Below are 216,885 nucleotides of genomic sequence, written 5' to 3'. Positions count from 1 at the left end.
GTCTAACTGCTCTCTGCGGCGCTTCCGGGAAAACCCTGTGTGTGCTGCAGCGAGAAAAGAACTATAGCACGATGATTTTCCGCCTTGCAAGCCTTCTTTGACATTTTTCTGGATATTTGAGGAGGAAAAATTCTGCAGAACGATGTAGCCGATTGATAACTATGAAGAATAACTATAAAAATAATTTTTTGATTAACTTCGAATTTTTGCCTACGGGCGGAAGACTTCAGCCCTCTACAGAGCAAAACATGGACTGACCGCTGTTTTCCTCAAAGAAATTCGTCAGATCATCCCCCCCACCCTCTGATAACTCCCCCTCCATATAGATAGGAGGGGAAATTCCTTCCCAAAATAGTCGTCTGTCGATGGATCGGCTGACTGACTGACTGACTGACTGACTGACTGACTGACTGACTGACTGACTGACTGACTGACTGACTGACTGACTGACTGACTGACTGACTGACTGACTGACTGGATGGTTAGATGGTTGGATGGTTGGATGGTTGGATGGTTGGATGGTTGGATGGTTGGATGGTTGGATGGTTGGCAAACAGGCTAGCGGCGGTAAACACACAGCGCCACGCCCTCGCCCAAAATCAAGAGCGTCTCTATATAGATAGGACGTTGAGTGGCCTCCAAGATCGAGCACGATGCAGAGCTGTTAGCCGCTCGGGGCCCCGGTACGGGGTGTTGGGGCGAGTCAGACGACTTGCCGCAGTCGGAGTCACCATCGGGGATGCAAGCAGTCTGCTGTTTGAGCCCAAGGTTTGTGATTGGTCCGGGGGACCAATCACTGGGCGAGTTCAGACTGCGCCCCGATGGTGACTCCGACAAGGGTACCGGCGCGTTGCGCCGGCAAGCAGTCCGCCCCAACACCCCGTACCGGGGCCCCGAGCGGCGTCCTACATAGAGCGGCTAGAACCACAACCACCCACAAGCAGTCTCCTGAACAAAGACAAGCAAAGCATTCATCACCCCTAAACACTCTATATAGTCATAAAGGCATAGCAGCCTCACTGACTTGGCCCTACACTAGCTCGGAACAGATATTCCTTTAGCGAAACTAACTATGCATGAAGACATCCTGATTAACGTCACTCCGTTTGAAACCCGTGTTGCCCTGGTCGAGCAAGGTGCTGTCCAGGAGATTCATATCGAGCGCAGCATCCAACGCGGCTATGTGGGGAACGTGTATCTGGGAAAAGTGGCTCGGGTTTTGCCCGGCATGCAAAGTGCCTTTATTGATATAGGGCTGGAACGCGCGGCATTTATCCACGTGGCCGACTTGCGCCAGAATCGCGCCGAGCGCAATCAAGGTAGTGCGACCACGCCAATTGAAAAGCTCCTGTTCGAAGGCCAGTCTTTATTAGTACAAGTCATCAAGGATCCTTTGGGCACCAAAGGCGCTCGTGTCTCGACGCAGATCAGCATTGCTGGCCGCATGCTGGTGTATCTGCCTTTTGATCCTCATATTGGTGTGTCGCAACGCATTGGTTCGGATGCTGACCGGATCGAGCTGCGCGAACGCGTCAGCCGTCTGATGCCCAAGGATGAAAAAGGCGGTTTTATCGTACGGACTCAAGCCGAATGCGCAACCGATGAAGAGATCAGTGCAGACCAGCTATACCTGCGCACCTTATGGACCCGTATTCAAGAGCGTATCCGCGAGCAAGGCGCCCCCTCTGTGCTTTATACAGACTTGAACCTGGCGCAGCGTGTTTTGCGCGATATGGTCACACCCAACACCCAGTCCATCGTGGTGGATTCGCGCACGGTCGTGCAAGAGATGAAGGAATGGGCACAGATTTATACGCCATCCGTGCTGGAGCGCATTAATCATCACAAAGGCAGCCGCGCCTTGTTCGATACCGCCCATGTCGATGAAGAGATCAACCGCGCCTTGTCACGTCGAGTGGATCTAAAATCGGGGGGTTACTTGATTATCGATCAGACCGAAGCTCTGACGACGGTAGATGTGAATACAGGTGGTTTTGTCGGCGGCCGCAACTTCGACGACACGATTTTCAAGACTAACCTGGAAGCAGCGATTGCCCTGGCCCGCCAACTGCGCCTACGCAATCTGGGTGGCATCATCATTCTGGACTTTATTGATATGGACGACCCCACTCACCGGGAGTCTGTCTTGCAAGAGCTGCAAAAAGCACTGGCCAAAGATCGTACTCGTGTGACGATCAATGGCTTTAGCCAGTTAGGTTTGGTGGAGATGACACGCAAACGCACGCGTGATTCCTTGGCGCACCAACTGTGTGAGCCCTGCCCCACCTGCCAATCGCGTGGTTCCGTACGTACGGCCCGTACCGTCTGCTATGAAATCCTGCGCGAAGTGCTGCGCGAGGCCAAGCAGTTCAACCCTAAAGAGTTCCGTATTCTGGCGGCTCAGGAAGTGGTGGATCTGTTTCTGGAAGAAGAAAGCCAGCATTTGGCCGTGGCGGGCGACTTTATCGGCAAGCCTATCTCCCTGGAAGTAGACCCGCACTACTCCCAGGAACAGTACGACATTATCTTGCTGTAAGTGCTCTGCTTTGGGATTGGCTGGGTAGCCAATCCCCTTCATCCCTTATCGCACGGCAAGATCTCTGCAGTCTGCAAGCAGGTATCACTCAATAGCGGGTTGGACTCAGTTGGCCAGCTCAATAGAACAAATCAAACAAATAGAGCAAAGCGCTTTATGTGCACCATGAGTGGTTTGCCATAAAAGGCATCAACAAACACACCACTACACCCAGGCTAACGCTGTATTACAGCTCACTCGCGCGAGCATCGACACACACAAAGCCCAGACACACATGCAGAGGCAGTCAAGCAAACGGTATCTGGCAACTAACAGCCAGAAAACAAGCCCGTAGCCTATTCCGCAACCTGATGACGAATGACATGAAAGCCCTCTGACTGCTGCGGTGCTACAAAATAGCGGCTGAACAAATCAAACTGCGCTTCAGTTGCTTCAAAGGGATGTTCCCCACGGGCATTACGGGCATGCAAACGCGCTTTGCACACAGCATCAGCCACATCCAGATAATGCAGTTCGTGAGCCACGCCCGCGTTTTCAATCAACTCCCGCGCCCAAGCTCGTGTTGCCAGCGTGTTGGAGGGAAAATCCAGCACCACGGATACCCCGGCCTGCAACAGACCCGTAATATGCGGTGCCATGGCGGTACGCAACAAGCCGGAACAACGAGCGTAATCCTCCAAAGACCCAATTTGACTGGGATACAAGCTAGCCAGCCAAAAGTCTTCGCTGATCAGGACTGTCTTTGACTGCTCGGACAGTTTCTTGGCGAAGGTGGATTTGCCCGCCGCAATCTTGCCGCAAATCAGATAGAGCATTGTTGCCGTCACGGCGGTCTGTTTGACTTGGGTTGTAGAGGCAGAATCCATCATCATCTCTCTTATTAGAAGCAACTAAAAACAATAAACCCGCCTGAAAAGACGGGTCAAAAGCAGGCTTGTCCTGCCGTTTGGGCACCTCACGTATTGGAAGTGCCTCGTTGCGCAACGCTTGAACTATTACAGCGGTGCAACGGGGACAAAATCATCTTCGGGCAACACCTCTTTGGGCGCATCATCAGGATTGCACACGCCCGGAGCACGAATAGAGGTGAAGATTTCCTTGATTTCTTTTTTTACATCGGCACGGTAACTATAGACCTTGGCATCTACCCACCCCTTTTGCATCAAGGTCAGATCAATCAAAATACTGTTATCCCAACCCGCCCCCGGCTCCAGTTCATAACGCAAGGTGCCGTAGCTGGCCTGCCCCGGTTCCATCTTGAACACAGCGGCTTTGCCACACTCTGCCTGGTGCTTGAACAAGGCACGCTGAATGCTCACAAAATCCATATTGATGCGTCGCTCAGTCTTGAAAAAACTGGATCGACGCAAATCCTGTTCCCGCAATTCTGCATTCTGCTTGGCACATCCTGCCAACACAGCCAGCCCGGCCAGCGCAAGAATGATCTTCTTCATGATGTTCCTTATCGTGCAGCCTGAAGCCGCTTATTCGTTGAACTGAAACTGCATTTGGTAGAACCCGGCATACACACCATTGCGGGCCAGCAATTCGTCGTGACTGCCCTGCTCAATAATCCGTCCCTCATCCAGCACCAGGATTTGATCGGCATTTTGTACGGTAGACAGGCGATGAGCAATCACCAAGGTACTGCGCCCCTTCATCAAGGTTTCCAGAGACATTTGAACCTGACGCTCGGATTCGTTATCCAAGGCGGAGGTTGCTTCATCCAGAATCAAGATGGGTGCATTTTTTATCAGGGCGCGAGCAATGGCCAAGCGCTGACGTTGGCCACCTGACAGGAAGTTGGCGTTCTCACCAACCATCGTATCCAAGCCTTGAGGCAAACCCTCTACAAACTCACGCAGATTGGCTGCTTCCAGGGCCTTCCAGATACGCTCCGGTGAGACCTCGGCTCCCGCGCCATAAGCCACGTTTTGGCCGATCGTCGCCTCAAACAGCACCACATCCTGGCTGACCAAAGAAATCTGGCTACGCAAGCTGCGCAACGTCAGCTCTTCCGAGGGGATACCATCGACCCGCAGTTGCCCGCTGCTTGGAATTAGAAAGCGCGGCACCATATTGGCCAGCGTGGTCTTGCCACTGCCGGAACGACCAACCAGCGCAATGGTCTGGCCGGGCTGCACCGCAAAACTGACCTCGGACAAGGTGTCGCGATGGGCGTTAGGGAAACGGTGAGAGACCGCATCAAATTCGATATGGCCACGAACGGGCTGCTTGAACTCCCGTGTTCCTGTGTCAGGCTCCGGATCCTGATCAACCAGCTTGAACACGCTTTCTGCCGCTACCAACATGCGCTGCATGGTGCCCGTAATATTGGTCAAACGCTTGATAGGGTCAAAAATCTGCCCCAAAGCAGCCATGAACGCCGCAAAACTACCGATAGTCAGTGTGCCGGTATTGGCCTGATACAAAGCCACAAAAATCACCCCGGCCACAGCGATGGACACAAACAACTGCGTAATGGGCGACAAGGCCGCATCCGCAGAAGCGGCACGCATGGCAAAACGGCGCAGGCGCGCGCTCACGTACATGAAACGTGTGTTTTCACGCTCGTAGCCGTCAAACAGCTTGATGACACGCTGAGCATCAATGGCTTCGCTGACCACGCGGGTCAGCTCGGCGTTCATATTCACCGTATCGCGGTTAATGCGGCGCAAGCGACGCGACACCATCTTGGCAACAAAGACCGACGCGGGCATGACCAAAAACACGATGACCGTTAATTGCCAGGACATATAGAGCAAGACGCCCAGCAAGGCAATCACTGTCAGGGTTTCACGCACCACGACCGTGACCACCTCGGTAGCCACCCCGGTCATGGTGCCAGCATCAATCGTAAAACGGTTCAGCAAACGCCCCGTATCCCCTTGCTTGAACTCCGAGTCGGACAATCCCAGCAAGCGGGAGAACATGTCGCCACGTAAAGTCAGCAACATTTTGTTGGCGATCCAGGCAAACAGATAGGAGCTACCGTAACTGGTCACACCCCGCACAAACATCAGTCCGATCACAGCCAGCGGAATGGACCACATGTAATCAGGCTTGGCACCGGTAAAGCCATCGTCCAGCAACGGCTTCATGATCACCGCCAGCACCGGCTGGGTAGCCGAGGACAGACTGACCAGGATCAATGCCAACACCGCTACCTTCCAATAAGGCAGCAAACGGCTGTAAATGCGCCTCCAGAGATCGGATTTGACGGGATCGTGCCCAGCAGGCTTGATTTTAGTTTCTATGGCGTTGGACAACGAGGACACCCTATATACTATCTAATTGTGTTTATTCTAACGCTCATTGCCTGAATCGAGCGTCCCCGCTTTGGTTCGTTCTGCCTCGTTGTCCCTGTTCATGTCTGATCCCTCTGCCCTTTACCTACGATTGCCTAATTGGCTAGGCGATGTATGCATGAGCCTGCCGTGTTTACAGGCTCTGCTCGATACCGGTTTGCCCGTTGTGGTTTGCGCCCGTCCCTGGGCCCGCGAGCTGCTGTCGGCGTACCCTTTGCATGGCTTCATCCCCATGAGCAGCCACTGGCACCAGGATGCCAAAGCCATACGCCGCTATCGTCGCCAGCACGGCCATCGCCATGCGTATGGCCTGCTGCTGCCTGATTCGCTTAGCAGTGCGCTCAGCTTCAAACTGGCTGGCCTGCCAGCCTGCGGTTATCGGGACGACGGCCGTAGCCTTTTATTACGTTGGCCTTTAAATAAGCCGCAAAAGCGGTTGCACGCGGTGCAATCCTGGTTCTATATTGTTCAACAGGCTTTGAAGCTGTGGAATTTGAACCCGGCAGCCGAACAAGCCCCAGCCACCCTGGATTTGACGCTCAGCCCCCTGCAACGGCAAGAAGGCGACAACAGTTTGCGCCAAGCCGCCCTGCGCCCCGGTGACTATATTCTGATCGCCCCTACTGCAACGGGACTGCACAAAGGCCGCGTCAAAGTCTGGCCCTATTTCGACCAACTGACCCGACATCTGCAAGCCCAAGGCAAAACCGTCATTATGTGTCCTCCGCCCAACGAGCATGAGGCTGCCCTGCACAATGCGCCCAGCGCACGTTGTCTGCCGCCCCTACCCTTAGGGGCGTTTGCACGGCTTTGCCAACAGGCGCAGTGGGTAGTTTGCAATGACTCTGGCGTCTCCCATGTCGCCGCGGCCATCAAGGCGCAGCAACTGACCTTATGTGGCGTCACCAACCCACAAGACACGGGCCCCTGGTCACCACGGGCGATCTGCCTGGGACGTGATGGCCAATGGCCTACGCTGAACGAAGTGCTGCAAGTGTTGGAGTCAGAACAGGAGCACCCATGAGCGTATCGAGCATCCTGACCAGCCTGGTCATTCCATTGAACTTGTTTGCAGCCCTATTACTTCTGGCAGTGTTGCTGTTTATCTTGCGCCAGCGTAAAACGGCTGCCGCCCTGGCCTTGGCCGGACTGCTCTGGACCGGTGCCTGGTCCCTGCCCGCCACCAGCCTGTATGCCGGTGGGTATCTGGAAAAAATGTATCCCTACCAGCCTGCTGAACAGGTGATGCAGGCCGATGCCATTGTGGTTCTAGGTGGCCACACTGCCCAAAACCGCAGTAATTGGTTCTTACCACAGACAGCCCAAAAGACATCGGCACGCGTAGAACGGGCGGCTGATCTGTATAAGGCAGGACGTGCGCCTTACATCGTCTTGTCGGGAGCAGCGCTGGACGGCGGCATCAGCGAGGCCAAGGTCATGGCCAACACCCTGAACAACCTGGATGTCCCCACCTCGGCCCTGCTGATGGAAAACGACAGCCTGACCACTCAACAAAATGGCGAATATACGGCCAAGCTGTTGCAAGAAAAGCAGGCCAAGCATGTCCTGCTGGTGACTTCAGCCTTGCACCTGCCACGTGCCATGGCCATTTTCCGCAAGCAAGGGGTTGATGTGATTCCAGCCGGTGCAGCCCCACAGTTAACGGTTCCGAACAGTCCCGGGTTTTCCAGGTGGAAACCCAATCTGATGGCCCTGCAGTCCAGCCGCTCCATCATTAAAGAATATGTCGGGATTCTGGTGTATTGGTCCCGAGGCTGGGCATGATTTGTCGCTCCGAATGCGGGGCCTGCTGTATCGCCCCCTCGATTTCCAGCCCTATCCCCGGCATGCCCCACGGCAAGCCAGCCGGTGTGCCCTGTATCCAGTTGGATGAGCAACTGCGCTGCCGGATTTTCGGCCAGCCCGAACGGCCTGCCTGTTGCTCTGGTTTACAGGCCGCGCCTGAAATGTGTGGCACCAAGCGCGAAGAAGCCTTGCTCTGGCTGGCAGAGTTGGAAACGCTGACAGCCCCCCAGCCCTAACGAGCGAGATATAAAAAAAAAGGTGTTCTGAAATACACTCAAAACGCCTCTTTGTATACACCCTTAATAAGCTGACGCTGACAGCGCCCGCGCTTTCAAATAGGCCTGATAGGTATCTACTGAAAAGCGTTGCGCGTCAAACCGCTTCTCTGCCCGCTTCCTGGCCCGTCTGCCCACCGTTTGCAAGCAATATTTCTGACACAGCATGTCTCGCACATGCGCTTCAATGGCCCCGACATCACCGCAAGGCACCACCCAGCCTTCATACAAGTGTTCAATACTTTCAGGCAAGCCACCGGCATTGGAAATCAGAACTGGCAGCCCCAGTGCTAGGGACTCGTAACACGCGTAGGAGGCAGATTCTTTATAAGACAACACAAAACCCACATCACATGCAGCCAACACCGAACGTACATCCTTGACCAATCCAGGAAAGAGCACTTGTTCGGCGCAACCCAAAGCCTGCACTTTTTCGCAGACGGCGGCGGCTGGCGGATCCCCCGCCACCACCACCCGGACTCGCTGTTTCAGCTCTGGTTCCAGACGAGCAACCGCCTCCACCAGCAGCAACCAGCCTTTTTCCAAATCGGTACCACCTACCGAGCCCAGCACCAGACAATTCTCAGGCAAAGTCGAGCCGAAGAGCGTCTGACGTGCGGCCCACTTTTCCTGCGGGCTCACTGGACGATAATGCTCCAGGTCCAGGCCGTGATAAATACGTTCCACATTGCAACGTCGGTAATCGGAATTAGCCAGTTGCCGCGCCACATAATCGCTAACGGCAATACAAAGATCCGTCCCAAAGCGCGCCCGCAAGCGGTTACCCACGCTATGGAGACGGTTGGTATTGTGTTTGGTCCAGATAATGACCGGAGGATTAGGCAGCGTTTTACAAGCGATCATGACATGGCGGTGATCGGTGCTGCCATTGCAATGCACGATATCAAAAGCCTCGCGCTGCAAAAAACGGCGCAAACTCCATATCTCTGATAACGCCGTCCCGATACGGGCGGTGTACAGGCCCGGCAACACTCTGACGCCAGGTACCTGCAAAGCTTCACGATACAGTCGGCCTGTTGCCGGGACCGCCAGAGTGAAATCACACTGATGAGCCAACCCACGCAACAAACCCAAAATATAGGTAACATGGCCTCCGCCATTACCGTGATGAATATCAGTGATCAGGACCTTCAAAACTCGCTCCGTCAGCGGCTATGAATGACAGGCAAATGCTCTGGCCGAGCATCTACGGGTCACAAAGTGTATCCGCTATTGCGCAAGCTGAACAATGACTGAACAGCAGTTTTGAAAATTTAATACCAATAACGAAGAAAACAGCGTTTTAAGCTTGGCGGCGAAGCAACACTTTTTGATACAGCTCCTGATAACGACTTGCCACCGCAGGCCAACTGAACTGGGCCAGCAATTCCCGAGAGTTCTCGACCAGATTACGGGCCATCACCGGATCCTTGCTGATTTTCTCAATCGCTTGGGCCAGTTCCTGGGCATCTTCCGGATGGCTGAGCAGCAAGGCGTGATAACCACCCTGCACATATTGGGCAAAGCCGCACCACGGCGCCGGACTTAGGACGACCGGCAAACCATAGGACATGGCTTCCAGCGGTGCCATGCCAAAGCTGTCATTCAGGGTGGGATGCACGTAAATATCGGCAGCACGATAAAAGGGTTCGACGTTCGAGGTCTCGCCTTGCAAGATGACACGATCCTGCATATTCAGAGACTGCAACTGTTGGCGCATCTGATCTCGCAGGCCAGGTTTTCCACCCACCACCAACAGGCGGTAATGAGATGGCAATTTCGCCAAGGCCTCCAGCACCGTACTCAAGCCTTTGCGCAGGGGATTGCGCGCCACCAGCAGACAGACGACCTGCTCCTTGGTGAAACCCAAGGACTCACGCACTTTGGTACGCTCTTCCCCTTGCAAATCGGCTTGCGGCAAGGCCACGCCAGGAGCGATAACGGGATAATCGTGCACGCTGCCATAGGCTTGCTGCAATTGTTCGGCAATCAAGCCTGAAACGGCGACAACGGCATGAGGGCCGGGCCGCAAACGGCGTTTTTCCAGACCCAGATAGCCCCAGACACGCGGGCTGAAGTAGGAACCCAGCTTTTTAAGCCAGGGCAAGGGACGCACCCGCCAGTTGAAACGCACGGGGGTGACATGAACCACTTCCACGTCCCCGCACCACCCGTTCATGTGCGAATGCACAATATCAAAACCTTGGGCCGTGGCCTTGGCCGCCTTGCGGGCGAACAGGATGCCGCGTATCCAGCCAGGCCAGTGCGACCAATGACGGATAGGCACGTAGGCCAGCTTCAAGTCGCAACGACTGTCATACTCACGCGCAAACACGGTAATTTCGTGCTTTTCGGCCAGTTCACGCATCAGCTCCACGCCATAGGCCTCGGCACCGCCAAAGCGGTTACCAAAACGATCAACCACAAAAGCAATGCGTAAACGCTCGGCAATCGCAGCAGGCGTGTCGTGGATTTGATCTGAACTCATGAGCGGGAAACCGTACGGCGCTTGTCTTCCAGGCGTGTCACGCACTTTTGCACAAAGCGCAAAATATTGGTGGAACGCGAGACCGTCACGCGGGGCAAATCAAACAAGTCATCGTCCGAACGCGCCAGGCCACGATTGGTGGTGGTGGCGTTCAGATACCCTGCCTGGCGCACTTGCTCACGGATAGCCTGATTCTGATCGCCATAGGGATAGCAGAAAGCGCTGACTTCCACTTGCAGCGCATCTTGCAGCTCTGCCTTGGATTGCGCGATCTGGTAATGGGCAATTTCCGAGGACACATCAGTCAGATGCACATGGTCCAAGGTGTGCGAACCGGCTTCATGACCGGCATTTACCCAGGCGCGCAGCTCGGGCAAGGACATCAGACCGGAATGCGGCACACCTTTGGGTTGATCCCAGAAGTTGGAGCCGTCCAGATGCCGCGCAACAATGTAATTAGTGGCGGTAAAGCCCAACTCATCCAGCACCGGCATGGCATTTTGAAACACGTTACGGTAGCCGTCATCAAAGCTGATTCCCACAACCTTGCCCTGCTTTTCACCGCGCAGGTACGGCATCAATTGCGCCATGGACAAACCCTGATAGCCCAAGCGCTTCAGCCACGTCATCTGGCGCCGAAAATCAGTGGGATGCACGGTCAAGCCTCGATACGGCGAACCTTTGGGAGCAGGCACCCCGACCTGGTGGTACATAAGAATCGGAATCATAGGCGGCATTATAAGGGGCTAATCAGACTTCTGACGGGTGTAATACCACAGCTTACTATATCGAAACAAGCTGCCTGCGGCGGCCATACACGCCAGGATGAAGCCTTGCGGGCCGTCCAGAAAGCCGCGTCGAACAATATAGTGACGTACAAAGGTCCAACTGGCATGACCGGCGATACCCGGCAAGCTAGTGGTCTTGCCCTTGGCCTGCATTTGACGGGCGGCATCCGAGGAATAGCGGTTGATCTTGTCAATAAAGACTTCAAGGCTGGCGTAGGGGTAATGCAGGAAATGCCCATCCAGAATCAGGACAGGATGTTCAGTCTGCACACTTTCATGGACTTTGGCATCGTTAAAGCGAGCGGTACCGCGCTTGAACAGGCGCAACACCCGGTCCGGCCACCAGCCACTATGACGCATCCAGCGGCCAGCAAATTCAGACAGGCGGGCAATCCGGTAAGCCGTGCCACGCGGCTGGGCCATTTCCTGCTGAATCAGCTGTGCCAGCTCGGGGGTAACGCGCTCATCCGCATCAATGGACAGCACCCATTCGCCCGTGGCCTGATCAAGCGCCCGATTCTTCTGCGGCCCAAAGCCGGGCCAATCCGGGGTAACCGTGACTTTCGCGCCCAGGGAACGGGCAATTTCCACGGTCTGATCGGTACTGCCCGAGTCCACCACAATGATCTCGTCAGCAAAGGCCACCGACTCCAGGCAGGCACGAATATGCGCCTGCTCGTTTTTGGTAATCAGGATAACGGACAGGCGCTTGCCGGAGGCGCTTCGCTCTACTTCTGTCGTTGACGACGACGCCATGCTTTCCACCTGTTGAAAATCGGACCAATCACGGGATGTACCGCGACATTCAGCCTGCGCCCGACTGACACGCCAGTCGTATCACGCACGGCGAAGCGATAAATATGCAAAGGATCGCTGCCAGGCTGGTTGGAGCCAAAGGCACGCGTCGTGTACAGATAGCGGAAACCTGCCTGCTGGGCGACCTGCACGTAATCTGGATCAAAATAACCTTGAGGCCAGCACAACTGATCGGAGACCGTACCCATATTGGCTCTCAAGGTTGTACGCGACTGCTCCAGTTCCCAACGCATCTTGCCATTCTTTTGATCGCGCTGTTCGCTCAAATCCCAGCGAGTATGGGTATGGGTGTGGCTGTGGAACTCAAACACGCCATCAGCCTGCATGGCGTGGATTTCACTCCAGCGCAAAATCACCTCGTCACTACGACCTTGCTCGATACGCGCTTCACATTCACGGTGATCCGGGCATTCGGGCACGTCCTGGCCCTGGCCCAGATAAGGACGCACAGGCCCCTCATTGATCCAGCTCGTCACCAGGAAAATCACGGCATTGAAGCCATATTTTTTCAGCAAAGGATAGGCGTAGACCCAGTTATCTAGGTAACCATCATCAAAGGTAATCAGCACCGATTTGGGCGGTACACCCTGCCCTTGCAGATGGCCTACAAACTGCTCGGTTGTCAGGCTGGTCCAGCCATGCTTTTTCAACCATTGCAAATGCTGCTCGAAATGCTCGGGACTGGCATTGATCATGCCCCCTTCCGGGGTGACATGGTGGTACATCATGACGGGCACCGTGCTTGCCACTTTCATCCCTGAAGCTCCTTTAACCAGCGGTAGTAAGCGCTTTCCAGCCGGTCACCCATGGCAACCGGGGTAAAGCGCTCGTCGCTACGACAAAACAGGCGGCCTGCGGCTCCCATGTCCTGACGCAGCTCAGTGCTTTGAATCATTTTTTCCAATGCGGCGCGCCACTGCTTAGGGTCATGCAAGTCCGCCAAAAAACCGCTGTGACCGTCCAACATCATCTCCGGCACTCCACCGACGCGGCTGCCCAGCACGGGAATGCCAGCACACCCCGCTTCTACAAATACGGTGCCCGAGGCTTCCATATGGGTCGCCAAGGCAAAAATATCCAGATTGGGCAGAACTGAGGGCACATCCGCACGAGCGCCCAGCATATGAATCCGCTCCTGTAATCCCAGCTCCACAATCAAGGCCTGCAATTGCTCGTAGCCCGGCGAGCCGCCCCCCACCAGCACCAAGTGCAATTGAGGATAGCGGTCAAACAAGGGGTGCATAGCGGCAATCAGCTCACGATGGCCTTTCTCACGGCGCAACACGGCAACGCAGCCTACCAGCAAGGAGTCAGATGCCAAACCTAGCTCAGCGCGCAAATCCAGGGCGGGTGCCGAATCGATCACACTGGGGTCCACACAGGGGTAGACCACCTGGACATGCTCAGGCTTCACGCCGCGCTCGATCAGGTGATCGCGCACATAATCGCTGGGCGTAATCACTCGTTTGGGCACGATGGTGTAAGACATCAAGGAACCGACCTTCTTGGCCAGATGACGCGTGCGCACAATCAAAGGCGTCCCTGCCAAGCGTCCGGCCACACCAGCCAGCATGGTGTCCCGGCGGCTATGGCTATTGAGCACATCAAACCGGCCTTGACGCAAGACCCGACGCAATTGGCGCACACCGCGCATGTAATTGGCCGGGCCATCCATCAACAGGGTATGAACAACAAAGCCCTCATCGCGCAAGCGCTCGGTCAATTGTGCATGGGGTTGGCACGCGGCCTCCACCTGGTGCCCACGCTCACGCAAGATACGCATGGCACGCAGGATGTAATTCTCCTGACCGCCAAAGCTGGTGGCTGCTTCCGAGTGCAAAATGCGCAAGGGCTTCATCGGTAGCTGATCTCCACCTCGTGTGTGGCATCCCAGCCTTCCAACTGCTCCAGCAAGGAATCAGCCAGACGAACACGCCATTGCGGGCCTAGCTGCACCACACATTCGTAATCGGGGCGTTGCAACTGCACCTCTACCGGCACACCGCCCTGCTGCTCGGCTCGATGCGGCGCCAGCAAGGCTTGCAAACGCTGCGCGTCCGCATTGTTATTCAAAGCAATGCTCAAGCAACTGGCACGCGCTTCACGGGCCAACTGCAGATCAAAAATCGAATCGGCATTGATACGCAGACCGCCGGTGTAGTCGTCGTTGCTGACCTTGCCCTGAATGATGATCAACTGGTCTTCTTTCAGACGCTGGCGGTGCTCTTCAAACAGTTCATTGAAGATCGCCACTTCCAGTTGCGCCGAGCCGTCATCCAGCATGGCATACAGCATCTTGCCGCGACGGGTCATGCGTACCCGCACGGCTGACAGCACGCCAGCAAACCACTGCGGGCTGCGCGAGGCTTCCAGGCGTGCCAAGGGTGTCGGTGCGAAACGACGAACTTCATCCCGCCAGGCGTCAAACAAGTGGCCGCTGAAGTAAAAACCCAGTGCCGTCTTTTCCTGACGCAAGCGATCTTGCAGGCTCCAAGGGGCGACTTTCGCGACCTCGCCTTCCACGATATCGTTGGAGTCATCATCAAACAGCGAGGATTGATTCGCGCTACGCTCGGCCTGCTCAGCCGCTTCCGTGGCGGCACCAATACTGGCCAGCAAGGCGGCGCGGTTTTCGTCAATCGAATCAAAAGCACCGGCGCGTACCAAGGCTTCAATCGTGCGCTTGTTGACCTGATGACGGTCCACGCGACGGCAGAAATCAAACAGGCTGGTAAAAGGACCACCTTGCTTGCGAGCTTCCACAATCGCTTCAACGGCGGCCTGACCCGTGCCTTTCACAGCCCCCAGGCCGTAACGCATGGTACGCGGCGGCAAACCTTTTTCTGTATAGCTGTCCTTAACCGGCTCAAAGCGGTAATTGGACGCGTTGATATCGGGTGGCAAGACTTCCACACCGTTAGCCAGCGCGTCTTTCCAGAAAATCTGCACCTTGTCGGTATCGTCCATATCGGACAACAAGGTCGCGGCCAGAAACTCGGCCGGATGGTGCGCTTTCAACCAGGCCGTCTGATACGCAATTAGCGCGTAAGCAGCCGAGTGACTCTTGTTAAAGCCGTAACCCGCGAACTTTTCCATCAGGTCAAACAACTTCACCGCCAGCTCAGGGTCGTGACCTTTCTTGACCGCCCCTTCCTCGAACAAGACGCGATGCTTGGCCATTTCCTCGGGCTTTTTCTTGCCCATGGCACGACGCAGCAAGTCGGCACCACCCAGTGAGTAGCCACCGATAATCTGCGAGATCAGCATCACCTGTTCCTGGTAGACGATCACCCCGTAGGTGCTGCTCAGCGTGCTTTCCAGATCCGGATGGAAATAATCCACCTCAGCCCGACCGTGTTTCCGGTTCACGAAGTCCACCACCATGCCCGACTCCAGTGGCCCCGGACGATACAGGGCCAGCATGGCGATAATGTCTTCAAAGGTGGAGGGCCGTAGACTACGCAGCAGCTCCTTCATACCGCGCGATTCCAACTGGAACACGGCGGTGGTATTGCCTTCGCAAAGCAGTTTGTAGGAGGCGTCGTCATCCAATGGCAAGGCCATGATGTCGAACTCGCGCTTGTCGGCATTGAACTGGCGCACATAGCGCACGGCCCAGTCCAGAATGGTCAGGTTACGCAGGCCCAGAAAGTCGAACTTGACCAGACCGGCTGCCTCCACGTCGTCCTTGTCGTATTGCGACACGGCGTTGGCGTCGGGGCCGGACTGCGCGTACAGCGGGCAAAAATCAATCAGCTTGCCGGGCGCAATCAGAACCCCCCCGGCGTGCATGCCCACGCTACGGGTCAGGCCTTCCAAGGGGCGGGCCAGATCGATCAGGGCTTTGACTTCTTCGTCGTTCTCGTAACGCTCGCGAAAGGCAGGCTCATCGGCCAGCGCCCGTTCCAGCGTCCAGGGATCAGCAGGGTTGAAAGGAATCAGTTTGGACAAGCCATCGCACAGGCTGTAGGGCAGCTCCAGCACACGACCGACGTCACGCACCACGGCTTTCGCACCCAGGGTACCGAATGTGGCAATCTGGCTGACAGCCTGGCGGCCATACTTCTGTTTCACGTAATCAATCACGCGTTCGCGGTTGTCCTGGCAAAAGTCCACGTCAAAGTCAGGCATGGACACCCGCTCGGGGTTCAGGAAACGTTCAAACAGCAAGTCATAGCGCAAGGGGTCCAAGTCGGTAATCCCCATGCTGTAGGCCACCAGCGACCCCGCCCCCGAGCCCCGGCCCGGTCCGACCGGCACACCATTGTGCTTGCCCCAGTTAATGAAGTCCGCCACGATCAGGAAGTAGCCGGGGAACCCCATGGAGATGATGGTGTTGCACTCCCACATCAAGCGCTCTTCGTAGGTCGGGCGTTGCTTCTCGCGCTCCTGGGGATCGGCATACAGCTGCGTCAAGCGGATTTCCAGACCGTCCTTGGCCTGCTGGATCAAAAAGTCGCCCAGCGACATGCCATCGGGTGTCGGGAAGTCGGGCAGATAAGGTTTGCCCAACTCCAGCTCCAGGTTGCAACGCTTGGCAATTTCCAGCGTGTTTTGCAGTGCAACAGGAACGTCCGCAAAACGCTGCTGCATTTCATCCGTGCTGAGAAAGTATTGCTCTGGCGTAAAACGCTTCACACGCTTGGGGTTGGCCAATTGCTCGCCTTCAGCAATACATACCCGCACCTCGTGCGCACGGAAATCGTCCCGTGCAATAAACTGAATCGGGTGCGTCGCCACCACCGGCAATTCCAGCTCTGCAGCCAAACGCATGGCGGCTTGTACATAAAGCTCATCGCCGTCCGCACCGCTGCGCTGCAGTTCAATATAAAAGGCACCGGGGAACAAGTCTTCCCAATGGCGGGCACAATCCCGGGCCAAGTCCAGATTGCCATCGGCCAGGGCATGGCCAATATCACCCATACGCCCGCCGGACAAGGCAATCAGGCCACTACACTCTTTCAACCAGGCGCGCTGTACCTCGGCACGTCCTTTGTACTGGTTGCCCAGCCAGGCACGGGTCAAGATGTCGCACAGGCTCAAATACCCTGCTTCGTTTTGCACCAGCAAAAGCAGGCGCGACGGTTTTTCGCGGTCTTCCTCGTTCTGCAGCCAAATATCACAACCCATGATGGCTTTCAGCCCGGCTTTACGCGCCGAGGTATAGAACTTGATCTGTCCAAACAAGTTGCACAAATCCGTCAACGCCAATGCAGGCTGCCCATAGGCCTGCGCTTTTTTGATCATTTCGGGAATACGGGCGATGCCGTCCACCACGGAGAACTCCGAGTGGGATCGCAAATGGACAAAGGAAGGGGTGGTTTCGCTCATGATGGAATTGTACTTAAGCCAATGGACATTGGTGGCCCTGAAGCGATGCTCAGGGTGAATAAGGGCAGGCAATTTGTTTCGATTGGTTCACATCTGGCTGAACAACAAACGCACAATCACCCGCCCCCTACCGACCAATACCAAAACAACAAACAACCTAGCGCTGCAAGGCAGCCCAGGCTTTTTCCAGACGCTTGACCGAAACCGGCATGGGAGTTCGCAACTCTTGCGCAAACAAGGACACGCGCAACTCTTCCAGCATCCAGCGAAAGTCCCGCAAACCGCTATCGGTGGCGCCTTTGAGCGCCGCCACGGCACGCTGGTACTTCGTCAGCAAAACTGACATATCCTGCATCAAGCGTTGATCGCGGGCCGGATCGGCTCGCAGCTTGTCCACCCGGGTTTGTACGGCTTTCAGGTAGCGCGGCATATGAGCCAACTGCGCGTATTCATTGCTTTCCAGAAACATGGTGGGCATCAAGGCATTCAATTGCTGCTGTATGTCTTTCAAAGCCTCGGGGTGAGCTTTGATTTGCGCCAGTTTTTTCTGGGCGGCACTCCACTCATTCAGAATCTGACCGGCCAGACGCGCTACTTCCTGGGCCACCAGACCCAAGCGACTGCGACCTTCTTGTACGCGTGCCTCAAACTCGGCCTGGTTTTTCGGCCACGGCTCCATCATGCAGGACTGCTCCAGGGCCACATCAATAATCTGATCCCGCAATTGTTCCTGCGTACCCAGATTGATATACAGCATGCTGATGCGGGTCAGATCCGTAATGTTCTTTTCCAGAAAGCGCACTTGCTCGCGCAAGGCCAAACGGAACAAGCGACGCAAACCCAAACGGTGCTGACGCTGGGCCTGAGCCGGGTCGTCAAATACATCCAGATCGCAATGGGTTTTCTTGTCGATCAAGGCCGGGTAACCAATAAAGCTGCGACCTTTGCGCTTGATTTCCATCAGCTCGGGCAGTTCGCCAAAGCTCCAACTGGTCAGTTGCTCGTGATCCAGCACCTGCGCCACTTGCTCGTCGCTGGCAGCCATCTGCTGGAAGGACGCCTGCGCCTGACGGCCATGTTCGGCCTTGAGCTGGTCCAGATTACGGCCGCCCGACAACATGCGACCATGCTCGTCAATCACTCGGAAATTCATGAACAAGTGAGTCGCCAACGTTTCCGGCTTGAAATCGCTGCGCTGTGGTCTTTGTTTGACGTGCGCCCACATATCCTGAGAAATCGCATCCAGCAGGCTCATTCCGGGATCGGATGCTTTTTCAAACCAGCGCTGGTGAAAGGCGGCCGCGTAATCGGGCAAGGGCACACAATGACGGCGAATACGCTGTGGCAAGGATTTCAGCAAAGCCAGCACTTTTTCCTTCAACATGCCGGGCACCAGCCATTCGCAACGCGCGGCGTCGATCTGGTTCAAGGCGAACAAGGGGACACTCAAGGTCACCCCATCGCGCACCGAACCCGGCTCGAAGTGATAATCCAGCGCCATCTTCACGCCCTGCCATTGAACCGAGCGCGGAAACACCTCGGTGGTGATACCGGCTGCGTCGTGCTGCATCAGCTCGTCGCGGTTCAGCTCCAGGCCCTTAGCCTGTTCCTTGGACAAACCCTTGAACCATTTTTCCAATGTGGCGGTCTGGTACACGTCCTTGGGGATGCGCTGATCGTAAAAGGCGTAGATCAGTTCCTCATCCACCAGAATGTCAGGACGACGCGATTGGTGCTCCAAACGCTCTACCGCCTGAATTTGCTGACGGTTATGGCGCAGGAAAGGCAGGTTGGAATCAATCTCGCCCGGCACCAGAGCCTGACGCAAGAACAATTCACGGGCCTGCACCGGATCAATGCGGCCAAAGTGAATGCGACGGCCACTGTAAATCAGCAAGCCGTACAAGGTCGCACGCTCATTGGCAACGACCTGACCGGCCTTTTTCTCCCAACGCGGGTCGCCCCAGGTTTTACGCAGCAAATGGGCGCCAACTTTTTCAATCCATTGCGGTTCGATACGCGCCACACAGCGGGCAAACAGGCGCGTGGTTTCCATCAGCTCGCCGGCCAGAATCCAGCGGCCTGCTTTCTTGACCAGCTTGGAACCGGGGTGAATCACAAAACGCAGCTCACGCGTGCCTTGATAGACGCCGGTTTCTTCGCTCTTATAGCCAATATTGCCGATCAGCCCCGTCAGCAAGGCCAGATGCACCTGCTCATAAGTGGCAGCCGAGGGATTGGCGACCCAGCGCTGTTCCTGCACCAGGCTACGCAATTGAGTATGGACATCACGCCACTCCCGAATCCGCAAGGGTGACAGCAGGGCCTGTTTAACGCTATTGGCAAACTTGCGCTGCGAGCTTTGTTCCTGCGACAGCTCTTCCAGCCAGTTCCATAGCTTCACATAGGACAGAAACTCGGACTTGTCGTCATTGAAACGGGCATGGGCCTGATTGGCTGCTTCACGTTCATGGACAGGACGATCTCGCGGGTCTTGCACGGACATGGCCGAGGCCACGATCAGCATTTCCGTCAAACAATGATGTTCGTGACCGGCCAGAATCATGCGGGCCACACGCGGGTCCACCGGTAGCTTGGCCAGGGAACGGCCAACTTTGGTCAGGCGCTGCTGTTCATCCAGCGCGCCCAGCTCTTGCAAGATTTGATAGCCATCAGCAATGGCGCGGCCAGTCGGTGGCTCCACAAAGGGGAAGGTTTCCACATCGTCCAGATGCAGGGCCTTCATGCGCAGAATCACCGAGGCCAGCGAGGAGCGCAGAATCTCGGGATCGGTAAAGGGGGGGCGGCTCTTGAAGTCCTGCTCGTCATACAGACGAATACAGATACCGGGACCAATACGACCACAACGCCCTGCCCGTTGGCTGGCCGAGGCCTGGCTGATCGCTTCAATGCGCAACTGCTCGACCTTGTTGCGCCAGGAATAGCGCTTGATACGCGCCAGGCCGCTATCGACCACAAAGCGTATGCCAGGCACGGTCAAGGAAGTTTCGGCCACGTTGGTCGCCAGCACCACACGGCGCGCATTGCCTTTGGGGCGGAAAATACGTTCCTGATCCGCCTGCGACAGACGCGCAAACAAAGGCAGGATCACTGTATTGATGGGCTTTTCTTTTTCCAGTGCCTCGGTGGCTTCACGGATCTCGCGCTCGCCGGGCAAGAACACCAAAATATCGCCAGTGCCGTGCCGGGCGCATTCCTGCACCGCATCCACAATGCCTTGCATCAGATCCCGCTCTTCCTCGGAGGCAGAACGGCGTTCTTCGGCATCGACCAAGGACGGGTCCAGAATCGGGCGATACACAATATCCACGGGATACAGACGGCCCGACACTTCAATCACGGGCGCCTTCTTGCCCTTGTGGGCAAAGTGCTCCGCAAAACGCTCGGCATCAATTGTGGCCGAGGTGATGATCAGCTTTAAATCCGGACGCCGTGGCAGCAACTGCTTTAAAAAGCCCAGCAGAAAGTCAATGTTCAGACTGCGTTCATGGGCCTCGTCAATAATGATGGTGTCGTAGCGGCTTAACAAGGGATCGCGCTGGGACTCGGCCAGCAAGATCCCGTCCGTCATCAACTTGATGGCCGAACGCGGTCCGGTCTTGTCGTTGAAACGAATTTGATACCCTACCCAGTCACCAATCTCCGATTGCAGCTCCTGGGCAATACGCTTGGCAACCGATGTAGCCGCCAGACGGCGCGGCTGGGTATGACCAATAATCTTGCCCTGCAGGCCGCGCCCCAGCTCCAGGCAGATTTTAGGTAATTGGGTGGTTTTGCCCGAGCCGGTTTCACCACACACAATGACCACCTGATGGTCTTTGATTGCCTGGGCAATTTCGGCCCGTCGGGCGCTGACTGGCAGGTCATCAGGATAGGAAATTGTTGGTAAAGAGGGTGGATTTTCAGTCAATTCGTCGGACTCGTGCATGAAAGGTAGTTTCTGGTACAGACATCATTATAATTTTGGCTTGAAACCATTTGGACGCAAAGATCCCCCGCAATGAACACAGACATCCCCGACTCGTACAACGCCATCGAAACACCTGATCAGTCCCAGGCACAATTTGTGCGATGGTTCAGGGAAGTGGCGCCTTATGTACACGACTTTCGAGGCAAGACGTTCGTGGTGGCCTTTGGGGGCGAGCTCATCAACGATGGATTGCTCTACACCCTGATCCCGGACTTGTCGCTGCTGTCGGCGCTGGGCATCAAGCTGGTGCTGGTGCACGGCTCACGCCCCCAAGTCAATGAACAGCTACGCCTGAAAGGGGAAACCACGCAATTTGGCCGTGGTACCGAGCCGACCAGCGCCGTCGCTCTGGAATGCGCCAAAGAGGCCGCCGGTGAAATTCGCCTGGATATTGAAGCCGCATTCAGTCAGGGTTTGCCCAACACCCCCATGTCACATGCCCAGATTCGCATTATTTCGGGCAACTTTGTGACCGCGCGTCCTGTGGGTGTCATTGATGGCCTGGACTTCAAGCACTCTGGCTCGGTGCGCAAACTTGATGTGGACGCCATGCGCGTCATCCTGAATCAAGGTGCGCTTATTCTACTCTCTCCCTTGGGTTTTTCTCCAACCGGGGAGGCCTTTACCCTGGATATGGAAGATCTGGCAACCAGCACGGCCATCGCGCTGCGCGCTGAAAAACTGATTTTCCTGACACCGGAACATATTGGTCACTCCAATAATCTGGATATTGACTCGGAACTGGCCCGTGCCGATGCCGATGGCCTGCTGGCCTCGGGCAAGCTGGATCAGGACTGCTCGACCTTTTTGCGCTATGCCTCGCAAGCAGTCAAACGCGGTATTGCCCGTGCACACCTGGTGCCCTACAAGCAGGACGGCAGCATTTTGCTGGAGATCTTCACCCACGATGGGGTGGGTACCATGGTGGTGGAAGATTCGCTGGACGATTTGCGCCCGGCCAATCTGGACGATGTGGGTGCAATTGTGCAACTGATCGAACCACTGGAAATTGACGGCACCCTAGTGCCCCGTGGTCGTTCTGTCATCGAGCGCGAAGTGGAGCAGTTCACGGTTCTGGAGCATGACGGCATTATTTACGGCTGCGTTGCCCTGATCCCCTACGAACAAGAAAGCATGGCCGAGATGGCCTGTCTCATCGTGCACCCCGAATGGCAAGGCTCGGGCGAAGGCGAAATCCTTTTGCGGCACACCGAGGCCAAGGCCCGTGCAGCCGGTTTCAAGCGCCTGTTCGTGCTGACCACGCGCACCTCTCACTGGTTTATCAAGCGTGGGTTTGTGCAAGGTGGCGTATCTGATCTGCCTAAAGGCAAACAGTCGCATTACAACCGATCGCGCAACAGCATGGTCTTTATTAAAAAGCTGTAAGCCGGTTTGACCGTCCTGCGCCCCTCAGTACAATACGCCCATCCACGCATTTGATTGAAAAGGAACACATATGGCACGCATGATTCACTGTGTGAAGCTGAAACAGGAAGCCGAGGGCCTGGAGTTTCCCCCCTACCCCGGCGAACTGGGCACCAAGATCTGGCACTCAATTTCCAAACAGGCCTGGGCCAACTGGATGGATGTGCAAACCCGTCTGGTGAACGAGAACCGCCTGAATCTGGCTGACGCCCGTGCCCGCACGTATTTGAAAGAACAAATGGAGCAGTATCTGTTTGAAGACAAGGATGTGGAAGCCGACGGCTTCACCGCCCCTTCCGCCTAGGACCAGCCCCACTCGCTGACCACAGGCGACCGACCCCGGAGCATGACATCGTGCTCCGGGGTTTCTTTATTTCTGCTCCCGTTTCTTTGCCTTTCCCTGCCCAAGACGCAAACCATCCCCCCTTTCGCACGCCACCCATAACAGTAATTAAATGAAACACTGCGCGACAAGTCAGTTTCAGACTGGTTAAAAATCAAAAGAAATGGAAATTTTCTATAATTATGAATCGCCCTAAAGCACAAAATCACGGCTGGCCTTAATGTGCTTGCAGAGCACCCAAGCCAAGCATGGAGCGCAGCACAAACACAGGAATAATGCTGCAGGGAGCATGCCCTTCCCCAACGCTGCCGCCATGCCTTGGCACAGTCCTGCGCCAATTCAATACTGGCTCGCCTAGCCCGAGCCACACAGGCCCATCACGTGTCCATGTCTGAGCAACCAAGCTCGGCGCCTTGCGCCGGACCTGAACAGCACAGCCACTTACTGCTTTACCCACAGGAAAAGAAGTTCATGTGCCGCCTAGACCTCCCCGAGATTGCCCAGTACTCCACCCATTTGCGCCTGTGGCTGGTCAATCTGAGCTATCTGAAGGCTTTGTATGGGCCACAGTTCCATGCTTTCGTGTTGGACACGGTGCAGCAAAGGCTGCTGGATTGTGGGCTGAATACAGACGAGATCCTTATCCAGGGGGATTTTGTCCTGATTGCCCTCAAGCAACTGAGTAAGCAGAACCGCTTTGAACGCACCCACCCCAACGCACTGGCCCAATTGCTGGGCGCAGCCCTGGAGTGCGATCCCATCACTCAGGACGAGCACCGCATCTACTTGCATACACAGATGGCCTATCACTATGACAGCCGGCAGTACGATACGGATCTGCTCCACCCTCCAACGCCCAACCCCTGCTCTCACACCCATCCGGCCACGCTGGCGGCCTGGCACAAGGTCTGGGCCAAGACCTACCGGGACGACATGAGCCTGGCTGTGCGTATGCTGGATGATTTGCAAACCGGCATGTTGGTACTGGCTTTTCAGCCCCTCTTTCACCTAAGTGAGCACCACAAGAGCAAAGATTTTTATGAAGAGGCACTGATTCGCCACAGCAGCGGTACTGACTATTCCCTGCCCGAGGCAATTGCCGCCCTGGAGCGACTGGGACTGATCTCGCGGCTGGATCGCAGCGTCCTGGGCAGCGTGGTGAAACTGCTCAGCACGCAAACGACTCTGTGTCTGGGTGCCAACCTGTCCGCTGGTTCTTTGCAGGATGACTTGTGGTGGCAAGACTTGTTCAGCTATCTGGACAGCCGCCCGGATGTCGCCCAGCGCCTGATTCTGGAAGTAACTGAAACCGGCACTATTGCCCACAAACCCACCGCGCTGCGTCTGATTGCACAATTGCAGAATCTGGGCGTGCGCATTGCGCTGGACGATACCGGCTCAGGCAATAGTACGCTGGCCTTTCTGGCCCAGACCCACGCCGACATTATCAAAATTGATCGTTCTATTTTGCTGCGGGCACGCAGCCCCGGACAACCGGCCCACTTGCTGCGTAATCTGGTCAATGTCTGCGCCGATTACTGCCCCTATGTCGTGATTGAAGGGGTAGAGGACGAGACTGACCTTGAGTTGGTGCGCCAGTCTGGCGCACACGGCGTACAAGGCTATCTGCTTGCCCTGCCTACCCTGACGCCATCCTGGTGGGACTCACCCGCTTTGATCACAGTCCAGGATGCGGTGCTCGTTCGTACCCAGTTCTATCCCGGACACGTTCCCCAGGGCTACGGCTTTGGTTTCTGAAACATCGCCGTCCCGCTAAAAACCGGCTGCTTTTCACGGCGCTGAAAGCAAACAAGCCTTGCATGAAAGCATGCAAGGCTTGAAGCAAGAAGGCCGGGATCAGAATCAGGCTTTGTCTTCAGACTCTGGCTCGGGCAAAGGCTCGCCGCGTGCCGTGCGCTCGGTATTTTTCACACCAGTGTGACGCACATCGTCACCGCGCACCATGTAGATTACACGTTCAGCCATGTTCTTGGCGTGGTCACCAATGCGCTCCAGCGCACGGGCAATAAAGATCAGGTCAATAGAGTGCGAGATCGTACGTGGGTCTTCAATCATGTACGTGATGATGTGACGCAGCGAACCCTTCCACTCACGATCCACTTCCTTGTCACTGCGTACAATCTGTGCCGCGTGCACGGCATCCTGACGGGCAAAGGCGTCCAGCACGTCGTTGATCATGCCAGCCACCGAGGAGCTCATGTGACGCAGTTCGACCACCGGCTCATAGCCTGCGGTACCTTCGTGCAAACGGCGCGCCATCTTGGCGATGCGCTCGGCCTCGTCCCCACAGCGTTCCATGTCGGTCAGCATTTTGGAGATGGACAACAACATGCGCAAGTCAATGGCGGTGGGCTGATTACGGGCGATCAAGTTGGTGATGCGCTCGTCAATCTCCACCTCCAGGCGGTTGATTTCTTTTTCACGCTCGCGAACCTGGTCAACCAGCGACATATCCCCGGTTTGCAGGGCTTCGGTCGCACTGCGAACCATAGATTCAACAATACCGCCCATCTGCAAGAACAGCGAACGGGTGGCCTCCAGATCGGAGTGAAACTGCTTATTGGTATGTTCGTTCATAGTGGCCTTCTTTAACAGCAAAATGGCTCGCGCCAGCGCTTAATCCGTATATAGATTAAGCACCGATTATGACAGAGACATTAAATTTCAGAAACCGTCGCCAGACAGAGTACGCACACCTTGTTGACCGGCAATCAAGGCCACGCTGGCCGGGGCAATAGCGAACAGACCGCAACATACCACACCGGGCATATTGTTGATGCGCGCTTCCAAAGCGGCCGGGTCTTCAATGGACAAGCCGGACACGTCCAGAATCAGACCGCCGTTATCGGTGACAAAACCCGCACGCTCGACGGGATTACCGCCCAGGGCACGCAACTGACGGGCGACCGCATTTTTGGCCATGGGGATGACTTCCACCGGCAAGGGAAACGCACCCAGCCGATCCACCAATTTAGAGTCGTCCACAATACACAAAAACTTGTCCGAGACTGACGCCACAATTTTCTCGCGAGTCAGTGCGCCACCACCACCTTTGGTCATGTTCAGGGCAGCGTCGATTTCGTCAGCACCATCGACATACCAGTCCATGCGTTCGATGGTGTTTAAGTCTTGCACGTCAATACCCAGACTTTGCAGGCGAGCGGTCGAGCGTTCCGAGCTGGAAGCTGCAGCCTTGAAGGCATGCTTGTGCGCCGCCAGGGCATCAATAAACAGATCAACCGTGGAACCCGTACCCACACCCAGAATCGAATCAGGAGTCAGGAAAGGAAGGACGTATTCAACGGCGGCCTGAGCCACCTGTTGTTTGAGTTCGGACTGTGTGTACATGGCAGATATAAAAATCGGGGGGCTGGGCCCCCCTTTGGTTTACTTGAGAAAACGAGCAGCAAATTTGCCTTCGTTAAAGCCCACGCTGACTTCACCCTCGGGCGTAATCAGCAAGGGACGGCGTACCAGGGCAGGAAACTCGGCAATCAAGGCCAGCCATTGGGCATCGTCCTGCGGTTCTTTACGTTCCGCCGGCAGACTACGCCAGGTCATGGAAGCGCGGTTGACCAGTTTGGGCCAACCGCCCAGCTCCTGCGCCCATTGTTGCAAACGGGCCGCTTCCAAGGGATGTTCGCGGTAATCCACAAAGGTCAACGACAGACCATTTTGCTCAAACCAGGCCATCGCCTTTTGGCAGGTGCTGCAGTTTTTCAAACCATACATCGTGAACACGGCAAGACTCCTTATCAATCAGGCGCGACGCTCGCGGCGTGCCTGCAAGCGATTGGCGACGATCACAAAAATACCGATCACCAAAATCAGCAGGGTTGCCAGGGCGTTGATCTCGGGCTTGAGCCCCAGACGGACACGCGAAAAAACTTCCACCGGCAAGGTGGTAAAACCCGGGCCAGACAGGAAAGAGGCAATCACCACATCGTCCAGCGACAAGGTAAAAGCCAGCAACCAGGCCGCCATCAAGGACGGCACGATCGAAGGCAACACAACCTGGAAAAACGCTCGTAAGGGAGTCGCCCCCAGATCCAGCGCCGCCTCTTCCTGAGAACGGTCCAGCTCACGCATGCGCGATTGCAGAATTACAGTGGCATAGGCGGTACACAGCACCACGTGCCCGATCCAGATCGTGAAAATACCGTTCTGTTCCGGCCAGCCAAACAAGGAGTTCAGCTCCACAAACATGAGCAGCAAGGAAATGCCCAATACAACTTCCGGGATGACCAACGGTGCGCTGACCAAGCCGATATACAGCGCAAACCCCTTGAAGCGGCCCATACGAGCCAGCACATAGGCAGCCCAGGTGCCCAAAATCGTGGCCATGGTGGCCGTCAACACAGCAATCAGAAAAGACAGCTTGGCAGCACTGAGCAAGGCCCTGTCCTGAAATAGGGATTCGTACCAGCGCAAAGAAAAGCCCGACCAAGACGTCATGATGGCCGATTCATTAAATGAAAAGACGATCAGGAACAGAATCGGTATGTATAGAAAACCGAAGCCCAGTGTCAGGACCAGGGCACGCAACCAGGGATTAGGCTTGGTCATCAGCGGCCTCCCCGTTGCGTTTGCATTTGTCGCATCTGGCTGTACTGGAAAAAGATCAAAGGAATGATCAGCAGCAAGACCATCACGCAAGTCACGGCAGCGGCCATGGGCCAGTCTGCATTATTGAAGAACTCGGTCCACATGACGCGGCCCATCATCAAGGTATCGGCACCACCCAGCATTTCCGGGATCACGTACTCGCCCACTGCCGGGATGAACACCAGCATGGCACCAGCAATCACGCCGGACATGGACATGGGAAAAGTGATGTGCCAGAACGCCGACCAGGGACGGGCGCCCAGATCATAAGCCGCTTCCAGCATGCGCATATCCAATTTGACCAGATTCGCATACAAGGGCAGGATGAAAAACGGCAGATAGGCGTAGATCAAACCGATATAAACAGCCAGGTCGGTGCGGTAAATTTCCAAAGGCGCATCAATAATGCCTATCCACAGCAAGACCTGATTGAGCAGGCCATCGCCGCGCAAAATGCCTACCCAGGCATAGACGCGCAGCAGCATGGAGGTCCAGAATGGCAAAATCACCGCCAGCAAGAGCAGGCTACGCACAGCCGGTGCAGAGCGCGCAATGTAGTAGGCCACCGGGTAGCCGATCAAAATACAAAAGATCGTGGTGACAGCGGCCATCTTCAGGGAACTGACGTAGGTCGCCAAATACAGATTATCGCTGAACAGCAGGATATAGCCGCGCAGGTTCAGGACAAAGGAAATGCTTTCCTCGGCAAACTGGGCCAAGGGCGTATACGGTGGCACCCCGAAATCAAGATCGGCAAAACTGATCTTGAGCACGAGCAAAAACGGCACCAGCAGAAACAGAATCATCCACAAGAATGTGGGCGCGACCACCAGCGTGCGACTGGTGGGCAGCAGTTTGCGCCAGGACAGGTTCTTCATGTGCTCAGTACCGTTGCGCTATCGTCGGACCAGGACACGTAGACTTCTTCATCCACACCCGGAGCATCAGGTTGAGCCAAGGTGCCGCTAGGCATTTGCGCTTCGATCAACATGCCGGCATCCAGACGAATCTGATAGCGGGTGTAACTGCCCATCCAGGATACGTGGGTCACAATGCCGTGGCCCCAGTTGGTATCCTCCGAGGGCAATTCGCGGCCCACCTTGATCTGCTCGGGACGAACGGACACGTAGACGTCCATACCCAGCGGTTCGCTGATCCCGTGACTGACATACAAGGGCCGGTTCAACTCCTCACATTCAATGTGAACATGATCCGGCTCGTCCACCGTCACCACGCCAGTGAACAAATTGGTGGAGCCGATAAAGCCCGCCACAAAGCGCGAATTCGGAAAGGAGTACACATCGTAAGGCGTACCAGACTGGATGATCTGCCCATCGGACATCACCGCCAGCCGGTTGGCCATCGTCATGGCCTCTTCCTGATCGTGAGTGACCATAATGCAGGTCACCCCCACGCGCTCCAGAATCTTGACCAGCTCGATCTGCGTTTTCTGACGAATCTGCTTATCCAGAGCCGACATGGGCTCATCCAGCAAAAGCAGTTTGGGGCGTTTGACCAGGCTACGCGCCAGGGCTACACGCTGTTGTTGCCCACCCGACAACTGATTGGGTTTGCGGCGCGAAAAGCCCGCCATCTGCACCAGGTCCAGCGCCTCGAACACGCGCTCGTGGATCTCATTGCGGGGCACCCCCTCTTGCTTTAGGCCAAACGCCACATTGGCCTCGACCGACATGTGCGGAAACAGTGCGTAAGACTGGAACATCATATTGACTGGCCGCCGATAAGGCGGCAGGTCAGTAATGTCCTCGTTGTCCAAGTAAATCCGACCGGAAGTCGGCTCCTCAAACCCTGCCAGCATGCGCAGCAAGGTGGACTTGCCACTGCCCGAACTGCCCAGCAGCGCAAAAATCTCGTGACGAGCCACGTCCAGACTTACCGACTGGACGGCCACCGTGTCGCCGAAAATCTTGACGACTTCGTCCACACGCACAAAAGCATCCTCGCCATCCATCCAGGGCGAGGTTCCGGTACGGATATCTTGCATGATGCCTAGCGTCCAGACTTGAGTTCAGCCCACAGGCGCGTTTGCAGGCGCTGCACTTTCAATGGCTGAGGTTTGATCACGAATAAGGTCTTGGAGACTTCAGACGAGGGGTAAATCATAGGGTTGTCGGCCACTTCCTTGACCACGAACTTGCGCGCCTCTTTATTGGCGTTCGGGTAGAACATGGTGTTAGTAATGGCGGCATGAACCTCTGGTGTTTCAATGTAATTGATAAAGGCGTGGGCCTCTTTCACATTGTTCGCGCCCTTGGGAATAGCCATGGTGTCGAACCAGATAGGTGCCCCACCTTGCGGAATGTAGTAGTCGATGGCATACGGTTTTTTCGCCTGACGCGCACGGTCAGCCGAAATCATCACATCGCCCGAGAAACCGTAGACCATGCACAAATCACCCGCAGCCAGTTCGTCGATATATCCCGAGGAGCTGAACTGACGCACGTAAGGACGAATGGTCTTGAGCAGATCCAAGGCCTCGCGGTAGTCCGCTTCGTTGCTGCTGTTGGGGTCTTTGCCAATGTAGTGCAGCACGGCGGGAAATACTTGGGCGGCTTCGTCCAGGATGGAAATGCCACAGCCTTTCAGCTTCTCGGCATTTTCCGGTTTGAACAGCATGTCCCAGTTGCCCAGGTCCACCTGTTCACCCATGATTTCTTTGACTTTGGTGACGTTGTAACCCAAGCCATTGGTGCCGTAGCCCCACGGGATCAGATACTCGTTGCCAGGGTCCACATCCGAGAGCAAGGCCATGATGTCCGGGTCCAGATTGGACCAATTGGGGATCTGGCTTTTATCCAGCTTCTGGAACAAACCACCTTCGATCTGACGCGCAGCATAATGCGTGGAAGGAACCACCACGTCGTACCCTGATTTGCCCGTCAACAACTTGGCTTGCAAGGTGTCGTTATTATCGTAAACGTCATAACGCACGGTAATGCCTGTGGCTTCCTGAAAGCCAGACAAGGTATCGGGGGCCGTGTACTCAGCCCAGTTATAAACGTTAACAACCTGATTTTGTGCCTGTGCAACAGGCATGATGGCAGCAGCGGCCAGCAGGCCGGCGAGTACCTGTGGTGTGTTCATCCCAAAAGACATCACGAGTCCCCTTCCTATCGAAAGCGAAAAACCCAAAAGGCGAGATGATAAAGCTTTTTTAAAGCCCGTAGTCGTAATTAACGCTGCGTTTGGTGACGGTAAGCAGAAAACATCTGCTGCCACCACCTATCGCCACGCGGCCCACACACTTTGAGCAAAGATCGCCTGAGACGGTGCACATTACCCAGCGCCTGGGCGGGGCTGACAGGCCCCTGTCGTGCACGGTCAAAATCGATCAGCCAGACTTTGTCATTCGCATCCAGCAAAATATTGTAGGCGTTCAGGTCAGCATGCCAAACCTCGAATTGGTGCATGCGGACAATCTCGCGCGCCACTAGCTCAGGGCAGGCGCGATCCAGACACAAAGTCAAAGGCTGCACATCGGGCACCCGCCGGCTTATCAGGGCCGCACGGTACCAAAAACCCTGTCGCCACCACGCCCCTGCCAGCACCTCGGGAACAGCCAAACCCTTGTTGTGCAAATAAGACATCACTTGAAACTCTCGCCAACTGCGGGTATTGGATGCACCTTGCCAGAGATAGGCGGAATCATTGAAGCGAGCCACCAGACCACCACGACGATAATGACGTAATACGGCCTGACCAAAAGGGCCATTAACAAACCAGGCAGCCTGACGGCCGCCCTGCCCGACTTTGCTGGCCTGATCGCCATAGGAGGCCGCCTCGAACCAGCGTTGCAAGGCCGCCGGTTCCAGATCCAGTTGATTGGCCAACGCCGGCGCCAACAAGGCACCGCCACCGGGCAAAGCATAGACAGTTTCGGAATGGGTGCTCACAGCAGCTCCTCAGGCACGAACCAGCAACAAGGTCACGATCAGTACCAGCATGCAGGCAAAAATAAACTTCAGACGATTCTCAGGCAGGCGATAGGCCAGACGCACACCAAACGGCACCAGCATCAAGCTGCCTATCGCCATCGGTATCCCGATCTGCCAGGTTGCTTGGCCATGAAAAGCATAGGTCGCCAAGGCAACCAGCGTACCGGGAATAATCATGGACAGCGCCAAGCCTTGCGCACCTGTCTGGCTATAACCCATGCGACTGGTCAGAAAAGGCACTACCAGCACCGCACCGCCCACACCAAATACGCCCCCGGCCAAGCCCGCCATCATGCCTACCGCGATATACCACAATTGGCCAAACGACTCCGGGTCCGGACGCGGCTTGTCAATGCGACGACGCCGCCGGGAAAAACCCAAACTCTGGTCGAAATAATACAGGGCAATGGCCATCACAAATACAGAGTAAATGCGACGCAGCAAGACCGCATCCATACCCAAGGCCAGACGCGCCCCCAGCCAGGTAAAGATGATGGAAGAAACCGCCCCCAGAGCAGCCCGGCGGAAATCAATATGATTGCGGCGATGATACTGACGCACGGTCAGCAGCACCGCTGGCACCACCATGATCAAGGCCGTCCCCTGAGCGGTTTGCTGATCCATGTCCAGAATCAGGCCCAGCAGCGGAATGGCCAGCAAACCACCGCCTATCCCCAGCACGCCACCGGCGTAGCCAATAAGCGCACCTCCCAGCAAACAAGCCAGGATCAACTCAAGATTTAACATGGCAATTACAGGTTGCGCAGACGATCGACGGCGTCCTCGACCCGATCTACCGCCCAGATTTCCAAGCCTTCAATCGCCTGGCGCGGGGCATTGCTCTTGGGAATCAGCGCGATGCTGAAACCCAGCTTGGCCGCTTCGCGCAAACGCTCCTGACCGCGCGGGGCCGGACGAATTTCACCGGCCAGGCCAATTTCCCCGAACACCACCAAACCGCGTGGCAAGGGACGGTTATTGAGGGAAGACAAAATAGCCAGCAGCACAGCCAGGTCGGCGGCTGGCTCAGTAATCTTGACACCCCCCACGGCATTAACAAACACGTCCTGGTCGTACGTAACCACACCTGCGTGGCGGTGCATCACGGCCAGCAACATGGCCAAACGGGAGCTTTCCAGGCCCACAGACAAGCGGCGCGGATTAGGTACATGTGCTGTATCCACCAGGGCCTGAATTTCCACCAGCAAAGGCCGTGTGCCTTCCTGAGTGGCCATGACGCAGGAACCGGCGACCGACTGGGAATGCTGCGACAAGAACAGAGCCGACGGATTGCTGACCCCTTTCAAACCCTTTTCCGTCATGGCGAACACGCCCAGCTCATTGACCGCGCCAAAGCGGTTCTTGAATGCCCGCACCATGCGAAAGGACGAATGCGTGTCGCCCTCGAAATACAGCACGGTATCCACAATGTGCTCCAGCACTCGTGGCCCGGCCAGCGTCCCGTCTTTAGTGACGTGACCGATAAAAATCATGGAGGTGCCGCTTTGCTTGGCCAAGCGGGTGAGTTGTGCTGCACATTCGCGCACCTGCGACACCGAGCCTGGAGCCGCACTGAGCTGATCGGAATACAGGGTTTGAATCGAGTCGATCACCACCACACTGGGTTGATGCGACTGCAAAGCCTGGCTGATGGATTCCAGACGAATTTCAGCCAGCAGATCCACGCCTTCAGTAGGCACACCTAGACGGCGAGCACGCAAGGCGACCTGTTCGGCGGACTCTTCGCCCGTCACATACAGCACTTTGGTTTGCTGGGCCAAGGCTGCCATGGCTTGTAGCAGCAACGTCGACTTACCGACTCCGGGATCGCCCCCAATCAGGATGACGCCCCCTTCCACCAACCCTCCGCCCAGGACACGATCGAACTCGCCTATGCCGGTAGGCACACGTGGCAATTCCCGTGCCTGTACCTCTGAAAGACTTTGAACCGGGCTGGAACCGGCCAGGGAAGCGAAACGGTGAGCACTGGCCGCCGCCGGTGTCTCCACCGTTTCCTGCAAGCTGTTCCACGCCCCACAGGCAGGACATTTGCCTGCCCACTTAGGTGTATCTGCCCCGCACTCTGTGCAAACAAATACAACTTTGGCCTTGCGGGCCGCACGAGTACTGGTGGCCATAGAAATTCCTTAACGTCCGCCCAGACTGCCACCGCCATCCACGCCCAGATTCTGGCCGGTGATATAAGCGGCTTCATCGCTAAGCAGAAAAGTAACCGCCGCAGCCACTTCCGCGGCCTGCCCAAACCGCCCCAAGGGAATGGAGGACAGGCTGCGTTGTTCGGCTTCGCTGCCGACGGGATGATTGGCACGGAACAATTCGGTTTCGATCGGACCAGGAGAGACCGCATTGACGGTAATGCCGTAAGGGGCCAGTTCCAGCGCCCAGGTGCGGGTACAACCCAGCAAAGCACTTTTGGCCGCGGCATAGCTGGTGCGGTCGGCACCGCCGTGCACGACACGACTGCAAATATTGACGATGCGACCTTCCTTGCGCGCTTTCATCGAGGGGATGAACGCCTGGGCCACTTGCACCGCCACACGCACATTCAGGTCAAACACCTGATAGAGGTTGCCCAGGTCCACCTGACCAATGGGCTCGGGTGCGACCATACCCACATTGTTCACCACCGCATCAACGGGGTATTTTTCGCGGATAACGCGCAGCATTTCCTCGGTTTCGCCTGCATTGCTCAAATCGCAGGAGTACAGATAACCGGGGAAATCAATATTCTCCGTGTGACGGGCCAGACCCACCACGTGGGCCCCGGCATCGGCCAGCCTTTGGCTGATTGCCCAGCCGATTCCTTTGGTAGCACCGGTAACGAGTACACATTTATTCTTCATGGCTATGCCTTATGGGTGTTAATCCTGGATGAAGCGCGGCACGCGTGGCGCGACCGCACAAATCAATTCGTAGCCCAGGGTTCCCGCTGCTGCGGCAACTTCATCCACACTGGGCCCGCCTTGACCGAACAACACCGCCTGGCTGCCTACTCCGGCGGCGGGCACCGGGGTCAGGTCTACTGCCAACATGTCCATGGAGACACGGCCAAGCAAACGGGTACGTACACCATTGACGGTAATAGGGGTGCCGGTTCCCGCATGGCGCGGGTAACCATCGGCATAGCCGCAAGCCACCACGCCAATGCGCATGGCCCGCTCGGCAAGATAGGTATGGCCGTAACCAATGCCCTCGCCCTGCTTGACGCCGCGCACACTGATGATTTCTGCAGCCAGCGTCATGCCGGGCTGCAAACCAAAATCATCGGCACTGCTCTCTGCAAAGGGGGAGCTGCCGTACAGGCAGATACCGGGACGTACCCAGTGATCCGGGCCGGAGGGCATGTACGCCCCCAGGTCGGGGCTTAAAGTCGCGGCAGAATTGCACACACTGACCGGGCCGGGCAAACCGTCGGTAATCCGGTTAAAGCAGCGAATCTGCTCCAGCGTGGCGTCGATATTGTCATCGGCGCGCGCAAAGTGCGTCATGCGCCCAACCGTGCCCAGCTTGCCTGCTTTTTGCAGACGCTGGGCGCGCTCGAACGCGGCAGGGTAATCGTCCACGCTGAAACCCAGGCGGTTCATGCCGCTATTGAGCTTGACCATGGCATTCAAGGCTACCCCGCCTTTCCACTGCTCCAGCATCTTGAGCTGCTCGTGGCAATGGATGACGGTGGTCAGACCGAACTCGGCCAGCACCTCCAGATCTTCTGGCTGAAAAAAACCTTCCAGCAACATGATAGGGCCGGTCCAACCGGCAGCCCGACAGCGTATGGCCTCTTTTAAATCCAGCATCGCCATGCCTTCGGCGGCACTGAAAGCCCGCACCGCATTTTCGATGTCATGACCGTAAGCATTGGCCTTCATGACGGCCCAGATATGAGGCCGTTTTACACCCGATGGAGCCGTAGCGTTATTCAGGCTCTGAATAACCATATCGAGATTGTGACGCAGTGACGCAATATGAATGGTGGCCGAGATAGGACGTGGCATGGTTCTCCCCGAAGCAATACGAAAGTCTAAACCAGCCCTAGTGGAAACGAAAGCCGTATACTGGCGGACTATGTCTATCGAGCACTATGAAAACTTCCCTGTCGCCTCTGTGCTGCTACCTCGTCGGCTACGCCGACCGGTCACCGATATTTATCGTTTTGCCCGCAGCGCCGACGACATTGCCGATGAAGGCGATTTAAGCGCTGCCGAGCGCCTGGAACTGCTGGCGCAGTTCGAAGCCGGAATAGAACAACTGCAATATCACCAGCCCGTCCTGGCCGATACCCCGCACAGCGAAATTTTTGTCCCTTTGGCCAGCAGCATCAGCAACTTCCAATTGCCGCTCAAGCCTTTTTTGGACCTGCTGTCTGCGTTTCGCCAGGACGTGACCACCCACCGCTATCGCGATATGGCACAGGTTCTGGATTACTGTACCCGCTCGGCCAACCCTGTTGGCCGCTTGATGCTGCATCTGTATCAAGCTCACAGCCCAGAGCTGATCGAGCTGGCCGACTCCACCTGTACGGGGCTGCAACTGGTTAATTTCTGGCAGGACGTGGCACTGGACTGGCACAAGAACCGTGTCTATATCCCGCAAGACCTGCTGGCCCAATATGATCTGGATGACGATTACATCCAGGCCCGCACGCAGTTGCTGCGTCAGCCCGAGGCCGATGCACGCTGGCAGGAAATGATGCAACTGCTGGTGACCGATGCCCGTCAGCGCCTGCAAGCCGGACTGCTGCTGTCCTCCCACCTGTCCGGGCGCATCAGCCTGGAATTGAAAATGATGGTACTGGGCGGCCTGCGTATTCTGGAACGCCTGGAAGCGGTAAAGTTTGATGTCTTTAGCCATCGCCCCACCCTGTCCCGCCTGGACTGGCTACGCCTGATTACCCGCGGCCTGAGCCGTACCTCTTACCGACCCTGAACGTCCATGAGCCCAGACGAGTATTGTCAGAACAAGGCAGCCCAAAGCGGCTCCAGCTTCTACTACGCCTTTTTGTTTCTGCCGCCTGAGCGCCGTCGCGCCATCACGGCGCTGTACGCGTTTTGCCGCGAGGTGGACGATGTCGTGGACGAGGTTCACGAAGAGTCCGTCGCCCGCATGAAGCTGGTGTGGTGGCGCACACAGGTGGCTGATCTGTATGAGGGCCGTGCCCATCACCCGGTGATGCAGGCCCTGGCTCCTCATATTGAAGCGTTTGGTCTGCCACAGGACGAGTTGCTGGCCGTGATCGACGGCATGGAAATGGATCTGGACCAGATGCGCTACCCAAGTTGGAGCGAGCTGGAACGTTACTGTTGGCACGCCGCCAGCGTGGTGGGGCTGCTGTCGGCGCGTATTTTCGGTCAAACCCAAGAACAGACCAGCGACTATGCACAGAAGCTGGGCCTGGCATTTCAACTGACCAATATCATCCGCGACGTGGGTGATGACGCCCGTCGTGGTCGCATCTACTTGCCCCAGGAAGATCTGGACAAGTTTGGGGTGTCGCCCCACGAGATTCTGGACCAGCAGCACTCGGACCGTTTCGAGGCCTTGATGGCTTTTCAAACCGAACGTGCTCAGGATCTGTACCGCCAGGCCATGCGCGCCCTGCCTGCTGTTGACCGTCGGGCACAACGCCCCGGCCTGCTGATGGCCGCCATCTACCATGCCCTGCTGGTGGAAATTGCCAATGATCGCTGGCATGTGCTGGAACAGCGCATTTCGCTGACGCCCATTCGCAAGTTCTGGCTCGCCTGGAAAACCTGGGTATCGGGTGGCCGCAGCTTGCAACGCAAACTGGGCCGATGAAAGTCGCCGTTATCGGGGCGGGTTGGGCGGGTTGTGCCGCTGCCTGGCGACTGAAAACCCAAGGCCATCAAGTCAGTGTCTTTGAAGCCTCGCGCCATATAGGCGGGCGTGCCCGCCGTATCCACAGCCCCAATCTGGGGCGCGACACCGATAACGGCCAGCACATCATGCTGGGCGCCTACGCCGTCATTCTGGGCTTGATGGGGGAAATTGGCCTGGACGAAGCTTCCCGTCTGGAACGCAAGGATCTGGACGTGATCTCGGCCGATGGGCATTTCCGCCTACGCAATCGCCCCCTGCCCGCCCCCTTCCATGTATTGACTGGCCTGCTGGGTGCCCAAGGCCTGAGCTGGTCGCAAAAAATCAAGCTGGCGCGCTTGTGCCGCTGGCTGATGAAACAACAATGGCGCACCCCAGCCGGTCTGACCGTGTTGCAGCTTCTGGAGCAGCATCAACAAGACAAGCATGTCATCCGCTTATTCTGGCAACCGCTGTGTGTGGCCGCCATGAACACCCCGATTGAACAAGCCTGCGCCCAATTGTTTGCCCATGTCCTGCGCGACAGCCTGGGCGGTCCCCGACAAGCCAGCCAAACCTTGATCCCGCTGACAGACTTAAGCCAGCTCTGGTGCGAACCCGCCCTGCGCGATATTCAGCTACAGCTAGGCCACCGGGTACAAAGGCTGGAGCTAACAGAATCGGGCGTACACATTGATGGCCTGCAATTTGATGCAGCCATCGTGGCTTGTCCTCCCGTACAAGCTGCTCGCCTGCTGCATAGCCTGCCTAGCAGCCCAGCCAGCGAACAGTTGTTGGCGGATCTGGAGGCGTTTAGCTATATCCCTATCGCCACCCTGTATCTGGAACTGGAGCAAGCCTGGAACCTGCCCCACTCCATGTTAATGCTAGACGATAGCAGCGGCAGCGGTGGGCAATGGCTGTTTGATCACAGCGCCTTGAAACCAGGCAGCGGCGAAACGTTGGTGGGGATCGTCATCAGCGACGCAGTACGTTTGCAAACCCTGGATCGTGAGCAGGCTATTGCCGCCATTATCGAGCAGGTGCGCGCTCAAACCCAGCATCTGCACGCCATGCCAGCCGTGCGCGCCAGCGAGCTGATTATCGAAAAGCGGGCCACTTTCGCAGCCATTCCCGGCTTGCGCCGCCCTGGGGTCACAACGCCGTGGCCAGCCATTCGTCTGGCGGGCGACTGGACCGATACCGGCTACCCTGGTGTGCTGGAAGGCGCAGTACGCAGTGGTCTGAAAGCGGCGCATCTGTAAGTACCCGCTCTGAGCGGATCACAGACAGAAAGAATATTCCTAGCATCTATCTTTCCAGCTACGCATTCATTCAGTCCTTGCTTTACCGCTAAGCTGGCTTGGCTTGGCTTGGCTTGGCTTGGCTTGGCTTGGCTTGGACTTTAGACTCGGCTTTAGTTGCCACTTTGGCTACGACGACCACGCGTAACACCCCTCAAAACACGAGCTATTGAGGCAAGGCACTATTGCGCCAGGGGCGTCAACAAAGTCTGGGCTGGCTTGTTGGCTGCCAAAAAATCAGCCTGGAACAAACGCATACGCACCACATCCCGATATTGGCCGTTGATGAAGAACTCGTGCTTGAGCTCACCTTCCACCTGAAAACCAAACTTCTGATAGATGTGGATGGCCTTGTGGTTTTCCTTGTCCACAATCAGCACGATCTTGTACAGGTTCAGCACCCCAAAGCCGTATTCGATAGCCAGCTTGGTCGCCCGCGAGGCAATTCCCTTACCCTGAAACTCCGGTGCAATAATGATCTGAAACTCTGCGCGGCGGTGTACATAATCAATTTCCACCAGTTCCACCACTCCCGATGGCTGCCCTTCCCACTCCACCACAAAACGGCGCTCACGCTGATCGTGAATGTGCTCATCGTACAGAGCTGCCAGCTCGCCATAGGTTTCGTAAGGTTCTTCAAACCAGTAGCGCATCACACTGGCGTTATTGTCCAGCAAGTGCACAAAGCGCAAATCCTCACGCTCCAGAGGGCGTAATTTAACGTGGGTCGTTTTACTCATGGTTTTTCTATCCTTTCTCTATGTTCGATAGACGAGCCGCCTATCTGCCTATACCAAAGGCCATAGACATCATGCCCGCATATTCCGTGCTTTTGATGAAGGCCTGATAGAAAAAGTTCAGTTGGCTGCCAAGCCGCAGCCCTGCCAGTCTTGTTGCTGCATAATCGGCCAAAAATGCAAAAACCCCGATTTCTGCTTTCCTGCCGAGCAAACTGAACATCAGTCAGGCCAGCAGGAAGATCAAAATCGGGGTTTGAAACGACTACCTAGCCGCTATGGCTGCGCCAGCAAAGAACCCGCGCAGGTAGCTGGCATCAGGTGGGGGCGTGTTCCTCGATGTAGCGACGTACTTGAGCGACATCGGCATCCATCACGACCACTTTTTGCGGCAAATCTGCCAGACCGCGCAAGTGTTCAGGCACTGGCGCCGGCTGACCAATTGCTTCTTCGATCGTTTCGGAGAACTTGGCAGGCAGCGCGGTTTCCAGCACCAGCATGGGGATGCCTTCTTCGCGGAAGTTCTGAGCCACCTTGACGGCATCTGCCGTGTGCGGGTCGATCAGCGTCTGATACTGCTGGTTCACCTGGGCAATCGTGTTCAAACGATCCTGGTGCGAGCTGGCACCGGCCACAAAGCCGAACTCTTCCTGGAAGCGTGGCAGATGCTCGCTCAGGTCGAACTGGCCTTCTTTGGCCAATTGTTCCCACAATGCCTTGACCTTGCTGCCATCACGGCCCAGCAGATCAAACACAAAGCGCTCAAAGTTGGAGGCGCGGGAAATGTCCATGGACGGGCTGGACGTAGCGTAAGTTTGCTCGGAACCACGCGGGCGATAAATGCCCGTGCGGAAGAACTCTTCCAGCACGTTGTTTTCGTTGGTGGCCAGAACCAGCTTGGCGATAGGCAGACCCATCTGACGAGCAATGTGGCCCGACAGAATATTGCCGAAGTTACCCGAAGGAACGGCAAACGACACCTTTTGACCAGCCTGGTCCGTGCTGCGCAGCCAGCCCCAGAAGTAGTACACCACCTGAGCCGAAATCCGTGCCCAGTTAATGGAGTTCACGGCACCCAGATGCCATTTGGACTTGAACTCCAGATCGCCCGCCAAGGCCTTGACGATGTCCTGGCAATCATCGAACACACCCTTTACCGACAGGTTGTGGATGTTGTCGTCTTGCAAGGAGTACATCTGGGCGCGTTGGAAAGCACTCATGCGACCGTAAGGCGAGAGCATGAACACGCTGACGCCACGCTTACCGCGCAAGGCATATTCAGCCGCCGAACCCGTGTCACCAGACGTGGCGCCCACAATGTTCAAGGTGCTGTTGCGTTGTGTCAGTACGTACTCGAACACCTGGCCCAGAAACTGCATGGCCATGTCTTTAAAAGCCAGGGTTGGACCTTGAGACAAGCCCAGCAAAGAGAAACCAGGCTCCAGTTCCTTGACGGGTACAACCTGCTCACTGTCGAACACGCCGGGGGCGTAAGCACGTGCCGTCAATGCGGACAGTTCGTCCGCCGGAATATCGGTGACAAACAAGCCCAGCACTTTGGCGGCCAGTTCGGGGTAGCTCAGTGCGCGCCAGGATTCCAGCGTTTCTGCACTGACTTGAGGGTAGCTTTCTGGCATGGCCAAGCCACCATCCGGAGCCAAGCCTTCCAGCAAGATGTCCGAAAATGGCTGGGCCTTCATGCCGCCACGGGTGGATACGTAATTCATTACAGATTCTCCACGCGCAAACGGGTCACGGCGGACTGTACAAAAGGCAGATTCTGAATCTGGCTGATAGCGCCATTGATGGCACCTTCACGCGCTTCGTGCGTCAGGAAGATGATATCGGCCTGTTCGCCAGCCGGTTCCTGGAACATGGAACCGATCGAGATCGAGGCTTGCGCCAGAATACGAGCCACATCCGCCAGCACACCAGGACGGTCGTCCACACGCAAACGCAGGTAGTACGAGGACACCACTTCATCCATAGGCAGGATGGGGGTATCGGACATGGCGTTGTGCTGGAAGGCCAGATAGGGCACGCGGTGTTCGGGTTCTGCGGTTTGCAGACGGGTCACGTCTACCAGATCGGCCACCACCGCCGACGCGGTTGGCAAGGCACCGGCACCAGCGCCGTAGTACACAGTCTGACCCACAGCATCGCCATGCACCAGCACCGCGTTCATGGCACCTTGCACATTGGCCAGCATGCTTTGCAGCGGAACCAGTGTGGGGTGTACGCGCAGCTCAATACCTTCTTCGCGGGCACGGGTAATACCCAGCAGCTTGATGTTATAGCCCAGGCGTTGTGCGTGTTGCAGGTCTTCCAGTGCCAGGCTGGTAATGCCTTCCACGTGGGCCTTGCTAAATTGCACTGGAATACCAAAGGCCAAGGAGGCCAGCAGGCTCAGTTTGTGCGCCGCATCCACCCCTTCAATGTCGAAAGTAGGATCGGCTTCGGCGTAACCCAGACGCTGGGCATCGGCCAGGGCTTCAGCAAAGCTGACGCCACGGTTGCGCATTTCGGACAGGATGTAGTTGGTGGTGCCATTGATAATGCCGGCCAGCCACTGAATACGGTTGGCCGTCAGGCCTTCGCGAATCGCCTTGATGATGGGAATACCGCCAGCCACCGCAGCTTCAAACGCCACCATGACACTGCGCTCGTGAGCCGCAGCAAAAATCTCGTTGCCATGCTTGGCCAACAGCGCCTTGTTGGCGGTGACCACGTGCTTGCCCTGGGCAATGGCTTCCATGACCCATTCGCGTGCCAAGGTGTCGCCCCCCACCAGCTCGACCACAATATCGATCTCGGGGTTGCGCACCACGTCCATGCCGTCTGTGGTCAGGGTGACGTCGTCCCCCACCAGCGCACGTGCCTTTTCCAGGTCACGCACAGCAATAGCGACCACCTCAATACGGCGACCAGCGCGGCGAGCGATTTCATCTGCATTGCGTTTCAATACGTTCCAGGTGCCGCTGCCAACCACACCCAAACCCAGCAAACCTACTTTGATAGGACTCATTGAACAAATCCGTCCTTACGGAACATTTCTTTGATGCCGCGTACCGCCTGACGGGTACGTTGCTCGTTTTCGATCAGCGCAAAGCGCACATAGTTGTCGCCATACTCACCAAAGCCGATGCCGGGGGATACGGCTACTTTGGCATCGCTCAGTAAGCGCTTGGCAAACTCCAGCGAACCGATGTCCTTGTAGAACTCGGGAATCTTGGCCCAGATATACATTGATGCCTTGGGGACATCGACCATCCAGCCTGCTTCATGCAGGCCCTTGGCCAATACGTCGCGACGGCGGCGGTATTGCTCCACCACCTCCTTGACACAATCTTGTGGCCCTTCCAGCGCCGCAATGGCGGCCACCTGAATCGGTGTGAAGGTGCCGTAGTCGTGATAGCTCTTGATACGTGCCAGAGCATTGACCAGTGACGCATTGCCCACCATGAAGCCAATACGCCAGCCAGCCATATTGTAGCTTTTGCTCATGGTAAAAAACTCGACCGCTACATCGCGCGCGCCTTCCACTTGCATGATGGAGGGGGCCACGTAGCCGTCAAAGGTAATATCGGCATAGGCCAGATCATGTACCACCAGAATATTGTGCTCGCGTGCCAGCGCCACAATACGCTCAAAAAAGGACAGTTCCACGCACTGGGCTGTCGGATTGCTGGGAAAACCCAGAATCATCATTTTGGGCTTGGGAATGGACTCCCGCACGGCTTTTTCGATTTCCTCGAAAAAATCCACGCCGGGGATCATGGGCACCGAACGAATATTGGCACCGGCAATAACGGCACCATAGATATGAATGGGGTAACTGGGATTGGGCACCAGCACAGTGTCGCCCTTGTCCAGCGTTGCCAGCATCAAGTGGGCCAGGCCTTCTTTGGAACCGATGGTAACGATCGCTTCACTATCCGGATCCAAGTGCACATTGTAGCGGCGCTCGTACCAATTGGTCACGGCGCGGCGCAGACGCGGGATGCCTTTGGAGACAGAATATCCATGAGTGTCAGGGCGGGTAGCCGCCTCGACCAGCTTTTCCACGATGTGCGCCGGTGTCGCTCCGTCTGGGTTCCCCATGGACATATCAATAATGTCCTCGCCACGACGGCGGGCGGCCATTTTCAGCTCGCCAGTAATATTGAACACGTAAGGCGGCAAACGCTCGATGCGCGGAAAGCGAATCATGGTATTCCTTAATGAGAAAAAGCGAAGACCCAGACCAAAAGGTAAAAGTGAATCAAAGAGTTTAATCCATGATTGACTTACTGAGAATCACTGCAAACAGATCAGGTGCCGCATCGACGCTGGCGCTTTGCGCTATCATCGAAGCTGAAAACCGGAGAGACTCATCGTGCAACTGCAACGCGAACACAATCCAGCCATGAATGCCATCACCGCCTACGGTGAGGACTACGTGGCGATCAACTTTCAAAACCACGATCATTCCATCTTCTTTAGCCCTGAAGGTCCGGTTCAGGACCTGGCCATTCAAAGCGCATCCGAGCTGACAGCCGTGCTGCTGCGCCAGATTGCGGGACTGGAATCGGTCCAGCAAGACCCTATGGCCTTTCTGGATGACGCCCCGCCAGCGCGCCCTGACAATGCCCCCGAATTGATTTTGATTGGCACTGGCCAGCGCCAGCACTTTTTGCACCCCGCTGTCACGCAGGAAATGCTGCAGTGGGGCATAGGTGTGGAAATCATGGATACCCAGGCCGCTGCCAGAACCTACAATATCCTCATGGCTGAAGGCCGCAAAGTTGTTGCGGCCTTACTGATACAGGAAAAAGCATGACTGCCGTACAAATTGGTGCCCCTATCCCCGACTTTTCCGTGCCCTCCACCCAGGGCGAGTTCAGCGCGGCTGACCTGAAAGGTAAAATGACAGTGTTGTACTTTTACCCCAAAGACAACACGCCAGGCTGCACCACCGAGTCCCAAGATTTCCGCGACGCTCTGCCCGAGTTCCAGGCGGCGGGCGCGCAAATTATTGGCGCCTCGCGCGACTCGCTCAGCTCGCACGAACGTTTTATCGACAAACAAGCCCTGACGTTTCCTTTGCTTGCCGACACCGACGAGCGCTTGTGCGAACTGTTTGGGGTCATGAAAATGAAAAACATGTACGGTAAACAGGTACGTGGCATCGAGCGCAGCACCTTTTTGATCGACGCCCAAGGTGTGTTGATTCAAGAATGGCGTGGCATCAAAGTGCCCGGCCACGTCCAAGCTGTATTACAGGCTGTCCAGCAAGCCGCCTGAAACCTTACCGTGCCGGCCTGCGGGTCGGCACACAACCAGGAGTACGTGTTATATGCCGCTACCAACGTTGCCCACCAAGCTGGGAACCCTGCTTAGCGAAAAAGATGACAGTGTCATCCTTGCCGATCCACCCGTACCACTAGACGAACCCGAATCTCCTCCTGCCAGCCCCAACGCTCCAGCCCGCAAAGCCGCTGTTGAGCCACGTGCAAAAAAGACGGCGCCTGCCAAGACAGCGCCGGCAGCCCCGGCGGCCAAAACAGCTCCCGCCAGCGCCGCCAAGCCAGCTCCCAGCAAAAGTGCCGCCGCCAGTCCGGTCCAGCAGCCCAAGCCCACGACCAACACGTCGGGCAAACGCACTCGTCTGGCCCCTACTCAGCGCAAACTGTTTGTGCTGGATACCAACGTTTTGCTGCACGACTCCAATTCGCTGTTCAAGTTTGAAGAGCACGACATCTTCTTGCCCATGATGGTGCTCGAAGAGCTGGATCACCAGAAAAAAGGCCTGTCAGAAGTGGCTCGCAATGCGCGCCAGGTTAGCCGATCCCTGGAAGGTCTGGTGGGCGATCATGGTCTGGACAAACCCATTAATCTGGATGGCATCGGCAATACCGAAGCGCTGGGCGCCGTTACCTTCCAGACCAGTGCCCTGGATACCAGCCTGCCCATCCAACTGCCGCTGGGCAAGGCTGACAACGCGATTTTGGCCGTGGTCAATGCCCTGACCCAAAGCATGCCCAAGCGCGAAGTGGTCCTGGTGTCCAAAGACATCAATATGCGCCTGAAAGCCAAGGCCCTGGGCCTGCTGGCCGAAGACTACCGCCACGATCACGTGCTGGATGATTCCGACTTGCTGTATGACGGTGTCATGCCCTTGCCGGACAACTTCTGGACCAAACACGGCAAGAATATGGAGTCCTGGCAACAGGGTGGCACCACCTTCTACCGCATCAGCGGGCCGCTATGCAGCCAGTTCATGGTCAACCAGTTCGTGTTTACCGAAGGCGATGATCCCTTGTATGCCCAGGTACGTGAGACCGCCGGCAATACTGCAGTACTGGCGACCTTGCGCGACTACAGCCACGGCAAAAACAATGTCTGGGGTATTACTGCTCGCAACCGCGAACAGAACTTTGCCCTGAACCTGTTGATGAACCCGGATTTTGATTTCATCTCCCTGCTCGGTCATGCCGGTACGGGTAAAACGCTGTTGGCCCTGGCCAGTGCGTTGACCCAGACCCTGGAGACCAAGCGCTACAACGAAATCATCATTACCCGTGCCACGGTGCCCGTGGGTGATGACATCGGTTTTCTGCCTGGTACTGAAGAAGAGAAAATGCAGCCCTGGATGGGGGCCCTGGAAGACAACCTGGAAGTCCTGCACCTGGGCACCGGCAAGTCCTCCGGCAACCTGAGCAATCCCCAAGGCACTGAGGCTCCGCGCAACTCCACCATGGAACTGGTGCGCTCCAAGATCAAGGTCAAATCCCTGAGCTTCATGCGTGGCCGTACCTTCATGAACAAGTTCCTGATCATCGACGAGGCGCAGAACCTGACACCCAAGCAGATGAAAACACTGGTGACGCGGGCCGGCCCTGGAACTAAAATCGTCTGCCTGGGCAATATTGCCCAGATCGACACGCCCTACCTGACCGAGGGCAGTTCGGGACTGACCTACGTAGTAGACCGATTCAAAGGCTGGCCGCATGCAGGCCACATTACCTTGCAACGTGGTGAGCGCTCCCGTCTGGCCGATTACGCCAGCGACGCACTCTAAACCGAATCTCTACTCACTCAAACCGGGTCTTGAACCCGGTTTTTTTTTACCGCCAGGCTACACCACGATCAACAAGCCGATCGAAGACGCAGCATGGGGGATTTTTAATGACTGTTATGAAACGTACCGCACAGCCCATCGGGCTTACCATGGGCGATGCCGCTGGCATAGGCCCGGAAATTATCGCCCGTCTGATGGTTGAAGGTTTACCCCACCCGGCCGTCGTGTATGGCGATCCGGGTGCAATGCGTCGTGCCTTGACTCTGATTGGCGCTGCCCAGGACTGGCGGGTCGAGGAAGTAAAGCAGCCCATTTGCACGCCCAAAGGGGTCATTGCCGTACTGAATCGCTGGCAAGCCCTGCCCGAAGATCTGCCCTATGGCGAAGTTCACGCCCTGGCTGGACGTGGTGCCTACGAATACTTGTGCCACGCCATTGATGATGCCCAGGCTGGCCTGATCCGTGCCATCGTCACCGCCCCGCTGAATAAGCTGGCCATGCAAAAAGGCGGTATCGATGCCCCCGGCCATACCGAGATTCTGGCCGAGCGCAGCCACACCGAGCACTACGCCATGATGCTGGCCAACGAGCACTTGCGCTCCATTCTGGTCACCATTCATGAACCGCTGGCACGCGTCCCCTCCCTGATTACGAAAGCGCGCGTGCTGCAAACCATACGGCTGGCACAACTGGCCTGCACCCAGGCCGGAATCGCCAAACCCCGTGTGGCGGTGGCCGGTTTAAACCCCCATGCTGGTGAAGGCGGCAAATTTGGCCTGGAAGATAAAGAACAGATCAGCCCAGCGATTGAACAAGCCCGCGCCGAAGGCATCCAGGCCAGCGGCCCCTGGCCCGGCGATACGATTTTCATGCGAGCACGTCAGGGGGAGTTCGATATTGTGGTGGCCCAATACCATGACCAAGGTCTGATCCCCATCAAGCTGCTGGGTCTGGACGAAGGCGTGAACGTAACCGTCGGCCTGCCATTTATCCGCACCAGTGTGGACCATGGCACGGCATACGACATTGCCGGACAGGGCAAGGCTGATGCCTCCTCCCTGGGCTATGCCTACCGTATGGCGCTTTCCATGAGCGCCCACCAAGCATGATCAAGCGTTTACCGATTGACCCGTTTTTGCTGAAACTGTTTGCCACGGTTGCGCTTGCCAGTCTGCTGCCCGCCCAAGGCTGGGGCGTGCCTTTGTTTCAACACATCACACAGATTGCGATTGCCCTGCTGTTCTTTCTGCATGGTGCCCGCCTATCACGCGAGGCTATCTGGGGTGGCTTGTCCCACTGGCGTTTGCACCTGCTGATTCTGTCCGTCACCTTTGTGCTCTTCCCTATTCTGGGTAGTGGCGTGGCCGCCGTACTGCGTCCCTGGCTGACAGACAATCTGTACCTGGGAGTTCTGTTTCTGGCTTGTCTGCCCAGCACCGTGCAGTCTGCGGTAGCCCTGACAGCAATGGCACGTGGCAACGTACCGGTTTCAATTTGCAGTGCCTCTGCTTCTACCTTGCTGGGCGTATTCATCACTCCCCTGCTGGTCGGCATCATGTTGGCCGGCGCGACCAGCGCCCAGGCAACGGTGTCGCTGGAGGCGGTGGGGAAGATCATGCTGCAACTGTTTTTCCCCTTTGTCTTCGGGCATCTGCTGCGTCCCTTGATAGGGGCCTGGGTGATGAAACGTCAGCAACTGCTGAAAGTCGTGGATCAGGGATCCATCCTGCTGGTGGTGTATACGGCCTTTTCAGGCGCGGTGGTGGGCGGTCTGTGGTCCTCCACCCCGCTCAGTGCCCTAGGGCTGATTGTGCTGTCCAACGCCGTTCTGCTGACCTTGGCGCAAGTGCTGGCCTGGAACCTTGGGCGTTGGCTGGGCTTTGCCTTTGAGGACCGAGTCAGCCTGCTGATGTGCGGCTCCAATAAAAGCCTGAGCAGCGGCATCCCGATTGCCAATGTCATTTTCCCCAGTGCTATGGTCGGGCCCATCATCTTGCCGATCATGCTGTTTCACCAGTGGCAACTACTGGTGTGCGCGTGGCTGGCGAAAAGACTAGCTGCCCGCAGCGGAGATTAAAAAGGCATTGAGGCTGTTTAAACAGCCTCAATGCCTATCTATGCCCATCAATCGCCAAACCTCCAGCGCGCCGGCTTCTCCCCTGCTTGCAGGCTGTGGACAACAAAACTCAGATCCACCCTTCCAGGGCCAGAACAAGCCCACTCCCAGCCGAGCCGGTGGCGTTTGCTGCTGATGGTCTACCTCTGGTCCGGTAAAACATAACAAAGGGGAGGCAAATGCCTCCCCTTGATTCTTCTGCGGTAGCCCGCTCCCGATGCCTAGCAACACTCACCAGCGAGTAGGCATCGCATACCAATCTTTACTACGTCGGCATGTAATCCAAAAAGCGCGTACTGGCGCCAGCAAAGGTCAGACGAACCGAACCAATAGGACCGTTACGCTGCTTACCAATAATGATTTCTGCCGTGCCCTTGTCGGGTGAGTCAGGGTTGTAGACCTCGTCACGGTAAATAAACAAGATCAAGTCCGCATCCTGCTCAATAGCACCCGACTCCCGCAAGTCACTCATCACAGGACGCTTGTTGGGCCGTTGTTCCAGACTTCGGTTCAACTGCGACAAGGCAATCAAGGGACAGTTCAGCTCTTTAGCCAAACCTTTCAAGGAACGACTGATTTCAGAAATTTCCGTTGCCCGGTTTTCGCCACCGCTTGAGGACATCAGCTGCAAATAATCGATGATGATCAAGCCAAGCTGGCCACACTGCCGCGCCAATCGTCGAGCCCGCGCCCGCACTTCCATGGAGGACAGACCGGGCGTTTCATCAATGTAAATCTGGGCTTCCTGCACCTGCTGCACCGCGTGCGTCAAGCGCGGCCAATCATCGGCAGTCAGCTTGCCGGTACGCATGCGGTGCTGGTCCAGCAAACCGACCGAGCCCACCATACGCATAGCCAACTGCACCGCGCCCATTTCCATGGAAAACACGGCCACCGGCAAACCCTGGGCAATGGCTACGTGTTCGCCAATGTTCATGGAGAACGAGGTTTTACCCATGGAAGGACGACCCGCCACAATCACCAGGTCACCGGCTTGCAGGCCCGAGGTCATCTTGTCCAGATCCACAAAACCCGTAGGCACCCCGGTCACTTCCGAGTCGCCTTCACGATGGTAGAGCTCGTCAATACGCTCTACCACTTGGCTGAGCAAAGGCTGGATTTCCAGAAAACCCTGAGAGCCGCGCGCCCCTTCCTGAGCGATCTGAAACACGCGGGTTTCCGCTTCATCCAGAATCTGGCGGGCTTCCTTGCCCTGAGGGTTAAACGCAGCTGAGGAAATATCATCAGCTACTGTGACCAGCTTGCGCAGCGTGGAGCGCTCGCGCACGATTTCGGCGTAGCGACGAATGTTGGCAGCCGATGGCGTGTTGTGGGCCAGGGCATTCAGATACGCCAGGCCGCCCACCTCTTCCTGCTTGCCCGCAACCGACAGGGACTCGAACACCGTGACCACGTCGGCAGGACGAGCCAGACCAATCAAACGGGTAATGTGTTGCCAGATCAGCTTGTGATCAAAACGATAAAAGTCCTCGTCGGTGACAATGTCGGCCACTCGGTCAAACGCGGCATTATCGAGCAACAAGCCACCGAGCACCGACTGCTCCGCCTCAATGGAATGAGGCGGGACCCTCAGGTAATCCAATGTTGAATCGGATTTGGCTGACTTGCTTTCCATGCATATACCTTCAAATCAAGGAAAAAAATCGACGCCGCAGCCAACAGGATCTGTTGTGCGGTCTTAAACGTGTATCTGGGGGCAGAACAGTCAGGCTCAACAGCGTAGTGGGCTGACAAGACCGAAGACGAGGACACAGCCACGCGGCAGGCGTGCTGGCGCTACTCGGACTGAACGAAGAGAAAACAAAAAAGCCGGCTTGCACCGGCTTTTTCTTAGCTTGGCAGATACACCCCATGAAGGAATGTACCATGCGTCAACGCACTAGTCTTAGGCTACGTCGCCTTGAACCACAACGTTGATTTCAGCAGTCACGTCAGGGTGCAGAGCAACCTGAACGGAGTACTCGCCAACGGCTTTCAGGTGGCCGTCGGGCAGACGAACCTGAGTCTTGACCAGGTCGGCAAAGCCCGCATTTTGCAATGCATTGGCGATGTCCATGGTGGTCACGGAACCGAACAGACGACCGTCCACGCCGGCTTTTTGAACCAGGGTGAAAGTTTGGCCGTTCAGCTTTTCGTTTTGAGCCTGAGCAGCGGCCAGCTTTTCAGCTTGCAGCTTCTCCAGTTCGGCACGACGTGCTTCGAACTCTTGCAGAGCAGCAGCCGTAGCACGGCGGGCAACTTTGCGTGGCAGCAGGAAATTACGGGCGTAACCATCACGTACGCGCACAACGTCACCCAGATTACCCAGGTTGGCGACTTTTTCGAGCAAAATAACTTGCATGACTAAGGTTCCTCTGGATTATTTGTGGTTGTCGGTGTACGGCAACAGAGCCAGGAAACGAGCGCGCTTGACAGCGGTGTCCAGCTGACGCTGGTAGTGGGCTTTGGTGCCCGTCAAACGTGCAGGGATGATCTTGCCATTTTCCTGGATGAAATCACGCAGGGTGTCCAGATCTTTGTAATCAATTTCTTCAACGCCAGCGACGGTGAAGCGGCAGAACTTGCGGCGTTTGAACAGTGGGTTCTGTTGTGCAAATTTGCGTTTTTTGTCTTTGCCTCTACGGAAAGCCATTTTGTGCCTCGTTAGTAACCGGGCTATACCCGGAAGAATTCAGTGTGAAGCGAGGTGTTGAACACTTCGCGACGATCGAGCCAGACCAGTCAAACCGTAACAGAGCCTTGTCCCGGAAAGTGGCGCTGGTAGTGCTGTATATGCAACACCAGACGCGTCGAGCCTTTACGGGCGGGAGCAATAAAACCTTGTAGTTGCAAACGGGCTCCCAAAGGAGTGTCTGCCAGACCCAATGCATTATTTCCCAGAGCCACTGCCTGCATCGTCAAAGCGATTTGCCGGGAGTGACCGGCTTCCATTACGGAAGATTCGTGTTCCAGAACCAACTCCAGAGCTGGGACACCCGCCGGCGTATAACGCAAGGGCTTGATGTCGATAAGCTGACCGGCAAGAGAGAACTGGTTCACGCAGTCGGAGCTATTACTCTTCAGCTTGAGCTTCAGCGTCAGCGGCTGCAGGAGCGCTGGCTTCAGTACTTGCTTTACGTGCTTCTTCGCGTTCGACGGACTTCATCATGACCGAAGCGCCTTCAGGGGCTTTCTTCGTGCCAGCGACGAGGTAACGCAAGATAGCGTCGTTGTAGCGGAAGGAATGCTCCAGTTCGTCCAAGGTGGACTGACCGCATTCGATGTTCAGGCACACGTAGTGAGCCTTGACCAGTTTCTGGATTGGGTAAGCCAGTTGACGGCGGCCCCAGTCTTCCAGACGATGAATAGCACCGCCTTCGGAAGTAACAATCGCCGAATAGCGCTCGATCATGGCGGGCACTTGCTCGCTTTGATCGGGATGCACAATGAACACTACTTCGTAGTGACGCATGGAACAACTCCTTGTGGATATCGCCTACTACCTACTGCAAACACAGTCAGGCACCAAGCGCGACAGCCCGCCCATTCAATCCGGGTCGAGCAAGAAACCATAGATACTAGCACCAAGAAAGGCTGGCTGACAAGCCAAAAGCCTTAACCCTGCACGCTTGCGTAGGCAGAGTGATTATGAATCGACTCAAAGTTCTCGGCTTCGATGCTATAACGCAACACTCCGGGCAGGCTACGCACACTGACGGCAACATCACGCACCAGGTCTTCGACAAACTTAGGATTGTCGTAAGCGTATTCGGTGACGTATTTTTCGTCAGTGCGCTTGAGCAAGCCCCACAGCTGACAGGACGCCTGTTCTTCAACCGACTTGATCAGCGTAGGCAAATCCAGCGCAGCCGGATCCGCAAACACGGCCTGCACAGTGACGTGCGAGCGTTGATTATGGGCACCGTACTCTGAAATTGCCTTGGAGCACGGGCACAGGCTGGTGACGGGAACCAGCACAGATAATTCAAATTCAGGCTGGGCATCCACACCGACGCGCGCCGTCCAGCTAACGGTGTAGTCCATCAGGCTGGCTACTCCCGATACGGGCGCCACTTTTTCCAGAAACACGGGGAAGGTGGCCGTCATGTCGCCACGCCCGGCACCGAGCAAGGGCAACATGGTCTGGGCCATCTGCACAAAACCGGCAGGCGTCATGGCTTGACGACGATACTCTTCCAGCAAAGCCACAAAGCGCGACATATGGGTGCCTTTTTCTTCGGGCGGCAAGGCCACCGTCAACTCCCATTGCGCCACGGTGGGCACGGCCTGCCCCTGCAGGTCCAGCATCATCGGATGCCGCACCCCGCGCACACCCACGCGCTGAATCGCAACACGGCGTGTATCCATGCTGCTTTGCACATCTGGCATGGCCAAAGGCGATTCCGACACTGTATTCATATCCATCAGGTTCAGCCACGACAAAGCCGCAACCGCAAATAAAAACAATAATGAATTATTATCTTACGCTTATAGCAAGCGAGCTTCGATAACCTTAGCAATAACACGCATATTGGGGTATTTAACACCTCAAATACGTCGCAATTGCCTTACACCTCAAACAAACTTGAGAAACGCTCACGAATTGAACGCTCGATGCCTGCGGCATCCAGACCCAGATCCTGAGCTATTTTCTTCTGGTCACCGTGGTCAATGAACTCGTCAGGGTAGCCCAGTTGCAGCACGGGCATCACCAGCGCATCACGGCTGACAAACTCCAGTACCGCGCTGCCTGCGCCACCCATCAAACAGCCTTCTTCCACCGTCACAAAAGCCTGATGGCTTTGTGCCAGCTCTTGCAGCAAGGCTTCGTCCATGGGTTTCACAAAACGCATATCCACCACGGTAGCGTCCAGAACCTCGGCCGCTTTCAGGGCCTCGTGCAACACGGGTCCGAAAGCCAAAATGGCCAGATTCTTGCCTTGGCGACGCAAATTGGCCTTGCCCAGCGGCACAGTGTTCAGCGCCTGGTCTACTTCAGCACCGATACCTGCTCCACGAGGATAGCGCACCGAGCTGGGGCCTGGATGCTGGTAGCAACAGGTCAGCAACAAGCGGGTTTCGTTCTCGTCCGACGGGGCGGCGACCACCATGTTTGGAATGCAGCGCAAAAAGGCGATGTCGTAATTACCGGCGTGCGTTGCCCCGTCTGCGCCCACAATACCGGCACGGTCCAACGCAAACGTAACATCCAGATTCTGCAAAGCCACGTCGTGAATCAGTTGATCGTAGCCACGCTGCAAGAAAGTGGAGTAAATCGCCACAACAGGTTTTTGTCCTTCACAGGCCAAGCCACCCGCAAACGTGACGGCGTGCTGTTCGGCGATACCCACATCAAAATAACGACGGGGAAACTGCTGCTCGAACTCCACCATGCCACTGCCTTCACGCATGGCAGGGGTAATACCGTACAGGCGCTGGTCCTGCTTGGCCATATCGCACAACCACTGGCCAAAGATCTGCGTAAACGTCGGACGCGGCTTGGTCGTTGGCTTAACCAAACCCACCGAGGGATCGAACTTGCCAGGGCCGTGGTAGAGCACCGGGTCTGCCTCGGCCAGCTTGTAACCCTGCCCTTTACGGGTCACCACATGCAGGAACTGCAAACCACCCAGATCACGCAGATTGCTCAAGGTAGAGACCAGCGCGTCCAGATCATGGCCGTCAATCGGGCCTACGTAATTAAAGCCCAGCTCTTCAAATAGCGTGGCCGGAGACAAAATCCCCTTGGCATGGCCTTCAAACTTGCGCGCCAGATCCAGAACGGGCGGCACATGCTGCAAAACAGCACGGCCCACATTCTTGGCAGCGGCGTAAAAGCGGCCCGACATCAGGCGAGCCAGATAATGGTTCAGGGCACCTACCGGCGGGGAGATCGACATGTCATTGTCGTTCAGCACCACCAGCACATTCACATCGGGGGTGACACCGGCATTGTTCAGGGCTTCAAAGGCCATGCCAGCGGTCATCGCGCCATCGCCGATCACGGCAATGTGCTGACGCTCGATCCCGGCATTGCGCGAAGCCACGGCCATGCCCAATACGGCGGAAATCGAGGTCGAGGAATGTGCGGTGCCAAAGTCGTCGTACTCGGACTCGGAACGCTTGGGGAAACCGGAGATGCCATCTTGCTGACGCAAGCTTCCCATCTGATCGCGCCGGCCAGTCAGAATCTTGTGCGGATAGGACTGATGACCCACATCCCACACGATACGGTCGTGGGGCGTCTCGAACACATAGTGCAAGGCGGTGGTCAATTCAACCGTGCCCAGATTGGACGACAAATGCCCACCGGTTTTGGATACGGATTGCAGAACAAACTCGCGCAGTTGTCGTGCCAGCTCAGGAAGATCACGTTGATCAAGCTGGCGCAAGTCGGCGGGAGACTGAATCTGCTCTAGGGAAACGGTTGTCATACTAAAGACGTCTATCCGGGCAAATAAGTGAAACGACTGTCCAAAGACAATCGCCAATCGGCTATTGTAAAACGCTTCGCGGCCTGTGCCAAAGTAGCACAGGCCCACGTCGCTTAATGATTGCGGCCCACGATATAGTCAGCCAGTTGCATCAGGCGCGCAGCGGCAGGCCCCAAGGGACGCAAAGCCAACTGAGCCTGCTCATTCAGGGCACCGAGCAACTCGCGCGATCCGTCCATACCCAGGATGGAGACATAGGTAGGCTTGTTATCGGCCGCATCTTTACCGGCTGTCTTGCCCAGCGTGGCGGTATCGGCTGTCACATCCAGAATATCGTCCACGACCTGGAAAGCCAGACCGACGGCCTGGGCATACTCTTCCAAACCATTACGCACAGTGGATGAGGCACCCGCCACAATACCACCCAACAACACGCTGGCCTGCAACATGGCGCCGGTTTTCATGCTGTGCATTTCTTGCAGTTGATCGCGGTCCAGGGCAATGCCCACGCTTTCACAATCAATCGCCTGACCACCAGCCATGCCGGCACTGCCCGCAGCCTGAGCCAATTGGGTAATGGCTTGCACGATCAAGGCAGGGGCAATCGGCATTTGCGCCAACAGCTCGAAGGCCAAGGGCTGTAAGGCATCGCCTGCCAGCATGGCGCAGGCTTCATCAAACTGGACATGGGTAGTTGGGCGACCACGACGCAATTTATCGTCGTCCATGCAAGGCAAATCATCATGAACCAGCGAGTAGGCGTGAATCAACTCCACCGCCGCCGCAGCCAGCTCCAATGCTTTCAGTTGGGCAGCCGCCATAGGCTTGCCTTGCAGGGCGGCCTCGCCTGCGGCATAGACCAAGGCAGCACGCACACGCTTGCCACCACCCAGCACACTATAGCGCATGGCTTCGTGCAAACGAGCAGGTTCCTGGCTGACAGGGGGCAAGGACTGATCCAGTACGGTCTCAGTTTGCTCAACCCGCGCCTGCAGCCAATCAGAAAAACTGGTAGAACTCATCTTAACTATCTCCAACAGCCTCATCCCCCGACAAGGGACGCAGCAGATTGCCCTGCAATACACTGACCTGTTCCTGGGCAAGGTCCAGTTTGCGCTGACACAATTGGGCTAACTCCACACCCTGCTCGTAAGCCTGCAAAGCCTGCTCCAGCGGCAGCGCCCCGCTTTCCATGCGAGCGACCAGCGCTTCCAATTGCGCCAGAGCGGACTCAAAATCCTGCTGGTCTGGCGCCTGGGCACTTTGATTATCATCGCGAGATTTAACCATAACTATTCCTGATCAATGAGGGCCGTCCGGACTACCTGAGGCCACAATTGGATGTGGCATTGTACGGGAGCCTGTGGCTTGCTGCCCTCCCACGAGGACGCTTTTTACCGGGGGCGCCGAGCCTTAGAGTCACCTGACAGTAAAAAAGCCGCTTTGGGGCGGCTTTCTCAGCACCAGAAGTCTCTTGCCTTTGACTAGCTGCGCGCAACAGGCCGGCTGGCGTCACTGACCCATTCACTCCAGGAGCCTGGATAAATGCTGGAGCCGGACAGCCCCGCCAATTCCATGGCAAAAAGATTGTGACAAGCCGTAATACCCGAACCACACTGATGGACCACCATCTCTGCCGAAATCGTCCCCAGCAAGTCCTGATACTCCTGACGTAGCTGCTCAGCCGGCTTGAAGCGCCCTTGTTCATCCAGATTATTAAGGTGCGAACGGTTCAACGCGTCGGGGATATGACCTGCGACCGGGTCCATCGGTTCCACATCTCCGCGATATCGTTCGGCAGCGCGCGCATCCAGCACAGTGAAAATAGGTTTGGACAGGTTCTTCAGTACCTGATCCGTTTGCACGGTAGGCATGGCCGCCTGTTCAGGGATGCTCAATTCAGCCGCTGCCGGGGCGGGCCTAGCCGGGCCGCTTTCTTGGGCTCCGCCCAGTTGTTGCCAGGCCTGCCAGCCACCATCCAGAATGGCGACCTGGGGATGCCCCAACCAACGCAGCATCCACCACATATGGCTGGCAAACAAGGAACCCTGGGCATCGTAGACCACAACCTGCATGCCGTCACGCAAGCCGCTTTGCTGCAAAAGCTGGGCCAGCACCTGACGACTGGGCAAAGGATGACGGCCATTCAGCCCGGTCTTGGGAGCAGCCAGATCAACCTCGTGATCCAGAAACACCGCACCTGGAATATGCCCCTGCTCATAAGCGCGTCGTCCTGCTTGATGGTCGATCAAGTCATGGCGTACATCCAGAATCAAGCACTCTGAGTTATTCAGATTGGCCTGGACTTGTTCTGCGCTAATCAGAAATTCAAACACGTTCTGCCTCCTTGACGGGAGCCCGCTCGGCTGCCGCGGCCTGACCTCGCAAGATACGATCCTCGCTGTAGGTGCGCCAGGCTGACAACAGGCCAGACCCGATAATCAATGCCATACCTGCCCAGGCTACCCCGTCAGGCACATCCCCCCAGAAAGCGATACCAATCAGGGCGGCGAAAATAATGGTGGTGTATTGCAAGGCTGCGGTCAACAAGGCCGAACCCAGTCCAAAAGCACGCGTCATGGTCAGTTGCCCAAACAAACCAGACAAGCCTACGCCCAACAGGGACAGCCAGGCGCGCCAGCTCAGTTCGCGCCAACCTTCCCACAAAAGGCCAACCAGACTGGAGCATACGACAAAACAGGAAAACAGCAGCACGGTGCGCCATTCAGGCTCACCTGAACGTCCTAGAGCACGTACCTGCATCATGGCCACCGCGCTCAAAGCGCCGGCGCATAGGCCCAGCATGGCAGCCCACCATTGATCGGGCGTAATACTGGGACGCAGCACACCGATCACACCCATAAAACCCAAGAGCACCGCAATCAGACGCACAGGGTCGCGCTGGGTGCCACCCCAGGCCAGCATCCAGAAAGCAATAAATAAGGGAGCGGTGTAATTCAGGCTGACGGCCGTGGACAAGGGCAGATTTGCCAGGGCCAGAAAACCCAACCACATGGAACTGACCCCGGAAACGTTACGCCGGATATGCAGCTTCCAACTTTGAGGGGCCAGCCGCAAACCACGGCTCTTGGCCCAGAACACTAACAGCAGGACCGAGGGCACACCCCGGAACAAAACGATTTGTGCCATCGACGCCCCAGCATCGGCGGACACTTTGACACAGGCCCCCATAATGGCAAACATGGCGCAGGCTACCAGCATCCACAATGACTGCATGTGATCAGACCAAATCAGTAATAAGGGAAAGCCACTACTATACTCTCCGCCTTGCAAAAGTGGCTCGGTAACCCCATATCCAGACCAGTTAGACCACAGCTTGAAAGACAGCTCAAGAAACTATCTTGATCAAAAGCTGACTAAAGGCTGAATCTTTTATTATCACGCCTGGAATCAAGGCTAAAATTCGGGCCGATCGTCTTTCCACGGTCACGATTTCTTTTGTCATACCGGAATCCGCATTCATGAAACGAATTGTCCTTTTTTTAATAACCAACTTGGCCGTCATGCTGGTGCTCAGCGCCTCCATGAATATTTTGGGTGTGGGACGTTACCTGAACGCGCAAGGTCTGGATCTGACTCAATTGCTGATTTTCTCGGCCTTGGTCGGTTTCACCGGCGCCATCATTTCCTTGCTGATGAGCAAGTGGATGGCCAAGCAAAGCGTGAACGCGCGTGTCATTGATCCCAACGCCCCCGCCAACGCGGAAGAAGCGTGGCTGGTCGATACCGTGCACCAACTGGCGGACCGCGCCGGTATTGGCCGCCCAGAAGTGGCTATTTACGACGGCGAGCCCAACGCGTTTGCCACTGGCGCCTTCAAGAACGATGCTCTGGTCGCCGTGTCCACAGGCTTGTTGCGCGGCATGACCGAAGAAGAAGTCATGGCGGTGCTCGGTCATGAGGTTGCCCACATTGCCAACGGCGACATGGTCACCCTGACCTTGATCCAGGGCGTGGTGAATACCTTTGTGATCTTCCTGGCCCGTCTGGCTGGCTACTTTGTGGACCGCGTGCTGTTGCGCAACGATCGCGACGTGGGCATGGGTTACTACGCCTCGGTTTTTGTGTTTGAGCTGATTTTTGGCGTGCTGGCCTCCATCATCGTGGCCTGGTTCTCCCGTCAGCGTGAATACCGCGCCGATGCCGGTTCCGCCCAGTTGCTGGGTTCGCGCCAGCCCATGATCCATGCTCTGGCCCGTCTGGGTGGCATGGCTCCTGGTGAGCTGCCCAAGAACTTTGAGGCCTCCGGTATTTCGGGTAGTCGTTCGATCAGCGCGATCTTTGCATCCCACCCTCCTATCGCGGCACGTATCCAGGCTTTGCAAAACGCCCAATCGGTCTAAGCACACCGGCAGCCTGAACGGCACAACCCAACAAAACGCCTCAAAAGCCTGTGTGCTTTTGGGGCGTTTTCATTTCTTAGTGCAAACTGCCTCCTTGCCATGCATAGTTCCCCTGAAAATATCAGACTAACCAGAGTCAGTCTGCCCCTGTAGTCCAAGCGCGGCATAATCCCAAGACCTGAGTGTGCTCCCCCGAATTCTGAGACTCACGCTTGTAAGATGCGCTGGGCTATTATTTAGCCATGAAAGAAATCTTCGCACTTCTCGATTTCGGGGGATATATCGCTTTGCTCCTGTGGGGTATCCACATGGTGCAAAGCGGTGTGCAACGCGCCTTCGGTGCCGAACTGGGCATCTGGATGGGTCACGCATTGGGTCGCCCCCGTCGCGCCTTTTTTGCGGGTGCGGCCATTACCGCCGCCATTCAAAGCAGTACCGCCACCGGTCTGATGATTACCAGCTTTGCCGCCACCGGCATGGTTGCCCTGGTTCCGGCCCTGGCCGCCATGTTGGGCGCCAATGTGGGCACGACGCTGATCGTGCAACTGCTGTCCTTCAAGATGACCGCGCTGGCTCCTGCCCTGATTCTTCTGGGTGTTTGGTTGTTCCGCTCGCAAGAGCCTGGACGCCGACGCGACCTGGGCCGCGTCTTTATTGGCCTGGGCCTTTTGCTGCTGTCCTTGCATGAGTTAGTGGGCCTGTTCTCGCCCATTCAGGACGCCCCCCTGCTGCAAACCATTCTGGAAGCTCTGGCAGGCAGTCCCATGACGGGAATGTTGCTGGCGGCACTGCTGACCTGGGCCGCGCACTCCAGTGTGGCTATTGTGGTGCTGATCATCTCGCTGGCCAGCCATCAGCATATGGACCCGCAGCTAACCTACGCGCTGGTGCTGGGTGCTAACGTGGGTACCGCCATCAATCCGATTCTGGAAGGGGCTGGCAGCACGAAAGACCCAGCCAACAAACGTGTGCCCATAGGCAACTTAGGCACACGTGTGTTTGGCTGTCTGATTGGCATGATTGTGTTGCCCTGGATTCCGGATTTGATGAGCTGGTTCACCGATGAACCCGCCCGTGCCGTGGCCAACTTCCACACCTTCTTCAATCTGGCCGTGGCGGCCTTGTTCCTGCCTTTGCTCAAACCCTATTCGCGCCTGCTGAGCCGTTATCTGCCCCGTCGCACCGACCCGGATGATCCTGGCCTGCCTTTGTATCTGGACCAATCTGCCCAGGAAGTCCCTGCGGTGGCCCTGGGCAATGCGGCGCGGGAAGCACTGCGCCTGTCTGATATGTTGCAAGAGATCCTGGACACGGCCCGCCAGAACATGCTGAGCAATAGTGCCCAAAGCATTAACCATGCGCGCTATATCAGCAATGCCGTCAACCGTCTGGAGCCATTGATCACTACATATCTGGCCAGCATGGATCAGGAAAACCTGAACAAGAAAGATACGCGTCGCCTGAACGATATTCTGACTTTTTCCACCAATATCTCGCACGCCGCCACCATCAGCGTCAATGGCTTGCTCAGCCATACGGCCAAGCTGCGCAAACAGGGCTGGATACTGCAAACGGAAGAGCAAGCCGAGATCGGCAAGGTCATGGACAGGCTAATTCGCAACCAACGTCAGGCCGCAGCCCTGTTTGTAGCCGAGGACGTCAAAACGGCCCGCTTCCTGGCGTTTGAAAAAGACTTTTTCCGCGAACTGGAAGTTGCAGCTGCGGACCGTCATCTTCGCCAGATCAAGGCCGGTCAGTTGGACGTTGCCGAGCAAGGCTCCTTGTATCTGGAGATCTTGCGTGACGTGCGCACCATTAACTCCTATCTGGTCAGCGCGGCAGCCTATCCGATTCTAGCCAAGCACGACGAGCTGCTTCCCAACCGGGTACGCTCCAACGAGGACTAGATACATCATCAAAGCGTGCCACACCCGGCCCGCGAAACTCCAGCGACTCGAAAACAAGCAAGGCGACCATCAGGTCGCCTTGCTGTTGAGTCTATCAGAAGCCTTTAGTGCGCCTGTTCCCAGTTATCGCCCACCCCCACCTCGGCAACCAGTGGGACATCCAGCTTGGCCACATTGCACATCAGGCCAGGCAGGTTTTCACGCAAAATATCCAGCTCGTCCTCAGGTACATCGAATACCAGTTCGTCATGGACCTGCATCACCATCTGCGTGCGCAGGCCCTTTTCTTCCAGCCAACGCTGCACAGCCACCATGGCCATCTTGATCAGGTCAGCCGACGTGCCCTGCATCGGTGCATTAATGGCGGCACGCTCTGCACCGGCCATGCGCGGCCCTTTTGCACCTTTCAGTTCCGGCAGCCATAGGCGGCGACCAAACACGGTTTCCACATAACCTTGCTCATGAGCCTGGGCTTTGATGCGAGTCATATAGCTGGCCACGCCAGGATAGCGAGCGAAGTAGCGATCAATATAAGCACGGGCAGCATCACGGGTAATGCCCAGGTTGCTGGCCAGACCAAACTCACCCATGCCGTAGATCAGACCGAAGTTAATCGCCTTGGCGGCACGGCGCTGGTCAGAGCTAACATCTTTGGCATCCACACCAAAAATCTCGGCAGCGGTCGCTGTGTGCACGTCCCCACCCTGCTCAAAGACCTGCTGCAAATTGGCGTCGCCCGATACATGCGCCATCACACGCAATTCGATCTGGGAATAGTCAGCCGAGACCACTTTGCCCAACTCGGACACGAAGGCGGCACGAACACGACGCCCTTCTGCCGTACGCACCGGAATGTTCTGCAAGTTAGGATCGGAGGAGGCCAGACGCCCAGTTATCACGGCAGCCTGTGCATAACGGGTATGCACACGGCCACTGTCCGGATTCACCATTTTGGGTAGCTTGTCCGTATAAGTGGACTTGAGCTTGGCCAGACCACGGTACTCCAGCAGCACCTGCGGCAAGGGGTAATCCTGAGCCAAGCGGGTCAGGACGTCCTCGTCAGTAGACGGAGCACCACTGGCCGTTTTACGAACCACTGGAATACCGAGCTTGCCGAACAGAATCTCGCCCACTTGCTTGGGGGAGTTCATGTTGAAAGGCTGGTCGGCCAACTCGTAAGCCTTGTTTTCCAGCTCCAGCATTTTTTGGCCCAGCTCGTGGCTTTGACGCGCCAAGGTAGGCACATCAATCTTGACGCCATTGCGCTCCACAATCGTCAGCACATCCGAAGCCTGCACTTCCAGCAAATAAATACGCTCCAGACCTTCTTGCTTGGCCACTTGAGGACGCAGGCACTGATGCAAACGCAAGGTGTAGTCCGCATCTTCACAGGCATAGTGAGACGCAACAGGGATGTCCACCTCGTCAAAACCGATCTGCTTGGCACCCTTGCCGCAAATATCCTCGTAAGACGTGCCTTTCAAACCCAGCCATTGCAAGGCCAGCTCATCCATGCTGACGCGCTTGTGCGACTGCAAGACATACGCCTGCAACATGGTGTCCTCGCGGATACCGCGCAAGCTGACTTTTTCATTGAGCAGGACATGCGTATCGTATTTGGCATTGTGCAGGACCTTGGCCGCCTCTGCGTTTTCCAGCCAGGGACGTAGAGTTTCCAGCACATCGTCTTTATTCAACTGCTCTACATCCAGCGAACCACGGTGAGCAACCGGCACATAAAAAGCCTGACCCGCCTTGACCGATACAGACAAACCCACCAGACGCGCCATCAAAGGGTCCAAGGACGTGGTTTCCGTATCCAGCGCCACCAGCTCGGCCTTCTCCAGCAGGCTTAGCAAGGACTGCAATTGCTCTTTCGTCGTGACGGTCTGATAATCCAGCTCAGCGGGTGCCGCAGGCGTTTCAGCCTGGACGCGGGCATCCTGGGCAGGCACGCGCTTGGGATCATCCGTCAATTCACGCAACCAGCTGCGAAAACCATAGGTTTCATAGATATCCTGCAACACGGCATTGTCACGAGGCTCCGGCTCCAGCGCACCGAAGTCACCCGTAAAACCAGGCACCTCACAATCGAGCTTGACCGTCACCAGCTTGCGCGTCATTTCAAAGTTAGCGCTGAAATCGCGCAGATTCTGGCCAGCCACACCCTTGATTTTGTCGGCATGCTGCAACAACTCATCCAGGCTGCCATATTCACCTAACCACTTGGCGGCTGTCTTGGGGCCCACCTTGGGTACGCCCGGAATATTGTCCGAGGTGTCGCCAATCAGCATCAAATAATCGATAATCTGATCTGGGCGTACTCCGTACTTATTGGTGACCCCCTCTATATCCAGCTTTTCGTTACTCATGGTGTTGACCAGCTGCACATGCTCATTGACCAGCTGGGCCAAGTCCTTATCTCCGGTAGAGACCACCGTCTCGATGCCGTTTTCGGCCGCCAGACGAGAAAGTGTGCCGATGATATCGTCAGCCTCCACGCCGGACTGACAAATCAGATGCCAGCCCATGGCGCGTACCGCTTTGTGAATAGGCTCTATTTGCTCCGCCATATCTTCGGGCATGGAGGGCCGGTTAGCCTTGTATTGATCGTACAGATCGTCCCGGAAGGTGCGGCCCTTGGCATCGAAAACGCATACCATATAGTCGGCCTGATAATCCTGTAGCAGGCGGCGCAACATATTGATGACCCCGTACAAGGCGCCTGTAGGCTGGCCTTGCGCGTTTCGCAGATCAGGCATCGCATGGTACGCTCGGTACAGATAGCTGGAACCATCAACGAGCAACAAGGTTTTTTTCATGTCTAACAATAAAATCGTCCGTTTACCGGCCTCTGAGCAGATTCCTACCATCATGAAGGAGCTGCAAACTGCGGTCGATACATTAAAAGAAATGGGTGCTGGCGTAAGTGTTTTCGGTAGCGCACGCATCAAACCCGGCCATCCTTACTACGAACTGGCCCAGAAACTGGGCCGTCGGCTGGCCGAAGCGGGCGTCACCCTGATTGCGGGCGGCGGCCCTGGCCTGATGGAAGCCGCCAATAAAGGCGCATACGAAGCAGGCGGGCAAAGTGTTGGCCTGAATATACGCTTGCCCCACGAAACCACCAACAATCCTTACCAGACGCACAGTCTTCAGTTCGAATACTTCTACTCGCGCAAGGCGACCTTTTTCATGCACAGCTGGGCCTACATTGCCCTGCCTGGCGGCTTTGGCACCCTGGACGAGCTGTTTGAAGTCATGACCCTGGTTCAAACAGGCAAAGTCCCACCCGCCCCCATTGTACTGATCGGCACTTCCTTTTGGTCCGGCCTGATCGACTGGATTGGTGAGCATTTAATGGAGATGGGGCTGATTGGCCCCAAAGACCTGAATTTACTGGTCCTGACCGACGATTTGGACGAGGTCATGGGCTACATCAACCAATGCTGCGTGCTGCCTAGGGCGGAACCCGCATTGCCCCAGTAAGGCGTACGGGTTAAATTTGCAGTCTTTCTTCGGCCCTCCATCAGCAGGGCCGAATTTGTATTGAATGCCACAAGCTAGTCGATATTTGCCGGAGTCCTTCACATGAACAAAATGCTTGCCCGCCTCCTGATGGTGGCTTTTTGCAGTGCTTTAGTACCCGCTGCCGCTCACGCAGACGAACCATCCGAAATCCGTTTTGCCACGGAAGCGGGCTATCCCCCTTTCGAGTTTCTGGACCCCAGTGGCGAGCTGCAAGGCTTTGATATCGATATCGGCAACGAAATCTGTAAACGCCTGCAGGCCAAGTGCGTGTGGATCGACCAGTCTTTTGACAGCTTGATCCCCGGCCTGCAAGCCCGCAAGTTCGATCTGGCCAACTCCACCATGACAGCTACTGAGGCGCGCGCCAGGGTCATCGACTTTAGCGAGCCCATGTACATCGTGCCGGTGCGCCTGGCCGCACGCAAAGGCAGCGGCCTGGAGCCCACCGCCGAATCCCTGAAAGGCAAGCGTGTGGGCGTGCAGCAAGGCACCACCATGGAAACCTATGCGCGCCAGAACTGGGCCAATAACGGCGTCACCATTGTCGCCTACCCCAGCTATACCGATGCCTTCAATGACCTGGCCGGCGGCCGGGTTGACGCCACTTTCCAGGAAGCCCAGAACGCCATCGAAGGCTTTTTGAGCAAACCGGCCGGCGCCGATTTTGAGCTGACCGGCAGCACCGTGGACGACAGCCCCATTTTGAACGAACCCATTGCCATGGGCATTCGTAAAGGCAACAAAAAACTCAAAAAAACTATTGATGAAGTTCTGCGCGAAATGAAGGCCGATGGCACCATGCAGACCTTTGCCGACAAATACTTCCAAAAAGAAAACATTCGCATTGCGCCCTGACCTGGATACCTGAACCATGTTGCTTTACGGTTATGGGCCACAGTTGCTGGTCGGCACCTGGGAAACCATCAAACTAGCTGTGCTCTCGCTGCTGGTTTCCCTGGTGCTCGGTCTGGTCGCTGCCCTGATGAAACTGTCTCGCGCTTCGCTGCTGCGTTGGGTGGGCGGTTTGTATACCACCTTGATTCGGGGCGTCCCGGACCTGGTGCTCTTGATGTTGTTCTTTTTCAGCCTGCAAATCTGGTTGAACGAACTGACAGACTGGCTGGAATGGGACATGATCGAGATCGATCCCTTCGGTGCCGGTGTGGTCACCCTGGGCTTTATTTATGGTGCCTACTTTGCCGAGACCTTTCGCGGTGCCCTGATGGCCATCCCCAAAGGCCAGATGGAGGCGGGCAAGGCCTGTGGCTGGAGCGCCTGGCAAGTTCTGCACCGCATCCAGATCCCGCAAATGATGCGCTACGCGCTGCCCGGACTGGGCAATAACTGGCAAATCCTGCTCAAATCCACCGCACTGGTGTCTTTGATCGGCCTGAGCGATGTGGTCAAGATTGCCCAAAACGCGGGGAACGCGACCTTCAATTCCTTCTTGTTTGTGGGTATCACCGCCCTGATCTATCTGGGCCTGACCGCTGTGAGCAATATCGGGCTGGGCTACCTGGAACGACGCTACAACATTGGCGTGAAAGGAGCGCAGTTCTAATGGATGTTCTGAACGAATTCTGGCGCGCCTATCTGTACCAAAGCAATGGTCAGCTCTCGGGCCTGGCCATGACCCTGTGGCTGCTGGTGATTTCGGTCGTGATCGGCTTTTTCCTGTCGATTTTCATGGCCATTGGCCGCGTTTCCGGCAAAGCCTGGCTGTCGCGCCCTATCGGTGCCTTCACTTATTTTTTCCGTGGTACGCCCTTGTATGTGCAGATCCTGCTGATCTACACCGCCATGTACAAGCTGGCCATTGTCAAATCGGTGCCTGCACTGGAAGCTTTCTTCATGAGCGGCTTTAACTGCATGATTCTGGCGCTGACCTTGAATACAGTCGGCTACACCACCGAAATTTTTGCCGGTGCCATCCGCTCCATGCCTTCTGGTGAAGTCGAGTCGGCCCGTGCCTATGGCATGTCCGGCTGGACCTTGTACCGCCGCGTGATCTTGCCGCAAGCCCTGCGTCGTGTCCTACCGGCTTACAGCAATGAAGTGGTCCTGATGCTGCATGCCACCTCACTGGCCTTTACCGCCACGGTTCCCGACCTGCTCAAGATCGCGCGTGATGCCAATGCAGCCACCTATCAGACCTTCACCTCCTACGGGATTGCCGCATTGATTTACCTGTGCGTGTCTTTCATTTTGGTGGGTGCCTTCCGGATTGTGGAAAAGCGCCAAATGGCGTTCTTGAATCACTAAACGCTGAGGTGCTGAGGTGCTGAGGTGCTGAGGTGCTGAGGTGCTGAGGTGCTGAGGTGCTGAGCAAAAAAATGGGCCGCTTGCAAAAGCGGCCCATTTTTCTTTAGCGACACAAGCGCCCTGTCAATCGCCTGTATGATCCAGGTTCTGATAGCGCATCTGACGTCCCATCACACCGGCCATCATCAAAAAGAAAGTCAGACCGCGACGCACTTCTGGCTCCTTGGCCAGGCGTATCAGGCCCATCAGAGTCGGGGTCGTCTCCGTCGCTCGCACTTGATCCGCAGCCATACGGGCCGCGTTTCCAACTGACCAGGCGGCTCCTACGCCCTCCTCAAAGCCCTTCATGAGCTTCTCAAGCATATAGTCGTCCGTCATGTCCACCAGATCGGCCAGCAGGGACACGGCATCCACCACCCGATTCAAACGACCACCAGCCAATAAGGGTTCGATCTTGCCGATCAACTCATCCAGGCCCTTGATGCCCGGATCCTCTCCAAGCAGGCTTTCCAGGGCAGAGGGGGACTTCTGAGCCGCACCCGCATCGCCGGGGTTCAAGGATTTATCCGATACCGAATTCATCTGTCTCTCCTGACTTAGACCAAGCCACGGGCCACGGCCCAGTAAATACCCCGATTAAAGCCCTTGCGCAGCAGGCCCCCCAGCTTGGTGGGCGGCGTAGGATGCACATCCTCCTTGTAGTCATACCAGAGCGGCATCCCCCCCTCCAGACCCATTTGGGCTACCGCAACCACACGGCCGTCGTATTCGTCACAAGTACGCCCGAATCGCAGCTCGGAGGCCAGATTATTGACCACCACAGGCGACTGGTTGTGACATGAGCCACCTGCTTTACTGATGGGCAGGTCCACCGTGTCACCCAGCACGTACACATTGTCCAGGCCCAGCACCTTCATGGTTTGATGATCGGTGGGGACCCAGCCCTCGTTGTCGGCGGCTTGAGAGATCCCCGAATCACGAACCGCTGCAACTGCCGTAATTGGCGGTGTTGCCATCAAAAGGTCAAATGGCTCTTCCGCCCCTTCCTCGGAATACGCAATCTTGCGTTCAGGGTCCACTCGGCTCAAGGTAAAACCGCGTTGATGCTTGATATCCCTATCCTCAAAAATTGGCGGCAAGACCTGGCAAACCTCGTTCTGCATGAACAGGCAATTACGCAGGAGCTGGGACGTGGTGGGATAGGTATAGGCAATCTCCACCTTGTCCCGTACGCCACGACGACGCAGGTATTCATCCAGCATCAAGGTAGTTTCTACCGGCGCGATGCCGCACTGATGCGGAACATTATGGGTTTTGGGGAAGGTGACGGTAACCAGCACGCGGCCTTTCTCCAGCCTGCTCAGACGGTCAGCCAACTGACGGGCAGGGGCGTGCTGATAGAAATGATCACCGCCCTCTTTCAGGCCCTCGATTTTTTCCGGTGATGGCACGCAACCCGTAGACAGCACCAGATAGTCGTAATCGATCTTCTTACCGCTGGCGCAGTGCAAACGGCTGGCTGAGAAATCAAAGCCACTGACCTCCTCCAGCTGGAAATCAATTTCAGGGCGTAAAAGGGAAATTTGCGGTCGCCGCAGCTCGTCCCGGAAAAAGGCATCAAAAGCCACATACATAAAAGCGGGCTTGTAATAATGCCAAGGGGAATTGGACAACAGAGTAACGCGGACTTTGCCCGAACGAATTTCCGGGTATAGCTTGGTCACCAGATGATTGGCGGTCATCGTACCGCCAATACCACCACCTACAATCACAATATGCTGCACCATCAGTATTCTCCTTAATGGGGGAAACTGTGAAGCGCACCCTGATTCACAGAAAAATCAAGCAAAAACAGGATGGTACACAGCAATCACTGAGACTATGCAAAGCGAGCTTGGTAATGTGTCCAGCCAATTTGTATCAAATAAGTATTAAGCAGAAATTAAAACGGCCGTTTCTTTTTTGATGAGTTATCCAATCAAATTTATTTATCTCACACCCTTTGCCGATTTAAAAAACAAGCCGGGGCGATTATGCATACACCCCAGCTTCTTAATAACTTTCTCACATATGGCCCAACCCTGCCAATATAGAATAAAAAAAACGCCTGCATCAAGCAGGCGTTTTCTCCTATCGCAAAACCCGAAGAATTAACTTTCGCGTTGACTGCGACGGCGCTCGTGTTCTTTCAGGTAACGCTTGCGCAGGCGAATGGACTTGGGAGTCACTTCAACCAGCTCATCGTCATCCAGGAAGTCCACGGCGTATTCCAGGCTCAAGCGGATAGGTGGAACCAGATCAATGTGCTCGTCCTTGCCGGAAGCACGCACGTTGGTCAGTTTCTTTTCCTTGATGGGGTTAACCACCAGGTCGTTGTCGCGGCTGTGAATACCAATGATCATGCCTTCGTACAGGGCATCACCGGGAGACACAAACATGCGACCGCGATCCTGCAGTTTCCACAAGGCGTAGGCCACGGCATCACCGTCGTCCTGGCTGATCAGCACGCCGTTACGACGCTCGCCAACCGCGCCTTCACGCATGGGGCGGAACTCGTCAAAGGTGTGGCTCATCAGGCCAGTACCACGTGTCAGCGTCATGAACTCGCCCTGAAAGCCAATCAGGCCACGAGCGGGAATACGGTACTCCAAACGGGTACGACCACGGCCATCGGCAACCATATCCTGCAAGTCACCACGACGGCGACCCAGCTCTTCCATCACGCCACCTTGGTGACCGTCTTCGACGTCCACGGTCAGTTGCTCGTAGGGCTCCATCTTGACGCCGTTTTCTTCACGAATCAGCACGCGTGGACGCGATACGGCCATTTCGTAACCTTCACGACGCATGTTTTCGATCAGAATGGTCAGGTGCAACTCACCACGACCGCACACTTCAAACACGGTATCGTCGTCGGTTTCGTTAACGCGCAGCGCCACATTGGATTTCAGCTCGCGATCCAGACGGTCGCGCAGCTGACGGCTGGTCACGAACTTGCCTTCACGGCCAGCCAATGGCGAGGTGTTCACCATGAAATTCATGGTCAGGGTAGGCTCGTCAATGCGCAGCAAAGGCAAGGCGTCCTGGTGAGCAGGATCGGTTACCGTGCAACCAATGCCCAACTCTTCAATACCGTTGATCAGCACGATGTCACCGGCTTCGGCTTCATCTACCGACACACGCTCCAGACCCTTGAACTTCAGAACCTGGTTGATGCGGCCCTTGATGACTTCGCCATCAGGACCAAATTTCACGACTACATCCTGAGCAGCGCGCACGCGGCCACGGTTCACACGGCCTACACCGATCTTGCCCACGTAGGAGCTGTAATCCAGGGAACAGATCTGCAGTTGCAGGGGTGCGTTGACGTCGTCTTCACGTTGGGGCACGTGTTCCAAAATAGCGTCGAACAAAGGACGCATATCGCCTTCGCGCACGTCTTCGGTCAAACCGGCGTAGCCCGACAGACCCGATGCGTAAATGATGGGGAAGTCCAACTGTTCGTCGGTAGCGCCCAATTTGTCGAACAAATCAAAGGTGGCGTTGATCGCGAAGTCAGGACGGGCGCCAGGGCGGTCAACTTTGTTGACCACCACAATCGGACGCAAACCCAGTTCCAGCGCTTTACGAGTCACGAAACGGGTTTGAGGCATAGGGCCTTCCACCGCGTCCACCAGCAACAGCACGCCATCAACCATGGACAGCACGCGCTCGACCTCACCACCGAAGTCAGCGTGACCGGGGGTGTCGATAATGTTGATGTGGGTGCCTTCGTATTCGACGGCACAGTTCTTCGCCAGAATGGTAATACCGCGTTCTTTCTCGATATCGCCCGAGTCCATGACACGTTCGGAGATATGTTCGTTGTCACGGAACGTACCTGCCTGTCTCAACAATTGATCGACCAGGGTGGTCTTCCCGTGGTCAACGTGGGCAATAATGGCCACATTGCGCAATGCGCGTCTCATAACTCATCCTTCTGATTGAAGTTTTTTGGGCAAAATCTCGGTAGGCAAGCTCTCGATGGCCAGCAAGGCCGACATCGGGTCTTCCATCGCCTGCAACCCATCCAGGGTGTAGGCGTCGTCGATATGAAAAGGTCCTAATTCTGTCCGGCGCAAGGCCGTCAGATGGGCAAAACACCCCAGAGCACGTCCAATGTCTTGCGCCAGGGTCCGGATATAGGTTCCCTTGCTGCAACGTACAAACAAACGCGCCGATTGCGGCGTAAAGTCTTGCACCTGCAAATCGTGAATCACGAGATGTCGTGCCTCACGTTCCAGCTCTATACCCTGACGGGCATATTCATACAGGGGCTTGCCATCGCGCTTGAGCGCGGAATACATGGGCGGCACCTGCGTAATGGGTCCTCGGAAAGCAGGCAATACTGCTTCCAGCGCCTCGAGGGTGACGCCGGCAAAATCTGCCGGAGCCTGAGACACCACATTGCCGGTCAAGTCGCCTGAATCGGTTTCTTGTCCAAACTGCAAGGTAGCTTCATAGGCTTTGTCTGCTTCCAGCATCGTGGCAGAAATTTTGGTAGCCCGGCCAAAACAGCAAACCAGCAGACCCGTCGCAAACGGGTCCAAGGTTCCGGTATGGCCAGCTTTGCGGGCATCCAGAGTGCGGCGGGCACGCTGCAAAGCGTGGTTGCTGGACATTCCGTCGGACTTGTCCAGTAGCAGCACACCATCAATCAACTGCCCGCGTTTTCGCGTAGCCATTGTGTGTCAATCCGTGAAGAAACAACAGCCGCGTCAGGGCTGTTCGTCTGGTTCGTCCGACTTGGACGCGGAGCCAGTCAATTGGCTATCGGCCTGGTTGGCGCTGTCGATGAGCTTGGAGAGCTCCATGCCGCGTTCCAACTGTCGGTCGTGATGAAAATGCAAAGTTGGAACGGTATGGATGTGCAGCAGCTTGAACAGCAGCGAGTGCAACCAACCGGCCTTCTCGGTCAAAGCCGCCTGAGCGACTTCGGGCTCGGCGCCCAGCACCGAGTAATACACTTTGGCGTGTGCGTAGTCAGGAGACAGCTCCACGCCGGTCAAGGTAATCAAACCAGCGCGGGTCATGTCGATCTCGCGCTGGATCAGGACCGCCAGATCCTTCTGGATCTGGTCGGCCAGGCGCAGGTTGCGCCCTGGGTTTGGTTTGGACTTGTGTCGTGCCATAAATTACAGTGTCCGGGCGATCTCTTTGATCTCGAAGATCTCAAGCTGGTCGCCCACTTGGATGTCGTTGTTGCCACGCAGTGTGATACCGCAATCGAAGCCGGAACGCACTTCCTTGACATCGTCCTTGAAGCGGCGCAGGGAATCCAGGTAGCCACTCCAATGCACCACGTTGTTGCGCAGCAAGCGAACTTGCGAGTCGCGACGGACCACGCCTTCGGTAACCATACACCCGGCGATGTTACCAATACGTGACACGTTGTAGACTTCGCGAATTTCAACCATGCCGATGACTTCTTCGCGCTGCTCGGGAGCCAGCATGCCGGACAGAGCCGCTTTGACCTCGTCCACCGCATCGTAAATGATGTTGTAGTAACGCAGATCAATGCCGTTGGCTTCGGCCAGTTTTTTGGCGCTTTGCTCGGCACGGACGTTAAAGCCGATTACCACCGCGTTCGATGCAATAGCCAGGTTGACGTCGCTCTCGGAGATGCCACCCACAGCCGCGTGTACCACCACCACGCGCACTTCGTCGGTAGACAACTTGACCAGCGACTGCACCAGAGCTTCTTGCGAACCTTGCACGTCGGTTTTGATGATCAGCGACAGGGTTTGCGTACCTTCACCCAGGTTGTCGAACATGGACTCCAGCTTGGCGGCCTGTTGACGCGACAGTTTCACATCACGGAACTTGCCTTGACGGAACAGGGCGATCTCACGGGCCTTACGCTCGTCAGCCATCACAACCAGTTCGTCACCCGCTGCTGGCACTTCGGTCAGACCCTGGATTTCCACTGGAATCGATGGGCCAGCCGAGTTCAGCGACTTGCCGGTTTCGTTCAACATGGCGCGAACGCGACCAAAGGAAGCGCCAACCAGTACGCTGTCACCGCGGTTCAAGGTACCGCTTTGCACCAGAATGGTGGCCACTGGACCGCGACCCTTGTCCAGACGGGCCTCGATCACTGTACCCTTGGCAGGCGCATCAATCGGAGCCTTCAACTCCAGCATTTCCGCTTGCAACAGGACGTTTTCCAGCAACTCGTCGATGCCCTGGCCGCTCTTGGCCGACACAGGAATAAAGGGCACATCGCCACCGTATTCTTCGGGCACCACTTCCTCGGCTACCAGCTCTTGCTTGACGCGCTCTGGGTTAGCTTCGGGCTTGTCGATCTTGTTGATCGCCACCACCAGTGGCACGCCAGCGGCGCGAGCGTGGTGAATGGCTTCACGAGTCTGAGGCATCACGCCGTCATCTGCAGCCACCACCAAAATCACGATGTCCGTAGCCTTGGTACCGCGAGCACGCATGGCCGTAAAGGCTTCGTGACCGGGGGTATCCAGGAAAGTGGCAGTGCCGCGATCCGTTTTCACGTTGTAAGCACCGATGTGCTGCGTAATACCACCGGCTTCGCCCGACGCGATCTTGGCGCGACGGATGTAGTCCAGCAGCGACGTTTTACCGTGGTCAACGTGACCCATCACGGTTACCACTGGAGCACGAGGCTTCAGTTCAGCATCGTTTTGGGCATCCGTATCCACCAGGAAGGCTTCAGGATCGTCCAGCTTGGCGGCAATGGCCTTGTGACCCAGCTCTTCGACCAAAATCATGGCCGTTTCCTGATCCAGCACCTGGTTGATGGTGACCATCTGACCCAGTTTCATCAGGTGCTTGATCACCTCGGCTGCCTTGACGGCCATACGGTGAGCCAGGTCGCTGACCGAAATGGTTTCAGGCACGTGTACTTCACGGGCAATGAATTCTGCCACTTGTGGTTCGCGACGCTCGGCCTGAGCATTGCGGCCACCACGGCCACCCTTGCCACGGCCTGCCTTGGCATTGGCTTTCCAGCCTTCACGACCACCACCGGCACCGGCGGAGGCCACATCAGCCTTGGAAGGCTGCTTCTTGCGGCTGGCATCGCTGGTCCAGCCAGGCGTACTGTCAGTCTTGACGGGTTTGCCTGGAACCTTCTCAGCCTTGGCGCCTTTGACCTCTTTTTTCTGAGCGCCCTTGGCACCTGCCTTGCTATCAGCCTCTGGCTCGGGAGCACGCAAGACTTTACGAGGACGGTTCAACATATCGCGCAACGCAGCGGCTTCCGCCTCTGCTGCCTTACGGGCGCGATCACGATCCTGGTCTTGCTCCACATCGGCGGCAACAGGAGGAATCACCGGGCCACGCACGGCACGGCGCTGGCTATTGGTGGCCATATCCCGAGGTTTTCCAGTCGAAGTGGGCGTTTTTGTCCCTTGAGGGTGCTGATTTTTATTCACAGAGTTAGCTTGACGGGCGTCGTTCACAGATTTAGTAGGTTCCACAGGCTTTTCTTGGGCCGTAGGAGAGGGAGCCGATTCGACCCTTTCCTGAACAGGCTCTGCAGCGGCTTCGGAGGGTTCCGATGCCGCAGGGGCTTGTTCCTGAGGCTGGGGCTCGGGTTGGCTTGGGTTTTCCTGCGCAGCCACAACGGGCTCTGCAGGAGCAGCAGGTTCGGGCGCGGGCTCAACAACAGGAGTCGGCTCAGGAGCGGCGACCACCTCGGGCTCAGGCTCTGGCTTGGGCTCAGGCTTGGACTCAACAGGGGCTTGCTCTTGCACAGGGGTCTCGGGAGCGGCGACCACAGGAGCCACGGGCTCGCTGACAGGCGCGGCGGGCGCCTGCTCAACAGCCTGCTTTTCCTGACTGGCCGCTTGGGCCTGAGCAGCTTGCTCCTTTGCATTTTCCTGTGCCAATGCCGCATTGGCTTCTGCCACCAGCTCGGAGGGATCACGCTTTACAAACACACGTTTTTTGCGTGTTTCCACCTGAATCGTGCGGGAACGACCCGACCCGTCATCCTGACGGATCTCCGATGTTTGACGACGAGTCAGGGTGATCTTCTGACCTTCCTGACTGCCGTGCGAGCGGCGCAACGATTCAAGCAGCTTCGCCTTATCCGAATCAGTGATGGCGTCATCAACTGATTTGAGCTCAATACCTGCGCTACGCAACTGCTCCAGCAGAACATTCGCAGGCATTTTCAGTTCTTGAGCGAACTGGGCGACAGTGTTACTCGACATTCGACTCTCTCTTGCTTTACTACAACTATTCTTAATGAATACAACGCGCGGGACCTAGCTAGACATATCAGGCCTCGTCGTCAAACCAGTGGGCACGGGCACGCATGATCAGGTCGCTGGCTGCATCTTGCGCCAGGCCGGTCATCTCGGACAGTTCGTCCGTTGCCAGTTCCGCCAGTTCATCCAGCGTTGTAATCTCGTTTTCAGCCAGTACGGCGATCAGCTCGGGCGTCATGCCCTCGATTCCTGCCAGTTCCTTGACCGCGGTCTGTACCAATTCTTCCTTGGCAATGGCCTCGCTCAGCAGTGCATTGCGGGCGCGGGCACGCAGCTCGTTGACGGTTTCCTCGTCAAAGGCCTCGATATCCTGCAATTCCTGCATAGGCACGTAAGCGATTTCCTCCAAACCGGTAAACCCTTCGTCGATCAGAATATCGGCCACGGCTTCGTCCACATCCAGACGGGACATGAACATGGCGCGCAATTCTTCGCGCTCTTCATCCTGTCGGTTGCGGCTTTCTTCCGGTGTCATGATGTTGATCTGCCAGCCGGTCAACTCCGATGCCAGACGCACGTTCTGACCACGCGAACCAATCGCCTTGGGCAGATTTTCTTCGTCTACCACCACGTCCATGGCGTGTTTGTCTTCGTCCACCAAAATGGATTCAACATGTGCCGGGGCCAAGGCACCGATCACAAACTCGGCCGGATCATCGGCCCACAACACGATATCGACCTGTTCGCCGCCCAGCTCGTTACGCACGGCAGTAACGCGCGAACCTCGCATGCCCACGCAAGTACCGATAGGATCGATACGCTTGTCGTAAGCAATAACGGCGATCTTGGCACGCACACCCGCATCACGGGCAGCGGCCTTGATTTCCAGCAGACCCTGTTCGATCTCGGGTACTTCGTTCTCGAACAGTTCTTTAATAAAGTCAGGAGCGGTACGCGACAAGATGACCTGTTGGCCACGAGCGGCGTAATCCACTTTCTGTACCCAGGCACGAACGCGATCGCCCACACGGATATTTTCCTTGGGGATCATTTCCGAACGAGGCAAACGCGCCTCGATCTTGCCCATTTCGATAATGGCATCGCCCTTATCCATGCGCTTGACCGTACCGGAAACAATCGTTTCACCGCGCTCCAGGAAGTCGTTCAGAACCTGCTCGCGCTCAGCGTCGCGGATTTTTTGCAAAATGGCCTGTTTGGCCGCCTGGGCACCGATACGACCGAACTCGATAGGTTCGAGCGGCTCTTCGATGTAATCGTCCACTTGCAGCTCGGGATCGATTTCCTGGGCGTCCGACAACATTTCCTGTTTATCGGGCTCTTGCAGGCCGGCCTCGTCGGGCACGACCAACCAACGCCGGAACCCTTCGTGGGCGCCGGTCTCCCTGTCGATTTCCACACGGATATCGACATCCTCTTTGAAGCGCTTTTTCATGGCCGAGGCCAGGGCGCTTTCGAGCGCGGTGAACACGACATCACGCGCTACGGATTTTTCACGCGCCAGCGCATCGACCAGCAATAGAATTTCGCGACTCATCGCTTCTTACCCTTGAAATCAAGAACGGGATCCAATTTGGCACGATCCACCTGGTCATAGGTGAATTCGACCTGCGTCAGCTTGCCCGATGCTTCGTCCAGTTCCAGCCTAAAAACGGTATCCAGCGGAACACTAGTCGGTAGCGCCCCTTCAGGAGCGTGGAGCGTACCCACAAACACTTTCCGATTATCGAGTGCTTCGTGCAGGCGCACCTGCACCCGACTGCCCGCAAAACGCACGTAATCACCAATGCGCAGCAAGGGGCGATCTATCCCCGGCGAAGTCACTTCCATGCGGTTATAGTCCACGTTTTCCACTTCGAAAACGCGCGATAATTGTTTAGACACCCATTCACAGTGTTCGATACGCACCCCTTCCGGGTGATCAATGACGATGCGTAACAAGCCTAGCGGCGCACGCTCCACGTCCACCAGTTCGTACTCGGTACCCGCCAGGGTCTCTTGTGCCAAAGCCAGAATGTCTGCCATAAAATCCAAAAAAAATGGGCTGTACGCCAGCCCATGGTCACCATGCTCACTTGAGGGTCAAGCGGGCCCTGGTCTTGCGCATTGCCAACGTCAAACTCGGGATAGTTGCAGGCGCAACCGAACCGGATGATCCACGCGGTCTTTTCTTTGAAAGACCGCCCTATTCGCTGGCGCGCAGCATCAAAAAAGACCCAGCCGACACAAACGTCTCTGAGCCAAGTTCTATATTCTACCAGAAAACCGGAAAATACGTGCATTCACACGGCCTTACAGGCCCAAACCGCAGGGTTTGGGCCACAAACTCAAAGTCCGCGCGACTTGGCTTTACCGACGCCCGCGTCCCAGGTGGGACTCATGAGCGGCCGAGCCGGCTGGCTGCCAGTCATCATCACGACGGCTGACACGGCGCACCACTGTTGTTTTCTTCACATGTGCCTTAGGCGCTTGCCCGGCACCGGCGCGATCGGAAGCACTGCGGCGGGCCGAAGGCGCACGCCCCTCCTGGCCTCCACGAGCCTGGCCACGGGCTTGCTCATTACGCCCCGGTTCACCGCGCGCCTGATCGCCACGCGCTGGGCGGCGGCCATTGTGTACGCGCGCACCTTCCTGCGAACGCCCCTCGCGACCGCGGCCTTCGTGTGTACGCCCCTCTGAAGAGCGCCCTTCTGCCGAACGACCGCGCTGCTGACCACGAACACCCTGCCCGCTGCGCGCAGTACCACGCCCTTGACCACCGTGCTCACGACGACCACCATCGGGATGGCCATTGGCCAAACCACCGCTGATGAACAAGGCGCCGCTGACGGACTCATTCACACGTACATTGTTCGAGGAGCGACCGCGACCTGCCACACGACCACCACGGCCCATGCGGGCACCGCTCAGGCCGTTATGCTCCAGCGTACCGAAGCCGGGGGGCAAGGCACTGTCATGAGACAGAGGCTGACGCTCACGACGCTGGTGACCACCCTCGTCATCCGATTCTTTCACCAAACCCAGACGCAGCATAAATGCCATCACCACATCAGCGTCCAGCTCCTCCCAACGACCACGGCGCAAGTTCTTAGGCAGGCCCACATCACCAAAACGTGTCCGGATCAAACGGCTAACCGTCACACCCATCGCCTCAAACATACGGCGCACTTCGCGGTTACGACCTTCGTGGATCGTGACGCGATACCAACGATTGCTGCCCTCGCCTCCCAGGAACTCGATCAGGCCGAACTTGGCCACGCCGTCTTCCAACTGCACGCCATCGCGCATGGACTGCATTTGCTCTTCGCTGAGTTCGCCCAGAACACGTACTGCGTATTCACGTTCGGCGCCGTAGCGTGGATGCATCATGCGGTTAGCAATATCGCCCGAGGTAGTAAAAATCAACAAACCCTCAGTATTCAGATCCAGACGACCGACGGACAACCACTTGCCCACTTTCAGAGACGGCAGGCGACCGAACACCGTGGCGCGACCTTCGGGATCATCGTGCGTCACGATTTCCCCAGCAGGCTTGTGATACAGAATCACGCGTGGGGGGCGCTTGGTGTTGGCACGATTGATCAACTGACCATTAATACGCACCTTGTCGTCTGCGCTGACACGTTGCCCGATATGAGCAGGCTCGCCATTGACAGAGACACGGCCCGCAACAATCAGCTCCTCCATATCGCGGCGCGAACCAATACCAGCCTCAGCCAGCACTTTGTGCAATTTGGGCTGCACCAAATCGCTACCCATGTATTTACCCAGACGCTGCGACAGACGATTTTGCTTGTCCAGGTGGCTGAATGCGATGTCATCATCACCATCCAGAATCACAACTGGTGCCTCGTCAGCCGCGTTTGAATAGCGAGCATCCTGAGCGCTGCCAGGGCGCTTGCCGGCGCCACCGCGTGCATCTTGGCGACGACCCGCCGGCGCAGGTTTGCGTCGATTATTCTGTGGGCGGGCCGGACGGGCTTTGGCCTCGTCAGGAGCGGCAGCCAAAGCCTGTTCATTCTGGCGAGGGGCCGACTCTTGTGCAGCATCGCCACGACGGCGGCGAAACGGGGTGCGCAACTTACGCCCTTGGCCTTTCGCGCGGGGATTCTTGGGGTCGGCCGCGCCTGAGGCGTCCGACGTAGAGGCTGTGTTCGTCTCGTGCGAATCAGTCATTTTTAATCATTTACTCCAGAGTTTTTTATTTCATCCGGTACCTGTACATCCGATAGGCCAGCCGCAGCCTGGGCCTCATCCACGGGGTCCGGTGTCGTATTCACTTCAGCTTGTTCAGTTTGTGGCAGCTCCGCTTCTGAAACTGCCCCAAGCAAATTGTCCTGACTGCCTGACTTGGAATCCGCTTCGGACCCCAGCTCAAGCTGAGCAACAGAAGCCTGCAGCGGCTCCATGCCCACTTCCAAAGCAGCGTCTTGTTCTGCTTCTTGTTCTATTTCTTGCCCTGCCTCAGAACCAGCCTGCTGCGTTGCCACAGATGCAAACGCTTGCTCTGCAGCCTGCTGTGCCGCCTGCTCCCGGCTCTGATCCTGATGATCTTCACCCTGCTGATGACCCAGCCCTTGATCCGATGCATTGCCCTGCTCTGCCGACGCAGCCGCTTGCTCGCTGGGCAAGGACGACAGCACATCCAGGGAATCCAGAGCTTCAACTGCGGGCAACTCATCCAAAGAACGCAGCCCCAGATCATTCAAAAACTGACGGGTCGTTCCCAGCAATGCCGGGCGTCCGGGTGCGTCACGATAGCCAAGAACTTCAATCCAGCCCCGATCTTCCAGGGTACGCACAATTTGAGTCGACACACTAACACCACGTATGTCCTCAATGTCCCCACGGGTAACAGGTTGCCGCCAAGCAATAATCGCCAAGGTTTCCAGCACGGCCCGCGAATACTTGGGCGCGCGCTCCAGACTAAGACGGGACAAAAATACTTGCATGGCCGGGCGACTTTGAAAGCGCCAACCCGAGGCAACCTGAACCAATTCCAGGCCACGCTCTTTCCAATCCAGTTGCAAGATAGCCAGATAACGGCGCAGATCATCCGCGCTCAGCGGCGGGGAGACAAACATTTTGCGCAACTCGGCGCTGTTCATGGGCTGCTGCGCACACAGCAAAGCCGTCTCCAGGACTCGGATTATTTCACTTTCAGTCACTACTGGGAAGCCTCACTTTCTGGCGATACTTGCATAAAACAAAAATTCCATGTTAGTATTTATCTTTTCCGGCGCGGGGTGGAGCAGCATGGTAGCTCGTCGGGCTCATAACCCGAAGGTCGTAGGTTCAAATCCTGCCCCCGCAACCATCATCCGGAACTGCTTAGCAGAATCAAACAAGCCAGCCAATTCGCGCTGGCTTTTTTGTTGCCCGCCGTTTTGATCTTCAATCTTGCGCTCGGCGCAGTCCAGCGCCAGAACACGCAGGCCAGCCTTCAACACCGTAGCAAAAATCACAAGCACTGCATGCATCCGACTCGCCACCGAGCTTTGTACCGGAGCGGACGCGCACGCAAACACACCGCCCTGGCCAACGCCAGAAACAGCAGCATTAAACGCAATTAAAAAATTTGTGTAAGCACACATGCTGATGATGAGTATGTCCGCAAGCCCTATCGGACTGGATTTGAATTGGCGCTTCTGAGATTTACAGGGCGCGAAAACAGCACAACAACATTTGGGGCAATAACTGATCGGGGCAATGCAGGTCTATAGTGTCGAATGCCAACATCAAGGCACCAACAGACCACCGCAGGGGTTATCGATTGCCTAAACCTGAAGCAAAGCCAGAAACAGAGAAATTCGTTTTGCCGGGACATCCCGCCTAGTAGGGGAGCCGACTGCTATCACAGCTAGATGCCAGCCAATACGAGCTGGTCGCTATACAGGGAGCCGCTTGCGCGTTTGAGCTTTTAGAAATGCCAGTCCGGCTGAACCTGTAAGCACAGTCTGTATTACACCATTGCGACCGGCAAGACGCAAGAAAATTGAGGGCCGTTTTATCCTGCCCTCACGCCCTTCCCAGTAGCCATCGACAAATATTAATGAAATAAACACGCCACACTATGTACATAATCAAAAACTATGTTATAGTTACTTTTCTGACGCGGGGTGGAGCAGCATGGTAGCTCGTCGGGCTCATAACCCGAAGGTCGTAGGTTCAAATCCTGCCCCCGCAACCAAATTTAAAAAACCGTCGCTTATGCGGCGGTTTTTTTTCGTCCTGCTCCAAGGTGCTCGCCTTATCAGGCGTTGCTGCTTGCGACACGTTAAGCGACATGGCCTGGATACGTTCAGTCCTCCCAAGCCATACCTATAGCTTGAACAGCGCTCACACGGCTAATCACAAAAGCCGGAAGAGAACCTCCGGCCCCTAAAAACCCCGTGCTTGACGTCAACTAATTCGATGCCTCTGCTCGGCCAAGGCTGAACAAATGCAAACCATAGCGCAAATGATCACGCAACCAGACATAGGCTGCAGGAACCTGTCCTGTATCAAATCTGGCTTGCAAGCTCAGGCCAGCTAATAATTTACGCGCTTGATCAACAGACACGCCAGGCTCCAGGCGTACCACTGGCCAGGAGGGATCCATGTTCATCTCCAACGACAAGCGCCCATGGGGTGCGGGCAGTTGGGCGATGAATGCCAGCAAGGCATCACGACTGTCTCGATCCGCCACCGAATCGGGCATCAGTTGTACCGCACTGCGTGCTGCCAACAAGGCCTTTTCAATAGCGGGGCGCGGGTCCTCGTGCATACTCATGCTCAAGACCACTGCGGGCATGACCATGGACTGGATCAGATTTTGATTATCCAGATACAGATTCAGGCTTTTAAGCTCCGCCTGTTCAAGATCGTCTGCCCCCAAGGCGCGCCCTACTGCAGACTCAACACCAAACTGAGCCTGAACACGAACCTCCCTCAGGTGCTGGCTACGCAATCGCGCTTGCTCCAGAGACAATTGCGCTGACGCTGAGTCCCACTTGTAGGTAAGGGAGAAATCCATCGGCTTTGCCTGTAGACGCATAATGTAATCTTGCCCTGGCAGCAGCCCGGTCAGAACATAGATCCCGCTTATTCTTAAATCCATGGAGTCAGGAATCTCTTGCTGCTCAGAATAGGAGGCTAATCCCTCATCGCGCAACACCAGCTCGTCAAAAGCCAACAGCATGGACGAAAAACCAGCCGACCACTGCCCATTCTGAACTCGACAAACCCCATCCTCATCCTGCATCTGCAACTCATCACCAGATTGCGGCTGCAAAGCGACATAATTACGCAAATACTCACAAGCCGGCCCCGCTTGAACCGAACTGGCCAGCACCATCGCGCTGCCCAACATCAAGGCAATCTTTTTCTTCATGAACCCCTCATAGTGGGCAAGCGCCGGCAACCCTGCCAAACAAGCCTTCCCTTTGCATGAAACGCTGGCTAGTATACAAAGCCGTCAGGGCCTATGCCCTACCCCTGTTTCAAGATAGGCCCCACTGCTATGGTCAGCACTGAACCGATCCAGTTTTCACTTTGCACCCAACTGAACAAGCTCGACTCAGCAAGCTGGGATGCGCTATCGGGTCATCACCTCTTGCTCCGCCATGCCTTTCTAAGGTCGTTGGACGACGCTGGCTGCGTTACCCCACAAACAGGCTGGTCACCGCATTACCTGTTGATGCATCGTGGACAGACGCTGTGTGGCGCCGTGCCCCTGTATCTGAAACACCATTCCCGGGGAGAATATGTGTTTGACCAAGGCTGGGCTCAGGCCTATCAACGTCACGGCCTGGACTATTACCCCAAGCTCTTGTGCGCCATCCCTTTTACGCCCGTCAGTGGCCCGCGTCTTTTGGCTCACTCTCATGAAGATCGGGTTCTGCTGGCCCGACAACTGATTCAACTGACACAGAACAATCAGTTGTCCTCCGTACATGTGCTCTTTCCCAATCCGGACGACAGGCAAGCTCTGGAGCAGGCTGGCTTCATGATTCGCCATGATGTGCAATTTCACTGGCAGAACCAGGACTACGCCAGCTACGAGGACTTTCTAGCTTCGCTGACCCAGCAAAAGCGCAAAAAAATGCGACAGGACAGCCGCAAGGTGTACGAACAAGGCCTGTCCTTTGAACACAAGCAGGGTCAAGAAATTAGCGAACAAAATCTGGACTACTTTTACCAGTGCTACGCCAACACCTACCAAGAGCGCGGGCAACATCCTTATCTAAACCGGGATTTCTTTGCCCGCCTGCACGAGCAGTTACCCGAATCCCTGGTATTGATTCTGGCACAACAACATGGACAAGAAGTCGCCTGCGCCCTGTCGCTACGGGACGGACACACGCTTTATGGACGTTACTGGGGCTGTACCCGCTACGTGCCTGGCCTGCACTTTGAGACCTGCTACAACCAGGCAATCCAGTTTTGCATTACACAGCAACTGCGTGTTTTTGAAGGTGGCGCTCAAGGCGAGCACAAGCTCTCGCGTGGCTTGTTGCCCACGCCCACCAGCTCGGCACACTGGATTGCAGATCCTCGCTTTGCCCACGCCATTGAAGCGTTTGTGCATGAAGAAGCGGGCCATGTGGCCCGCTATCAGGAAACTCTCAGCAGCCATACCCCGTTTAAAACGCTGGCAGGCTAAAAAAATCAGTCTTTCTTGTCTTTGCCCGGTGGCACAAAGGGAAAGACCGAGAACATCTGCCGAGTCTGATCCTGCATCTGGTCCTGCATTTGCACGAACAGATTCTTGCTTTGGTCGATGTAGCTGTTCATGACGGTTTGCATCACAGGGGCCTGTAGACTCATGAATTGCGCCCAGGCCTCGGGGCCGAACTGCCCGCCATACACGCCCTTGGACTGTTCGGTCATGCGCTCCTGAATCTCCATGAAAGCCTGAATGTTTTTTTCCAGATACGAGCCCATGACCCCCTGCATGGCATTGCCATAAAAGCGGATGATCTGCATCAGCACCGGAGTGGAAAACATCGGGATACCCCCGCTTTCTTCCTCAAGAATGATCTGCAGCAAAATACTGCGCGTCAGGTCCTCGCCGCTTTTGGCATCGACAACCGCGAACTCCTCGCCTGACAGAACCAGTTGCTTGACATCGACCATCGTGATGTAAGCACTGGCCTGTGTGTCGTACAAGCGACGATTGGGGTATTTCTTGATGAGTCGAGGGGATCCCATGCTGGTGCTTACTTCCTAATCAATAAAACAAAAACACGCGCTATGCACTGCAACAAGCCTTAGCTCATGTGCAAGCCACCGTTCAGGGAGAAATCCGCGCCAGTGGCAAAGCCGGAATCACCCGAGGCCAGCCAAGCGACCATAGACCCGATTTCATCGGGCGTGCCCAAGCGCCCCACCGGAATGGTAGCCACGATTTTCTCCAGCACATCGGGACGAATCGCGCGGACCATGTCCGTACCAATATAACCGGGGGAAATAGTATTGACCGTCACCCCCTTATTGGCAACCTCCTGAGCCAGGGCCATGGTAAAGCCGTGGATCCCGGCTTTGGCCGTCGAGTAGTTGGTCTGGCCAAATTGCCCTTTTTGCCCGTTCACCGAACTGATGTTGATGATGCGGCCCCATTGGCGCTCTACCATGCCATCAATCACTTGTTTGGTCACGTTGAACAAGCTATTCAGGTTGGTGTCGATCACTGCGCGCCAATCTTCCTGGCTCATTTTACGGAAGGTTCCGTCGCGTGTAATCCCGGCATTATTGACCAGCACATCGACACGGCCAAAATCGGAAAATACTTTCTTAAAGGTCTCGACGGTCGAATCCCAGTCTGCCACGTTGCCCACCGAAGCATGAAATGTGTAGCCCAGCTCGGCTTGCTCGCCCAACCATTTCTGAAAATCACGGTTGGGGCCACAACCTGCAATTACGGTAAACCCGTCTTTGGCCAGGCGCTGACAAATGACTGTCCCTATCCCTCCCATACCACCAGTTACGTAAGCTACTTTGCTGCTCATATCCATCTCCTGAAAGGGGTGACAACGCTCGAATCCCTGTGCCGGCCCGGGCAATGAAAAAGCCTGGCGTCGGGATCAAGGAAGCAGGCTGATTACCCTGCTCCCGAAACCTGAAAAACTGAAGAATTAACTGGCGCGCACTTTCACATAACTGCCGGGCGCCTCTTCCAGCACGGGATAACGCGCATGGCCCAATCGACGTTTTGCGCGACGCCGTGAGCCCGACAAGGGCGCAAGCCAAGCAATCCAGTCCGACCACCAGCTACCGGGTACGGACTGAGCCCGTTCCATATACTGCTGGGCATCCAGCGTGGCGACCGGCTCGCCGTCTTGCAGCACCCAATAATTACGACGCTGCTTGGCAGGCGGATTGATCACGCCCGCAATATGGCCAGACGCTCCCAACACAAACCGATGCTGGGCCGCCGGCAATGCCCGCAAGGACGCATAGGCAGACTGCCAGGGCACGATATGGTCATCTTTGGAGCCATACAGGTACACAGGCAAATCGAGCTGACTCAGATCGGCACGGTGCTCTCCCACGGGGACGCCCCCCTTCTGAATCAGGCGATTTTCCAGATAGGTATTACGCAAATACCAGGTAAAGAAAGGACCGGGCAAATGGGTGCCGTCGGAATTCCAGTACAGCAGATCAAATGCAGGCGGTTTTTTGCCCTGCAAGTAATTGCTGTTCACATAGTTCCAAACCAGCTCGGCGGGGCGCAAGAAAGAAAAGGTACTGGCCAGTTCGCGGGCATTGAGCAAACCGCCCTGCCCCAACTGCCACTCCCGAAACGCGACCTGTGCCTCGTCGATGAAGACGTTCAGCATACCCACGTCAGTAAAGTCCAACATGGTGGTCAACAAGGTCATGGAAGCGGCCAGATCCTGGCCTTTATTGCGCGCCAGTGCCAAGGCACTGGCCAGCAAGGTGCCGCCAATACAAAAGCCCAGCGTATTGATTTTTTCCTGTCCCGACAGTTCCTGGCTGACGCGAATCGCCTCCAGCACGCCTTGCTCCAGATAGTCCTGCCAGCTCAGGGCATGGATATGGGCTGCATCGTTCGGCTGGGGATTGCGCCAGGACATCAGATACACCGTCAGCCCCTGATCCAGGGCATGGCGTACGAACGAGTTCTCGGGTTGCAAGTCCAGAATGTAGAACTTGTTAATACACGGGGGCACGATCAGCAAAGGCACGGCATGCACCATGCTGGTGGTGGGTGAGTACTGAATCAGCTGGAAAATATCATTCTGGAACACCACGGCACCTGCAGTGGTGCCCACGTTTTGCCCCAACTGAAACTGGCTTTCATCCGTTTGGGTCATGCGCCCCTTTTGCCAGTCATCCATAAAGTTGGACATGCCTTCCAGCACCGACTGGCCGCCCGTGTCCATCATGGTTTGTAGAGCCTGGGGGTTGAGCATCAAGTAATTGCTGGGCGACATGGCCTCGGCCCACTGCATCATGGAAAAGCTCAGACGCTCCCGCTGTGCGGTGTCCAGCTCCATCAGGTCCAGCATCTCGTTCATGGCCTGAACGCTAAGCTGCCAGACATGGGCATTGAACAAGGCGGTAGGATTACGCTGCCAGGCGGCATCCGCAAACCGACGATCCTGCGGGGCAGGCAAGGCTCCCCGTTGAGCCTGGTCCCACAGCTCCTGCCACTGCTGCATGTAACGAGCCTGGAGTTCAGCACAGCCGGTAGCATCCATCGGTTTGCCAAAACCTTGAAAAGCACTGTTATTACTCGACATCTGCCACCTGTAAACGAATTGCAAATACGCTTAGAGCATGACGTTCGTCACAAAGGCAGTCAATTGGGGTAATTAATTAGGCTGGCGCGCCAATAGACGGAATTAAAAATTCCATATGGTATTTAAAAACGAGCAAAAAACCGTTAACGCGGGTTCAGGCGAGCAATCGTGGCTTGTCGGCCAGTCAAGGGCGAGCGCCGATAAGAATAAAACAAATCATTATCTTGAAACGTGCACAGGCCACTTAAATGCACAGTTATTTTTCCGAGGCTCAATTTTTCCAATCGGTGGCGTGCAATACCGGGCAAATCCGCCTGCCATTTTCCAGGGCGTTTTCCCCGAATAAAAAAGGCGGCCAATTCAGGCTCGTCCAGAACATAGGCATCAAAGACCTCCTGCCCGACCTCGAAGTGCTCCTGGCTAATCGCCGGCCCAATCCAGGCTTGCCAGGATTGCGCTTGGGGACAACGGGCGGCCATCGCCTGCCAGGTATTTTCCAAGACTCCGGCTTGCAGCCCACGCCAACCGGCATGGGCCACACCGAGCACCTGGGCATGCTCATCCCAAATGACAACCGGCAGGCAATCCGCCGTCAAGATGGCCAAAGTGCGATCCCGGCGCGTGGTGATAGCGGCATCAAACTGCCTGGGCACGGCAGGCAGGACCTCCTGATCCGCATCCAGCACGTCTGTACCATGTACCTGTGCCAACCAGATGGGCTCCGCACTCAAAAAGTCCGCAAGCCGTTGCCGATTGACCTGCACCCGCTGCGGATCGTCGCCGGTATTCAAGCCCAGGTTCAGGCTGTCGCGCTCGTCCTGGCTGACGCCACCGGCCCGAGTCGTACAAAAATAAAGCAGCCCCGCTTGTGCGGGGCCGCTAACCGTAGAAATCAACGTTGAGTGTGCCATTCAATAGACTCTACAACAGACTGATAATCAGCCGGTGGCTCTGCCGAGAAGCTGCGGCGCTCGCCCGTATCGGGATCTTCAAACTCCAGCACGTGCGCATGCAGCATTTGACGCTGTGCCCCCGCAACCACGCGGCCACCATAGAGGGTATCGGCCAGCAGGGGATGCTTGATCGAACTGAGATGGACACGAATCTGGTGGGTACGCCCTGTCTCCAGTCGGCAAGCCACTTCGGTCACCGCTTCTTCACCCGCATAACCCTGACGCAACATTTGATAATGCGTTACGGCATGCTTGGGGGCAACGGATGGTCCAGTGCTCATGCGCACTGGCACGCGCAAATCGCGTCCAATTGGCTCATCTACCGAGCCCTGGCCCGGCAAGACACCATGGACCAACGCCAGATACTGGCGTCCCATGCTACGCTCTTGCAGTTGTCGGACAAAGTGAGTTTGTGCGACTTCTGTGCGAGCCACCACCAGCAAGCCGGAAGTGTCTTTGTCCAGCCGGTGTACAACACCGGCACGGGGCACCTGTCGCAAAGTGGGAAAGCGAAACAGCAAACCATTGAGCAAGGTGCCGCGCCAGTTACCCGCGCCAGGGTGCGTGACCAGACCGACTGGCTTGTTTACCACCAGCCAGGAGTCACTTTGAGCCACAATCTCGAAGTCCACGTCATCGGGCTCAAAAGCCATGTCTTCTGGGGCCTGTTGCTCCCAGACCAGCACGGTATCACCGGGGTAAACCGTATGCTTGACCTTGACGGCCTGGCCGTTGACGAGAACATGCCCGCTCTCGACCCAGGACTGTAGACGGCTGCGCGAATGCTGAGGCAGTAACCGCGCTAAAGTCTTGTCCAGACGATCGGGAGACGCAGTGATGGGAAGGATAAAACGCAGTGCGTCGGAAGAAACAACACTATCTTTTTCAGTATCTGTGTCAGGCATGGCGACAAATCATATAATTGAGCAGCAATGCTAACACCAAGGACGCTTTTGTGACTCGCCTGAACCTGAACTTGCCACGTATTCGTGGTACCAAGCTGGCCCAAGTAGCCGCATTAATGCTGGCTGCCACTTTGCTTGCTGGCTGCGGCACTACCAAAAAAGAAGTTGACCCCACCTCGGGTTGGACCGCCGAGCGTTTGTATAAAGACGCCCGTGAAGAAATGTCGGCCGGCAACTGGAAAGACGCGCGTACCCGCCTGGAAGCCGTCGAGTCCCGCTACCCCTTCGGCACATATGCACAGCAATCGCTGATCGACCAGGCTTACATTAACTGGAAAGACGAAGAGCCTGGCAAAGCCCTGGCCGCTATTGACCGCTTCCAGAAGCAGTACCCCAGCCACCCCGGCACCGACTATATGCTGTACCTGAAAGGACTGATCTCTTTTACGCCTCCTAGCGCTGCCCTGTCCAACATTACCCAGCAGGACCCCAGCGAGCGTGACCCTAAAGGTCTGCGTGAATCCTACGAAGCCTTTAACGATCTGCTGCAACGCTACCCCGACAGCCGATACGCACCCGATGCCGCCAAACGTTTAACCTGGCTGGTCAGCACCATCGCTCAGAACGAAGTACATGTGGCCGAGTACTACTACAAACGTGGCGCCTACGTTGCCGCTGTTAACCGTGCCCAAACCGTTATTACGGACTTCAAGGGTGTGCCCATCGCCGAACGTGCGCTGTACCTGATGTACCTGTCTTACGACAAGATGGGCCAGACCGAGTTGCGCGACACCACCAAACGCGTGATGGACCAAAACTTCCCTGACTCAAAATACTTCACGGAAGGCTTGGATACCAAGGTTAACTACTGGAACCCCATCAACTGGTTCTAAGCCTTGCAGCAAAGCAGCACAAGATACGGACTGCCTTTGTGAAGCGGCAATAAAACGTCTCACTGAACGCAATCCCAAAAAGGGCCGAATCCTCTTCAGGATTCGGCCCTTTTAGTTTCCCGACTTCAAACTGATATTCCTTGGCAACTCGCTTTGCCCTGCTCCTCAGAGCAAGAACTATCAGTCAGGACGCTCCTTCCTCTGTGGCCCCTAGGCACGCCTGACGCCCACCGGCTCCAGAGCATCCAACTATCCCACCACTTTCTTGGCATTGTCCTTTTGCACGCTATACATGCGCTCTGCAAAAGCCTTGGCCTTGGCCGGATCCAAAGGCTGGCCACCCAAGATCTTCATGGTGTCATTCAAATACACCATACGATCTTCCAGATTTTCCTGCAGGCCAATCAAGTAATAGCCAATCTGACAAAAGTACGTTGTCCGTGCTCGGGTCTGAGCTTCTATCTGTTCCAACCCCATACGCTGAAAGAAATTAGCCAAGGCATTCATGCAAGCCTTGTCCGCCCGCGCTACCGCCTGACGCACCCGCTCGGAGCGCCTTGCCCAATCACGCATGGCCATATCCAGACCCGGTTCGAAACGGGACACGTCCAGCCAGGTGGAGAACAGCGACAACATGCCATCTTGCAAATTGTCCACATTCTCTAGCGCCAGCATGGTAGAGTGCATATTCTTTTGCTCCCAAAAACCGACCAGCCCATCAAGCAGATCGTCCCTGTCCTTGAAATGCCAATAAAAACTTCCCCGTGTGACGGCCATAACCTGGGCCAGACGGGTGATGCGCACCGCCTCCACACCTTCTTGCATAAACAAGCGAATGGCGGCCTCCAGCCAATCCGCCCGCGTCAAATGCACATTAGGCTCGCTCAACGCCCCGGCTTGGGCCACACGTTCAATCAATTCCTTATCGCTCATATCGCTTGCTTGTAGAGTCGCTTTAATCGCCAAAGTATACCGGCGCTCCTCTTACAACAGGCCCAGCATTCGTGGAAACGCCAAGGAAACGGCGGGCACAAAGGTGGTAATCAACTGAACCGGAATGGCTACAAACACAATCATGGCAATGGCCGGACTAAAAGAGCGGTGTACCGCTACTTTACTGATACGGCAGGACATATACAGCACAGGTGCCATCGGCGGACTGTTGGAACCTACGATTACTGCACATGCCACAATCGCGGCAAACTGTACCGGGTTGACCTCTGCCGCCCCCACCAACGGCAGCAGCAAGGGAGCCACCACCACGGTCAAGGACACGTCATCAATAATCATGCCCACCAGAACCAGAAAGATATTCACCATCAAAAGAATTCCGATGGGACTATCGACCAGACCGGTCACAAAAGTGGCCAGGTCCTGTGGCACGCCTTGCGCAACCAGAATTCGGCCAATCAGGAAAGAGAACAGCAAGATCAGGATGACCGTCCCCGTGGTCTCTGCCGTACGTACAAAACTGTCGCACAGCTTGCGCAAGGTCAGCTCACGGTACACAAAGCAGCCAATACCGATGACCAGCACAACAGCTACCGCAGCCGCTTCTGTGGGCGTGAAGACTCCCCCATAAATCCCGCCCAGAATCAAGGCAGGAATACATAAGGCGGGGATGGCATAGAACAAGGTTTTGAGCGAGTAACGCCCTTGAGTTTCGTGCGCAGGCTGAGCAGGCGACTCCTTGAACCAGCGTCCAGCCACGACGTAATTGAACAAAATCAAACCAAACATCAAGAGCAAGCCCGGTCCGATCGTCGCTGCAAAGCAGGCCACCACGGATTGCTGGGTCACCACGGCAAACAAAATCATGGTAATGGACGGCGGGATCAGAATGCCCAGCAAGGAGGAAATACCCAACAAGGCCGCCGAATACTGACGAGGATAACCACGTTGTTCCATGGGGTCGACCAAGATGGTGCCAATGGAAGCCACTGCCGCCGAGGCAGTCCCCGAAATCGCCCCGAACACCCCGGAAGCCAGAACCATGCTGGCCCCCATGCCACCACGACGATTCTTGACCAGCATTTCGGCAAAACCCACCAAACGATGAGCAATCCCGCCTGCCTGCATCAAATAACCTGCCATGATGAACAAGGGCAAGGCCAGCAGAACCAGGGAGTTCAAGGAACGGAATCCTTGCAGCATCAAGGTGTTCAAATTGACGTCATAGACCAAGGTCAACATTAACAACGTGCCAGCAAAGGACCAGGCCACCGGCACCCCCACCCCCAGCAGGAACAGCAGCAAGAGAACAGAAAATCCAGCATGCATAATCAATCGTCTCCCTGGCGCAAGGCCATCAAAGACTGATAAACATCGCGCAAGGCATACAACAGGCTACCGACTGCGTTCAGGCCAATTGCAGACTGAGGCACCCAGACAGGAATCGACAGCTCCGCCATGGTGGCGGAGAAGCGGGAGCCCCACATGAACATGCGCAAGGTCCAATAAGCGAAGGCCACCACAATAATCAGTACCAGTACCGACACAATAAAACGGTGAATGGCACGCGCTTGTGGCGTTTTCAAACGATGTGACAGATAGTCCACCACCAGATGCTGACGGGACTGACTGGCGATCAGCGCCCCGGTCATGTACAGCCAGATCGCCGCCACCATCACAATGGTGTGCACTCCTGTTGCCGGCCAGTTCAGGTAGTAACGTGCTGCCACCACATAGGCCAAACCTGCCGCCACCACGATGCTTGACACAATGGCCAGCCATTCCAGGGCAACCAGGGTCGGCCCGCGCTTCATTGGGATACCCTCACTCACGCTCATACTCCCTTGATCCAAGGTGTTCACTTAAGAGCCGAGGCGTTTTTCTCGATATGCGCCATGATGTTCTCGCCTACTTCAGCGTGCATCGATGGCCAGACTTTGGCGCGGACATGCGTACCCAATGCGGCCAGCTGATCCTTGTCGAGTTCAATGTAGTTTTTGCCCAGCGCCTTCCACTTCTCCACAATAGCCGCGTCCGCTAGCTGGGCCTTGGCAAACTGCTCTTGCATGATGCTGGTGGCGGAGGCTTGAATCACTTCCTGTTGTTCGGGTTTCAGGGCCTCCCAAGCTTCCAGGTTCATGGACAGCACACCAGTAATGAATTGCTGCTTGCTGCGCACGTAATAATCCAAGGTGTCGCGGAAATACTCGTAGTCGTAATAAATGACATTGGCCGCGTCGCCATCGACCACGCCAGTTTGAATGGAAGTGAACACCTCCCCCCAATCAATGGCGGCCGTTTGGTAACCCATGGCTTGCACAGACTGCTGCATTATGGAGATTGGAGGTACCCGTACCTTGATGCTCTTGGCATCCTCCACCGTCAACGCATGTTTGCCTTTGGTAGCAACGCCATTAAAGCCTTCAGGCCAGGCACCAAAGAACTTCAGACCATTTTCCTTGTAAACACTATCCAGCGTTTCATTCAGCCAGCCACCAGGCTGGTAAGCAGCCAGGGCTTCTTCCCAGGTGGTGAACATATAAGGCGTATAGATCACCGCAATGCGCTTGTCATAGGAAGTCATGGGCCAGTTCAACATCAACTGCACATCCCCCGCTATGTGCTGATCGAACACCTCTTCCTGACCTCCTAACTGGTTCTGATAAAAAACGCGTGGCGACAAAGCGCCTTGCGTGCCCTCTTTAATCAACGCGGCCCATTTTTCGATAGCGTCACCGCTAGGCGAACCCTGCGCGCCCGAGTCTGTTGCAATGCGCATGGTTTGTGCGGACACGGTGGCCACACTCAGGCTGAACATCACCGTCAGCAAAGTCTTGCTCAAAAGCGTCATAACTCCTCCTGGGTATCTCTTTTAAATTTGTTGTTCAAACTTCACTTGTCAGGCTTCTGCTCGGTGTCGCCACAACTCCCAGCCCAAACGGGCCCGGACCCCCACATCCAGAAACGGCCGTGGCGGCAAAGCATCGGGTTGCCCCAGAGCCTGCATGTCAGCAATCAAAGGGTTATCCACGCCACAGGCCAGATCCGCCACCAACATGCCGGAGATCGTACCTTTGGTCAGCCCCACCCCGTTCTGACACACCGCGCAGTACACATGTGGCGCCACCTGCCCAAAGCCGGGCGAGCCGTTACGGGACAAGCAGATAAAGCCCGTCCAGGTGTGCTCCATTTCCACGTTCTTCAGATTCGGGAAACGCTCATCAAACAGGGCTTTGTGCTCGATGCGAACACGGCGACGGCTCTGGTCATCGCTACGCAAATTAGGGGCGTACGTCATGTGCTGGCGAATCAGAATGCGCTGGTCATTGGTGCGGCGCATGGTGATACCTACAAACGCATTGGCGGGCGTCAAACCCCAGCTGGGCAAACCGCCCAATTCACGCTGTTCGCTTTCGGTCAGGCAACGAGTCAAGCTGGCATGAGCGGCCATCGGCATCAGCTTGCCGCTATAAAACCCAAACTGCTCCGCGAACACGTTCACGGCCAGAATCATCTTTCCTGCACGAACTTTGCCGCCGGGGGTGTCCAGCGTGACGCCATCACCTTGCTGCAAAGACAACACCGGCGTTTTTTCGTAGACGGTGACGTTGGGAGGCATATTGTCAGCCAGGCCACGCGATAAAGCAGCCGGGTTCAGCAGCACCGTGCCTGGGGTGTAAATACCTGTACGGAAATGCTTGAATCCCAGCTTATCGTGCAAAGCCTTCCCGTCCAGCCACTCATGCGGTTCCTTCAAGGACTCCAGCACCTGAAGCGTGGGCTTCAGGGTTGTGCTTACGCCTTCCTCGGAAACCGCCGCATGGAATTTCCCGATGGGGCTCCAGTCGCACTCGATACCGTAACGCTCGACCTGGGTTCTTAGATAAGCAATTGCCGTACGCGCCAAGCGCACGTGCGAGCGGGCGGCGTCCAGTTCGCCCATGGAACTACCAACGTTATGCGGGCTATCAATCGCAAAGCCGGAGTTTCGGCCTTGAGCCCCTTCACCCACCTGATCCGCTTCCAGCACCACGATGCTGTCATCGGGACGATTCTCTGCCAGGCGACGAGCTGCGGCCAAACCGGCCAGACCACCGCCAACAATCACCCAATCGGCTTGTATATCTTTACCTAAGGCTGGCTTGGCCATGCGAGGCGCCAGAAGCCGACTCCACCCATTGGTCTTGTCGTTCTCCGGCAGGCGCGTAATTTTCTTGGTGCTCATGCGGCCGTCCGTGCGCTGGCCCAGTTGCTGGGATGCAGGCAATAATGGATCAGAGCAGACTCTGCTTCGTAGATCAGGGGAGTACCTGCGGGTAGCCAAACGCAGTCAAGGGGCCCTGCTTTCAAAACACCTTGCGGGGTATGAATATTGATGCTGCCTTCAATTACCGTGACCACTTCGTCGTAAAGCACAGTCCATTCAATTCGCGCCTTGCTCAGACGGGCATAACCAGCACTGAGAGGCGTGCCATCTTGTTCACCCACAATCTCCGCCAACTGCGCCATCTCGGGCTTTTCCTGTCGAGGCTGGAACGCCAAATCATTGAAACGCATCACCCGCGGCATCGTTTTTTCTGTCGTCATTCGCTTCACCAAACATAAGTGGATTCATAACATACATATCTGTATGTTGTGATGGTAGTTAGCTTGATGTAGAGCGTCAATGTCTTGAAGGATGGGGATTACCCTGCGTCGCACCCAGATTCTTGTTTAAGCTTGAATTATTATTTCCAGGCAATTGCGTGGGGCTGGAGGTGCACGACCGGGACTGAAATGTCCCCTTCAGAACCCAGGAAGGAGCAGACGATGGCAGTTAAGGCCGGCGCATCCAGCGCCGGCCACGCTATTTAATGAGGGTTTACGGGACTCGCACCGTCACTGCTGGGGTAACGAGCAAACTGTTCGATCATTGTCGTGCTACTGGCATCGAGCCCCTGCACCTGCACCTGGGCACCGCCACGACGCAACTTCAACACAACCCGATCCAAGGCCGCAACCGAGCTTAAGTCCCAAAATCGTGTCTGGCTCACATCAATACAGATATGCGGCACTTTCTCTTGATAGTCGAACTTTGAAAAAAAGTTCTCTGCCGAGGCAAAAAACACCTGCCCGAAAACAATATAAGTACGTGTCTGGCCATCTTGGCTAAGGCTTGAGGTGATGTGCAAAATACGGCGCACCTTGTGTGCAAAGAATACCCCGGAGAACAGGACACCTGTCAGCACTCCTTTGGCCAGGTCGTGGGTGGCAACAGTGACCACCACCGTCGCCAACATGACAACACTGGATGTTCTGGGATGCACGACCAGGTCTTTGATTGAACGCCAATTGAATGTGCTGATGGACACCATCACCATCACGGCAACCAAGGCAGCCATCGGTATCTGCTTGACCCACTCCCCCAGAAAGACAACCAGTATCAACAGCACAACACCCGCTGTTAAGGTGGACAGTCGGCCACGCCCACCTGATTTCACATTGATCACCGATTGCCCAATCATGGCACAGCCAGCCATCCCTCCTACAAAGCCCGTGGCGATATTGGCAATACCCTGTCCTACACACTCTCTGTCTTTGTTGCTCGTGGTATCGGTCATATCGTCCACGATAGTGGCCGTCATCAAGGATTCCAATAGACCCACAACACATAAGGTGACAGAGTAAGGAAAAATGATTTGCAGTGTTTCCCATGTCCAAGGAACCTGCGGGATCAAAAAGCTGGGCAGGCTGTCAGGCAAGGCCCCCATATCACCCACGGTGCGGATATCCAGCTCAAAAACCATATAGACAATGCTTAGAACGACAATGGCCACCAAGGGCGAAGGCACTGCCCTGGTGATATAAGGCAATCCATAAATGATGACCAGCCCAGCCGCCGTCATGGCATAAACGGGCCAGGTGACATTCGTCAACTCCGGCAATTGAGCCATAAAAATCAAGATCGCCAGGGCATTGACAAAGCCAGTGATGACCGAGCGCGAGACAAACTGCATAAGCTGCCCAAGGCGAAAAAAGCCAGCCAACATTTGCAGTATCCCTGCAAGAATGGTCGCCGCCAACAAGTAGTCGAGCCCATGCTCTTTCACCAGCGTCACCATCACTAAGGCCATCGCCCCGGTCGCAGCCGAAATCATGCCTGGTCGGCCACCGACAAAAGCGATGAGCGTCGCGATAGAAAAAGAGGCATACAGGCCGACTTTAGGATCCACACCGGCAATAATGGAGAACGCAATGGCTTCCGGAATCAACGCTAATGCCACCACCAGGCCAGCCAGCAAATCACCCCGAACGTTGGAGAACCATTCCGTTCTGATTTTTTCAATAAACATAAACACCGCATTTAGCAAAGAAGAGAGACGCGCTTACCGTATCCAGCTAAACAGTCACCGTCTGGACACGCAAGGCAAAAACATGGGCATGCCCGTCGCGGCAAACAGCGACAGACAAAGAAAAGGACAAAGCAAGGAAAGAGCGCTCTTGCCGCGCTAGTGCCCCCTAAGGGGGTGTGACGGAATGAAAGTGTCCGCGAGGCATGGCTGCGCCCCGGTAATTAACCGGTTTCAGTGTGAGGTAAGCAAGGTTAGCCATGGCCGTGATTGTACTCAGAAAACAAAACGCATTCCCTGCCCTTGGGAACAGACACCTCACCAGGATTGGCCTGGACTATGTTTGGGGGCAAGAAACCAGTCGGTCGACTGTCTCCTTACGGCTGCTCCAGGCCGTCCTCCATCGTCACTTGCCCTGCTTCATCGCTCTGCCGCTTGGCCTTTTGCTCCCGCAAAAACGCCAGCGCACGAGCAGGATCACGAGTCCGAGCGAAAGGTGGCAAACCACGCCACAGCAATTTGCCGTAGGGTTTCTCGACAATGCGGGTATCGCCCACCATCAGCACGCCCCAGTCGCGCTCGGTACGGATCAGGCGCCCAGCCCCTTGTTTCAAGGCAATGGCCGCTTCGGGCAACTGGTATTCCATAAAGGGATTACCGCCTCTGTCTTTGCATTCTTTGATACGGGCCTCCAGCACCGGATCATCCGGCGGAGCAAAGGGTAGCTTGTCGATCGCAACCAGTGTCAAGGCATCACCGGGCAGGTCAATCCCTTCCCAGAAGCTGGCACTGCCCACCAACACCGCATTGCCACGCGCACGGAACTCATCCAGCAGAACCTGGCGCGAACGCTCCCCTTGGCGTAGCACATTGCGCTCTATGTCTTCCCGATCAAATCGGTCTCGCAGCATATCCGCAATCCGCTCTACCGAACGCAAGGTCGTACAGAGCACCAGCACACCGCCCTGACCCGCCTTGATCAGCGGAATGAGCGCATCCACGAACGCCTGGTTGAAATTCGGATGGCTGGGAAGCGGCAAGGTGCTGGGCACATAGAACAGTGCCTGATTCGGATAGTCGAACGGTGAAGCCCAGGCTTCGGTGCGGGCATCGAACAAGCCCAGTTGCCGCTTGAAATGATTGAAATCCCCATGTACCGACAAGGTCGCCGAGGTCAGCACCCAGGACTGCTCCTTGCCTCTGTAACGCGAGAAAATCTTGGCCACCGATAAAGGCGCACTGTGCAAACGCAAATAGTGCTGGCCACTTTCTACCCAACGCACGAATTCGTCGGGCTGGTCTTCATCTTTTTCACTTTCTGGCAGATAGGCGTGGCGGCCCTGGCGATCTGGCTGACTCCACTGGAACAAGCGTGCACGTATCTCCAAGGCACTTTTATGCGCTGCTGCCAGATCAGGATGGCGCTCAGCCACCATAGCCAGCATCTTGATGACCTTATCGAAGGTCTCCAGCAAATTCTCCAGCGCCTCATCAAAAAGCTCAGGCTCGGGCAAGGCCTGGAAAGTGGCGCGGCCACCTTGAGCCGCCAGCGACGCGGTTCGCAAATGCAAATCCCGAGCCGCTTGCTCCAGCTTGCGGGCGACCTGGCTCCAGTCCACGGCCTCACGGGCCTGGGCCAGACCCGCCGCTTCTATCTGCCGACACAAATCCGTCAGTTGATACAAGGACACGCTACTACCCAAAAAACGGGTGGCCACGTCGGGCAGTTGGTGCGCTTCGTCAAACACCACCAGATCCACGCTGGGCAGCAAATCCGTCACACCCTCTTCGCGCAAGGCCAAATCGGCCATGAACAAGGCGTGGTTCACCACCACCACATCGGCATCCTGAGCATGACGGCGGGCCTTCATCACAAAGCAGTCGCGCACAAAGGGACAGTCCTGCCCCAGGCAGTTATCCCGCGTTGAGGTGACCCGGTGCCAAATATCCGCATCTTCGGGGACTTCGGCCAGCTCCCCCTTGTCGCCGCTACGGCTGCGCTCCGTAAAGAGCTGGATAGCACGCAGATAAGCGATTTCCGCACGAGACTTCAGAGCCCGGTCATCCTGCCCCAACCGTTCCAAATGGTAATGACAGACGTAATTACTTCTGCCCTTGAGCAAGGCCACATCGACCGGCAAAGCCAGCGCTTTACGCAGGTGGGGAATATCCCGACGGAACAATTGGTCCTGCAAGGTACGCGTTCCGGTCGAGACCAGCGCTTTACCGCCTTGCATGAACACCGGAACCAAGTAGGCCCAGGTCTTGCCTGTGCCTGTGCCCGCCTCGGCGATCAGTACGCCAGAATCGGCGACCGTCTCGCTGATGGCTTGGGCCAGCTCCAGCTGAGCCTGCCGCGGACGATAGTGCGGGACAGACTCTGCCAGAGGGCCTTGGGGAGAAAAGATATCGGAATAATCCTGCAACAACATGGGGCAAAACCGCTCAGGGAGAGGTGACGAATGACAGAACTGTCTACAATCACAGTGGAATACATACAAGATGATACCTGCCAATTCTGGGTCGCTGCCGGTCTTTATGGCAAAATGCGGCGCTTGCAGACCCTTTTACAACGATGGACCCATAACTGAAATGACTGTGGAAACCCTCGCCCAGCAACAGGATCACCAACAGATTCTGGCGCTACTGGCCTCTGAACTGAACATCCGCATCCAACAAGCCGCCTCGACGGTTGAGCTCTTGGACAACGGGGCCACGGTCCCTTTTATTGCCCGTTACCGCAAGGAAGCCACCGGTGGCCTGGACGATAATGTCCTGCGCGATCTGGAAGTGCGCCTGATCTATTTGCGCGATATGCAATCGCGTCGTCATGCCATTCTGGAATCGATCCGCCAGCAAGAAAAACTGACGCCCGAGCTGGAGCAAGCCATTTTGGCGGCGGACACCAAGCAGCGTCTGGAAGACTTGTACGCGCCGTACAAGCCCAAGCGTCGTACCCGTGCCCAGATTGCCCGCGAGGCCGGTCTGGAGCCGCTGGCGGACGCCATTCTGGCCCAGAAGGATGCCGACCCTGTGGCGTTGGCCGAAGGCTATCTGAATGCCGAAGCCAAGATCGACACGACCAAAGCTGCTCTGGACGGTGCCCGCGACATTCTGGCTGAACGCTTTGCCGAGCAAGCCGACCTGCTGGAAGCCATGCGCGACTATCTGTGGAAGTCCGCCCACCTGTACTCCAAGGTTGCCGAAGGCAAGGAGCAGGAAGGTGACAAATTCCGCGACTGGTTCGACTTTAACGAAGCGCTGCGCCAACTGCCTTCTCACCGCGTGCTGGCTTTGTTGCGCGGCCGTCAGCAAGGTGCGCTGGACCTGCGCCTGGGCCTGAACCCCGAACAGGATCAGCTCTTGCCCCACCCTTGTGTGCTGAAAGTGGCAGAGCTGACCGATATTGGCGCTGACTTTTCCGCCGACGCCAGCCCACGTGACCACTGGTTGGCCGAGGTCTGCCGCTGGACCTGGCGCGTCAAGTTGCTGACGGCGTTTGAATCCGAGCTGATTGGTCGTCTGCGCGAACAAGCTGAGCAGGAATCCACCCGCGTGTTTGCCGCCAATCTGCGCGATTTACTCTTGGCCGCCCCTGCGGGCAATAAAGCCGTTCTGGGCCTGGACCCAGGCATTCGCACCGGCGTGAAAGCCGCTGTGATCGATGCAACCGGCAAGGTGCTGGATACGGCCACCGTCTACCCCTTTGAGCCCCGTCGTGACCGCGAAGGCGCGATTCGTACCCTGGCCGGTCTGGCTACTCGCCACCAAGTTGAACTGGTCGCGATTGGTAACGGCACAGCGTCGCGCGAAACCGAGAAACTGGTGGCTGACCTGCAGTCGGCCTTCCCGCAACTGCCGCTGACCCGCGTCGTCGTGTCCGAGGCAGGGGCATCGGTGTACTCTGCTTCGGAAATGGCTGCCCAGGAATTTCCTGATATGGATGTCAGCCTGCGTGGTGCCGTCTCCATCGCCCGCCGCCTGCAAGATCCGTTGGCCGAACTGGTCAAGATCGACCCCAAATCCATTGGCGTTGGCCAATACCAGCACGACGTGAACCAGCGCGAACTGGCTCGCAGCCTGGATGCCGTGGTCGAAGATTGTGTTAACGCGGTGGGTGTGGACGTCAACACCGCTTCTGCTCCCCTGCTGGCGCGCGTCTCCGGCCTGAACAACACGCTGGCCAAAAACATCGTCACCTGGCGTGACGAAAATGGTGCCTTCCAAAGCCGCAAGCAGTTGCGTGACGTGCCCCGCTTTGGTGAAAAAGCCTTTGAGCAGGCAGCGGGCTTTTTGCGTATTCCCGGCGCAGCCAACCCTCTGGACGCCTCGGCGGTTCACCCCGAAGCCTATCCGGTTGCCGCCCGTATTCTGGAGCGTCTGCAGACCGAAGCCAGCGATGTCATGGGTAAATCCGGCGCACTGAAAGGTTTGTCCCCTTCAGACTTCACGGATGAACGCTTTGGTTTGCCCACCGTGCGTGATATTTTTAACGAAATTGAAAAGCCCGGTCGCGACCCTCGTCCTGAATTTACGACGGCCAAGTTCCAGGAAGGCATCAACTCCCTGAACGATTTGACGCCCGGCATGATTCTGGAAGGCGTGGTCACCAACGTAGCCAACTTTGGTGCCTTTGTGGACGTAGGGGTACACCAGGACGGTCTGGTGCATATCTCGGCTCTGTCTGATACCTTTGTGAAAGATCCGCGTGATGTGGTTCGCGTGGGTCAGACGGTTAAGGTTAAAGTCCAGGAAGTGGATGTCGCCCGCAAGCGTATCGGTTTGACCATGCGCCTGAACGACGACAGCGCCCCAGTGCGTGGTTCCAACAGCACGAGCAACGCTCCCCAACGCCGCTCTGGAAACAATCGCCCCAACCGGCAAGCTGAACCAGCACCAACCGGTGCCATGGCAGCGGCCTTTAGCAAACTTCGGAGATAAGCCATGACTGAGACCGAGCGCCTTTCCCAACTGACGCGTCTGCTCAATCTGCTGACCGGATTTGATCAGAAGGAAGAGGATATTGCAGCCATCAGCCGGTCCGTGCTGACTGCCAGCGCCAGCCCGGCAGCGATGGGTGAGGCGTATGGAAAGCACGCGCAGAACCTGATGGAACACGATCCGGATGGTGCTCTGATCCTGGCCATCAGCTACGAACTGGATGATTATCTGGCCCTGGCCGATACCGTCGATGAACTGTGGGAAGAAATTCTGGCCGCGTTTGAAAATCAGGACCTGCCCGCCTTTCCTTACGACGACATGCCTTTTCAGGACGTAGATGGCTTTTTCCAATGGGCGAACGAGCAGTTGCAGGAGTTTCACCCCTCCTACTGTCTGCTAGAGTTTGCCCAAAGCTATGACGAGGAGTTTCAACTGATCGTGGTCAAACGCGAGAGCCTGGAAGAAATTCTGAGCCTGTGTGAAAAGCTGGATATTCCGGCGCAGCCAGCCGAATAAGGCGGCTATTCCTGCCGGCCCAAGCCCATCATCAAGCCCTGCATGAATGTTTACGCAGGGCTTGATGCTTTATGGCTGGTTTGAATACAAAGCGCCTCAACGCGCACTGAACGAGTCGCGCCATCAAGGTCAACCAAGCGAGCCTCCTAGCCTCGCTTGGCTTCAATACGAACAGCCCACTTTGCCCTTACTGGCGCAAAGCCAGAACCAGCACGGCAAGGTCCAGAAGGAGAAGCATGGTGCAAAAGCACTGGTCGCAGGTCGAACTCCTGCACGAAACCGTATCCAATCCCAATATCCATATACGTGGCACACACAGCTACTACAGCCATGCCTGGACCGGCAGTTTTGAAGAAAGCGTGGTGCGTTACTTGTACGGGGACGAATACAGCCGCAAGACCTGGGACTCTCAATGGCCGGTGGACCAGCTACATATTGGCGACTACGTATGTATCGGTGCCGAGGCCGTGATTCTGATGGGCGGCAACCATACCCATCGCATGGACTGGTTCAGCCTGTATCCCTTCGTGGACAAGATTACGGACGCCTATGTGGGCAAAGGTGACACCCACATCCAGGACGGTGCCTGGATCGGTATGCGGGCCATGATCATGCCCGGTGTCGAGGTTGGTGAAGGCGCTGTGGTGGCCTCGGGGGCGATTGTGACCAAGAGCGTGGCACCGTATACCATCGTGGCCGGGAATCCGGCTGTGCCCGTGCGAAAACGCTTTGATGAGGCAAGCATTGAGCGGCTGCTGGCCTTGAGAATATATGACTGGCCAGAGGAAAAATTCACGGCCTTGCGCGACGTGATCTGTGCAGAAGATATTGCAGCATTGGAGCTGGCCAGCCAGAACTGGGATCAGCGGTCTACGACTCAGACCTGAACCCTTGCCTTAGGGAACTGCAAATGCAGAGTAGCCTTTGTAGCTGAAGCCAATACCCAAGATATCTCTGCCACAGGTTTTATCCTCAACAACCTTTCAAGGTATTGATAAAAAAGTAAAAAACAAAACAGCCCCAAACGTGAGATGAACATCTCGTTTTTGGGGCTGTTTATTTTCAAACGTGCTTCAAGGTAGGGTGCGGTGGCACAAAGAGACTTACTGCATCCAACCTAGGATCAATCCTGGGCAAGTTCTTTGCAAAGAATCAATCCTGCCACCGGCACACGACTTAGTCTCGCATCGAATCCAAAGCGGCTTCGAGTGCATCACGCAGATCTGCCGATACGCGAGCGACTTCCTCTCCGGCACAATGGATTTGCAGTTCCGAGCCATCTTGTTTGACGACCTCGGCGAACGCCTCAGTCTGCAAACCTTTGATTGCCACGCCCGCCTGTTTGGGATCAGCGTAGGAACGCGACAGGAACAACTCATGTCCGGCCGCATCCTGCAGGCGGAAACGGAACGTGCCGTCTTCGTCGCGGAAATTCACAAACCGGGCTTTACGGGCCTTGGTTTCAGTCTTGGTAGCCGCCACGCTGATCGGGTCACGCAGGCCCACAGCAGCCTTCAGTTCGTGAATAAAAGGCGTTGCATAGGCACGAGCCTTGCGGGCACCCACTTGCAGCAGTTCTTCAATGTCCTGAGGGCGAGCCATCAGAGATTCATAACGCTCGCGCATGGGGGCGATCATGGTTTCCAGAATCTGATGCAAAGCTTCTTTGGCCTCGCCCCAGGCCATCCCTTCGATCAGTTGTTGGCGGAAGATCTGAGTCTGCTCTGGCGTCGCAAAGGCCTTGTACAAGGCGGTCAGGTGGGAGTCATCCGGGTTCTTGGGTTCACCCGGGCCTTTGGAGTCCGTCACAATGCGGGCGATGGCGGACTTCAGCGCTTTGGCACCACCTTCAAACAGGGGAATCGTGTTGTCATAGCTCTTGGACATCTTGCGACCGTCCAGGCCCGGCAACAGAGCCACATCTTCCTCGACCTGCACCTCAGGCAGTACAAACAGCTCTTTGCCGCGACCATACAAATGGTTGAAGCTCTTGGCGATATCACGCGCCATTTCCAGATGCTGAACCTGATCACGGCCCACAGGCACTTTATGCGCGTTGAACATCAAGATGTCAGCCGCCATCAACACGGGATAGCTGAACAAGCCCATGGTCACGCCGTCGTCCGGCTCCATGCCAGCCGCCTCGTTTTTATCCACGGAGGCTTTATACGCGTGCGCACGGTTCATCAAACCCTTGCCCGTCACGCAGCCCAGCATCCAGGACAGTTCGGGAATTTCAGGAATATCAGATTGGCGATAGAACGTTACCTTTTCCACATCCAGGCCGCAGGCTATCCAGGTGGCGGCAATCGCACGGCGCGAAATGGCTACGCGCTCCGGGTCGTCACATTTGATCAGGGCGTGGTAGTCCGCCATGAAGAAAAATGCGTCGACATCGGCTTGCTGGCTAGCACGGATAGCAGGACGAATCGCCCCGGCATAGTTACCCAAGTGTGGAATACCGGTCGTTGTAACGCCGGTCAGTACTCGTGTCGTCATGATAAAAAATACGCTTATAAAACTACGTGTCAGGGTCAGGTATCAGGTGCATTGGCCACCGGCCGCGCCCAAGACCTACAAAATAACTGCCTGGCGCCGTTCTGACTCCAGGTACTCGCGCGATTGCATTTCCATCAACCGCGAGACAGTACGGTGGAACTCATTGGCCATGGGGCCATCTACATACAACTCTTCCTCGGGCACCGCCGCGGACATAATAAATTTGACTTTGTGATCGTAAAAAACGTCCACCAGCCAGGTGAAGCGCCGTGCAGCAGAAGCATCACGGGCTGTCATACGGGGAACGTCGGACAGGATCACGGTCTGGAAACGGTTGGCCAGTTCCAGATAATCGTTCTGCGAACGTGCGCTAACGCACAGGGTCTCGAAATCAAACCACACAGCCGAGCCTGACAAGGCCACCGCTTTCACATCACGATTCTCGATGCTAAGTACAGGCTCTTGGGGGGCGGTGTCCGATAAGGCCGTAAACATGGATTGCAGCTCGGCGGTGGTCTCTGGCCCCAATGGCGTCAGATAGGTTTTCACCTGCTCCAGCGCACGGCGGCGGTAATCCACACCGGTGTCCACGTTCATGATGTCCATATTCTTCTGGATCAGCGCAATGGCGGGCAAAATGCGGTCGCGATGCAAACCTTCCGGATACAGCGTGGAGGGCTCGTAGTTGGACGTCATCACAAAGGACGTACCGCGCTCGAACAGGCCCAGCAACAGCTTGTACAGAATCATGGCATCGGCCACATCCGAGACATGGAACTCGTCAAAACAGATCAGACGATAACGCTTGGCGATACGCTTGGCGACCTCATCCAATGGGTCGCTCATGCCTTTGACCTGATTCAGCTCCTTGTGTACGCCGCGCATGAACTCGTGGAAGTGAATCCGGGTTTTGCGCTTGAGTGGCACCGTCAGGTAGAAGGCGTCCATCAGGAAGCTCTTGCCGCGCCCTACGCCACCCCACAGGTACACACCACGCGGCACTTCCGGGCGGGAAAACATACGACGCAAGGCACCGGAGCGCATTTTGCGAAACTCCACCCACTCGTCGTAATAGCGTTGCAACCGGTCTATAGCTTGCTCCTGTGCCTGGTCGGCACGATAGCCTTTTTCCGCTAAAGCCTGATGGTAATACTCGCGAACATTCATATCACTGAAAATAAAAGAACCTGTCCAGGACAGGTGGTGGTCTGCCAGCATGCACTGCGGTCCACAGCAGTACTGCTTTTGATGCAGGGCCTGAGCATACTGCGCGGTCAATTATCTCACGCATCACAGCCTGTACAGACTGCTTTGATCAGCCTTTCGTGACGAAAAAAAGGGCGAGCCTGTGCCCGCCCTTTTCCAACAACACCCTGAAAGTCTATCAGAAGTTCAGAGCGCGTTTGTCCACTGCCAAGGCCGCTTCTTTCAGGGCTTCGGACAGGGTTGGGTGAGCATGGCAAATACGGGCGATATCTTCAGACGCGCCACGGAATTCCATGATTGCTACGGCTTCAGCCACCAGCTCAGAAGCCACAGGGCCCACAAAATGTACGCCCAGGACTTCGTCAGTCTTGGCATCAGCCAGAACCTTCACAAAGCCGGTGGTGTCACCCAGTGCGCGGGCACGGCCGTTGGCCAGGAAGGGGAAGCTGCCCGCACGGTATGCACGGCCTTCGGTTTTCAACTGCTGCTCGGTTTTGCCAACCCAAGCAATTTCGGGGGAGGTGTAGATAACCCAAGGCACGGTATCGAAGTTGACGTGAGGTTGCTGACCAGCCAGACGCTCGGCCACCGCCACACCTTCTTCTTCGGCTTTGTGGGCCAGCATAGGGCCACGGACCACGTCACCCACCGCCCAGATACCTGGCAGGCTGGTGGCGCAATCGTCGTCCACAACCACGAAACCACGCTCATCCAGTTTCAGACCAATAGTATCTGCACCCAGACCAGCGGTATTAGGCACACGGCCAATGGAGACGATCAGCTTGTCGGCTTCCAGCTTGTGCTCGGCACCAGCGGCGTCCACGTAATTGATGGTGACCTGTTTGGCCGTCTTTTTGATTTCGCCAACTTTCACGCCCACATTGATCTTCAGACCTTGCTTGGTGAACGCTTTCAGGGCTTCCTTGGCAACATCGCGATCCACAGCGGACAGGAACTCGGGAGCCCCTTCCAGAATAGTGACTTCGGCACCCAGGCGACGCCACACGCTACCCAGTTCCAGACCAATCACACCGGCGCCGATAACGGCCAGCTTCTTGGGAACCTTGGGCAGACGCAGAGCGCCGTCGTTGGACAGAATCTGCTCTTCGTCGAACTCGGCGCCCGGCAAGGCACGAGCCGAACTACCCGTAGCGATGATGACGTTCTTGGCAACCAGCTCTTCGGCGTTGGCACCGGCCACGTTCACCGACCAGCCGCCGTCAACCTTGCCGCCAAAGGAGGCGGTACCGTGGAAGAAGTTAACTTTGTTCTTTTTGAACAGGTACAAGATACCGTCGTTGTTTTGCTTGACGACGACGTCTTTGCGACCGACCAGCTTGTCCAGGTTCAGTGACACACCTTTGACATCCACGCCGTGCTCGGCCAGATGTAGATTGGCATGCTCGAAGTGCTCGGACGACTGCAACAAGGCTTTGGAAGGAATGCAACCTACGTTGGTGCATGTACCGCCAGGAGCAGGTTTGCCTTCAGCGGTGGACCAGGCGTCCACGCAAGCGACGCTCATACCCAGTTGAGCAGCACGGATAGCGGCGATGTAGCCACCAGGGCCGGCACCAATTACAACAACATCAAATTGCTTAGCCATAAAAATTCCATAAATGTGAAAAAGGCAGACTGGACCGTCCAGAAGTCAGGCGGGAAAGAATCAGGCGGTGTAAACCCGCCCCCAGGGCCTTAAACAAAGCCGGCCAAGGCTTAGAAACAAGCACTTGGCCGTAAACATACTAGACTGAAACGACCACGTGCTTAGACGTTCAGCAACAAACGCTGAGGATCTTCCAGCGCTTCTTTCATGGCTACCAGACCCAGAACGGCTTCGCGGCCGTCGATGATGCGGTGATCGTAGGACATAGCCAGGTAGTTCATGGGGCGAACCACGATCTGACCGTTCTCAACCACAGCACGGTCCTTGGTGGCGTGAATGCCCAGAATGGCGGACTGAGGTGGGTTGATGATCGGGGTGGACAGCATGGAGCCGAACACACCACCGTTGGAGATCGAGAAGGTACCGCCTGTCATTTCTTCCAGGGTCAGTTTACCGTCGCGAGCACGGGCACCGAAGTCAGCGATTTGCTTTTCGATGTCAGCAATCGACATTTGATCAGCGTTACGCAGGATAGGCACCACCAGACCGCGTGGGCTACCAACGGCCACACCGATGTCGAAGTAACCGTGGTAGATCACGTCTTTGCCATCGACCGAAGCGTTCAGCACGGGGTATTTCTTCAAAGCGGCCACAGCGGCTTTCACGAAGAAGGACATGAAGCCCAGCTTGACGCCGTGCTCTTTCTCGAACTGATCCTTGTACTTCTTGCGCAAATCCAGCACCGCTTGCATGTTCACTTCGTTGAACGTGGTCAGCATGGCGTTTTCGGATTGCGATTGCAGCAAACGCTCGGCGATACGAGCACGCAGACGGCTCATGGGCACGCGCTGCTCTGGGCGGCCGTCCAGGGACAACGTAGCAGGAGCAACAGGAGCGGCAGCAGGCTTGCTGGCAGCAGCGGCGTTGGCTTCCAGAGCGTCACCCTTGGTGATGCGACCGCCACGACCGGAACCTTCCACGGAGCTGGCTTCCACACCTTTCTCAGCCAGGATCTTGGCAGCGGCAGGCGAAGCAACCGAGGAAGCGGCGGAGCTGGCGGCAGGAGCAGCAGCGGCTGGGGCAGCCGCAGGAGCAGCTTCTTCAGCGGCAGCGGCAGGAGCAGCAGCGCTGGCCTTGCCTTCGGAGTCGATACGAGCCAGCACGTCGCCGGAGGTAACGGTGCTGCCGTTGGCCTTGACGATTTCGCTCAGCACGCCCGAGGCAGGAGCGGGAACTTCCAGGACAACCTTGTCGGTTTCGACTTCGATCAGGATTTCATCAGCCTGAACCATTTCGCCAGGTTGTTTTTTCCACTCCAACAAGGTTGCTTCGGAGATGGATTCAGAAAGTTGGGGAACCAGAACGTCAGTAATTGCCATGATTATATTTTCCGTATTTAAAATTTGGGGTGCGTTATTTGGTCAGCATGAAGCCTTTGCGAGCGCCGAAAGCCTGCTCCAGCAGTGCTTTGTGCTGTTCCTGGTGTTTGGCCAGGTAACCAACAGCGGGCGAAGCGGACGCGGCGCGGCCGGCGTAACCCAACTTCTGACCTTCGGTCATGTTCTCGTAGATGTGATGCTGAACGTAGAACCATGCACCTTGGTTTTGAGGTTCGTCCTGAACCCAGATAACTTCCTTGGCGTTGCTGTACTTGGCCAGCTCAGCCTGGAAGGCTTTGTGGGCAAATGGATACAACTGCTCCACACGGATAATGGCAATATCGTTGCGCTCCAGCTCTTTGCGGTGGTTCACCAGATCGTAGTAAACCTTGCCCGAGCAAGCCAGAACACGTTTGACAGCGGCTGCATCAATCGCCTGATCCGTTTCACCGATCACAGGCATGAAGTGGCCTTCAGCCAGATCGCTCAAGGGCGAAGTAGCATCTTTATTACGCAGCAAGGACTTGGGCGTCATGATGACCAAGGGCTTGCGGAAAGGACGGATCATCTGACGACGCAGAACGTGGAAGATCTGGGCGCCGTTGGTGGGCTGAACAACCTGGATATTGTTGTCTGCGCACAGTTGCAAGAAACGCTCGATACGGGCCGAGGAGTGCTCAGGACCCTGACCTTCGTAGCCGTGTGGCAGCATCAGAGTCAGACCGCAATGACGGCCCCACTTGGCTTCACCCGACGTAATGAACTGGTCAATAACAACCTGGGCACCGTTGGCAAAGTCGCCGAACTGGGCTTCCCAGATAGTCAAAATATTAGGTTCTGCCGAAGCATAACCGTATTCAAAGGCCAGCACGGCTTCTTCGGACAAGACCGAGTCGATCACCGTGAAGGTGGCTTGACCTTCGGAGACGTTTTGCAAAGGAATGTAGGTACCGTCGTTCCAGCGCTCACGTTTTTGATCGTGCAGCACAGCGTGACGGTGCGTGAACGTACCACGGCCCGAGTCCTGGCCGGTAATACGGATGGCGTAGCCATTGTTCACCAAGGTTGCAAAGGCCAAGTGCTCGCCCATGCCCCAGTCCACTTGAGCTTCACCGCGTGCCATGGCACGACGATCGTTCAGCATGCGGTTAACCAGTGGGTGAACAGTAAAGCCCTCTGGCACGGTAGTCAGTTTTTCACCGATGCGTGTCAGCTCGGACATCGGCAAGGCGGTGTCAGCCTGGTCAGTCCATTTGGCGCCCAGGAAAGCGGACCAGTCGGTGGCGTACTTGTTCTTGTAGTCTGTCAGAACAGGTTCAACCGTGCGCTTGCCGTCTTCCATCAATTGACGGTAGCTCTTGACCAGATCTTCGGGCTCGTTCTCGGACAGAATGCCTTGAGCAACCAGCTTGTCGGCGTACAGCTTGCGCGTACCGTTGTGCTGACCAATTTTCTTGTACATCAGCGGCTGGGTCATCGAGGGAGTGTCTTGCTCGTTGTGGCCCAGTTTACGGAAGCAGACGATATCAACCACGACGTCGTGCTTGAACTCGCGGCGGAAATCCAGAGCCAGCTGAGTCACGAACACCACGGCTTCCGGATCGTCGCCGTTGACGTGGAAGACAGGGGCTTCAATCATCTTGACCACATCCGTGCAATACAGTGTGGAACGTGTATCGCGTGGGTCAGAGGTGGTGAAACCGATCTGGTTGTTAATCACGATGTGCAGCGTGCCACCGGTACCGTAGCCACGGGTCTGGGCCAGGTTCAGTGTTTCCATGACCACACCCTGACCGGCAAAAGCCGCGTCGCCGTGAACCAGCACAGGCAGAACCTGGCTGCCGTCCTCGTCGCTACGACGATCCTGACGGGCACGAACCGAACCTTCGACCACTGGGTTAACAATTTCCAGGTGGGAGGGGTTAAAGGCCAAGGACAAGTGAACCGGACCGCCACGGGTGGACAAGTCACTGGAGAAACCGTTGTGGTATTTCACGTCGCCGTCGGTCAGACCTTCAGCGTGACGGCCTTCAAATTCGGCAAACAGATCACCGGGCATTTTGCCCATGATGTTGACCAACATGTTCAGACGACCACGGTGAGCCATACCCACGATGATTTCCTGAACGCCGTTCTCGCCTGCGTGGTTGACGACTTCATCCATACAAGCGATGAAGCTTTCACCCCCTTCCAGGGAGAAGCGTTTCTGACCTACGTATTTGGTGTGCAGGAAGCGCTCCAGGCCTTCGGCCTCGGTCAGCTGCTTCAAGATATTGCGTTTTTGCTCAACGTTGAAAGAGCCTGTGCCATGCACTGATTCCAGGCGCTGCTGGATCCAACGCTTGACCACCGGGTCGGTGATATACATGAACTCTGCGCCCACCGAACGGGAATACGTGTCACGCAAGGCCTTGAGCATGTCGCGCAGCGTCATGGTGTCGGCTTTGGTGAAGTAGGTGTTGGTGGCGGAGTAGACCTGGTCCAGATCTGCTTCGGTCAAGCCGTAGAAAGCAGGGTCCAGTTCAGGGATGCTGGGGCGTTCGGAGCGCTTCAGAGGATCCAGATCAGCAATGCGTGCACCCAGGGAGCGGTAAGCAGCAATCATGGACTGAATCGACACTTGCTTCATGGCAACCGTCAGGTCCGGTGCTTGCGCGCTGGTCAGGAAGGCATTGGCTTTGGCTCGTTGGGCGAAGGACTCGACAATAGGCGCGTGAGCTTGATCGCGGGTGCTGTCGCGGCCGTCAGTAGCTGGCTGATGCTGTAGTTGATCGAAGTACTCGCGCCATTGGTCGGCGACAGAGCCTGGGTTGTCGAGGTAGGACTCGTAGAGTTCTTCGACGTAAGGAGCATTGCTCCCGAACAGATAAGAGTTACTGAGCAGTTCTTTTTGCGATGACATTATTACGCTTCACCTATCCGAGTGTTTCACTCGTGTTGAGATGCAGGAAAACCTTCCGCGACACGGACCTCGCCGGTTAGCGGATAGCAGGAGCAGAAGGCAACGTAGGACGCCTTATACAAGCCGTATCGATCTAGTATAACGCCGCACACAAAAGGCGCAATTAATGACATCTAAAATGCTTAGGGACTACATCAGACCGTTGGCATTAACAAACACATCGATCTATCACAGGGGCGAATTCTTACAAAAGAAGCGCCTCAAATCATGATTGACACCTCTGGCCCGCCCCACATGAAGGAAAAATTCCGATATGCTAAACGGGTGCAGCAAGTACGCGCTTCGCGGGCCCCTTTTCCACCAAACTGAGCCCTGCCTGCCCTTGGTCACCTTGAGGCAGGCAGCCAGCGTTGCCATCACATATGCTGTCTATAACAAATCAGCACCTACCTGGTGACTGTATTTCTTATAAATTAGATTCACTTTTACACTAGAAAATCCTATCAGGAGCTTTACCAACATGGATGCCAACGCCGATCTGGCCAAACTTGCGCTGGACTATCACGCGTATCCCACGCCCGGGAAAATCTCGGTGGTCCCCACCAAGACCCTAGCCAATCAAGATGACCTCTCGCTAGCCTACTCCCCCGGCGTCGCATCTGCTTGCATGGCCATCCACGCCGAAGGCGAAGAAGCCGCCGCCAAGTACACCTCGCGCGCCAACCTGGTTGCCGTGGTCACCAACGGTACCGCCGTGCTGGGTCTGGGCAATATCGGCCCGCTGGCCGCCAAGCCCGTCATGGAAGGCAAAGGCTGCCTGTTCAAGAAATTCGCTGGCATCGATGTGTTCGATATCGAGCTGAATGAAACCGATCCGGACAAGCTGGTCGACATCATTGCTGCGCTGGAGCCCACCCTCGGTGGTGTGAACCTGGAAGATATCAAGGCCCCCGAGTGCTTCTATATTGAGAAGAAGCTGCGCGAGCGCATGAGCATTCCCGTGTTCCACGACGACCAGCACGGTACAGCCATCATCTCGTCCTCCGCTGTCCTGAACGGCCTGAAGGTCGTCAACAAGAGCATCGCCGACATCAAGCTGGTTTGCTCGGGTGCGGGCGCTGCTGCCATTGCCTGCCTGGACCTGCTGGTGGCCCTGGGCGTGAAACAAAGCAACATTTTCGTGGCTGACTCGCGCGGCATCATCTGGAAAGGTCGCGACGAAAACATGGAGCCCAACAAGGCTCGTTACGCTCAAGAAACCGATGCCCGCACGCTGGCCGATGCCATGGTGGATGCTGACGTGTTCCTGGGTTGCTCGGCTCCTGGCGTTCTGAGCGCCGATATGGTCAAGACCATGGCCGACAAGCCGCTGATTCTGGCCCTGGCCAACCCCGAGCCTGAAATTCGCCCTGAAGTGGCCAAGGCTGCCCGCCCTGACTGCATCATCGCGACCGGCCGTTCGGACTACCCGAACCAGGTCAACAACGTGCTGTGCTTTCCCTTCATCTTCCGTGGTGCCCTGGACGTTGGTGCCAGCGTGATCAACGAGGAAATGAAGCTGGCTTGCGTGAAAGCCATTGCCGAGCTGGCCCAGGTCGAGCAAAGCGACGATATGGCAACCGCTTACGGCGGCGAAGATCTGCGTTTTGGTCCTGAGTACATCATCCCCAAACCGTTTGATTCCCGTCTGATCGTTCAGATCGCTCCGGCCGTGGCCCAAGCGGCGATGGACTCCGGCGTTGCCGCCCGTCCTATCGAAGACATGGATGCCTACCGTCAGAAACTGATCGCCATGACCTACCACACCGGCCCGCTGATGCGTCCGTTGTACATGCAGGCCAAGGCCGCGCCCAAGCGCATCATTTACGCTGACGGCGAAGACGAGCGCGTATTGCGTGCCGTGCAAACCGTGGTGGACGAAAAGCTGGCTCAGCCAATTTTGGTTGGCCGCCCCAGCGTGATCGACATGCGCGTCAAGAAAGCAGGCCTGCGCCTGGAAGCGGGCAAGAACGTGCAAATCGTGGACCCGGAAGACGACGATCGCTTCACCGAAACCTGGACCGCCTACTACAAGCTCAAAGCACGTGAAGGCGTCACTCCAGACATCGCCAAGGCCATGATTCGCAAGCACAACTCGCTGATCGGCGTGATGCTGCTGCAACGCGGTGACGCCGACGGCATGATCTGCGGCGTGGCCAGCAACTACGACAGCCAACTGAACTATGTCGAACAAGTCATTGGTCTGAAAAAAGAAGCCCAAACCTTCGCAGCCATGAACGTGCTGATGCTGCCTACACAAACCCTGTTTGTGTGCGACACCCACGTGAACGAGAACCCTACAGCCGAGCAAATCGCCGACATGACGATCCAGGCTGCTGAGGAAGTTCGCCGTTTTGGCGTGGTGCCTCGCGTTGCGCTCTTGTCGCACTCGAACTTTGGCAGCCGCCAGACCGAGTCCTCGCGCAAGATGGCCAAGGCTCGTCAGATCCTGGCTGAACGCGCTCCCGACCTGGAAGTGGACGGCGAAATGCACGCTGACTCCGCCTTGTCCGAGAAGATCCGCCTGAAAGCCTTCCCCGACAGCACGCTGCGCGGTTCGGCCAACCTGCTGATCACGCCTAACCTGGACGCCGGCAACATCACCTACAACATGCTGAAGATGACCGGTAGCAACGGTGTGGCCATGGGCCCCATCCTGCTGGGTGCAGCTCGCCCCATCCACATCCTGACCACCAGCGCCACGGTGCGTCGCATCATCAACATGACAGCCCTGGCTGTTGTGGATGCCCAGCAAGAAGCCCAGCAAAACAGCTAATCCTGTTTAGCTATAAAAAAACCGGATGTCGCATAAAGCGACATCCGGTTTTTTATTCCTTATTCAAGCCCTGTTATGTACGACAGGCGCTCGCGTTACGCCATCGCCGGAGCCATTTGACGGCCCCGAGACAAGCTCAAACCACCGATGGTCACGGCCAGAAAAACAGCGGCAGCCAGCCACCAACCTACGGCACCTGTAATCAAAGCCTGCCCAATCAAGCCGGCCTGAATAACGTAATAAACCATGGGAATCAGGGTCTTGCGCACAATTTCCCCTTCTCGTCCCAACATGCCAACCACGGCGCCCGCCGCCACGACGTTATGCACACAAATCATATTGCCAGCCGCGCCGCCGACTGCTTGCAGGGCCACAACGATGGCAGACTGATCCACACTCAAACCAATTTGCTGGGCTGTCGAGAACTGGAAGTACGAGAACATCATATTGCTGACCGTATTAGAGCCAGCGATAAAGGCCCCCAAGCCACCTACCCAGGGTGAAATCGTTGGCCACGCTTGACCGGCAGCAGCAGCCGCACCTTGGGCCAGGACCAAGGGCATGCTGGCAATCGAGCCATCGGCAGCAGCCGAATTGATGAACACTTGCACCATAGGCACAGCCAGCAACAAGGCAGGCGCAGCACTGCCCATGGTGCGCAGCGATTGCGTGACCCCTTGCATATACTGCTGTCCATTCATGCGAAAGATGGCGATACATGCCAGGGACACCAGAATCAAGATCGCACCTGGTGAAAACAACAACTGTACCGACGTTGTAATATTCGTACCAAACAACGCTTCAATCTTGATCGTCGCAGACGGACCGGTCAACCAGGCTTTCACAGCAGGGACAGTCCGGGTAAAAATCAGCAGCAACACAACCAGCACATAGGGCGAGAAGGCTCGCAGCACAGAAAACGTCTGCTTGCTTTCAACATTGTCCATGGCAACCGTGCCCAGCCAATGGGAAGGCCACTGACTGCGATCGGGGAAGTCAAAGGTCTTGGATGGCGCAAACCAGCCCTTGCGTGCTGCCGTCACGACAATCACCAGCCCTACCATCGCGCCCAGCATGGACGGAAACTCTGGCCCCAAAACCACTGCGATCAAGTAATAAGGAACAGTGAAGGCCACGCCGGCAAACAAGGCAAATTTCCATGCGCCCAAGCCTTCCGCGAAGGACCGACGCTCACCAAAGAAACGCGTCAACAAGCCGCACAGTAACAAAGGAATCACAAAGCCGGTCAAGGCATGAATCAGTGCCACGTTCTCGACAATCTGCTGCAAATACTCCATCGGCTGCATAGGAGCGATGGCCGCGGCTACATCAAGCTTGTTATCGACCCCCGAGCGCACACCGACCAGCATGGGTGTGCCAACCGCGCCAAACGAAACCGGTGTGGACTGAATGACCAGAACCGACATCACGGCCGCCATCGCGGGAAATCCCAAAGCCAGCAGCAAAGGGGCACCGACAGCAGACGGTGTTCCAAAACCCGATGAACCCTCAATCAGGGATCCAAATAACCACGCCACAATAATGACCTGCACACGACGGTCAGGTGAAATATCCATAAAGCCCTGGCGAATGGCTGCTAGCGCGCCGCCCACCTTGAGGGTGTTCAGCAGCAGGATGGCTCCAAAGACAATGAACAGCAAGGTCAGAGCGATCATCACCCCGTTGAGCGTGGCTGCAGCAACAACCTCGGCCTGGCTGCCCCACGCGAACAAAGCCAGCAAGGCTGTCACAATATAGGCCGTACCCATAGACAGTTTCGCCGAGCGCCCCAGCACCACCATCAACAAAAACACAACCAACAATGGCGCCAGGGCCATCAGGGTGTATAAAAGATTCATCTCCAGTTCTCCTTCGTATCGATCGCACGTTGTGTGGAAAGCGCCCTAAGACCATGGTGTCATCCTCGGCTTGGTGCAGCCCCCCTCTTGTTGTCGCTTGGAGAATGATAGAGGTATTACCACTTTTTATTTACCGGCATAAACCCTGATATTTTTAGCCTTTTTCACCCCTATACTGGCACTAAAAACAATAATTGGTCTTACCACTTAGAATTGATTTATGACTACACACGCTAAAACACGTCTCTCAGACCAGATTACGGAAAAAATTATCCAGCTCATCCAGCAAGAGCAACTGCAGCCTGGTGACCGGATTCCCTCCGAGCGCCAGTTAGCCGACCAACTGAATGTGTCCCGCGTACCCATACGGGAAGCGCTACGCACACTCAGTTCACAGGGTGTCTTGTTTACGCGTCGAGGAGGCGGCACCTTCGTGCAGAAAAGCGACTTGATCAATTGGCCCGCCCAAGCCATCGCTCCTTTGGAGCAGCTCCTTAGCCAGGACCCCTTGTATCGCTACGATGTGCTGGAGGCACGGCGAGCCTTGGAGGCCAGTACGGTTTGGCACGCTGCCATGCGGGCCACACAAGAGGATAAAAAACGGATCAAGCAGTGCTTTGACATCATGGTTGAGCACCAACAAAATCAGGATACCGAGCTATCAGCCCGCGCTGATGCACATTTTCACTTGGCGATTGCCCAAGCCTCTCACAACGTGGTGCTCTTGCAGATCATGAATGGCTTGTTCCAACTGGTCTTTTCCACCGTCAAGGAAAACCGCCGTGCCATGTTCGAGTTCGACAATGCACGCGAAGTAGAGATACTGACCCAACAGCATGAAGCCGTAATGAACGCTATTTTGGAAGGCAATGCTGATCTGGCCCGAGACCAGATCAACAGGCATCTGGATCATGTGCAGGCCAAAGTCCGGCAGTCGGAAGAAAATAGTGCCCGCGAGCAGCGGCTCTCCCGTTTCAACCACCAGCTCCTGCAGCCCTGAACCCTGGTCTGTACTGGATTCGTTGTATCAAGAGCATGTCTGAACAGTGCCCCGATAAAGAAAAAAAGGGCGAAAAAAAAGTGCACCACATATTGGTGCACTTGCGTAAAACCAGGGGCTCAGTTAGCACAATGACTACTGATACCTGGATTGATCCAGGCCTCTGAGCCCACCGTGATTAACGCTGATCAGGTACGTCGCGCTGGGTTGGGCCCACGTACAGCTGACGTGGACGACCGATCTTGTAATCTGGATCGGACAACATTTCGTTCCACTGAGCGATCCAGCCTACGGTACGAGCCAGGGCGAAGATAGCGGTGAACAAGGATGTTGGAATACCAATAGCACGCTGAACAATACCCGAGTAGAAGTCTACGTTGGGGTACAGCTTGCGTTCGACGAAGTACGGATCTTCCAGAGCAATACGCTCCAGTTCCATGGCCAGTTTGAACAGAGGATCGTTCTCCAGGCCCAGGGCCTCCAGAACTTCCTTGCAAGTCTCTTGCATCAGCTTGGCGCGTGGGTCGTAGTTCTTGTAGACACGGTGACCAAAGCCCATCAAGCGAACGCCCGAGTTCTTGTCCTTGACCTTCTCCATGAACTCGCCAACCTTGTCGATGCCGCCGTTGGCTTGCAACTCTTCGAGCATGTTCAGGCAAGCTTCGTTTGCACCACCGTGGGCAGGACCCCACAAGCAGGCAACACCCGCAGCAATCGCAGCGAAAGGATTGGTGCCAGACGAACCGCACAGACGCACGGTGGAAGTCGAGGCGTTTTGCTCGTGATCTGCATGCAGGATGAAGATACGATCCAGAGCACGCTCAACCACTTCGTTGACCTTGTAATCTTCGCAAGGGGTAGCGAACATCATGCGCAAGAAGTTGCCGGTGTAGGACAAATCATTCTTGGGATAGATGAAAGGCTGTCCCAAAGAATACTTGTACGCCATCGCAACCAAAGTAGGCAGCTTGGCGATCAAGCGGATAGCCGACACATGACGGTGATGAGGATTGGTGATGTCTGTGGAGTCATGGTAGAACGCCGACAGGGCACCGACCAGGCCAGTCAGTATTGCCATGGGGTGAGCGTCCGGACGGAAGCCACGCAGGAAATGCTGCATCTGTTCCTGAACCATGGTGTGGTTCGTGACCAGGGAATCAAACTCCTGCTTCTGATCTGCGTTTGGCAAGTCGCCGTTCAGGATCAGGTAGCACACATCCATGAAATCGCACTTTTGTGCCAACTGGTCGATCGGGTAACCACGGTACATCAACTGGCCTTTGTCGCCATCAATGTAGGTGATACCGGATTCGCAAGCCGCCGTTGCCATAAAGCCGGGGTCATAGGTAAACATACCTGTCTGACCGTAGAGCTTACGGATATCGATCACGTCCGGACCTACGGTGCCCTTGTGTACAGGGAACTCAACCGAAGGGCTACCGTCGGAGAAGGATAGCGTGGCTTTTTTATCTGACAATTCCATCACTTTTTTCCTCAATGGTTATAGCTTTCGCATAATGTCTACTAGTCGCTGAATGTCCGGTGTGGCGTACTGCCCTTCTGGCTCGGAGCGAGCCAGAAGGACATCCAGCAAAACTGTATCGTCCATTTCGAACAAGCGGGTCAGGGCCGAGACGTCCTGATCAGTCAGCTCGTTTTCGTATTGATCCAGAAAACGGGTGATCATCAAGTCGTTTTCAAGCAAGCCCCGGCGCGCACGCCAACGCAGGCGCGCACGCTCCAATTCCGTCAATGTTCTCATCGGTACATACCCACCTTTTTAGATACCGCGACGCACCAGCATTTCTTTGATCTTGCCGATGGCATGCGATGGGTTCAGTCCTTTTGGACAGACGTCCGTGCAATTCATGATCGTGTGGCAGCGGAACAAGCGGTATGGATCTTCCAGATTATCCAGACGCTCACCCGTTGCTTCGTCACGCGAGTCAGCAATGAAACGATAGGCTTGCAACAAACCAGCAGGACCGACGAACTTGTCAGGATTCCACCAGAACGATGGGCAAGAGGTCGAGCAGCAGGCGCACAGAATGCACTCGTACAGACCATCAAGCTCCTCACGGGCTTCAGGCGTTTGCAAACGCTCTTTCTCTGGAGGAGGCGCATCGTTGATCAGGAACGGCTTGACCGAATGGTACTGATCGAAAAAGTGGGTCATGTCCACGATCAGGTCACGGATAACCGGCAGACCTGGCAGTGGGCGCAAGACCACAGGTTCTTTCAAGTCGCGCATGTTGGTGGTGCAGGCCAGACCGTTCTTGCCATTGATGTTCATGGCATCGGAACCGCACACACCTTCACGGCAGGAGCGACGCAGCGCCAGGCTGTCGTCCATGTCGTTTTTAATGCGCAGGATCGCATCGAGCAGCATCTTGTCGGTAGGTTCCAGCTCGACTTCGATTTTCTGCATGTAGGGACGCTCGTCCTTATCAGGATCGTAGCGATAGATTTCAAATTTGACCTTACGTTTTTGGCTCATGTCAGTATCCTGCTTAGAAAGTCCGGGCCTTGGGCGGAATCGTTTCGGCTGTCAGAGGCTTCATCTGGACAGGCTTGTACTCCAGACGGCTGCCTTCCGAGAACCACAAGGTGTGACGCAGCCAGTTTTCGTCGTCACGTTCTGGGTGGTCGTTCAGGGCATGAGCACCGCGACTTTCCGTACGATTGGCGGCCGACTTCGTCGTAGCACGAGCCACTTCGATCATGTTGGCCACTTCCAGCGCTTCAATACGGGCGGTATTGAACACCTTGGACTTGTCTTTGAAGTAGATATCCTTGACTTCGGGAACCAGGGAATCGATCTGGTCGACCCCCTTGTGCAGCAGATCCAGAGTACGGAACACGCCGCAGTGGGCCTGCATGGCCACACGGATCTTGTTGCCCACGTCCTGCGCCTTTTCGCCCGACGTACGGGACTCCAGACGGTTGACGCGCTCCAGCGAGAACTCGATAGAGGACTCGTTGATTTCCTGGTGGGAGTGATCTTTCTCGGGGTGCGAATCCACAATATGGTTGCCCGCAGCACGACCGAACACGATCAGGTCCAGCAGGGAGTTCGTACCCAGACGGTTGGCACCGTGCACGGAAGTCGCGGCACATTCACCGATAGCGTACAGACCGTTGACGATCTTGCTCTCGCCTGTAGGTGTCTGGGTTACAACCTGACCGTAATAGTTCGTGGGGATACCGCCCATCTGGTAGTGGATGGTTGGAACCACGGGGATCGGGTCTTTGATGGGGTCCACATTACCGAACTTGATCGCGATTTCGCGAATCGAGGGCAGACGTTTCTTGATGACGTCGGCACCCAAGTGATCCAGTTTCAGAACCACGTAGCTGCCATCGCCACAACCGCGGCCTTCCTTGATTTCCTGGTCCATGGAACGGGACACGAAGTCACGTGGGGCCAAGTCTTTCAGGGTGGGAGCGTAACGCTCCATGAAGCGCTCGCCGTCTTTGTTCAGCAAGATACCGCCTTCACCACGCACACCTTCGGTAATCAGCACACCAGCACCGGCAACGCCAGTGGGGTGGAATTGCCAGAATTCCATGTCTTGCAAAGGCAGGCCGGCACGAGCAGCCATACCCAGGCCGTCACCGGTGTTGATGAAAGCGTTGGTGGAAGCCGCCCAGATACGGCCAGCGCCACCGGTCGCCAGCACCACGCGCTTGCCTTCCAGAATGTAGATTTCGCCGGTTTCCATTTCCAGAGCGGTCACGCCCAGAACGTCGCCAGCTTCGTTACGCAGCAGATCCAGCGCCATCCATTCCACGAAGAACTGGGTACGGGCAGCCACGTTACGCTGATACAGGGTGTGCAACATGGCGTGACCGGTACGGTCAGCAGCGGCACAGGCACGTTGAACCGGTTTTTCACCGAAGTTGGCAGTGTGACCACCAAATGGACGCTGGTAAATCGTACCGTCCTGGTTACGGTCAAACGGCATACCGAAGTGCTCGAGCTCGTACACAGCGTGAGGAGCTTCACGGCACATGAATTCGATGGCGTCTTGGTCGCCCAGCCAGTCCGAACCCTTAACGGTGTCGTACATGTGCCAGTACCAGTGGTCCTCGCTCATGTTACCCAAAGAGGCACTGACACCACCTTGAGCCGCCACGGTGTGGGAGCGGGTTGGGAACACCTTGCTGAGCACGGCAACGGACAAGCCGGCCTGAGCCAATTGCAGGGAACAACGCATACCGGCGCCACCGGCACCGACCACCACTACGTCAAACTGACGGCGGGGCAAAGATTTTGTGATGGAAGCCACGGTTTAGAGACTCCAGATAATTTTTGCAAAAAAGACGACACTGGCGACCAGCCACAGCAAGGTCAACACTTGCAGAAACAAGCGCAGGCCAGCGGGCTTGACGTAATCCATCCAGATGTCACGCACACCGATCCAGGCGTGCCAGGACAAGGACAGAAAGAACAAGGTTGCCAGCAACTGACCCAGAGGCAGGGAGCCGACCGTGAACGAGAACAGGCCGCGCCAGGTCTCGAAATTCAGTTCACTGCTAAACAGAATGCCGCCGATGATGACCACGGTGTAGATGGCCATGATGACTGCGGTGACACGCTGCGCCAGAAAGTCCAAGGTACCGTAGTGGGCACCCACTACCAGGCGGTTTACGCCAATGCGCTCACGATTAGCCATTACCACACCCCAAACAGTTTCAAACCAAACACAACGGTCAGCGCCAAGCTAACCCCGAACACCAGACCGGCCGATTTCTTGGCGGACTCTTTGTCGTTACCCAGGTGCAGGTCCAAGGTCAGATAGCGGATACCGGCACAGAAGTGGTGCAGGTAACCCCAGATGAGGACCAGAAGAATCAGCTTACAGACAGGGTTGTCGACGTAGCTGCGCAAGGTCTCGAAAGACTCTGGAGAGCTGACGCTCAAAGAGAACAGTGGCAATAAAACGAGCGGCAGGCAAAGAAACAGCAATGCACCACTGACACGATGCAAAATCGACGATTTTGCAGCCAGGGGCATGCGGTAGCTCAATATCTGCGGCAAGCTGACATTGCGATACTGCGGACGCTGCTTGGGTGCGGTATCAGACATGATGGCCTCGAAGTAGATAAAAAAAAGTCATAAAATTTTTAACCTTGGTATTTTCACCTATTTGACACTACGGTGCAGTATCAAATACCGTATGCCGCCGAACTAGCTAAGCGTGTTTCGGTAATGAAAGCGCTCGGTCAGGTACAAACCCCGGCGCAATTCCATCGGTCGATCACCATAGGTATAGGACACGCGTTCCACGTGCAGGAGCGGCGAGCCGACAGCGACCTGCAGGACCGAGGCGGCCTCTGCGGTCGCACTGACAGCACCAATCTTTTCATCGGCGCGCACCATGCTCACGCCAAACTTGCTCTCGAACCAGGCATACATCGGCCCCCTGTTCTGCTCAACAGCTTCCAGGGTCAGCCCCTTAAAGACAGAGCCGGGAAGCCAGATATCGTCAAAAATAGTCGGGGCCTGATCAAAGGACAGGACACGACGCAGGTTCACCACCATATCGGAGGTGCGCAAATCCAGCAGCACAGCCACATCCGTGGGCGCTTTCATGCGGCGGACATCCAGAATACGGCTTTGGGAAGCAACGGGTTTGCCATCGTCCGGGGCCAGGCGCAAAAAGCGAAAGCGCACGCGGGCCTCGTGATGGGTGGCCACAAAAGTACCCTTGCCCTGGCGACGAATCAGGAGATTGTCAGCCGCCAATTCGTCAATGGCCTTGCGTACCGTCCCTTGGCTGACCTGAAAACGGGCGGCCAGCTCCAGCTCGCTGGGGATGGCCTCGCCGGGCTTCCATTCGCCACGATCCAGCCCCTGCAGCAACAAAGCCTTAATCTGTTGGTACAGAGGGCTATAGGCCGCGCTAGGAGCGGATTTTTCGATTTCCTGGGCGCGTAGCGGCGGCACGTTATCAGACATGAGGCTCATAAAAAATGCGCGATCAATACAGCCTGCAGCGCGCATTTGTTCATAAAATAGACAGTGCACTAATTTTCGCATGACCGGCCCCGAATGTCTAACGCTCTTATGTCTTATATAAGATATAAGACGTTTGACGCCGCTATCGTTTTGGTCTAGTCTGCGCAGTGAAAAAAGAGGCTTTTCCTCTTGCGAAAAACCATTTTCCACGCCAGCCGTCCGGTCTGCAAAAGATTTAAACTGTGTTTTTCGTCACCGTCTTCAAACCCAAAAACGGAGTCTCACTCTCATGTCCAAACCCGCAATGCGCGTCGCCGTTACCGGCGCTGCTGGCCAGATTGGCTACGCCCTGCTGTTTCGCATCGCTTCTGGCGAAATGCTGGGCAAAGACCAGCCTGTAATCTTGCAGTTGCTGGAACTCGCCGACGAGAAAGCCCAAAAGGCCCTGAAGGGCGTCATGATGGAACTGGACGATTGCGCCTTCCCGCTGCTGCAAGGCATGTCCGCCCACAGCGACCCTGAAACCGCATTCAAAGATGCTGATATCGCCCTGCTGGTCGGTGCCCGTCCTCGCGGCCCAGGTATGGAGCGCAAAGACCTGCTGGCCTTCAACGCCCAGATCTTCACCGCCCAAGGCCGTGCCCTGAACAAAGTGGCCAGCCGCGACGTCAAGGTTCTGGTTGTCGGCAACCCTGCCAACACCAACGCCTACATCGCCATGAAGTCCGCTCCTGATCTGCCAGCGAAGAACTTCACCGCCATGCTGCGTCTGGACCACAACCGCGCCCTGTCGCAGTTGGCCACCAAATCCGGCAAGGCTGTTGCTGACATCGAAAACCTGATTGTTTGGGGCAACCACTCGCCCACCATGTACCCTGACACCCGCTTTGCCACGGTGAACGGTGAGAAGATTGACGCCATCATCAACGATCAGGCCTGGAACCGCGAAACCTTCATCCCCACCGTGGGCAAACGCGGCGCTGCCATTATCGAAGCCCGTGGCCTGTCCTCGGCTGCTTCGGCTGCCAACGCGGCCATCGACCACGTGCGTGACTGGGTCCTGGGCTCCAACGGCAAATGGGTCACCATGGGTGTTCCTTCGGACGGCTCCTACGGTATTCCTGAAGGCATCATCTACGGCGTCCCTGTCACCACCGAAAACGGTGAGTACAAGCGTGTTGAAGGTCTGGAAATCGACGCCTTCTCGCGTGAGCGCATGGACCACACCCTGAACGAGCTGCTGGAAGAGCGTGACGGTGTGAAAGACCTGCTGGGCTAATTAAGCCGTCAGTGTCTGCAATCCCCGCCTGATCGGCGGGGATTTTTTTTGCCTGATGCCTGCTGCCCGCTATCTGATGCTCGATGCCAAGTCCTTGGTGCCAAGTGCTTGAAACCCGGCACGTACGGTCAGTGCCCTGCCATCACTATCAGAGCACGACTGAGCACTTACGGCTTGCACTTTACAAGCCCTATACAACACTAGCCTGGACCGCTTCCATCGCCTTTACCGTCCTGCAAAGCGGGTACATACACCACCAGACGCAAATGGCGGCTCTCATCAATGATGAGCGAGGTTTGCTCAAACTCGCGCCGCTCTCCTTGCACCGTCAAGCAAAGCCGTCCACCGCAAGGCGGCTGCACATCATGCTGCTCCCATCCCATTTTGAACTCGGGTGACACACGCTTGAGCTCATCGGCCAGCTCATGAATATCCGTGCCTTCCGTTGCGCGGGCAAAATCGCGGCGAAAACTAGACAACATCGCCAAAGCCTGTGCCTCCCAGGGTACAAAGCGTGCGTGCAAAGCGGGGTTCGTAAACATCTGCCACAGCAGATTGCGCTGCCCCTGCGGATACGCCCCCAAGCCCAGCACCTCATCGGCCAAAGAATTAGAACCCAGGACATCCCAGCGCAGATTCAAAACAAACGCTGGATGAGGCAAATCATGCATCAAGCGTCGCACCAAGGGCGGCAAAACACACCAGGTGACTCCTGGCTCGGCAGGCAGGCGCTCATGCGCCAGCAAAAACAAGTGGCGCCGTTCGGCGGCGTCCAGTTTCAAGACACGAGCCAGATTATCCAAAAAGCGGGCCGACACTCCGATATCACGCCCTTGTTCCAGCCAGGTGTACCAGGTCAGCCCGACCCCTGCCAACGCGGCGACTTCCTCACGACGCAGCCCCGGAGTCCGACGGCGCCCGCCGCTGGGCAAGCCCACCTCCTCGGGCAAAAGCCGTTCACGACAAGCCCGCAAAAAGGCTGACAGGTCCGGGCGCGTTCGTTCCAGCGTTCTCATGACCAGAACCCCATTGCTTTCAGTAATAGCATAAGCAGTTAAATTGTAATGGCTTAAAAAGAGTTCAAGAATACACAGGTTTTTACCTGAAGCACACATCATGAACTCCAAGACTCACTCTCCACACTCCCCCTCCGGCGCCTCCCACACTCCTGCCTGGCTGGGCCTGTCGGTATTACTTCTGGCGGGCTTCGTCACCATTTTTGATCTATTCGTCGTCAATGTCGCTATCCCCAATATTCAGAGCCAACTGGGCGCCAGCTTTAGCCAGATCGGCTTTATCGTGGCGGGCTACGAACTGGCTTTTGGCGTGCTGCTCATTACAGGCGGACGGCTGGGCGATCTATTTGGCCGACGCAGACTCTTTATCATCGGCATGGCGAGTTTTACGCTGGCGTCGGCCCTATGCGGTCTGGCACCCACCGCTTTTTTATTGATCATCGCCAGGGTATTGCAGGGCCTGGCTGCCGCCCTACTCTTTCCCCAGGTCTATGCTTCCATTCGGGTCAACTTTGAGGGAGATCACAGCCGCCGCGCCTTTGGCTTGCTGGGCATGACCCTGGGGCTAGCCGCCATTGCCGGGCAAATACTGGGAGGCTGGCTAATTCATGCCGACCTGTTCGGCCTGGGTTGGCGCAGCATTTTCCTGATCAATATCCCCATAGGGCTGCTGGCCATTGCCTTGGCCCGCTATATCCCTGAAACCCGAGCCCCGCACGGCCAAGGGCTAGATAGTACAGGCGTAGTCCTGATCAGCCTTGCCCTGGGCCTGCTACTGATCCCCCTGATCCAAAGTTCGGAGCACGGCTGGCCTGTCTCCAGCCTAGCCGCTCTGGCCGCAGCCGGCTTGTTATTCGTCATTTTTTACAAGCAACAAGAAAGGCGCCGATGCGCAGGACACCCACCCTTGGTGGATATGCAGCTTCTGGCACAGCCCCGTTTTGCCTTGGGAGCCCTACTGGTCTTGTTGGTGTACTCCACCGCCAGCTCTTTCTTTCTCTGCTTTGCTCTTTTACTGCAAAGTGGGCTGGGCTTAAGTCCGTTCCACGCGGGCAGTATTTTCGCCCCCGCCAGCGTGGGCTTTGTTGCAGCCTCTCTCAGTGCACCACGACTTGTTACACGCTACGGCACCCGTGTGATTACGCTTGGCGCTGCTGGCTACGCCGTCTCGTTTGCCTGGCTGATCGGCCAAGTTGCCTGGGCAGGCGCACAGACAGAACCTGTCCACCTGATTCCGGCCTTAATTTTTTTAGGAGCCTGCCAAGGTTTGATCATGACCCCCTTGTTGAATCTGGTTCTGGGTTTTGTAAACGAGGCCCAGGCAGGCATGGCATCAGGCGTCATTTCCAGCATCCAGCAGGTGGGAGCCGCCCTTGGGGTTGCCGTCGTTGGACTACTCTTTAATGCAGGACAAAACGCTAGCAGCGCTGCCTCATCCCAGGCGGAACAATATGCCTCTGCCTTTGTAATCGGCCTGAGCTACAACCTGCTGGCCTCCGTACTGATCAGTCTTCTATTACTGGCTTTAAGCAGGGCTCATCAAGACGCGCAACAGACCTAAAAAACGGCCTTCTGTGCCCCCCCCTCTGGCACACAGGGGCCGACATCACATTTTGCGCAACTTCCGCCACAAAGTGCTGCGACTGATCCCTAGTTGCTGGGCGGCCAGGGCGCGATTCCCACCACACTCTTCCAGCACCTTGGCCAGATGCTCCTGTTCGCTGCGCTCTTGCTGATCGCGCAGCGCTGGCATGGCAGGCTCGGCCACCACCGCCCGCAACTCCGGCGCAATATCTTCCAGCACCACAGCCTGATCGCCTTGCACTGTGCCCAGGACCATCAAACGTTCGATCAGGTTTTCCAGCTCGCGGATATTGCCGGGCCAGGAGTAGTGACGACCCAGCTCCAACAACTCAGCCAGCCAATCCGGATTCAGTGTTACAGCCCCACCCAGACGCTGGGCCACTTTTGCCAAGAGATGCTCCACCAGTTCCGGCAAATCCTGGGTACGCTGACGCAAGGGCGGCAAACGCAGCACCAGAATATTCAAACGATAAAACAGGTCCTGACGGAACACGCCTTCTTTAACTTGCGCGGCCAGATCCCGGTGAGTGGCCGCAATCACACGTACATCCACCGGCGTGGGTTCAATCGCCCCAATACGCAGGACTTCTTTTTCTTGCAGCACACGCAGCAAACGAGTTTGCAAGGGCAAGGGCATTTCCCCGATCTCGTCCAGAAACAGGGTGCCAGTGTGAGCCGCTTCTACCAGCCCGACTTTGCCGCCCCGGCTGGAGCCTGTAAATGCGCCTTCTACATAGCCGAACAGCTCGCTTTCCAGCAGGCTGTCGGGGAAAGCGGCACAGTTCACCGCTACAAAGGGCTGTGCGCGTCTGGCACTGGCACTATGAATCCCTTGAGCCAGCAGCTCCTTACCTGTACCACTCTCGCCGATAATCAGGGTGGTCGCCGTGCTTTGTGCACACGCCTGAGCCTGGGCACGCAGCTTGTACATGGGCGAACTTTGCCCCACCAGATCGGATAACTCGTACCGGGCATGACGCGATGCCACTTGCTGACTGCGTGAACGCAAACTGCGGTCCAATCGCTGAATCGCAGCCGGGTCCTGGCATAGCAGCACGGCCCCGCTCAAGCGCCCCTGCTCCAAAATCGGCATACGGGTCACAATCGCGGTGCGACCAGCCACTTGCTGCACCGTATCCAGTTGCACTTCCAGGCTGCGCAGCGTACCGGCCAGATCCAGTTCGGGGTACAAGGAGCCCAAGCGGCGGCCAATCACGGCTTGGGCGGGTTGGCCCAACCAGGCCTCCATGGCCGGGTTAACGGTTTCAATCCGCTCGTCCCTGTCCACTGACACCACACCGTCACGCAACTGCGCCAGAATCGTATTCAAGCGATCCCGACGGGCCGCTTCAGCGCGCGCAACACGGGCCAGTTCGATAGCGGATTCCAGCGCCTGGCGAACGGCTCCTTGTGAATACAGCAGCACGCCCTCCATTTGATTCTCACGCGCCAGATCCACCACCAGACCGGGGGCCAGCACCCACTCCACGCCCAGCTCTTTCAAATCCTGAACACAGCTACGTGCATCAGCCTCGCTGCGATAGCTGCGTAGCTCCACGGGCAGATCAAAACGCTGCACGAACTCCATTAGTTCCAGCGGCATTTCGCCATAGGTCACCACGGCTTTACGCTCGGCCTGTGCCGAGGCCAGACTGCCCATAATGTCAAAGCCACCCGGATGCACCAGCACCACCGGCAAGTCCAGATGCTCACGCAAATAACTGCCGTTGGAACCAGCGGACACCAGAACGTCGATTGCACCGGTTTGTCGCAAAACCTGCACGGCTTGCACAGCCTCGCCATAGGCTTTGTCCACGATCAGGATTTCGGCCTGGGCGCGGAACTGCGGCACCAACTCTTCCAAGAGAGAACGCAGTCCATGCAGGCCAAAAGCCACCAGACGCAGCCGAGCAGGAAGGGGGGAAGGATAAGGCATGTGATTTCACCCAGGCATCAACAATGCGACATTGTTTCAAATTACGTTTCAATATTGAAACACAAAACAATGAAATACCGTATTTGCAAAAAAGAGGGACACCTGCGAGCGATCAAGACATTCCCGCCTCGTCTGGCTTCAGAGCTTTCATCATCTTCACCGGCTGAACTTGGCACAGCATTTGCTTTAGTAGCAACAACCCATCGCAGCATCACGCTGACGACATTTTCTTATCTTGTGATCTGGAGCCCCAAATGAGCCAAAACCAACTGACATCGGCAGGCGCCCGTTTTCGCCAGGCCCTGCGTGAAGAACAGCCTTTGCAAATCATCGGCGCCATCAACGCCAACCACGCTTTGTTGGCCCAACGCGCCGGCTACCGCGCCATCTACTTGTCGGGTGGCGGTGTAGCGGCTGGCTCTTTGGGCTTGCCTGACCTGGGCATCAACACCCTGGATGACGTGCTGACTGACATTCGCCGCATCACCGATGTATGCGATCTGCCATTGATGGTGGACATTGATACCGGCTTTGGTGCTTCGGCCTTTAACATCGCCCGCACGATCAAAAGCCTGATCAAGTTCGGCGCCGCCGCTTGCCACATCGAGGACCAGGTGGGTGCCAAGCGTTGCGGTCACCGCCCCGGCAAAGAAATCGTCAGTACCGGCGAAATGGCAGACCGTGTAAAGGCCGCTGTTGACGCCCGTACCGACCCAGAATTTTTCATCATGGCTCGTACCGACGCGATTGCGGTTGAAGGTGTGGACGCCGCCCTGGAGCGTGCCCAGGCTTGCGTGCAAGCGGGTGCAGACGGCATTTTTGCTGAAGCCTGCTACGACCTGGACACATACCGCCGCTTTACCGAAACGCTGGATGTGCCTGTGCTGGCCAACATTACCGAGTTCGGTCAAACCCCCTTGTTCACCGTGCAAGAACTGGCTTCGGCCAATGTGGCCATGGTGCTCTACCCCCTGTCCGCCTTCCGCGCCATGAACAAGGCCGCCGAAACTGTCTACCAGGCGATCCGTCGTGACGGACATCAAAAAAATGTCATCGATTTGATGCAGACTCGTGAAGAACTGTACGATCGTATCGGCTACCATGCTTACGAGCAAAGCCTCGACAAACTGTTCCAGAAAAACAAGAAGTCCTGAGCCCCCACAGGCTCCCGCCCGGCCCTTTGACAGGGCCTTTACGCGGGTAAAACCCCATTTAGCAGCCAGCCTCGTGCTGGCTGCCCAGCAACCAGGAGACCTTTATGAGCAGTACTGAGAACACCCCTAGCACTGGCTTCAAGCCCAAGAAATCTGTTGCCCTGTCTGGCGTTGTGGCAGGCAATACCGCCTTGTGCACGGTCGGTCGCAGTGGCAATGATCTGCACTACCGCGGCTACGATATCTTGGATCTGGCCCAGGCTTGCGAATTTGAGGAAGTGGCGCATTTGCTGATTCACGGCAAATTGCCCAACCGCGACGAACTGCGCGCGTACAAGCAAAAGCTCAAGCGCCTGCGCGGCCTGCCCCTGGCCCTGCAAACCGCTCTGGAAACCCTGCCTGCCCACAGCCACCCCATGGACGTGATGCGCACCGCCGTATCGGTTCTGGGCTGCGTGCTGCCTGAAAAAGACGACCACAACCTGCCCGACGCGCGCGACATTGCCGACCGTCTGATGGCTTGCCTGGGTTCAGCCCTGCTGTACTGGTACCACTACAGCCACAACGGCGAAATGATTGATGTGCAAACCGACGATGACAGCATCGGCGCGCACTTCCTGCACCTGCTGCATGGCGAAAAGCCCTCGGCCGAGTGGGAAAAAGCCATGCATGTGTCGCTGAACCTGTACGCCGAGCACGAGTTCAACGCCTCCACCTTTACCAGCCGCGTGATCGCCGGTACGGGTTCGGACTTCTACTCCGCGATTGCCGGTGCGATCGGCGCTCTGCGCGGTCCCAAGCACGGCGGTGCCAACGAAGTGGCTTTTGAAATCCAGAAGCGCTACGAGACACCTGACCAGGCTGAAGAAGACATCCGCAAGCGCGTGGAAAACAAGGAAGTCATTATTGGCTTCGGTCACCCCGTCTACACCATCTCCGACCCACGCAACGAAGTCATCAAATCGGTGGCCAAAGAGCTGGCCGTGGCCGATGGCAACACCCGCATGTACGACATTGCCGAACGTCTGGAAAGCGTGATGTGGGAAGTGAAAAAAATGTTCCCCAACCTGGACTGGTTCTCGGCCGTGTCCTACCACACCATGGGCGTGCCTACCGCCATGTTCACGCCTTTGTTCGTGATCGCGCGTACGGCTGGCTGGGCGGCTCACGTGATTGAGCAGCGCGTGGACAACAAGATTATTCGTCCTACCGCCAACTACATTGGCCCTGAAAACCAAAGCTTTGTGCCTCTGGACCAGCGCCCATAAGTCACAGATCCTGGGCTATTATTCGCCTGTGATCTAACTCACGGCCCCGCTGCATTACGCACGCGGGGCCGTCTTGCTGGTGACTTCCATGCTCTCTGAATTTGTACGCTACGCCCTGCCGCTAGCCGGCACTCTGATGATTGCCTGTGCCCTGACCACACTAGTGTCCGGTGCTTATTTATTGCTGTTCAATCTGCGCCGCAGCAACCAGGTGCTACGCCACCCTTATCTGGACCAGTACCCCTGGGAAAAACTCAGTTTCCCCCTGAAGGCCGGCATACTGCTGGATTATTTTTTACGGCTGAATTTTCCCAAACGCCAAAGCTCGCTGTTTGGCAATGCCAACCGTTTGCTCAGGCACGTCCAGCCCGACGAGGTTCCCATGGGCGTCAAATGGCCCCTGATGGGACTGTGGGGCGGTTGCTTTCTGGGCATGATCAGCATGCTGGCCGTTTGGATTCTAATCGCCCTGCACTCCAACCCCACTTGAAGGAGCCCGCCTTGACCACCGAGATCCACCACGACCCGCAAGCACATCTGTTTTACTGCGATGTTGAAAACCTGCGCAGCGTGATCGAATACGAACTGGATGATGCCATCATGAGCATCACCCATACGCGCGTGCCACCCGAACTGGAAGGCCGCGGCATTGCAGGGCAACTGACCCGCTTTGCACTGGAGACGGCGAAAAACCAACAGTGGAAAGTACGCCCGATTTGCAGCTATGCCGTGGTCTATCTACGCCGCCACCCTGAATACGCCGACTTGCAGGCCTGAACCCAGCAATATTCAGCCTTTCGCAAGTCTTATATAAGATATAAGACCATTGCTTCGCTGTGCGCTTCAAATTACAATTGGGGCAACACGCGATTTATTGCATTTTCATATCAACCATTTACCGATAGGCACCCGCACTATGCTGGACTCTTACCGCGAACATGTTGCCGAGCGCGCTGCTCTGGGCATTCCCCCGCTGCCTTTGTCAGCTCAGCAGACCGCCGAGCTGATCGAGCTCATCAAGAACCCACCTGCCGGTGAGGAAGCATTTCTGGTCGACCTGCTGACGCACCGCGTCCCCGCCGGTGTAGACGATGCTGCCAAAGTCAAAGCCTCTTACCTGGCCGCTATCGCGCTGGGCACAGAAACCTGTGCCTTGATCAGCCGCGAGCGTGCCACTGAGCTGCTGGGAACCATGCTGGGTGGCTACAACATCAGCCCTCTGATCGATCTGCTGGATTCGCCCGAACTGGGCCAGATCGCTGCCAACGGTCTGAAAAACACCCTGTTGATGTTTGACTCGTTCCACGACGTCCAGGAAAAAGCCGAAAAGGGCAATGCCTTTGCAAAAGAAGTGCTGCAAAGCTGGGCCGACGGCGAGTGGTTCACCAGCCGTCCTGAAGTCCCCGAAAGCCTGACCGTCACTGTTTTCAAAGTCACCGGCGAGACCAACACGGACGATCTGTCCCCCGCCCCTGACGCCTGGAGCCGCCCGGACATTCCGCTGCACGCGCTGGCCATGCTGAAGAACCCACGCCCAGGTATCGAACCTGAAGAGCCCGGCAAGAAAGGCCCTGTCAGCTTTATCGAATCCCTGAAAGAAAAGGGCCACCTGGTTGCCTACGTAGGCGACGTGGTCGGTACCGGCTCTTCGCGTAAATCGGCTACCAACTCCGTGTTGTGGTTCACCGGCCAAGACATTCCTTTCGTTCCCAACAAGCGCTTTGGTGGCGTGTGTCTGGGCAGCAAGATTGCTCCTATCTTCTACAACACAATGGAAGATGCCGGTGCCTTGCCTATCGAGCTGGACGTTTCCAACATGGAAATGGGCGACGTGGTTGAGCTGCGTCCCTACGAAGGCAAAGCCTTCAAAAATGGCGAACTGATCTCCGAATTCCAGGTCAAGTCCGACGTGCTGTTCGACGAAGTGCGTGCTGGTGGCCGTATTCCCCTGATTATTGGCCGTGGCCTGACCACCCGTGCTCGTGAAGCACTGGGTCTGCCCCCAACCACCCTGTTCCGCCTGCCACAAAGCCCTGCCGACTCCGGTAAAGGCTTCTCCCTGGCCCAGAAGATGGTTGGCCGTGCTTGCGGCCTGCCTGAAGGTCAAGGCGTGCGCCCCGGTACTTACTGCGAACCACGCATGACCACCGTTGGCAGCCAGGACACCACAGGCCCAATGACTCGCGACGAACTGAAAGACCTGGCTTGCCTGGGTTTCTCGTCCGATCTGGTGATGCAGTCCTTCTGCCACACCGCCGCTTACCCCAAACCTGTGGACGTTAAAACTCACCACGAACTGCCTGCTTTCATCAGCACGCGTGGTGGTGTTTCCCTGCGTCCAGGCGACGGTATCATCCACTCCTGGTTGAACCGCATGTTGTTGCCCGATACCGTGGGAACTGGTGGCGACTCGCACACCCGTTTCCCTATCGGCATCAGCTTCCCCGCCGGTTCCGGTCTGGTGGCCTTTGCTGCGGCTACCGGTGTGATGCCTCTGGACATGCCAGAATCCGTACTGGTGCGCTTCAAGGGCGAAATGCAGCCCGGCGTCACGCTGCGTGACCTGGTTAACGCCATTCCTCTGTACGCCATCAAGCAAGGCTTGCTGACCGTGGAAAAAGCCGGCAAGAAGAACATCTTCTCCGGTCGCATCCTGGAAATCGAAGGTCTGCCTAACCTGAAGATCGAACAGGCTTTCGAGCTGTCCGACGCGTCGGCTGAGCGTTCCGCCGCTGCATGTACCGTTCGTCTGAACAAAGAGCCCATCATCGAATACCTGAACAGCAACATCACGCTGCTCAAGTGGATGATTGCCAATGGCTACGAGGACGAGCGCACTATCTCGCGTCGTATCAAGAACATGGAAGCCTGGCTGGCCAACCCTGAGCTGCTGGAACCCGATGCAGACGCTGAGTACGCGGCTGTTATCGACATCGACCTGGCTGAAATCCACGAACCTATCGTCGCTTGCCCCAACGACCCTGACGACGTGAAAACCATGTCCGACGTGTCCGGCACCGTGATCGACGAAGTGTTTATCGGTAGCTGCATGACCAACATCGGTCACTTCCGTGCTGCCTCCAAGCTGCTGGAAGGCAAGCGCGACATTCCAACCCGTCTGTGGGTCGCTCCTCCGACCAAGATGGACCAGCAACAGTTGAGCGAAGAAGGCCACTACGGCGTTCTGGGCGTGGCTGGTGCTCGTATGGAAATGCCCGGTTGCTCGCTGTGCATGGGTAACCAGGCACAGGTTCGCGAAGGCGCCACCGTCATGTCCACCAGTACCCGTAACTTCCCCAACCGTCTGGGCAAGAACACCAATGTGTTCCTGGGTTCGGCTGAACTGGCCGCCATCTGCTCGCGTCTGGGTCGCATCCCGACCCGCGAAGAGTACCTGGCCGACATGGGTGTCCTGCAAGCCAATAGCGAAGACATCTATCGCTACATGAACTTCGACCAGATCGAAGAGTTCAAGGAAATTGCTGACTCCGTAGGTCTGTAAGCCCTAGCGCTTGCAAAAAACGCCTTCGCCGCTTCATGCGGCGAAGGCGTTTTTCTTTGCCCCTTTGAAATGATCCCCCTGTCAAGACACAGACAAAAAAGCCTGGGTATCAAGCGTCAGCCGACGTTGGCCGTGCACATATGCACGATTGGCTGCCCACGGGTATACCCCTATTATCATTGTGGTTACTCCTTATGTACGTCTGGCGTTTGAATCGCCTATAAAGCTGAAAGCAAACTGAAGAAAAGCTGAAAAACAGTATCGGATTGCTGCAGTTTGCTCTCGAACGCTTACAGCCACTTCGGAGACACACCTCATGAGAAACAGGATCAAAAAAAGCACCGCGCCACACGAACACACTGGCGCATCTCGGCGCAAGTTCCTGGGCGGTGCGGCAGTCGGCACCGCGGCTGCAGCAACGATGGGCTTTCCTGCCATCGCTCGCGCGCAGGGTCCCATCAACTTCCGCTTTCAAAGCACTTGGCCCACCGTCGACATCTTCCACGAATTCGCCCTCGATTTTGCCAAGAAAATCAATGATATGACCGGTGGAGACCTGAAAATCGAAGTCTTGCCCGCCGGGGCAGTGGTACCGGCCTTTGGCCTGCTGGATGCCGTCTCCAAGGGAACGCTGGACGGCGGCCACGGCGTACTGGGTTACAACTACGGCAAGCAAAATGCCCTGGCTTTATTTTCGTCTGGTCCGGCCTTCGGCATGGACGCCAATATGGTGCTGGCATGGCACAAATACGGTGGCGGCAAGGAGTTGCTGGCCAAGCTGTACGATGCCATCGGTGGCAATGTCGTCTCGTTCCTGACCGGCCCGATGCCCACACAACCGTTCGGCTGGTTCAAAAAACCCATCGCCAAGACCGAAGACCTCAAGGGCCTGAAATTCCGTACCAATGGCCTGGCTATCGACCTGTTCACCGAAATGGGGGCTGCCGTCAACGCGCTGCCAGGCGGTGAAATTGTCCCCGCCCTGGACCGCGGCCTGCTCGATGGTGCCGAGTTCAACAATGCCGCATCAGACCGCGCCCTGGGTTTTCCGGACGTGTCCAAGGTCTGCATGCTGCAAAGCTTTCACCAGGCCTCCGAAACCTTCGAGATCATGTTCAACAAGGACAAGTACAACGCCTTGCCGACACAACTGAAAGCCATTGTCGACAACGCGGTCGAGGCCTCATCGGCCGACATGTCCTGGAAGGCGGTTGACCGTTACTCGCAAGACTACCAGCGCCTGCAAAAGGAAGACGGCGTCAAATTTTACAAAACGCCCGACGCCATCTTGCAGCAACAACTGGTTGTTTGGGACCAGATCATCGCCAAAAAGGCGGAGACCAACCCCCTCTTCAAGGAAATCGACGCGTCGCAACGCGCATTCGCGGCACGTGCCATGGCGTGGGACATGGACACCAACAATAACCGTCGTATGGCCTACAACCACTACTTCGGCCGCAAGGCCCCCCAAGCCTAAAGCTAGCTCCTATCGGCAATCGTACCGCGTCATCCCGTCTACTCGGATGTGGATGACGTCTCCTCCCTGACTCCAGGCCGGCCGCGCCCAAAGCCGCAGTCGACACACATCAGACCCTTTCCGCGCCAGCAAGGTGACCCGACCATGCAGAAAATCCTGGCCTTTATCGACCGGTTCAATACGTGGATAGGCCAGTTGTTCGGCTGGCTAATCCTGGCATTGACCCTGTTCGTTTCCTTCGAGGTTTTCTCTCGATACGTTTTATCCAACCCGCACGCCTGGGCCTTTGACATGATGAACATGCTGTATGGCAGCCTGTTTATGATGGCCGGTGCCTATACGCTCTCCAAGAACGGCCATGTCCGTGGGGATGTGCTGTACGGTTTTTTCCCGCCCCGCCTGCAGGCGGGCCTGGACTTGGTCCTGTACATCCTGTTTTTTATTCCCGGTGTGGTCGCCATGTTCTGGGCCGGCTACTACTTCGCTGCCGAGTCGTGGGCCATCATGGAGCACTCGAACATTACGGCCAACGGACCGCCCATCTACCCGTTCAAAGCCATCATCCCGCTGGCAGGCTTGTGCCTTCTACTGCAAAGCTTTGTGGAAATGGTGTACTGCGTACGCTGTCTGCGGGACGGGAAATGGCCTTCGCGCGACAAGGACGTTGAAGAAGTCGATGTGGACAAGCTCATGGACATGGTGGACGTCAACAGCGACGATATTAAAAAACTGGATGCCTTTGTCAAAGTCGGCGGCAAAAAAGGGAGTCCGACATGAGAAAAGAAATCTGGTTCGGGCTTACCATCCTGATCGGCATTGTTCTGAGCATTGCCGTGTTCATGCCGGCACCTGCGGACATGACCAATGGTCATTTGGGCCTGCTCATGCTGGCCCTGATTGTCGTCACCATCATGCTGGGCTTTCCCACAGCCTTTACGCTGATGGGGATGGGAGTGATCTTTACCTGGCTTGCGTACCGCAACATGGGCACACAGCAAGCTATCCAGCAGACCCTGGACCTAATGGTTCTGCGCACCTACGCCGTCATGACCAACGATGTCCTGATTGCGGTGCCCCTGTTCATCTTCATGGGCTATCTGGTTGAACGCGCAAATCTGATCCAGAGCCTGTTCCAGGGCATGCACCTGGCCATGGCACGAATCCCTGGTTCGCTGGCGGTGGCCACTATTGCCACCTGCGCCATCTTTGCCACAGCCACTGGCATTGTAGGTGCGGTGGTGACTCTGATGGGGTTGCTGGCCATGCCCGCGATGCTGCGGGCGGGCTACAGCGTACAACTGACAGCCGGCTCCATTACTGCGGGAGGCTGCCTGGGTATTTTGCTGCCCCCCTCCGTGCTGCTAATCCTGTATGGCGCTGTCGCCGGTGTCTCGGTCGTGAAACTGTATGCTGGGGCCTTCTTCCCAGGCCTCTTGCTGGCCGTAATGTACGTGCTGTACGTGATCATCCTGGCCAAGCTCAAGCCCAGCGTCGCGCCCCCTCTTTCGGCGGAAGACCGCATTGTGCCACTGCCCGCCTTCGCGCAAACCATCAAAGAAACCATCACGGACCGTGCTGTGCCCGGCCTGATCAGCGCCATGAAGGGGCCTCGCAATGTCGATATACCCATGAAGCTGCTGTTAAAAAATCTGGCAGTCGCCCTGCTGCCCGCTGCAATCTTCCTCGCTGTCATGGGCTTTAGCTATCAATCGGTCACCGCGCCCAAGACCGCCGAGCACTACGAGCTGCAGGAAATGGGCGGCGGTTTCAGTAGTTTCGACAATGACTACAGTGGCGGCGGGCTGGCAGAACCTCCGGGGGCTGGCGGTCTGTCCGAACCCGAAGGTAGTGAGCCACTCGTTTCGCTGGGTACAAACGAGCTGGGTACAGAGGCTCCCGCCCCGCAGGCAGCAGCCACCGAAGAAGCCAGGACAGCAGAGCGCCAGGCTGCGCCGATGACCTTCTGGATCTTTCTGATCGTGGGCAGTCTGGCCTTGCTGTTCTACTACGCCATGCTGAATTTCGCTCGGCTGGAAATTTTCAAGATGCTGCTCAGCTCTTTCTTTCCGCTGACCATGCTGATTCTTGCCGTGCTGGGCAGTATCATCGTCGGCCTTTGTACCCCCACCGAGGCGGCGGCCTTGGGTGCCTTGGGCGGCATCCTGCTGGCCTTCGCCTATCGCCGCTTGAACTTTTCCATGGTGCGCGAATCGGTGTACCTCAGCGCCAAGACCAGTGCCATGGTCTGCTGGCTGTTCGTCGGCTCCAGTATCTTCTCGGCCGCCTTCGCCTTGCTGGGCGGCCAAGAACTGATCAATAACTGGGTGCTGTCGATGGATCTGACGCCCATCCAGTTCATGATCCTGGCTCAAGTTGTTATTTTCCTGCTGGGCTGGCCACTGGAATGGACGGAGATCATCATTATCTTCATGCCCATTTTCCTGCCGCTGCTGGCGCACTACCAGATCGATCCGCTGTTCTTCGGTCTGCTGGTCGCACTGAACCTGCAGACGGCATTTCTGTCGCCGCCGGTTGCCATGTCGGCCTTCTACCTGAAAGGCGTCTCGCCACCCCATGTCACCCTGAACCAGATTTTCCTGGGCATGCTGCCCTTCATGGGGATCCAGATCCTGGCGATTATCGTCCTGTACCTGTTCCCTGACATCGGCCTCTGGCTGCCCAGGGTACTGTACTGATCTCAGCCAAGTCGCATCACAACAGAAGCCGCCGCATTTCCGGATGCGGCGGTTTTTTGCCTCACGCTCCTTTCTAGGGAGCTTCCCTCATTCACACACCCCGGTCGTAGCAAAGGGTAAACTAAGCTGTCCCTCTACCGGTTTTGTATGTCCATGTCGCAACTCAACTCCAAACTGCTCGCCCAACAACCCAAAGAAATCCAGCGGCTGCTCAATTACACGGACGCGCTGGTTCGTTCTGGCTCGCAGATCGAAGACCGCTACTGGCAAGGGCTGACCGCCAAATTGCTGGACAAGCTCTATAGCGGACGACGTAATACGGCTGTTGAACAGACGCTGGAACTGCTGGGCAGCCAACAGCAAAGTCAGCATTACGAAATTTTAATGGAACTGGCCGAGTCCCACGCCGAATGTCAGCAAATCGAGCATGAAGGTGTGTTGTACGACGCCTTGCTGTTTTCAGCTCCGCTGACCGCCTGGACACGCTATCAATTACCCCAAGGCGAACTCAAGCCCCAACAGCACAAGGAACTGGAAGAGTCCTTACGCGCCACCGTTCTGGCCGAAGGCACGATGTGCGCCCTGCTGCCCAATCTGGTCAATTACGACGAGATGCCGCAAACCTATCAGCAAGCCTACGCGTGGACGCGCAGCCTGACCGCGCAAGCCTTGGGCCGCAGCCAAGACCCTGCCCCTGTAAACAAGCCAGAAGAAGCCAGCAGCCTGCTGGCCGACGCCCGCTTTCTGATTGGCGTAGTCATGGCTCCGGTAGGCCAAGCCCTGTTTCGCTGGCAGCAATCCAGCGACAATCTGCAAGCTGAGCACCTGCGTTGCGTCGAACAATGGGTAGCGCGTTATTCCGCCATCGTCACGCCTTTGTTTACCGGCTGCCAACTGCAGTTTCTGGCTCCTAACGCGTATTACATGAACAACCGCGAGTCGGACCGTGAGATTCGCCCACTGGCTCTGAAGGCTGGCATCACCTGGCTGCAAACGGCGGTCAAGCTCTCGCCCGACCAACTGCGTGCCGTCATCGTCGCCTGCGGTGAAGAGCAGATTGAAGAGTACCGCGTGGGCTTTAGCACCATTTCCTCGCCTACCGTCATTTATGGTTGTATCTGGCCTGTATTAAGTCAGGAAGAGGCCGAGTCCTCTTTCCACAGCGATGACCATGTCGACATCCCGGACGTCATTGCTGCCCTGCTCAGTACCCTGGGCCTGGTCCAGATTCAGCGCCTGCCGGGCCTACACTCCACCGAGACCTGCGACGATTGCAACGCGCCTTTCTTTCCGGACATTAACGGCGAGATGCAGCACCCGGAACTGCCGGACGAAATCGATCTGGACCCCGTACAACTGCACTAAATTGAACACCGCTACTGTTTCCCAGCCTGTATCCATAGACCTGTTTTGCCGTGTTATCGACAATCTGGGGGATATAGGCGTGTGCTGGCGGCTGGCCCGTCAGTTGGCTGCCAGACCCGAGGTCGCCCAGCTACGCCTGTGGGTGGATGATCTGCACAGCTTTAGCCGCATCCAGTCCGAAATCCAAAGCAGCCTGCAAAGCCAGCGTCTACAAGGTGTAGATATCGAACATTGGCACGACGCGCGCCAAGACTACCCCGCGCCACACCCCTTCGTCATCGAGGCCTTTGCCTGCGAACCGCCCGAGACCATGACTCGGCAACTGAAGGCCGACAGCCATGTGTGGATCAATCTGGATTACCTAAGCGCCGAGCCCTGGGTACAGGGCTGCCACGGCCTGCCCTCCCCGCAAGCAGGTGGGGCGAACAAATATTTCTTCTTTCCCGGCTTTGTCCCGCAAACAGGGGGCCTGCTGCGTGAAAGCGATCTGCTGGCCCGCCGTGACACCTTCTTGAAGGACGATACGGCCTATCAGGCCATGCTGAACCGTCTGGGCGTATCGCAGAAACACGTCCAAGCCCTGCTCCAGGGCGAGATGCAGCAAATGTTCTTGTTCTGCTATCCCGATGCACCCGTGCTGGCTCTGCCCGAAGTGCTGTCCTCGCTACAGCAGAAAACCCTGCTGCTGGTGCCCGAGTCCGTTGCCCAGCACCTCCCGGAATTAGCCAAAGGCCACCTGCTGACCCAACGCATCCCCGCTGTGAATCAGGCCGACTTTGATGCCTTGCTCTGGCGCAGTGCGCTCAATATCGTGCGCGGCGAGGACTCTCTGGTGCGTGCCATCTGGGCCGGGCAACCCATGCTGTGGCAGCCCTACGTACAGGAAGAACAGGCCCATCTGGACAAGCTGCAAGCCTGGCTGGATACCGGCAATCTACCCGAGCCGGTTCAAGCCCTGCATCTGGCCTGGAGCAGTGCGGATCAGGCCGGTGCTGCCGCCGCCTTGCGCCGCAGTCTGGAACCGCAGGTGTTGCGTCTATGGCAACAAGAAGCCCGTGCATATAGTACAAAACTGGCTGAACAAGCCGATTTGGCCAGCAGTTTGCTGAGTTTTTACACCCAAGTCGCCCGAAAACGCTAAAATAACAGATTACTTCTTAAAAGCTCCCTGACACTGCGTTTGGCGGAGCCTGTCCCATTCGGAGTTTTTTTAATGAAAACCGCACAAGAACTGCGCGTTGGTAACGTCGCGATGGTCAATGGCGACCCTCTGGTCGTTCAGAAAACGGAATACAACAAATCCGGTCGCAACTCCGCCGTTGTCAAACTGAAGTTCAAGAACCTGCTGACCGGCTCGAACAGCGAAGCCGTGCACAAAGCTGACGAAAAATTTGAAGTTGTCCAGCTTGAAAAGCGCGAATGCACTTACTCCTACTTCGCTGACCCCATGTATGTTTTCATGGACGAAGAGTACAACCAGTACGAAATCGAAGCCGAAAGCATGGGCGACGCTCTGGACTACCTGGAAGAAAACATGTCCGTTGAGGCCGTTTTCTACGAAGGTCGTGCCATCTCGGTTGAACTGCCCACCATCATCGTGCGCGAAATCACCTACACCGAACCTGCTGTGAAAGGCGATACCTCCGGTAAAGTGTTAAAGCCTGCCAAGATCAACACAGGTACCGAAATCAGCGTGCCTCTGTTCTGCAACATCGGCGACAAGATCGAAATCGACACCCGCACTGGCGAATACCGCAGCCGCGTGATGTAAGAAAGACGTCGTGCCGCCCAGTGCGGTACGCGCAAAAAAGGGGCTGTTTTTACAGCCCCTTTTTCCTGCGTGTCAGATTCACCGAGTGGCCTTCTGGGCAGGGCAACGGCAGACTTGATACCACTAACTTTAACGAACACAGTATTCAGTCCGCCAGCTCTTACCTCGCCCCAAACGCCTCTTCAAAAATACCCACAATCGTCTTCTTATCCGTCTGAATCGGATTAGTCGCTCCACACACATCCTTGAGTGCGTTCTCAGCCAGAACTGAGAAATCTTCCCGCTTCACTCCCAGCTCTTCCAGCGACTTCGGAATCCCCACAATATCGGCCAGCTTTTTAATTGCTGCAATCACATCCAGACCTTTGAGGTCAGGATTGTTGTCCGACAATATCTTACCCAGTTCGTCCAAACGCCCTTTTACCGCTTGCATATTGAAAGCCTGCACATGCGGCAGCAGCAGGGCATTGCAAACACCATGCGGCAGGTCGTAGAAACCACCTAACTGGTGAGCCATGGCATGCACATAGCCCAGCGACGCATTATTGAATGCCATCCCTCCCAAAAACTGGGCATACGCCATCTGTTCACGGGCTTTTTTGTTATGTGGCTCACGCACCGCGATAGGCAAGTATTTAGCAACCAGCTCGACAACTTTCACCGCACAGGCGTCGGTAATGGGAGTGGCAATGGTCGATACATAGGCTTCGACTGCGTGAGTCAGGGCATCCATGCCGGTGGCAGCGGTTAGCGAGGCGGGCATGCCTTCCATCAGTTCTGAGTCATTCACTGACAAGAACGGAGTAATGTGACGGTCGATGATCGCCATCTTCACGTGGCGGGTTTCGTCGGTAATGATGGTAAAGCGTGTCATCTCTGACGCTGTGCCAGCGGTGGTATTGATGGCTAGCAGCGGCAGTTGCGGCTTGGCGGATTTATCGACCCCTTCATAGTCGGCAATCTTGCCACCGTTACTGGCAACCAGGGCCACACCTTTGGCACAGTCGTGGGAGGAGCCGCCGCCCAGGGAGACAATCATATCTGCACCGTGTGCTTTCAGCGCTTCCAAGCCTGCATTGACGTTACCTACGGTGGGATTGGGCTGTACCTGATCAAAAATCGCTGTATCGATACCCTGCGCAATCAGCTTGTCTGCCACCAGTTTAGCCATACCTAATTTGGCCAGATCAGAGTCTGTGATGATCAAGGCCTTTTTGAAGCCCATCCTCCCAACAATCGGCATAGCCTGATCCAAGGCGCCGGGGCCCAGAACATTGTGTGGGGTCATGAAAAACTCAGAGACAGTCATTGTGCGTACTCCTAATTAACGATAGAAGAAGCTCCTTGCCGCTTCAAGGCAATACGCATTGAAAGCGCGCAAGGAAGGGATCCCCCCATATTGCATGGGGGGAGGTCTAACAGCACTACGAATAGATCAAGAGATCAGAAAAAGCCCAGGGCGTTCGGGCTGTAGCTGACCAGCAGGCACTTGGTTTGCTGGTAGTTATTGAGAGCCATCTTGTGAGTTTCGCGGCCGATGCCGGATTGCTTGTAGCCACCGAAAGCAGCGTGAGCAGGATACAGGTGATAGCAGTTGGTCCAGACTCGACCTGCCTCAACACCACGGCCTACGCGGTAGGCACGCGAGCCGTCGCGGCTCCAGACGCCAGCACCCAGGCCGAACTCGGTATCGTTGGCAATGGCGATGGCTTCTTCTTCGTCCTTGAAGGTGGTCACTGCGGCCACGGGTCCGAAGATTTCTTCCTGGAAGGTACGCATGCTATTTTTACCCAGCAGCATCGTGGGGCTGATGTAATAGCCATTGTCCAGGCCCTGGCCCAGACGATTACGCTCACCACCGGTCAGGGCTTGTGCGCCCTCCTCACGACCGATATTGATGTAACCCAAAATACGCTCCATCTGCTTCTCGGAAACCTGTGCACCCACCATCGTCCCGGCATTGAGTGGATTGCCAGTCTGAATACGTTTGACTCGCTCAACGGCGCGTTCAATAAAGCGTTCGTAGATGGACTCCTGAATCAGAATGCGCGATGGGCATGTGCAGATCTCGCCTTGATTCAAGGCGAACATGCTCAAGCCTTCCAGAGCTTTATCCAGGAAAGCATCATCAGCCTGCATCACGTCTTCAAAGAAGATGTTGGGGCTCTTGCCGCCCAGCTCCACAGTCGCGGGGATCAGGCGATCAGCGGCGGCGTGCAGGATTTCTCGGCCTACAGGTGTGGAGCCGGTGAAGGCGATTTTGGCGATACGCTTGGAGTTGGCCAAGGCATGGCCGGCTTCTTTCCCGTAGCCGGTGACAACGTTCAGCACACCAGCCGGTAGCAGGTCACCAATGATTTCCATCAGCAGCAGGATGGAAGCGGGGGTTTGCTCGGCGGGTTTCAGGACAATGGGGCAACCGGCAGCCAGGGCCGGTGCCAATTTCCAGGCAGCCATCAACAGCGGAAAGTTCCAGGGGATGATCTGACCGACGACGCCGATAGGCTCGTGAAAGTGGTAAGCAACCGTGGTGCCATCGATATCCGAGAGACTGCCTTCCTGAGCACGCAGGCAACCGGCAAAGTAGCGGAAATGGTCGACCGCCAAAGGCAAGTCAGCCGCGCGGGTTTCACGGATAGGTTTACCGTTGTCGATGGTTTCTGCCACCGCCAGACGTTCCAGGTTTTGTTCAATACGGTCGGCAATGCGCAGCAAAACAGCGGAGCGCTCGGCAGGCGCAGTATTGGCCCACTGGTGTCGTACCTTGTGCGCGGCATCCAGCGCCAGGTCGATATCGGCGGCACCCGAGCGGGCGACCTGGCAAAACACCTGCCCGGTAACGGGGGAGACGTTATCGAAATACTCACCCTCGACCGGCGGCACCCAACGTCCACCAATGTAGTTGTCGTAACGGGACTTGAAGGGAAATTCCAGATCCAGGCCCATGGATTTGAGATCGGACAGATTCATGATGTCTCCTTATTGATTTAGTTCGGTGTCACCAGACGTACACCGCAGGGAAAGGTTAGGGGTGCCTTTATCCTGATTTAACTAAAGCAAATAACGTGCCAAACTAGCTAGCGATTGTCCCGACTCGATCCTAAGCCCGCCCGCCTCCATAATGGAACAACCTCCAGTCGCAGGCTGCGACAGCGACTGTCGCAAAAAGTGAGCACTGTCGCAGGATGCGACACCCCTCCCGGAGCACATTCATGACTTCTCTACACGCGTTTTGCCCGCAAACCAACGAAACCATGTGGCGTCAATCCTGGGAGCGCTGCCAAACGATGGAGTCGGACTTAAGTGCAGAGCCCAGAGACATGAGCCAAGGTGCGCTGCGACAGTTGCTGGAACAGCAGCATCACTTATTGCATCACTCTTCGGCAGCCGTACAGGATTTGGCCGCGCTGGTGCATCCGCATCGCAGTCTGGTTTTATTGTGCGACGCCCAAGGCACGGTGTTACAACAAGCGGGCGATCCGCATTTTCTGCAACGGGCCGAGCAGGTTGCCTTGCGTGCGGGTGTAAGCTGGGCCGAGAACCATCGCGGCACCAATGCCATAGGCACCGCCCTGTTCTGCGCACAGCCCATCAAGATTCACGGCAGTCAGCACTATTTGCCTGACAACCGGATTCTAAGCTGCCACGCCGCCCCCATTTATGACCCTTATGGTCAGATTATTGGGGTGCTGGATATTTCCGGGCCTTCAGAGCTGGAGCATCACTACGCCCTGGATTTGGCGCAGTTGTACGCCCGCCAGATCAGCCGCCAAATGCTGGAGTCGCTGTGCACGCCATCCCGCCGCCTGCTGCATCTACATACCGACCCTGGCCTGCTCAATAGCGCTTTCAGTGGTCGACTGGTTCTGGAAGACGACATGATTGTGGCCGCCGATGAGCTGGCCGCCCGCATGTTGCGCCAGGACTGGCAGGAGCTGCCCGGCCAGGATTTACGTTCGGTACTGGAGCAGGCGAAAAGCACAAGTCAGCCTGTCACGCTACACCTGAGCACGGCAACTAAAGCCCCGGCCCCCGCCCGCGCGGTACACGTTCAAACGGAGACAGCAGACACAACTCAGTTGTCTCCACAGCAGGAAAAGGCGCTGGAACCAGCGTTGCGGGCCATGCAAATGGGCTTGTCCATCTTGCTAAGTGGCCCCAGTGGCTCCGGCAAGGAGCGTATGGCACGTGAACTGCATCGCCGCCGCCAGTCGCAGTCCGGCCCTTTTGTGGCAATTAACTGCGCCGCCCTGCCCGAAACCCTGATTGAAGCCGAGCTGTTTGGCTATGAAGCCGGTGCATTTACCGGTGCGCGTCGTCAGGGTTATGCCGGCAAATTGCGTCAAGCACACGGCGGTGTGCTGTTTCTGGATGAAATTGGTGATATGCCGGTCACTTTGCAAAGCCGTCTGCTGCGGGTTCTGCAAGAACGCGAAGTTCAGGCACTGGGTTCGGAGCGCACACACCGTCTAGACTTCCAGTTGATCAGTGCCAGCCATCAGCCGCTGGAAAAACTGGTACGTGATGGCCGCTTCCGTGCTGACTTGTACTTCCGGCTGCAAGACTATGTCTGCACAGTCCCCAGTCTTAGAGAGCGCAACGATCTGGGCGATTATATTTCCAGAGAGCTGGCCGTTCTGGCACAAGGCCAGATGGCACCCCAGCTCCATCCCGACGCCTTGCAAACACTGCAGAACTACGACTGGCCGGGTAATTATCGCCAGCTGCGATCGGTACTGCTGCAAATCATTGTGCAAGATTCTCCTGGGCGTCTGTGGTTGGCTCAGGATCTGCCTGCCCTGCCATGTTTACATGTCGAGCATCCGCTGCTGGCTCAAGAGCCAGACGCCCCAGCAGCCCGAAATATCACGAAAACAAGCCCCCCTGCCGTCCCCAAGCCACAAACCCTGAAGGAACAGGAATACGCCGCTGTGCAGCAGGCTTTGGAACAACATCAGGGAAATATTTCACAAGCGGCGCGCGCCTTGGGGCTGCATCGCAGCACCTTGCATCGCAGACTGAAAGAAATGTCGCCGCTCATTACTGCAAGCGGTCATCATCCAGAAAGTCAGGAATCGGCATGGCAATAATGCCGTCGTCGGCCAGTTCCTGATACTCCTGCGCCGTGGCCTGACCGCGGATGGCACGCGGTTCAATATCGCCTTCGTGCATACGGCGTGCTTCCTGGGCAAACTGGGTGCCCACATTATCCGACTTGCGTATCACCGAGCGTAGCTCCTGCAAGAGCTGGCCTTGAATCACCCGCATTTGCTCTTCGGTGGGCATGGTTGAGGGCAAAGGCGGCGGAACGGGAGCAGAGTCAGAAGCGGTGCTGCTTTCTTGCGCACCCACATTGATACGTGGAGCCGACAGTTTGCGTTTGACCTCATGGCTGTTGCAGACGGGGCAACACAACAGCCCACGACTGATCTGCTCATCGTAACTTTCGCGTGAGCTAAACCAACCCTCGAACACATGGCCGTGTTCACACTCAAGATCAAAAACCTTCAAGCTCATAATGTGTATATCAATGGGCGAATAAACCGCCATATTGTGACATGGAAGTGGCGAACCAATTATGGCAAGTACGGCATGCGCGGCTTAACGGGGCACAGCGGCCAGCAGACGCTGCGTCAACTCTTCCTGTGGATGGAACAGAACCTGCTGCGCACTGCCCTGCTCTACGATACACCCCTTGGCCATAATAGCAATTCGATCGGCTAGATACTCCACAACCCCGAAATTATGGGTAATGAACAAATAAGCTAACCCCAGCTCCATTTGCAATTCACGCATCAAATCCAGAATCTGCGCCTGCACGGACACGTCCAGGGCCGAGGTCGGTTCATCGCAAATCAGAACGGCAGGTTCAACCGCCAAGGCGCGCGCAATCGCAATGCGCTGGCGTTGTCCACCTGAGAACTCATGCGCGTAACGATCCAGGGCGTTCTTGGGTAGACCGACTTGCTCCACCAACGTTTCAATTCGTTTGCGACGCGCCTTGGCATCCAGCTCGGGGCGCAAGGCAGTCAGGCCTTCCAAGAGAATATCGCCCACCATCATGCGCGGGTCCAACGATCCATATGGGTCCTGAAAAATGATCTGCAGACGTGAGCGCAATTGCCGCAAGGCCTTGCCTTTTACTTGCAGAATATTCTGCCCCTGCATGTGCACCTGACCACTGATCTGCGCCTGGTGATCCAGCAAACGCATCAAGGTACGTGCAACCGTGCTTTTACCGCAACCCGATTCACCAACCAAAGCCAGGGTTTCGCCCTTGTGCAGTTGCAGACTCAAGTCTTTGACCACGGGGATTACGGGCAAGCGTCGCCACCAGGAACCGGCCTGTTTGTAGGACACAGACAGGTTCTGAATATCCAGAACCAGCTCTTTGCCGCTACTGCGCGGCGCTACGGCTTCAATAGGCGCAATGGCGCGGGACAAGGGCTGCCCACGTTTTTCAAAAGTGGGAATGGCATCGAGCAATTCACGAGCATACGGATGGCTGGGACGCAGAAAGAACTGGCTGGCCAACCCGGCTTCCACAATTTGCCCGTGCCGCATCAAGGCCACATAGTCGGCGTATTGCTTCACCAGCAGCAAGTCGTGCGTAATCAGCAAAATAGCCAGGCCCATCTCTTTCTGTATATCGGCCAGCAACTGCAAAATCTGTGCCTGAACCGTCACATCCAGCGCAGTAGTTGGCTCATCGGCCACCAGCAAATCGGGCTCTGCCGCCAAGGCAATCGCAATCATGATGCGTTGCTTCTGGCCACCGGAAAACTGGAACGGAAAATCATCGTAGCGCTGGGCAGCACCGGGGATGCCGACACGCTCCAGCCATTGGATAGCCCTTGCCCTTTCCTGCCCCGCAGGAGCTACAGCATGACGACGAATCACCTCGCTGATCTGCCGGCCAATGGACATGACCGGATTCAGGCTGGTGGACGGCTCCTGAAAAATCACACTGATGCGTTTGCCGCGCACATCCTGCATGTGTTGCTCAGGCAAAGGCGGCAACTCCAGTCCATCCAAGGCAATGTGACCGGACTGCATCCAGGCAGCTTCCGGCAAGAGACGCAGGATCGCCATCGCTGTCATGCTTTTGCCGCAGCCGGACTCCCCCACCAAGGCAAAGGTTTCACCACGCTGCACAGCCAAAGACAGATTGCGTACCACGCTTTGCACACCGGCATCAGACTGCACGCGCAGTTCCAAGCCCTCGATATTGAGCACGGCAGGCGTTGTAGAGGGCTTCACGGCGCAGTCGTTCTCAAGCTCACTCATACTTTGGCTCCTCCTGGGCGACGGACTCGCAACGTCTTGAATCGGCGGGTACGAGGATCAAAAGCCGTTTGCACCGCATCGGCAAAAATGTTCGCGGACAGAACCAGCCCCAGCATCATCACAAAAGCCCCGGCCAAACCCCACCAGATAATCGGGTCGCGGGACAGTTCGCTGCGGGCGGCATCAATCATGCGTCCAAAGGAAGGCATGCTGGGGTCCACGCCTATGCCCAGATAGGACAGCACCGCCTCGTACAGCACCAGACCGGAGAACTCCAGAATCAGAGTGATCAGCACAATGTGCATCACATTGGGCAGGAGGTGACGAAACATGATGCGCAAATGGCCTACGCCAAAAGCCTGAGCGGCCTGCACATAGTCCAGCTCGCGCAGTTTCAACACCTCGGCACGCAGCAGGCGGCACAGGCCCGCCCAGCCGGTCAGGCCCAGAATCAGACACAACATGAACAAACGCAGGTCGGCACGGGCAGCCACGGTGTCGAAGCTATCGGGATGGGTGTCGATATAAACTTGCATCATCAACACGCAGGCGGCAATCAACAAGACGCCGGGAATGGAGGTCAGCGTGGTGTAAATGTATTGAATGACATCATCGACCCAGCCCCGGAAGTATCCGGCGGCCAAGCCCAGGATAATGGCAGGCGGCAGCATGGCAAAGGTGGTCAAGGTGCCAATCACCAACGCGGTACGCACGCTTTTCAAGGCTTGCCAGATGATGTCGTTACCTGTGCGGTCCGTACCCAGCACGTAGTAATTCGTGCTCAGGCTCAGAACCAGACACAGCAGTATCACCAGTGCGCAAGCGCTGAACCAGACAAGCCGCCAATTCACCAAACCCTGCCCCTGCCACCAATAACGCCATGCCGCCCCCCAGCCTGCTTCCATCGATTGCTTGCGCCCCCAAAGCGTCAACAAGAAAGCCAGCACCACACTGGCCAGCAGCCCCCAAGACAGGCCTTTCAGACTGAGTCGGAGAAGGTCCTGTCGGTGCTCCTGAGGCGTGTCCATCCCAACCCCGGCATTGACCAGGCGCGGGAAGTCGCGCACGGGCTTGCCGTCAATCAACATGCTTTCCTTGGTCAACTGAAAGCGGGCCAAGGGAGCCGAATACGTCTTTTCAACTTTTGTCAGACCCGCCGCTTTCAAAACATCATCCAGTGCCGAACGAGCTACAGGCGCATAACTGGGTGTGCTGGCCTCCTGCCCCGGGGCCGCTGGCAAAAGCGGCCGATAGTGAATGGAGTCCAGCAGACCAAGCAGCAGAAAAAAGACCAGAAAAACAGCGGCACACATGGCCGATGGCGTACGTGCCACACTGGCCCAGGCCGAGCGCAAGGCGGGACGCTTGACGACACGCCAGGTATAGACCGCCATGGCCAGAAACAGTGCCAGCACAAAGGTATCGGTCCAGAGAAAGACGAACTGTGGCATGGCGGGCTCAGCTGAAACGAATGCGGGGGTCGACCAGGGTGTAGGAGATATCGGCCAGAATCAAACCGGCGATATAAAGCATCGATCCTAAAAACACCATGGCACGCACAATGGAAAAGTCCTGGGCATTGATGGCATCAATAGTGAAACTACCCAGACCCGGAATACCAAAAAAAGACTCGGAAATCAGACTACCCATGAACAACAAAGGCAAGGCCGATACGGTGCCCGTCAAAATGGGCAATAGCGCATTGGGCAACACGTGACGGAACAAAACTGTAGATTCGGTCAAGCCCTTGGAGCGCGCCGTACGAACATAGTCACGGCTGGCCTCCTCCAGGAACAGGCTGCGATAAAAACGCGATTCCGCCCCGATGCGTGACAAAATTCCCACCAGTACCGGCAAAACCAAAAAGCGCCAGTTATCCATCCCTTGCACCCAGCCCGAGAACGGCACCCAACGGAGCACCCGCGCAAACAGCCACTGCCCGGCAATGATGTAGAACAGCCCCGAAATGGACATCAGTACTACGCACAGCACGACGGCTGAAAAGTCCAGTCGGGTTCCCCGGAAAAACACCATCAGCAAGGCAAAGCTGATGCACACCCATAAACCCAAAAAGAAGGTGGGCAGGGCCAAGGCCAGACTGGGGCCCATGCGCTGTTTGATCTGATAGGCAATATCCTGCCCTTGATCAGACAAGCCAAAGTCCAGACGCAGCAAGGGAACCGAGCGTTCGTAGAAGATCGTGTCGGTCAACGCTTTGCTGCCCTCGGCTTGAGCGTTATAAAACAGCGGCTTGTTATATCCGCGCTCTGCCTTCCAGTTTTCAATCGCCGTCTGGCTGACGCGCTGCCCGCCAATGGACAAACGGGCCATATCATCGGGCGTATTCACGGCAAAAAACAGCACAAAGGTCAGCAGATTGACCCCGATCAGAATCAGCACGCCATACAGAATGCGCCGCAGCATATAGGAAAACATCAGTCTTTCTCCTTGCGCAAAGCCACACGGCGACGACGCGCCTGAGCCTGCGAGCGCACCACCCACGCCAGAATCAAAGCCAGCAAGCCCAACGGAATAGCAGGCCACCAGACGGGGCGATTCCAAAGGTCAATGCGCTCGACGCGCTGTTCAGGGTCGATACGGTAATACTGGATGCTGTCGCGCACCATCATGGACGGCTTGGCATTGCGTACCCAGCTTTGGTAGGCACCGCCCGCATTGGGGACATAGCCAAACATCCAGGGAGCATCGTGCTGAACCAAATGAATCATCTGCTGCACCACCGCCTGCTTGTCCGGGCCATCATTCAAAAAACGCATTTGCTCGTACAGACGATCAAACTCTGCACTTTGATAATTGGCAGCGTTTTCACCCCCAAAATCTTTCTTGGCTTGAGGGCCGTACAACAAGGTGAAAAAGTTTTCGGCATCCGGGTAGTCGGCTACCCAACCCCACAGGAATATCTGCGCCGCGCCACGCTTCATCTTGTCCTGAAAACGGTTGTAGTCGGTGGCACGTACTTCCAATTGCAGGCCCACTTGGGCTAATTGACGGCGCATCCAGTCCACCGTGGCATCCGAACCCATCCCCATCATGGAGTCGTAATACAGGATCAAGGGCTTACCGGTTCGACTGTCCCGTCCATCGGGATAACCGGCCTGCCGCAACAAATCACGGGCTTCGTCCAGGCTGCGGCGTTTCACCACACCATTGTCCCTGGTGTAGACATAAGGGTTGGCGCCCTGGGGCAAGGGCTGATAACCCGGCACGCCCGGCGGCAAGGGGCCATGCGCGGCTTGCCCTTGGTCATTCATGAAAATGGAGACGTACTGCTCCCAGTCGAACACAATGCTGATAGCCAAACGCAGCTTGCGGTTTTTCTCGAACTGCTCGGGTGTGTCGCCCTGGCCGACCACTGGGTCGTGCCAGTTAAAGCCCATATAAAACAATTGCGCTTCGGGAGCCGTACGCAATTGCAAACCGCGCTCCTGATACAGATTGGCTTTGTCGACGGAATCCTGTGCCGCTACGGTCATGGCCACGCCATACTCGCCCCGCTCCACCTGCGGAATGTCGTAATAACCTTGCAGGAACTTGCCCATCAAAGGTACGCCCTCTTTTTCCAAAGAGAACACCACTTTGTCCAGGAAAGGCATGGGTTTACCACAATCTTCCAGCAAACCGGCTACTTGATCACCCGGCTCGCCCACGCACGGGTAGGGCTCACCCCGGTAATTGGGGTTGCGGCTCAACACATGGCGGCGGTTGGTCAGGGACTCCGTCAGCATGAATGGGCCCGTACCCACCGGCCAACTATCCAGCGTCAGGTTGTGCTGTGCCATGCGTGGCTGGCTATAGAAACGCTCGGCCTCCCAAGCCATAGGAGCAGTAAAAGTCATGGCTAGCCAGTACTTGAACTGCGGATACTTGCCATTGACCTCAATACGCAGCGTGTGCTTGTCCAGGGCGCGCACACCCGGCAAGGTAAAGGGGCGCAAATCCAGCCATTGAGGACGCGGCTCCTGCTTGTCAATACGGGCCAGTTCTTCACTGAATTCCTTGAAGCCCCGGATATGCTCGGCCATCACCCCCAAGGCAGGCGAGGCCAAACGCGGACTGGCCAGACGCTTGAAGGCATAAACGTAATCGTGAGCCGTCAGCTCTCGCGAGCCGGTATGGGCAAAGTCGGCAATGCTAAAGGCGTCACTCAAATCCGGCGCCCGCATGGGGTAGTAACGGAACTCACCCTGCTCATCCAAGGCAAAGGCCGGATGTGGCTGAAAGCGAATGCCTTGCTTGATCGGAATGTCGTAACGGCTGATGGCCACCTGCTCACCCGGCGCATCGGCTGGCAGACGATGACCTTGCGCGTCCAGATACACCGGGTCTACCAGCTCGGCCGCCGTCTTGGGGATCAGGCGATACGGCCGATCCAGATAGTGGTAGCCGTACAGCGGCTCGTAAATCGAATAGGTAAATGGGGTCTCGTCACCGGAATAGGACAAAGCCGGATCCAGGTGATTGGGAGAACGAGTCGTGAATGCGCTGTACAGCGTGTTTTCCGCTGCGCTTTCTTCGTGATAAGGGCTGTTCACGGGCTTGGAGCAGGCTGCCAATCCGACACACAGCAGGGCCAGCCCGACCCACCGCCAAGGGCTTAACATTGCCCTTGCCGCCAGCAGTCATAGCGCCATTTCCATGGCGGCACAGGATTGGGTTCGGACCAGATGCCAACGCGCTCCTCTTGGGCTTCGCGCTCCAGCCCGTCAATGCGCGGGTCACGCAGGAAGCGGCCACGCTTTTCCCGGTTCGCCATTGCCATACCGGCACGCACCAGTTTCTGATTAGCGGTTTCACCATCGGCCAAGGGTACATCGCATACCGCACGACCATGGCGATCGCTCTCATAGCAAGACAGGGTCAATTGCTTGCCGGACACTAAATCCGACAAGAAGCGTCGCGAGGCCACCGCAAAGGGCTGGCCAGGGCGACGGCTGTCTTTCGTGGTTTCAGGGGCATCAATACTGGCCAGGCGCACACGCACCTGCTTGTTATTACTGGGCAGAATTGTCAGCGTATCGCCATCCGCCACCCGCACCACGCGCCCAGTCAACTCGAAGTGTTGAGCCTGAACAGGCAAGGCCCAGACAGCCATCACAGCCGCCATGCCAGCACAAACGGCTGTGCGCCGAGTCAAAGAAGAAAAGCCGGACAGGGAAAACACAGTCATGATGCGGACAACACTCCAGGCGAGTAGCAGAAACTAGGCTAACAAATTATAGATACTGCGCACCGCCTGTCCAGAGCAATGTCCCTAGTAGGCAGGCCCGCGTCAAGACGCTTGCAGGCGGGGCCAGCTGCGGTGCAAATACCAGCAAGCCTGCTCCACGCCCTCCACCCCGAATACGGCAGCGGGCCCTTGTTGTAAACGATGAGTCGTGAACAAGTCTGCGACGGCATCGGGTGCTACTTGGCGCATCAAGCAGGATTGATACAGGGTAAGCAGTTTTTGCGTCCAGACACGGCCGCCAGCCTGGGAGACTGCGCTCAACACCTCCTGCGCCGCCTGCCCCAGTTCCGCATCATCCCCCGTGCGGGCACGCAAGTCCGCCTGCAAGGCCTCCCATACGCCTTCCTGACTCAAGGCGCGCTGCACATCCAGGCACATCACATTGCCTGAGCCTTCCCAAATGGAATTGACGGGAGCCTCGCGCAACAAGCGCGGCATGGGGCCATCCTCGATATAACCGTTGCCGCCCCAGGTTTCCATGGCTTCGGCACACAGGGCGATGGCCCGACGGCATACCCAGAACTTGGCGGCTGGAGCCAGGACACGCAACACGGACTGCGCGACAGGATCGTTGACCCGCTCTTGCAGGTCCACCAGAAACAGGGCCAGATGGGTGGCGGCTTCGCTTTCCAGACTCATATCCAGCAATACCGCCTGCATCATGGGCTGATCGATCAATTGTTTACCAAAGCAGCGTCGATGCTGGCAGTAGTGCAAAGATTGCACCAACGCCTGGCGCATCAGGGCCGCACTGCCCAGCACGCAATCAATACGGGTACGAGCTGCCATTGCTGCCAACAAAGCAATACCACGACCGGCCTGGCCCACACGCCAGGCCAGAGCGCCATCAAAATCAATCTCGGCACTGGCATTGGAACGATTACCCAACTTATCTTTCAGCCTGCGTATATAGCGGCGATTCAAACCGTCTTCGGTATAGCGCGGCATCAGGAAGCAGGAGAACTGCTCGTGCTCACGGGCCAGCACCAGATGTCCGTCCGCTTGTGGCACAGATAAAAACCATTTATGGCCATAAACACGAAAAGCCTGCCCATCGGGGTGCGCTTCGGTGGTGCAACCACGCAGATCAGAGCCGCCCTGCCTTTCTGTCATGCCCATGCCCAGCAGCACACTGCTCTTTTCTACCATCTGTTGGCTGGACGAATCGTACTGATTGATATCCAGCTTGGCCGCCCACTCCTGAAACGGGTCAGACTGCAATAAAGGCGCAGCGGCGCGCGTCATGGTCAAGGGACACAAAGTACCCGCCTCGATCTGACCATGCAGGTAAAAACCCATGGCCCGTAGCAGGTGCTGGCCGGGCTGGGGCTGATGGGGCCAGATATGCAAGCCCTGCTCCATGCCCAGGCTCAGCAAATGATGCCAGGCGGGATGAAAATCCACTTGGTCAATTCGCTGCCCTTGAGCAGACCAACCTCGCCATTGCGGCGGCTGCCGATTGGCCAAGGCTCCTTGCTCACGCCAATAGGCAGAGCCCAGTTTCTGACCATAGTCGGCCAGACTTTGCCGGGCCTCTTGGCAGGCCAATTGAGATTGCCAATGTTGTAGGGCCGGATCCTCGCCAAACAGATCATCATCCATCAAATCCGGCACCTGATTCTGTAACTGCTGTTCCAGAGCCATCTCGCCTCCTTGATTTCGGCCTTGTCGCTCTTTGCTTCAGGCTAGAGCCATTTGGCCTTTTTGAATTTCCAGTACAAAAATCCGCACACGCTGCCCATCAAGCCCAAGGCCAGGGGGTAACCCAGCGTCCACTCCAGTTCCGGCATGTACTTGAAGTTCATGCCATAAATCCCCGCCACGGCAGTTGGCACGGCCAGGATAGCGGCCCAAGCGGCCAGCTTGCGGGTGGTATCGGTTTGCTGCATCTGCCCGATCATCAACCCGCCTTCAAAGGCAAAAGCCAGGGCTTGTCGCTGACTATTAATAAACTCGGCCGTGCGCGCAATACGGTCTGAAACCTCAGCAAAATAGGCCCTGCTTTCCGCATCGACATATTCAAGTTCGATACGCGACAAGCGACGCGTCAATTCGGCCAGCGGCGACACCGCCGTATGGACACGCAGCAAGTCGCGCCGTAAGCGATAAATACGCCGTACATCGTTTTCCTTGAAACCTCGAATCAGGAATTGCTGCTCAATGGCTTCTACGGCTTTTTCGGTTTGCTCCAACGAAGTCTGATACTGGTCCACAATCAAGTCCAGCAGCTCCGAGGCCACAAAGTCGCTGCCCCGCGCCAGCAAAGCGGGCGTACTTTCCAGGCGGGCGCGCAAGGGCAGGTAATTGCTGTTGGAACCACGGCGCACCGTCAGCAACAAACCGTGGGCAATCAAAATCTGTGTCGTACCCAACAGCGGGCGCAAATCCTTCAGGCCCAGCGTCACCGCAACCACAATCAGGCAATTACTGAACTCCAGCAGCTTGGGACGGCGATGAGGAGCAATCAATTCTTCAACAGCATTGTCTGGCAGACCCAGTTGCGCCCCCACCTCGCGCAAGGTGGCCTCACTGGGGTCTTTCAAGCCAATCCAGATAAAACCATCCTGCAAGGGGTCATGCGCAGCAAGGTGATGAATATCCAAAACCTGAGCTGGCTGGCCAGACTGATAGCGATACGCGGCCACCACAACATCTTGTGCCTCTGGTGGGACCGGAGCTATTTCTTGCATGCTGTCTCCTTACAGACAAAGCGCGTTTTTTTGTTCGATAATAGCACTGGCCTGCCTGCGCGCTGCGACGGCAGCGACTTGCAAGGAAAGACATGAAATCACGATCCATCCTGTGCCTGGGCGCACTGATTCTGGCTCTGGGCGTCGGCCTGGGCGCGTTTGGTGCTCACGCCTTGCGTGCCATGGTTGACGCATCGGCCCTGGCGACCTGGCATACCGCCGTGCTGTATCAATTACTACATGGCCTGGGCCTGCTGCTGATTGCCGCGTTAGGCTCGCAGCTAAATACAGTCTGGCAATCCCGCAGCGCCATTCTGATGCTGGCTGGCGTGCTGATTTTTAGCGGCAGCTTGTACATTCTGGTGCTCAGCGGCGTGAAATGGCTGGGGGCTATTACCCCTCTTGGCGGGGTGGCCATGATCCTGGCCTGGCTCTTTCTGGCAATAGCCGCCTGGCGTGGCAAGGACACCTGACCCCAGAGCCTAGGCCTTCGTATAATGGGGCGCATCGTGTGCTTAACAGGAGCGCCCCGTGTCTGATTCCGCTTTTTCTTTACGCGAATTTACCCGCCAACTGCCCAAGGCTGAACTGCACCTTCATATTGAAGGCACGCTGGAACCGGACTTGATTTTCAAGCTGGCCCAGCGCAATCACATTACGCTGCCCTATCCCGATCAGGCCAGCCTGCAAGCCGCCTATCAGTTCACCGATCTACAGTCCTTTCTGGACCTGTATTACGCAGGGGCCGGCGTCCTGATCACCGAGCAGGATTTCTTTGACATGACTTGGGCCTACTTTCTACGCGCCCAGGCCGATGGCATTGTCCATACGGAAATCATGTTTGACCCGCAAACACACACCGCACGCGGGATTGCCATGGAAACCGTGTTTGCCGGAATTGCCCGCGCCGCCCGCCAGGCCAAGTCCGAGCTGGGTATCAGTAGCTATCTGATCTTGAGTTTCCTGCGTCACTTGAGCCAAGCCGATGCTTTTGCCACGTTGGACGCCGCCCTGCCCTTACGTAATCAGTATTCCGACCTATGGATTGCGATTGGCCTGGACTCCTCGGAAAAAGGCAACCCGCCCGCCAAATTCGAGAAGGTCTATGCCCGTTGCCGAGAGCTGGGTTTCCGGCTGGTCGCCCATGCCGGTGAAGAAGGCCCGGCCAGCTATGTCCGCGATGCCCTGCAACTGCTGAACGTGGAACGCATCGATCATGGCGTCCGCAGCCAGGACGACCTGGCCCTGATGCAATACTTGGCCGACCACGCCATTTCCTTGACAGTCTGTCCCCTGTCCAACATCAAGCTCAAGGTTTTTGACAGCCTGCACCAGCACAACTTGAAGCACTTGCTGGATCGCGGCCTGAATGTCTGCGTGAACTCGGACGACCCGGCCTATTTTGGCGGCTACCTACTGGACAACTATATGCAAAGCGCCCAGGCCCTGAATCTGCAGCAGGCTGATTTGCGTACCCTGGCAGCCAATAGCCTGCGCTCCTCCTTTTTACCCAAGGAGCAAAAACAGACCTGGTTAAACAAGCTGGAGCAGATTCCCGGCAATGACTAAGTCCGCGCTGCATCTGCCAAGAGCCTTCTTTGCCCGCGATCCACGTTACGTCGCCCTGGAATTGCTGGGCAAAACCCTGGTTTTGAATGACGAACGCGGCAGGCGCTGTGCCACCATTGTGGAAACCGAGGCTTATTTGGGCCCTCAAGATCAGGCTGCCCACAGCCGGCGCGGCATTACCGAGCGCACACGGCTGATGTTTGGCCCGGCTGGCTATGCCTACGTGTATTTGATTTATGGCCTGCACCACTGCATGAATATCGTCAGTGGCATGCCGGGCGACGGCACAGCCGTCTTGCTGCGGGCAGCGCAATGGACCTGGCCCCAGGATGGCCCCTCCCTGTCTGGCCCGGGGCGTCTGTGCAAAGGACTGGGTATCGACAAGGCCTATAACGGTGCCGATGCGTGCGCCCCTACCTTGCATCTACTGGACGCTCCTGCTCTGCCGCCAGAGCAAATCCTGATCGGCCCACGTATTGGCGTGGACTATGCAGGAACCTGGGCCAAGGCCCCCCTGCGCTACTCGATTGCCCGGCATCCGCAGGTATCGGTCAAGCCGGGCAAAACCACCACAAAACGCAGTGTCAAAGGCCTTAAACGCCCCGCGTAGAACAGGTATTATTAATCCTTCACGCTGAATGCGTATCAGCTGCTTTTAAGGATTTCTCATGCGACTCTCCGTACTACTTAGCGTCCTTCCCGCCGTTTTGCTGGCAGCTTGCACGGCCACGGGTAATAGCGCACAAACAAGCTCGACCTCTTCGTTCAGCGACGCCCCTGTTGGCCTGTGCAATGCGGACGCCTTGAGCCCTGCTGGCCAGACCGCCAGCCAAAGCCAGGTCGAGCGCCTTGTTAAACAAGCCGGTGCTGCGAAAGCTCGCGTACTGGCCCCAGACCGCATGTACACCACCGACTACGACCCAAGCCGCCTGAACATCCGCGTAGACGAACAAAACAACATTATTTCTGTTTACTGCGGCTGATCCCCAATGACTCACGACCAAAGCCAACATTTGCTGGACACGCTGTTCGCCCCCTGGGTGCAAGCCCTGAAGCTGCGCGTAGAAAACCTGGGCGAAGACGGCGTTGTATTGCGCCTGCCTTTCTCGGATCAACTGACACACGTGGCCGGCGTGGTTTGCGGTCAGGTCTATATGGCTGCGGCCGATACCGCCATGGTGCTGGCCGTCAGCCAAAGCCTGGGCGAGTTTCGCCCCATGACCACGGTTTCGCTGAACACCAGTTTTGTACGCCCGGTCAGCCAAGGAGATGTGCTGGTTCACGCCCAAGTACTGAAACGTGGCAAAAGCATGGTCTTTGGTGATATCAAACTGCTGGACGAACAAGGCAAGCTGGTGGCTCACGCCACCACCACCTACGCCCTGTTACCAGGCTGACTTTGCCCGGAACTGCCGCTTGCTTAGCAAGACAGACTCTGACACAAAACAGTGCGCCCAACGGTTTGTCAGAGCAGGCTTTGCCCGACTATCATCGTCATAGCACATGTGCCCCAGCCTAGCCGTGGGGCCGTTACCCCGCCCGATTCCTTGTTGATCGCTTTACTGGAGAAGTTCAAATGGCAAAAGTCCTGGTTCTCTATTACTCCGCCTATGGCCACGTAGAAAAAATGGCTCAAGCGGTAGCCGAAGGTGCACAAAGCGCTGGCGCGACGGTGGACATCAAGCGTGTCCCCGAACTGGTCCCGGAAGCGGTGGCCCAAAAAGCGAATTTCAAGCTGGATCAAGACGCTCCGGTCGCCACCATTGCCGACCTGGAAAACTACGACGCCATTATTGTGGGCACCGGTACCCGTTTCGGACGCATCAGCTCGCAAATGGCCAGTTTTCTGGATCAGGCCGGTGGTCTGTGGGCGCGTGGCGCACTCAATGGCAAGGTAGGCGGTGCCTTTACCTCTACCGCCACCCAACACGGTGGGCAGGAGCTGACGCTGCTGTCCATTATTCATAACCTGATGCACTTTGGCATGATCGTGGTGGGCCTGCCCTACAGCTTTGCAGGCCAGACCCTGATCAATGAAGTCACTGGCGGCAGCCCTTACGGTGCCTCCACCATTGCCGGTGGCGATGGTTCGCGTCAGCCCAGCCAGAACGAACTGGACGGCGCGCGCTACCAGGGCCGCCATATCGCTGAAATTGCAATCAAGCTGAAAGGCTAAAACGGAGTACACAGATGGGCATGATGATAGATGGACAATGGCATAGCAACGAGCCTGTCAGCAGCACTCAGTCCGATACCTTTCAACGTGCCCAATCTGCCTTCCGGGACTGGATTACGGCCGATGGCGGCCCCGGCCCGGACGGCCAGGCAGCGCAGCCTGCCCAGGCCAACCGCTATCACCTGTATGTTTCGCTGGCCTGCCCCTGGGCACATCGCACCTTGATCATGCGCGAACTAAAGGGGCTGCAAAAGCTGATTTCGGTCTCGGTGGTGAACCCCATCATGGACAATCAAGGCTGGACCTTTGAACCGGCCGATGGCGTGGTGCCGGACCCAGTCATGGATGCTCAATTCCTGCATCAGCTCTATGCCAAGGCAGACCCACAATTTACCGGGCGCGTTACCGTCCCCGTGCTGTGGGACAAGCAGCGCGGCACGATCATCAATAATGAGTCGGCCGAGATCATGCGTATTTTCAATAGCGCATTCGATACCTTGGGGGCGCGCAGTCTGGATATGGCACCTGCCGAGCTGCTGGGTGAAATCGACCAGATCAATGCCCATGTCTATGACACCGTCAATAACGGAGTCTACAAAGCAGGTTTTGCCCGCTCACAAGCGGCCTACGACACCGCGGTTCACGCCCTGTTTGACAGCCTGGATGGACTGGAAGCCCGCCTGAGCCAGCAACGCTATCTGGTCGGTACGCAACTGACCGAGGCCGACTGGCGACTGTTTACCACCTTGATTCGCTTTGATCCCGTTTATGTCGGCCACTTCAAATGTAATCTGCGCCGTCTGATTGATTATCCGAATCTATGGAATTACATGCTGGAGCTGTACCAAATGCCCGGCGTGGCCAGCACGTTCAACCTGGATCACATCAAGATCCACTACTACCGCAGCCATCATCAACTGAACCCGAGCGGTATCGTGCCGGCCGGCCCGGTGCTGGACCTGAACGGGCCCCACGGACGCGGTCATTTGCCGGTCCAGCCAGGGCCCTTGCATATCGGTCTTCAGTAACCGGGACGATCAAAAATATCGGGATTGAGCAAGATGGAGCGGTCTACCTGATTGATATCGGTACGACCGCAAAAAGCCATGGATACATCCAGCTCATTGGCCATCAGTTTCAGTAGGCGGGCCACCCCCGCCTGACCTGCTGCACCCAAGGCATACAGGAAAGCACGGCCAATCATGGCGCCTTGGGCACCCAGGGCTCGGGCGCGCAACACATCCTGACCACTGCGGATTCCCCCATCGACCAGCACCTCAATCTTGTCGCCCACCGCCTTGCTGATCGCAGGCAGGCAGGAAATTGATGACGGTGCGCCATCCAACTGACGGCCACCGTGATTGGACACGATCAAGGCATCGGCGCCGCTATCGACGGCGTAACGGGCATCGTCCGCATCCATAATGCCTTTCACAATCAGCTTTCCGCCCCAGGCATTCTTGATCCACTCAATGTCTTTCCAGTTCAAGGTCGGGTCGAACTGCTCGGCAGTCCAGGTCGACAAGGAGCGCAGATCCGACACGCCCTTGGCGTGACCGACGATATTGCCAAAGCTGCGACGGTGCGTACGCAACATATTGCGGCACCAATAAGGCTTGGTCGCCAGATTCAGCAAATTAGGAATGGTCAGACGCGGGGGTGTGGTCAGGCCATTTTTGATGTCCTTGTGACGCTGGCCCAGCACTTGCAAATCCAAGGTCAACACCAAAGCCGAGCAATTGGCGGCTTTGGCACGCGCGATCAGGTTCTCAATAAAGCTGCGATCACGCATCACATAAAGCTGAAACCAGAACGGGGCGCGGGTCGCCTGAGCCACATCTTCCAGCGAGCACACGCTCATGGTGGACAGGGTGAAAGGAATGCCAAAATCCCGTGCGGCCAAGGCTGCCAGCATTTCGCCATCAGCATGCTGCATACCCGTCAGACCAGTGGGAGAAATTGCCACGGGCATGGCCACATCCTGACCCAAGAGCTTGGTCTTGAGGCTGCGATGGTCAATATCTACCGCCACGCGCTGTTTGAATTTCAGTTTGTGAAAATCCTGCTCGTTCGCATGATACGTTCCCTGCGTCCAGGAGCCGGAATCAGCGTAGTCATAAAACATCTTGGGCACGCGGCGTTTAGCCGCCAGGCGGAAATCTTCAGTGCAGGTAATTTTCGACAGATCCATGACATTGGGCTCCAAAACAATGGCGTAATAATGCGGCTTTGTTTCCTGTGGGGCAAGTCATCCGAAGCAGACTGTTCGAAGTTTCTTCCTTCTCTATTTTTCTGCGTGAGCCCAATCATGAACGTGACCAGTCCCGGGCAGGGCTACAAGCCTTGCGCCTGGCGGCTTTCCAGCGTTTCCCTATACCGAGAAATCCAAAAAGAGACTATTTTGCTAAAAAGAACAGATATTTTGGTGACAAGTCAAAATGGTCGTGCTATAGTTCTACTTCTTTAGCGGCTGTAGCTCAGTTGGATAGAGTACTTGGCTACGAACCAAGGGGTCGTGGGTTCGAATCCTGCCAGCCGCGCCATATTCAGTAAAAAAGCCATTTCTTCGGAAATGGCTTTTTTGCTTTCTGCTCGGATATCAGGCGGCAAAAAGTTTCACTACACGGCCGAACGGCACTCATGCCTGCACCCACAACAACAACAACAACAACAACAACAACAACAACAACAACAACAACAACAACAACAACAACAACAACAACACGAGCAGGATTAAACAAAAAAATGAGCACTACCGGTCATGGCTTTATATAGCCAGGAACGGCTCCTTCACAGCCTTATCGTCTTTCTGACAACGCAATACCTGCAGCATCCCCAAACCCGTCGTGCACCCATGCCGTCACGGGAACGGCATAGCTCCATCCACCCGCTTTCCACCAGCATTCTGCAAACCACGCTTTGATGGTATTGGCGGCAATACTCAGGCCGTCAAACGCTCCAGCGAGGAGATAGTCCTCGTCAAAGGCATCCGCAGCTTAAAAACACTACACAGTGTCAGGTTAAATTCGCCTCACCTTGCGTCACAACCCCGCCAACACCTTATCTTCTGGTCTTTTCAGAAAAATTTTGCCTTTATTTCAAGAAAAACGCTTTTTAGGCTTGTCATCCAGATAAATAATCTGCTATAGTTTCACTTCTTTAGCGGCTGTAGCTCAGTTGGATAGAGTACTTGGCTACGAACCAAGGGGTCGTGAGTTCGAATCTTGCCAGCCGCGCCATATTCAAGTTGGTTTCTTTACTGAAATTAACGACCAGAGTTAGAACTCGTGGGATAAAACCCAATGGATGAGACTCTGAAAAGATCAGCCCTGATGACATTGTCATCAGGGCTTTTTCTTTGCCTCCCGCTTTCTTTTCTCCCCCCACTACTCACCCACCAACAGATCAAATCCCTGTCACCGAAAACCGGGCACAATATCTATTGCACTTACTTGCCCCCCAAGGGCCTGAATCGTACAGGGCCAAGCGGTGTAAAGTAGCGACTTCCGCCAGATAGGACCTCCCCGCCCCTGCCAGCCCACACAATCTGCGCGGACCTCTTCTTATTCGACAGGATTGACCATGTTTGAGCGCACAAAACTTCTTTTGCCTTTAGCGGCCCTCCTTCTGGCCAGCACCAATAGCTACGCCCGGGACAGCAGCCCTGCCATTCAACTGGCCCAAATGGGCGGAGCCATGCATGCTGCCGCCGAAGTGTGCGGTGACTACAGCCAGGCCCAGCTTGATGAGATGAAAAAACAGCAGAAATCCTCCATTCAAAGCATGGGGCTCAATGACGAGGACTTTGACAAAGCTTTTGAGCAAGGTGTGGACCGGGGTCGTCAGGATCTACAGAAAGCCACAGCCGAACAACGCCAGCAAATGTGCGAGCAGTTGCGCTCCGGCCCCAAGTTCTGAGCTCACCCTACCCAACAAGAAAGCGCTCTGGCCCGCAAGGAACCAGAGCGCTTTTTTACTGCCTGCGCTAAAACTGAAAGGGTTTACAGCGCTTTGACCATGTCTTCGATGGTCTTTTTGGCATCGCCAAACACCATCATGGTCTTGTCCATATAGAACAGTTCGTTATCCAGACCGGCATAACCAGCAGCCATGGAACGCTTGTTCACGATCACGGTTCGAGCTTTGTAGGCCTCCAAAATTGGCATACCCGCAATCGGCGAAGCCGGATCGTTTTTAGCCGCTGGGTTGACCACATCGTTGGCCCCCAGCACCAGCACCACATCGGTCTGAGCAAACTCGCTATTGATGTCGTCCATTTCAAAGACTTGCTCGTAAGGCATTTCCGCCTCGGCCAGCAAGACGTTCATATGGCCAGGCATACGACCGGCCACCGGATGAATGGCGTAGCGCACATTCACACCCTGGCTGGTCAGCTTGTCCGACAGCTCTTTCAAGGCGTGTTGAGCACGAGCCACGGCCAAACCGTAACCGGGCACAATCACCACGGACTCAGCATTGCTCATCATGAACGCGGCATCTTCAGCACTACCGGATTTCACTGAACGACTGCCCTGATCCGCAGCACCCGCAGCCGCTTCCGGATTGGCACCAAAACCGCCCAGGATCACGTTGAAGAAGGCACGGTTCATGGCCTTGCACATGATGTAGGACAGAATCGCACCGGAGGAGCCCACCAGCGAACCGGCGATGATCAGCATGGAGTTGTTCAGGGAGAAACCAATCCCTGCGGCCGCCCAGCCCGAGTAGCTGTTCAGCATGGACACCACCACGGGCATGTCTGCCCCGCCAATCGGGATGATCAGCATCACGCCCAGCAGGAAGGACAAGGCCAGCAGCACGCCAAAGGCCCACCATGCCTGGGTCATCACAAAGATCACACCGCAAGCCAGGGCCAACAGCCCCAGCAGCAGGTTCAGCATGTGCTGACCTTTGAAGGTGACAGGTGCGCCCTGGAACAGTCGAAACTTGTACTTGCCCGACAGCTTGCCAAACGCGATCACCGAACCGGAGAAGGTAATGGCACCGACCAGCGCGCCCAAAGCCAGCTCCACACGGTTACCCATAGGCAGAGCCACCTCGGCCGATCCAATCCCGAAGGCCACCGGCTCCAGCACCACGGCAATCGCAATGGCCACCGCAGCCAGACCAATCATGCTGTGCATGAAGGCCACCAGTTCCGGCATCTTGGTCATCTCGACACGACGCGCCATGACGGTGCCCAGCACACCACCAATCACCAAACCAATCAGAACCCGCAGCAGGCCAGAGAGCTCTTTACCTTCAGGGGCCAGGCTATAAATAAGCACAGCGGTAGTGGCAATGGCCAAGGCCATCCCCACCATGCCGAACAAGTTGCCACGACGCGAGCTGGCCGGATGCGACAAGCCTTTCAGGGCCTGAATGAAACACACCGAGGCCAGCAAATAGCACAAGGTAACGGTATTCATGGAAATCATGACTGCCCTTCCTTGGGCGTATTTTTAGCGCCCTTCTTTTTGAACATTTCCAACATGCGGCGGGTTACCAGGAAACCACCAAACACGTTGACCGAGGCCAGCGCGGTGGCAATAATGCCCATCGCCTGCGCCCAAGGGCTTTCGGTCAGGGCCGCTGCCAACATCCCGCCCACAATAATGATGGCCGAGATCGCGTTGGTCACCGCCATCAAGGGCGTGTGCAAAGCGGGTGTCACTGTCCAGACCACGTGGTACCCCACGTAGATGGCCAGCACAAAGATGATCAGGTTAATGACCAGGGGAGAAATAATATCCATGGCGTCAGGCTCCCTGCTGTGGAAAGAGTCGTTTGCCACCCTGTACAACGCGGCTGGCATTCACAATGTCGTCGTCCGCAGGGATATGCAGCTCGTCAGACTGATCCTTGAGCATCAAGCCCAGGAACTGTTGAATATTGCGTGCGTACAAGGCAGAGGCATCCGCGGCCACACGGGCCGGGAAGTTGGTCTCGCCCACCAGGGTCACGCCATGTTTTTCCACAATCTGATCCGCCTCGGTCAAGGCGCAGTTACCGCCACGGGCCGCGGCCAGATCAACAATGACCGAACCCGCTCGCATGGACTGCACCACATCCTCGGCAATCAGACGCGGAGCAGGGCGCCCCGGAATCAATGCCGTGGTGATGATGACGTCGGCCTGGGCGCAACGTGCCGCCACCACCGCCGCCTGCCGTTGCAACCAGGAAGCGGGCATGGGACGAGCATAACCGCCTACCCCTTGCGCCGCCTCACGCTCTTCATCCGTCTCATAGGGCACGTCAATAAACTTGCCACCCAAGGACTCGATCTGCTCACGCGCGGCAGGACGCACGTCAGAGGCTTCCACCACCGCCCCCAGACGACGCGCTGTCGCAATCGCCTGCAATCCGGCCACACCCGCGCCCAGCACCACAACTCGGGCCGCTTTGACGGTGCCCGCCGCGGTCATCATCATGGGGAAGAATCGGGGATATAAGGTGGCCGCTTTCAGCACTGCGGCATAACCGGCAATATTGGCTTGTGAGGACAGAACGTCCATGCTTTGCGCCCGCGTAGTGCGCGGGATCAGCTCCAGGGCAAATGCCTGGCAGCCCGAAGAGGCCAGCCTGTCCAGACCCTCGCTCTCGTAAGGGTCCAGCATACCGACGACCACATGCTCGGCACGTAAACGTGCCGAATCAACATCAGCCGGGCCCACTACCAGCAGCACGGTGGCTTGATAGGGATCGCCTATCGTTGCCCCTGCTGCCTCGTAGTCAGCATCCGAGCTGGCAATACCCTGTCCGGCACCCGCCTCGATAATCACCTCATGGCCCGCCTTGCGGTAAGCCTTGATGGTATCGGGCGTGGCCGCTACCCTCTTTTCCCCGGTCCCCCGGGGGCTTAGTACACCCAGTCGCATCTTCAATCTCCAGTTAATTAACTAACTTCTATGATCTCTGACGACGTGCAGTACCCGGATGGGTGAGTCTGTCCCCCAAGGGGACACGACCCAACAACCTCTCCGGCCCGGTCTGTGTCTGTCCACAACACCGGAACACCATCTATAAATTCGGATGTGCATGAGCAGGCCTATTGCAGACCTGCTTGAACAGGATAAATACCTACCCCGCTGTATCCCTCTCCCACCCCTGCCTTTTGCAGGAAACCACCATTCTTTTTGAACTCACTATAAGGGCCTTTATTTGACACAAGAAACCCTAACTCGCACTAGACCGCTTTAGACGAAAAAGCAAGACACATTACTACCACCTGATTATCGCAATAGGATGCTTGTTCTACGGATTTTTTTTGCTTGCCTGCCCGGTAACACTGATCCAATCAGCCTTTGCCTTGGACTTAGACGCCTGATAATTAAAACTACAAGTATTGGCCTGCTGCTAAGATAGCAACTTCTTATAAAACTTGTCATTAATCTGTAATGTTCGCTCAGAATCCCGCTACCGCTAGGTTTACCTCGTCAATAGCCGCTGAGCTGCCTCTTTTTAAAGCCTAGGCAAGCGCTCCCCTGCTTGTCGGTTTACCTGCACTCTTGAGCCCCAGGCTGATCTATCCCCATGGCAGAAATCCACATCGATCGCGTAGTGAAACGCTACGGCAGCAACACCATCATCAATGAATTGAGCCTGCAAATCCGGCATGGCGAGTTCTTCACGTTACTAGGGCCCAGCGGCTGTGGGAAAACCACGTTGCTGCGTATGATTGCCGGTTTCATCATCCCCGATGAAGGCCGTCTGTTTCTGGACAAGGAAGATATTACCTATCTGCCCGCGCACAAACGCGAGACCGGCATGGTGTTCCAGGACTACGCGCTGTTCCCCGATAAAACCGTATTTGACAATGTGGCTTACGGCTTGCGGGTGCGCAAGGTCAGCAGCAGCGACATCAAGAAAAAAGTCGCCTATATCCTGGACCGCGTTGAGCTGGGCGGCATGGCCCAGCGCTACCCGGCCGAGCTGTCCGGCGGCCAGCGCCAGCGTGTGGCCCTGGCCCGCGCCCTGGTGATCGAGCCTCGAGTCTTGTTGATGGATGAACCCTTGTCCAATCTGGATGCCAAGCTGCGTATTCAAATGCGCCAGGTCATCCGCGAATTGCAGCAGGAATCCAACATCACGGCTATTTTCGTGACGCATGACCAGGAAGAAGCCCTGTCCATGTCGGATCGCATTGCCTTGTTGCGCCAGGGCCGTATCGATCAGCTCGATACCCCCGAAGCCATGTACGCCACACCGCGTACCGCCTATGCCGCCGACTTTATTGGCGCGGCCAACCTGATCGACACTCTGGGTGTACATGTGGACGCCGATCACACCACCGTCAGTATTGCCGGCGGACACATTCTGGTAAACAGCCCGCCCCCTGATGGTCAGGTGCTGCTGGCAGTACGCCCCGAAAATATCACCCTGCATACCGAAGCCCAGGCTGGCAGCATCCCCGCTCAAGTCGTGGCACGCCAGTACCTAGGGACTAAAACGGCCTACAGCCTGAAGTTGAGCGACGGCAAACCCATTATTGCTGACGTTGCTGCCGCCCAGGACCCACATCTGTCTGCAGGTGGCTCGGTGAATCTGAGCTTTAGTCCTGAATGCCGTCTGGTCGAGGCCTAAGACCCATGGCTATTGCTGCAAGACCCCTGGCCCTTCGTTCCCCCTGGTTCCTACCCGCCCTGATTTGTCTGGTGGTGCTGGTGTTCTGGGTCGTCTGGCCCCTCGCCTCTCTGTTCTATCAAAGCATTATCAACCCGGCAACGGGTATGCCCAGCCTGCATGGCTTTGAAACCTTCTTCAGCGACCCGCGCTATGTTGAAGCTTTCTTCAACACCATCAAACTGGGGCTGATCTCCACCGTTGGGACCTTACTGCTGGGCGCCCCGCTGGCCTATGTGGTAGCCCGCTACGACTTCCCCGGCAAAGCCATTGTGGCGATCCTGCCTTTAACCACCATCGTGCTACCCGACATTATCGTCTCGCAAGCCTGGCTAATGCTGCTGGGCAATAACGGCGTGGTGCGTCTGGCCCTGGAAAGCATCGGTATTGATCTGCCCAGCTTCTATGGCTGGTTCGGCATGTCCTACGTGCTGATCCTGAACGATTACACCTACGTGTATATCGGCATGCTGGCTGCGCTCAAAGCCATTGATGGCACGCTGGAAGAAGCGGCCGTGAACCTGGGTGCCACCAACTTCAAGCGAGCGCTGAGCGTGACCTTCCCGGTGCTGATGCCTGCCTTGCTGGTCAATGCCATGATTGTGTTCACGCTGGCCGTGGACAACTTCTCCATCCCCATGATTCTGGGTGGTCAGGTTGATGTTCTGTCCTCGCTGACCTACACCACCTTCCTGTCCGAGATGAGCGGCAACCCCACCATGCAAGGCGTGCTGGCCGTGGTGTCCGTGATTCTGGTCGGTGCGGTGTTATTCATTCAGAAACGGGTACTGGAGCGCAAGACCTTCCAGATGCAGCAAGGCCGTGCCCCGCGTCCGGTTCGCGCTCAAGGTCTGGCCGGTATCTTGCTGACCATCGGTGCGGTGATGTTTGTCACCTTCTCGCTGATCCCGGCCTTTATCGTGCTGATGGGTGCTTTCACCAAAGCCAGCGGCCCGGTCATGCAGTACGGCACCTTCACCCTGGACAATATGGAGCGTGCCCTGCGCTACGCCCCCGAGCCCATCTTGAACTCGCTGATGCTGGCCAGTGTTGCCACCGTTGCAGGCACCTGCTTTGCCACGATCTGCAGTTACCTGATCGTGAAAAAACGTTTGTTCGTGGTGACTGCACTGGACTATATGGTGATGCTGCCTTTGGCCATTTCCGGCACCGTGCTGGGTATTGCCCTGATCCAGACCTACAACAGCGGCATGCTGGTGCTGACCGGCACTTGGGTGATCATGGCCGGTGCGTACTTTGTGCGTAAAGTGCCTTTTTCCATTCGCTCGGCCTCGGCCTCGCTCTACAACATTCCCGACTCTATCGAAGAGGCTTCCATCAATCTGGGTGTCAGCCCCTTCCAGAGTTTCTTCAAAGTGGTTCTGCCCTTGATGAAGCCCGCCATTCTGGGCGCGGCCATCCTGATGTGGGTCACTTCTCTGGCTGAAATTTCCGCCACTATCGTGCTGTATTACGGTGGTATGGAAACCATGCCCATCCAGATGTTCCGTCAGATCGACGCCGGCTTTCTGGCCCGTGCTTCGGCTTACGGGGTGATCCTGATGGTCGTGATTCTGGTGCCGATTTATCTGGCTATCCGTTTTCTCAAGCTGGATTTGTTTTCCAGCCGCTAATCTAAAAAGGCTCACTATGCTGACTACACGTTTTTTGAAAACTGGTCTGGCACTCTCCTTCAGTGTCGGCGCCCTGTCCCTGTCCGGTGCTGCCCTGGCCGCCAATGCCGTGATGTACACGCCCAACAATGTGCAAACCATTGATACAGCGCTGGAAATCGCTCGAAAGACTGCTTCTGACCTGTCCATTCAACAAGTGACTTCGGGCGCTGGCGCCTTGATGAAGCGTATCGAAGCCGAATCGCAGAACCCGCTCGGTGACGTGGTATGGGGCACTGGCTACGGCACCATGGCCGCTTTCCAGCAGAACTTCGAGGCTTACGAGTCGCCCGAGAACAAGGCCATTCCTGAAGCCTTCCACGGCAAGGACAGCCTGTGGACCAGCTCCAACGCGCACGTCATGGTCATCATGGTCAACGACCGTCAGCTCAAAGGCTTGGCTGCTCCCAAGACCTGGGCTGATCTGTTCGATCCCCAGTGGAAAGGCAAAGTCATTATTGGTGACCCCGCCTCGTCGGGCAGTGCTTACGACCAGGTTTACGGCATCTACCAACTGTATGGCGCTGAAGGCCTGCAAAAGCTGGCGGCCAACGTGATCGTGTCCAAGAGCTCGGGCCAGGTTTACAAAAGTGTGGCAAACGGCGAGTACCCCTTGGGCGTGACCATGGAATACGCCGCTTACGCCTATGTGGCTGGTGGTCAGAAAGGCATTGAGCTGGTCTACCCTGAAGACGGCACCTTCATCGCCCCTGAAGGCGTAGCTGTCATCAAGAACCCCAAGAACGGCCAGGAAGCAGCGCGCAAACTGGTCGATGTTCTACTGTCCAAAGAGGTTCAGGAAGCCGAACTGGTTGAGAACTTCCGCCGCCCCACCCGCAGCGACATCAATGTGGCCGAACTGACCAAACTACCTAATCTGGATCAGATCAAGATTGCCAGCACCGACCCCTTGAAGGCCGCTGCCGAGTACGAAACAGTCATCGAGGCCTGGAAACAGGCGTTGGCAGCAGCGGGTAAATAAACCAGCCAAGCCCCGAACTGAACAGCGACGCCAAGTGGGCCTACCCCACCAGTTGCTTGATCAGAACTCAAGACAAAACCCTTGGTGTGGGCTTCGCTCCGCACCAAGGGTTTTTTATCACCGCTAAAAAACGACGCCCAGAAAAGAAGCGAGATCCGCTCTAACCCTCTCAGAGTCGTTCAATATGCGGCACCGGCTCACCAAGCTCCATCCATCGAGCCATCGCCGCCGAGACTCGCTGTCCTGTAGCCTCCAAACCCTCTTGCTCGACACAATCAAGACGAATGATGTAGTTTAAAAAGTCCCCGCCTACATTGGCCGCCAAGGGCAGAACCTCCAGCCCCTGTTGTTTCACCATATCAAACACAAGCCGAAAATTAGGGCGCATGGAGTGCCAATAAATAGCCCCGTGCTGATGCAAATCGGCGCATAAATCAGCAACAAGAACGGGATCCTGATGGAAGCAAATCTCCATTCAAGCCCCGCTTCGCTTAATCAACCGGATAAATCTGATCTTCACGCAAACGCGGGCGGTCTGCTTCCACTTCCGTCAAGGGCTCCACGCGTTGCATCGTTGCCAAAGAACGCTGCGCCAATCGCTGGTACATACGCGTGCCGAAGAATTTGCCATCAATGGCTTTCTGATCCAGCTCTTTGACCACCGTCGCCGGGGACCCCGCCACCAGACTGCGGGGAGGCACTTGCATGCCTTTTTTCACAAAGGCCATGGCACCAATAATGCTGTCTGCACCGATGTCCGCCGCGTCCATGACGACCGCATTCATGCCCACCAACACGTTGCGACCAATGACGCAGCCGTGCAGCACCGCGCCGTGTCCGACGTGGCCATCCTCATGCACCACCGTATCCTGATAAGGCGTGCCGTGAATAACACAGGTGTCCTGAATATTGGAGCCGGCCTTCATGATGATGCGCCCGAAGTCCCCTCGCAAACTGGCCAGAGGGCCGATATACACGCCCTCACCAATAATGACGTCACCAATCAGTACAGCGGTAGGATGAACATAGGCCGTGGGGTGAACCACAGGCACCAGCCCATCAATAGAATAAATATTTTGCATACCTGCCTCGTACAAAAAGCCTGCACCCACAGCCGGCCCCAGGTCCGGCCAAAAATACGATCATAGCTGCTACAGACCGATATAATGCGCCGTACTCTTTCTTTTTGCACCCTATGAGCATGTTGTATTACTGGCTGGCTTTTTTCTTGGGCATGGTGTTTTACGCCGCCTACTTGTCGCAGTCCTTTTTGCTGTCGCAAGGCATCCTCTATATGAAGGAGAAAGATCAATCGCCACCCCTGCTCTGGCTGTTCACCCGCTTGATCGGCTTTATTCTGCGCGCCATTCCCGGCTTGCTGATGCGCCCCATTCCCCTGATTCTGTGGGTCTTGGGCATGGGGCTGACGGTGCAATACAGCTTCGCACCTTAGGCCGGATAGTTCACTCCCTGCTTGTTCACTGCATGGATGGCCAGATCAGGATGAACCCCTCCTGACCTCATGCTTGCGACTCCCAGTCAAGCATCCTGCGCCTGTCAGTCAATTCAGCGCCGCCCACCCCTCCTACACTGACGCAAACCAAAATGGCCGGGCTCGGTAAGCAGCGCGGTCTGACGATCAGAATCGCGGATACCGCGACAAGGAGGATATATGCAGACAAGAAAAATCGTCCGGGCAGCCGCCGTACAGGCCGCCTCTCCCAACTACGATCTGGCAACAGGGGTTGATAAAACCATTGAGCTGGCTCGTCAGGCCCGCGATGAGGGCTGCGACCTGATCGTGTTTGGTGAAACCTGGCTGCCAGGCTACCCCTTCCACGTCTGGTTGGGCGCACCGGCCTGGTCGCTGAAATACAGTGCCCGCTACTATGCCAACTCGCTCTCGCTGGACAGTGCAGAATTTCAACGCATTGCCCAGGCCGCACGGACCTTGGGCATTTTCATTGCCTTGGGCTATAGCGAACGCAGTGGTGGCAGCCTGTATCTGGGCCAATGCCTGATCGACGACAAAGGCGAGATGCTGTGGTCGCGCCGCAAACTTAAACCCACACATGTCGAGCGCACCGTGTTTGGTGAAGGCTATGCCCGTGATCTGATTGTGTCCGACACCGAGCTGGGCCGCGTCGGTGCGCTGTGCTGCTGGGAGCACCTGTCTCCCTTGAGCAAGTACGCGCTGTACTCCCAGCACGAAGCCATTCACATTGCCGCCTGGCCGTCTTTTTCGCTGTACAGCGAACAGGCCCATGCTCTCAGCGCCAAAGTAAACATGGCTGCCTCGCAAATCTATTCGGTCGAAGGCCAATGCTTTACCATCGCCGCCAGCAGTGTGGTCACTCAAGAGACGCTGGACATGCTGGAAGTGGGAGAGCACAACGCCTCCTTATTGACCGTGGGCGGTGGCAGTTCCATGATTTTTGCGCCAGACGGACGCACACTGGCCCCCTACCTGCCGCACGATGCCGAAGGCCTGATCATTGCCGACCTGAACATGGAAGAAATTGCCTTCGCCAAGGCAATCAACGACCCCGCAGGTCACTATTCCAAACCTGAGGCTACCCGTTTGGTACTGGATTTGGGGCACCGTGAGCCCATGACACGGGTTCACTCCCAAAGCCTGATCAAGGAAGAGGCCTGCGAACCACTCACACCCAGTACGATTGCACCAGTTGCCGTCAGCCAGATCCAGGAATCGGACACACTGTTGGTGCAGGAACCGTCCTGATCGCCCAGAAAGCAAGGCCCGGACAGACTGCCCAGGCCTTGCTTTCTATTGCCTTCTCGTTGCGGTCACCGCCTCATCCTGGTCGGAAATTATCGTCACCCGCCGCTATTTCTGGTCTGGTGCAAACCAAAGATCTTGCCCGATACTTAGTCAGTCCAGTTGATCGCAGTCCTGCCGTCAGCATTCGGATACACGACGCAGAGGTCATCAATGGAGCAATGGTCCACCACGGCAATTCCCCCTACCCGGCGCGCGCCCTACTGGATGGAGGCCGTCAATAAGGCCTATGTACAACTGGAGTGCACCGTCCCCTCCCGTTCCTCTGCCCCCTTCTTCGGTGCCATCACGCGCCATGAACTGGCCGCTGTCAGCCTCTCTCATATCACCTCGACCACACAGACAGTCCTGCGCACGCCGCTGCAAATCTCCAGAGCATCCGAGGACATTTTTCTGCTCAGCATACAAGTGGCCGGAGCGGGAAAGCTGGTTCAGGATGACAAGACCGCTTACCTGCAACCCGGTGAGTTGGCCTTGTACGACTCCACCCGTCCCTATCAGCTTCTGTTTGATCAGGACTTTGAGCAGTATGTACTTTCTTTGCCCGGCTCCATTTTGCGCAATCGTTTGCACAATGCCGAGGACATGACAGCCTGCAAAATCACCAGCGCGCAATCGGGCACGGCACGCTTGCTCTCCCATATGGTCAGCGAGCTAACCGACTGCCCCCCTTCCGGAGGCCCCAGTGTAGATACGTCGCTTGCTGACAGCTTGGTCAGCATTCTGGTGGCGGCGCTCGCAGAGAATCTGGGCGGCCTGCCTTTACAGGACAACACAGGGTCTGTACGACGCGACCGCATCAAAGCCTATGTGCTGGAGAATCTGCGCGATCCTCAATTGAATATAGGCAAAATTGCCAAACGCTTGGACCTGACGCCCAGCACCTTACACCGCGCCTGGGAGGGCGAGGCCAACTCACTGACAAGCTGGATCTGGTCCATGCGCTTGCAAGGCGCTGAACAGGATTTACGCCAACTGGCCCATCAGCACAGGACCATCACAGAAATTGCTTACCACTGGGGGTTCAGCAGCTCTGCCCATTTCAGCCGGGCATTTCGACGGCACTTCGGAGTGCCGCCGAAAGAGGTCCGCGAGAATATGCGGGCCCTGGCCCAAGCAGACTCAAAGCCTATCTGATCAGACGGCCCGGCGTTCTGGCAATCAGGCAATCAGGCAATGGCCTTGCCGTCATTCAATGCCAACAGGCCTTTGACCAGGCGGTACACGATCCACACGCCCACAATCACGATGGTCACAAAACCGACCAGAATCGCCATCAGCAAGAACGACAGCACCACGCCAACCAGGCCCCACCAGAAAGTACGGATTTGCCAATCGAAGTGCGACTCCAGGTAAGTGCCGCGAACCTCATCACGTTTGATGTAATTGATGATGATGGCGACCAAGGCGGTAATACCGCCAAACATGGACAAGATGTACAGGGCGTAATTGATTAATGTCAGGTTACGTAGGTTGACCAACTGCTTGGTACCCTCGTCTTGTGGAACCGGATTCATATCATCATTCATTGATCACTCCTTGGAAAAACAAACGGTAGCGTTACCTTTGCTGTAACGCTACCGGAGAAACGCTGTTCGGGCTAACGACTGTCAGTAAATTAACGCAGTCCGATAAAGGGCATGGCAGAACCGGGAACCAGACTTTCTGGTAGTTTACCGTCCCACTTTTCCACTGCATTCAAGTTGACCAGATTGGTGTTCTGGGCCAATGCCTGGGCCTTGGCAGAAATCGCCTTGGCCTCAGCTTCACCACGCAGACGAATACCATCGGCTTCAGCCATGTAGCGTTCGCGTTGAGCGCGAGCCTCTGCTTCGGCCTGCACCACCTGGATTTCAGCCTGAATAGAAGCGGTTTCTTTTTGCTGGCGCGTGGTTTCAATTTGAACCTGGGCCAACATGCGGTTTTCAATCGACTGCTCGTACGCTTTGGAAAAAGACACTTCCTCAACCTGTACACCCATCATCTGCATGGGGGCAGACTCCAGCGTCACGCGCATGGCCTCGTTAATGTCAGCACCGAGTTTTTCACGATTCTGAATGGACTGAGCGGCGGTGTACTTACCGAACACGTTCTTGATTACGTCCAGAGCCTTGCGCTCCAGCAAGCGGGCCTCCAACGCTTCCAGCGAACCGTATTCGGAGTACAACTGGGCCACATCGGTTTCAGGCACTCGATACGTTACCGAGGCCACCATGGAGGCAGACTGCTGGTCAAAACTATACGCCTCAAGCTGCATGCGAACCGTGTGATCACGCACCGAAATCTTGCGTACCGTATCAAAGAACGGAACCTTAAAGTCCAATCCTGGTTCGGCCACACGCACCAGCTTACCGTTACGCAGCACCACACCACGTTCACCCTGATCGACCTGCAGGAACGACCCCATAGAGGCCACAATCAGGATCAGGAAAATAACAACAGCGGCCCCCAGAAAGCCCAGTCCCTTGGAGAAATTGGTCGTGCCACCTTCTGACTTCGCTTTAGCAGCCAGTTTCGTTAATGGATTTTTATCAGTGCTCATCACGGCTTCCTTTATGTGGCTGACGCGTCTGGTCTTTTAATTGACGACGTTCCACCATCAGTTGCCGTATGCCTTTGGCAATCAGGTAGGCCAGCACAGCGGCCCCCAACAAAATCAAGATGATACGCATGACGCTTCAGTCTTCCCACTAGATTTCAAACAGACGGCAATTATCCCCGATTCCCTATGCCATGCTCAGAAAATAAGCGTCAAAATATGACAAATGAGCCATATTGCCGGTAAGAAATCATCAACGGACGCCCTTGCAGCATCCTAGGCAGCGCGATACGCGGCCTGCGCCTTTATTCCAAAGAAGCCAAGGCCGCATCCAGATCAGGCATATGCGCCTGCACAGGAGGCACATCACTGCGAGTGGCAATCAAGCGCAAAATATGATTTTTGCTGATCTGGAAAGTACGCATTAACTGCTCCAGCTCGGCAGTAGAGTATTGGCGGGCATTATCACGCAAAGCCGCCTCCAGCGCATCTAGCTGTTCATAGACCAAGTCCAGATCTTCGCGCTCTTGAATATACAGACGCGTCAGCCAAATACGCTGCCCCACAGCGTCCCATTGCTCCAGCCCCGAAAACCCATGCTTTTGCGTCAGGCTGTTTAATTGGCGGTACAGATCCGAACCGCGCCTTATCTGAGTGACATCGAGCACAGGAGGAAAACCGTCGGGCAGCCCCCCATCCCAAACAGGCTCGCTGCGCTCTACCGTTTGGAGCACTGGCAAAATATCGTGCAGGCTTTGCACATAACGAGTCACGACCTGGTCATCCAATGCCAGCTCAGTTGAGGACGCCAAGAACGGCAGGCCCATCAAGGCCATGCCACAGATACAGAGGACTCGTTTAATCATCGCTCGCCCTAAAAAAACAAGACAGCCGTCTTGAACGACGCAAAACACTTTGTTTGATTGTAAGCACGAGATTCACTGCTTTTCTTGGCCTGTGCCAAAAACGACACAGCATTTCACTCTTTAATAGTCTTGCTCTAAAAAGACTTGCCCTGTTTGAATTCCATACTGTCTGAAATTTGTCAGCCGGACTATCCGTGAAATTGGCTTCACTCTGTCCCAGAATAAAGGTAACAATTATTTTTTATTTTGGCTTCAGAACAGGCTTGAACGCAGCGTCGACAACGTGCCTGATCGCTCTTTCCCGGCAGGCTTGGGCACACGCGAACAAGCGGCGGGCAATAAAAAAAGCCCTTGAAAACAAGGGCTTAATTTAATTTCAGCTGGCGGAGACGGAGGGATTCGAACCCTCGATACGGGTATAAGCCGTATGCTCCCTTAGCAGGGGAGTACCTTCAACCTCTCGGCCACGTCTCCAGCTCTAGGAAAGAAGTAACTATAGCATTTTTAAAAAACCAATGCAAATAGCTATAGGGATTATTTTTCCTGATCCAGCTCGAACGTCTTGTGCAGAGCACGTACGGCCAATTCCATGTACTTGTCAGCAATGATGACCGAGGTCTTGATCTCGCTGGTGCTGATCATCTGGATATTGATGCCCTCTTCGGACAAGGCGCGGAACATGGAGCTGGCAATACCAGCATGGTTACGCATGCCGATACCAACGATGGACACCTTGCACACGGCTTCGTCAAACACGATTTCGCCAGCGCCCACAGCAGGACCGACCTGGTTCATCAACAGTTCCTTGGTGCGCAGCGCATCGTTGCGGCTGACGGTAAAGGAGAAGTCAGTTGTGCCTTGAACCGACAGGTTCTGCAAAATCATATCGACTTCGATGTTGGCTGCGGCGATAGGGCCCAGAATGGAATAGGCCACGCCGGGGGTGTCAGGGACGGCGCGCAGGGTGAATTTGGCTTCATCACGGCTGAAGGCGATGCCAGAGACAACGGCAGCTTCCATTTTTTGGTCTTCCTCGAAAGTAATCAGCGTGCCCGAAGACATTTCTTCTTCGAGCGGAATCATGGGGTCGGTCATGGAGGACAGGACGCGCACAGGCACCTTGTACTTGCCAGCAAATTCCACGGACCGGATTTGAAGAACTTTGGAGCCCAAGGAGGCCATTTCCAGCATCTCTTCAAAGGACAGCACTTTCATGCGTCGAGCTTCTGGCACAACGCGTGGGTCAGTTGTGTAGACACCGTCCACATCGGTAAAGATCAGGCATTCACTGGCCTTCATGGCAGCGGCCATCGCCACCGCAGAGGTGTCCGAACCGCCACGACCCAAGGTCGTGATGTTGCCTTCTTCATCCACACCTTGGAATCCGGTCACAACGACCACACGGCCTGCGTCCAAATCCTGGCGGATGCGGGTGTCATCAATAGAACTAATGCGGGCACGGGTGTAGGCATTGTCGGTTTTGACGGGAACTTGCCAACCGGCGTAGCTGCGGGCGGGAACGCCCTGGGCAGCCAAAGCCATGGCCAACAAAGCGCTACTGGCTTGTTCACCCGTGGCAGCCAGCATATCCAGCTCGCGCGGATCAGGCTGAATGCTCAGTTCTTTGGCCAGGCCTAGCAAACGGTTGGTTTCACCGGACATGGCCGAAGGAACCACCACAACTTGGTGCCCGGCGGCATGCCATTTGGCAACCCGACGCGCCACATTCTGGATGCGCTCGATCGAGCCCATCGACGTGCCGCCATATTTATGTACGATCAGGGACATCTTTTACTCTGCATCAAAGGGCTAAGGTCTGGGATAGACACAAAACCCAACTATTTTAACGACTTTCTGTGCCCCAAGCGCAGGCTCTACCAGATACGCACGCAAAAAACACATACTTTGCCGACTCAACACCATAGCCCACGCTCCTGCCACAGGCCACCCCAAACTACTTACTTGTTAGATTGATCTGCCCCCAGACTGTTTTTCTGCTCACCTGAGCAGGCAGATTCAATTTGCACCCGACCACGCACACAGCGGATCAGATTCGGTCCTTGCTTCCATATCAAATTTCTGTCGTGACCTTGGGCATGAACACCGCGCAGCTGGCGCAACAACTCCGCCAGACGTGCATGCGTGGGTAAACCTGCACCCTGCGCTTGCAACCAATAACGGATCACCATGCTTTGTCGGGCCGGTTCCAACTGACGCCAGGCGCTCAGGCTGAAACTGCGGCCTGCCTCATCCGGCTCCAGAGCTTGCCAATCCTGGCGGGCCACACTGTCCAATACGTCCTGCGTCTCACGGCTTAACTGGGCTTGTCGTTGCAAACGGCGTTGCCAACCCGGCCAGCGTGCATCCAGCACGGGCGTGAGCAAGTCGCGCACTGCACCACGGGTGTACTCAGGATTGATATTGGTAGGGTCTTGCACTGCGTGCCAGCCTGTGGCCGCTGTAAAATTTTCACTGGCTTGAAGAATAAGAGCCCTGGGCTGTTCCAGCCAGGGTCGCCAGTAATTCAGATCATCGCGCTGCATATGGGGAGCCATCGCACCCAGGCCGGTTGTGCCCGTGCCTCGCAGCAAACGCATCAAAACGGTTTCAGCCTGATCGTCCTGATGATGAGCCAGCAGCACATGCTGCAAGCCAACAAAATGCGCCAGTTCAGCCAGACCCTGATAGCGGGCATCACGCGCGGCAGACTCCATACCATCCGCGCTGAGACGGCGGGATTGCACCTGGACCCGCAAGCTGTGACAGGGTCGCTGCAAACGCGCAGCCAAATCATGCACATGCGCTTGCCATTGATCGGCAATGGCTTGCAGGCCATGATGAATATGGAAAAAATGAAGTGTGACGTTGCGGCGGCTGGCCCAAAGATGGGCATGTACCGCCAGCATTGCCGAGTCCGCACCACCACTTAAGGCAACAGCGACACTATCGCCACTTTTAAAACTTAGGTGATGATCAAGCGCCTCCAGCAGCGGGGTTGAGGGGCTAAAGCCCCCCAGCTGACTGGAAGACAATGGATCAGGCACGAACTTCCTGATAACGCCCGTAGGCCAAGAGACGTTCCATACGCTGCGCCAGCAATTGTTCGGTGCTCAGGCCTGAGACCTGACGCAAGGCGTCAGCCAAAGCGCGGCCCAATTGGCGTGCCATCATAGTGGGGTCGCGATGCGCACCACCAATAGGTTCATTGATCACGCGATCAACCAGACCCAGTTCTTTCAAACGCGGGGCAGTGATGGCCAGCGCTTCAGCCGCCACAGGAGCCTTGTCCGCGCTACGCCACAAAATTGAGGCGCAACCTTCGGGCGAGATGACGGCGTAGGTGGAGTATTGCAACATGGACACCACATCTCCCACAGCAATGGCCAACGCGCCGCCCGAACCGCCTTCACCAATAATGGTGGAGATGATAGGCACACGCAGTTTGGCCATGGCAAACAGGTTATGGCCGATCGCTTCGGACTGGCCACGCTCTTCAGCACCAATACCGGGGTAAGCACCGGGGGTGTCCACGAACGTGAAAACCGGAATACCGAATTTTTCTGCCAGATGCATCAGGCGCAAGGCTTTGCGATAACCTTCGGGGCGCGGCATGCCAAAGTTGCGGCGGGCGCGCTCTTTGGTATCACGACCTTTCTGATGACCAATGACCATGCACGGTGTGCCGTTGAAACGGGCCAGACCACCCACAATAGCCAGGTCATCCGCGTACATGCGGTCGCCATGTAACTCATGAAAGTCCGAGAAGATCTGGTTTACATAGTCCAGCGTGTAGGGACGTTGCGGATGGCGAGCAACCAGGGCCGTTTGCCAAGGCGTGAGCTTGGCGTAAATGTTTTTGGCCAGCGTCTGGCTTTTTTGCTGCAGACGGCTGAGTTCCTCTGAAATATCCACAGCGGAATCAGATTGCACGTAGCGGAGCTCTTCGATTTTGCCTTCGAGCTCGGCCAAAGGCTGCTCAAATTCCAGGAATGTATTTCGCATGTCGGTTCTTAAGGTTTAGGCCTAATTTAATATCGTACCGCAACTGTGTTCAGACTGCGCCACAGATGCCAGGTGGCCACCGTGCACCACGGTGCCCACGCTTGGGCAACTTCACGCGCCTCGAACCGGGATACCGGCTCGCCGCTGAAATAGTGCAGAGAGATTGCCTTGAGCAGGCCCGCATCATCCAAAGGGAGAACATCGGGTCTGTGCAAGTTGAAAATCAGAAACATATCTGCCGTCCAGCGACCCACGCCACGAATGGCGCACAGATCAGCAATAACGGCTTCGTCAGACAGGGACTGCCATGCCTGGGGGTCGATTTTACGAGCATCAAAGTGCGTCGCCAAATCAACAATGTATTCAGCCTTGCGTTTGGGCAAACCCAAACCATGCAAGGCCTCGTAGCCCAGTTCCACAATCAGTTTGGGCGAGAGCGCCTGACCGCAACCGTCCAGCAGCTTACGCCACAACTGGTCCGCTGTACGCGAGGCCAGTTGCTGGCCCACGATAGAGCGCACCAAGGTGGTGAAAGCCGGTGCCTGATGTTGCAAACAATAGTCGCCGTGCTGGGGGATGAGCTTGCGCAAGATACGATCGCGCCTCATCAACTGGGCGCACGCGTCGTCCCAGTAATCAGGTTTGCCCACCAAACGAACTTGGGGGCCGGATTGGACGCCGTTTAGGCCCTGCGCCATTGTGTTGCTCCACCTGGCCGATCTTCCAGCTCAACGCCCTGCTCTTTAAGCTGATCACGAATGGCATCGGCACGGGCAAAGTCCCGGTTCTGTTTAGCCTGGCTGCGTTCAGCCAGCAGCGCGTCAATCTGGGTATCACTCAAGGAGTCGGCACCAGCCACATTGCCCGCTTGGCCAAAGCGTGTGCTGGCGCGCCAATAAACGGCCGGCTCCACTTGCAAAAGACCAATCACCCCACCGAGCGCACGCATCAAGCCGGCGGCCTGCGCATCCTTGTCACGGTTGGCCTGACCAGCCAGCTCGAACAGGACGGCAATGGCTCCAGCGGTATTGAAGTCGTCATTCATGGCTTCGGCAAAAGCCAGCGCGGGGCCTTGAGTCCAATCAATGTCCACTTCGGCCGCAGGAACGTGTTGCAAGGTCTGGTACAGACGATCCAGCGCCTGTTGGGCGTCGCGCAGATTGTCCGGCGCGTAGTTTTGCAAACTGCGGTAATGGTTGCGCACAATAAAGAAGCGCAGCATTTCCGCTTCACGCGGATTGGCGATGTAGCTGCTTTCTTCGTCGGCCAGACCTTCAGGAGCCACGGTATCGCGGATGCGACGGAAATTGCCCAGGGACTTGGACATTTTTTCCGAGTCCACCATCAGGGGACCGCAGTGCATCCAGACATTGGCCAACTGGCCGCCAAAAGCACCTTCTGTTTGGGCAATTTCGTTTTCGTGATGGGGGAACTTCAAGTCCGGGCCACCGCCATGAATATCCAGGGGCTGACCCAGCAGTGCCTTGCTCATGGCCGAGCACTCAATGTGCCAGCCCGGACGGCCCAGACCATAGGACGATTCCCACTTGGATTCGGCAGGCTCGTCTTCTTTTGCCGCCTTCCACAGCACAAAATCCAGGGGGTCGCGCTTGGCCGAGTTCAGGGCCACACGCTCACCGGCACGCAGATCGTCCAGGGAGCGGCCCGACAATTTGCCGTAGCCGGGGAACTGACGCACCGCATAGTTCACATCACCGTCCTCGGACTGGTAGGCCAGACCGTTCTCTTCCAGCTTGGCAATAATGCCCAGCATATCGGGCACGTACTGTGTAGCACGCGGCTCCGAATCGGGACTTTGCACACCCAGGGCCTTTTCGTCGGCATGCATGGCCGCAATATAAAAGTCCGTCACCTGTGACATCAGTTGCTTGCGCTCGACGGCACGGCGGATGATCTTGTCATCAATATCGGTAATGTTGCGCACATACGAGACGCGATAGCCGCTTGCTCGCAGCCAGCGCTGCACGATGTCAAAACTGACCAGCATACGGGCATGCCCCAAATGACAGAAGTCGTACACCGTCATACCACAGACGTACATACGTACGTGGCCCGGTTCAACCGGAGAAAACACCTCTTTAGAGCGTGACAACGAGTTATAAATGCGCAACATGGCCTGTAATCGTCATAAAATCGGAACCTTGTGCCAGAACAATTTGCCCTTGGATCAGGTTCCGTATTTCCCGCCCGGCAAGAGGCAAGGTTAGAATGATGGTCAACAAGTATAGCAAGCAGACCTCGTTAAAGGCAGCAATCTACCAACCTTCCTGGTCTTCAAGCCAGATTTTATAGGCGCCCCCTCTGTGTTCAGTACACCTAGACGGACTCGGTTTTTCGCTCCGTGCACCCTGGCCTTTTTGCTGGCCCTCGGTCTCAACGTGAGCGCCCAATCCTTGCCCGATTTACCCCCGCCAGCCGTGCGGGTGAACGATCCCCTGCTCGATATCGCCCCCGAACCTGAACGTGGCTGGAAGGGACTGGCCCGTGCACTGGACGTGCTCGCGCCCAGTGTGGATACCTCGTTGCCGCTTAGCTCAGCTCAAATCAGTCAGCGCATCAGCACCCTCATTGCCCAAGGCCGTCATGCTGACGCCTTGCAAGCTATTGAGAAACAGCTGGAGCAGCGCAAAGACCGTGGCGAACCCGGTGCCAATGTACAACTGCTGTTTTTGAAAGCACGTGCCCTGTCGGCCAGTGGTGACCATAATGGCGCAATCCGCCTCTATCAGGATATGACCACCTATTATCCGGAGCTTCCCGAGCCCTGGAATAATCTGGCGGCTGAGTACATTGCACAAGACAAGCTGGATATGGCACTGGAGGCCCTGAAAATGGCCTTGACCGCCGATCCGTCCTACGCACTGGCTCGCGCCAATATGGGTGAAGTCCAATTAATGCTGGCCAATGACACCTATCGTCAAGCCGCCGCCAGCGGTGTGCCCAAAGCAGCCCAGCGCGCGCAACAAACTGGCCAAATTCTGCAACAATAAGATTTTTATTTGACGGGATTGTCCCTCTCTTATGTTTGCAAGCACATTTCAATGGTGTGATCAGGCTCGTCGCTTGCGCACCCTGCTTATTGCTGCCTGTATGGCTATGCCTATGATGAGCAGTCCGGCTATGGCAGCAGATTCTTCCACTTCTTCTGAAGGCACTTCTATGAGCACCTCCCCACGCGTCCAACTGCAGACGAATCAGGGCACCATCCTGATCGAACTGAACGCAGAAAAAGCCCCCAACACCGTTGCCAACTTTGTGGACTATGTGTCCAGCGGTTTTTACGACGGCACCGTGTTTCACCGTGTGATCAACAACTTCATGATCCAGGGTGGTGGCTTTGAGGCCGACATGAAGCAAAAATCGACCAATGCTCCTGTCAAAAATGAAGCCGACAACGGTTTGAAGAACGACAAGTACACCCTGGCCATGGCTCGTACGTCCGATCCACACTCGGCTACGGCTCAGTTCTTCATCAACGTGGCTGACAACGACTTCCTGAACTTCACCGCACCGACCGCCAATGGTTGGGGTTACGCCGTATTTGGCCGCGTGATCGAAGGCATGGATGTGGTCGACAAAATCAAGACCGTGCGCACGGGCAACAAGGGCTTCCACCAAGACGTGCCCGTTGAAGACGTCGTTCTGGAAAAAGCCACGCTTGTCGAATAAGCTCACGCTTGCGGGCACTATCTGGATTGCCGCGGACCTGCACCTGGGTCCGGACAATCCAGACACCGTCCAGGATTTCCTGCAGTTTCTGCACTCCGCCCAGCATCAGGCACACGTCTTGATTCTGGGCGGTGATATTTTCAATGCCTGGATCGGTGACGATCAAATTGCCCACCCTGCTCCCTGGCTTGCTCAAGTCAGTGAAGCGCTGCGCTCTTTTGCGCAGCAACATCCGCTTTATTTAATGCGTGGCAATCGTGACTTCCTGCTGGGCAAGGCCTACGCCCATCATGTCCACGCCACACTCTTGCCGGATCAAGTGATCCTGGATACCTCTGCCGGTTTGATTTTGATGTCCCACGGTGACGAGTATTGTCTGGACGATCTGGCCTATCAACGCTTTCGCTATTGGGTACGCAAACCCTGGCTGCAAAAGCTGTACCTGGCCTGCCCGTTAAGCCTGCGCCAGCGTATTGCAGACTCTGCCCGTGCGGGTAGCCAGCGCGGCAAGCAATACAAATCCAAAGAGATTATGGATGTGCAGCCTGCGGCGATTGTCGCGGCCTGCGAGGCACACTCTGTGCACGCCATGGTGCATGGCCACACACATAGACCCGCCGTGCATGACATTCCCGGCTTTGAACCGGTACGCCGATGGGTACTGCCGGACTGGGAGTCTGACTTCTCTGAAAAAGAACGGCGTGGCGGCTATATCAGTATTGAAGGCACGCAGCTTTGTTTGCACCAATGGGGTAAAAAGGATCAGTGCCAGACACTGGGACCTCAGCAAGTTTGACTTCGTTGACTCCAGCTATAGGCAGTTGGTTTTAAGTTGGGTTTTTTCGTCCGTTCATGGGATGAGAAACTGCTTATTTCTTGTGAGCGACAGCGACAGGCCGCAGGAATCAAGGTGGCTGCATAAGCATTTTTGAGGGGGCCGCTGGGCTCGACTTGGCGGGTCTCCGGCCCGTGCTGTGCACGGGTTCCCTGGTCTCTTGCAGTATCCAGGCGCCCTGTGAACTCGCGGGGTGGCTCGTCCCCCGGACGAACCACAAGCGCCCCGCTCAAACAGCACAGGGCTTGCATCCTGGATACTGCAAAAGCCTGCGGCCAGAGCCCTGACTCGCCCATCGAGCCCAGCGGCCCCCTCAAAAACACAAAAGAGACCATATTTCTTGCGGCCAAGATGCCTTCTCCTGCTTCCTATCAAGTGACAGTCAACAACTGGAGTCCTGCTACAAAACAGCCCATGAATAACGCAAGGCTGCTTGTCCCCACCTCACTGTGAGCCTCTCGGTTCGTCTGCCCCGGTATCCGGGGCGGTTTAGACAGCTTGCCGCAGGCGGTGTTCGGATACGGGATGCAAGCGCCCTTCTGTTTGAGCGGGGCGCTTGTGTCTTGTCCAGGGGACAAGACACCCCGCGAGTTAAGGGCGCGCCCGTATCCGAACACTGACAAGGGTACCGGTGCGCAGCACCGGCAAGTAGTCAGCCCGGACACCGGGGGAGACGAACCGAGAGGAGTCTTGCTGAGACCAAGCTCTCCTCACGTATCAAAAGCCAAGCCAGGCCAGACCAACTAGCTGGCGACAAACCCGCTATTTGCTAACTAACCCTTGAACACAACAATCGCCAAAAAAGTGCCTATCCAGTTAGCACACCAATCAAGAGACAGACAGACAGACAGATAGGTAGGTAGGTAGGTAGGTAGGTAGGTAGGTAGGTAGGTAGGTAGGTAGGTAGGTAGGTAGGTAGGTAGGTAGGTAGGTAGGTAGAGTGTGTGCGTGGAAGGAGGCTATTTACTGAACTTCCCTGAAAAAAAATCCCCGCCGACAGCTAAGCCAAGCGGGGATCTCCAAACGTCTAAAGCGACAACGGGCTACGTCATCAGCCACACAAACAACACTCCACCCAAGGCAATCCGATACCAGGCAAAAGGACGATAGGTACGGCTGGATACAAAGCGCAGCACCGCCTTCACCAGGAACAGCGCACTAAAGAAAGCGGCAATAAAGCCCACAATAATCGCGCTGCTCTGATCTGTACTCAAGGACGCACCGTTGCGGTACAGGTCATAGACCGTGGCGGCCAACATCGTTGGCATAGCCAGAAAGAAAGAAAATTCCGTGGCCGTCTTGCGCTGAATACCGGCCAGCATACCGCCGATAATCGTCGCCCCCGAACGCGACGTACCTGGCACCATGGCAATGCACTGGGCAAAACCAACGACCAAAGCCTGCTTCCAGGTGATCTGCTCCAAGGCAAAAGCCGTGGCCTTTTGCGAAGTGGCAGTTTCACCCTGATCGCCGTCTGCCGTGTGCTTTGCATACTGTGGCTTGCGCTCGACCCACAGCATCAACAAGCCACCCAGCACCAGTGTGAACACAAACACAATCTGGTGATGGAACAAGGCTTTCACGTATTGAATCGTCAAGGCACCAATCACCGCAGCGGGCAAAAAGGCGATCAGCAGATTGCGAGTGAACATCATCTCGGTGCGATCACCACGCAAGGTTCCCATGAACAGTTGAATCAGACGCGCACGGAAAATCCAGACCACGGCCAAAATCGAACCAAACTGAATAACCACCTCGAACACCTTGGCATCGCCCGAGGAAAAATCAATCCAGGAACCCAGTATCAGCAAGTGTGCCGTACTGGAGACAGGAATAAATTCAGTAATACCTTCAACAATCCCCAGAAACAGGGCCTTCAACAAATAAATGGTTTGCTCGGTCATGTTGTGTGAATCAAAGCCAATAAAAATTAAGATGCCAAGAAGGGATCGATTTGTTCATCGTCGTAGGGCACGCGCTCCAAACTGACCTGGGAAATGCGACGCCCCTCCAGCTCCTGAACCTTGAAGCGATACACGGCATCGCGCTGTTCAAGCTCACAGACATCACCGACCTTGGGTAACTGTCCAAAACGCGTCAGCAAATAGCCGGCCAAGGTGGCGTATTCTTCCTCTTCATCCACCAGTCCATCCACGCCCAGCATCTGTTCCAGATGATGCAGGTCCGTGGAGCCATCCAATAGCCAGTGGTCCTGGGATTCCTGAACAATATCGGGGGCTTCATCCTCGCTGGGAAAGTCACCCGCAATGGCTTCGAAAATATCCAAGGGCGTCACCAGCCCTTCAATCGCCCCAAACTCGTCCGTTACCAAGACCAATTGACCGCGGCTTTGCTTGATGGTTTCCATCAAGTCCAAAATTCCGATGGACTCATACACAAAGACTGGCTGACGCAATTGATCCACACGGATATGACCATGAATCAGCAGATCTGCCAGTAACTCTTTGCTTCGACCAATGCCAATAACCTCATCGAGCGAACCACGACAGACCGGCACCATGCTATGAGGTTCCTGTGTCATTTTGTCGCGCAGAACTTCGGGGGAGTCCTGAATATTCACCCAGGTAATGGCATTACGCGGCGTCATCACCGAATGCACGGTGCGCTCGGACAAGGTCAGCACACCGCTAACCATATTGCGCTCTTCCTGGCCAAATACCATTTGTGCCGATGCCCCTGGCAAATCCGGCCCAATGGCCGCCTCTCCCGAAGCGGGGCGCTTGCCCAACATGCGCAGCACAGCCTCGGCCGTACGCTCGCGCATGGGGCGACCCGCTTGCAACATACGCAGCTTGCGACGCGCCAACTGATTGAACATTTCGATCAAGATGGAGAAGGAAATGGCCGCATACAAGTAACCCTTGGGTACATGTATGCCAAAGCCTTCGACCAGCAAGGAAAAGCCAATCATCAACAAAAAGCCCAGGCACAAAATAACTACCGTAGGCCGACTGTTGATATAAGCCGTCAGCGGTTTGGAGGCCACCAGCATGATGCCAATGGCAATAATCACCGCCGCCATCATGACAGGCAGGTGATCGACCATCCCCACAGCCGTAATGACCGCATCCAGAGAAAATACGGCATCGAGCACCACAATCTGCGCCACGATGACCCAGAAGCTGGCATACATGCGCGACCCGGAGGCGTGAGCACTGCGGTTTTCAATACGCTCGTGCAGCTCCAGCGTACCTTTGAGCAGCAAGAAAAAGCCGCCCACTATCATGATCAGATCGCGACCTGAGAAATCCAGACCAAACACGGATACCAAAGGATCAGTCAACTGCACCAGATGGGACATGACCGTTAACAGGCCAAGACGCATCAGCAGGGCCAAGGACAGGCCCAGCACACGAGCACGATCACGCTGCGCGGGCGGCAACTTATCGACCAAAATTGCAATGAACACCAGGTTATCGATGCCCAGCACAATTTCCAGAATTACCAGTGTGAGCAACCCAACCCAAACGGTCGGGTCCATCAACCACTCCATCTCAGCTCCTTGGCGCTGTGACTAAAAGAACACCCCGGCGGTGCCGGGGTCTAGGTTCTTAATCTTGCAGGTGCGACAGCATCTGGATAAAGATCTTCGGGCTGGCGGCAATCACATTGCCGGTTTCTTTCCAGGTTTGCTCGCCTTCAAAGTCGCCGACCAGACCACCCGCTTCAGTCACCAGCAAGGTGCCGGCGGCCAAATCCCAGGGTTGCAGGTTGACGGCGCAGAAACCATCCAGACGGCCGGCGGCCACATAAGCCAAATCCAAAACCGTTGCACCCACGCGACGCACAGCCGCACATTCGGCCAGCATATCGGCAAATGGGGAGGTGGGTTTCACGCCCGCGCCCGAATCTGGCACGTGCGCACCGATCAAGGCATCGTGATAACGAGTCTGGCCCGATACACGAATACGACGGTCGTTCAGGAAAGCACCACCGCCACGGCTGGCCGTGAACATTTCATTGCGATTGGTATCATAAATAACGGCATGGGCAGCCTGACCACGGTGCATCAATGCAATTGAAATCGCGTAGCACGGAAAGCCGTGAATAAAGTTGGTGGTGCCATCCAGCGGATCAATGACCCATTGGTATTCAGGAGTGCCTTCGCCTGCGGGTTCCAGCGGTGGGCGCTCGCCCGTTTCCTCTCCGATAAAACCGTGATCGGGGTAGGCTTCGCTCAACACTTCAATGATGGCTTCCTCTGCTGCGCGATCCACTTCCGTGACATAATCTTTAGGGCCTTTACGCGCAACCGACAGGTGCTGGAGGTCTAGACTGGCGCGAGAGATAATGGTGCCGGCACGGCGAGCCGCCTTGATGGCGGTATTGAGCATCGGGTGCATGGAAATTCCGTTTTTTTAACAATAATTGAGCCTGCCTGGCGTGCCCTGTTGCAGGGCAAAATCGCGTGAGCAGACACAGGAAGCGTAGCTTCAAAGTAGCTATTTTAAATGACTCAGACGCAAGCATCGGCATTTGATGATAATTTTCACCGGGTTCGCTTCATTATGGTGCAACCCAGCCACCCTGGAAACGTGGGCGCAGCGGCGCGAGCGATCAAAACCATGGGCTTTGGCGACTTATGTCTGGTTGACCCGCTCGACCCGGACGTTGCACAAAACCCTCAGGCAATCTCACTGGCCAGCGGTGCCGTAGACGTTTTGGAGCAGGCCACGATTGTGCCTACCCTGGCGCATGCGCTGGAGCCGGTCACCCTGGCTTTTGCCCTGACAGCCCGCCCCCGCTACCTGGGACCGCCAGCCGCCGATATACGCCAGACCGCCGAACTGAGCCGTGAACATCTGCGCCAGCACGCCGGCACAGTGGCCATTGTGCTGGGTACCGAACGCGTGGGCCTGACCAACGATCACATCAGCCAGTGCCAGTACGTCTGCCATATTCCAGCCAATCCTGAATACAGTTCGCTCAATGTCGCCCAGGCTTTGCAACTGGCCGCCTGGGAATTGCGCTACGCCCTGCTGGCTGAAAGTGGTGCCAGCCTCCTGCCCAATACCGATGGCAAGGCAGACCCCGGCAAGGAACTGGCGCCTCAAGCCAAGGTGCAAGCGTTGCTGCAACACTGGGAACAGGCTATCGAAAGCGTCAAGTTCCTGGACCCCAAGCATCCCAAAAAACTGGTGCCCCGCATGCAGCACTTGTTTGGGCGAGCCCAACTCAGCCTGGACGAAGTCGATATGTTGCGCGGCCTGTGTACCGCCATGATCAAGACCGCGAAAACGGCAGGTCACCCTATTCCCGAGCAGCGTAAAGACGAATCGGCCGGCCCGGAACAGCGCTAAAGCTTGCGCTCCGCCCCACTTGCCCGCTGCTTGCAGGGGGCTCTACCGGAAATGAGCGATCACACAGTGGACACTTTCTCGGCTGGCGTATATTCTTACTGAGTTACTTTTCGGTAAGCATTAGCTGTTTTCAAGCATGAACACTCCCGAGACCGTAGAACCGCAGGATCAGGCTGGGCCGCGTACCCTGCAACGCGGCTTGCTGGTGCTCAAGACTTTGCAAAATCATCAAGGCAAAGGGCTGAGCGTCACTGACTTGTCACGCGCCACGCAATTACAGCGCCCCACCATCTACCGGCTGCTGGCCGCTCTGATCGATCACGGGCTGGTCCAGAACAGCAGCCATAGCCGTCGCTACAGTGCCACGCGCCAGGATCAGGGCCTGTTTGGGCTGGACCCGCGAGTCACCATCATGCAGCCCATCATGCAAGAGCTAGCGCAACTGACCGGCGATGCCGTTTTTCTGGTGGGCCGCGATGGCGACGACTCCATTAGCCTATGGCGCGAAATCGGCCCCTACCCGGTACAGATTCTGGCCACTTATGTCGGCAAGCGTCAGCCCTTGGGCGTAGGTTCCGGTGGCATGGCCTATCTGGCCACACTGGGAGACGAGGCCATCGAGCAAATTATCGAGCGCAATGCCAATCAGTTGGACCAGTACGGCGGCATGACCCAGCGCGAGATGCGCCAACTGGTCACCAATACCCGCATTCGCGGCTACTCGGTTGTCGGTAATTACGCTGTGCGCGGTGCCTTGGGTGTGGGCTGCGCCCTGTGCGACCACAAAGGCCGCCCCATTCTGGCCATGAGTGTCACGGCGATTACCGAACGCATGCCTGCGCCGCGTCAAAAAGAAATTGCCGGTCTACTGCGCGAGGCCCTGGATTCCGTGGCCGACAAATTTTAGGTCTGGGTGGATTTCCGTCTCTGAGCGGTGCCGGGACCGTTAAAACCCTCATCAGCACACGGCGCTCCCTGTGTGCTTTTTTACTGCTTTTTTACTCTCCCGCCCTTATTCCCTCTGCTTGCTTTTCCAATCAACACAGATGGCTCCCCCAAGCCCAGCCTGTCAAAACGAGGGAAACTACGCCGACGACAAGCCTGGCCCCTTCCCAAGCAGCACCCATTCCAAGATGACTCCTGGAAAATGTCCACTGCCAAGATTTTTCTTGCTGGCGCAATGGAACAATAGCTCATACAGGGCAATGGGTTAGTCGAGTTCCCGACCCTTTCCCGTTTTCTGTCTTCAATGTGCTGAGTGCCACATAGGGGCATCGTGATAGGAAACTTTGAAGCAACGCACTCTGGAGCAGGCCGCGCAGGACATGGCCGCCGGAGTAAGTCGGAAACATCGACCTATCGCCGATGGTTAAACGTGTGGCCGGCCTAGCCCGTGCGCGCTACGCGATGCTGGGCTACGACATGGGTTCATCCTTGTGCCATGGCGGCCAACGATCGAGCAACGGCTGGGGCAGCAACTCGCCGCGACGGTGTGCGCCAGCGGGGTGTCCTGGGATGTTGGAAAGCAACGTGGTCGAAGTCTCTAGCGCTCGGGGACACGGCCGACGAGTTCTGATCGTTGTTCTTCAAATACATGGATTAAATGATCGGCGACTGCTCGGACGCGCCTTGAGTGCGCCAGGTTGGAATGGATAGCCAGCCAGATTGGCTGATCTGCCCCCAGTTCGGACAGCAGGCAGATAAGCCCCGCCTGTCGGGCCAGAAAGTGCGGGAGCACCGCCAATCCAATGCCAGCCGTCGCGGCAGCCATCTGTGCTGACAGCGTGTTGGCTTCCATTTGGCACGGTCGTCCTCGCAACATGCGAGCGATCCATTTTGCGGCCGGCAGATGGCTATGGGACTCGGCCCAGCCAATGAAGCTATCGTCATCGAAGGTGGCCGCATCAGCTCCGGCGCTACGCGCATCGACGTATCCACGAGCGCCGTAAAGGCCGAATCCCAGGGTGCCCAGGCGCTTGATCGTGACGTTACCCGCTTCTGGTTTGACCATCCGCACAGCCAGATCGGCATCTCGCCGGTGCAAGTTCACGGTCTGTACACCGCTGACGATCTCCACACGCAGCTCAGGATGGGTGGCAAACAGCTTCGGCAACGAGGGGACGATGAGCGCGTTGGCCAGATTCTCTGCGGTGGCAAGGCGCACGCATCCAGCCACTTGCCCTTGCTGCCGTGCGGCTTCTCCGAAAGCCTGCCCGGCATGTTCCAGTGCTTCAGCATGCTCCAGCAGGGCTTCACCATCATCCGTGAGGCTGTAGCCACTCTGATGTCGGCTGAACAGTGGTACGCCTAGCGCCGCTTCCAGGCGATCCAATCGCCGTGACACGGTAGCAACGCCCATCTCAAGCGCGGTGGCCGCACCGCTCAAGGTGCCTGCACGCGCGATAGCCAAAAAGATACGGGCGTCATCCCATTGGATTTGAGCATTCATTTGTTTTCCGAATGTGGAAAATAAGTTTCCTATTTTATCTATTTTCCAATCACTTTTGGAAGATCATACTTCCCCCATCTTGTAAGGGGAAGTGCAATGCAAAGACGAAAGCTTGGACACGATCTGGAGGTTTTCGCCCTCGGCCTTGGCTGCATGGGCATGAGCGAGTTCTATGGCCCGCGCGACGATGAGCAGGCGCTACATCTGCTGGGTCAGGCAATCGGCATGGGCGTAGACTTCCTCGATACCGCCGACATGTATGGCCCACATCACAACGAAGAGTTGATAGGCCGCTTCCTTGCGACACGCAAACCGAAGGTGCAGATTGCGACCAAGTTTGGCATCGTGCGCAGGCCCGGCGAATATCGACGCAGCATCGACAACAGCCCAGATTACGCACAGAAATGTTGTGAAGCCTCGCTGCGTCGCCTTGGTGTCGAGCAAATCGACCTGTACTACGTCCATCGAATAGACCCTGCACAGGCGATTGAAGAAACGATGGAGGGCCTGGCCCGACTCGTACAGCAAGGTAAAGTCGCACGTATCGGCTTGTGTGAGGTCAGCGCGGCCACCCTGCGACGTGCGCATGCCATACATCCAGTGGCAGCAGTCCAGACCGAATATTCGTTGTGGACACGGGACGTGGAAACCGAGGTTCTCCCGACCTGCCGCGAACTGGGTATAGGCCTGGTGGCTTATTCGCCATTGGGGCGCGGCTTTCTGACGGGTCGGTTCCAGCAAGATGCGACCTTCGAGGAAGGCGACTTTCGCGCTAGCCTGCCACGCTTCCAGCCAGAGAACATCACCACCAACCGTTCCCTGGTCGATGTCATTTCATCCATCGCCGTGCGCAAGACATGCACGACGGCACACATCGCTTTGGCATGGCTATTGGCTCAAGGCAATGACATCGTGCCCATTCCTGGTACGCGTCGCGTCGCCCATCTGCAGGACAACTTGGGCGCGTTATCGGTTCGCCTGGAGCCAGAGGATCTGGCTGAACTGAGGCGTGCGCTCGACGCAGTACCAGTCGCCGGAGACCGCTATACCGAAGAAGGTATGAAAGGGGTCAACGCATGAGCAGCCCTCGTTCTGAACGGCGCGAGCAGGCTTTTGCGTTGCTGGCCCAACTTGACCCGCAGGCCCCCGAAAAGGTCGCCAGAAACCTCGACGAACTGTCTGACGACTTTGCCGAACTGGTGCTGGGGTTCGCCTTTACCGATGTAGTATCGCGCCCAGGCATCGACTTGCGCACCCGCGAAATGCTGACCGTCGCTGCACTGATGGCGATGGGCAACGCACCGGGGCAACTCGAATTCCATATCCGGGCCGCACTGAATGTCGGTGTCAGCAGGAACGAAATCGTGGAAATCCTACTACAGATTGCCGTCTATGCAGGTGTCCCGGCATGCATGAATGGCATCAGTGCAGCACGGAAAGCGTTTGCCTCACATGCACAGGCCCAGCAGAGCCCAGCAACTGGAGGGACAGCATGAATCAGTTCGCGTCTCCTCCAAATCAGGAGAGCATTTCATGGCGCACCTGGCTGGCTCTCATTGCGCTTGGCATTAGCGCATTCGCTATCGTGACGACTGAACTAGCCCCGATTGGCTTGCTTTCGCCGTTGGCGACCGAGTTTGGACAAACTGAAGGCTAGGCAGGATTGATCGTGACGGCGTATGCCTGGATAGCAGCGCTTACTGCGCTGCTATCCGCCATTTTCCTGGGGCGAGTGCCACGCAAACCGCTCTTGGTCGGCTTGATGCTGGTCTTGACCGTCTCCTGCGCGATCGCAGCTTTCAGTGCACAGTTTTCTATGCTTCTGGGGGCGCGGATGATAGGGGCGCTGGCACACGGCGCTTTCTGGGCAATGATTGGCTCCATTGGTGCGCAATTAGTGCCCGCACGGCAGGTTGGATTGGCAACGTCGATTATTTTCGGTGGCGTATCCGTTGCCAGTGTGCTGGGTGTGCCACTGGTCAACCTGCTGGCTCAACTCGATGGATGGCGAACGGCATTCATGGTGATAGCGGCACTGTCTCTGGTAGCGACCATCGCCATCGCTTGGAGCGTGCCACGCTTGTCGGCGTCAACATCCATCGGCCTGGATGCACTGACCAGCGTTCTCAAAAATCGAACATTCCAGGGAATCTATCTGACGACGGCTTGCGCAATCACCGCTCACTTCGCTGCCTTTACGTTTATCGAGCCTCTGCTTTCAAGTGCTCTGCGCATTCGTGTCAATCTCATCAGCACGCTACTACTGGTGTTCGGCATCGCAGGCATCGTGGGTAACTTGATTTCCGGGAAGTTGATTGACCGTCATCTCAAGCGTCTGGTTCTGATCTCCTTGGCACTGATGACCGCAAGCGTACTCGCAATCGGATGCCTACCCGTTGGAAGCTCTGCCTTCATCGTCGGTGTGCTGCTGCTGGGATGGGGTGCTGGCGTCGCGATCGTCTTTGTCGGCTTTCAAACCTGGATATTGAGATTGGCCGGATCGTCAGCGATGCCCGCCTCAGCCATCTATGTCGCCATTTTTAACGCGGCTATTGGCGCAGGTGCGCTGCTGGGAGGAATAGTGCTGTCCATGACAAGCCTGAGTGGATTGATGGTCATTGTTGGCAGTGCAATGGCAGCCAGTCTTATTCCGGTGATATTAATAAAAGCGCCCACTTCTTAGCTTGGCGGGTCTCAATAAAAAAGCCAAAGAGGACTCGCAAACTCGAATTGCAGCCGCACTGCCAGCAGGATGACGGCGTTCTCCAGCTCCTCAGTCTTGTCCAGTTGGCGAAACAACTTGCCCATGCCCTGGTCGCTGCTGAGGTGGGTGGCCTTGCCGTTGGGGAGTATCGGAACGTGGCGGCACGGATTGGTACTGCCGGGCCGATAGCCCCAAACTTCGACCAGATTGAACATGCGGCGAATGACGCGGTTCGCGTCGGCGCAGTCCAACGAAATGCGGCACTGGAGTCATGGTGAAACAAAAAAAACCGCCCAGTTTCAAACAGCGCCCTGCCCCCATTCAAACTGATCCTCAAATCCGTTCGTTTTAGCTAAATATCTCCACACCAGGGAAAACTGCCGGCCTTATAGCCGCCGTTGCCTGTCCACAGGCTCACCCCCCTCTCTTTCCCTAGGGTTAACGCGCCATCGTTTCGCCGCGCGTAAATAAACCGACATTTGCTTTATTGATCCCCTGCCGGGCCTGTCGCTATCTTGTGGGCACAACGATAAGCCCCCTAAGGGGCACGCCATAAAAACAAGGAAGGCGAGATACAGGCAACAGTCAACACCGAGGAGTACGCGCTAGCGGGACTGTGTATCCAGCATCCGAATCCAGAAGCCGACCCACTAGCCAGGTCGGGGAGACAAAAACAAGGATAAGTTCATTATGAACACCACTGCTACCATCTCGGCCAAACCCAGGCCAAACTTGCTGACCCGTTTCACCAATATCTGCGTGCGTTACGTAGAAAAATGGATGCCCGACCCGTATTTATTTGCGGTCATCCTGAGTTTGCTGGTTGTTGGATTGATTGCCCTGTTTGTCGATGGTGCCACCCCCGGAGGAATGGTGGATGCCTGGTATCGCGGGGTATGGGGGCCTAAAAGTATTTTTACCTTTGCTCTGCAAATGGTGCTAATTCTGGTGACAGGTTACACCCTGGCCGAAGCACCACCGCTAAAACGCGCCATTATCTGGCTGGCATCCCGTGCCCGAACCCAAGTTGAGGGTGCCCTGTTGTGCTTTGCTGTAGGTTCAATCTTCTGCCTGTTGAACTGGGGCCTGGGGCTGGTTGCTGGCGCCCTGGTCGCACGCCAGGTTGCCCGTCGCCTGCCCCATGTCCACTTTGGTTATCTGATTGCCTCGGGCTATATGGGCTACCTGCTCTGGACTCAAGGTCTGTCCAGCTCGATTGCCCTGGCCAATACTGACCCCAACAGCCCCATCAACGTCATCCATCAACTGACCAGCATGACGGTGCCTTTTAGCCTGACCATTTTCCAGCCCTATAGCTGGATCCCGGTCGTGGCCCTGATCATCTTGCTGTTTCTGACAATCTGGCGCATGGAGCCCGACTACGCCTTGCCTCCCGACCCCGCTGTCTTTGCAGATATTGAAAAGGATCTACCCAAAACCAAACCCAACACTCCAGCCGAAAAACTGGAAAACCTATGGATTCTGAACGTACTGTTCTTTTCTGCGGGTATGTACTACTTCGTGCGCAGCGGTTTTGCGCTGAACATCTCATCCATGATCATGCTGTTCACCGTTACCGGTGCTCTGCTGCACTGGACCCCTATCCGTTTTATCAAGTCCTTTGTCGAGTCCGCCAAAACAGCAGGCCCGCTGATTTTGCAATACCCACTGTACGGCGGCATCATGGGCTTGCTGGCCTATATCCCCATGCAAGGAGGTCATGCTCTAGAGGAAATACTGTCCTCGGCGCTGGTGACCGGGGCCAATGAATACACCCTGCCCTTTCTGACCTTTATCGCCTCCATCATCATCTCGCTGTTTGTTCCTTCCGGTGGCGGACACTGGGGGGTGCAAGGCCCCATCGCCGTGCAATCGGCCTTGGCCATGGGTCAGGACAGCCCCGCCTATCTGGGCCTGATGTCCATGGCAGTGGCCTTTGGCGAAGCAGTGGCCAATATGATCCAGCCTTTCTGGCTCCTGCCTGTGCTAGCCATTGCACGCTTGAATGTACGGCAAGTCATGGGCTTTACCGTCGTGGCCTTTCTGATTGGCACCGTCGTGTTGACGATTGCCATTCTTATTGCCCCCTTCACGCTCTAAGGACTTGCCATGTCTGTGAATGATTTCGCTACCCGAAACATGACATCCAGCCAGAAGGCGGCAGAAGCAGCGATTGCCCGCTACGAGCAAACCGAGGATCTGATTCAGGCCTTTGCCCATCTGGACAAGGAGCAGGTACGGCGCATCGCCCAAGAACAGGAGAGCAACACGGGCCCCTTGAAGGGGCTGGTCATCGGCATCAAGGATTTGATCAATACCAAGGACGCGCCAGCCACCTATGGGTCACCCATTTATCGCGACAACCGCCCCACCCAGGATGCCGCCATTGTGCAAGCCCTGATGGCGGCCGGTGCCGTGCCATTTGGCAAAACCGTCACCACGGAGTTTGCCTTGTTCAGCCCGCCCAAGACACGCAACCCCTGGAATCTGGAGCATACCCCGGGCGGTTCCTCGTCCGGCTCGGCCGCTGCCGTGGCCGCCAATGTGGTTCCGGTGGCCTTGGGCACCCAGACAGCGGGGTCCGTGGTGCGTCCTGCCACCTTCTGCGGAATTTATGGCTTCAAGCCCAGCTTTGGTGCCCTGCCCAGCAGCGGGCTGAAAACCATCAGCCCCTCTTTGGATACCGTGGGGATTCTTGGCCAAGGCCTGGACGATGTACGCCGGGTCTTTAACGCCCTGCGCAGCACGCCGGAAGTGTCGCAAGTCCTGCTGCAAGCCCCTTTGCGCATGAGCTTTTTACACACCCCCTGGTGGGACGACATTGCCGAGGACCTACGCGATCGGCTGGAGGCCATCGTCACCCACCTAAAAAGGGACGAGGGCCAGTTTGAGATTCAACTTAGCGATAAGGACAAGCTATTTGGAGAACTGACCCACGCTCAGCAAACCGTCATGGGCGCTGAAGTGTTGATCCATTTAGGCCATGAACGCCAGCACCACCTTGAACAGCTCTCGCCGGCTTTACAAACCTATCTGGAGAAATCTGCACAGATCCCGACTGCCGAGCTGACCCAGGCCCAAGCCGTAATCAACCAGGTCAAGCGTCAGCCCGAACTGATCTTCGGCGAGGCGGACCTGATCCTGAGCGCCGCTGCCCTGGGCGAGGCACCTGCGCGCGACACCACGGGCGATCCCGTACTGTGCCGTGCCTGGACGGCGCTGGGCATTCCGTGCATCAACCTGCCACTCGGTTTTGGCAACCACGGGCTTCCGTTAGGACTGCAAGTGGCCGCCCGCCCCGGGCAGGACGACCTACTGCTCGAGGCGGCCACCCGCATTGCCCATCGTCTGGGCACCTTAACAATCGCGCTGCCTGAACTACGATCCTGAAGGGCCAGGCAGCTTGTTTAACGAATCACATCGACAGAGGTATGACAGGGAAACCCAATGACGGACAGCAACTGGAATCTTAAGAATCAAGCCCGCCAGCAAAGACTGCAACGTGCCCGCCGCGCACTGGGAGACTCTTTGCAAGGCAAACTATGCAGCACGGATAAAGCCAGCGCCTTGCTGGAAGCCGTATTACAAGTAGGAGATCGAGTCTGCCTGGAAGGCAATAACCAGAAGCAGGCCGATTTTCTGGCCGACGCACTGGTAGGAGTCGACCCAGCGCAGATTCACGACCTGCACATGGTGCAATCCGTGCTGGCTTTGCCCCAGCATCTGGATGTGTTTGAAAAAGGCATTGCCAGCCGCCTGGACTTCAGTTTTTCCGGCCCGCAAGGTGCGCGCCTGGCCAGGCTGGCCTCGGCAGGGCGGCTGAACATCGGTGCCATTCATACCTATCTGGAGTTGTTTGCCCGTTACTTTGTCGATTTGACCCCAAATGTCGCGCTCATCGCGGCTCAGGCCGCCGATGAGCATGGCAATCTGTACACCGGCCCCAATACCGAAGACACCCCGGCCATTGTGGAGGCCACCGCGTTTTCCGGCGGCATTGTCATCGCCCAGGTCAACGAGCTGGTCGACAGCAAGACCACCCGCCTGCCGCGCGTGGATATTCCCGCCGACTGGGTGAACTTCGTGGTGCCTGCTCCGCGCCCACACTTTATTGAACCGCTGTTTACCCGCGACCCCGCCCAGATCAGCGAAATCCAGGTCTTGATGGCCATGATGGCCATCAAAGGCATCTACGCAGAGTACGGCGTGCAACGCCTGAACCATGGCATCGGTTTTGATACCGCCGCCATTGAATTGCTGCTACCCACTTACGGGGAGTCGCTGGGCCTGAAAGGCAAGATTTGCCAGCACTGGGCCTTGAATCCTCACCCTGCCCTGATCCCGGCCATTGAAGCCGGTTGGGTGCAATCGGTACACTCCTTCGGCTCCGAGCTGGGCATGGAAAACTATCTGCGTGCCCGCTCCGATGTGTTCTTCACCGGCCCGGATGGCAGCATGCGCAGCAACCGCGCTTTCTGTCAGGCGGCCGGCCACTACGCCTGCGACCTGTTCATCGGCTCCACCTTGCAGATCGACCTGCAGGGCAACAGCTCCACCGCCACGCTCGGCCGTATTGCCGGTTTTGGTGGCGCACCCAATATGGGCGCGGATGCACGCGGTCGTCGCCACACCAGCCCCGCCTGGTTGAAGGCCGGTCAACAAGCCCGCGAAGGTCGTCAGGGTGCAGCCGGTACGCCGCGTGGTCAAAAGCTGGTGGTGCAAATTGTGGAGACCTTCCGCGAACACATGACCCCCGCTTTTGTAGACACTCTGGACGCCTGGACCCTGCAAGAACAGACCGGCATGGATCTGCCTCCCATCATGGTGTACGGGGACGATGTCACCCACATCCTGACTGAAGAAGGCATCGCCAATCTCTTGCTGTGCCGTACCGACGAAGAACGCGAGCAAGCCATACGCGGCGTTGCGGGGTACACACAAGTGGGCCTGGGCCGCGATACCCGCATGGTGGAGAACCTGCGCGATCGCGGCATCATCCGTCGCCCCCAGGATCTGGGCATAGACCCACGCCAGGCCACACGCAATCTGTTAGCCGCACGCAGCATGCGGGATCTGGTTCAGGCCTCCGGCGGGCTGTATCAACCGCCGGCACGCTTTCGTAACTGGTAATGGCCCGCCACGCTATTTGCATTAGGAGATCACGATGACAAACCGTCCTCATGGCCTGGAAACCCTGGCCTACCGTTTCAAAGGACAAGAGCCCATCGCCACCTTCCAGCCAGTGCTGGTGGGCGTCGTAGGCTCGGGCAATCTGGAAGTGCTGGCCGAGCCCAAGGACAGCCCCGACTGCACCATCCATATTCACACCTCGGCACGCGGCTTCTCCACGATCTGGGATGCGGTGGTACGGGACTTTCACCAGCGCCATCCGCTGGCCGGTATTCACTTTGACATCAACGATATGGGGGCCACCCCGGCCGTGGTCAGCCTGCGTCTGGACCAGGCCGCCAGCGAAGCCCTGGCACGCAGCCAAGCACAAGGAACACCGTCATGAGCAGTTATCTGGAATGTTCTGCCCGCCAGCGCGTCCAGGCTCTGTTTGACGCGAACAGCTTTCACGAATGGCTGCCCCCCGCACAACGCTTGAGCAGCCCTCACTTAGCCCAATTGGGGGTGCCTTCTTCCTTTGATGATGGCGTGGCCATCGGCCATGCCTTGCTGGAAGGACAGACCGTTTATGTGGCCGCACAAGAGGGCGAGTTCATGGGCGGTGGCGTGGGCGAAGTTCACGGCGCCAAACTGGTGGGCCTGCTGCGCCGAGCCTTGATCGACCGCCCTGCGGGTGTGGTACTGCTGCTGGAGTCCGGTGGTGTGCGCTTGCACGAAGCCAATGCCGGGTTGATTGCCGTCTCCGAAGTGATGCGCGCCTTGCTGGATACGCGTAATGCCGGTGTGCCGGTGATTGCCTTGGTGGGTGGGCAAAACGGTTGCTTTGGTGGCATGGGCATTGTGGCCCGCTGCACCAACCACCTGATCATGAGTGACGTAGGCCGTCTGGCCATGTCCGGCCCGGAGGTGATTGAAGCCTCGCACGGCGTTGAAGAATACGACTCCAAAGATCGTGCTTTGGTCTGGCAAACCAGTGGCGGAAAACACCGCTGGTTAACGGCGGATTGCGACGATCTCGTGTCCGATACCGTGGCCGCTTTCCGCGCCGCTGCCATACAAGGATTGAAAAACCCGGCCCGTGGCCCGGTCACCCTGGAAGAGCTCGAGCAGGAACATCAGTTGCTGGCACACCGCGCGGCCCTGCTGCCCGTAGAGCAATGGGATCACACCGAGAATCAGGCCCAGACCTTGTGGCAAGCGCTGGGGCTGGAACAAAGCGATCACGTCGGGCAGATGGACGCGGCCGCCGTCAAAGCATTACGCCGCCAGGAGGTGCTGTCATGAAATGGGAAACACTGGTGCAATCGCTGTTCGATACGCAGCACAGCATCACCGAACAGAGTTTGTTCTTGCAAGGCAATGCCGAGTTTGATGGCCAGACCCTGGCCGTTATCGGGACTACCGAACACGCCCCCATCGGCGTGGCTCTGGCCCTGACCCAGGCACAGGCCGTGCTGGACATCATCAAGAACCATCCAGGCCGCAGCCTGCTGCTGTTGGTCGATACCCAAGGCCAGCAACTGCGCCGCCGCGATGAGCTGCTGGGCATCAACCGCGCTATGGCTCACTTGGGCATGTGCCTGGATCTGGCCCGACGCAAAGGCCACAAAGTCATTGGGCTGGTATATGACCAGGCTCTGTCCGGTGGTTTCATCACCTCCGGCCTGATTGCCGATGCCTGCTATGCCGTGCCTGAAGCCGAGATCCGCGTCATGCGCATCCCTGCCATGGCCCGCGTCACCAAACTGCCCGAAGCCATGTTGGAAGAGCTGGCGCAATCCAATCCGGTCTTTGCGCCTGGCGTCGGCAACTACGTGGCCATGGGAGGTATTGAGTCTGTCTGGGAGAGCAGTTCGCCAGAGCAACTGCGCGCTTCTTTACGTGCGGCACTGGCCCAGTCCAATAATCAGGATCGCCGCGCCAGCGAGGGTGCCGAACGTGGTGGCCGCCGTCTGGCTGCGCAGATCATTGAACAGGTCTTGCAGGCATCCTGATGACCGCCCCACTGCCCGCTCGCCGTCACCACCTGATCACGCTGGACAGCACTGCCTGGGATCAGGTGCTGGCTGATCTGGAGCCGAGCAGCCACGCCTATCAATGCCTGTGCAGATGGCAGGCCCGTGACTGGCCTCTGGTCGTCAGCCGTCAGCCGGGCGAGCTGCGTAGCGGGCAACTGCAAGTGGGTATTCCTTTGCCGACCGATTGGGGGCGGCAAAGGCTGTCCCTGATCGTTCCCCAGGCTCGGAGCGTGAGCTGGGGCAGTTTCCCCCCCGCCCATGAAGCCCAAACCTTACTGCCGGTTTCCTTGGCACAAGACTGGCTGAGCTTATGCCAACAGATGCAGGCACACGGCTGCACCGCTCAAATTTATGGTAGTTATGGCTGGGAACTGATCACCGGACAAGGCTATGTACGTGAAGGCTCGGATCTGGATTTGCTGCTGCCCGTGCAGTGCGCCACGCAGGCCGATCGTCTGGTGCAGCTATTACGTGCGGCCAACGAATGGCCCGGTTTCCCCCGTCTGGATGGCGAGCTGCTGTTTCCCAACGACGACGCCATTGCCTGGCGTGAATGGCAGCAATGGCGCAGCGGTGCCAGCCGCAAAGTCATGATCAAACACACGCATGGTTTACGTATTCAGGCGCACTCGGACTGGCCCGAGCACGCCCCTAGCCTAGAGTCCTCTCATGCTGCTTGATGCAATTGAAACAAGGGCATTGGCGCAGTTACCCACTGCCCCCGACTACATGGATCCATCTCGTTCCTGGAGTTGCACGGCCATAGGCCGGGCAGCCGTTCTGGCGCTGTATGACGAGCTGATTCTGGCCCCCAAACCCGGGCTGGTTTCCCTGATCGACAGCGGCAGCCATGACGATATGGATGCCAGCACTTTTTATCGCAGTCTGTTTGCCTTGCGCCACTACTTCACCGACATGGCGGCCCTGGGCCAACAGCGTGTTCCATTCAGCCAACTGCAAACTCGCGGGATTGCAGCGGAGGCTCGCATGCAGGCCGCCACGGGGGGCATCAATACCCACCGTGGCGCCATTTTCATGCTGGGCCTGTTGTGCGCAGCCGCAGGCGCCTGCCTTCCTTTTCGCTCCCTGACTCCCGCCACGATTCGGGACCAACTTCAAGCATTATGGGGGGCGGCTTTACAGGCCCGCAGCCAGCAAGCGTCGTCCGCACTGCCGGGCGGACGGGCGGTACGCCGCTATGGCTTGCAAGGCGCGAACCAGGAAGCCGCCCAAGGCTTTCCCACCTTGTTTGAAACGGCCTGGCCCGCCTGGCAAGTCGCTGTCAACATTTTGTCTCCGCACAGCACACCAGTAGCAGAACGGCAGTTGCAGACCGTCGGTTTGCATACCTTCTTTTCTGTTATGGCGGTCCTTGACGATAGTAATCTGGCCCATCGTGGCGGACTGGAGGGACTACACTACGCGCGCCGCTGCGCCGCACAATACTTACAAGCGGGCAGTGCGTTCACCCCCGACGCAATGCAACGCGCCCAAGACTTGCATCAAGCCTTCATGAAACGCCGCCTGTCCCCCGGAGGCGCAGCCGACACCTTGTCGGCCTGCTGCTGGCTGGACCGATTGCAAGCGTATGCACCCGGCGGGGCCAGCCAGCGCCGCCCTACTGGAGCCTGAGCATGAAAATCGCCCTGCTGTTTTCCGGGCAAGGCATGCAATACGCAGACATGCTGCCCTGGATAAATCCAACAAATCCTTTGTTACTGCAAATGCAGGAGCAATTGCACGTCCCCGATTGGCGCGCTGCCATGCTCGACGCCAATTGGGCCAGCACCAATGCACATGCCCAAGTTGTGCTGACCGCTTGCGCACTGGCCGCCTGGCAGCAATTGCAGGAGCAAGTCCCTGCCCTGCAATCCTCCAGTCAATCTTTGGCCGCCGTGGCGGGCTACAGCATTGGCGAGCTGGCAGCCGCTTGTGTCGCCGGGGTTTTATCTGTCAGCGATACCGTCACCCTAGCCGGACAAAGAGCCGCCTTGATGGACCAGGCCGGAGCCGGGCAAGACAGCAGCATGCTGGCGATAAGCGGTGTTTCAATTCGGACGATTGAACAATGGTGCCAAGCACAGGGCGCCGCCTTGGCCATACGCAATGGCCCCGATAGTGCGGTGTGTGCGGGCCCGCGTGACAAGCTCTGTGCCCTGGAAAAGTTTGCTCAAGAACAAGGGGCTCGTTGCACACCCTTGTCCGTGAATATTGCGTCCCATACCCATTGGATGAGCAGCGCGGCTCACGCCTTTCAGGAGCAACTGAATCAAAGCGCACTGGCTGCCCCGAACGTGCCGTGGCCCACCAATGCCGGAGTGTGGGTGCATAATGCCACTACCGCTGCCCAGGCCTTATCGGCGCAAATAATGCAAACTGTGCAATGGGATTCCTGCATGGAGCAGATTGAAGAACGACAGCCTAATGTGGTGCTGGAAATTGGTCCGGGCCGTAGCCTGGCGAGCATGTGGAATCAACGCTATCCCGAGATTCCCGCACGCAGTGTAGACGAGTTCCAAGCCCTGGAGGGTTTGCAACGCTGGCTGTCACGCTGGGCGGGATAAATGCAGCGCGACATCGTGCGCTGGACATGCATCATCCCTGATCAGGATTCAACACTCGGGCCGCCGTAATCGGCCAGTACCTAAGCGACAGAGGGTGCCAGCAGCGCTCAATAGCGGCCCTGTGAAGCCATGCACAAGAGAAAGAGAACAAAAGAAGGACCTGACGCCGTTTTCAGATCCACATCAGGCAGACTTCTGCCCTTCTTTTTCCATCTGCGTGCGTACGATCCGGCAGGCCCGTAACAAGCTCAACACATTCGGGCTACGCTCGCGCGACTTCATACACACCAGACCGATGCGCTGTAAATGTCGATACGGCGGCTCCAGACTGAACCACTGAATCTTGTCAGAGAAAACCTCTTTGGCACGGGCTGGCAAAAGGGAACACCCCACCCCGCCGCTGACCAGGCTCATCAAAGAAAAGATGTCTCCGGTGCGCATCACAATATCGGCATCGAACCCGGCTTTGGCCAACATGCGCTGCATGTCCCGGCCAGTCGCAAAATCGTCGGTCAGCGACACAAAGCGCTCCTGGGAGCAACGCTCCAGATTCACCACGGACGAGTCCGAACCTTGCCAATCCACAGGGGCGGCAAACATCAGCTCATCATGAAAAACAGGCAGCATTTCCAGGTCATCAGGCTGCTTTTGAGGCAACTCGATCAAGGCGGCATCAATATGACCGCCCCGCAGCTTTTGCAGCAGCTTCTCGTTGGAATCCAACACCAGATCAATCTGCATGGCAGGCTTGTGGACCTTAAGCTCTACCAAAAGGCGTGGCACCAAACGTATTGTTAGCGAATACATGGAGCCAATGCGCAGTTGATCCGACGAATAGCCCCCGGCTTCACGGGCTGCGTCAATACCATGCTGTAAGGTACGGATGGTTTCCTTGGCGGCCTCGGCCAGCTCACGTGCCGACTCTTGTGGCACCAGGTGGCGCCCTTCCTGCAAGAACAAGGGGCAGCGCAAACCTTCTTCCAGACTCTTTAATGCCCGATGCACACTGACCGCACTGGTGCCCAACTGTTCTGCGGCACGGGCAATGGTGCCAGCTTCCAGAAAAGCCAGCAACACTTCCAAGCGTCGTACCGTGATTTTTTCGTCGATCAGAAACATCGTGGGGGTGGGAAGAAAAACAGCGCTAAGGCCACCAGTATGGAGCAAGCCTGACATCAATCCAATTCAGGCTAACCCCAAAAAAAATGCCCCAAGCCGCTAACAACACGGCTTGGGACATTTTTTCTTTATCTCAGACTTAGCTGAGTCAAAAGCCCGAATGATGTGCTTGCAGACCTGACATCCAAGCCCGAAGCCAACAGGATCACGCGGCCTTTTTCTCCGCACCCGATTGCACGATTTCTCGCACAGGAACCGGAGTCTGCAAACCAGCCTGATTCAATACCTGAACCGCACGGCGGAACAGATCAAAACGGGCATCCCAGAAATCAGCAGAACTGATCCAGGCACGCAGGTTTACCGTAATCACGCTGTCCTTGTACTCCATGACCATCACCACCGGGGCCGGGTCCTTGAGCACCTGCGGATGTTCATTCAACAAGTCCTGCAACAGCTTGATAGCCAGATCCAGATCATCGCCATAACGCACGCCCACACCAAAGTCCAAACGACGCGTCGCATTGCGGCTGTAGTTGATGATGGGGTTACCCCAGATCAGGCTGTTAGGCAATGTGAATTGAATGCCATCCACTTGTTCAAAACGGGTCAGGAACAACCCCACTTCCTGCACGGTACCGTCGCCTTTACCGACTACCGACACAAACTCGCCGGCACGCAAAGGACGCAGCATCAGCAACATGATGCCGGCGGCAATATTTTGCAGTGTGTTCTGCAAGGCCAGACCAACGGCCAAACCAGCAGCACCCAACACCGCAATAATGCTGGCGGTCTGTACGCCAAAACGCGCCAGTACGGCGATCAGCACAAAGACACGAATTGTCCAAACCGTCACAGACTGGGCCATAGGCACAATCGTGGGGTCCACTCGGGGAGAGCGGGCTGCCATCCGCTTGATGGCACGACCGGCAACGGCAGACAGCCACCAGCCAATGATCAGAATCAACAAAGCGATCACGACATTAAGCGCAATCGCGACAACGGCGGGAAACTCTGTCATCCAGGTTTGCAATTTTTCCACGTTTCAATCTCCTCAATTAAAAGGCAAAGCACCGAAGGGACTGGCCGCTAAGGGTAAACATTGCTAGTGCGCATCATAGCCTTGGGGGGGACATGAACCCAAGTGGACTAAGCTTTCCAGCTTATCCCCGAAAACTGTGGATAGCTCATAGGAAAAACTGGGCAAATCAGGAAAACTTCCAGTAGTATCAGCGGCTTAAAAACGGCGAACAGAAATCAACCAAATCCGGAAACAGCGCCCCGCTTATCCCCATAAAATGTGGACAAGTCACAGGATAAACCGTGAATCAATGAACTTATTTCAATATAATCAATCGCTTACACGAAGCGATCAGAGAATCGACAATTCTTTACCATTTTTTTCCTTGGGCAAGCACCGGTTTGTTGAAAACCGGCTTATCCACAAAAGATGTGCATAATAATAGGGAAAACCCCTGTATTAGCAAAAAATAGGCTTATAAAACAATCCCCTAAGTAGCCAGGTCAGGGATTCACCAATTCGCTCATCATCGGGCCGGTACGCGCCACAAGGATGCCAACCAATGTTGCTCTTGCGCTGGCCTGTCTGTAGGGCGATAAAAGTGCTTGATATATTCAAAGCCCGCTTGCTCCAGACGCTCTGACCACTGCTCCCAACTGTAGTAACAACCGTAGCGCTGACCATTCCAACCTTCCTGTCCCTGACCGCGCGGATTGGAGGAAAACAGCACCCCGCCTGGTCGCAGGCTGTGCCGCAAGGCCGTCAGCACGGCGGACAGCTCCGCACTGGGTATGTGGAATAACACGGCGTTGGCAAACACGCCATCAAACGCAGCAGCAGGCAAGTTCAAATCCAGGAAATCCTGATGCAAAACAGTCAGGCCGGTTTGCTGACGAGCCATTTCCACAAAGGCGGCACAACCATCCAGACCAACAGGGCGATGGCCCATTGCCTGAAACGCCACCAGATCCCGCCCCGGCCCACAGCCCAGATCCAGAATATCCACAGGCCCCGGCAAACCGATCGCCGCCAGCAAGGCGTCGCGATTCTGACTGACGTCATGGTCCCACGTGCCGTCCCGATAGGCCTGCGCATGATCCTGGTAATGATTGACGGTGCGACGACTGGTTTCTTTCATCTGAACATCCTTGCCCAAGCTATGGGTTTACTTGACGCTGCCTAACGATGGATCGACTATATCCCGAGTCCAATTTGAATCCGATGCCATGAAGCCAAGCTATCCGCTCTCCGTCCTAGACCTATCCCCTATTGTTCAGGGCTCCACCCCGGCCCAGTCCTTTCGCTGTTCGGCGGATATTGCCCGTCATGCCGAGCAATGGGGCTACCACCGTTACTGGCTGGCCGAACACCACGGCATGCCCGGTATTGCCAGTGCAGCCACTTCGGTCCTGATCGGGCACATTGCCGGTCAAACCAGCCGCATTCGTGTGGGCGCAGGTGGCATCATGTTGCCTAACCACTCTCCTCTGGTGATTGCCGAGCAGTTTGGAACACTGGCCTGTCTGTACCCTGGCCGTATCGATTTGGGCCTGGGCCGTGCCCCTGGCTCCGACCCCGAAACCGCCCGCGCCTTGCGCCGCAATCTGAACAGCGACCCGGACCAGTTTCCACGCGATGTACTGGAGCTGATGGACTATATGTCCGACGAACCGCGCAACCGCATCATGGCCGTGCCCGGTCGTGGTCTGAATGTGCCGGTCTGGATTCTGGGCTCCAGCCTCTTTGGTGCTCAACTGGCTGCCGCGCTAGGCTTGCCCTATGCCTTTGCTTCGCATTTTGCGCCTGCTCAGTTGATGGATGCTATTGAGGTTTACCGCCGTCAGTTCCAGCCCTCCGTGCATCTGGAAAAACCGTACGTCATGCTGGGCTACAACGTCTTTGCCGCCGATACGCAAGACGAGGCCAAGCTACTGGCCTCCTCCTGGCAACAGTCTTTTGTGAACCTGCGCAGCGGTCGCCCCGGCCAACTGCCCCCACCCGTGCGCGATTACTACGAGCAATGCAGCCCACCGGCCCAGCACCTGCTGGACTCCCTGCTCAGCTGTACAGCCATTGGCAATCCGGAGCAAGTGCTTGAACAGATGAAAGGGTTCATTCAGCTAACGGGCGCCAACGAACTGATGCTGAACGCCAATATTTTTGATCACAACAAGCGCTTGCGCTCCTACGAGATTGCCGCCCAGTTGCGCGGCAGTCTGATATGAACCCACGCCACCTTCAAGAAACCGCACTGCGCTACTTCCAGGAAGTCGCGCGTTGTGGCTCTATCTCGCAGGCGGCCAGCAATCTGCATGTGGCTACCTCGGCCATCAGCCGTCAGATCAGCGGGCTGGAAGAAAACCTGGGCATGGCCTTATTCGAGCGCCATGCCCGTGGCATGAACCTGACCGCGGCGGGCGAATTGCTGCTGGCCCATGCCCGCCGCAGCGCCATGGATGCCGAGCGCACCTTGCACGATATTGCCGCTTTGCAAGGGCTGCAAACCGGCCTGATCCGCATTGCCTCCTCGGAAGGTTTAGCCGCCCAACTGCTGCCCCAGTGCATCGCGCAGTTTCGTGAAAAACACCCAGGCATACGCTTTTTGCTGGACGTGCTGCCACCACAGCGGATCAGCATGCTGCTGTTAAGCGGCCAGATAGATATCGGCATCAAATTTACCCAGACGGCTGAAAAAGACATCAAGACCTTGTTCCGCCGCGATGCCCCGGTAATGGCTCTGGCTGTTCCCGGCCACCCCGTCACCCGCACCGAACGCATCAGCCTGAAAAGCCTCTTGGCCCACCCCCTGGCCTTGCCCGGTCCGGACACCACGGTGCGGCAAATGATGGACGTGGCCTGCAGCGCACAAAATCTGAGCCTGGACCCGGTATTCAGCAGCAATCACATGCAATCCCTGCATCAATTTGCATTGTCCGGCGCAGGCGTAACCGTGTCGGCCCTGCTGTCAGCCCGTCACCTGATTGAGCAAGGTTTGCTGCAAGCCAGTTTCATCCATGAACGCGGCTTACTGAACCGCCAAATCGAAGTACAGGCCCTGGCTGGCCGCCGCTTGCCCTCTATTGTTCGCCGCTTTCTGGACGAGTTGCTGCCGCAGCTTGAAGTCGACCCGCAGGCTTTGCCAAAATAGCAACGCTGACCTGCTTATTTGTTGCTGGTTCGGCATCATCGCCTTTTCTATCATCTCTTGATTGAGGAGAGAGCCATGACAACACCCAGCAACACTGCAAGCACCGCACACCCCCCTTCGATCCACCGCCCCTGGCGACGTCTTGCCCAAACCCTGTTGGGTGCCATTCTGGCCGTCAGCAGCGTGCCGGCGGCCCATGCCAGCGATTGGCCTGATCGTCCCATTCGCCTGATCGTCCCCTTTCCCACTGGTGGTGCCACTGACGTCATCAGCCGGTTGATTGCCGAAAGCGCTGCCAAAGCGATGAACACCAACATCATCGTGGACAACCGCACGGGCGCAGGCGGCACCATTGGTTCAGCCGAAGTAGCCCGCAGCAAACCCGATGGCTACACCCTCCTGTTCACCACCAGCAGTACCCACGCAATTGCGCCACATCTGTACAAGTCTCTACCCTACGATGCAGACAAAGACTTCACCCCCATCGCCCACTTGGGTGATGCCGCCAGTGTCTTGCTGGTGAACCCGTCCGTCCCCGCACAAACCCTGCCGGAACTGATTGAGTACACCCGTGCCCATCCCGATGAGTTGAACTACGCCAGCAGTGGCAATGGCACCATCGTGCACCTGGGCACTGAGGCCTTTTTGAATCAGGCCGATATCGTCATGTCGCACGTTCCTTACCGGGGGACCGGTCAGGCCATTAACGATATGCTGGGCGGCTCGATCCATGTTTTACTGGACGCCATCCCCACCGGAATGCCGTATGTAAACAGCGGCCAATTGCGCGCCCTGGCGGTGACCGGCCCACAACGCTCGCCGCTGGCCCCCGATTTACCCACTTTTCAAGAGTCCGGCCTGCCGGGCTATGAATCAGTGACCTGGTTTGGTCTGTACGCACCCGCAGGCCTGCCCGATGAGATCCGTGATAAAGCTTATGAGGCTTTCACCCATGCCACTCAGGACCCCAACGTACGCTCACGCCTGCAAGCATTGGGCGTGGACCTGCCCCGCAGCACCAGCCAGGAAGAGTTTGTCTCTTTGGTTCGCGAGGACAGCGCACGTTGGCAAGGCCTGATCCAACTGACTGGAATACAGATTCAATGAACAAGACTGACACCTGTATGGACTGGAACAACCCCTACCCGTCCGCCCGTTCTGCGGTACTTGGCCAAAACATGGTCAGCACCTCCCACCCTTTAGCCGCACAAGCGGGCTTGCGCATGCTGCAAGCCGGTGGCAATGCAGTTGACGCAGCGTTGGCTGCTGCCATTGCCTTGACGGTCGTTGAACCCACGGGTTGTGGCATAGGCAGTGATGCCTTTGCTATCGTTTGGGATGGCAAAGAGTTACATGGCTTGAACGCTTCCGGGCGCTCGCCTCGTGGCTGGTCGCCGGATCGATTCAAAGGCCTCGCGACTGTCCCCGACAAGGGCTGGGAAAGCGTGTCCGTTCCCGGTGCCGTCTCTGCCTGGGCCGAGCTGTCCAGCAAGCTGGGCCGTCTGAGTCTGGAGCAAGTTGCCGCCCCCGCCATTCATTACGCCCGAGAAGGTTTTCCAGTCTCGCCGGTTATTGCACGCTTGTGGGAACTGGGCCGTCAGCGCCTGGGCGATCAGCCCGGTTTTGCGGACGCTTTTTTACGCGATGGCAAAGCACCTGTGGCTGGCCAGTGGTACCAGAATCAAGACCAGGCCAATACGCTGGAACGTATCGCCGCCACCCAGGGCCAGGACTTCTATACGGGTGAACTGGCCAAGCGCATTGCCGACTTCTCCCGCCTGCATGGCGGTGCCATGGACGAACAGGATCTGGCCGAACATCGTGCCAACTGGTGTGGCACCATCAGCCATCCTTTTGCCCAATCGGTCATTCATGAAATCCCCCCCAATGGTCAGGGTCTGGCGGCCTTGATGGCACTGGGCATCATGGAGCAGGCCGGCGTCGGTCAGCAACCGCTCGATCATATCGACACGGTGCACCTAAGCATTGAAGCCATGAAGCTGGCTTTTGCCGATCTGTACGAGCACCACGCCGATCTGGAGCACATGATTCATCAGCCCGAGCATCTGCTGGACCCGGCTTATCTGCGCGAGCGCGCTGCCCTGATTCAAAGGGACAAGGCTGGTGACCCCAAGCACGGCCTGCCCGGTCCTTCGGGCACGGTCTATGTCACCGCGGCCGATTCCAGCGGCATGATGGTGTCCCTGATCCAGTCCAACTATATGGGTTTTGGTTCCGGGGTGGTGGTCCCCGGCACCGGCATCAGTATGCAGAACCGTGGCCATGGCTTTACCCTGCGTCCCGGCCATGTGAATGAAGTGGCCGGTGGCAAGCGCCCCTCTCACACCATCATTCCTGCCTTTGCCATGAATGCCGATGGCACGCCGCAAATGTCGTTTGGTGTGATGGGTGGCCCCTTCCAGTCTCAAGGCCATATGCAAATGGCGCTGCGTGTTCTGCTGTACGGCCAGAACCCGCAAGCTGCTGCCGATGCGCCACGCTGGCGTGTAACAGGTGGCCGTGGCGTGGCGGTAGAACCTAGCTTTGACCCCGCTCTGGTGCAGGCCCTGCGCGAGCGTGGTCATGAAGTCGTCGTTGAACCCGGCAGCGGTGTGTTCGCTTTTGGCGGGGCACAACTGATTCTGCGCCAGGGCAATCATTACGTGGGCGGCTCCGACCCACGTAAAGACGGGCAGGTGGTGGCTTACTAAGCCTGCTTGCCTTCCAGAGATGATTGCCTCTGCTTCGGGCCTAGATTTAGTGATCCGGGCCCAAATGCCTCTTAGTCGCCCTGACTTGTTCGATAAACAATTCGTCCGAGCAGCGGCGTTGGCGTACCCATCCTTTCAGCCTCCCCGAACGCTAGGCGCCGGACACTACGCAGCCCGTGCTCTGACAAAGAAGATTGCGTGGCATCTGCCCTGCTCGCTGCCCAAACGTACACCGTGGTCAATATCTGACACCTCCACGACACAAAGACTGTGTTTTTATCAGGTTTTCTTCAGCCAGGCAGAATGACTGCTGTACCATCAAAAATGGCCGCTTCATCCCCCGGGAGCGGTTTTCTATTTGTCTAAACGGCCCTGTCATCCTTGAGGCCGTCCGCTGGAGCCCATTCGGTGCTGTCATTTTTTGAACGTCGATTAAACCCCTACCCCGAACAACACGTCGCCCCTCCCCCAACAGGTTTTTTCCCCTTCATTTGGGCCTGTACGAAAAATTCGCGTGGCTGGATTGGCTTGATGACCGTGACCTCGATTGGCCTGTCAGCCTACGAAGCCATGCTGTTTGCCCTGCTCAGCTATATCGTGGACTGGCTGCCCTCGATTGAACCTGCCCAGTTCTGGAGCCAGCAAGGTGGCACCCTGTTGACGATTGCCGCTGTTTTACTGAGCAGCGTGGCCCTGATCAGCCTGCATACGCTGGTCATGCACCAGGTGCT

191 protein-coding genes, 5 tRNA genes and 1 pseudogene (1 of these 197 cut by a window edge) are annotated in these 216,885 nt (G+C 56.5%); 84 read left to right on the top strand and 113 right to left on the bottom strand.

Going from position 1 to position 216,885, the window contains the following annotated elements:
* Positions 1-1,072 precede the first annotated feature (1,072 nt).
* The gene (gene rng, locus LNA76_RS12600) at positions 1,073-2,536 is read left to right on the top strand and encodes a ribonuclease G (RefSeq protein ID WP_094196047.1); all 1,464 of its coding nucleotides are present in this window, start codon (positions 1,073-1,075) and stop codon (positions 2,534-2,536) included.
* Positions 2,537-2,871: 335 nt separating this feature from the next.
* Here the strand turns inward: rng and LNA76_RS12595 are convergent, their stop codons facing one another.
* From LNA76_RS12595 to msbA, 3 genes are all read right to left on the bottom strand, one after another.
* Positions 2,872-3,405, bottom strand: a complete 534-nt coding sequence (locus tag LNA76_RS12595) for an AAA family ATPase (RefSeq protein ID WP_230019175.1) — start codon at positions 3,403-3,405, stop codon at positions 2,872-2,874.
* A 126-nt stretch (positions 3,406-3,531) separates the two neighbouring features.
* On the bottom strand, positions 3,532-3,990 hold the full coding sequence (locus LNA76_RS12590) for a hypothetical protein (RefSeq protein ID WP_094196046.1): 459 nt from the start codon (positions 3,988-3,990) through the stop codon (positions 3,532-3,534).
* Between the two features lie 30 nt (positions 3,991-4,020).
* A complete protein-coding gene (msbA, locus tag LNA76_RS12585; RefSeq protein ID WP_442778982.1) occupies positions 4,021-5,814 on the bottom strand; it encodes a lipid A export permease/ATP-binding protein MsbA in 1,794 nt (597 codons plus the stop codon).
* Positions 5,815-5,962: 148 nt separating this feature from the next.
* Between msbA and LNA76_RS12580 the strand changes: the two genes are divergently transcribed.
* From LNA76_RS12580 to LNA76_RS12570, 3 genes are read left to right on the top strand one after another with little or no spacing between them, the layout of a single operon-like run.
* A complete protein-coding gene (locus LNA76_RS12580) occupies positions 5,963-6,868 on the top strand; it encodes a glycosyltransferase family 9 protein (protein ID WP_230019173.1) in 906 nt (301 codons plus the stop codon).
* Entirely contained in the window at positions 6,865-7,629 is a 765-nt protein-coding gene (locus LNA76_RS12575) for a YdcF family protein (protein ID WP_094196043.1), read from the top strand. The genes LNA76_RS12580 and LNA76_RS12575 overlap by 4 nt, the downstream gene beginning before the upstream one ends.
* A complete protein-coding gene (locus LNA76_RS12570; RefSeq protein ID WP_230019172.1) occupies positions 7,626-7,886 on the top strand; it encodes a YkgJ family cysteine cluster protein in 261 nt (86 codons plus the stop codon). Before LNA76_RS12575 ends, LNA76_RS12570 begins: the two co-directional genes overlap by 4 nt.
* A gap of 63 nt (positions 7,887-7,949) precedes the next feature.
* On the opposite strand, the gene LNA76_RS12565 is transcribed toward LNA76_RS12570, so the two are convergent.
* The 8 genes from LNA76_RS12565 to hrpA form a co-directional block, all read right to left on the bottom strand.
* A complete protein-coding gene (locus tag LNA76_RS12565) occupies positions 7,950-9,080 on the bottom strand; it encodes a glycosyltransferase (protein ID WP_230019171.1) in 1,131 nt (376 codons plus the stop codon).
* A 148-nt stretch (positions 9,081-9,228) separates the two neighbouring features.
* Entirely contained in the window at positions 9,229-10,413 is a 1,185-nt protein-coding gene (locus LNA76_RS12560; RefSeq protein ID WP_125278018.1) for a glycosyltransferase family 4 protein, read from the bottom strand.
* Entirely contained in the window at positions 10,410-11,126 is a 717-nt protein-coding gene (locus LNA76_RS12555) for a polysaccharide deacetylase family protein (protein WP_094196039.1), read from the bottom strand. The genes LNA76_RS12560 and LNA76_RS12555 overlap by 4 nt, the downstream gene beginning before the upstream one ends.
* Before the next feature lie 33 nt (positions 11,127-11,159).
* Positions 11,160-11,957 carry a glycosyltransferase family 2 protein gene (locus tag LNA76_RS12550; RefSeq protein WP_094196038.1) on the bottom strand — a complete coding sequence of 266 codons (798 nt, stop codon included), beginning with the start codon at positions 11,955-11,957 and terminating at the stop codon, positions 11,160-11,162.
* Positions 11,930-12,772, bottom strand: a complete 843-nt coding sequence (locus tag LNA76_RS12545) for a polysaccharide deacetylase family protein (RefSeq protein WP_230019170.1) — start codon at positions 12,770-12,772, stop codon at positions 11,930-11,932. Before LNA76_RS12545 ends, LNA76_RS12550 begins: the two co-directional genes overlap by 28 nt.
* Entirely contained in the window at positions 12,769-13,875 is a 1,107-nt protein-coding gene (locus tag LNA76_RS12540; RefSeq protein WP_230019169.1) for a glycosyltransferase family 4 protein, read from the bottom strand. Before LNA76_RS12540 ends, LNA76_RS12545 begins: the two co-directional genes overlap by 4 nt.
* Positions 13,872-17,348, bottom strand: coding sequence for a DNA polymerase III subunit alpha (dnaE, locus tag LNA76_RS12535; protein WP_108727885.1), 3,477 nt, complete (start codon positions 17,346-17,348; stop codon positions 13,872-13,874). The genes LNA76_RS12540 and dnaE overlap by 4 nt, the downstream gene beginning before the upstream one ends.
* 157 nt (positions 17,349-17,505) lie before the next feature.
* Entirely contained in the window at positions 17,506-21,297 is a 3,792-nt protein-coding gene (hrpA, locus tag LNA76_RS12530; RefSeq protein ID WP_230019168.1) for an ATP-dependent RNA helicase HrpA, read from the bottom strand.
* 72 nt (positions 21,298-21,369) lie between these two features.
* Here hrpA and argA point away from each other — a divergent pair, with 72 nt between their 5' ends.
* The 3 genes from argA to LNA76_RS12515 all read left to right on the top strand — a co-directional run bounded on the left by argA (position 21,370) and on the right by LNA76_RS12515 (position 24,865).
* Positions 21,370-22,725, top strand: coding sequence for an amino-acid N-acetyltransferase (gene argA / locus LNA76_RS12525; RefSeq protein WP_094196033.1), 1,356 nt, complete (start codon positions 21,370-21,372; stop codon positions 22,723-22,725).
* Positions 22,726-22,795: 70 nt separating this feature from the next.
* The gene (locus LNA76_RS12520; RefSeq protein WP_009461661.1) at positions 22,796-23,068 is read left to right on the top strand and encodes an oxidative damage protection protein; all 273 of its coding nucleotides are present in this window, start codon (positions 22,796-22,798) and stop codon (positions 23,066-23,068) included.
* Between the two features lie 510 nt (positions 23,069-23,578).
* Positions 23,579-24,865: an EAL domain-containing protein gene (locus LNA76_RS12515; RefSeq protein ID WP_094196032.1), complete on the top strand. Its 1,287-nt coding sequence runs from the start codon at positions 23,579-23,581 to the stop codon at positions 24,863-24,865.
* A gap of 105 nt (positions 24,866-24,970) precedes the next feature.
* Here the strand turns inward: LNA76_RS12515 and phoU are convergent, their stop codons facing one another.
* The 12 genes from phoU to alr form a co-directional block, all read right to left on the bottom strand.
* Positions 24,971-25,705: a phosphate signaling complex protein PhoU gene (gene phoU, locus LNA76_RS12510; protein WP_009461659.1), complete on the bottom strand. Its 735-nt coding sequence runs from the start codon at positions 25,703-25,705 to the stop codon at positions 24,971-24,973.
* 87 nt (positions 25,706-25,792) lie between these two features.
* Entirely contained in the window at positions 25,793-26,476 is a 684-nt protein-coding gene (gene rpiA / locus LNA76_RS12505; RefSeq protein WP_094196031.1) for a ribose-5-phosphate isomerase RpiA, read from the bottom strand.
* Positions 26,477-26,515: 39 nt separating this feature from the next.
* On the bottom strand, positions 26,516-26,860 hold the full coding sequence (locus LNA76_RS12500) for a Spx/MgsR family RNA polymerase-binding regulatory protein (RefSeq protein ID WP_230019194.1): 345 nt from the start codon (positions 26,858-26,860) through the stop codon (positions 26,516-26,518).
* Positions 26,861-26,887: 27 nt separating this feature from the next.
* Positions 26,888-27,694, bottom strand: coding sequence for an ABC transporter permease subunit (locus LNA76_RS12495; RefSeq protein WP_121738480.1), 807 nt, complete (start codon positions 27,692-27,694; stop codon positions 26,888-26,890).
* On the bottom strand, positions 27,694-28,611 hold the full coding sequence (locus tag LNA76_RS12490) for an ABC transporter permease subunit (RefSeq protein ID WP_108727887.1): 918 nt from the start codon (positions 28,609-28,611) through the stop codon (positions 27,694-27,696). The genes LNA76_RS12495 and LNA76_RS12490 overlap by 1 nt, the downstream gene beginning before the upstream one ends.
* Positions 28,608-29,738: an ABC transporter ATP-binding protein gene (locus tag LNA76_RS12485; protein WP_094196027.1), complete on the bottom strand. Its 1,131-nt coding sequence runs from the start codon at positions 29,736-29,738 to the stop codon at positions 28,608-28,610. The genes LNA76_RS12490 and LNA76_RS12485 overlap by 4 nt, the downstream gene beginning before the upstream one ends.
* A gap of 5 nt (positions 29,739-29,743) precedes the next feature.
* Entirely contained in the window at positions 29,744-30,850 is a 1,107-nt protein-coding gene (locus LNA76_RS12480) for a polyamine ABC transporter substrate-binding protein (protein WP_094196026.1), read from the bottom strand.
* Between the two features lie 77 nt (positions 30,851-30,927).
* Complete coding sequence (locus LNA76_RS12475) at positions 30,928-31,647, bottom strand: 3-deoxy-D-manno-octulosonic acid kinase (RefSeq protein WP_094196025.1); 720 nt, start codon at positions 31,645-31,647, stop codon at positions 30,928-30,930.
* A gap of 9 nt (positions 31,648-31,656) precedes the next feature.
* Positions 31,657-32,436 (bottom strand): sulfite exporter TauE/SafE family protein, encoded by a 780-nt coding sequence (locus tag LNA76_RS12470; protein WP_094196024.1) that lies wholly within the window; start codon positions 32,434-32,436, stop codon positions 31,657-31,659.
* Positions 32,437-32,441: 5 nt separating this feature from the next.
* Positions 32,442-33,827, bottom strand: coding sequence for a DNA repair protein RadA (gene radA / locus LNA76_RS12465; RefSeq protein ID WP_094196023.1), 1,386 nt, complete (start codon positions 33,825-33,827; stop codon positions 32,442-32,444).
* A gap of 9 nt (positions 33,828-33,836) precedes the next feature.
* The gene (locus tag LNA76_RS12460) at positions 33,837-34,553 is read right to left on the bottom strand and encodes an SDR family oxidoreductase (protein ID WP_094196022.1); all 717 of its coding nucleotides are present in this window, start codon (positions 34,551-34,553) and stop codon (positions 33,837-33,839) included.
* 18 nt (positions 34,554-34,571) lie between these two features.
* The gene (gene alr / locus LNA76_RS12455; protein ID WP_108727889.1) at positions 34,572-35,702 is read right to left on the bottom strand and encodes an alanine racemase; all 1,131 of its coding nucleotides are present in this window, start codon (positions 35,700-35,702) and stop codon (positions 34,572-34,574) included.
* A gap of 70 nt (positions 35,703-35,772) precedes the next feature.
* On the opposite strand from alr, the gene hpnC reads away from it, so the two are divergent.
* The 3 genes from hpnC to hpnE are packed head-to-tail and all read left to right on the top strand — an operon-like array spanning position 35,773 to position 38,786.
* Entirely contained in the window at positions 35,773-36,633 is an 861-nt protein-coding gene (hpnC, locus tag LNA76_RS12450; protein WP_094196020.1) for a squalene synthase HpnC, read from the top strand.
* A 6-nt stretch (positions 36,634-36,639) separates the two neighbouring features.
* Positions 36,640-37,503 carry a presqualene diphosphate synthase HpnD gene (gene hpnD / locus LNA76_RS12445; RefSeq protein WP_094196019.1) on the top strand — a complete coding sequence of 288 codons (864 nt, stop codon included), beginning with the start codon at positions 36,640-36,642 and terminating at the stop codon, positions 37,501-37,503.
* Positions 37,500-38,786, top strand: coding sequence for a hydroxysqualene dehydroxylase HpnE (gene hpnE, locus LNA76_RS12440; RefSeq protein WP_230019167.1), 1,287 nt, complete (start codon positions 37,500-37,502; stop codon positions 38,784-38,786). Before hpnD ends, hpnE begins: the two co-directional genes overlap by 4 nt.
* Before the next feature lie 221 nt (positions 38,787-39,007).
* Here hpnE and speG read toward each other — a convergent pair whose 3' ends face one another.
* The 5 genes from speG to alaC all read right to left on the bottom strand — a co-directional run bounded on the left by speG (position 39,008) and on the right by alaC (position 43,771).
* Positions 39,008-39,565: a spermidine N1-acetyltransferase gene (speG, locus tag LNA76_RS12435; protein WP_094196017.1), complete on the bottom strand. Its 558-nt coding sequence runs from the start codon at positions 39,563-39,565 to the stop codon at positions 39,008-39,010.
* A gap of 40 nt (positions 39,566-39,605) precedes the next feature.
* Complete coding sequence (locus LNA76_RS12430) at positions 39,606-39,785, bottom strand: hypothetical protein (RefSeq protein ID WP_230019166.1); 180 nt, start codon at positions 39,783-39,785, stop codon at positions 39,606-39,608.
* 94 nt (positions 39,786-39,879) lie between these two features.
* Positions 39,880-41,289: a threonine synthase gene (gene thrC, locus LNA76_RS12425; protein ID WP_230019165.1), complete on the bottom strand. Its 1,410-nt coding sequence runs from the start codon at positions 41,287-41,289 to the stop codon at positions 39,880-39,882.
* Positions 41,289-42,587, bottom strand: a complete 1,299-nt coding sequence (locus tag LNA76_RS12420) for a homoserine dehydrogenase (RefSeq protein ID WP_121738468.1) — start codon at positions 42,585-42,587, stop codon at positions 41,289-41,291. Before LNA76_RS12420 ends, thrC begins: the two co-directional genes overlap by 1 nt.
* Entirely contained in the window at positions 42,584-43,771 is a 1,188-nt protein-coding gene (gene alaC, locus LNA76_RS12415; protein WP_094196013.1) for an alanine transaminase, read from the bottom strand. The genes LNA76_RS12420 and alaC overlap by 4 nt, the downstream gene beginning before the upstream one ends.
* A 166-nt stretch (positions 43,772-43,937) precedes the next feature.
* Here alaC and LNA76_RS12410 point away from each other — a divergent pair, with 166 nt between their 5' ends.
* The 5 genes from LNA76_RS12410 (at position 43,938) to LNA76_RS12390 (ending at position 48,699) form a co-directional block, all read left to right on the top strand.
* Complete coding sequence (locus LNA76_RS12410; RefSeq protein WP_230019164.1) at positions 43,938-44,381, top strand: Mth938-like domain-containing protein; 444 nt, start codon at positions 43,938-43,940, stop codon at positions 44,379-44,381.
* Positions 44,378-44,845, top strand: a complete 468-nt coding sequence (locus LNA76_RS12405; RefSeq protein WP_108727897.1) for a peroxiredoxin — start codon at positions 44,378-44,380, stop codon at positions 44,843-44,845. The genes LNA76_RS12410 and LNA76_RS12405 overlap by 4 nt, the downstream gene beginning before the upstream one ends.
* Positions 44,846-44,897: 52 nt before the next feature.
* Entirely contained in the window at positions 44,898-46,622 is a 1,725-nt protein-coding gene (locus LNA76_RS12400) for a PhoH family protein (protein WP_108727898.1), read from the top strand.
* Between the two features lie 116 nt (positions 46,623-46,738).
* Positions 46,739-47,731 carry a 4-hydroxythreonine-4-phosphate dehydrogenase PdxA gene (gene pdxA / locus LNA76_RS12395; RefSeq protein ID WP_108727899.1) on the top strand — a complete coding sequence of 331 codons (993 nt, stop codon included), beginning with the start codon at positions 46,739-46,741 and terminating at the stop codon, positions 47,729-47,731.
* Positions 47,728-48,699: a bile acid:sodium symporter family protein gene (locus LNA76_RS12390; protein WP_230019163.1), complete on the top strand. Its 972-nt coding sequence runs from the start codon at positions 47,728-47,730 to the stop codon at positions 48,697-48,699. Before pdxA ends, LNA76_RS12390 begins: the two co-directional genes overlap by 4 nt.
* A gap of 304 nt (positions 48,700-49,003) precedes the next feature.
* Here the strand turns inward: LNA76_RS12390 and LNA76_RS12385 are convergent, their stop codons facing one another.
* The 11 genes from LNA76_RS12385 to LNA76_RS12335 all read right to left on the bottom strand — a co-directional run bounded on the left by LNA76_RS12385 (position 49,004) and on the right by LNA76_RS12335 (position 58,409).
* Positions 49,004-50,374, bottom strand: a complete 1,371-nt coding sequence (locus LNA76_RS12385; protein WP_094196007.1) for a replicative DNA helicase — start codon at positions 50,372-50,374, stop codon at positions 49,004-49,006.
* Between the two features lie 270 nt (positions 50,375-50,644).
* Positions 50,645-51,100 (bottom strand): 50S ribosomal protein L9, encoded by a 456-nt coding sequence (gene rplI, locus LNA76_RS12380; protein WP_094196006.1) that lies wholly within the window; start codon positions 51,098-51,100, stop codon positions 50,645-50,647.
* Positions 51,101-51,118: 18 nt separating this feature from the next.
* Positions 51,119-51,391, bottom strand: coding sequence for a 30S ribosomal protein S18 (gene rpsR, locus LNA76_RS12375; protein WP_003802444.1), 273 nt, complete (start codon positions 51,389-51,391; stop codon positions 51,119-51,121).
* A gap of 89 nt (positions 51,392-51,480) precedes the next feature.
* Positions 51,481-51,798, bottom strand: a complete 318-nt coding sequence (gene priB, locus LNA76_RS12370) for a primosomal replication protein N (protein ID WP_094196005.1) — start codon at positions 51,796-51,798, stop codon at positions 51,481-51,483.
* A 13-nt stretch (positions 51,799-51,811) separates the two neighbouring features.
* Positions 51,812-52,210 carry a 30S ribosomal protein S6 gene (rpsF, locus tag LNA76_RS12365; RefSeq protein ID WP_003802446.1) on the bottom strand — a complete coding sequence of 133 codons (399 nt, stop codon included), beginning with the start codon at positions 52,208-52,210 and terminating at the stop codon, positions 51,812-51,814.
* A gap of 143 nt (positions 52,211-52,353) precedes the next feature.
* A complete protein-coding gene (folE2, locus tag LNA76_RS12360) occupies positions 52,354-53,157 on the bottom strand; it encodes a GTP cyclohydrolase FolE2 (RefSeq protein WP_094198287.1) in 804 nt (267 codons plus the stop codon).
* Positions 53,158-53,306: 149 nt separating this feature from the next.
* Complete coding sequence (gene dxs / locus LNA76_RS12355) at positions 53,307-55,172, bottom strand: 1-deoxy-D-xylulose-5-phosphate synthase (protein ID WP_094196004.1); 1,866 nt, start codon at positions 55,170-55,172, stop codon at positions 53,307-53,309.
* Between the two features lie 113 nt (positions 55,173-55,285).
* Positions 55,286-56,194: a polyprenyl synthetase family protein gene (locus LNA76_RS12350; RefSeq protein ID WP_108727901.1), complete on the bottom strand. Its 909-nt coding sequence runs from the start codon at positions 56,192-56,194 to the stop codon at positions 55,286-55,288.
* Between the two features lies 1 nt (position 56,195).
* Positions 56,196-56,462, bottom strand: coding sequence for an exodeoxyribonuclease VII small subunit (locus tag LNA76_RS12345; RefSeq protein WP_094196002.1), 267 nt, complete (start codon positions 56,460-56,462; stop codon positions 56,196-56,198).
* A 194-nt stretch (positions 56,463-56,656) separates the two neighbouring features.
* Positions 56,657-57,508, bottom strand: a complete 852-nt coding sequence (locus tag LNA76_RS12340; RefSeq protein ID WP_108727902.1) for a sulfurtransferase — start codon at positions 57,506-57,508, stop codon at positions 56,657-56,659.
* The gene (locus LNA76_RS12335; RefSeq protein WP_108727903.1) at positions 57,501-58,409 is read right to left on the bottom strand and encodes a DMT family transporter; all 909 of its coding nucleotides are present in this window, start codon (positions 58,407-58,409) and stop codon (positions 57,501-57,503) included. Before LNA76_RS12335 ends, LNA76_RS12340 begins: the two co-directional genes overlap by 8 nt.
* Before the next feature lie 245 nt (positions 58,410-58,654).
* On the opposite strand from LNA76_RS12335, the gene htpX reads away from it, so the two are divergent.
* Positions 58,655-59,536: a protease HtpX gene (htpX, locus tag LNA76_RS12330; RefSeq protein ID WP_230019162.1), complete on the top strand. Its 882-nt coding sequence runs from the start codon at positions 58,655-58,657 to the stop codon at positions 59,534-59,536.
* A 242-nt stretch (positions 59,537-59,778) separates the two neighbouring features.
* The gene (locus LNA76_RS12325) at positions 59,779-61,443 is read left to right on the top strand and encodes a Na/Pi cotransporter family protein (protein ID WP_094195998.1); all 1,665 of its coding nucleotides are present in this window, start codon (positions 59,779-59,781) and stop codon (positions 61,441-61,443) included.
* Positions 61,444-61,547: 104 nt separating this feature from the next.
* Here LNA76_RS12325 and polA read toward each other — a convergent pair whose 3' ends face one another.
* Positions 61,548-64,265: a DNA polymerase I gene (gene polA, locus LNA76_RS12320; RefSeq protein WP_094195997.1), complete on the bottom strand. Its 2,718-nt coding sequence runs from the start codon at positions 64,263-64,265 to the stop codon at positions 61,548-61,550.
* On the opposite strand from polA, the gene LNA76_RS12315 reads away from it, so the two are divergent.
* The 4 genes from LNA76_RS12315 (at position 64,264) to hisM (ending at position 67,236) form a co-directional block, all read left to right on the top strand.
* Positions 64,264-64,932 carry a TIGR00730 family Rossman fold protein gene (locus LNA76_RS12315; protein ID WP_094195996.1) on the top strand — a complete coding sequence of 223 codons (669 nt, stop codon included), beginning with the start codon at positions 64,264-64,266 and terminating at the stop codon, positions 64,930-64,932. The genes polA and LNA76_RS12315 overlap by 2 nt on opposite strands.
* Positions 64,933-65,034: 102 nt before the next feature.
* Entirely contained in the window at positions 65,035-65,829 is a 795-nt protein-coding gene (locus LNA76_RS12310; RefSeq protein WP_094195995.1) for an ABC transporter substrate-binding protein, read from the top strand.
* A gap of 16 nt (positions 65,830-65,845) precedes the next feature.
* Positions 65,846-66,535, top strand: coding sequence for an ABC transporter permease (locus LNA76_RS12305; RefSeq protein WP_042484236.1), 690 nt, complete (start codon positions 65,846-65,848; stop codon positions 66,533-66,535).
* Positions 66,535-67,236, top strand: coding sequence for a histidine ABC transporter permease HisM (gene hisM / locus LNA76_RS12300; RefSeq protein ID WP_094195994.1), 702 nt, complete (start codon positions 66,535-66,537; stop codon positions 67,234-67,236). The genes LNA76_RS12305 and hisM overlap by 1 nt, the downstream gene beginning before the upstream one ends.
* A gap of 123 nt (positions 67,237-67,359) precedes the next feature.
* Here the strand turns inward: hisM and LNA76_RS12295 are convergent, their stop codons facing one another.
* The 10 genes from LNA76_RS12295 to scpB all read right to left on the bottom strand — a co-directional run bounded on the left by LNA76_RS12295 (position 67,360) and on the right by scpB (position 80,590).
* Positions 67,360-67,818: a DUF1641 domain-containing protein gene (locus LNA76_RS12295; protein ID WP_203226718.1), complete on the bottom strand. Its 459-nt coding sequence runs from the start codon at positions 67,816-67,818 to the stop codon at positions 67,360-67,362.
* A 14-nt stretch (positions 67,819-67,832) separates the two neighbouring features.
* Positions 67,833-69,023: an NAD(P)/FAD-dependent oxidoreductase gene (locus LNA76_RS12290; RefSeq protein ID WP_094195993.1), complete on the bottom strand. Its 1,191-nt coding sequence runs from the start codon at positions 69,021-69,023 to the stop codon at positions 67,833-67,835.
* Positions 69,024-69,386: 363 nt separating this feature from the next.
* Complete coding sequence (gene typA / locus LNA76_RS12285; RefSeq protein WP_094195992.1) at positions 69,387-71,204, bottom strand: translational GTPase TypA; 1,818 nt, start codon at positions 71,202-71,204, stop codon at positions 69,387-69,389.
* Positions 71,205-71,207: 3 nt separating this feature from the next.
* Complete coding sequence (truB, locus tag LNA76_RS12280) at positions 71,208-71,960, bottom strand: tRNA pseudouridine(55) synthase TruB (protein ID WP_022983561.1); 753 nt, start codon at positions 71,958-71,960, stop codon at positions 71,208-71,210.
* A gap of 33 nt (positions 71,961-71,993) precedes the next feature.
* The gene (gene rbfA / locus LNA76_RS12275; protein WP_094195991.1) at positions 71,994-72,407 is read right to left on the bottom strand and encodes a 30S ribosome-binding factor RbfA; all 414 of its coding nucleotides are present in this window, start codon (positions 72,405-72,407) and stop codon (positions 71,994-71,996) included.
* A gap of 3 nt (positions 72,408-72,410) precedes the next feature.
* On the bottom strand, positions 72,411-75,467 hold the full coding sequence (gene infB / locus LNA76_RS12270; protein ID WP_230019161.1) for a translation initiation factor IF-2: 3,057 nt from the start codon (positions 75,465-75,467) through the stop codon (positions 72,411-72,413).
* Positions 75,468-75,534: 67 nt separating this feature from the next.
* A complete protein-coding gene (gene nusA / locus LNA76_RS12265) occupies positions 75,535-77,019 on the bottom strand; it encodes a transcription termination factor NusA (RefSeq protein ID WP_108727906.1) in 1,485 nt (494 codons plus the stop codon).
* On the bottom strand, positions 77,016-77,507 hold the full coding sequence (gene rimP / locus LNA76_RS12260; RefSeq protein WP_094195988.1) for a ribosome maturation factor RimP: 492 nt from the start codon (positions 77,505-77,507) through the stop codon (positions 77,016-77,018). Before rimP ends, nusA begins: the two co-directional genes overlap by 4 nt.
* Positions 77,508-77,831: 324 nt before the next feature.
* On the bottom strand, positions 77,832-79,658 hold the full coding sequence (gene rluB / locus LNA76_RS12255; RefSeq protein ID WP_125278005.1) for a 23S rRNA pseudouridine(2605) synthase RluB: 1,827 nt from the start codon (positions 79,656-79,658) through the stop codon (positions 77,832-77,834).
* A 2-nt stretch (positions 79,659-79,660) separates the two neighbouring features.
* Positions 79,661-80,590 (bottom strand): SMC-Scp complex subunit ScpB, encoded by a 930-nt coding sequence (scpB, locus tag LNA76_RS12250; RefSeq protein ID WP_230019160.1) that lies wholly within the window; start codon positions 80,588-80,590, stop codon positions 79,661-79,663.
* Between the two features lie 132 nt (positions 80,591-80,722).
* Between scpB and LNA76_RS12245 the strand changes: the two genes are divergently transcribed.
* Both LNA76_RS12245 and LNA76_RS12240 read left to right on the top strand, forming a co-directional pair.
* A tRNA-Met gene (locus LNA76_RS12245) sits at positions 80,723-80,799 on the top strand.
* 796 nt (positions 80,800-81,595) lie between these two features.
* Positions 81,596-81,672: transfer RNA gene (locus tag LNA76_RS12240), tRNA-Met, on the top strand.
* A gap of 216 nt (positions 81,673-81,888) precedes the next feature.
* Here the strand turns inward: LNA76_RS12240 and LNA76_RS12235 are convergent.
* Positions 81,889-82,854 carry a hypothetical protein gene (locus tag LNA76_RS12235; protein WP_230019159.1) on the bottom strand — a complete coding sequence of 322 codons (966 nt, stop codon included), beginning with the start codon at positions 82,852-82,854 and terminating at the stop codon, positions 81,889-81,891.
* Positions 82,855-82,983: 129 nt separating this feature from the next.
* On the opposite strand from LNA76_RS12235, the gene LNA76_RS12230 reads away from it, so the two are divergent.
* Positions 82,984-84,126 (top strand): GNAT family N-acetyltransferase, encoded by a 1,143-nt coding sequence (locus tag LNA76_RS12230; RefSeq protein WP_230019158.1) that lies wholly within the window; start codon positions 82,984-82,986, stop codon positions 84,124-84,126.
* Between the two features lie 5 nt (positions 84,127-84,131).
* On the opposite strand, the gene phaR is transcribed toward LNA76_RS12230, so the two are convergent.
* From phaR to LNA76_RS12205, 5 genes are all read right to left on the bottom strand, one after another.
* A complete protein-coding gene (gene phaR, locus LNA76_RS12225; RefSeq protein ID WP_094195972.1) occupies positions 84,132-84,674 on the bottom strand; it encodes a polyhydroxyalkanoate synthesis repressor PhaR in 543 nt (180 codons plus the stop codon).
* 59 nt (positions 84,675-84,733) lie between these two features.
* Positions 84,734-85,471 carry an acetoacetyl-CoA reductase gene (phbB, locus tag LNA76_RS12220; RefSeq protein WP_045931099.1) on the bottom strand — a complete coding sequence of 246 codons (738 nt, stop codon included), beginning with the start codon at positions 85,469-85,471 and terminating at the stop codon, positions 84,734-84,736.
* Between the two features lie 126 nt (positions 85,472-85,597).
* Entirely contained in the window at positions 85,598-87,229 is a 1,632-nt protein-coding gene (locus LNA76_RS12215; protein WP_230019157.1) for a PHA/PHB synthase family protein, read from the bottom strand.
* Positions 87,230-87,372: 143 nt separating this feature from the next.
* Positions 87,373-88,140, bottom strand: coding sequence for a peptidoglycan editing factor PgeF (gene pgeF / locus LNA76_RS12210; RefSeq protein ID WP_230019156.1), 768 nt, complete (start codon positions 88,138-88,140; stop codon positions 87,373-87,375).
* Entirely contained in the window at positions 88,122-89,087 is a 966-nt protein-coding gene (locus tag LNA76_RS12205; protein ID WP_094195969.1) for an RluA family pseudouridine synthase, read from the bottom strand. The genes pgeF and LNA76_RS12205 overlap by 19 nt, the downstream gene beginning before the upstream one ends.
* 95 nt (positions 89,088-89,182) lie before the next feature.
* Here LNA76_RS12205 and LNA76_RS12200 point away from each other — a divergent pair, with 95 nt between their 5' ends.
* On the top strand, positions 89,183-89,980 hold the full coding sequence (locus LNA76_RS12200) for an outer membrane protein assembly factor BamD (protein WP_199827906.1): 798 nt from the start codon (positions 89,183-89,185) through the stop codon (positions 89,978-89,980).
* Between the two features lie 249 nt (positions 89,981-90,229).
* On the opposite strand, the gene LNA76_RS12195 is transcribed toward LNA76_RS12200, so the two are convergent.
* The 8 genes from LNA76_RS12195 to LNA76_RS12160 all read right to left on the bottom strand — a co-directional run bounded on the left by LNA76_RS12195 (position 90,230) and on the right by LNA76_RS12160 (position 99,692).
* Positions 90,230-90,913 carry a TetR/AcrR family transcriptional regulator gene (locus LNA76_RS12195; RefSeq protein WP_230019155.1) on the bottom strand — a complete coding sequence of 228 codons (684 nt, stop codon included), beginning with the start codon at positions 90,911-90,913 and terminating at the stop codon, positions 90,230-90,232.
* Positions 90,914-90,964: 51 nt separating this feature from the next.
* The gene (locus LNA76_RS12190; RefSeq protein ID WP_094195966.1) at positions 90,965-92,260 is read right to left on the bottom strand and encodes a TRAP transporter large permease; all 1,296 of its coding nucleotides are present in this window, start codon (positions 92,258-92,260) and stop codon (positions 90,965-90,967) included.
* Positions 92,261-92,262: 2 nt separating this feature from the next.
* Positions 92,263-92,769 (bottom strand): TRAP transporter small permease, encoded by a 507-nt coding sequence (locus tag LNA76_RS12185; RefSeq protein WP_108727913.1) that lies wholly within the window; start codon positions 92,767-92,769, stop codon positions 92,263-92,265.
* A gap of 20 nt (positions 92,770-92,789) precedes the next feature.
* Complete coding sequence (gene dctP / locus LNA76_RS12180) at positions 92,790-93,782, bottom strand: TRAP transporter substrate-binding protein DctP (protein ID WP_094195964.1); 993 nt, start codon at positions 93,780-93,782, stop codon at positions 92,790-92,792.
* A 48-nt stretch (positions 93,783-93,830) separates the two neighbouring features.
* Entirely contained in the window at positions 93,831-95,156 is a 1,326-nt protein-coding gene (locus LNA76_RS12175; RefSeq protein WP_230019154.1) for an NAD(P)/FAD-dependent oxidoreductase, read from the bottom strand.
* Complete coding sequence (locus tag LNA76_RS12170; RefSeq protein WP_230019153.1) at positions 95,153-95,518, bottom strand: ethanolamine utilization protein EutQ; 366 nt, start codon at positions 95,516-95,518, stop codon at positions 95,153-95,155. The genes LNA76_RS12175 and LNA76_RS12170 overlap by 4 nt, the downstream gene beginning before the upstream one ends.
* Before the next feature lie 263 nt (positions 95,519-95,781).
* Positions 95,782-97,263 (bottom strand): SulP family inorganic anion transporter, encoded by a 1,482-nt coding sequence (locus tag LNA76_RS12165; RefSeq protein WP_230019152.1) that lies wholly within the window; start codon positions 97,261-97,263, stop codon positions 95,782-95,784.
* Between the two features lie 374 nt (positions 97,264-97,637).
* Complete coding sequence (locus LNA76_RS12160; protein ID WP_230019151.1) at positions 97,638-99,692, bottom strand: ATP-dependent DNA helicase; 2,055 nt, start codon at positions 99,690-99,692, stop codon at positions 97,638-97,640.
* A gap of 160 nt (positions 99,693-99,852) precedes the next feature.
* Between LNA76_RS12160 and LNA76_RS12155 the strand changes: the two genes are divergently transcribed.
* From LNA76_RS12155 to LNA76_RS12145, 3 genes are all read left to right on the top strand, one after another.
* A complete protein-coding gene (locus LNA76_RS12155; RefSeq protein WP_230019150.1) occupies positions 99,853-102,201 on the top strand; it encodes a Tex family protein in 2,349 nt (782 codons plus the stop codon).
* Positions 102,202-102,204: 3 nt separating this feature from the next.
* Positions 102,205-102,717 (top strand): hypothetical protein, encoded by a 513-nt coding sequence (locus LNA76_RS12150; protein ID WP_094195959.1) that lies wholly within the window; start codon positions 102,205-102,207, stop codon positions 102,715-102,717.
* A 236-nt stretch (positions 102,718-102,953) separates the two neighbouring features.
* Positions 102,954-103,604 carry a CatB-related O-acetyltransferase gene (locus tag LNA76_RS12145; RefSeq protein ID WP_094195958.1) on the top strand — a complete coding sequence of 217 codons (651 nt, stop codon included), beginning with the start codon at positions 102,954-102,956 and terminating at the stop codon, positions 103,602-103,604.
* Positions 103,605-103,893: 289 nt separating this feature from the next.
* Here LNA76_RS12145 and LNA76_RS12140 read toward each other — a convergent pair whose 3' ends face one another.
* The 5 genes from LNA76_RS12140 to LNA76_RS12120 form a co-directional block, all read right to left on the bottom strand.
* Complete coding sequence (locus tag LNA76_RS12140; RefSeq protein ID WP_230019149.1) at positions 103,894-105,216, bottom strand: tryptophan--tRNA ligase; 1,323 nt, start codon at positions 105,214-105,216, stop codon at positions 103,894-103,896.
* Positions 105,217-105,291: 75 nt separating this feature from the next.
* Positions 105,292-106,383, bottom strand: a complete 1,092-nt coding sequence (gene zapE / locus LNA76_RS12135; protein ID WP_162496938.1) for a cell division protein ZapE — start codon at positions 106,381-106,383, stop codon at positions 105,292-105,294.
* A gap of 217 nt (positions 106,384-106,600) precedes the next feature.
* Positions 106,601-108,028: a dihydrolipoyl dehydrogenase gene (gene lpdA / locus LNA76_RS12130; RefSeq protein ID WP_094195955.1), complete on the bottom strand. Its 1,428-nt coding sequence runs from the start codon at positions 108,026-108,028 to the stop codon at positions 106,601-106,603.
* Between the two features lie 161 nt (positions 108,029-108,189).
* Positions 108,190-109,407 carry a 2-oxoglutarate dehydrogenase complex dihydrolipoyllysine-residue succinyltransferase gene (gene odhB / locus LNA76_RS12125; protein WP_094195954.1) on the bottom strand — a complete coding sequence of 406 codons (1,218 nt, stop codon included), beginning with the start codon at positions 109,405-109,407 and terminating at the stop codon, positions 108,190-108,192.
* Positions 109,408-109,441: 34 nt separating this feature from the next.
* Complete coding sequence (locus LNA76_RS12120) at positions 109,442-112,309, bottom strand: 2-oxoglutarate dehydrogenase E1 component (protein WP_108727918.1); 2,868 nt, start codon at positions 112,307-112,309, stop codon at positions 109,442-109,444.
* 520 nt (positions 112,310-112,829) lie between these two features.
* Here LNA76_RS12120 and LNA76_RS12115 point away from each other — a divergent pair.
* The gene (locus LNA76_RS12115) at positions 112,830-115,124 is read left to right on the top strand and encodes an NADP-dependent malic enzyme (protein WP_108727919.1); all 2,295 of its coding nucleotides are present in this window, start codon (positions 112,830-112,832) and stop codon (positions 115,122-115,124) included.
* Positions 115,125-115,219: 95 nt separating this feature from the next.
* Here LNA76_RS12115 and LNA76_RS12110 read toward each other — a convergent pair whose 3' ends face one another.
* Entirely contained in the window at positions 115,220-116,983 is a 1,764-nt protein-coding gene (locus LNA76_RS12110) for an L-lactate permease (RefSeq protein ID WP_094195951.1), read from the bottom strand.
* A gap of 220 nt (positions 116,984-117,203) precedes the next feature.
* On the opposite strand from LNA76_RS12110, the gene lldR reads away from it, so the two are divergent.
* Positions 117,204-117,983 (top strand): transcriptional regulator LldR, encoded by a 780-nt coding sequence (gene lldR, locus LNA76_RS12105; RefSeq protein WP_230019148.1) that lies wholly within the window; start codon positions 117,204-117,206, stop codon positions 117,981-117,983.
* Between the two features lie 178 nt (positions 117,984-118,161).
* Here the strand turns inward: lldR and gltA are convergent, their stop codons facing one another.
* The 7 genes from gltA to LNA76_RS12070 form a co-directional block, all read right to left on the bottom strand.
* Entirely contained in the window at positions 118,162-119,466 is a 1,305-nt protein-coding gene (gene gltA / locus LNA76_RS12100) for a citrate synthase (protein ID WP_094195949.1), read from the bottom strand.
* Between the two features lie 18 nt (positions 119,467-119,484).
* Positions 119,485-119,745 carry an FAD assembly factor SdhE gene (locus LNA76_RS12095; RefSeq protein ID WP_003802528.1) on the bottom strand — a complete coding sequence of 87 codons (261 nt, stop codon included), beginning with the start codon at positions 119,743-119,745 and terminating at the stop codon, positions 119,485-119,487.
* An 18-nt stretch (positions 119,746-119,763) separates the two neighbouring features.
* On the bottom strand, positions 119,764-120,480 hold the full coding sequence (locus tag LNA76_RS12090) for a succinate dehydrogenase iron-sulfur subunit (protein ID WP_094195948.1): 717 nt from the start codon (positions 120,478-120,480) through the stop codon (positions 119,764-119,766).
* A 13-nt stretch (positions 120,481-120,493) separates the two neighbouring features.
* Positions 120,494-122,272 (bottom strand): succinate dehydrogenase flavoprotein subunit, encoded by a 1,779-nt coding sequence (gene sdhA, locus LNA76_RS12085; protein ID WP_094195947.1) that lies wholly within the window; start codon positions 122,270-122,272, stop codon positions 120,494-120,496.
* 3 nt (positions 122,273-122,275) lie between these two features.
* Complete coding sequence (gene sdhD, locus LNA76_RS12080) at positions 122,276-122,659, bottom strand: succinate dehydrogenase, hydrophobic membrane anchor protein (RefSeq protein ID WP_094195946.1); 384 nt, start codon at positions 122,657-122,659, stop codon at positions 122,276-122,278.
* Positions 122,659-123,072 carry a succinate dehydrogenase, cytochrome b556 subunit gene (gene sdhC / locus LNA76_RS12075; protein WP_094195945.1) on the bottom strand — a complete coding sequence of 138 codons (414 nt, stop codon included), beginning with the start codon at positions 123,070-123,072 and terminating at the stop codon, positions 122,659-122,661. The genes sdhD and sdhC overlap by 1 nt, the downstream gene beginning before the upstream one ends.
* A 102-nt stretch (positions 123,073-123,174) precedes the next feature.
* Positions 123,175-123,945, bottom strand: a complete 771-nt coding sequence (locus LNA76_RS12070) for a GntR family transcriptional regulator (RefSeq protein ID WP_094198283.1) — start codon at positions 123,943-123,945, stop codon at positions 123,175-123,177.
* 289 nt (positions 123,946-124,234) lie between these two features.
* Here LNA76_RS12070 and LNA76_RS12065 point away from each other — a divergent pair, with 289 nt between their 5' ends.
* Positions 124,235-125,224 (top strand): malate dehydrogenase, encoded by a 990-nt coding sequence (locus LNA76_RS12065; protein ID WP_022983546.1) that lies wholly within the window; start codon positions 124,235-124,237, stop codon positions 125,222-125,224.
* 200 nt (positions 125,225-125,424) lie between these two features.
* Here the strand turns inward: LNA76_RS12065 and LNA76_RS12060 are convergent, their stop codons facing one another.
* Positions 125,425-126,240 (bottom strand): helix-turn-helix transcriptional regulator, encoded by an 816-nt coding sequence (locus tag LNA76_RS12060; protein WP_094198282.1) that lies wholly within the window; start codon positions 126,238-126,240, stop codon positions 125,425-125,427.
* Positions 126,241-126,340: 100 nt separating this feature from the next.
* Here LNA76_RS12060 and LNA76_RS12055 point away from each other — a divergent pair, with 100 nt between their 5' ends.
* Positions 126,341-127,801, top strand: a complete 1,461-nt coding sequence (locus LNA76_RS12055) for an MFS transporter (protein ID WP_094195944.1) — start codon at positions 126,341-126,343, stop codon at positions 127,799-127,801.
* 45 nt (positions 127,802-127,846) lie between these two features.
* On the opposite strand, the gene prpR is transcribed toward LNA76_RS12055, so the two are convergent.
* Complete coding sequence (prpR, locus tag LNA76_RS12050) at positions 127,847-129,760, bottom strand: propionate catabolism operon regulatory protein PrpR (RefSeq protein WP_230019147.1); 1,914 nt, start codon at positions 129,758-129,760, stop codon at positions 127,847-127,849.
* Positions 129,761-130,014: 254 nt separating this feature from the next.
* On the opposite strand from prpR, the gene prpB reads away from it, so the two are divergent.
* From prpB to efp, 11 genes are all read left to right on the top strand, one after another.
* Complete coding sequence (gene prpB / locus LNA76_RS12045) at positions 130,015-130,914, top strand: methylisocitrate lyase (RefSeq protein WP_230019146.1); 900 nt, start codon at positions 130,015-130,017, stop codon at positions 130,912-130,914.
* 104 nt (positions 130,915-131,018) lie between these two features.
* Positions 131,019-132,182, top strand: a complete 1,164-nt coding sequence (gene prpC, locus LNA76_RS12040) for a bifunctional 2-methylcitrate synthase/citrate synthase (RefSeq protein ID WP_094195942.1) — start codon at positions 131,019-131,021, stop codon at positions 132,180-132,182.
* An 88-nt stretch (positions 132,183-132,270) separates the two neighbouring features.
* A complete protein-coding gene (locus tag LNA76_RS12035; RefSeq protein ID WP_094195941.1) occupies positions 132,271-132,672 on the top strand; it encodes a hypothetical protein in 402 nt (133 codons plus the stop codon).
* Positions 132,673-132,683: 11 nt separating this feature from the next.
* Positions 132,684-132,959, top strand: coding sequence for a GNAT family N-acetyltransferase (locus tag LNA76_RS12030; protein ID WP_094198281.1), 276 nt, complete (start codon positions 132,684-132,686; stop codon positions 132,957-132,959).
* Between the two features lie 139 nt (positions 132,960-133,098).
* A complete protein-coding gene (gene acnB, locus LNA76_RS12025; protein WP_094195940.1) occupies positions 133,099-135,684 on the top strand; it encodes a bifunctional aconitate hydratase 2/2-methylisocitrate dehydratase in 2,586 nt (861 codons plus the stop codon).
* 316 nt (positions 135,685-136,000) lie between these two features.
* Positions 136,001-137,161, top strand: a complete 1,161-nt coding sequence (locus LNA76_RS12020) for a TRAP transporter substrate-binding protein (RefSeq protein ID WP_108727923.1) — start codon at positions 136,001-136,003, stop codon at positions 137,159-137,161.
* 144 nt (positions 137,162-137,305) lie between these two features.
* Positions 137,306-137,938 carry a TRAP transporter small permease subunit gene (locus tag LNA76_RS12015; protein ID WP_094195938.1) on the top strand — a complete coding sequence of 211 codons (633 nt, stop codon included), beginning with the start codon at positions 137,306-137,308 and terminating at the stop codon, positions 137,936-137,938.
* Positions 137,935-139,857, top strand: a complete 1,923-nt coding sequence (locus tag LNA76_RS12010; protein ID WP_230019145.1) for a TRAP transporter large permease — start codon at positions 137,935-137,937, stop codon at positions 139,855-139,857. Before LNA76_RS12015 ends, LNA76_RS12010 begins: the two co-directional genes overlap by 4 nt.
* Positions 139,858-140,010: 153 nt before the next feature.
* Positions 140,011-141,222 (top strand): DUF2863 family protein, encoded by a 1,212-nt coding sequence (locus tag LNA76_RS12005; protein ID WP_230019144.1) that lies wholly within the window; start codon positions 140,011-140,013, stop codon positions 141,220-141,222.
* Position 141,223: 1 nt separating this feature from the next.
* Positions 141,224-142,363: an elongation factor P maturation arginine rhamnosyltransferase EarP gene (gene earP / locus LNA76_RS12000; RefSeq protein WP_230019143.1), complete on the top strand. Its 1,140-nt coding sequence runs from the start codon at positions 141,224-141,226 to the stop codon at positions 142,361-142,363.
* A 72-nt stretch (positions 142,364-142,435) separates the two neighbouring features.
* A complete protein-coding gene (efp, locus tag LNA76_RS11995) occupies positions 142,436-142,993 on the top strand; it encodes an elongation factor P (protein WP_003802564.1) in 558 nt (185 codons plus the stop codon).
* 160 nt (positions 142,994-143,153) lie between these two features.
* Here the strand turns inward: efp and LNA76_RS11990 are convergent, their stop codons facing one another.
* Positions 143,154-144,302 (bottom strand): iron-containing alcohol dehydrogenase, encoded by a 1,149-nt coding sequence (locus tag LNA76_RS11990; RefSeq protein ID WP_125276948.1) that lies wholly within the window; start codon positions 144,300-144,302, stop codon positions 143,154-143,156.
* Between the two features lie 134 nt (positions 144,303-144,436).
* Positions 144,437-145,963: an acetaldehyde dehydrogenase ExaC gene (gene exaC / locus LNA76_RS11985; RefSeq protein ID WP_094195934.1), complete on the bottom strand. Its 1,527-nt coding sequence runs from the start codon at positions 145,961-145,963 to the stop codon at positions 144,437-144,439.
* A gap of 242 nt (positions 145,964-146,205) precedes the next feature.
* Between exaC and LNA76_RS11980 the strand changes: the two genes are divergently transcribed.
* Positions 146,206-148,083: a sigma-54-dependent Fis family transcriptional regulator gene (locus LNA76_RS11980; RefSeq protein ID WP_230019142.1), complete on the top strand. Its 1,878-nt coding sequence runs from the start codon at positions 146,206-146,208 to the stop codon at positions 148,081-148,083.
* Here the strand turns inward: LNA76_RS11980 and LNA76_RS11975 are convergent.
* The 8 genes from LNA76_RS11975 to LNA76_RS11940 all read right to left on the bottom strand — a co-directional run bounded on the left by LNA76_RS11975 (position 148,034) and on the right by LNA76_RS11940 (position 158,218).
* Entirely contained in the window at positions 148,034-148,510 is a 477-nt protein-coding gene (locus tag LNA76_RS11975; protein WP_108727927.1) for a DUF1178 family protein, read from the bottom strand. The two genes, LNA76_RS11980 and LNA76_RS11975, sit on opposite strands and share 50 nt — an antisense overlap.
* Positions 148,511-148,594: 84 nt before the next feature.
* Positions 148,595-150,280 carry an ABC transporter ATP-binding protein gene (locus LNA76_RS11970; RefSeq protein ID WP_230019141.1) on the bottom strand — a complete coding sequence of 562 codons (1,686 nt, stop codon included), beginning with the start codon at positions 150,278-150,280 and terminating at the stop codon, positions 148,595-148,597.
* A complete protein-coding gene (locus LNA76_RS11965) occupies positions 150,277-151,731 on the bottom strand; it encodes an ABC transporter permease (protein ID WP_094195930.1) in 1,455 nt (484 codons plus the stop codon). Before LNA76_RS11965 ends, LNA76_RS11970 begins: the two co-directional genes overlap by 4 nt.
* A gap of 7 nt (positions 151,732-151,738) precedes the next feature.
* Entirely contained in the window at positions 151,739-152,716 is a 978-nt protein-coding gene (locus LNA76_RS11960; protein ID WP_230019140.1) for an ABC transporter permease, read from the bottom strand.
* On the bottom strand, positions 152,716-154,902 hold the full coding sequence (locus LNA76_RS11955; protein ID WP_230019139.1) for an ABC transporter substrate-binding protein: 2,187 nt from the start codon (positions 154,900-154,902) through the stop codon (positions 152,716-152,718). Before LNA76_RS11955 ends, LNA76_RS11960 begins: the two co-directional genes overlap by 1 nt.
* Positions 154,896-155,468 (bottom strand): thermonuclease family protein, encoded by a 573-nt coding sequence (locus LNA76_RS11950; protein WP_230019138.1) that lies wholly within the window; start codon positions 155,466-155,468, stop codon positions 154,896-154,898. Before LNA76_RS11950 ends, LNA76_RS11955 begins: the two co-directional genes overlap by 7 nt.
* Positions 155,469-155,570: 102 nt before the next feature.
* Positions 155,571-157,172, bottom strand: a complete 1,602-nt coding sequence (locus LNA76_RS11945) for an acyl-CoA dehydrogenase family protein (protein ID WP_094195927.1) — start codon at positions 157,170-157,172, stop codon at positions 155,571-155,573.
* A 41-nt stretch (positions 157,173-157,213) separates the two neighbouring features.
* Positions 157,214-158,218, bottom strand: a complete 1,005-nt coding sequence (locus LNA76_RS11940) for a magnesium and cobalt transport protein CorA (protein ID WP_230019137.1) — start codon at positions 158,216-158,218, stop codon at positions 157,214-157,216.
* A gap of 92 nt (positions 158,219-158,310) precedes the next feature.
* Here LNA76_RS11940 and LNA76_RS11935 point away from each other — a divergent pair, with 92 nt between their 5' ends.
* The 7 genes from LNA76_RS11935 to LNA76_RS11905 all read left to right on the top strand — a co-directional run bounded on the left by LNA76_RS11935 (position 158,311) and on the right by LNA76_RS11905 (position 162,991).
* Entirely contained in the window at positions 158,311-158,691 is a 381-nt protein-coding gene (locus LNA76_RS11935; protein WP_230019136.1) for a DUF423 domain-containing protein, read from the top strand.
* Between the two features lie 58 nt (positions 158,692-158,749).
* On the top strand, positions 158,750-159,787 hold the full coding sequence (locus tag LNA76_RS11930) for an adenosine deaminase (RefSeq protein WP_230019135.1): 1,038 nt from the start codon (positions 158,750-158,752) through the stop codon (positions 159,785-159,787).
* Positions 159,780-160,397 (top strand): DNA-3-methyladenine glycosylase, encoded by a 618-nt coding sequence (locus tag LNA76_RS11925; RefSeq protein WP_108727935.1) that lies wholly within the window; start codon positions 159,780-159,782, stop codon positions 160,395-160,397. The genes LNA76_RS11930 and LNA76_RS11925 overlap by 8 nt, the downstream gene beginning before the upstream one ends.
* A 58-nt stretch (positions 160,398-160,455) precedes the next feature.
* Positions 160,456-160,770, top strand: a complete 315-nt coding sequence (locus tag LNA76_RS11920) for an I78 family peptidase inhibitor (protein ID WP_094195922.1) — start codon at positions 160,456-160,458, stop codon at positions 160,768-160,770.
* 6 nt (positions 160,771-160,776) lie between these two features.
* The gene (locus tag LNA76_RS11915; RefSeq protein ID WP_230019134.1) at positions 160,777-161,184 is read left to right on the top strand and encodes a PaaI family thioesterase; all 408 of its coding nucleotides are present in this window, start codon (positions 160,777-160,779) and stop codon (positions 161,182-161,184) included.
* A gap of 179 nt (positions 161,185-161,363) precedes the next feature.
* Positions 161,364-161,963, top strand: a complete 600-nt coding sequence (gene wrbA, locus LNA76_RS11910; RefSeq protein WP_094195920.1) for an NAD(P)H:quinone oxidoreductase — start codon at positions 161,364-161,366, stop codon at positions 161,961-161,963.
* Positions 161,964-161,977: 14 nt separating this feature from the next.
* The gene (locus tag LNA76_RS11905) at positions 161,978-162,991 is read left to right on the top strand and encodes a glutathione S-transferase family protein (protein ID WP_230019133.1); all 1,014 of its coding nucleotides are present in this window, start codon (positions 161,978-161,980) and stop codon (positions 162,989-162,991) included.
* Here the strand turns inward: LNA76_RS11905 and LNA76_RS11900 are convergent.
* Positions 162,985-164,154 (bottom strand): alpha-hydroxy acid oxidase, encoded by a 1,170-nt coding sequence (locus LNA76_RS11900; RefSeq protein WP_094195918.1) that lies wholly within the window; start codon positions 164,152-164,154, stop codon positions 162,985-162,987. The two genes, LNA76_RS11905 and LNA76_RS11900, sit on opposite strands and share 7 nt — an antisense overlap.
* Positions 164,155-164,429: 275 nt before the next feature.
* Here LNA76_RS11900 and LNA76_RS11895 point away from each other — a divergent pair.
* The 4 genes from LNA76_RS11895 to LNA76_RS11880 all read left to right on the top strand — a co-directional run bounded on the left by LNA76_RS11895 (position 164,430) and on the right by LNA76_RS11880 (position 165,881).
* Positions 164,430-164,506 (top strand) — tRNA-Arg (locus tag LNA76_RS11895).
* On the top strand, positions 164,479-164,700 hold the full coding sequence (locus LNA76_RS11890; RefSeq protein ID WP_230019132.1) for a hypothetical protein: 222 nt from the start codon (positions 164,479-164,481) through the stop codon (positions 164,698-164,700). Before LNA76_RS11895 ends, LNA76_RS11890 begins: the two co-directional genes overlap by 28 nt.
* 425 nt (positions 164,701-165,125) lie before the next feature.
* Positions 165,126-165,202, top strand: a tRNA-Arg gene (locus LNA76_RS11885).
* 343 nt (positions 165,203-165,545) lie between these two features.
* Complete coding sequence (locus LNA76_RS11880; protein WP_108727938.1) at positions 165,546-165,881, top strand: hypothetical protein; 336 nt, start codon at positions 165,546-165,548, stop codon at positions 165,879-165,881.
* A gap of 83 nt (positions 165,882-165,964) precedes the next feature.
* On the opposite strand, the gene LNA76_RS11875 is transcribed toward LNA76_RS11880, so the two are convergent.
* Genes LNA76_RS11875 through LNA76_RS11865 form a run of 3 tightly spaced genes read right to left on the bottom strand, consistent with a single transcriptional unit; the run spans position 165,965 to position 168,841 of the window.
* Positions 165,965-167,401: an NAD(P)(+) transhydrogenase (Re/Si-specific) subunit beta gene (locus tag LNA76_RS11875; protein WP_094195916.1), complete on the bottom strand. Its 1,437-nt coding sequence runs from the start codon at positions 167,399-167,401 to the stop codon at positions 165,965-165,967.
* Positions 167,398-167,718, bottom strand: a complete 321-nt coding sequence (locus LNA76_RS11870) for an NAD(P) transhydrogenase subunit alpha (RefSeq protein WP_009457776.1) — start codon at positions 167,716-167,718, stop codon at positions 167,398-167,400. The genes LNA76_RS11875 and LNA76_RS11870 overlap by 4 nt, the downstream gene beginning before the upstream one ends.
* A gap of 4 nt (positions 167,719-167,722) precedes the next feature.
* Positions 167,723-168,841, bottom strand: a complete 1,119-nt coding sequence (locus LNA76_RS11865) for an NAD(P) transhydrogenase subunit alpha (protein ID WP_108727939.1) — start codon at positions 168,839-168,841, stop codon at positions 167,723-167,725.
* 655 nt (positions 168,842-169,496) lie between these two features.
* Here LNA76_RS11865 and LNA76_RS11860 point away from each other — a divergent pair.
* From LNA76_RS11860 to LNA76_RS11850, 3 genes are read left to right on the top strand one after another with little or no spacing between them, the layout of a single operon-like run.
* Complete coding sequence (locus LNA76_RS11860; RefSeq protein WP_094195914.1) at positions 169,497-170,546, top strand: ABC transporter ATP-binding protein; 1,050 nt, start codon at positions 169,497-169,499, stop codon at positions 170,544-170,546.
* A 5-nt stretch (positions 170,547-170,551) separates the two neighbouring features.
* The gene (locus tag LNA76_RS11855; RefSeq protein WP_094195913.1) at positions 170,552-172,219 is read left to right on the top strand and encodes an ABC transporter permease; all 1,668 of its coding nucleotides are present in this window, start codon (positions 170,552-170,554) and stop codon (positions 172,217-172,219) included.
* A 16-nt stretch (positions 172,220-172,235) separates the two neighbouring features.
* Positions 172,236-173,240, top strand: a complete 1,005-nt coding sequence (locus LNA76_RS11850; protein WP_094195912.1) for an extracellular solute-binding protein — start codon at positions 172,236-172,238, stop codon at positions 173,238-173,240.
* 169 nt (positions 173,241-173,409) lie between these two features.
* On the opposite strand, the gene LNA76_RS11845 is transcribed toward LNA76_RS11850, so the two are convergent.
* Both LNA76_RS11845 and LNA76_RS11840 read right to left on the bottom strand, forming a co-directional pair.
* Positions 173,410-173,715 (bottom strand): hypothetical protein, encoded by a 306-nt coding sequence (locus LNA76_RS11845; protein WP_121738406.1) that lies wholly within the window; start codon positions 173,713-173,715, stop codon positions 173,410-173,412.
* A gap of 16 nt (positions 173,716-173,731) precedes the next feature.
* The gene (locus tag LNA76_RS11840) at positions 173,732-174,322 is read right to left on the bottom strand and encodes a phenylacetic acid degradation protein PaaY (protein WP_094198279.1); all 591 of its coding nucleotides are present in this window, start codon (positions 174,320-174,322) and stop codon (positions 173,732-173,734) included.
* Between the two features lie 113 nt (positions 174,323-174,435).
* Between LNA76_RS11840 and LNA76_RS11835 the strand changes: the two genes are divergently transcribed.
* From LNA76_RS11835 to LNA76_RS11825, 3 genes are all read left to right on the top strand, one after another.
* Complete coding sequence (locus LNA76_RS11835; RefSeq protein ID WP_094195910.1) at positions 174,436-174,693, top strand: hypothetical protein; 258 nt, start codon at positions 174,436-174,438, stop codon at positions 174,691-174,693.
* Between the two features lie 219 nt (positions 174,694-174,912).
* Positions 174,913-175,983, top strand: coding sequence for a nitrilase (locus tag LNA76_RS11830; protein ID WP_230019131.1), 1,071 nt, complete (start codon positions 174,913-174,915; stop codon positions 175,981-175,983).
* A 210-nt stretch (positions 175,984-176,193) separates the two neighbouring features.
* Entirely contained in the window at positions 176,194-177,177 is a 984-nt protein-coding gene (locus LNA76_RS11825) for a helix-turn-helix domain-containing protein (RefSeq protein ID WP_108727944.1), read from the top strand.
* 32 nt (positions 177,178-177,209) lie between these two features.
* Here the strand turns inward: LNA76_RS11825 and LNA76_RS11820 are convergent, their stop codons facing one another.
* The 10 genes from LNA76_RS11820 to cysS all read right to left on the bottom strand — a co-directional run bounded on the left by LNA76_RS11820 (position 177,210) and on the right by cysS (position 185,581).
* Entirely contained in the window at positions 177,210-177,569 is a 360-nt protein-coding gene (locus LNA76_RS11820) for a DUF4870 family protein (RefSeq protein WP_094195907.1), read from the bottom strand.
* 89 nt (positions 177,570-177,658) lie between these two features.
* Complete coding sequence (locus tag LNA76_RS11815; RefSeq protein ID WP_094195906.1) at positions 177,659-178,582, bottom strand: prohibitin family protein; 924 nt, start codon at positions 178,580-178,582, stop codon at positions 177,659-177,661.
* The gene (locus tag LNA76_RS11810) at positions 178,572-178,712 is read right to left on the bottom strand and encodes a hypothetical protein (protein ID WP_022983530.1); all 141 of its coding nucleotides are present in this window, start codon (positions 178,710-178,712) and stop codon (positions 178,572-178,574) included. Before LNA76_RS11810 ends, LNA76_RS11815 begins: the two co-directional genes overlap by 11 nt.
* Positions 178,713-178,884: 172 nt before the next feature.
* Positions 178,885-179,445, bottom strand: a complete 561-nt coding sequence (locus LNA76_RS11805; protein ID WP_230019130.1) for a hypothetical protein — start codon at positions 179,443-179,445, stop codon at positions 178,885-178,887.
* Positions 179,446-179,826: 381 nt separating this feature from the next.
* Positions 179,827-179,919 (bottom strand) — tRNA-Ser (locus tag LNA76_RS11800).
* Positions 179,920-179,979: 60 nt separating this feature from the next.
* Positions 179,980-181,233, bottom strand: a complete 1,254-nt coding sequence (locus tag LNA76_RS11795) for an aspartate kinase (protein ID WP_094195904.1) — start codon at positions 181,231-181,233, stop codon at positions 179,980-179,982.
* A gap of 170 nt (positions 181,234-181,403) precedes the next feature.
* Positions 181,404-182,351 (bottom strand): tRNA lysidine(34) synthetase TilS, encoded by a 948-nt coding sequence (gene tilS / locus LNA76_RS11790; protein ID WP_442778984.1) that lies wholly within the window; start codon positions 182,349-182,351, stop codon positions 181,404-181,406.
* A 130-nt stretch (positions 182,352-182,481) separates the two neighbouring features.
* Positions 182,482-183,447, bottom strand: a complete 966-nt coding sequence (locus tag LNA76_RS11785) for an acetyl-CoA carboxylase carboxyltransferase subunit alpha (protein WP_042483971.1) — start codon at positions 183,445-183,447, stop codon at positions 182,482-182,484.
* A gap of 26 nt (positions 183,448-183,473) precedes the next feature.
* Positions 183,474-184,145 carry a DNA-3-methyladenine glycosylase family protein gene (locus tag LNA76_RS11780; RefSeq protein ID WP_094195903.1) on the bottom strand — a complete coding sequence of 224 codons (672 nt, stop codon included), beginning with the start codon at positions 184,143-184,145 and terminating at the stop codon, positions 183,474-183,476.
* Complete coding sequence (gene cysS / locus LNA76_RS11775) at positions 184,130-185,581, bottom strand: cysteine--tRNA ligase (protein WP_094195902.1); 1,452 nt, start codon at positions 185,579-185,581, stop codon at positions 184,130-184,132. The genes LNA76_RS11780 and cysS overlap by 16 nt, the downstream gene beginning before the upstream one ends.
* 265 nt (positions 185,582-185,846) lie before the next feature.
* Between cysS and LNA76_RS11770 the strand changes: the two genes are divergently transcribed.
* The 3 genes from LNA76_RS11770 (at position 185,847) to LNA76_RS11760 (ending at position 187,933) form a co-directional block, all read left to right on the top strand.
* The gene (locus tag LNA76_RS11770) at positions 185,847-186,458 is read left to right on the top strand and encodes a tetratricopeptide repeat protein (RefSeq protein ID WP_230019128.1); all 612 of its coding nucleotides are present in this window, start codon (positions 185,847-185,849) and stop codon (positions 186,456-186,458) included.
* A gap of 169 nt (positions 186,459-186,627) precedes the next feature.
* A complete protein-coding gene (locus LNA76_RS11765; RefSeq protein ID WP_199827856.1) occupies positions 186,628-187,137 on the top strand; it encodes a peptidylprolyl isomerase in 510 nt (169 codons plus the stop codon).
* Positions 187,127-187,933 carry a UDP-2,3-diacylglucosamine diphosphatase gene (locus tag LNA76_RS11760; protein WP_230019127.1) on the top strand — a complete coding sequence of 269 codons (807 nt, stop codon included), beginning with the start codon at positions 187,127-187,129 and terminating at the stop codon, positions 187,931-187,933. The genes LNA76_RS11765 and LNA76_RS11760 overlap by 11 nt, the downstream gene beginning before the upstream one ends.
* A gap of 1,082 nt (positions 187,934-189,015) precedes the next feature.
* Here the strand turns inward: LNA76_RS11760 and LNA76_RS11755 are convergent.
* From LNA76_RS11755 to LNA76_RS11745, 3 genes are read right to left on the bottom strand one after another with little or no spacing between them, the layout of a single operon-like run.
* Positions 189,016-189,876: an undecaprenyl-diphosphate phosphatase gene (locus LNA76_RS11755; protein WP_230019126.1), complete on the bottom strand. Its 861-nt coding sequence runs from the start codon at positions 189,874-189,876 to the stop codon at positions 189,016-189,018.
* A 26-nt stretch (positions 189,877-189,902) separates the two neighbouring features.
* Positions 189,903-191,486 (bottom strand): TerC family protein, encoded by a 1,584-nt coding sequence (locus LNA76_RS11750; protein WP_094195898.1) that lies wholly within the window; start codon positions 191,484-191,486, stop codon positions 189,903-189,905.
* Positions 191,487-191,544: 58 nt separating this feature from the next.
* The gene (locus tag LNA76_RS11745) at positions 191,545-192,336 is read right to left on the bottom strand and encodes an inositol monophosphatase family protein (protein WP_009457824.1); all 792 of its coding nucleotides are present in this window, start codon (positions 192,334-192,336) and stop codon (positions 191,545-191,547) included.
* A 108-nt stretch (positions 192,337-192,444) separates the two neighbouring features.
* Here LNA76_RS11745 and LNA76_RS11740 point away from each other — a divergent pair, with 108 nt between their 5' ends.
* The 3 genes from LNA76_RS11740 to LNA76_RS18000 all read left to right on the top strand — a co-directional run bounded on the left by LNA76_RS11740 (position 192,445) and on the right by LNA76_RS18000 (position 194,840).
* The gene (locus tag LNA76_RS11740) at positions 192,445-193,293 is read left to right on the top strand and encodes an RNA methyltransferase (protein WP_094195897.1); all 849 of its coding nucleotides are present in this window, start codon (positions 192,445-192,447) and stop codon (positions 193,291-193,293) included.
* Between the two features lie 136 nt (positions 193,294-193,429).
* Entirely contained in the window at positions 193,430-194,200 is a 771-nt protein-coding gene (locus LNA76_RS11735) for an IclR family transcriptional regulator (RefSeq protein WP_094195896.1), read from the top strand.
* A 523-nt stretch (positions 194,201-194,723) separates the two neighbouring features.
* Entirely contained in the window at positions 194,724-194,840 is a 117-nt protein-coding gene (locus LNA76_RS18000) for a DUF3363 domain-containing protein (protein WP_125277119.1), read from the top strand.
* Here the strand turns inward: LNA76_RS18000 and LNA76_RS11730 are convergent.
* Complete coding sequence (locus LNA76_RS11730) at positions 194,837-195,742, bottom strand: LysR family transcriptional regulator (RefSeq protein ID WP_230019125.1); 906 nt, start codon at positions 195,740-195,742, stop codon at positions 194,837-194,839. The two genes, LNA76_RS18000 and LNA76_RS11730, sit on opposite strands and share 4 nt — an antisense overlap.
* 96 nt (positions 195,743-195,838) lie before the next feature.
* Here LNA76_RS11730 and LNA76_RS11725 point away from each other — a divergent pair, with 96 nt between their 5' ends.
* The 3 genes from LNA76_RS11725 to LNA76_RS11715 all read left to right on the top strand — a co-directional run bounded on the left by LNA76_RS11725 (position 195,839) and on the right by LNA76_RS11715 (position 198,425).
* Positions 195,839-196,822, top strand: coding sequence for an aldo/keto reductase (locus LNA76_RS11725; protein WP_230019124.1), 984 nt, complete (start codon positions 195,839-195,841; stop codon positions 196,820-196,822).
* Complete coding sequence (locus tag LNA76_RS11720) at positions 196,819-197,238, top strand: carboxymuconolactone decarboxylase family protein (RefSeq protein ID WP_125276971.1); 420 nt, start codon at positions 196,819-196,821, stop codon at positions 197,236-197,238. Before LNA76_RS11725 ends, LNA76_RS11720 begins: the two co-directional genes overlap by 4 nt.
* A gap of 173 nt (positions 197,239-197,411) precedes the next feature.
* A complete protein-coding gene (locus tag LNA76_RS11715) occupies positions 197,412-198,425 on the top strand; it encodes an MFS transporter (protein WP_230019191.1) in 1,014 nt (337 codons plus the stop codon).
* Positions 198,426-198,460: 35 nt separating this feature from the next.
* Here the strand turns inward: LNA76_RS11715 and LNA76_RS11710 are convergent.
* Positions 198,461-198,688: pseudogene (locus LNA76_RS11710) on the bottom strand (integrase); the annotation flags it as partial.
* 448 nt (positions 198,689-199,136) lie between these two features.
* Here LNA76_RS11710 and LNA76_RS11705 point away from each other — a divergent pair.
* The 9 genes from LNA76_RS11705 to LNA76_RS11665 are packed head-to-tail and all read left to right on the top strand — an operon-like array spanning position 199,137 to position 208,158.
* Positions 199,137-200,546 carry a short-chain fatty acid transporter gene (locus LNA76_RS11705; RefSeq protein WP_230019123.1) on the top strand — a complete coding sequence of 470 codons (1,410 nt, stop codon included), beginning with the start codon at positions 199,137-199,139 and terminating at the stop codon, positions 200,544-200,546.
* Between the two features lie 9 nt (positions 200,547-200,555).
* On the top strand, positions 200,556-201,836 hold the full coding sequence (locus LNA76_RS11700; protein ID WP_230019122.1) for an amidase: 1,281 nt from the start codon (positions 200,556-200,558) through the stop codon (positions 201,834-201,836).
* Positions 201,837-201,893: 57 nt separating this feature from the next.
* Positions 201,894-203,576: a malonate decarboxylase subunit alpha gene (gene mdcA / locus LNA76_RS11695; protein WP_230019121.1), complete on the top strand. Its 1,683-nt coding sequence runs from the start codon at positions 201,894-201,896 to the stop codon at positions 203,574-203,576.
* Between the two features lie 34 nt (positions 203,577-203,610).
* Positions 203,611-203,961 carry a malonate decarboxylase acyl carrier protein gene (gene mdcC / locus LNA76_RS11690; RefSeq protein ID WP_230019120.1) on the top strand — a complete coding sequence of 117 codons (351 nt, stop codon included), beginning with the start codon at positions 203,611-203,613 and terminating at the stop codon, positions 203,959-203,961.
* On the top strand, positions 203,958-204,860 hold the full coding sequence (locus LNA76_RS11685; protein WP_094195891.1) for a biotin-independent malonate decarboxylase subunit beta: 903 nt from the start codon (positions 203,958-203,960) through the stop codon (positions 204,858-204,860). The genes mdcC and LNA76_RS11685 overlap by 4 nt, the downstream gene beginning before the upstream one ends.
* On the top strand, positions 204,857-205,570 hold the full coding sequence (gene mdcE, locus LNA76_RS11680; protein WP_094195890.1) for a biotin-independent malonate decarboxylase subunit gamma: 714 nt from the start codon (positions 204,857-204,859) through the stop codon (positions 205,568-205,570). The genes LNA76_RS11685 and mdcE overlap by 4 nt, the downstream gene beginning before the upstream one ends.
* A complete protein-coding gene (mdcG, locus tag LNA76_RS11675; RefSeq protein WP_230019119.1) occupies positions 205,570-206,274 on the top strand; it encodes a malonate decarboxylase holo-[acyl-carrier-protein] synthase in 705 nt (234 codons plus the stop codon). Before mdcE ends, mdcG begins: the two co-directional genes overlap by 1 nt.
* A complete protein-coding gene (locus tag LNA76_RS11670; protein WP_230019118.1) occupies positions 206,264-207,226 on the top strand; it encodes a triphosphoribosyl-dephospho-CoA synthase in 963 nt (320 codons plus the stop codon). The genes mdcG and LNA76_RS11670 overlap by 11 nt, the downstream gene beginning before the upstream one ends.
* Before the next feature lie 2 nt (positions 207,227-207,228).
* A complete protein-coding gene (locus LNA76_RS11665; RefSeq protein ID WP_230019117.1) occupies positions 207,229-208,158 on the top strand; it encodes an acyltransferase domain-containing protein in 930 nt (309 codons plus the stop codon).
* A 183-nt stretch (positions 208,159-208,341) separates the two neighbouring features.
* On the opposite strand, the gene LNA76_RS11660 is transcribed toward LNA76_RS11665, so the two are convergent.
* The 3 genes from LNA76_RS11660 to LNA76_RS11650 form a co-directional block, all read right to left on the bottom strand.
* Positions 208,342-209,334, bottom strand: a complete 993-nt coding sequence (locus tag LNA76_RS11660) for a LysR substrate-binding domain-containing protein (protein ID WP_321278235.1) — start codon at positions 209,332-209,334, stop codon at positions 208,342-208,344.
* A 148-nt stretch (positions 209,335-209,482) separates the two neighbouring features.
* Positions 209,483-210,295 (bottom strand): mechanosensitive ion channel family protein, encoded by an 813-nt coding sequence (locus LNA76_RS11655; RefSeq protein WP_162496942.1) that lies wholly within the window; start codon positions 210,293-210,295, stop codon positions 209,483-209,485.
* Positions 210,296-210,821: 526 nt separating this feature from the next.
* On the bottom strand, positions 210,822-211,433 hold the full coding sequence (locus LNA76_RS11650; RefSeq protein ID WP_108727959.1) for a class I SAM-dependent methyltransferase: 612 nt from the start codon (positions 211,431-211,433) through the stop codon (positions 210,822-210,824).
* Between the two features lie 88 nt (positions 211,434-211,521).
* Between LNA76_RS11650 and LNA76_RS11645 the strand changes: the two genes are divergently transcribed.
* From LNA76_RS11645 to LNA76_RS11625, 5 genes are all read left to right on the top strand, one after another.
* The gene (locus tag LNA76_RS11645) at positions 211,522-212,520 is read left to right on the top strand and encodes an LLM class flavin-dependent oxidoreductase (protein ID WP_121738377.1); all 999 of its coding nucleotides are present in this window, start codon (positions 211,522-211,524) and stop codon (positions 212,518-212,520) included.
* Positions 212,517-213,443: a LysR substrate-binding domain-containing protein gene (locus LNA76_RS11640; protein WP_094195882.1), complete on the top strand. Its 927-nt coding sequence runs from the start codon at positions 212,517-212,519 to the stop codon at positions 213,441-213,443. The genes LNA76_RS11645 and LNA76_RS11640 overlap by 4 nt, the downstream gene beginning before the upstream one ends.
* A gap of 75 nt (positions 213,444-213,518) precedes the next feature.
* Complete coding sequence (locus LNA76_RS11635; RefSeq protein ID WP_125276983.1) at positions 213,519-214,550, top strand: Bug family tripartite tricarboxylate transporter substrate binding protein; 1,032 nt, start codon at positions 213,519-213,521, stop codon at positions 214,548-214,550.
* Positions 214,547-216,154, top strand: coding sequence for a gamma-glutamyltransferase family protein (locus tag LNA76_RS11630; protein WP_230019116.1), 1,608 nt, complete (start codon positions 214,547-214,549; stop codon positions 216,152-216,154). Before LNA76_RS11635 ends, LNA76_RS11630 begins: the two co-directional genes overlap by 4 nt.
* Before the next feature lie 408 nt (positions 216,155-216,562).
* On the top strand, positions 216,563-216,885 hold the start of the coding sequence (locus tag LNA76_RS11625) for an ABC transporter ATP-binding protein (RefSeq protein ID WP_094195879.1). It continues 1,522 nt past the right edge of the window; only the first 323 of its 1,845 coding nucleotides appear in the window; the start codon lies at positions 216,563-216,565; the stop codon falls past the right edge of the window.

Origin of the sequence: Alcaligenes sp. MMA (assembly GCF_020907215.1) — a bacterium.
GTDB lineage: Bacteria > Pseudomonadota > Gammaproteobacteria > Burkholderiales > Burkholderiaceae_B > Alcaligenes > Alcaligenes aquatilis.
Note: the sequence above shows the minus strand (reverse complement) of the source record. Positions and strands in the feature narration are given on the sequence as shown.

What these genes read in the sequence shown, in the direction of transcription:
- LNA76_RS11795 (WP_094195904.1), bottom strand. Translation starts at nt 181,233, where the DNA reads ATGTCCCTGATCGTACATAAATATGGCGGCACGTCGATGGGCTCGATC.
- odhB (WP_094195954.1), bottom strand. Translation starts at nt 109,407, where the DNA reads ATGGCAATTACTGACGTTCTGGTTCCCCAACTTTCTGAATCCATCTCC.
- hpnE (WP_230019167.1), top strand. Translation starts at nt 37,500, where the DNA reads ATGAAAGTCGCCGTTATCGGGGCGGGTTGGGCGGGTTGTGCCGCTGCC.
- LNA76_RS12120 (WP_108727918.1), bottom strand. Translation starts at nt 112,309, where the DNA reads ATGTCATCGCAAAAAGAACTGCTCAGTAACTCTTATCTGTTCGGGAGC.
- LNA76_RS11860 (WP_094195914.1), top strand. Translation starts at nt 169,497, where the DNA reads ATGGCAGAAATCCACATCGATCGCGTAGTGAAACGCTACGGCAGCAAC.
- LNA76_RS12560 (WP_125278018.1), bottom strand. Translation starts at nt 10,413, where the DNA reads ATGAGTTCAGATCAAATCCACGACACGCCTGCTGCGATTGCCGAGCGT.
- prpC (WP_094195942.1), top strand. Translation starts at nt 131,019, where the DNA reads ATGAGCAGTACTGAGAACACCCCTAGCACTGGCTTCAAGCCCAAGAAA.
- LNA76_RS11660 (WP_321278235.1), bottom strand. Translation starts at nt 209,334, where the DNA reads ATGTCAGGCTTGCTCCATACTGGTGGCCTTAGCGCTGTTTTTCTTCCC.
- LNA76_RS11765 (WP_199827856.1), top strand. Translation starts at nt 186,628, where the DNA reads ATGAGCACCTCCCCACGCGTCCAACTGCAGACGAATCAGGGCACCATC.
- htpX (WP_230019162.1), top strand. Translation starts at nt 58,655, where the DNA reads ATGAAACGAATTGTCCTTTTTTTAATAACCAACTTGGCCGTCATGCTG.
- LNA76_RS11745 (WP_009457824.1), bottom strand. Translation starts at nt 192,336, where the DNA reads ATGCACCCGATGCTCAATACCGCCATCAAGGCGGCTCGCCGTGCCGGC.
- LNA76_RS11975 (WP_108727927.1), bottom strand. Translation starts at nt 148,510, where the DNA reads ATGAGCTTGAAGGTTTTTGATCTTGAGTGTGAACACGGCCATGTGTTC.
- LNA76_RS12520 (WP_009461661.1), top strand. Translation starts at nt 22,796, where the DNA reads ATGGCACGCATGATTCACTGTGTGAAGCTGAAACAGGAAGCCGAGGGC.
- wrbA (WP_094195920.1), top strand. Translation starts at nt 161,364, where the DNA reads ATGGCAAAAGTCCTGGTTCTCTATTACTCCGCCTATGGCCACGTAGAA.
- LNA76_RS11725 (WP_230019124.1), top strand. Translation starts at nt 195,839, where the DNA reads ATGCAAAGACGAAAGCTTGGACACGATCTGGAGGTTTTCGCCCTCGGC.
- LNA76_RS12055 (WP_094195944.1), top strand. Translation starts at nt 126,341, where the DNA reads ATGAACTCCAAGACTCACTCTCCACACTCCCCCTCCGGCGCCTCCCAC.
- LNA76_RS12060 (WP_094198282.1), bottom strand. Translation starts at nt 126,240, where the DNA reads ATGAGAACGCTGGAACGAACGCGCCCGGACCTGTCAGCCTTTTTGCGG.
- LNA76_RS12345 (WP_094196002.1), bottom strand. Translation starts at nt 56,462, where the DNA reads ATGGTTAAATCTCGCGATGATAATCAAAGTGCCCAGGCGCCAGACCAG.
- LNA76_RS12325 (WP_094195998.1), top strand. Translation starts at nt 59,779, where the DNA reads ATGAAAGAAATCTTCGCACTTCTCGATTTCGGGGGATATATCGCTTTG.
- LNA76_RS11700 (WP_230019122.1), top strand. Translation starts at nt 200,556, where the DNA reads ATGTCTGTGAATGATTTCGCTACCCGAAACATGACATCCAGCCAGAAG.
- LNA76_RS12430 (WP_230019166.1), bottom strand. Translation starts at nt 39,785, where the DNA reads ATGTTCAGTTTGCTCGGCAGGAAAGCAGAAATCGGGGTTTTTGCATTT.
- LNA76_RS11925 (WP_108727935.1), top strand. Translation starts at nt 159,780, where the DNA reads ATGACTAAGTCCGCGCTGCATCTGCCAAGAGCCTTCTTTGCCCGCGAT.
- LNA76_RS11705 (WP_230019123.1), top strand. Translation starts at nt 199,137, where the DNA reads ATGAACACCACTGCTACCATCTCGGCCAAACCCAGGCCAAACTTGCTG.
- LNA76_RS11900 (WP_094195918.1), bottom strand. Translation starts at nt 164,154, where the DNA reads ATGGATCTGTCGAAAATTACCTGCACTGAAGATTTCCGCCTGGCGGCT.
- LNA76_RS12490 (WP_108727887.1), bottom strand. Translation starts at nt 28,611, where the DNA reads ATGAAGAACCTGTCCTGGCGCAAACTGCTGCCCACCAGTCGCACGCTG.
- LNA76_RS11635 (WP_125276983.1), top strand. Translation starts at nt 213,519, where the DNA reads ATGACAACACCCAGCAACACTGCAAGCACCGCACACCCCCCTTCGATC.
- LNA76_RS12545 (WP_230019170.1), bottom strand. Translation starts at nt 12,772, where the DNA reads ATGAAAGTGGCAAGCACGGTGCCCGTCATGATGTACCACCATGTCACC.
- LNA76_RS11965 (WP_094195930.1), bottom strand. Translation starts at nt 151,731, where the DNA reads ATGCCACAGTTCGTCTTTCTCTGGACCGATACCTTTGTGCTGGCACTG.
- LNA76_RS11940 (WP_230019137.1), bottom strand. Translation starts at nt 158,218, where the DNA reads ATGCAAGAAATAGCTCCGGTCCCACCAGAGGCACAAGATGTTGTGGTG.
- rimP (WP_094195988.1), bottom strand. Translation starts at nt 77,507, where the DNA reads ATGGCAGACATTCTGGCTTTGGCACAAGAGACCCTGGCGGGTACCGAG.
- truB (WP_022983561.1), bottom strand. Translation starts at nt 71,960, where the DNA reads ATGGCTACGCGAAAACGCGGGCAGTTGATTGATGGTGTGCTGCTACTG.
- LNA76_RS11670 (WP_230019118.1), top strand. Translation starts at nt 206,264, where the DNA reads ATGCTGCTTGATGCAATTGAAACAAGGGCATTGGCGCAGTTACCCACT.
- mdcG (WP_230019119.1), top strand. Translation starts at nt 205,570, where the DNA reads ATGACCGCCCCACTGCCCGCTCGCCGTCACCACCTGATCACGCTGGAC.
- LNA76_RS12555 (WP_094196039.1), bottom strand. Translation starts at nt 11,126, where the DNA reads ATGTACCACCAGGTCGGGGTGCCTGCTCCCAAAGGTTCGCCGTATCGA.
- LNA76_RS11850 (WP_094195912.1), top strand. Translation starts at nt 172,236, where the DNA reads ATGCTGACTACACGTTTTTTGAAAACTGGTCTGGCACTCTCCTTCAGT.
- LNA76_RS12480 (WP_094196026.1), bottom strand. Translation starts at nt 30,850, where the DNA reads ATGTCTTTTGGGATGAACACACCACAGGTACTCGCCGGCCTGCTGGCC.
- zapE (WP_162496938.1), bottom strand. Translation starts at nt 106,383, where the DNA reads ATGAATGTTCGCGAGTATTACCATCAGGCTTTAGCGGAAAAAGGCTAT.
- LNA76_RS12205 (WP_094195969.1), bottom strand. Translation starts at nt 89,087, where the DNA reads ATGCCTGACACAGATACTGAAAAAGATAGTGTTGTTTCTTCCGACGCA.
- LNA76_RS11830 (WP_230019131.1), top strand. Translation starts at nt 174,913, where the DNA reads ATGCAGACAAGAAAAATCGTCCGGGCAGCCGCCGTACAGGCCGCCTCT.
- LNA76_RS12570 (WP_230019172.1), top strand. Translation starts at nt 7,626, where the DNA reads ATGATTTGTCGCTCCGAATGCGGGGCCTGCTGTATCGCCCCCTCGATT.
- LNA76_RS12115 (WP_108727919.1), top strand. Translation starts at nt 112,830, where the DNA reads ATGGATGCCAACGCCGATCTGGCCAAACTTGCGCTGGACTATCACGCG.
- lpdA (WP_094195955.1), bottom strand. Translation starts at nt 108,028, where the DNA reads ATGGCTAAGCAATTTGATGTTGTTGTAATTGGTGCCGGCCCTGGTGGC.
- rbfA (WP_094195991.1), bottom strand. Translation starts at nt 72,407, where the DNA reads ATGGCACGACACAAGTCCAAACCAAACCCAGGGCGCAACCTGCGCCTG.
- LNA76_RS11630 (WP_230019116.1), top strand. Translation starts at nt 214,547, where the DNA reads ATGAACAAGACTGACACCTGTATGGACTGGAACAACCCCTACCCGTCC.
- LNA76_RS12160 (WP_230019151.1), bottom strand. Translation starts at nt 99,692, where the DNA reads ATGTTGTTGCAGGATTATTCCGATATCTTTTCTCCCCAAGGCCCTCTG.
- LNA76_RS12005 (WP_230019144.1), top strand. Translation starts at nt 140,011, where the DNA reads ATGTCGCAACTCAACTCCAAACTGCTCGCCCAACAACCCAAAGAAATC.
- LNA76_RS11650 (WP_108727959.1), bottom strand. Translation starts at nt 211,433, where the DNA reads ATGAAAGAAACCAGTCGTCGCACCGTCAATCATTACCAGGATCATGCG.
- infB (WP_230019161.1), bottom strand. Translation starts at nt 75,467, where the DNA reads ATGTCGAGTAACACTGTCGCCCAGTTCGCTCAAGAACTGAAAATGCCT.
- LNA76_RS12405 (WP_108727897.1), top strand. Translation starts at nt 44,378, where the DNA reads ATGACTGCCGTACAAATTGGTGCCCCTATCCCCGACTTTTCCGTGCCC.
- LNA76_RS11640 (WP_094195882.1), top strand. Translation starts at nt 212,517, where the DNA reads ATGAACCCACGCCACCTTCAAGAAACCGCACTGCGCTACTTCCAGGAA.
- LNA76_RS12140 (WP_230019149.1), bottom strand. Translation starts at nt 105,216, where the DNA reads ATGACGACACGAGTACTGACCGGCGTTACAACGACCGGTATTCCACAC.
- rpsF (WP_003802446.1), bottom strand. Translation starts at nt 52,210, where the DNA reads ATGCGTCACTACGAAGTAGTGTTCATTGTGCATCCCGATCAAAGCGAG.
- LNA76_RS11685 (WP_094195891.1), top strand. Translation starts at nt 203,958, where the DNA reads ATGAGCAGTTATCTGGAATGTTCTGCCCGCCAGCGCGTCCAGGCTCTG.
- lldR (WP_230019148.1), top strand. Translation starts at nt 117,204, where the DNA reads ATGACTACACACGCTAAAACACGTCTCTCAGACCAGATTACGGAAAAA.
- LNA76_RS12595 (WP_230019175.1), bottom strand. Translation starts at nt 3,405, where the DNA reads ATGATGGATTCTGCCTCTACAACCCAAGTCAAACAGACCGCCGTGACG.
- rplI (WP_094196006.1), bottom strand. Translation starts at nt 51,100, where the DNA reads ATGCAAGTTATTTTGCTCGAAAAAGTCGCCAACCTGGGTAATCTGGGT.
- LNA76_RS12010 (WP_230019145.1), top strand. Translation starts at nt 137,935, where the DNA reads ATGAGAAAAGAAATCTGGTTCGGGCTTACCATCCTGATCGGCATTGTT.
- LNA76_RS12590 (WP_094196046.1), bottom strand. Translation starts at nt 3,990, where the DNA reads ATGAAGAAGATCATTCTTGCGCTGGCCGGGCTGGCTGTGTTGGCAGGA.
- exaC (WP_094195934.1), bottom strand. Translation starts at nt 145,963, where the DNA reads ATGAATCTGTCCGATCTCAAATCCATGGGCCTGGATCTGGAATTTCCC.
- LNA76_RS11785 (WP_042483971.1), bottom strand. Translation starts at nt 183,447, where the DNA reads ATGCGAAATACATTCCTGGAATTTGAGCAGCCTTTGGCCGAGCTCGAA.
- LNA76_RS11820 (WP_094195907.1), bottom strand. Translation starts at nt 177,569, where the DNA reads ATGAATGATGATATGAATCCGGTTCCACAAGACGAGGGTACCAAGCAG.
- LNA76_RS11840 (WP_094198279.1), bottom strand. Translation starts at nt 174,322, where the DNA reads ATGCAAAATATTTATTCTATTGATGGGCTGGTGCCTGTGGTTCACCCC.
- LNA76_RS12470 (WP_094196024.1), bottom strand. Translation starts at nt 32,436, where the DNA reads ATGTTAAATCTTGAGTTGATCCTGGCTTGTTTGCTGGGAGGTGCGCTT.
- LNA76_RS12305 (WP_042484236.1), top strand. Translation starts at nt 65,846, where the DNA reads ATGTTGCTTTACGGTTATGGGCCACAGTTGCTGGTCGGCACCTGGGAA.
- LNA76_RS12315 (WP_094195996.1), top strand. Translation starts at nt 64,264, where the DNA reads ATGTCTAACAATAAAATCGTCCGTTTACCGGCCTCTGAGCAGATTCCT.
- LNA76_RS11950 (WP_230019138.1), bottom strand. Translation starts at nt 155,468, where the DNA reads ATGACTGTGTTTTCCCTGTCCGGCTTTTCTTCTTTGACTCGGCGCACA.
- tilS (WP_442778984.1), bottom strand. Translation starts at nt 182,351, where the DNA reads ATGCTGGCGGTACATGCCCATCTTTGGGCCAGCCGCCGCAACGTCACA.
- hpnD (WP_094196019.1), top strand. Translation starts at nt 36,640, where the DNA reads ATGAGCCCAGACGAGTATTGTCAGAACAAGGCAGCCCAAAGCGGCTCC.
- LNA76_RS12145 (WP_094195958.1), top strand. Translation starts at nt 102,954, where the DNA reads ATGGTGCAAAAGCACTGGTCGCAGGTCGAACTCCTGCACGAAACCGTA.
- gltA (WP_094195949.1), bottom strand. Translation starts at nt 119,466, where the DNA reads ATGGAATTGTCAGATAAAAAAGCCACGCTATCCTTCTCCGACGGTAGC.
- phbB (WP_045931099.1), bottom strand. Translation starts at nt 85,471, where the DNA reads ATGAGCAGCAAAGTAGCTTACGTAACTGGTGGTATGGGAGGGATAGGG.
- LNA76_RS11970 (WP_230019141.1), bottom strand. Translation starts at nt 150,280, where the DNA reads ATGAGTGAGCTTGAGAACGACTGCGCCGTGAAGCCCTCTACAACGCCT.
- LNA76_RS12400 (WP_108727898.1), top strand. Translation starts at nt 44,898, where the DNA reads ATGCCGCTACCAACGTTGCCCACCAAGCTGGGAACCCTGCTTAGCGAA.
- LNA76_RS11835 (WP_094195910.1), top strand. Translation starts at nt 174,436, where the DNA reads ATGAGCATGTTGTATTACTGGCTGGCTTTTTTCTTGGGCATGGTGTTT.
- LNA76_RS12070 (WP_094198283.1), bottom strand. Translation starts at nt 123,945, where the DNA reads ATGTCTGATAACGTGCCGCCGCTACGCGCCCAGGAAATCGAAAAATCC.
- LNA76_RS12185 (WP_108727913.1), bottom strand. Translation starts at nt 92,769, where the DNA reads ATGAGCGTGAGTGAGGGTATCCCAATGAAGCGCGGGCCGACCCTGGTT.
- hrpA (WP_230019168.1), bottom strand. Translation starts at nt 21,297, where the DNA reads ATGCACGAGTCCGACGAATTGACTGAAAATCCACCCTCTTTACCAACA.
- dctP (WP_094195964.1), bottom strand. Translation starts at nt 93,782, where the DNA reads ATGACGCTTTTGAGCAAGACTTTGCTGACGGTGATGTTCAGCCTGAGT.
- LNA76_RS11980 (WP_230019142.1), top strand. Translation starts at nt 146,206, where the DNA reads ATGACTTCTCTACACGCGTTTTGCCCGCAAACCAACGAAACCATGTGG.
- dnaE (WP_108727885.1), bottom strand. Translation starts at nt 17,348, where the DNA reads ATGAGCGAAACCACCCCTTCCTTTGTCCATTTGCGATCCCACTCGGAG.
- LNA76_RS12310 (WP_094195995.1), top strand. Translation starts at nt 65,035, where the DNA reads ATGAACAAAATGCTTGCCCGCCTCCTGATGGTGGCTTTTTGCAGTGCT.
- LNA76_RS11960 (WP_230019140.1), bottom strand. Translation starts at nt 152,716, where the DNA reads ATGTTTTCCTATATGCTGCGGCGCATTCTGTATGGCGTGCTGATTCTG.
- LNA76_RS12390 (WP_230019163.1), top strand. Translation starts at nt 47,728, where the DNA reads ATGATCAAGCGTTTACCGATTGACCCGTTTTTGCTGAAACTGTTTGCC.
- LNA76_RS12295 (WP_203226718.1), bottom strand. Translation starts at nt 67,818, where the DNA reads ATGAATTCGGTATCGGATAAATCCTTGAACCCCGGCGATGCGGGTGCG.
- LNA76_RS12550 (WP_094196038.1), bottom strand. Translation starts at nt 11,957, where the DNA reads ATGGCGTCGTCGTCAACGACAGAAGTAGAGCGAAGCGCCTCCGGCAAG.
- alr (WP_108727889.1), bottom strand. Translation starts at nt 35,702, where the DNA reads ATGCCACGTCCTATCTCGGCCACCATTCATATTGCGTCACTGCGTCAC.
- LNA76_RS12155 (WP_230019150.1), top strand. Translation starts at nt 99,853, where the DNA reads ATGACTGTGGAAACCCTCGCCCAGCAACAGGATCACCAACAGATTCTG.
- scpB (WP_230019160.1), bottom strand. Translation starts at nt 80,590, where the DNA reads ATGAACAGCGCCGAGTTGCGCAAAATGTTTGTCTCCCCGCCGCTGAGC.
- nusA (WP_108727906.1), bottom strand. Translation starts at nt 77,019, where the DNA reads ATGAGTCGCGAAATTCTATTGCTGGTCGATGCGCTGGCGCGTGAAAAA.
- LNA76_RS12290 (WP_094195993.1), bottom strand. Translation starts at nt 69,023, where the DNA reads ATGGTGCAGCATATTGTGATTGTAGGTGGTGGTATTGGCGGTACGATG.
- LNA76_RS11655 (WP_162496942.1), bottom strand. Translation starts at nt 210,295, where the DNA reads ATGACAGAGTTTCCCGCCGTTGTCGCGATTGCGCTTAATGTCGTGATC.
- LNA76_RS11875 (WP_094195916.1), bottom strand. Translation starts at nt 167,401, where the DNA reads ATGATTTCCATGAATACCGTTACCTTGTGCTATTTGCTGGCCTCGGTG.
- rng (WP_094196047.1), top strand. Translation starts at nt 1,073, where the DNA reads ATGCATGAAGACATCCTGATTAACGTCACTCCGTTTGAAACCCGTGTT.
- polA (WP_094195997.1), bottom strand. Translation starts at nt 64,265, where the DNA reads ATGAAAAAAACCTTGTTGCTCGTTGATGGTTCCAGCTATCTGTACCGA.
- phoU (WP_009461659.1), bottom strand. Translation starts at nt 25,705, where the DNA reads ATGAACGAACATACCAATAAGCAGTTTCACTCCGATCTGGAGGCCACC.
- LNA76_RS11935 (WP_230019136.1), top strand. Translation starts at nt 158,311, where the DNA reads ATGAAATCACGATCCATCCTGTGCCTGGGCGCACTGATTCTGGCTCTG.
- sdhD (WP_094195946.1), bottom strand. Translation starts at nt 122,659, where the DNA reads ATGGCTAATCGTGAGCGCATTGGCGTAAACCGCCTGGTAGTGGGTGCC.
- LNA76_RS11945 (WP_094195927.1), bottom strand. Translation starts at nt 157,172, where the DNA reads ATGGCTCTGGAACAGCAGTTACAGAATCAGGTGCCGGATTTGATGGAT.
- LNA76_RS12015 (WP_094195938.1), top strand. Translation starts at nt 137,306, where the DNA reads ATGCAGAAAATCCTGGCCTTTATCGACCGGTTCAATACGTGGATAGGC.
- pgeF (WP_230019156.1), bottom strand. Translation starts at nt 88,140, where the DNA reads ATGGCACACTCAACGTTGATTTCTACGGTTAGCGGCCCCGCACAAGCG.
- LNA76_RS12110 (WP_094195951.1), bottom strand. Translation starts at nt 116,983, where the DNA reads ATGAATCTTTTATACACCCTGATGGCCCTGGCGCCATTGTTGGTTGTG.
- efp (WP_003802564.1), top strand. Translation starts at nt 142,436, where the DNA reads ATGAAAACCGCACAAGAACTGCGCGTTGGTAACGTCGCGATGGTCAAT.
- LNA76_RS11855 (WP_094195913.1), top strand. Translation starts at nt 170,552, where the DNA reads ATGGCTATTGCTGCAAGACCCCTGGCCCTTCGTTCCCCCTGGTTCCTA.
- LNA76_RS12190 (WP_094195966.1), bottom strand. Translation starts at nt 92,260, where the DNA reads ATGCATGCTGGATTTTCTGTTCTCTTGCTGCTGTTCCTGCTGGGGGTG.
- LNA76_RS11750 (WP_094195898.1), bottom strand. Translation starts at nt 191,486, where the DNA reads ATGGAGTGGTTGATGGACCCGACCGTTTGGGTTGGGTTGCTCACACTG.
- mdcA (WP_230019121.1), top strand. Translation starts at nt 201,894, where the DNA reads ATGACGGACAGCAACTGGAATCTTAAGAATCAAGCCCGCCAGCAAAGA.
- hisM (WP_094195994.1), top strand. Translation starts at nt 66,535, where the DNA reads ATGGATGTTCTGAACGAATTCTGGCGCGCCTATCTGTACCAAAGCAAT.
- pdxA (WP_108727899.1), top strand. Translation starts at nt 46,739, where the DNA reads ATGAAACGTACCGCACAGCCCATCGGGCTTACCATGGGCGATGCCGCT.
- LNA76_RS11915 (WP_230019134.1), top strand. Translation starts at nt 160,777, where the DNA reads ATGACTCACGACCAAAGCCAACATTTGCTGGACACGCTGTTCGCCCCC.
- LNA76_RS11865 (WP_108727939.1), bottom strand. Translation starts at nt 168,841, where the DNA reads ATGCGACTGGGTGTACTAAGCCCCCGGGGGACCGGGGAAAAGAGGGTA.
- LNA76_RS12575 (WP_094196043.1), top strand. Translation starts at nt 6,865, where the DNA reads ATGAGCGTATCGAGCATCCTGACCAGCCTGGTCATTCCATTGAACTTG.
- LNA76_RS11815 (WP_094195906.1), bottom strand. Translation starts at nt 178,582, where the DNA reads ATGAGCACTGATAAAAATCCATTAACGAAACTGGCTGCTAAAGCGAAG.
- LNA76_RS12090 (WP_094195948.1), bottom strand. Translation starts at nt 120,480, where the DNA reads ATGAGCCAAAAACGTAAGGTCAAATTTGAAATCTATCGCTACGATCCT.
- LNA76_RS11665 (WP_230019117.1), top strand. Translation starts at nt 207,229, where the DNA reads ATGAAAATCGCCCTGCTGTTTTCCGGGCAAGGCATGCAATACGCAGAC.
- LNA76_RS12500 (WP_230019194.1), bottom strand. Translation starts at nt 26,860, where the DNA reads ATGTATGGTTTGAAAAACTGCAGCACCTGCCAAAAGGCGATGGCCTGG.
- LNA76_RS11825 (WP_108727944.1), top strand. Translation starts at nt 176,194, where the DNA reads ATGGAGCAATGGTCCACCACGGCAATTCCCCCTACCCGGCGCGCGCCC.
- LNA76_RS12515 (WP_094196032.1), top strand. Translation starts at nt 23,579, where the DNA reads ATGTGCCGCCTAGACCTCCCCGAGATTGCCCAGTACTCCACCCATTTG.
- LNA76_RS12460 (WP_094196022.1), bottom strand. Translation starts at nt 34,553, where the DNA reads ATGAAGAATAAATGTGTACTCGTTACCGGTGCTACCAAAGGAATCGGC.
- LNA76_RS12095 (WP_003802528.1), bottom strand. Translation starts at nt 119,745, where the DNA reads ATGAGAACATTGACGGAATTGGAGCGTGCGCGCCTGCGTTGGCGTGCG.
- LNA76_RS12420 (WP_121738468.1), bottom strand. Translation starts at nt 42,587, where the DNA reads ATGAGTCCTATCAAAGTAGGTTTGCTGGGTTTGGGTGTGGTTGGCAGC.
- LNA76_RS11805 (WP_230019130.1), bottom strand. Translation starts at nt 179,445, where the DNA reads ATGATTAAACGAGTCCTCTGTATCTGTGGCATGGCCTTGATGGGCCTG.
- LNA76_RS12035 (WP_094195941.1), top strand. Translation starts at nt 132,271, where the DNA reads ATGCTCTCTGAATTTGTACGCTACGCCCTGCCGCTAGCCGGCACTCTG.
- LNA76_RS11735 (WP_094195896.1), top strand. Translation starts at nt 193,430, where the DNA reads ATGAACACTCCCGAGACCGTAGAACCGCAGGATCAGGCTGGGCCGCGT.
- prpR (WP_230019147.1), bottom strand. Translation starts at nt 129,760, where the DNA reads ATGCCTTATCCTTCCCCCCTTCCTGCTCGGCTGCGTCTGGTGGCTTTT.
- cysS (WP_094195902.1), bottom strand. Translation starts at nt 185,581, where the DNA reads ATGTTGCGCATTTATAACTCGTTGTCACGCTCTAAAGAGGTGTTTTCT.
- LNA76_RS12230 (WP_230019158.1), top strand. Translation starts at nt 82,984, where the DNA reads ATGGTCAGCACTGAACCGATCCAGTTTTCACTTTGCACCCAACTGAAC.
- LNA76_RS12485 (WP_094196027.1), bottom strand. Translation starts at nt 29,738, where the DNA reads ATGCAAGATATCCGTACCGGAACCTCGCCCTGGATGGATGGCGAGGAT.
- LNA76_RS12350 (WP_108727901.1), bottom strand. Translation starts at nt 56,194, where the DNA reads ATGAGTTCTACCAGTTTTTCTGATTGGCTGCAGGCGCGGGTTGAGCAA.
- acnB (WP_094195940.1), top strand. Translation starts at nt 133,099, where the DNA reads ATGCTGGACTCTTACCGCGAACATGTTGCCGAGCGCGCTGCTCTGGGC.
- prpB (WP_230019146.1), top strand. Translation starts at nt 130,015, where the DNA reads ATGAGCCAAAACCAACTGACATCGGCAGGCGCCCGTTTTCGCCAGGCC.
- LNA76_RS11920 (WP_094195922.1), top strand. Translation starts at nt 160,456, where the DNA reads ATGCGACTCTCCGTACTACTTAGCGTCCTTCCCGCCGTTTTGCTGGCA.
- rpsR (WP_003802444.1), bottom strand. Translation starts at nt 51,391, where the DNA reads ATGGCTTTCCGTAGAGGCAAAGACAAAAAACGCAAATTTGCACAACAG.
- LNA76_RS11990 (WP_125276948.1), bottom strand. Translation starts at nt 144,302, where the DNA reads ATGACTGTCTCTGAGTTTTTCATGACCCCACACAATGTTCTGGGCCCC.
- thrC (WP_230019165.1), bottom strand. Translation starts at nt 41,289, where the DNA reads ATGAATTACGTATCCACCCGTGGCGGCATGAAGGCCCAGCCATTTTCG.
- LNA76_RS12385 (WP_094196007.1), bottom strand. Translation starts at nt 50,374, where the DNA reads ATGGAAAGCAAGTCAGCCAAATCCGATTCAACATTGGATTACCTGAGG.
- LNA76_RS11730 (WP_230019125.1), bottom strand. Translation starts at nt 195,742, where the DNA reads ATGAATGCTCAAATCCAATGGGATGACGCCCGTATCTTTTTGGCTATC.
- folE2 (WP_094198287.1), bottom strand. Translation starts at nt 53,157, where the DNA reads ATGAATACAGTGTCGGAATCGCCTTTGGCCATGCCAGATGTGCAAAGC.
- LNA76_RS11870 (WP_009457776.1), bottom strand. Translation starts at nt 167,718, where the DNA reads ATGGATATTATTTCTCCCCTGGTCATTAACCTGATCATCTTTGTGCTG.
- LNA76_RS11740 (WP_094195897.1), top strand. Translation starts at nt 192,445, where the DNA reads ATGACTCAGACGCAAGCATCGGCATTTGATGATAATTTTCACCGGGTT.
- LNA76_RS11780 (WP_094195903.1), bottom strand. Translation starts at nt 184,145, where the DNA reads ATGGCGCAGGGCCTAAACGGCGTCCAATCCGGCCCCCAAGTTCGTTTG.
- LNA76_RS11880 (WP_108727938.1), top strand. Translation starts at nt 165,546, where the DNA reads ATGTTTGAGCGCACAAAACTTCTTTTGCCTTTAGCGGCCCTCCTTCTG.
- LNA76_RS11905 (WP_230019133.1), top strand. Translation starts at nt 161,978, where the DNA reads ATGGGCATGATGATAGATGGACAATGGCATAGCAACGAGCCTGTCAGC.
- argA (WP_094196033.1), top strand. Translation starts at nt 21,370, where the DNA reads ATGAACACAGACATCCCCGACTCGTACAACGCCATCGAAACACCTGAT.
- phaR (WP_094195972.1), bottom strand. Translation starts at nt 84,674, where the DNA reads ATGGGATCCCCTCGACTCATCAAGAAATACCCCAATCGTCGCTTGTAC.
- LNA76_RS11720 (WP_125276971.1), top strand. Translation starts at nt 196,819, where the DNA reads ATGAGCAGCCCTCGTTCTGAACGGCGCGAGCAGGCTTTTGCGTTGCTG.
- LNA76_RS12540 (WP_230019169.1), bottom strand. Translation starts at nt 13,875, where the DNA reads ATGAAGCCCTTGCGCATTTTGCACTCGGAAGCAGCCACCAGCTTTGGC.
- LNA76_RS12195 (WP_230019155.1), bottom strand. Translation starts at nt 90,913, where the DNA reads ATGAGCGATAAGGAATTGATTGAACGTGTGGCCCAAGCCGGGGCGTTG.
- LNA76_RS11955 (WP_230019139.1), bottom strand. Translation starts at nt 154,902, where the DNA reads ATGTTAAGCCCTTGGCGGTGGGTCGGGCTGGCCCTGCTGTGTGTCGGA.
- typA (WP_094195992.1), bottom strand. Translation starts at nt 71,204, where the DNA reads ATGAGACGCGCATTGCGCAATGTGGCCATTATTGCCCACGTTGACCAC.
- LNA76_RS12215 (WP_230019157.1), bottom strand. Translation starts at nt 87,229, where the DNA reads ATGTCGAGTAATAACAGTGCTTTTCAAGGTTTTGGCAAACCGATGGAT.
- LNA76_RS12335 (WP_108727903.1), bottom strand. Translation starts at nt 58,409, where the DNA reads ATGCAGTCATTGTGGATGCTGGTAGCCTGCGCCATGTTTGCCATTATG.
- LNA76_RS12175 (WP_230019154.1), bottom strand. Translation starts at nt 95,156, where the DNA reads ATGAGCACCAAGAAAATTACGCGCCTGCCGGAGAACGACAAGACCAAT.
- LNA76_RS12580 (WP_230019173.1), top strand. Translation starts at nt 5,963, where the DNA reads ATGAGCCTGCCGTGTTTACAGGCTCTGCTCGATACCGGTTTGCCCGTT.
- LNA76_RS12170 (WP_230019153.1), bottom strand. Translation starts at nt 95,518, where the DNA reads ATGACGACAGAAAAAACGATGCCGCGGGTGATGCGTTTCAATGATTTG.
- LNA76_RS11755 (WP_230019126.1), bottom strand. Translation starts at nt 189,876, where the DNA reads ATGACCGAGCAAACCATTTATTTGTTGAAGGCCCTGTTTCTGGGGATT.
- dxs (WP_094196004.1), bottom strand. Translation starts at nt 55,172, where the DNA reads ATGACAACCGTTTCCCTAGAGCAGATTCAGTCTCCCGCCGACTTGCGC.
- LNA76_RS12020 (WP_108727923.1), top strand. Translation starts at nt 136,001, where the DNA reads ATGAGAAACAGGATCAAAAAAAGCACCGCGCCACACGAACACACTGGC.
- mdcE (WP_094195890.1), top strand. Translation starts at nt 204,857, where the DNA reads ATGAAATGGGAAACACTGGTGCAATCGCTGTTCGATACGCAGCACAGC.
- sdhC (WP_094195945.1), bottom strand. Translation starts at nt 123,072, where the DNA reads ATGTCTGATACCGCACCCAAGCAGCGTCCGCAGTATCGCAATGTCAGC.
- hpnC (WP_094196020.1), top strand. Translation starts at nt 35,773, where the DNA reads ATGTCTATCGAGCACTATGAAAACTTCCCTGTCGCCTCTGTGCTGCTA.
- rpiA (WP_094196031.1), bottom strand. Translation starts at nt 26,476, where the DNA reads ATGTACACACAGTCCGAACTCAAACAACAGGTGGCTCAGGCCGCCGTT.
- mdcC (WP_230019120.1), top strand. Translation starts at nt 203,611, where the DNA reads ATGACAAACCGTCCTCATGGCCTGGAAACCCTGGCCTACCGTTTCAAA.
- LNA76_RS12495 (WP_121738480.1), bottom strand. Translation starts at nt 27,694, where the DNA reads ATGACCAAGCCTAATCCCTGGTTGCGTGCCCTGGTCCTGACACTGGGC.
- speG (WP_094196017.1), bottom strand. Translation starts at nt 39,565, where the DNA reads ATGAGTAAAACGACCCACGTTAAATTACGCCCTCTGGAGCGTGAGGAT.
- LNA76_RS12150 (WP_094195959.1), top strand. Translation starts at nt 102,205, where the DNA reads ATGACTGAGACCGAGCGCCTTTCCCAACTGACGCGTCTGCTCAATCTG.
- LNA76_RS12165 (WP_230019152.1), bottom strand. Translation starts at nt 97,263, where the DNA reads ATGTTTATTGAAAAAATCAGAACGGAATGGTTCTCCAACGTTCGGGGT.
- radA (WP_094196023.1), bottom strand. Translation starts at nt 33,827, where the DNA reads ATGGCCACCAGTACTCGTGCGGCCCGCAAGGCCAAAGTTGTATTTGTT.
- LNA76_RS11845 (WP_121738406.1), bottom strand. Translation starts at nt 173,715, where the DNA reads ATGGAGATTTGCTTCCATCAGGATCCCGTTCTTGTTGCTGATTTATGC.
- alaC (WP_094196013.1), bottom strand. Translation starts at nt 43,771, where the DNA reads ATGATTCGCTTTCCGCGCATCGAGCGTTTGCCGCCTTACGTGTTCAAT.
- LNA76_RS12065 (WP_022983546.1), top strand. Translation starts at nt 124,235, where the DNA reads ATGTCCAAACCCGCAATGCGCGTCGCCGTTACCGGCGCTGCTGGCCAG.
- LNA76_RS12235 (WP_230019159.1), bottom strand. Translation starts at nt 82,854, where the DNA reads ATGAAGAAAAAGATTGCCTTGATGTTGGGCAGCGCGATGGTGCTGGCC.
- LNA76_RS11645 (WP_121738377.1), top strand. Translation starts at nt 211,522, where the DNA reads ATGAAGCCAAGCTATCCGCTCTCCGTCCTAGACCTATCCCCTATTGTT.
- rluB (WP_125278005.1), bottom strand. Translation starts at nt 79,658, where the DNA reads ATGACTGATTCGCACGAGACGAACACAGCCTCTACGTCGGACGCCTCA.
- LNA76_RS11810 (WP_022983530.1), bottom strand. Translation starts at nt 178,712, where the DNA reads ATGCGTATCATCTTGATTTTGTTGGGGGCCGCTGTGCTGGCCTACCTG.